Source organism: Streptomyces sp. 3-6 (genome assembly GCF_056323165.1).
This window is the reverse complement of record NZ_JBWHZP010000004.1, coordinates 115,344-282,524: the sequence shown is the minus strand read 5'-3', so window position 1 is coordinate 282,524 and position 167,181 is coordinate 115,344. Positions and strand designations below refer to the sequence as shown.

Here is a 167,181-nt window from a genome sequence, read left to right as displayed (position 1 = left end):
GGACGTGCCCCCGGCGCCCCCCGGGCCGCCGCCCGCCGCACCCGGCGGTCCCGCCGCGCCCCACGGCGGCACCGACGACCGCGCACGCGCCGGCTCCGGCCCCGGCAAGGGCCCGCAGCGGCCCCCCGAGCAGCAGCGCGGCGGACTGCTGATGGGACGGCCGTTCGGTGTGCCGGTGTACGTCGCGCCGAGCTGGTTCCTCGTCGCCATCCTCATCACCTGGGTCTTCGGCGGGCAGATCGACCGCGTCCTGCCCGAGCTCGGCGCCGCGAGCTACCTGGTCTCCCTCTTCTTCGCCGTCGCCTTCTACGCCTCGGTCCTGGTCCACGAGCTGGCCCACACCCTCGCCGCGCTCCGCTTCAAGCTGCCGGTGCGCCGCATCCAGCTGCAGTTCTTCGGCGGCGTCTCCGAGATCGAGAAGGAGGCCGAGACCCCCGGCCGCGAGTTCGTGCTCGCCTTCGTGGGACCGCTGCTCTCCCTGGTGCTGTCCGGGGTCTTCTACCTCGGCCTGCTCGTCGTCGACCCCGCCTCCGTGCCCGGCGTCCTGCTGGCCGGCCTGATGATCTCCAACCTCATCGTGGCCGTCTTCAACCTCCTGCCCGGCCTCCCCCTCGACGGCGGCCGCATGCTCCGCGCGGTGGTCTGGAAACTCACCGGCAAGCCGATGAGCGGCACGGTCGCCGCCGCCTGGGTGGGCCGCGCCCTCGCCGTCTCCGTGCTGATCGGCCTGCCCCTGCTCACCCAGTCCGGCGCCCTCGGCTCCGACGCCGCGGACGGCGTCGGCATGGACACCGTCCTGGACGCCCTGCTCGCCGCGATCCTGGCCGCCATCATCTGGACCGGCGCGGGCAACAGCCTGCGCGTGGCCCGGCTGCGCGAGCACCTCCCCGAACTGCGCGCCCGCACCCTCACCCGGCGCGCGGTGCCGGTGGAGAACGACACCCCGCTCTCCGAGGCCCTGCGCCGGGCCAACGCCGCCGGGGCCCGCGCCCTGGTCGTCGTCGACCCCGACGGCACCCCGCTGTCCCTGGTGCGCGAGGCCGCCATCGTCGGCGTGCCCGAGCACCGCCGCCCGTGGGTGCCGGTCAGCGGCCTCTCCCAGGACATCACCGACGGCATGCGGGTGTCCGCCGAGCTCGCGGGCGAGGACCTGCTGGAGGTGCTGCGGGCCACCCCGGCCACCGAGTACCTGGTGGTCGAGGACACCGGCGAGATCTACGGCGTGCTCTCCGCGGCGGACGTGGAGCGGGCGTTCGTCAAGGCGATGGCCCGGCCCAGCTGACCCCGCCGGGCCGGGCGGGTGCCGGCCACCCGCCCGCGTCCGCGCCCGCCCCGGAGGTGGTCGGTGGCCCCTCCGGGGACCGGTAGGCTGGTCACATGTCCGAACCGACCGGTGCCGCCCGCAGGCGCGGGCCCTTCAAGGTCGGGGACCAGGTTCAGCTGACCGACCCCAAGGGCCGCCACTACACGTTCACGCTCGAGGCCGGGAAGAACTTCCACACCCACAAGGGTTCCTTCCCGCACGACGAGCTGATCGGCGCACCCGAGGGCAGCGTTGTCCGCACCACCGGTAACGTCGCCTACCTCGCGCTGCGCCCCCTGCTCCCCGACTACGTCCTGTCCATGCCCCGTGGGGCAGCCGTCGTCTACCCGAAGGACGCGGGGCAGATCCTCGCCTTCGCCGACATCTTCCCCGGCGCGCGCGTCGTGGAGGCGGGTGTCGGGTCCGGCTCGCTGAGCAGCTTCCTGCTGCGGGCCATCGGCGACCAGGGCATGCTGCACAGCTACGAGCGCCGGGAGGACTTCGCCGACATCGCCCGGCAGAACGTCGAGCGCTACTTCGGCGGACCGCACCCGGCCTGGCAGCTCACCGTCGGCGACCTCCAGGACAACCTGTCCGACGCCGACGTGGACCGCGTCATCCTCGACATGCTCGCCCCCTGGGAGTGCCTGGAGGCCGTCTCCAAGGCGCTCGTCCCCGGCGGCATCCTGTGCTGCTACGTGGCGACCACCACCCAGCTCGCCCGGACGGTGGAGTCCATCCGCGAGATCGGCTGCTTCAACGAGCCGACCTCGTGGGAGACGATGATCCGCAACTGGCACATCGAGGGCCTGGCCGTCCGCCCGGACCACCGGATGATCGGCCACACCGGCTTCCTGCTCACCGCCCGCCGCCTCGCCGACGGTGTCGAGCCGCCCATGCGCCGCCGCCGTCCCGCGAAGGGCGCCTACGGCGAGGACTACTCCGGCCCCAACGCCGACGGCGGCACCGCCCGCTGACGGCTTCCGCCACCCGCTGACGGCTCCGCCACGACAACGCACCGGCGCCGTGGCTCAGTTCCCCGGCACCCCCCGGAACTGTGCCACGGCGCCGCCGCGTTGACCGGCCCCCGATGCCCGGGACCGCCGCCGGACCGGCCCGGTGCCCCCGTTCCACAACGGCCCACCCCCGCCGTTCCCTCGGTCGTGTGACGTGTGGCACGATGCTGGCCACCCCACCGGCACAGCCCTCACAGGAGGCACTGCTCGTGCAGCCTTCCGCCGTCCCGGAACTCGCCCACACGCACGCCCGTCCCATCCACTGGGTCGCCACGGCGACGGCCCTGGCCGGTGTCGTCGCGCTGTCGTCGCTGTTCCAGCCCGGCTCCGCGACCGCGGCCCAGAGCCCGGCCCCGCAGACGAAGAGCGCGCCGGCGCAGGGCGCACCGCCCGATCCGGCCGGTGTGGACTTCCCGTTCGACTGCGGTCCGGTCGAGCAGGTGGTGAAGCAGCAGGCGTCCGGCGACCTCGACGGCGACGGCCGGCCCGAGACGGTGGCGGTGGTCCACTGCGACGCCCCCATGGGCACCCCGCCGGACGGCGTGTACGTGCTCACCCGCGCCGACGGCGACGACACCGCGCGCGTGGTGGCCACGCTCGTCGAGCCCGGTGACCGCACCAACGTCGAGGAGTTCGCCGTGCGGGCGGGCGACGTCCGCGCGACCCTCCTCGGCTACTCGTCCGACGACGTGCCGAGTTGCTGCCCCGATGTGCGCGAGAGCGTGAAGTGGTACTGGGAGGACGGTGCGTTCGTCCGCTCCACGCCCTCCGGCGCCCGCAGCGTGTGACGGGCGTGCGGCGGGCGGCGTGCGCGGGAGCACGAGCCGGGCGCGCGCTCCGGTTCGCGCGGAGTCGGGCCACCGTGGCGGGCCGGACGCCGGGTGACCTGCCGTGCCGCGCCGGTCACCCGGCGTCCGGCCCGTACACCTCCACACCGTCCGTCGTCCGGCGGACGTGGATGCACTCGCCGGGACACTCCTTCGCCGAGTCGACGACATCGGTGAGGAGCGGCAGCGGAACGGGCGTTGCCGCTCCCTTGTCCTGGAGCAGTTCGTCGTCCGCGGCCTTGACGTAGGCCAGCCCGTCGATGTCGAGCTCGAACACCTCCGGCGCGTACTGGGCGCAGATGCCGTCACCCGTACACAGGTCCTGGTCGATCCAGACCTCCAGCGCCTCCTCGCGGACCCCGGCCTCCTGCTGCACGCTCGTCCCTCCTGACGGTTTCCCGCGCCGGAGTGGACGGGAATCCGGCCAGCTCCGACGGGTGTTGAACACGTCGAGCCTACCCGCGCCGGGATTTCAATCTTCGTCGGTGGGTATTCCCCTGGCGTGAGGGAGAGCGCAAGGGTGAAGATCGGACACACCCCGACCGTCTTTGTGATCTAGGGGTTTCAATCGACACCCGCCCAGGTAGGGTCTGGAAGCGTCCAGCTCCCCTTGGAGGAGGTGAGGACCGTGGCAGCCCACGACGACGACATGAACCGCGGCATCCGCCCGGGACGCGGGTCCGACGACCCGGCCGGGCAGATCGCCTACCTTGAGCAGGAGATCGCCGTCCTGCGACGTAAGCTCGCCGACTCTCCGCGACACACGAGGATTCTCGAAGAGCGGATCGTCGAGCTGCAGACCAACCTGGCCGGCGTGTCCGCCCAGAACGAACGACTCGCCGGCACGCTCCGTGAGGCCCGCGACCAGATCGTGGCCCTCAAGGAGGAGGTCGACCGGCTGGCCCAGCCCCCGGCCGGTTTCGGAGTCTTCCTCACGGCGAACGAGGACGGCACCGCCGACATCTTCACCGGCGGCCGCAAGCTCCGGGTGAACGTCAGCCCGGGCGTGGAGCTCGACGGGCTCCGGCGTGGCCAGGAGGTCATGCTCAACGAGGCGCTCAACGTGGTCGAGGCCATGGAGTTCGAGCGCGTCGGCGACATCGTCACCCTCAAGGAGATCCTCGAGGACGGCGAGCGCGCCCTGGTGGTCGGGCACACCGACGAGGAGCGGGTGGTGCGGCTCGCGGAGCCGCTGCTGGACATCACCATCCGCCCCGGCGACGCCCTGCTCATGGAGCCGCGCTCCGGGTACGTCTACGAGGTCGTCCCCAAGAGCGAGGTCGAGGAACTCGTCCTCGAAGAGGTCCCCGACATCGGATACGAGCAGATCGGCGGCCTCGGCAACCAGATCGAGGCCATCCGGGACGCGGTCGAGCTGCCGTACCTCTACCCGGACCTGTTCCGCGAGCACGAACTGCGCCCGCCCAAGGGTGTGCTGCTCTACGGGCCCCCCGGATGCGGCAAGACGCTCATCGCCAAGGCCGTCGCGAACTCGCTCGCCAAGAAGGTGGCCGAGGTGACCGGGCAGGCCGCCGGCAAGAGCTTCTTCCTCAACATCAAGGGCCCGGAGCTGCTCAACAAGTACGTCGGCGAGACCGAGCGGCAGATCCGCCTGGTCTTCCAGCGGGCCCGTGAGAAGGCCAGCGAGGGCACGCCCGTCATCGTCTTCTTCGACGAGATGGAGTCCCTCTTCCGCACCCGTGGCTCCGGTGTCAGCTCGGACGTGGAGAACACCATCGTCCCGCAGCTGCTGGCCGAGATCGACGGTGTCGAGGGCCTGGAGAACGTGGTGGTCATCGGCGCCTCCAACCGTGAGGACATGATCGACCCCGCGATCCTGCGGCCCGGCCGGCTCGACGTGAAGATCAAGATCGAGCGTCCGGACGCCGAGGCGGCCAAGGACATCTTCGGCAAGTACCTCACCGAGCGCCTCCCGCTGCACGGCGACGACCTCGCCGAGCACGGCGGCGACAAGGGCATGACGGTCCAGAGCATGATCCAGACCGCCGTGGAACAGATGTACGCCGAGTCCGAGGAGAACCGCTTCCTGGAGGTCACCTACGCCAATGGTGACAAGGAAGTCCTCTACTTCAAGGACTTCAATTCCGGCGCCATGATCGAGAACATCGTGGGCCGGGCCAAGAAGATGGCCATCAAGGACTTCCTCGAGAAGAACCAGAAGGGCCTGCGCGTCTCGCACCTGCTCCAGGCATGTGTGGACGAGTTCAAGGAGAACGAGGACCTGCCCAACACCACCAACCCGGACGACTGGGCGCGCATCTCCGGAAAGAAGGGCGAGCGGATCGTGTACATCCGTACGCTCATCACCGGAAAGCAGGGCGCGGACACCGGTCGCTCCATCGACACGGTGGCGAATACCGGTCAGTACCTGTAAAAGACAGGGCGGCTGCGGATGCCCTCGACGGGTACCCGCAGCCGACTGTTTTCCGGGCCACGGCTGGAGCACAGCAATGACGCAAATGATCTCCCCACCGGCGCAGAGGCGTTCTAGGCTCTTCCATACCGCCGAGTCGCGCGGTGCGGGGACGGGCACCGCACGTGCACCTGAGCGACGGCGGTACTTGAGCGGCGCCCCCGACCGGGAGCGCCGCCGGGCAAGGAGGGCCGCATGACCGTACGGCGAGTAATGGGCATCGAGACGGAGTACGGGATCTCCGTCCCCGGCCACCCGAACGCCAATGCCATGCTCACCTCGTCCCAGATCGTGAACGCCTACGCGGCGGCGATGCACCGGGCCCGCCGGGCCCGCTGGGACTTCGAGGAGGAGAATCCGCTGCGGGACGCCCGGGGCTTCGACCTCGCCCGGGAGGCGGCCGACGCCAGCCAGCTCACCGACGAGGACATCGGCCTGGCGAACGTGATCCTCACCAACGGCGCCCGGCTCTACGTGGACCACGCGCACCCCGAGTACAGCGCGCCCGAGGTCACCAATCCGCGGGACGCCGTGCTGTGGGACAAGGCCGGCGAGCGGATCATGGCGGAGGCCGCCGAGCGGGCCGCCGCGCTGCCCGGTGCCCAGCCGATCCACCTCTACAAGAACAACACCGACAACAAGGGCGCCTCCTACGGCACGCACGAGAACTACCTGATGAAGCGGGCCACGCCCTTCTCGGACATCGTGCGCCACCTGACGCCCTTCTTCGTCTCCCGGCAGGTCTTCGCCGGCGCCGGCCGGGTCGGCATCGGCCAGGACGGCCACGAGCACGGCTTCCAGATCAGCCAGCGCGCGGACTACTTCGAGGTCGAGGTGGGGCTGGAGACGACGCTGAAGCGCCCCATCATCAACACCCGCGACGAACCGCACGCGGACGCCGAGAAGTACCGGCGCCTGCATGTGATCATCGGTGACGCGAACCTGTCGGAGATCTCGACCTACCTGAAGCTGGGCACCACCGCCCTGGTGCTGTCGATGATCGAGGACGGCTTCATCGCCGTGGACCTGGCCGTCGACCAGCCGGTCCGCACCCTCCACCAGGTCTCCCACGACCCGTCGCTGAAGCGCCTCGTCACCCTGCGCAGCGGCCGGACCCTGACCGCGGTCCAGCTCCAGATGGAGTACTACGAGCTGGCCCGCAAGTACGTGGAGGAGCGGTTCGGGGCGGACGCCGACGACCAGACCAAGGACGTCCTGGCCCGCTGGGAGGACACCCTCACCCGTCTGGAGAACGACCCGATGAGCCTGGCCGGCGAGCTGGACTGGGTCGCCAAGCGGGAACTCATGGAGGGGTACCGGCGCCGCGACGACCTGGACTGGGACGCCCCCCGGCTGCACCTGGTGGACCTCCAGTACGCCGACGTGCGCCCCGACAAGGGCCTCTACAACCGGCTGACGGCCCGCGGCCGGATGAAGCGGCTGCTGGACGAGGCGGAGGTCGAGCGGGCCCGTACGAAGCCGCCGGAGGACACCCGCGCCTACTTCCGCGGACGGTGCCTGGAGCAGTACGCGGACGACGTCGCGGCCGCCTCCTGGGACTCGGTGATCTTCGACCTCCCGGGCCGGGACTCGCTCCAGCGCGTCCCGACCCTGGAACCGCTGCGCGGGACGCGTCAGCACGTCAAGGAACTCCTGGACCGCTGCCGCACCGCGGAAGACCTGGTCAGGGTTCTGTCCGGTACCTGAGCCGGAGCGTCCCGGGTACCCGGGACGCGGCAACGGCCCGTCGGGGGGTGGAACGACCCGCCGACGGGAATCATCGAGGTGGTCCCCGTACGTTGGAGCAACTACGGGGGCATTGTCGGACCCGGCTTGTAGGGTCTGATCATCACCAATCGGCGTCATGCCGACCATGTCGGGCGAACTGAGCGGGGTGAGGGTTATGGCGACCAAGGACACCGGCGGCGGGCAGCAGAAGGCCACGCGTTCCACCGAGGAGGTCGAGGAGCAGGCGCAGGACGCGCAGGTTTCCGAGGACCTCAAGGAGCGCCAGGAGGCGCTCAGCGAGGACGTGGACGACGTCCTCGACGAGATCGACGACGTTCTGGAGGCCAACGCCGAGGACTTCGTCAGGTCCTTCGTCCAGAAGGGCGGCGAGTGACCCCCGGCCCGCAGGCCGAGCCGGCGCCGTAGCGGGTGCCGTACTTCGCGATCCGAGAAGGTGTGAACGCTGTCCGCGGTGCGTCGGCACGGACCGCGGACAGCGTTCGCGCTGCGAAGACCCCCGTGCCGCGCGCCGCGGCGGACCCGCGACGGAAAGACCCGTGTCGAACCCGTATCCCATGCGGATTCCCATGTGGATCATCGCCGCGAGGCGGGTAGGGTCCGTGACGTACTGTGCTTCAACTGCGATTCGGCCATCGGCACGTTGGGAGACGATCCCGACAGCATCCGTCGGGCTGCCGCCTATCTGGAGGGAACCTCGTGGAAGCCAACACTCGTGACACCGGGCGTCTGCCGGCTGCCTTCCTGACGCCCGGGTCCTCCTCCTTCATGGACTTCCTCTCCGATCACCAGCCGGACCTGCTGCCGGGACGCAGGAAGCTGCCGCCCGTCCAGGGCGCGATCGAGGCCCCGCACGGCACCACCATCGTCTCCGTGACCTTCCCCGGCGGGGTCGTCCTCGCCGGCGACCGGCGCGCCACGATGGGCAACGTCATCGCCCAGCGGGACATCGAGAAGGTCTTCCCGGCGGACGAGTACTCCGCGGTGGGCATCGCGGGCACGGCCGGTCTGGCCGTGGAGATGGTGAAGCTGTTCCAGCTGGAACTGGAGCACTTCGAGAAGGTCGAGGGCGCCCAGCTGTCGCTGGAGGGCAAGGCGAACCGGCTGTCGACCATGATCCGTTCCAACCTGGGCATGGCCATGCAGGGCCTGGCCGTGGTCCCGCTGTTCGCCGGGTACGACGTGGACCGCGAGCAGGGGCGGATCTTCTCCTACGACGTCACGGGCGGCCGTTCCGAGGAGCAGGGGTACGCCGCCACCGGTTCCGGCTCGATCTTCGCGCGCGGCGCGATGAAGAAGCTGTTCCGGGAGGACCTGAGCGAGGCCGAGGCCACCACGCTGGTGGTCCAGGCCCTGTACGACGCGGCAGACGACGACTCGGCGACCGGCGGTCCCGATGTCGCCCGCCGGATCTACCCGATCGTCACCGTGATCACCGAGGACGGCTACCGCCGGCTCACCGAGGACGAGGCGTCCGCGATCGCCCGGTCCGTGCTGGAACGGCGGCTGGAGCAGCCCGACGGTCCGCGGGCCTCGCTGCTGTAGCGGGCGGTCCGGATGTTTCAAGGTGGTCCAGTGACTTCGACAGAAAGGGACGGATAACCGGTGTCGACGCCGTTCTATGTCTCCCCCCAGCAGGCGATGGCGGACCGGGCCGAGTACGCCCGCAAAGGCATCGCCCGTGGCCGCAGCCTGGTCGTGCTGCAGTACGCCGACGGCATCGTCTTCGTCGGCGAGAACCCGTCCCGCGCGCTGCACAAGTTCAGTGAGATCTACGACCGGATCGGCTTCGCCGCCGCCGGCAAGTACAACGAGTACGAGAACCTCCGCATCGGCGGCGTCCGGTACGCCGACCTGCGCGGCTACACCTACGCCCGGCACGACGTGACCGCCCGGGGCCTGGCCAACGTCTACGCGCAGACGCTGGGCACCATCTTCTCCAGCGTGGGGGAGAAGCCCTACGAGGTGGAACTGGTGGTCGCCGAGGTCGGCGAGACCCCGGACCAGGACCAGATCTACCGGCTACCGCACGACGGCTCCATCGTCGACGAACACGGCTCGGTGGCGGTCGGCGGCAACGCGGAGCAGATCAGCGGCTTCCTCGACCAGCGCCACCGGGACGGCATGACGCTCGCCGAGGCCCTGAAGCTGGCCGTGCAGTCCCTGTCGCGGGACACCAACGGCAGCGAGCGGGAGATCCCCGCGGAGCGGCTGGAGGTCGCGGTGCTGGACCGCACCCGGCCGCAGAAGCGCAAGTTCAAGCGGATCACCGGGCGCCAGCTCGCCCGGCTGCTGGAGGCCGGCGGCGCCGAGACGGCGTCGGAGGCCGAAGCGGACGCCGAGGCGGAGACGGAGTCCGGCACGGACACCGAGTAGGACGCCCCGGGTGTGCCGCGCGCCGCCGGACCCGCGGGTCCGGCGGCGCGCGGCACACCCGTGTCCGGGGCGGGTCAGTCCCGGGCCGGACCGGTGGACCCGCGCACCACCAGCTCGACCGGGATGTCGTCCGCCCGGGGCTCGCGCTGCTCCAGGACGGCCAGCAGCGCCCGCATGCCCCGCTCGCCGAACAGCTCCGCGTCCAGCCGCACGGTGGTCAGCTCGGGGTCGACGGCCGTGGCCAGGGCCAGGTCGTCCAGCCCGGTGACGGAGAGGTCGCCGGGGATCGCCAGACCCAGCCGGCGGGCCGCCTTGTAGACGCCGGCCGCCAGCTGGTCGTCGTCGCAGACGACGGCCGTGGGCCGGTCCCCGGCCGCGAGGGCGGCCGGCGCGGCGGTCTCGGCGCCCCGGATGGAGATGGGCGAGGAGACGGTGCGCAGCGAAGCGCCCGGGACGTCCGCCAGCCGGGCGGCCAGTTCCCGGGCGCGCACCTCGAAGGTCCAGGACGCCACGTCCGCGGCCAGGTGCAGGAAGCGGCGGTGACCCAGGTCCCGCAGGTGCTCGACGACCTGGCGGACGCCGTCGGCGATGTCGAGGTTCACCGTGGCCGCACCGGGACCGGCCGCCGGATCGCTGTCCAGCATCACCAGGGGCAGCTGGTCGCCCCGGATCGCGCTGAGGGCGTCGGCGGCCATGGAGGAGGCGATGACGCCGTCCAGGGCCGCCTGTGCGGACGCGAACGGGTCGCGGGCCGGCCCGATGCCCTCCGGGGAGGGGTAGAGGACCACGCCGAAGCCGTGCTGCGCGGCGACCCGTGCGGCGCCCGTGTAGACCCCGGCGAAGAACTCCGTGGTAAGGGCCGGCACCACCAGCAGGACGGTGCGGGTGCGCCCCAGGCGCAGATTGCGGGCGGCCAGGTTCGGCCGGTAACCGAGGTCGTGCGCGGCGTCGCGGACCCGCTGCGCGGTGGCCTCCGAGACCCGTCCGCGCCACTTGTCGCCGAGCACCAGGGAGACGGCGGCCTGGGAGACACCGGCGGCCCGGGCGACGTCCCGGCTGGTGGGTCGGGTGCTGGCTCGGGCCACCGCGGACCGCTCCTTCGTCTGGACTGGCGAACAGCCGACATGGTACGTATGGAAGCGGCCGTTATACGTACAACCCCCCGTCTGGAGCAGTCCGGCAGGTGAGTGGAGGGCTCGGCATGGCCACGGGATACCTGGAGATCCTCCGGGTGCGGCACGCCGCCCGGCTGCTCACCGGCACGCTGGTGGGACGCCTGCCCAACGCGACCGCGGCCATCGCGATCGTGCTGTTCGTCCGCGCCGAGGGGGGCTCCTACAGCCTGGCCGGGGCGCTCGCCGCGGTCTACGGCGTGGCCAACGCCGTCGGCCAGCCCGTGCTCGGGCGGCTGGTGGACCTGAAAGGACAGCCCCGCGTCCAGCTGCCCGCCGCCGTGCTGTCCGCCCTCGCCATGGCCGTCTTCGCCTTCGCCGGCATCGGCCCGCTGCCGCTGGCCTGCGCCGCCGTGGCCGCCGCCGGGCTGTTCACGCCCCCGCTGGAAGGCGGACTGCGCGCCCTGTGGGCCACGGTGCTGCCGAAGGAGGACCACGTGCACCGGGCGTACGCCCTGGACGCCGTGGCCCAGGAGATCCTGTTCACCGTCGGGCCGCTGCTGGTGACGGTGTGCACCGCCCTCTGGTCGGCCCAGGCCGCCCTGCTCGTGCTGAACGTCATCGGGGTGCTCGGCGCCCTGTCCGTGGTCGTCTCCCGGCCGTCCCGCGCCTGGCGCTCCGCCCCGCGCGAGGCGCACTGGCTCGGCGCGCTGCGCTCACCGGGACTCCTCGCCCTGCTGGCCGCCTTCCTGTTCGTGGGCATGGCCCTCGGCTCCATCACCGTGGCCGCCGTCTCCTACGCCGACCACCACGGCGGCGACGTGGTGTACGGCTGGCTGATGGCGGGCCTCGGGTTCGGCGCCCTGGCCGGCGGTCTGGCGTACGGGGCGCGCGGATGGCCGGGCGAACCGGCGCGGCGACTGCGGGTGCTGGTGGCGCTTCTGGCGGTGTGTTACCTGCCGCTGATGCTGATGCCGGGCCCGGTCGCCATGACGCTGCTCGCCGTCCTCGCCGGGGTGTTCCTCGCGCCGGCCCTCGCCTGTGCCTTCGTCCTGGTCGACCGGCACGCGCCGCGCGGCACGGTCACCGAGGCGTTCTCCTGGCTGGTGACCACCTTCACCGTCGGCGCCTCGGCCGGAACGGGCGTGGCGGGCCCGGTCGTCGAGGCGGGCGGCGCGCTGTGGGGATTCGCGGTGCCCGGGGTGGCGGGCGGCGTGTCCCTGCTGGTTTTGATCGCCACAGGAAGGGTAATGGCAGTTCCGGTGGGAGGGGCGGTAGTTGCGGTCCGCTCCGAAAATGATCCGAACCGTGCCCTCGAACCCCGTTTCAGTTCCGGGAAACGGGCGTAATGTTCAGTCATGGACCGCCGCATTTTCGGGCTGGAGAACGAGTACGGCGTCACGTGCACGTTCAGGGGACAGCGGCGCCTGTCTCCTGACGAGGTGGCGCGGTACCTCTTCCGCCGTGTCGTGTCATGGGGCCGAAGCAGCAACGTCTTTCTGCGCAACGGTGCCCGCCTTTATCTCGACGTGGGATCGCATCCGGAATACGCCACACCCGAATGCGACAACGTGACCGAACTGGTCACCCACGACAAGGCCGGCGAGCGCATTCTCGAAGGACTCCTGGTGGACGCCGAACGACGCCTGCACGAGGAGGGAATCGCGGGCGACGTCTACCTCTTCAAGAACAACACCGACTCCGCGGGAAACTCCTACGGGTGCCACGAGAACTATCTCGTCGCCCGGCACGGGGAGTTCTCCCGGCTCGCGGACATCCTCATCCCCTTCCTGGTGACCCGCCAACTGCTGTGCGGCGCGGGCAAGGTGCTGCAGACACCGCGCGGAGCCGTGTACTGCGTCAGCCAGCGGGCCGAGCACATCTGGGAGGGCGTCTCCTCGGCGACCACCCGGTCCCGGCCGATCATCAACACCCGGGACGAGCCGCACGCCGACGCCGAGCGCTACCGCCGGCTGCACGTCATCGTGGGCGACTCCAACATGTCCGAGACGACCATGCTGCTCAAGGTCGGCGCCACCGACCTGGTGCTGCGCATGATCGAGGCGGGCACCGTCATGCGGGACCTCACCCTGGAGAACCCGATCCGGGCGATCCGCGAGGTGAGCCACGACATCACCGGCCGGCGCAAGGTGCGCCTGGCCAGCGGACGTGAGGCGTCCGCCCTGGAGGTGCAGCGCGAGTACTACGAGAAGGCGCTGGACTTCTGCGAGCGCCGGGGCATCCGCACCGGCACGGTGGAGCAGGTGCTGGAGCTGTGGGGCCGCACCCTGGACGCCATCGAGGAGGAGGACCTCGACCGCATCGGCACCGAGATCGACTGGGTCATGAAGTACAAGCTCATCGAGCGGTACCGGGCCAAGCACAACATGACCATGTCGCACCCGCGGGTCGCCCAGATAGACCTCGCCTACCACGACATCCACCGCCGACGGGGCCTGTACTACCTGCTCGAGAAGAGGGGGCAGGCCGCCCGGATCTGCAACGACCTCAAGATCTTCGAGGGCAAGTCGGTTCCGCCGCAGACCACCCGGGCGCGGCTGCGCGGCGACTTCATCCGCCGGGCCCAGGAGCAGCGCCGGGACTTCACCGTCGACTGGGTCCACCTCAAGCTGAACGACCAGGCGCAGCGCACGGTGCTGTGCAAGGACCCGTTCCGTTCGGTGGACGAACGGGTGGAGAAGCTGATCGCCGGCATGTGACCGCGCCGGACGGCCGCCCCGGCGGCCGCGAGGACGCCCGATGCCCCCGGGACCGGTTCCCGGGGGCATCGGGCGTCCCGGTGCGCGGTGCGTCTCTTTCGCGGGAGGCGTCGGCCGATACTCGTGGTCCACGGGGCCACAGGTCGTAGAGTGGCCGGATCGCCCCCACGCCCCCGATTCCCAGTTGGACTGATGAACCACAACACGTACCGGCGCCTCGCGGCGCTGCTGGCCGTCCCCGCCCTGCTGTTCACCGCCGCGTGCGGCGGTGACGACGACAAGAACAGCGACTCCGCGGACGGCGTCGCCCGGATCGAGGGGACGTTCGGCCAGAAGCCCGAGATCTCCGACCCCAAGGACACCGAGCCGACCGAGAAGACCGTGGTCGAGACGGTGTCGGCGGGCAAGGGCAAGACCGTCGAGGCGTCCGACTTCGTCCGGCTCGACTGGTCCCTCGTGAAGTGGGGCGAGGAGCAGGAGCTCGGCGGCACCTGGGCCACCGCGGCGGGCAAGAACCCCCGGCCGCAGTCCGTGGCCCAGCTGGGCAAGGAGGGCGGACAGCTGCCCCCCAAGGTCCTGGACGCCCTGAAGGGCAAGAAGGTCGGCAGCCGCACCCTCGTGCAGGGCACCGCGGGCGACCTCATCGGGCCCGGGCTGAATCCCGCCTCCGGCGTCACCGAGAAGGACGTCCTGGTCTGGGTGGTCGACACCGTGGCCGCCGCCCCCGTCGACGCCAAGGCCGAGGCCGAGGGCGAGCAGGCGGCCGTCGAGGACGGGCTGCCCGAGGTGAAGGCGCCGTCGCAGAAGGCCGCCACCATCACCGTCCCGAAGGGCGTCAAGGCCCCGAAGGAGCTCCAGGACCAGGTCCTGATCAAGGGTGACGGCAAGAAGGTCGAGGCCGGTCAGGGCCTCATCGCCCAGTACACCGGCGTCAAGTGGGAGGACGGCAAGAAGTTCGACTCCTCCTGGGACCACGGCGGCGCCACCGCCTTCCAGATCGGTACCGGCTCGGTCGTGGCCGGCTGGGACCAGGGCCTGGTCGGCAAGAACGTCGGCGACCGGGTGCTGCTGGTGATCCCGCCGTCCCTCGGCTACGGCGCCAACCCGAGCAGCGAGCTGGCGAAGAACACGCTGGTCTTCGTCGTCGACATCCTGGGCACCGTCTGACCCGTGCGTCTGTGAAACTGTCAGGGTTCGCAGGTCACGCAACAAGGAGAAATACAGTGAGCATCGACAAGCCCGAGATCGACTTCCCGGGCGGCGAGCCCCCGGCGGACCTCGAGATCAAGGACATCTGGGAGGGTGACGGACCGGTGGCCCAGGCGGGTCAGACCGTCACCGTGCACTACGTCGGTGTCGCCTTCAGCACCGGCGAGGAGTTCGACGCCAGCTGGAACCGCGGTACCCCGTTCCGCTTCCCGCTGGGCGGCGGCCGGGTCATCCAGGGGTGGGACCAGGGCGTGCAGGGCATGAAGGTCGGCGGCCGCCGCCAGCTGACCATTCCCGCCCACCTCGCCTACGGCGACCAGAGCCCCACGCCGGCGATCAAGCCCGGGGAGACGCTGATTTTCGTGGTCGACCTGCTCGGCGTCTGACCGTCGCACCGCCGGCCGGCGCGCGGCGATCGAGGTGATCGCCGTACCGTCGGTTCGTCGTACGACGTCCGGTCGGTAAATGATCGGAGCCGATCATTCGGGGTCCATGCCCGTCCGGGCATGGGCCCTCGGCTTTTGCCGGGCCACCACGGAGCGGTACGGTCATCGGTCGTAAGCACCATAGGGAGGCGAAGCGCGTCGATGGCCATTGCCAAGGCCGAGCGGCTGATGAACCTGGCGCTGTGTCTGCTCGGGACGCGGCGGCCGCTCAGCAAGCGCGAGCTGCGTGAGTCCATCGAGGCCTACCTGGAAGCGGGCTCCACCGACTCCTTCAACCGCATGTTCGAGCGCGACAAGGACGACCTGCGCGAACTCGGACTGGTCATCGAGACCGTCGAGAACCTCGACGGCGAGACCGGCTACCTCGCCCGCCGCGACAGCAACCGGCTGCCGCCCATCACCCTGGACGCCGAGGAGGCCGCGGCACTCGGACTCGCCGCCAAGGTCTGGCAGCAGGCCCGGCTGGCCGGGGCCGCCAGCGGCGCCCTGCAGAAGCTGCGCGCCGCCGGACTGCCCGACGACGTCGACCCGCACGGCACCCACAGCGCGCTCGAACCCCGCATCCCGGTGCACGAGGCCGCCTTCGAACCGCTGATGCTGGCCTGCCGCGACCGCCGTCCGGTCGTCTTCGACTACCGCAAGGCCACCGCCGTCCAGCCCGAGCAGCGGCACGTCGAACCGTGGGCGCTGGAATGCTGGCGCGGTCACTGGTACCTGGCCGGCTGGGACCGAGACCGGGGCGCCGAACGCGTCTTCCGCCTGTCCCGGATCACCGGCAGGGTCCGCTCGCGCACCGGCCGGTTCACCGCCCCCGTGCCGGACGTCGTCACCGTGCGGGAGACCGTGGCGGGCTGGGCGGGGGAGACCGCCGACCGCACGGCCCGCATCCGGCTGCGCTCCGGCGCCGGCTACCCGCTGCGGGCCCGGGCCACGGCCGTACGGGAACTCGGCGACGGCTGGGACGAGCTGGAGATCCCCTACGGCCACGGCCTGGACGCGTGGCTGGTGGAGTTCGGACCGGACGTGGTGGTCCTGGAGCCCGCGGAACTGCGGGCCGACGTGGTGGACCGGCTGCGCGCCGTCGCCAAGGGCTGAGGGGGAGCGGACAAGACGTGGCAGGCAAACCGGTCAGGCCCGTGAACGCCATCGACCAGACCCGGCGGATGCTCTCGCTGGTGACCTATCTGCGCGAGCGCCCCGGCGCCCGGGTCGAGGACGTGGCGCGCGCCTTCGGCATCACCGAGGACGAACTCGTCTCCGACCTCGACGTGCTGCCCATGTGCGGCACCAGCTTCCGCGGCGGCGACCTGCTGGACATCGACACCGACGGCGAGCACATCTGGTGGCACAACCCCGCCGCCCTCGGCGCCGAGACCGCCGACCCGCTGCGGCTCGCCGCGGACGAGGCCACCGCCCTGCTGGTCGCCGCCCGTGCCGTGGCCACCCTGCCCGGCCTGCGCGAGAGCGACCGCCAGGCACTGCTGAGGGCCACCGCCAAGGTGGAGGCCGCCGCCGGCGAGGCCGCCGGGGCCAGCTCCCGGCTGTCGGTGACCTTCGAGTCCGAGGGCGGCGTGTTCGCCGACGTCGACCGGGCCATCGCCGAACGCCGCCGCCTGTGGATCCGCTACTACTCACCCGCCCGCGACGAGATCACCGAGCGCGAGATCGACCCCATCCGCCTGGTCAGCGTCGGCCACACCTACGTCGAGGCGTGGTGCCGCCGCTCCGAGGCGCGCCGGACCTTCCGGCTGGACCGGGTGGCCGAGATCAGGATCCTCGACGAGCCGTCGGCGCCCCCGGAGATCGAACTGCGGGACCTCTCCGAAGGCCTCGTGCAGCCCGCCGCCGAGGACCCCGAGGTCGTCGTCGAGGTCGGGCCGGGCGGACGCTGGGTCGCCGAGTACTACCCGCACGACAGCGCCGAGGAGCTCGCCGACGGCGGGCTGCGCATCACCCTGCGCACCCCCGACCCGGCCTCGCTGAGACGCCTGGCCCTGCGGCTCGGGCGCGACGGCCGCATCGTCGAGCCGCGCGGCCTCGCCGACAGCGCCCGGCAGGCCGCCCGCGACGCGCTCGCGGCCTACGACGGGGGCGAGGCGGCCGGATGAGCGGGGCCCGCGCACGGCAGGTGGCGCGGGACGGACAGGACGACAGGCAGGAGCGAGTGCTGTGAGCGAGTCGGCGGCGTCTGGTGTGCGGGAGATGACGGTGGCGTCCGCGTTCGCCGGGATGAGAAGCGTGGCCCCGGTCGTGTTCCGTGCGGGCTGCCCGGACTGCCGGGGACGGTTCGAACTCGCCGCGAGCGCGCTGCGCCTCGTGATCGGCGCGAGCAGCCGCACCACCTTCTACTCGTTCACCTGCCCCGAGTGCGCGGCGGCGGTCCGCAAGCCGGCCGGGGAACGCATCGTGGAGCTGCTCACCGGCGGCGGCGTCAGCACCCTGCGGCTGCACTCCACCGTGTAGGGGAGGACCGCCGCCCGCCACCGCGCGGGCGCGGGCCGGAGGCCGGCCGTGTGCGGGGAGGGTCTAGGCTCGCCCCATGGTCTGGCCGATGTTCGCTGTTGCCGTGGGTTTCGTGGGTCTCGTCGTGCTCGGCGTGCTGGCCGTCCGGGTCTTCGTCGAGGCGGAACGCCTCGGCCGCCAGGTCACGGACTCCGCGCACCGCATCAGCCGCGCGGCCGAGGACCTGGAGCGGTCGGCCGCCGGCGCGGCCCGGTCCGCCGAAGCCCTCTGAGCGTCCACGCCGGGGCCGGCCGGGACCCCTCACCCTGTCGGGTCCGTGGCACCGGCAGGTACGCTGCTGCTCGCGGCCGGAGAACGAGGCCCGTCCGCGGACGGGGAGTGCGCACGGGGATTGCCTCGCGTTCACCCCTGAGCGTTACGATCGCTGTCAGCACCACCGTCCGGACACGCGTCCGGACGGACAGCACCCCCGCAGCCTCGGTGAGAAGGTAAAGACTTATGTTCGGTGGCAAGATCGGCGCTCCCGAGATCATTCTCATCCTCGTCGTCGTCATCCTGTTGTTCGGCGCGAAGAAGCTGCCGGACATGGCGCGGTCGCTCGGCAAGTCGGCCCGCATCCTCAAGAGCGAGGCGAAGGCGATGAAGGAGGACAAGTCCTCCACTCCCGCCGACCCGCCGGCTCCCGGTGAGGAGTCCGCCGCACAGCGCACCATCCAGGCCGCACCCGGCGACGTGACCAGCTCCCGCCCGGTGGCGGAGCCCACGGACACGACCAAGCGCTGACGCAGGGCCGGTGGACTCCGGCCCGCCGCACGAGATGGGGAACGTGGGTTGCTGAAGTCTGCCCGCAAACAGGAGAGGGATCCGGAAGGGCGGATGCCGCTCGCGGAACACCTGCGTGAACTCCGCAACCGGCTCGCGAAGGCGCTGCTGGCCATCGTCCTGGTGACGGTCGTCGCTGCCTTCTTCTACACCGACATCATCAACTTCTTCACCGACCCGATCCTCAGGTCGGTCGGCTGCGGCCAGTCCTTCGAGGAATTGTCGCGTTCCACGCAGGACAAGGCGCAGCCCTGCGCCATGATCACGATCAATGGCCTGCTCACGCCCTTCACACTGGCGCTGAAGGTCTCGTTGATGGCCGGCATCGTGCTCGCCGCGCCGGTCTGGCTGTACCAGCTCTGGGCGTTCGTCGCGCCCGGCCTGCACCGGCACGAGAAGAAGTACGCCTACGCGTTCGTCGCCACCGGCTTCCCGCTGTTCCTCGGCGGCGCCTACTTCGCTTACCGGTTGCTGCCGACCACCGCCAAGGTGCTCATCGACTTCACGCCCGGCAACGTCGACAACCTGCTGCCGCTGGACGACCTGCTCGACCTGGTGACGCGCATGGTGGTCGTGTTCGGGCTGTCCTTCGAGCTGCCGCTGTTGCTGATCATGCTCAACTTCACCGGGGTGCTGAGCGGCAAGCGGATGCTCGGCTGGTGGCGGGGCATGATCATGGGCATCACGGTCTTCGCCGCCATCGCCACCCCCAGCACCGACCCGCTGACGATGATCGGGCTCGCCGGCCCCATCTGGCTCCTGTACTTCATCGCCGTCGCCGTGGCGCTGCTCAACGACCGGCGCAGGCGCCGCATCGAGGCCGCGGGACCTGCCGACGACGAGGAGTCCGAGCTGGACCTCACACCGGAGGCCGTCGACCCGGCGGAGCCGGTGGCTGCCCTCCCGGAGCAGACCTCCAAGGACCGGGTGAACGGTTATGACGACGTGACCTGAGGCGCCGGGACCACCTCGTAGGGCCGCCTCCGCGACCAGCGAGATCACCCTCTTCGTCGACCCCACCGCAGGCCGCGGCCGGGGCGCCCGGGCGGCGCCCACGGCCGCGGCCTGCGGTGCGGGACGCCGGGCACACGGTACGCCGCTCGTCGGCGACGACGCCGCGGACACGCTCGCGCGGGCCGGGCCGCCCTTGCGGAGGGCACCGGCGCGCTGGTCGCCGTGGGCGACGACGGCATGGCGCACCTGGCGCTGCAGGCCGTCGCGGGCACCGGCACCCCCCTCGGCATGATCCCGGCCGGCACCGGCAACGACTTCGCCCGTGCCCTCGGGCTCCCGCTGCGGGACCTCGCGGCGGCGGGCCGCACGGCCGCCGATGCCCTCACCCGCGGGCGGACGCGCGCACGCGACCTCGGGCGGGCCGGCGACCGATGCCTCGCCAACGTCCTGGCCTCGGGCTTCGACTCCCGGGTCAACGACCGCGGCAACCGGATGCGGTTGCCCGCCGGCCGGTTCGGATACGCCCTGGCGATGCTCGCCGAGCCGGCGGCGCTGCGCCCGATCCGGTACCGGATCGTCCTCGGCGGCGGCGAGGTGCGGGAGGTCGAGGCGACGCTGGTGGCCGTGGGGAACGGGCCCTCCTGCGGCGGCGGCATGAGGGTCGGTCACGGTGCGGACCTCACCGACGGGCTGCTGGACGTCACCGTGGTGGGCGCCTGCACGCGCGCCACCCTGCTGCGGGTGGTCCCAACGGTCCACCGGGGGACGCACCTGGGCCATCCCGTGGTGAGCGTCCTGCGGGCGACGAGAGTGGGGCCGGCGGCGGACGGCGTGACCGGCCACGCGGACGGCGAACCGGTGGGGGCGCTGCCCCTGGTGGTGCGTTGCGTGCCCGCCGCCGTGCGGGTCCTGACCCGGTGAGCCAGGGCCGTATTCCCGAGCCGGGCGGGGCCCGGCTTCCCGCCGCGGGCGGTCCGGTTAATGATCGTCCTGTTGTCGGTGCGGCCCGGTAGGCTCGAAAGCACGATGACAGAGGACCTCTCACCGGCCGAGCGGTACGCGGCGGCGCGCAGGCGCGCTGCCGAGCAGGCCACCGCGCTCGCCTCCTTCCGCGAGATGTACGACTTCGGCCTCGACCCGTTCCAGATCGAGGCCTGCCAGGCCCTCGAAACGGGCAAGGGCGTGCTGGTGGCGGCGCCCACCGGCTCGGGCAAGACGATCGTCGGCGAGTTCGCCGTCCACCTCGCCCTGCTACAGGGCAAGAAGTGCTTCTACACGACGCCCATCAAGGCGCTGTCGAACCAGAAGTACGCCGATCTCTGCCGGCGGTACGGCAGTGACAAGGTGGGCCTGCTCACCGGCGACAACAGCGTCAACTCCGACGCCCCGGTGGTCGTGATGACCACCGAGGTGCTGCGGAACATGCTGTACGCGGGATCGCAGACCCTCCTGGGCCTGGGGTACGTGGTCATGGACGAGGTGCACTACCTCTCCGACCGGTTCCGCGGCGCCGTGTGGGAGGAAGTGATCATCCACCTTCCCGAGTCGGTGACCCTGGTCTCCCTGTCGGCGACGGTCTCCAACGCCGAGGAGTTCGGCGACTGGCTCGACACCGTGCGCGGCGACACCGAGGTGATCGTCTCCGAGCACCGGCCGGTGCCGCTGTTCCAGCACGTGCTCGCCGGGCGGCGGATCTACGACCTGTTCGAGGAGGGCGAGGGCCGCAGGAAGGCCGTCAACCCCGACCTGACGCGCATGGCGCGGCTGGAGGCGAGCCGTCCCCCGTGGGGCGACCGCCGCCGCGGGCGCGGGAACATGCGCGAGGCCGACCGCGAGCGGGAGCGCAGACAGCGCTCGCGGGTGTGGACGCCGAGCCGGCCGGAGGTCATCGAGCGGCTGGACGCCGAGGGCCTGCTGCCCGCCATCACGTTCATCTTCAGCCGGGCCGGCTGCGAGTCCGCGGTCCAGCAGTGCCTGTACGCGGGCCTGCGGCTCAACGACGAGGAGGCGCGCGCCCGGGTGCGCGCCCTGGTCGAGGAGCGCACCGAGTCCATCCCGGCCGAGGACCTGCACGTGCTGGGGTACTACGAGTGGCTGGAGGGCCTGGAGCGCGGCATCGCGGCCCACCACGCGGGCATGCTGCCGACGTTCAAGGAGGTCGTCGAGGAGCTGTTCGTCCGGGGCCTGGTCAAGGCCGTGTTCGCCACCGAGACCCTCGCGCTCGGCATCAACATGCCCGCCCGCTCGGTGGTGCTGGAGAAGCTGGTCAAGTGGAACGGCGAGCAGCACGCCGACATCACCCCGGGCGAGTACACCCAGCTGACCGGCCGGGCCGGCCGGCGCGGCATCGACGTCGAGGGCCACGCGGTCGTCCTGTGGCAGCGGGGCATGAACCCCGAGCACCTGGCGGGGCTGGCCGGCACCCGCACCTATCCGCTGCGCTCCAGCTTCAAGCCGTCGTACAACATGGCGGTCAACCTGGTCGAGCAGTTCGGGCGGCACCGCTCGCGCGAACTGCTGGAGACCTCGTTCGCCCAGTTCCAGGCCGACAAATCGGTCGTCGGCATCTCCCGCCAGGTGCAGCGCAACGAGGAGGGTCTGGAGGGCTACAAGGCCTCCATGACCTGCCACCTCGGCGACTTCGAGGAGTACGCGCGGCTGCGCCGCGAGCTGAAGGACCGCGAGACGGAGCTGGCCCGGCAGGGCGCCGTGCAGCGCCGTGCGGAGGCCGCCGTCGCGCTGGAGAAGCTGAAGCCGGGTGACGTCATCCACGTGCCGACGGGCAAGTACGCGGGCCTGGCGCTGGTGCTGGACCCGGGGCTGCCCGCGGGCCGCTCCAACGGCCACCGCGGCTTCGACCACCACGACGGCCCGCGCCCGCTGGTGCTGACCGCCGAGCGGCAGGTCAAGCGGCTGGCGTCGGTCGACTTCCCGGTGCCGGTCGAGGCGCTGGAGCGGATGCGGATCCCGAAGTCGTTCAACCCGCGTTCGCCGCAGTCCCGTCGCGACCTCGCCTCGGCGCTGCGCACCAAGGCCGGGCACATCGCGCCCGAGCGGCACCGCAAGCGGCGCTCGCAGGCGGCCGACGACCGGGAGATCGCCCGGCTGCGCAAGGCGATCCGGGCGCATCCCTGCCACGGCTGCGACGACCGGGAGGACCACGCCCGCTGGGCCGAGCGCTACCACCGGCTGCTGCGGGACACCTCGCAGCTGGAGCGGCGCATCGAGGGCCGGACGAACACCATCGCCCGCACCTTCGACCGCATCGTGGCGCTGCTGACCGAGATGGACTACCTGCGCGGCGACGAGGTCACCGAGCACGGCAGACGGCTGGCCCGGCTGTACGGCGAACTCGACCTGCTGGCCAGCGAATGCCTGCGCGAGGGCGTCTGGGAGGGGCTGGCCCCGGCCGAACTGGCCGCCTGCGTCTCCGCGCTGGTCTTCGAGGCCCGGGTCGCCGACGACGCGATGGCGCCGAAGCTGCCGTCCGGCAAGGCCAAGGCGGCCCTCGGCGACATGGTCCGGATCTGGGGCCGGCTGGACGCCCTGGAGGAGGACTTCCGGATCTCCCAGACGGAGGGCGTGGGCCAGCGCGAGCCGGACCTCGGCTTCGCCTGGGCCGCCTACATGTGGGCCTCCGGCAAGGGACTCGACGAGGTGCTGCGCGAGGCGGAGATGCCGGCCGGCGACTTCGTGCGCTGGTGCAAGCAGGTCATCGACGTCCTCGGGCAGATCTCGGCCGCGGCTCCCGCCGTCGAGGGGTCCACGGTCGCGAAGAACGCCCGCAAGGCCGTGGACGGACTGCTGCGCGGGGTGGTGGCCTACTCCTCCGTCGGCTGAACCCCCGCCCCACGGCACCCTCCGGAGCCCGGCGCGCCCCGTGCGCGCCGGGCTTCTGCATCCGGTGCGCCCCCTCCGCGGGCGTCGGACGCCGCTTCCGCGGGCAGGACTGGTCCGGACGCCGTTCCGTACGGAGCCCGGCGGGACACGGCGCCGACGCGGATCCGGGGCTTCTTCACCCGTGACGGTGAGTGAGATTCGTACGCCCGTACGTGGTTACCGTGCGCGTTCGAATCGACGCGGGGTGTGTAAATGGACCAGAGCGTACCGCTGCCCCGGGGGTCATTTCCGGCAGATGCTGAATATGACTCGGCGATGATCCGCTCGGACTAAGCTCGCCCGCAGCGCACCCAGTTGGGATGACATCGTGCGCCCATTCCCCTTTGTGCGGAATTCCCGCCATGACCGCACGGTCCCTTCCCCGCAGTGCACCCCGACCACCAGCCGATTCCTTCCAGAGGGCCCACATGGTGAGTGTCCAATCCCCGCCCGGACGACGTGAGTTGCCGTACGCGCGCGTCCTGCTGCTTCCGGCGATACTGATGGCCGCGGCGACCGGAGCCGCCGTCGCCCTGGTGACGGAACCCGCCCGGTTCGCCGTCGCCGTCTGCGGTGCCGTCGCCACCGCGCTGGTGATCGCCTCCGCGGCGGAGGCGGCCCGCCGCGGCCGCGCCCTGCGCACCGCGCGGGCCGAGTACGAGCGTCACCGTGCGTATCTGGAGGCGCGCATCGCCGCCCACGACACGGAGACGCTGCACTTTGCGGAGGAGGTCACCCCCGGCGCGCTGGAGTACCTGCACCGCGGCAACACCGTGCACGAGGTGATCCGCGACCTGCCCAAGCTGAACCCGGCCTGGCGCGACCTGCCCGAGTACCAGATCAAGCTGCTGCGCATCATGCTGCGGATCATCGACGACGAGGAAGCCCTGCGCGACTCCTCCGCGCGCTCCTTCGTCAGCATCGCCCGCCGCGTGCAGGCCATCGTCCACCAGCAGGCCAAGGAACTGCGGGAGATGGAGGAGGACCACGGCCGCAACCCCGAGGTCTTCGACGACCTGCTGCGCATCGACCACGGCACCGCCCTGATCGGACGCCTCGCCGACTCCATCTCCGTCCTCGGCGGCGGCCGGCCCGGACGCCAGTGGCCGCAGCCGGTCGCGCTCTACAGCGTGCTGCGCGGCGCCATGTCCCGCATCCTGGAGTACCGCCGCATCGACCTGAAGTCGATCGCCAAGGTCAACGTCAAGGGCATCTCGGTCGAGCCCGTCATCCACGCCGCCGCCGAACTCCTCGACAACGCCACCCGCTACTCGCCGCCCCAGACCAAGGTGCACGTCACCGCCGTCGAGGTGCAGACCGGTGTCGCCATCGAGATCGAGGACTCCGGGGTCAGCCTCGACGAGCAGGCCCGCGCCCGCATCGAGGGCATGCTGGACCGCGCCCGGCGCGGCGTCGACCTCCAGGACCTCGGCGAGAGCCCGCGCCTGGGCATCGCCGTCGTCGGCCGGCTCTGCGCCGCCTACAACATGCAGGTGTCGCTGCGGGCCTCCGCCTACGGAGGCGTCCGCGCCGTCCTCGTCGTCCCCAGCGACATGCTCACCGACCAGCCCGGCGTCGGCCTCGCCCACGGCATCGGGGCGACCGCCGTCCCCATGCAGGTCGACGCGCTCCCCGGCCCCGAGCGGGCCCCCAAGAAGCGCCGGCCCACCAGCCCGCGCATCCCCGCCACGGTCTCCATGGAGGACGAGGTCCCCGAGGTCACCGAGTGGACCGCCGGCGGCCTCCCGCAGCGCCGCAGCCGGGTCAAGACCTCCCTGACCCAGCGCTACGCCGAGCAGGCCGCCGCGCAGCGCGCCGAGCGCGAGGCCGCCGAGCGCGGCGAGACCACCCCCTGGACCACCCCGCCCGCGCCCGAGCCGGCGCCGAAGGACGACCGCGAACCCGGCCTGTGGGTCGACGCGTTCTGGGACGGCCTGAAGAAGGACCTCGAACCCGGGGTCCACCCCACCGACTTCACCCGCAACCCGACCGCCTACCTGCATCTCATCAACGACCCGGCCCGTACCGAGGCCGACGACGAGGGGAACCTCAAGTGATCCAGCAGCGAGCCAACTTCGACTGGATGCTCAAGGAGCTCGCCGACGGCGTACCCGGCGTGGAAATGATCGTCGTCCTGTCGGCCGACGGTCTGCGCATCGCCCGCTACGGCGGCGAGCCGGACGCCGCCGACCGGGTGGCCGCCGCCTGCGCGGGCGTGCAGAGCCTGGCGGGCGCGGTCGCCCAGGAACTGCCGCGCAGCGACGGCGAGATGAAGATGGTGATCATCGAGATCAACGGCGGCTACTTCTACCTGATGGCCGCCGGCGCCAACGCCTACCTCGCCGTCCTGTCCGACATGACCTGCGAACCTGGCCGGATGGGCGGCATGATGCGCGACCTCGTCGTCCGCATCGGCGCCCATCTCACCAGCCCGCCCCGACGGAACGGGCAGGCCGTATGACTCCTCCGCAACGCCAGAGGCGCAGCCCCCGGGAGAACCCCCCGCCCCGCCCCCCGGCCACCGGCAAGGACGGCGAGGGCGGCAACCCGGAACGGCTGTACGTGGTCGCCGGCGCGGACGGCGGCCGGGCGGACCTCGACCTCGTCACCCTCATCGTGGCGCGTGCCGAGGACCCCCCGCCGTCGGCCACCCCCGAGCAGGCGGCCGTCCTCCGGCTCTGCTCCGCCCCCCTGTCCGTGGCCGAACTGTCGGCCTACCTCAGCCTGCCGTTCAGCGTGGTGACGGTGCTGCTCACCGAGATGCTGACGGCGGAACTGGTCCAGGCGCGCGCCCCGATCGTGCGTCAGGCGCTCCCGGACCGTTCCCTTCTCGAAGCGGTGATGCATGGACTTCAACGGCTCTGACACCGTCCCCGGCCCTCGCACCGAGGACCAGTTGCCGCTCACGGCCCAGGCCGCGGCCAAGATCGTGATCGTCGGGGGATTCGGGGTCGGCAAGACGACCATGGTCGGCTCGGTCAGCGAGATCCGCCCGCTGACCACCGAGGAGACCATGACCCAGGCCGGGATCGGGGTCGACGACAACTTCGGCTCGGCGACCAAGACGGCCACCACCGTGGCCATGGACTTCGGCCGCATCAAGATCACCGACCAGCTGGTGCTCTACCTGTTCGGCACCCCGGGACAGGAGCGCTTCTGGTTCCTGTGGAACGGACTGTTCGAGGGCGCGCTCGGCGCGGTCGTACTCGTCGACACCCGCCGGCTCGAAGTGAGCTTCGACGTCATGGGGCGCCTGGAGGAACGCGGGGTCCCCTTCGTCGTCGCCGTCAACTCCTTCCCCGACGCGCCCCGTTACCCGCTGGCGGACCTGCGCACCGCGCTCGACCTCTCCGAGGACGTCCCGATCATGGAGTGCGACGTGCGGCGGCGGGCCTCCAGCCGCGACGTGCTGATGACCCTCATGCGGTTCCTGCACTCGCTCGCCATGACCGGCTCGCTCACCTGACCCCGGCCCGCCACCCCCGACCCCTCGCGTTTCCCCAGTTTGCGGAGCGACCACAGTGACGCCTGAATCCCACGCCCCGACCACCCCGGACACCTCCCGGACCGGCCCGCCCCCCGGCTGCCCGGCCCACGGCCTCGGCCCCGGGGGGCTGCGCCGGCTGCACGAGTCGGACGACCTGAGAAAGCTCTACGAGGAGCTGCGGGCCGAGCACGGCCCGGTGGCCCCCGCCCTGCTCCACGACGACGTGCCGGTGTGGGTGGTCCTCGGCCACGCCGAGAGCCTGCACATGGTGCGCACCCCGGCCCAGTTCTGCCGGGACAGCCGCATCTGGTCGCCGCTGCGCGAAGGGCTGGTCAAGCCCGACCACCCGCTCATGCCGCACATCGCCTGGCAGCCGATGTGCTCGCACGCCGAGGGCGACGAGCACAAGCGGCTGCGCGGCGCGCTCGACAGCGCCATGGCGACCATCGACTTCCGCACGCTGCGCCGCCAGATCAACCGCTACACCCAGCGCCTGGTCAACGGCTTCTGCGAGGAGGGCGAGGCCGAACTCGTCGGCCAGTACGCCGAGCACCTGCCGATGGCCGTCATGTGCCAGATCCTCGGCATGCCCGACGAGTACAACGACCGCATCGTCGAGGCCGCCCGCGACATGCTCAAGGGCACCGAGACGGCCATCGCCAGCAACGCCTACATCATGGACGCGCTGGCCCGGCTGACCGCCCGCCGCCGGGCCGACCCGCAGGACGACTTCGCCAGCCACCTCGTCACCCACCCGGCCGGGCTCACCGACGACGAGGTCAGGGAGCACCTGCGGGTGGTGCTCATCGCGGCCTACGAGACCACCGCCAACCTGCTCGCGAACGTGCTGCTCACCGTGCTGACGGACCCGCGCTTCCGCGCCCAGCTCAACGGCGGACAGATGACGGTGCCCGAGGCGGTGGAGCAACTGCTCTGGGACGAACCGCCGTTCAGCACCGTCTTCGCCTACTTCGCCAAGCAGGAGACCGAGCTGGGCGGCCAGCGCATCCGGCGCGGCGACGGCCTGCTGTTCGCCCCCGCCCCGGCCAACATGGACCCCCGGGTGCGCCCCGACCCGGCCGCCAACATGCAGGGCAACCGTTCCCACGTCGCGTTCGGGGGCGGGCCGCACGAGTGCCCGGGCCAGGACATCGGCCGCGCCATCGCCGAGATCGGCGTCGACGCGCTGCTGATGCGGCTGCCGGACGTCGAACTCGACATGAGCGTGGACGAGTTGGAGTACACCGAGTCCATCGCGTCCCGGCACCTGGTGGCGCTGCCGGTGCGGTTCATGCCGCGCGCTCCGCAGGACGTCAACCAGCGGCCGAACCACGACCAGGGGCCGCAGCACCCCCCGACCGCCTGGCACATCGGCGCCCCCGAACCGGAACCGGCCGTCGCGGCCCCGGCGCCGCCGCCTCCCGAGCCGCCGCGGCCCGGCGGGGACCCGGCCCGCCCGCAGGGCGCCTGGCAGCGCTTCCTCACCTGGTGGCGGGGCTACTGACCGGCGGCCCACTCCTCGGGTGACTCCCAGGCCGCAAGCGTCCGGCCACTGCGGAAGCGGTGCTCCACGCCCGTCACCGGATCGGTGAACTCCAGGGCCCGCGCCAGCAGTTGCAGTGGCCGCCGGAAGTCGCCGGCCGGGACGGGCGCGGTCACCGACGGATACAGCGGGTCGCCGAGCAGGGGGACGCCGAGGGCGCTCATGTGGACCCGCAGCTGATGGGTCTGCCCGGTGCGGGGCACCAGCCGGTACCGGCCGACACCGTCCGCCCGGTGGCCGAGGAGCTCGACGCGGGTCTCCGCGTTCGGCTCGCCCTCGACCTCCCGGGCGGCGAGGACACCGCGCTCCTTCAGGATCCGGCTGCGCACGGTCCGGGGGAGGGCCAGCGCGGGGTCGTGGGGGGCGACGGCCTCGTACTCCTTGTGCACCAGCCGGTCGCGGAACAGCGTCTGGTAGGCGCCGCGCACCTCCGGCCGCACGGTGAACAGCACCAGGCCCGCGGTGAGCCGGTCGAGCCGGTGCGCGGCGCCGAGTTCCGGGATGCCGAGGTCCCGGCGGAGGCGGGCCAGCGCCGTCTGTGCGACGTGGCTGCCGCGCGGGGTGGTGGCCAGGAAGTGCGGCTTGTCGGCGACGACGATGTTCTCGTCGCGGTGCACGACCTCCACCGCGAACGGCACCGGGACCTCGGCGGGCAGGTCCCGGTGGAACCACAGGTACGTCCCGGCCGCGTACGGGGTGTCCGGGGGGACCGGCCGCCCGTCCGCGCCGACGATCCGCTCCGCGGCGAACAGGGCGTCGACGGCTTCCGGGCCGGCCGCCAGCCGCTCGGCCAGGTGGTCGCGCACCGTGGCCCACGATCCGCCGGCGGGCAGCCGGACCCGTACGGGATCCACCCCGTCGCGCTGCGGCAGGGGAGGGGGCGGGGTCCGGCGTCTGCGTCTCACGGCGGCCAGCGTACGAGGAGCGGCCCGGCGGGTGCCGCCGGCCGCCCGCGCGGGGGCCCGGCGGACGGCACCGGGACGAGGGGAGGGGGCCGGGCCGGGGTGCTGTTTCCGTCGTCACGAACGGCGGATCAGGCCGAGGGGTTGTTCCCGTCCCGTCGTCGGGGCATGGGGATCAGGTCGGGGGATCAGGCCGAGGTGCCGTCCCCGTCGTCGTGGCGGGCGGCGCGCTTCACCCGGGCCTCGACCTCGTTGCGCGGGGTGCCCTCGGAGCGGGCGAACTCGCTCACCGCCAGCTGCGCGTCGCGGGCCAGGTCGCGCCAGGCCCGCCAGGCGGTCTCCCAGGCGCTGGTCTGCTCGCCGCTCCACGGGGACCGGGTCGGCGGGCCGAAGGACTCCTGCAGGTGCCGCACGCGCACGTGGGCCTCGTCCGCCGCGCGCTGCTTGGCCACGAGCTCGTCGAAGGTGTGTGCCACGCGCCTGGATCCTGGGCCGACGGCCGGGATCCGGGGGTCCGCCACGCCGCCCGGAGCGGCGGGCGCGGCGGGACTTCACCCGACCAGGTCCCGACCCGGTGCCGACGCGGTGCCGACCAGGGCCCGGCCCGGTGCCGGCACCGCCGGCCGGCCCGGAGGTCAGGCGGACGCCGGGGCCCGCTCCTGCTCCGCCTCGATCCGCGCGTTCCACTCCGGCTTCGACGCCTGCCAGCCGTCCTCGTTGTGACCGCGGCGCCAGTACCCGGAGATCGACAGGTCCTCGCGCGCGATGGCGCGCTCCACCCGGAGCAGGTGCCGCAGCTCCTTCACGAAGTGCGCCTCACCGTGCACGAACGCGTGCACCCGGCCCTCGGGGAACTCCAGCCCGCGCACGGCCTCCACCAGGGCCTCGCCGACGGGGCGTTCCCCCCGGTGCAGCCAGACCACCTCGACGTCGGAGTCGATCTTCTGCTCCTCCTGCGGGCCGGCGATCTCCACGAACGCGTGCGCCCGCGCCCCGGCCGGCAGGGCCTCCAGGGCCCGCGCGATGGCCGGCAGCGCGCTCTCGTCGCCGGCCAGCAGATGCCAGTCGGCCGCCGGGTCCGGGGCGTAGGCGCCGCCCGGCCCGACGAAGTGCACCGTCTCGCCCGGCCGGGCGCGCAGCGCCCACGGGCCGGCCAGCCCCTGGTCGCCGTGGACCACGAAGTCCAGGGTCAGCTCGCGCTGGACGGCGTCCCAGTACCGCACGGTGTACGTCCGGGTCACGGGCCACTGCTCGCGGGGGAACTCCGCCCGGATCCGCTCCACGTCGAAGGGCTCCGGGTAGGTCACGCCCTCGGCCGGGAACAGCACCTTCACGTAGTGGTCGGTGCAGGTGTCGGCGGCGAAGTCGGCCAGGCCGTCGCCGCCGAGGACCACGCGCTGCATACCCGGGGTCAGACGCTCGGTGCGGACGACCTGCGCGGTGTGCGTCCTGCGCTGCCGACGGACCGGTCGCTCTGCCATGGGGCCTCCCTGCCGCTGGTTAGGTATACCTAAGTTAACACCTTTCGCCGGCGGAGGGCCGGGGCTCCGTGCCGCGCGGCGCGCCGTGCGGCCGCGGCCGACACCCGGTCCCCGCCCGCCGTGGCGCGGGAGCCCCGCGGCGGCGTCAGCGCGCGAGCGTCGTCAGCAGCCGCTCCAGCGACCCGCCCAGTCCCCAGCGGTCCGCCAGCGTCCGGAGGCCGTCGGGGTCGCGCGGGGTGCGCGGCACCTCGGTGCCGACGTCCGGGAGCGGCACGTCGTCCGCGACCCGGACGACCTTCGGCGCGACCGCCAGGTACGGCCGCGCCTCGTCCAGGCGCTTGCGCTGCGACGGCGTGAGCTTCGCCTTCCGGTCGTCCACGGCCGCGAGGATCCCGGCCAGGTCGCCGAACTCCGCGAGGAGCTTGGCGGCCGTCTTCTCCCCGATGCCCGGCACGCCCGGGAGTCCGTCGCTCGGGTCGCCGCGCAGCAGCGCCAGATCCGCGTACCCCTGGCCGCCGACGCCATACTTCTCCCGCAGCGCGGCCTCGTCGGTGATCTGCAGGGTGCCGACCCCCTTGACCGGGTACAGCACCCGGACCCCGCGCGCGTCGTCGACCAGCTGGTAGAGGTCCCGGTCGCCGGTGACGATGTCCACCGGCCCCCGGGCCCGGGCGGTGAACGTGCCGATGACGTCGTCCGCCTCGTACCCGGCGACGCCGACGCGGGCGATGCCGACCGCGTCCAGGGCCTCCTCGATCACCGGGACCTGCGGGGAGAGGGTGTCGGGCACCTCCTCCTCGTCCGGGCCCGTCTCCCGCTCCTCGGCCACCCGGTGCGCCTTGTAGGAGGGGATCAGGTCCACCCGCCACTGCGGGCGCCAGTCGGCGTCCATGCAGGCCACCAGGTGGTCGGGCCGGTGGTCCTTGACGAGGCGGTCGATGAAGTCGAGCAGGCCCCGCACGGCGTTCACCGGGGTGCCGTCCGGGGCGCGGACGGACTCGGGGACGCCGAAGTAGGCGCGGAAGTACAGGGAGGCGGTGTCGAGGAGCATCAGTCGTCCGGTCACGGACCGCATCATGCCGCACCCCGCCGACAGCGCCCGGTGACAGCGCCCCGGCGACGCGGACGGAACGGCCGCACGCCGCACGCCGCACGCCGCACGCCGCACGCCGCACACCGCGCTCCGTGCAACGCGTTGCGCGGGGCGCGGACCCTGTGAAGCGCGCCACGAAAGCGTTTCGCCCCGGCGAATCCGGGGAGGCGCGGGCCCGGAGCGATGCCGGTACCGGATTCAACTGTTTCGCAGGGTTGATTCCGTTCCGCGTGTCGCTCCCTTCCATGCCGTCGAGAGCTAGAGGTACGCGTGTCATCCAGGCTAGAGGCCGAGCACCTGTACAAGGTGTTCGGCAGACGACCTGACCAGGCGGTCGAGAGGCTGCGCCAGAACAAGGCCGACCGGGAGGAACTGCGCTCCGAGGGCGTCACGGCCGCCGTGGTCGACGCCTCCTTCACCGTCGAGCCGGGCGAGATCTTCGTCGTGATGGGCCTCTCCGGTTCCGGGAAGTCCACCCTGCTGCGCATGCTCAACGGACTGCTGGAGCCGACCGCCGGGCAGGTGCGCTTCGACGGCCAGGACCTCACCGCCCTGTCCGACCGCGAGCTGCGCCAGGTCCGCGCCCGGAAGATCAGCATGGTCTTCCAGCACTTCGCGCTCTTCCCGCACCGCAGCGTCCGTGAGAACGCCGCGTACGGCCTGGAAGTGCAGGGCGTGCCCCGCGCCGAGCGCGAACGCCGCGCCGACGAGGCGCTCGCCCTGTGTGGCCTGGCCGGCTGGGAGAAGTCCTGGCCCGACGAGCTGTCCGGCGGCATGCAGCAGCGCGTCGGCCTGGCACGCGCCCTGGCCACCGACGCCGACCTGCTCCTGATGGACGAGTCCTTCAGCGCGCTGGACCCGCTGATCCGCCGCGACATGCAGGACCAGCTGATCGAGCTGCAGAAGAAGCTGAAGAAGACGATCGTCTTCATCACCCACGACCTCAACGAGGCCATGCGCCTCGGTGACCGCATCGCCGTCATGCGGGACGGCCGCATCGTGCAGATCGGCACCGCGCAGGACATCCTGATCCGGCCGGCCAACGACTACGTGGCCTCCTTCACCCAGGACGTCGACCGCTCGCGCGTGCTCACCACCGGCGCGGTGATGGAGCGCGACACCCGCGGCGACGAGGCCGACTGCGGTTGCGAGACCGCCACCCCCGAGACCCCGTTCAACGAGCTGTGCGCGATCAGCGCCCGCGTCCCCCACGCGGTGGCCGTCCTGGACGGCGACCGGGAACTCGTCGGGATCGTGCCCCGCCAGCGCCTGATCGGCTTCCTCGGGGACGAGGCCGCCGCCCCGGGCGTCTGCGACACCCCGCGCGACAAGGGGGGCAAGGTGATGGCCCGTGCCTAGGATCCCGCTCGGCGACTGGGTCAACACGACCGTCGACTGGCTGCTGGACAACGTCACCTGGCTGTTCGACTTCTTCAAGGCCGTCTTCACCGGCGCCTACGACGGTGTCAACGCCGTCCTCCAGGCCCCGCACCCGCTGATCCTCTGCGGCATCTTCGCGGTGATCGCCTTCTGGCTGCGCGGCACCTTCGCCGGCCTCCTCACCTTCGTCGGCTTCGCCTTCCTCGACTCCATGGAGTTGTGGGAGGACTCGATGGTGACGCTGGCCCTGGTCGTCGTCGCCACCGTGATCGCGCTGGTCGTCGCGGTGCCCGTGGGCATCTGGGCGGCCCGCTCGGACCGGGTCAGCGCCGCGGTGCGGCCGATCCTGGACTTCATGCAGACGCTGCCCGCGATGATCTACCTCATCCCGGCCATCCTGTTCTTCGGAACGGGCTCCGCACCCGGCATCGTCGCCACCCTGATCTTCGCGCTCGCCCCGGGCGTGCGCATGACCGAGCTGGGCATCCGGCAGGTCGACAAGGAACTCGTCGAGGCCGCCGAGGCCTTCGGCACCTCGCCCCGCAACACCCTGCTGCGCGTCCAGCTCCCGCTGGCCCTGCCCACGGTGATGGCGGGCGTCAACCAGGTCATCATGCTGGGCCTGTCCATGGCCGCCATCGCGGGCATGGTCGGCACCGGCGGCCTCGGCGGTGCCGTCATCGAGGCCATCGGCCAGCTCAACATCGGACTGGGCGCCGAGTCGGGCCTCGCGATCGTGATCCTGGCGATCTACCTGGACCGCATGACCAGCGCGCTGGGCACCCAGGTCTCCCCGCTGGGCCGCCGGGCCGCCGCCCGCACCCGGGCCGCCCGGGGCGGACTGCGGATCTGGTCCTACCGTCCGCGTCCGCAGGTCGCGGTGGTCGGTGTCGTGGTCCTGGCCCTGGTGGCCGGCGGCATGAGCATCTTCGGAGGCAGCGGCGGCGGCACCGCCCCGGCCGCCGACGCCAAGAACGTCGGCGCCGGCAAGAAGATCAGCATCGGCTACATCCCCTGGGACGAGGGCGTCGCGTCCACGTTCCTGTGGAAGGAGATCCTGGAGCGCCGCGGCTTCGAGGTCGAGGCCAAGCAGTTCGAGGCCGGCCCGCTGTACACCTCGCTCGCCCAGGGCACCATGGACTTCCAGACCGACGCCTGGCTGCCCACCACGCACGAGGCGTACTGGAAGAAGTACGGCGACCGCATGGAGGACCTCGGCACCTGGTACGAGGAGACCACGCTGGAGCTGGCCGTCCCCGCCTACATGGACGGCATCGACTCCCTGGAGGACCTCAAGGGCGAGGCCGACACCTTCAAGGGCAGGATCACCGGCATCGAGTCCAGCGCCGGCATGATGGGCCTGCTGAAGGACAAGGTCATGGGTGACTACGGCCTCGAGAAGGAGTACGAGGTCGTCGACAGCTCCACGCCGGCGATGCTCGCCGAGCTGAAGCGGGCCTACAGCAAGAAGGAGCCCGTCCTCGTCACCCTCTGGTCCCCGCACTGGGCCTACAGCGACTACGACCTGAAGAAGCTCAAGGACCCCAAGGGCAGCTGGGGCAAGGGCGACGGCGTGCACACGGTGGCCCGCAAGGGCTTCACCGACGACCACCCGGTGGTCGGGCAGTGGCTGCGCGACTTCTCCATGACGGAGGAGGAGCTCACCGGCCTGGAGGCCGAGATCAACAAGGCCGGCAAGGGGCAGCAGCAGGAGGCCGTCCGGACCTGGCTGAAGGCCAACCCGGACATCGTCGACAAGCTGGCACCGGTCGCCTCCGGCTCCGGTGACACCCCGGCCGAGGCGAAGCGGACGCTGGACGTGGCGTGGTTCCCCTGGGAGGAGGACGTCGCCATCACCTACCTGTGGAAGAACGTCCTCGAACGGCGCGGCTACACGCTGAACCTCAAGCAGATGGACGTCGGCCCGGTCTACACCGGACTGGCCTCCGGGGACCTCGACCTCAACTTCGACGCCTGGCTGCCGTACTCGCAGAAGAACTTCTACGAACCGAACAAGGACAAGCTCACCGACCTCGGGACGTGGTACGAACCGGTCTCCCTGGAGCTCTCCGTCCCGTCCTACGTCAAGGGCGTGACGTCGCTCGCCGACCTCAAGGGCAAGTCCGACCTGTTCGGCGGGCGGATCGTCGGCATCGAGCCGGGCACCGGGCAGATGGACCTGCTGAAGAACAAGGTCCTGCCCGCCTACGGCCTCGACAAGGAGTACGAGGTCGTCGACGGCTCCTCGCCGGCCATGCTGGCCGAGCTGAAGCGGTCCTACGCCAAGAAGAAGCCGGTCGCGGTCACGCTCTGGTCGCCGCACTGGTCCTACAGCGAGTACGAGCTGACCAAGCTGAAGGACCCGAAGAAGGCGTGGGGTCCGAGCAACACCATCCACACCATCGCGAGCAAGAAGTTCCCCGAGCAGTACCCGCAGCTCACGAAGTGGATCAAGGGCTTCACGATGAGTGAGGACGAGCTCGGCACCCTGGAGAAGGAGATCAAGGACCGGGGCCAGGGCAACGAGGAGGCGGCCGTCGCCGCCTGGCTCGAGGACCACCCGGACATCGTGGGCCGGATGACCCCCGGCTGACCTCCGCACCGACCGCTCCCCCGGGGGGCGGGCCCGTACCGTGCCCTTCTGGGGCGCGGCGGGGCCCGCCCCCGGCGCGTACCCCGGACCCCGGCGCATTCCCCGGACCTCGCGCGGGCTGCCCACCCCTCGCGCGGGGTCCGCGGGGGAGGACTGCCCGGTCGCGGCACCCCCGCGCCACCGGCACGGCCGCACGGAACGATTCCGGACGACCACGGACCGCGAAGCCCTCCCCGGACCTCCCCGTGACCTTCCGCCGCGGACAGGGAAGAATGGCGGGAACACCCCCGTCGCACCCGCGCGGGGGACGCCGGCGGCCCGCCGATCCGCCGGCGCGATCCGTCGGGTCGGGCCCGGCCGCACGGGGCGGTGACGTGACAGGCGCGTGGATCGTTCCGCCGACCATGCGTAGGGTGCAGACACCTCGGCAGACGGGGTGCGCCGGAACCGACGGCGCACCGGGCACGGGACGACGGCGAAGGAGGGAGCCGGAGCGATGGGCGACCACAAAGAACAGCCCCTGCGGGTGGGCGCCGCCGTGCGCCGCCGACGCCGCGCCCTGGACCTGACGCTCGCCGTCGTGGCGGAGCGCAGCGGCCTGTCCGTGCCGTTCCTCAGCCAGATCGAGAACGAGCGGGCGCGCCCCAGCCAGAGTTCCCTGGAGAAGGTCGCCGACGCCCTGCGCACCACGGCGGTGGAACTCCTCGCCGCCGCCGACCCCGCGTGCAGCGTCGACGTCGTCCGTGCCGAGGACACCGACCCGCCTCTCGTGCCGCGCACCCGGTCCCTGGTGCGCGGCCACCACCAGATGCACGCCTCCGAGTTCACCGGAGACCACGACGCCGGACGCGAACTCCAGTTCCGCAACGACCAGTTGATGTACGTGGCGGACGGCGCCGTGGAGATCGAGGCGGAGGGCCGCGCCTACCGCCTCGGCCGCGGTGACACCCTGTACCTGACGGGGGGCGTCCGGCACCGCTGGCGGGCCACCGTCGCGGAGACCCGTCTTGTGGTCGTCGCCGTCGCCGAGCACATCGAAGCCCTCCACGACAGGCAGCAGCGCCCATGACCACCCCACGGATCGTCTCCCTCGTCCCGTCCCTCACCGAAGCGGTGGCGCACTCCCTCCCCGGCGCCCTGGTGGGGGCCACCGACTGGTGCACCCATCCGGCGCCGCTGGACGTGGAGCGGATCGGCGGCACCAAGAACCCCAAGGTGGAGCGCATCGTCGCCCTCGCGCCCGACCTGGTCGTCGCCAACGAGGAGGAGAACCGCGAGCCGGACCTGGACGCCCTGCGCGCCGCCGGCCTCGACGTCCTGGTCACCGAGGTGCGGACGCTGCCGCAGGCCGTCGCGGAACTGGACCGGGTGCTCACGGCCTGCGGACTGACCACGCGCCCGCGCTGGCTGGACGAGGCCGAGGCGGCCTGGGACGCCGTCCCCGCCCCCGAGCGGCGCCGCACGGCGGTGGTCCCGATCTGGCGGCGGCCCTGGATGGTCCTCGGCCGGGACACCTTCGCGGGCGACCTGCTCTCCCGCCTCGGCCACGACCACGTCCACGCCGGCCACCCGGAGCGCTATCCGCGCGTCCCGCTGGACGAGCTGCGCGCGGCGGCCCCGGACGTCGTGGTGCTGCCCGATGAGCCGTACCGCTTCTCCGCCGAGGACGGGCCCGACGCCTTCCCGGGCCTGCCCTGCGCTCCGGTCAGCGGCCGGCACCTGACGTGGTACGGGCCCTCCCTGGCCGAGGCGCCCGCCGTCCTCACCACCGCGCTGCGGGCGGCGCTGGACTGACGGGAGCCACGGGCAGTAGGGGCGCCACGGGCGGCGCTCGGCCGACAGGTGGCGGTGCGGCACAGGCCGGAGGGCCGAACCTGTCGTGCCGCCGCCCGCCCCGCCGCCGGAGCCGCCGCCGGAGCCGTCCACGAGCGGCGGCATAAGCTGGGCTTATGAGCCCGACGGACGACGCCCACCCCACCGGCCCCGCCGCGCACGCTCCGGCCGCGCTGGCCCACCGGGTGCCGGACCTGGGGGCGTTGCAGCTCCTGCTGGCCGTGGCACGGCTCGGCAGCCTCGGCGGGGCGGCCCGCGAACTGGGCATCACCCAGCCCGCGGCCAGCAGCCGGATCCGCTCGATGGAACGGCAGCTCGGCGTGGCCCTGGTGGACCGCTCACCGCGCGGGTCCCGGCTCACCGACGCCGGCGCCCTGGTCACCGACTGGGCGCGGCCCATCGTGGAGGCGGCCGAGGCCTTCGACGCCGGGGCGCAGGCGCTGCGCGACCGGCGCGACTCCCGCCTGCGCGTCGCGGCCAGCATGACCATCGCCGAGTACCTGCTGCCGGGCTGGCTGCTGGCGCTGCGCGCGGAACGGCCGGACACGGCCGTGTCCCTGCTCGCGGGCAACTCGGCGGCGGTCGCGGAACGGCTGCTGTCGGGGGACGCGGACGTGGGCTTCGTGGAGGGGCTCACGGTGCCGTCGGGGCTGGAGTCGGCGGTCGTCGCCCACGACCGGCTGATCGTGGTGAGCGCTCCGTCCCACCCGTGGGCCCGCCGCCGCGCCCCGCTGGCCGCGGCGGAACTCGCGACGACCCCGCTCATCCTCCGCGAGGAGGGCTCGGGGACCCGGCAGGTCCTGGAGGCCGCCCTGGGCGGTCTGGCCCGCCCGCTGATCGAACTGTCCTCGACGACCGCGGTGAAGGCCGCCGCGGTGAGCGGCGCCGGACCGGCGGTGCTCAGCGAACTGGCCGTGGGGGACGAGCTGGCCCTGCGCCGGCTGATCCGGGTCCCGGTGAACGGCATGGCCCTCGCCCGGGACCTCCGCGCCGTCTGGCCCACGGGCCACCGTCCGACCGGTCCGGCCCGGGACCTGCTCGCCCTGACGAGGGCGTGAGCGGTCGAGCGGGGCAGAGGCCGCGGTGGCCGGGCGTTTCCCGCGCCCCTCCGTGACGGTTTCTCACCGACCGTCGTGGCGCGGCACCCGCCCCGTCCTTCACCGAGCCGCCGCGGCGCGGCACCTGCGCCCCGTCCCGCGCCCCGGTCCCGCGGCGGCGGACCCGCGCGGGGCTCACGCCGGGACGCGCTCCGCGGCCGCCCGCGTCAGCCCGCGCAGCACCCGCAGGTCCTCGCCCATCTCCGGATGCCACTGCACGCCCAGCACCCAGGCGGGCCCGGGCAGTTCGACCGCCTCCACGGTGCCGTCCGCCGCGTGGGCCGACGGGACCAGGCCCCGGCCGAGGCGGTCCACCGCCTGGTGGTGGAAGGACGGGACGGAACTCCGCTCCGGCACCAGCCCGGCGTAGCGGGTGCCCGGCACCGGGGTCACCGGGTGGCGGCCGAAGGCGCCCGGCGCGCCCGCGTGTCCGTCGACGTGCTGGACCAGGGTGCCGCCGAGGGCGACGTTCAGCAGCTGCATGCCCCGGCAGATGCCCAGCAGCGGGATGCGCCGGTCCAGGGCGGCCCGGATCAGCGCGAGCTCCCAGGCGTCCCGGGCCCGGGCGGGCGGTCCGGTGCGCGGGTCCGGCTCGGCGCCGTAGTGGACCGGCTCGACGTCCGGGCCGCCCGCGATCACCAGACCGTCGACGCGGGCGACGGCCGCCGCCGCCCGCTCGGGCGCGTCCGGCGGGAGCATCGCCACCAGTGCGCCCGCCCGCTGGACCACCAGCGGGTACCCGGCCGGCAGCAGGGCCGCGTCGAGCTGCCACGCGCCCCAGCGCACCCCCGGCTCCGCGTACGTGCTGATGCCGATCAGCGGCGCGTCCGCCATGCTGCGTCCTTCCGTCCCCGCACCGGCCCGGCCCCTGGGTCCGCTCGGCGCTCGTCCCGTCCGGTACCACTCTGCCTCGGCCCCCGCCGGTGCCGCGATCTCCTCTTCCGGGCTCCCGGAGGATCCCCGGACGCGGTGACGGACGCACGGCGCCGGCCAGGGAGCGTGCTGGGGCAGACCATCGGAGCAGCAGACCATGCGGGGACGGGCAGGCGAGGGGAATGGAGCGGATCCAGACCTTTGTGGGTCGTGCCCTCACACCCTCGTGGCGCGGACGCCGGGAGCGCAAGCCCTCGCGTCACACCGCGGTGAGCGCCGGGTCGCGGGGCGTCGCACCCCTCGCGTCCCCTCAGCCCTCCCACAGGCCCCGCACAGGCCCCGCACAGCCCCCACAGGCCCCCGCACGAGGGCTCACCGGCCCGCACCGGCCCTCTCACGCCAGGAAGCCCCGCAGCAGCGCGGCCGTCCCCGCGCAGTGCTCGCGCATCACCTCGCGCGCCCCGTCCGCGTCCCCCGCCAGCACCGCCTCGACCAGCGCGATGTGCTGCGCCTGCGAGTGCTCCAGGTTGCGCACCAGCAGCGGGATGCAGTCCAGCAGGTCGTTCACCGTGGCCCGCACGGCCGCGTACTGCGCCGTGAGCGTCGGCGAGCCGGACAGTTCCGCCAGCGTCAGGTGGAACAGCGTGTCCAGGCGCCGGTACGCGGACAGCGGGGCGTCCCGGGTGCCGGCCAGGGCCCCGCGCAACCGCGCCGCCCGCTCCTCGGTCAGCCCGTGCGCCGCGCACAGCCCCGCCGCCCCCACCTCCAGCACCTCGCGGAAGCGCAGCACGTCCTCGATGTCCACCCCCGCGATCCGCCGCCGCAGCTCCCCCTCGCCGGTGTCGGTCGGCCGGGGCAGCACGAAGGTGCCGCCGTAGCGGCCCCGCCGGGACTCCACCAGGCCCTGGTCCTGGAGCACCTTCAGCACCTCGCGCAACGTCACCCGGCTGATCCCCAGCCGCTCCGCCAGCTCCCGCTCCGCCGGCAGCCGCTCCCCACCCGCCACCAGGCCCAGGCGCACCACCTGCAGGATCTGCTCCAGCGCCTCCTCGAAGCCGTTGCCCGCGCGCACCGGCCGCAGCACCGGCGCCAGGCGGTCCCCGACCGTTCCGGCCGACTCCTCCCGCATGCCGTCGCGCCCCCTTCCCAAGCAATGGTTCCGGGCCATACCTTATGGCTCCCGGCCCGCCGAAGCAGCCGAAGGAGCTCCCCCGTGGCAGACCGCACCCCACCCCTCGGCGTCGAGGAGCTGCGCGCCCTCGTCGCGAGCGGTGAGATCGACACCGTCGTCCTGGCCTTCCCCGACATGCAGGGGCGGCTCCAGGGCAAGCGGTTCGCCGCCCGCTTCTTCCTCGACGAGGTGCTCCGGCACGGCACCGAGGGCTGCAACTACCTGCTCGCCGTCGACGCCGACATGAACACCGTCGACGGCTACGCCATGTCCTCCTGGGAGACGGGATACGGCGACTTCGCCATGTTCCCCGACCTGGACACGCTGCGCCGCCTGCCCTGGAACGAGGGCACCGCCCTGGCCGTCGCCGACCTGGCGTGGGCCGACGGCGCCCCGGTCGTCGCCGCGCCCCGGCAGATCCTGCGCCGCCAGCTCGACCGCCTCGCCGCGCTCGGCCACACTGCCCTGGTCGGTACCGAGCTGGAGTTCATCGTCTTCCGCGACACCTACGAACAGGCCTGGGACGCGGGCTACCGGGGGCTCACCCCGGCCAACCGGTACAACGTCGACTACTCGGTGCTCGGCACCGGCCGCATCGAACCGCTGCTGCGCCGTATCCGCAACGAGATGGCCGGGGCCGGACTCGTCGTCGAGTCCGCCAAGGGCGAGTGCAACCCCGGCCAGCACGAGATCACCTTCCGCTACGACGAGGCCCTGGTCACCTGCGACCAGCACGCCGTCTACAAGACCGGCGCCAAGGAGATCGCCGCCCAGGAGGGCGTGTCGATCACCTTCATGGCCAAGTACAACGAGCGCGAGGGCAACTCCTGCCACATCCACCTCTCGCTCGCCGACGCCGACGGGCGCAGCCTGATGCCCGCCTCCGCCGAGGACCCCGAGGCCATGTCGGACGTCATGCGCCACTTCCTGGCCGGCCAACTGGTCGCCCTGCGCGAGTTCTCCCTCCTCTTCGCCCCGCACATCAACTCCTACAAGCGGTTCCAGCGGGGCTCCTTCGCCCCCACCGCCGTGGCCTGGGGACGGGACAACCGCACCTGCGCCCTGCGCGTGGTCGGCCACGGCCCGTCCCTGCGCTTCGAGAACCGCCTCCCCGGCGGCGACGTCAACCCCCACCTCGCCGTCGCGGGCATGGTCGCCGCCGGACTGCACGGCATCGAGCAGCGGCTGGAACCGCCCGAGCCCTGCACCGGCAACGCCTACACCGCCGACCACGAACGCGTCCCCACCACCCTGCGCGAGGCCGCCGAACTGTGGGAGACCAGCGCCCTCGCCAAGGCCGCCTTCGGTGACGACGTCGTCGCCCACTACCTGAACATGGCCCGGGTCGAGGTGGACGCCTTCGACGCCGCGGTCACCGACTGGGAACTGCGCCGCTCCTTCGAACGCATGTGAGGCCGACACCGTGTCCCACGACTCCACCGAGCTCCGGGTCGCCAACCCCGCCACCGAGGAGGTGATCGCCACCGTCGAAGCCGTCGGCCCCGCCGGTGTGGACACCGCCGTGCGGCGCGCCACCCGCGCCCAGACCGCCTGGGCCGCCCTCCCGCCCGGCGACCGGGCCCGGCTGCTGCGCCGGTTCGCCGCCACCGTCGACGCCCACGTCGAGGAACTGGCCCGGCTGGAGGTCCGCGAGGCCGGACACACCCTCGGCAACGCCCGCTGGGAGGCGGCCAACGTCCGCGACCTGCTCGACTACGCGGCCGGGGGAGTGGAGCGCCTGACGGGCCGGCAGATCCCGGTCGCCGGCGGCGTCGACGTCACCTTCCCCGAACCCCTCGGCGTCGTCGGCGTCATCGCCCCGTGGAACTTCCCCCTGCCCGTCGCCGCCTGGGGGACCGCCCCCGCGCTCGCCGCAGGCAACGCCGTCCTCCTCAAACCCGCCGAGGCCACCCCCCTCACCGCACTGCGGCTGGCCGGACTCGCCCTGGAGTCGGGACTTCCCGAGGACCTGCTCCAGGTGCTGCCCGGACACGGGCCCGTCACCGGCAACGCCCTCGTCGAGCACCCCGGCGTCGCCAAGATCGTCTTCACCGGCTCGACCGACGTCGGCAGACGGGTGTGGGCCAGGGGCGCGGACCACCTCAAGCGCGTCACCCTCGAACTCGGCGGCAAGAGCCCCAACCTCGTCTTCGCCGACGCCGACCTGGAAGCCGCCGCGGCCGCCGCCCCCCTGTCCTTCCTCGACAACGCCGGACAGGACTGCTGCGCCCGCTCCCGCATCCTCGTCCAGCGCTCCGTGCACGACCGGTTCCTGGACCTCCTCGCCCCTCACATCGAGGCCGTGCGGGTGGGCGACCCGGCCGACGAGAGCGTGGACATGGGCCCGCTCATCTCCCGCGCCCAGCTGGACCGCGTCCGCGGGTACGTCCCCGACGGTCTCGACGGCATCCGCGGCACGGCCCCCGACGGCCCCGGCCACTGGTTCCCGCCCACCGCGCTCACCGGCGTCGCACCGGACGCCCGGGTGGCCGTCGAGGAGGTCTTCGGCCCCGTCGCCGTCGTCCTGCCCTTCGACGACGAGAACGACGCCGTCCGCCTGGCCAACGCCACCGACTACGGCCTCGCCGGCTCGATCTGGACCCGTGACGTCGGCCGCGCCCTGCGCGTCTCCCGCGCCGTCCGCGCCGGGAACCTCTCCGTCAACTCCCACTCCAGCGTGCGCTACTGGACCCCCTTCGGCGGCTTCAAGCAGTCCGGCGTCGGGCGCGAACTGGGCCCGGACGCGCTGGCCGCCTTCACCGAGACCAAGAACGTCTTCATCAGCACGGAGGCCTGAGCGCACATGAGCGAAGAAGTCATCTGCCGACGCCTCGTCGGCCGCACCGCCGTCGTCACCGGCGCCGGCAGCGGTATCGGCCGGGCCGCCGCCCGACGGCTCGCCTCCGAGGGCGCGCACGTGGTCTGCGCCGACGTCGACCAGGCGAGCGGCAGGGAGACCGCCGAGGAGACCGGCGGCCTCCACGTCACCGTGGACGTCACCGACCCCGACCAGGTCGACGCCCTGTTCCGGACCGCCCGTGACACCTACGGCAGCGTCGACGTGGCCTTCAACAACGCCGGCATCTCACCGCCGGACGACGACTCCATCCTGGAGACCGGCCTGGACGCCTGGAAGCGGGTCCAGGAGGTCAACCTCACCTCCGTCTACCTCTGCTGCAAGGCCGCCATCCCCCACATGCGCCGCCAGGGCCGCGGCTCCATCATCAACACCGCCTCCTTCGTGGCCCGGATGGGCGCGGCCACCAGCCAGATCTCCTACACCGCCTCCAAGGGCGGCGTGCTCGCCCTGTCCCGCGAGCTCGGCGTGCAGTTCGCCCGCGAGGGCATCCGCGTCAACGCCCTGTGCCCCGGCCCCGTCAACACCCCGCTGCTGCGGGAGCTGTTCGCCAAGGACCCGGAACGCGCCGCCCGCCGCCTGGTGCACATCCCGCTGGGCCGGTTCGCCGAGGCCGAGGAGATCGCCGCCGCCGTCGCGTTCCTCGCCAGCGACGACTCCTCCTTCGTCAACGCCACCGACTTCCTGGTGGACGGCGGGATCTCGGGCGCGTACGTCACCCCGCTGTAGCGGGCGTGCGTCACACCCGCCGGGGTCCGGTCGTCGCCGTCCCGCCGGCCGCCCTACAGTGCCGGAATGAGCCTGACGCCCCCACCCGGCTGGTACCCCGACCCGCACGCCCCGCACCTGGAACGCTGGTGGGACGGCACCGCCTGGACCGACCACCGGCGCACCCCCGGGGCGGCCGGGACACCCGGGACGGCGGGGGCGTCCGGTCCGCAGGCGGCTCCGGGCACCTTCGGACCGCCGGACGCATTCGGGCCCGCGGACACGTTCGGGCCGGCCGGAACCACCGGCGGCCCGGTGCCGCCGTCGCCCCCGGGCATCCCCGGCGCTGACGGCGCTGACGGCGCTGACGGCGCTGACGGCGCTCACGGCGTGCCCGGGGTGCCCGGTGGCCCGGCGGGAGCGGGCGGCGCGGGTGGTCACGGCGGCGTGGGCGGAACCGCCGGACCGGCCGGGACGTTCGGCCCGGGGCACCCGGTCGGGACGGGTGCTCCCGGCGCTCCCCCCGGCGGCCCCGGCGGGCGGGGCCGCGCCAAGGTGGTCGCCGTCGTCATGGCAGCCGCCGTGCTCGTCACGGCGATCGTCACCGGAGTGGTGCTGCTGCGCGAGGACGACGGCCGGACCGAGGTCCGGACCGGGCCCACCAGCCCCACCGCCGCCACCCCGCCGAGCGGGCCCCCGTCGTCGGCGTCCCCCTCCGGCCCGGAGCCCTCCGGGGACGCCCCGGCCGTCGTCGAGGACCAGCTCAACGGCATCACGTTCCCGCTGCTCGACGGCTGGGTCCGCCCCCGGCACATCGCCGAGGACGACGTCGTCATGACCACCGACGGCACCTACGACTGCCCCGGCGAGGGCAGCGTCTGCCGCCACGGCCTCGTCATCTCCCGCACCGTGACCGGCAACGACGAGACCTCCCCCGAGCGGCTCGCCAAGGAGGACATCTCCGAGGCGGCCGACGACGCCTACGACCGCGACCTGATCGGCAACCGCCCCTACGGCGGCATCACGTCCCGCACCACGGTGAAGTCCGGCCCCGTCGCGGTCGCGGGCCGCGCCGGCTACCTCGTGCGCTGGCGCGTGAAGACGGCCGAGGGGCCGGGCGGGTACGTGCAGTCGATGGTCTTCCCCTCCAGCGTCGGCACGGAGTCCCCGGTCCTCGTCCGGTACGTCATCGACGCCGGCGAGGACGCGCCGCCCCTGGCCGACATGGACCGCATCACCCGCGGCATCCGCTCGGCCGGCGGCGGGTCCGGCGGCGGGGTGGGCAGCAGCATCGGCCCCGCGGACTGACCTCTCATGCGGTCAGCCGCCCGCACAGGAACGCCCAGCCCCCCGCCCTCTCACAGGAACGTCCGGCCCTCGCCCCGGTACGTGGGCACGGTGTCCGTCACGGTGTCGCCCTGGACCAGGTGCAGCGCGTCGAACCGCTCGCACAGCTCGCCCGCCTTGGCGTGCCGGAACCACACCGTGTCCCCGATCAGCAGGTCGTCGGCCGGCGACCCCAGCAGCGGCGTCTGCACCTCGCCGGCGCCCTCCTGCGGGTCGTAGCGCAGCCCCTGGGGCAGATGGGGCACCGGCAGCCGGTCGGGGCCGGGCGCGCCCGACGCCGGATAGCCCCCGCCCAGCACGGTCACCACACCGACCCCGGGCCGGCGCACGACGGGCAGCCCGAACAGCGCCGCCGGACGCCCGGTGAACGACGTGTAGTGGTCGAACAGCCGCGGCACGTACAGCCCCGACCCGGCCGCGACCTCGGTGACCGCGTCCTCGGCGGCCGTGTGCTGCACGCTGCCGGTGCCGCCGCCGTTGACGAACTCCACGTCCGGGGCGACCTCCCGCACCGCCCGCACCACCGCCGCGCGCCGCTCGGCCAGCTCCCGCCGGGCCGCGGACTGCATCAGCCGTACCGCCCGGGACCGCAGCGGCCGGCCCGCCACCGCGTCACCGACCCCGGCGACGTGCCCCTCGTACGCCATCAGGCCGACCACCCGGAACCCGGGGCGCCGCGCGACCGCCCGCGCCACCTCGGCGACCTCCGCGGGGGAGTGCAGCGGGGAACGCCGGGCGCCGACCCGCACCCGGCCGCCGAACAGCCGCAGCGACGTGTCGAGTTCCAGGCAGACCCGCACCACCTCGCCCCCGCCGGCCCGCGCCGCGTCGATGAGGTCCAGCTGGGCCGGGTCGTCCACCATCACGGTGACCGCCGAGGCCAGTTTCGGGTCGGCGGTGAGCTCGGCGTAACCGGCCCGGTCCGCCGAGGGGTAGGCGAGCAGCACGTCGTCGAAACCGGACCGGGCCAGCCACAGCGACTCGGCCAGGGTGAACGACATGACGCCCGCGAACCCCTCCCGGGCCAGCACCCGTTCGAGCAGCGCACGGCAGCGCACCGACTTGGAGGCCACCCGGACCGGCTTGCCGCCCGCCCGGCGCACCAGGTCGTCGGCGTTGGCGTCGAAGGCGTCCAGGTCCACGATCGCCAGAGGGGCGTCGAGGTGGGCGGTGGCCCGGTCGTAACGGGCCCGGTCGGAGGCGCGCGCAGTCATGAACGCAGCCTGCCAGACAGGATTACCGCAGGGTAGGGGGACGTTCCGGGCAGATGCCGCGGCTGCGCGGACTGGTTCCCGCCCGACCCGGATCACGCCGTAGAGTGACGCGCACGCCCGGACGGAGGACACCGGGCCCGGGCCGCGCCGGGATGACACCTCACCCGTGCGGGTATCTCTGCCCGGGACGACTCCGTGGCGGGTCCGGCAGCCGGACACCGGCCCGCGACGAGGACGCGAGCACGAGGAATCAGGGGGGTGCATGAGCACGGAAGCACCGCGCGCCTCCCACCCCCAGCGCCCCACGACCCCACCGCCCGCTCCGGCGGCGCCCCCGCGCCCGTCCCACCCCCCTCGAACCGAGGAGGGCCGTACCGCGCCCGGCGCGTCCGGTGACGCGTCCCGGCCCGGCACCGGTGGCCGCGGCCTGACCTCGGGCGGCGCCGGCGCCTTCGCCCCCCGCCGCCCCGCCGGCCCCCCGGCCGCCGCCGCTCCGCCCCCCGCCGCTCCGCCGGCCTCCGGCCCCGCGGACCGTCCGGCCCCCGGCGCGCCCGCCCCCGCCCCGGCCGCCACGACGGCCGGCTCCCCGGACGCCCCGCCTACCGGCGGCCCCTTGGCCCCCCGCACCCCCGGCGAACGGCCGGTCGCCTCGGTGCCCGGCGACACCGGCACCGCCACGGACCCCACCTCCGCGTCCGACACCCGCACCGGCTCCCGCACCCCGCACACCGGCCCCGCCGCGCCGTCCGGCGGGGGCGCCCCCGCCACGCCGCCCCCGCCGCGTGCCTCCGCCCGCTTCCCGGACGCCCCGCCGACCGTCGGCGACCTCCGCACCCCCGTGCCCCCCGCCCGCGAGCCGGACAGCGGCGACGGCACCCGCCGCGCCGACCGGGCCCCGTCCGTCGTCCCGCCCCGGCCGTCCCACCGCCCGGCGGATCCCGTGCACCGTCCGGCGGAACCCGCGCATCGCCCGGCGGATCCCGTGCACCGTCCGGCGGAACCCGCCGACCGCCCGCGGCGGCCCGCCGACCGCATGGGGGAGCGGTCCACCGGCCCCCGTCCCGGCGCTCCGGCCGAGAGGCCGTCGGAGACGACCACCCGCCTGCGCCCCGTCCCCACCGGACCGGCCCCGGCACCCGCCCCCCGGCCCGCAGGTCCCGGCACCCCCCGCACCGAGGACCGCACGGACGGGCCCCACCGCGCTCCCGGCCACCCGGACGCCCGCCCCGCCGGGCCGGGCCGCGCGCCGTACGGCTTCCCCGACCCGGCCCGGTCCTGGAGCGCCCCGACACCCCCCGGCACCCCGCCCGCCGAACGGCCGGTGGTGTCGTTCGGGCAGCCGGAGGGCTACGACGGGCAGGCACGGCCCCGGCTCCTCGGACGACGGCCCCGGCCGCAGGCCGTCGCCGCCGCCGTCTGCCTCGTCCTGGGCGTCGGACTCATCGGCGGCGCCGCCACGGGCAGTTGGCTCACCGGCGATCCCGCCGACAGCGACCGGCACGGCGGGTTCGCCTCCGCCGCCTCCCTCTGGCACAGCGTCCCGGTCGACGAACTGTTCCCGCCCACCCTCGAAGGCGAGGGAGCGGGCCCCGGCGACGCCGACCGCACCTGGACCCGGATCGCGGTGGCCCCCGACAGCGGCTGCAAAGGCGCCTTCGACCCGCTGCTGAGCAAGGTCCTCGGCCCCGTCGGCTGCGAACGCCTGCTGCGGGCCACCTACACCGACGCCACCCAGAGCCACGTCACCACGGTCGGGCTGCTGTTCACCACGGCCGACCCCGCGGGCATGACGTCCCTCGCCGCCCGCTTCGACCGGGAGGACCTCGACCGCCGCGCCGACCTGATGCCCCTGCCGTACGCGGCGAAGGGCACCGCGGCCGAGGACTTCGGCGCCCGGCAGCGGGCGGCCTGGACGGTCTCCGTGCTCACCGACGCCCCCGTCGTCGTCTACGCGGTCTCCGGCTGGGCCGACGGCCGCACCGTCGCCGCACCGCAGCCCGCCGAGCAGGCCACGGAGTCCGGCGCCACCGGCCCGGTCGCCCAGGCCGGCCTGGGCCACGAGGCGAAGGGCCTCGCCGACCGCGTCGAACGCGGCCTGCGGGGGCACGTCCGCACGGCCACGGAGCGACCGTCATGAACCCGTTCACCGTTCCCCGGCGCCGCACCGCCGCCCTCGCCGTCCTGCTGACCACCGCCCTCACCCTGCTGACGGCCGCCCCGGCGCGGGCCGACGGCATCCGCGCCCGACAGTGGGGCCTGGAGGCGATGAACACCCAGCAGGCGTGGCAGACCACCAAGGGCGCCGGCGTCACCGTCGCCGTGCTGGACACCGGCGTGGACGCCGACCACCCCGACCTGGCCGGCAACGTGGACCCCGGCAAGGACCTCGTCGGCTTCGGCGCCCGCCGCGGCGACCGCGCCTGGGCCCGTCACGGCACCGCCATGGCCGGGATCATCGCCGGGCACGGCCACGGCCCCGGCAACACCGAGGGCGTCATGGGCGTCGCGCCCGAGGCCCGCATCCTCCCCGTCCGCGTCATCCTGGAGGACGGCGACCCGTCCCGGTCCAAGGCCCGCAGCACCCGCGGCAGCGCCCTCGCCGAGGGCATCCGCTGGGCCGCCGACCGCGGGGCCGACGTCATCAACCTCTCCCTCGGCGACGACTCCGCCTCCGCGCACGCCGACTCCGGCGAGGACGAGGCCATCCAGTACGCCCTGAGCAAGGGCGTCGCCGTGGTCGCCTCGGCCGGCAACGGCGGCGAGAAGGGCGACCGGGTCTCCTACCCCGCCGCCTACCCCGGCGTGATCACCGCCACCGCCGTCGACCGCTACGGCACCCGTGCCGCCTTCTCCACCCGCCGCTGGTACGCCACGGTCAGCGCCCCCGGCGTCGACGTGATCATCGCCGACCCCGACCGCAAGTACTACGAGGGCTGGGGCACCAGCGCCGCCGCCGCCTTCGTCTCCGGCGCCGTCGCCCTGCTGCGCTCCGCCCACCCCGACCTGACCCCGGCCCAGCTCAAGACCCTCCTCGCGGACACCGCCCGCGACGCCCCCTCCGGCGGCCGCGACGACTCCCGGGGCTTCGGCTTCGTCGACCCGGCCGCCGCGCTGCGGGCGGCGGAACGCCTCACGCCCGAGGGACTGAAGCCCGCGTCCCACGGTGAGCGGTACTTCGGCTCCGGCCCGGACGGCGCTGCCTCCGACGAGGGCGCCACCGCATGGGCGGCCCCGCTGGCCGGCGGCGCGGGCGCGGTGCTCCTGGTGAGCGCCGTCGTCCTCTGGCGCGGCCGACGCCCGGACCCCGATCCCCACTGAGCCGGCCCGGACCCACTGAGCCGACCCGGACCCACTGAGCCGACCCGGACCCACTGAGCCCGCCCGGACCCACTGAGCAGATCCGGGTACCCCGACCGGGCGGGGCCCGGCCCACCGGCCCACCGGCCGGCCTTCCGCCTTCCCGACGGGACCCGGTCTGGAGCTCTCGGACGTCCGGACGCCCCAGCCGGTCCGCGCGCACTGCCCGGACGGCCCGCCCCTCCCTCCGCCTGCCCGGCCGGGGGCGGCTCACCGGCCGTCGTCCAGCAGGCCCCGCCCCGCCTCGCCCTCCACGGCCTGCCCCCGCCCGCCCGTCGCCGTGGCCCGCAGGGCCGTCACCGCCGCGCGCGCCGCGGCCTCCACCCGGGCGACGCCCTCCGCCCACGACGCGTTGCCGTCCGACAGCACCGCCAGCAGCACCTCGCGTCCCCCCGAGGTGACACGGCCGATGCTGTGCACCACCCACAGACCGGTCGCGTCCCGCGGCATCCAGCCGTTCTTCACCGCCCACGCGGATCCGTCCGCCACCACCGGCACCCCCCACGCCTGCTCGGGGACCACCTCCGCCATCAGCCGGCGCGCACCGGCCCGCGCCTCCTCGTCCAGCAGGCCCCGCCCCGCCTCGCCGTCCCGCCCGAGCAACTCCCGCAGCAGGACCAGCCGGTCCGCCGCCGTCGTCCGGGTCAGTCCCCAGTACCCGCCGGCGCCGCCCACCGTCTCCGTGAGCCCCAGGCGGGCGTTGGCCGCGTCCAGCCCGGCCGCCGAGCCGATCGTCCGCCACAGGGCCGACGCCGCCCCGTTGTCGCTGCGCACGATCATCGCCGCCGCCCGGGACCACTGCTCGGCGGTGAGTCCGCGTCCGGTGTCCCGCGCCCGCAGCAGCAGGGCCGCGAGGATGTCGGCCTTCACCACGCTCGCCGTGACGAACACCCCGTCCCCGGAGCGCACGCCCTCCCCGGTCACCGGGTCCAGGGCGGCGACCGACACCCGCGCCGGGCCCACCGCGTCCCGCCCGTCACTCCCACCCCCCGGCGGGGCCCCGGTCACCCCCACGGGGACCACCGGCCGAACGCCGTCCCCCGCCGCCTCCGGCCTCACCGCACTCACCGCCCGCCCCCGGTCGTCCCCGGTCGTCCCCGGTCGTCCCCGGTCGTCCGCCACGTCCTTCCCCCTTCCCCCCTGGCACCTGGTCCACCCGCACCCACCACATGGCGCGGGTCGCGTGGCCCCGCGGAACCGGCACCGCCCGCCGCGGAGCCCGTCCCGCGCGGCCGATAAGGTCGGTGACCGTGGCGAACAAGAACATTCCCGACCCCGGCTACCGCGACGACGACGGCTCCGCCGACCCCCGGCTGAGCGCGGCGCTCGCCGCCTGGGCCGAGGACCGCGAGGCCGTCGGCCCCGTGCTGGAGGCGCTCAAGGGCACCCGCCTGCTGGTGCCCGTCGTGGCCCTCCTCGGCGAGGTCGAGGAGGACGAGAACGGGCTGCGCCGCGAGAAGACCAGCGACATGGCGGTCCCCACCCTCAAGGCCGGGAACCGCACCGCGCTGCCCGCCTTCACCTCCACCGACTCGCTCGCCCGCTGGGACCCGGAGGCCCGCCCCGTCGCCGTCCCGCTGCACCAGGCGCTCCAGGCCGCCGCCCACGAGAAGGCCGACACCGTCGTCCTCGACGTGGCCGGGCCGGTGCCGTTCGAACTGACCGGCCACGCGCTGCTCGCGCTCGCCGAGGGGCGCACGACGACCGACCCGCTCGCCGACCCCGCGGTCACCGAGGCCGTCCGGGCGGCCGTCGCCGCCGAGCCCGCCGTCCTGTGTGCCCACCTCGGCCCGGGACAGGCGGACGGCACCCTCGCCCTCGTCCTCGACCCGGCCGCGTCCGTCGCCGAGGCCGCACGAGAGGTGGCGCAGCGGCTCGCGGCGGACGAGACACTCAGGGCCCGCCTGGTGCGCGGCCTCGACCTGGCCGTGCTGCCGGCCGGAGCGACGCCGCCGGGCGAGCCCCTGTACGTCCGGGCCTGACAGGGGCGGGCCGGATACCGGGAAGCACCGCGATCTGGAAGTACCGCGACCTGGAAGTACCGCGACCCGGAAGGGCCGCGGCCCGGAGGGCCGGGGACCGAGAGGGCCGGGTCCAGGACCCCGGTTCGGCACCGGGTCAGGACCCGGACCGGTACCGGGCCAGGACCTCGGACGTGGCAGCGGGCGGGGGCCTGGCGTCCAGGCGCGTACGGGCCCGAAACCGAAGATCCCGCCCCCGGTCACGGAAGCGGGATCGAGCGGTGTCCGGAAACGGCACGGAGATCAGGGAAGCCGGGGAACGCGAGGGGGACGCCCGGTCCGGACGTCCGGGCCGGGCCCCGGCGCACCCTCCGGGGCGCGGTGGCTGGGGGTCAGCTGTAGAGCGGTCCCGTGTACTTCTCGCCCGGCCCCTTGCCCGGCTCGTCCGGGACGAGCGAGGCCTCGCGGAACGCCAGCTGCAGGGACTTCAGCCCGTCGCGCAGCGGCGCCGCGTGGAAGGAACTGATCTCCGTGGTGGACGCGTCCAGCAGCCCGGCCAGGGCGTGGACCAGCTTGCGGGCCTCGTCCAGGTCCTTGTGCTGGTCGCCCTCCTCGGTCAGCCCCAGCTTCACGGCGGCGGCGCTCATCAGGTTCACGGCGACCGTCACGATCACCTCGACCGCCGGGACCTCGGCGATGTCACGGGCCATGGCGTCGAAATCCGGGCTGTCCGGGCCGTCCGGGCCGCCGGGGGCGTCGGGGCCGTCGGTGGTCTCGGGGGTGTCCGAGGCGGGGGTCTCACTCATGCCCTCACGATAGGCGCTGCCCCGGGACCGCCCGACGGCAGGAGCCGCTGCGGGAACCGGGGCGGAGGCCGGGGCCGCGGTGGTTAGCACCAGGTTCCGGGAGCTGCTAACCTTGTGCAACGACCGGTCGGACCCGTATGCCTCCAGGTGCACGAGCCCGGCCCACAAGTGGAGGCTTCGAACTCCCACCTTCCGCCCTCAGGGCGGCGGGTCACCGGTCAGGCGGTGCCGCTCCACGGCGAACCGCCCGAGAGTGCGCCCCGCGATCTCCGCGACGGTGTTCCGGTAGTTCGAGGAACCCCGCCTGTGATCGTCCGGGGCATTTTTGTTGCTTCGGCGCGGTTAGGTCTTACGAGAACACAGACGTTACGCGGCTGTCCGCCAGACCGCCGTGTGGTGCTACCGAGGAGGATCCATCAGCGCCGAGCCCCGCATCAACGACCGGATTCGCGTTCCCGAGGTGCGACTTGTCGGTCCCAGTGGCGAGCAGGTGGGCATCGTCCCGCTGGCCAAGGCACTGGAGCTTGCGCAGGAGTACGACCTGGACCTGGTCGAGGTCGCGGCGAACGCCCGTCCGCCCGTGTGCAAGCTCATGGACTACGGGAAGTTCAAGTACGAGTCGGCCATGAAGGCCCGTGAGGCGCGCAAGAACCAGGCGCACACGGTCATCAAGGAGATGAAGCTCCGGCCGAAGATCGACCCGCACGACTACGACACCAAGAAGGGTCACGTCGTCCGGTTCCTCAAGCAGGGCGACAAGGTCAAGATCACGATCATGTTCCGTGGTCGCGAGCAGTCCCGGCCGGAACTCGGCTACCGGCTGCTGCAGCGTCTCGCGGAGGACGTGGCCGACCTCGGGTTCGTGGAGTCGAACCCGAAGCAGGACGGCCGCAACATGATCATGGTTCTCGGTCCGCACAAGAAGAAGACCGAGGCGATGGCCGAGGCCCGCCAGGCGCAGGAAGCCCGCAAGGCAGACGCGAAGGCCAACCCCGGCAAGTCGCAGAACGCCGCGGAGAACGGGGCTGCCGACGTGGCCGAGGAGCCTGCCGAGGCGTGACTCCCCGGGGCGCGAGCCCCAGGAAGCAACCGAAACAAGAACGACGCTCCACCGTGCCCGGTTTTCGTGACCGGGCATCGGAGCGCCACCGACGAGGAGAGAACGGCGCTATGCCGAAGAACAAGTCGCACAGCGGTGCCAGCAAGCGCTTCAAGGTCACCGGCTCCGGCAAGGTGCTCCGCGAGCGCGCCGGCAAGCGCCACCTGCTCGAGCACAAGTCGTCCCGTGTGACGCGTCGCCTCACCGGCAACGCCGAGATGGCCCCGGGCGACGCCAAGAAGATCAAGAAGCTTCTCGGCAAGTGACGCGTCGGCGCCCCCGCCGGCGCCGTCCGACAGTCAGGACCGGGACCCAATCGATTTCGGGCCGTGTGAGCGACGACCACGGCCCCGCTACAAGGAGTTAACAAGTGGCACGCGTCAAGCGGGCAGTCAACGCCCACAAGAAGCGCCGGGCGATCCTCGAGCAGGCCTCCGGCTACCGCGGTCAGCGTTCGCGCCTGTACCGCAAGGCCAAGGAGCAGGTCACCCACTCGCTGGTCTACAACTACAACGACCGCAAGAAGCGCAAGGGTGACTTCCGCCAGCTGTGGATCCAGCGCATCAACGCCGCTGCCCGCGCCAACGGCATCACGTACAACCGCTTCATCCAGGGTCTGAAGGCCGCGAACATCGAGGTCGACCGCAAGATCCTGGCCGAGCTGGCCGTGAACGACGCGACGGCGTTCGCCGCTCTCGTCGAGGTCGCGCAGAAGGCCCTGCCCGCGGACGTGAACGCGCCCAAGGCCGCGTGACGCCGCGCCGGCCCTGAGCCGACGACCGCAGGACCCGCAGGCCGTACCGGCTTGCGGGTCCTGCTGTTGCACGACGGCCCGGCGGCAGCCCGCCACGGAACCCACCGGAGCCGCTCCACGGCAACCGCCGGGAGCCGCTCCACGGCAACCGCCCGGAGCCGTTCCGCGGAACCCGCCGGCGGCGCGCCCGGCCGACGGGCCGCACGCCCGCCCCACCCCGCCCCCGGCAGGACCTCCCGGGCCGCGGGCACCCCCGCGCCCTCCCGGCCGGACCGCGTCACCCGCCCCCGGCCGACGGAGCCCCCGTGCCGCGCCGCGGGCCGGGCGTGCGCGAGCGGGCCGCAGAACCCGCGACCGAGACTCCACGAAGGTGACGAACGATGCCCTCCGTCAGCCCCGAGCTGATCTCCCCCCGCTCCTCCCGGGTCCTGGCCGCCCGGCGGCTGGCCAAACGGAACGTCCGGAGCAAGGAGCGGCTGTTCCTCGCCGAGGGCCCCCAGGCCGTACGGGAGGCCGCCGGACACCGCGGCGCGGACACCGCCGCCACCCTGACCGAACTCTTCGCCACCCCCGAGGCCGCCGACCGCTACGCCGACATCATCGGCGCCGCCCGTGACGCCGGCGCCCGCGTCCACCTCGCCGCCGAGCAGGTCGTCGCCGACATCTCCACCACCGTCACCCCGCAGGGCCTGGTCGGCGTCTGCCGCTTCCTCGACACCCCCTTCGAGGAGATCCTCGCCGCGCGCCCCCGGCTCGTCGCCGTCCTCGCCCACGTGCGCGACCCCGGCAACGCCGGCACCGTCCTGCGCAGCGCGGACGCCGCCGGGGCGGAGGCCGTCGTCCTCACCGACGCCTCCGTGGACGTCTACAACCCCAAGGCCGTCCGCGCCTCCGTCGGCTCGCTGTTCCACCTGCCCGTCGCCGTCGGCGTGCCCGTCGAGCAGGCCGTGGGCGGACTGCGGGCCGCCGGGATCCGGGTGCTCGCCGCCGACGGCGCCGGAGACCGCGACATCGACGACGAGCTCGACCGCGGCACCATGGGCGGACCCACCGCGTGGGTCTTCGGCAACGAGGCGTGGGGACTGCCCGAGGAGACCCGGGCCCTCACCGACGCCGCCGTCCGCGTCCCGATCCACGGAAAGGCCGAGAGTCTGAACCTCGCCACCGCCGCCGCCGTATGTCTGTATGCGTCGGCGCGTGCGCAGCGCGCCGCCGGAGGGTGCCGCTCCGTCACCGGGAACCAGTAGGGTGACCGGACTCGGAGAGCCCCTGAGCAAGACGAGAGGCGGGGTACGGGGATGAGCGTCGGCACGGGCAGCGCACCGGGGGCACGACAGGTGGCGCGTCCGCCCGCCCCCCGGCCCGGTGGACTCCACGACCTCGGCATCGATCCCGACCAGCTGCCCGACGGACTCGTCGTCGCCGACGAACACGGACGGGTGATCTGCTTCAACCGGGCCGCCGTCCGCATCGCCGCGCTCCCCGCCGAACAGGCCCTCGGCCGGCGCATCGAGAGCGCACTGCCCTTACAGGACCTCGAAGGCCGGCACTGGTGGCAGCTCACCGACCCCTACGGCGGCCTCGCCATCCGCAACGGCCAGCCCGAACGCAACCTGCTGCTGCCCGGCGGCCGGGAGGTCCTGGTCGCCGCCCGCTACGTCCGCACCCGGCCCACCGGACCGCTGCGCCGCCTGGTCGTCACCCTGCGCGACACCGAGGCCCGCCGCCGCACCGAGCGCAGCCACGCCGAGCTGATCGCCACCGTCGCCCACGAACTCCGCTCCCCGCTCACCTCCGTCAAGGGCTTCACCGCCACCCTGCTCCGGAAGTGGGAGCGGTTCACCGACGACCAGAAGCGGCTCATGCTGGAGACCGTCGACGCGGACGCCGACCGGGTCACCCGGCTCATCGCCGAACTGCTCGACATATCCCGCATCGACTCCGGCCGCCTGGAGGTGCGCCGCCAGCCCGTCGACATCGGCGCCGCCGTCGGACGGCACATCCAGGCGTACGTGGCCGCCGGGCAGAGCGCCGACCGGTTCCTGCTGCGCGTCCAGCACCCGCTGCCCGACCTGTGGGCCGACCCGGACAAGATCGACCAGGTGCTCAGCAACCTGCTGGAAAACGCCGTGCGCCACGGCGAGGGAACTGTCACCATCGACATCACACCCGCGCCGTCCCCGAGGGAACCGGAGGACGGCGAGCACGCGGCCACGTCGGTCACCGTGAGCGACGAGGGCCCCGGCATCCCGGAGGACTCCATGAACCGCGTCTTCACCCGCTTCTGGCGGGGCAGCAAGCGCGGCGGCACCGGGCTCGGGCTGTACATCGTCAAGGGCATCGTCGAGGCCCACGGCGGCTCCATCACGGTCGGGCGGGCCCGCGCCGGCGGTGCCCAGTTCCGATTTACGTTGCCCGTGGGGGCCCCGGCCTTCGCCCGCGACCTGCCGCGCAGCGCGCGTTAGAGCGCGGGCGGCCCCGGGGGCCCCACGGGCGCATTCGTTCATCCCCGCCCCGTTAGACTCGACCCTTGGCACCTTTGTGTCCCCGGGCCAGGACGTGTCGTGCACGAGCCGGTGTCGGGGACCATCAGCCCCGGGGGCACCTCCCAGTGGCAACTGGGGGACAAATCGGAAGTACGGGAAGAGATGTCGGCACCCAATAAGTCGTACGACCCTGTCGAGGTCGAGGCGTTGAAACCGGAAGAGATCGAGCGCATGCGGGACGAGGCGCTCGCCGCCTTCGCCGCCGCGGGCTCCCTGGACGCGCTCCACGAGGCCAAGGTCGCCCACACCGGCCCCGCCTCCCCGCTGGCCCTCGCCAACCGCGAGATCGGCGCCCTGCCCCCGCACGCCAAGGCCGAGGCCGGCAAGCGGGTGGGCCAGGCGCGCGGTGCCGTGAACAAGGGCCTCGCCGCCCGCCAGGCCGAGCTGGAGGCCGAGCGGGACGCCCGCGTCCTGGTCGAGGAGTCCGTGGACGTCACGCTGCCCCACGACCGGACGGCGGCGGGTGCCCGGCACCCGCTGACCACCCTGTCGGAGCGCATCGAGGACATCTTCGTGGCCATGGGCTACGAGGTCGCCGAGGGACCGCAGGTCGAGGCCGAGTGGTTCAACTTCGACGCCCTCAACATCGGCCCGGACCACCCCGCCCGGGGCGAGCACGACACCTTCTTCGTGCAGGGCCCGCAGGGCGGCACCGAGTCCGGAGTCGTGCTGCGCACCCACACCTCGCCGGTGCAGATCCGCTCGCTGCTCGACCGCGAGCTGCCGGTGTACGTGATCTGCCCCGGCCGCGTCTACCGCACCGACGAGCTGGACGCGACCCACACGCCCGTCTTCCACCAGGTGGAGCTCCTCGCCGTCGACGAGGGCCTCACCATGGCCGACCTCAAGGGCACGCTGGACCACATGGTGCAGTCCCTGTTCGGCGAGGGCATGAAGACCCGGCTGCGGCCGAACTTCTTCCCCTTCACCGAGCCCAGCGGCGAGATGGACATGCTCTGCTACGTCTGCAAGGGCGCGTCCGTCGGCAACCCCGACCGGCCCTGCCGCACCTGCTCCAGCGAGGGCTGGATCGAACTGGGCGGCTGCGGCATGGTCAACCCGCGGGTGCTCACCGCCTGCGGCGTCGACCCCGAGAAGTACAGCGGCTTCGCCTTCGGGTTCGGCATCGAGCGGATGCTGATGTTCCGCCACAACGTCGAGGACATGCGAGACATGGTCGAGGGTGACGTCCGGTTCACCCGGCCGTTCGGGATGGAGATCTGATGCGGGTCCCGCTTTCCTGGCTGCGGGAGTACGTCGACCTGCCGGCCACCGAGACCGGCCGTGACGTACAGGCCAAGCTGATCGCCGCGGGCCTCGAGGTCGAGACCGTCGAGCACCTCGGCGCCGACCTCAAGGGCCCGCTCGTCGTCGGTCAGGTGCTGACCATCGAGGAGCTGGAGGGCTTCAAGAAGCCGATCCGCTTCTGCACCGTCGACGTCGGAACGGCCAACGGCACCGGTGAGCCGCAGGAGATCGTCTGCGGCGCCCGCAACTTCGCCGTCGGCGACAAGGTCGTCGTGGTGCTCCCCGGCGCCGTGCTGCCCGGCGGCTTCGCGATCTCCGCCCGCAAGACCTACGGCAAGGTCTCGCACGGCATGATCTGCTCCAGCGACGAGCTCGGCATGGGCGACGACGGCAGCAAGGGCATCATCGTGCTGCCCCCGGAGACCGAGGTCGGCAAGGACGCCATCGAGCTGCTCGAACTGGTCGACGAGGTCCTCGACATCGCCGTCACCCCGGACCGCGGCTACTGCCTGTCCCTGCGCGGCGTGGCCCGCGAGACGGCCACCGCCTACGGGCTGCCGCTGCGCGACCCGGCGCTGCTCGACGTGCCCGGCCCGAACGCCTTCGGCCACCCGGTCAAGGTCTCCGACCCGGCCGGCTGCGACCGCTTCACCGCCCGCACCGTCACCGGTCTGAGCCCCGAGGCGCGCTCCCCGATCTGGCTCCAGCGCCGCCTGCAGAAGGTCGGCATGCGCCCGATCTCGCTGGCCGTGGACATCACCAACTACGTGATGATGGAGCTCGGCCAGCCGCTGCACGCCTACGACCGCTCCCAGGTCCGGGGCGCCATCGGCGTACGCCGCGCGGAGCAGGGCGAGAAGCTCACCACCCTCGACGGCGTCGAGCGGACCCTGGACGCCGAGGACCTGGTGATCACCGACGACCGGGGGCCCATCGGCCTCGCCGGAGTCATGGGCGGCGCCGACACGGAGATCGCCGACGTCAACGGCGGCGCCGCCGGGTCGACCGACGTGGTCATCGAGGCCGCCCACTTCGACGCGGTGTCCGTGGCCCGCACCGCCCGGCGCCACCGGCTGTCCTCCGAGGCGTCCCGCCGCTTCGAGCGCGGCGTCGACCCGCAGGCCGCCGCCGCTGCCGCGCAGCGCACCGTCGACCTGCTGGTCCTGCTGGCCGGTGGCACCGCCGAGGCCGGGGTCACCGAGGTCGTCGCGCCCAGCGCGCCGCACACCGTCACCCTCCCGGCCGACCACCCGGACAAGGTGGCGGGCGTCGCCTACGGCCGGGAGACCGTCGTCCGGCGGCTGCAGCAGGTCGGCTGCGACGTCTACGGCCAGGACGAACTGATCGTCACCGTGCCGTCCTGGCGGCCCGACCTCACCGACCCCAACGACCTGGCCGAAGAGGTCATCCGGCTGGAGGGCTACGAGAACCTGCCCTCCACCCTGCCCCGCCCGCCCGCCGGCCGCGGCCTGAGCAGCCGGCAGCGGCTGCACCGCCGCATCGGCCGGGCCCTGGCCGGCGCCGGATACGTCGAGGCGCCGAACTACCCGTTCGTCAGCGAGCAGGTCTTCGACCAGCTGCACCTCGCGGCCGACGACCCCGCCCGCCGGGTGGTGCGGCTGACCAACCCGCTCAACGACGAGGAGCCCGCTCTGCGGACCTCGCTGCTGCCGGGGCTGCTCGGCGCGCTGCGGCGCAATGACGGCCGGGGCACGCACGACCTGGCGCTGTTCGAGACCGGCCTGGTCTTCCACCCGCGGGGCGAGCAGCGGACCGCCGGCCGGCTGCCCGTGGACCGTCGCCCCACCGACGAGGAACTCGCCGGACTGGACGCCGCGCTGCCCGAGCAGCCGCGGCACGTCGCGGTCGTCCTCGCCGGCGCCCGTGAGCGGGACGGCTGGTGGGGCAAGGGCCGCCCGGCCGACTGGGCGGACGCCATCGAGGCCGCCCGGACCGTCGCCCGCGAGGCGGGGGCCGAGCTGATCATCCGCAAGGGCCAGTACGGGCCCTGGCACCCCGGCCGCTGCGCGGAGCTCGCGGTGGTCGTCGACGGCGCGGAGCGGGTCGTGGGCCACGCCGGCGAACTGCACCCCGGCGTGCTCAAGACCCTGGGCCTGCCCGAGCGCACGTGCGCCGCGGAGCTGGACCTGGACGCCGTGGAGCGGGCCGGCGAGGGCATCCCGCAGGCACCTGCCATCTCCACGTTCCCGGTCGCCACCCAGGACGTCGCGCTCGTCGTCGACGCGTTCGTGCCGGCCGCCGACGTGGAGGCCGCGCTGCGGGAGGGCGCCGGTGAACTGCTGGAGTCCATCCGGCTGTTCGACGTCTACGAGAACGCCGAGCAGTTGGGCGAGGGCCGCAAGTCCCTGGCCTACGCCCTGCGGTTCCGCGCGCCCGACCGGACGCTGACCGTCGACGAGGCGTCGGCGGCCCGGGAGACGGCCGTCGCGCTGGCGGGCGAGCGCACGGGCGCGGTCCTGCGCGCCTGACCGCCCGAGCGCCCGAGCGCCCGAGCGCACAGCGCACCGAGGGGCGCACGTCGTCCCGGTATCCACCCCGGGACGGCGTGCGCCCCTCGCCCGTCTCCCTCCCCGCCGGTCACCTCACTCATTCGGGTGACAATCGCGGGTGATACGTCCGGATGCGGCGCACCGGCCTACAGAATCGGACCGGCCTCACGGGGCCGGTCCGCGCTGTCAGGGGCCTGTCTGGGGGGCCGGCTGCATGATCCGCTTCAAGGCTGGGGCACCCCGACGGGGCCGCGCCCCGACCGCCTCACGGGCAGCCACCCGCTCGCCCCGCCTCCGTCTTCCCCGCCGGTCCAGCCCGTTCCGCGCCCCCGACCGGCCCCGGGGCGACCGGCTGCGCGCGGTCGGCGTCCCCACGGCCTGGGCCGCCGCCGCGCTGACCTACCGGCTGACCTGCCCGCTCGTCCACGACGACCGGATCGGCTCCCGGCTCGTCAACCGTGCCGTCCTGTGCGCGCTCGGCACCGGCATGATCCTGCACGTCCGCCACGGCCTGCTGCGGGAACTGCGCCAGGCCCGCCGCGCGGCCCGGGCCGCGCAGGGGGTCCCGCTGCGCCCGCCCCCGCCCCACGTCGACGGACTGGCCGTCGCGGCGATCCAGCTGTCCGCCGCCACGTCGGCCCGCGTCGGCGGTGACCTCTACGAGGTGGTCGCCACCGACCACGGCGTGCGCGCCGTCATCGGCGACGTGCGCGGCCACGGCCCGCACGCCGCCCGGGCCGCCGCGGCCGTCCTCGGCTGCTTCCGCGAGGCGGCGCACGACGAGAGCGAACTGGCCGGCGTCCTGCGCCGGCTGGAGCGGGTCATGACCCGCCGGGCCCGGGCCCGCCGAGACGCCATCCGTACCGCCGCCGACGACACCCCCCACGCCCCGGGCCACGACGACCCGGCCGACGAGGACTTCGTCACCGTGCTCCTGCTGGAGATCCTCCCGGACGGCGCCACCCGCGCCCTGAACTGCGGACACCCCTGGCCCCACCTGCTCGGCCGCACGGGCGCCGAACCCCTAGCCACCGCCGACCCGCTGCCACCGCTCGGCCCGTTCCCGCTGCCGCCCGACCTGCCCGTCACCCCCTGCGCGCCGCTGCTGCCCGGAACCACCGTTGTGCTGCACACCGACGGCGCCGAGGACGCCCGGGACGCCGACGGCCGCTTCTTCCCGCTGACCCGCGTCCTCGACGAAGCCGCCCGCGCGACCCCGCCCACCCCGCAGGCCGTGCTGCGCACGGTCCTCGCGGCCCTGCAGCGGCACACCGACACGCCTCCCCAGGACGACGTGGCCCTGCTCGTCCTCACCAACGAACGCCCCGCCCCACCCGCCGTCGCCGCCGGCCGCGCGAGCGAGCCGGCCACGTCCCACCTCGCGGCGGGCCCCCGCCCGCCGCCCCGGGACACGTCCGCGTCCCGGACCCGTCCCGGGCCGTGAGCGGCCCGGTGCCGCACCGCCGAGCGCGGCCCCGGGCAGCCGTGCGCCGTCCGCCCCGCCACGAAATGTCGGGCAGGCAGCTGGGCGGACGGCGCGGAACGGGCCGTCGCACTGTACGAGGGGGAGCCGACGGCCCGGTCGGCCTCTTTCGAGGCACCTCAGTCAAGCGGGTGGAAACTCTCCGCGACAGCGCGCACACGCTGCGGATGCGCGCACTCGGTTCACACCCCGTGTGAACCGGTTACCGCTACTCTGTCCGGCACTGAGCCACCGGGGGGCCCGACATGCAGCCCAACACCATGCTCGACGCGATCCTGGACGAGGCGGGCATCTCCCACGCGGGTCTCGCCGCCCGCGTCAACCAGGCGGGCCGGGCGCGCGGACTGTCCCTGCGGTACGAACACACCGCCGTGGCCCGCTGGTTGAAGGGCCAGCGGCCCCGCGGCCAGGTGCCCGACGTGATCTGCGAGGTGCTCGCCCGCCGGCTCCGGCGCCCCGTCACCCTCGACGACATCGGCCTCGGCGTCCCCGGCGAACCGTCCGCCCCGCACACCGGCTCCCTGTCCGGCTTCGTGGAGCGCGCCACCGCACTGTGGCGCTCCGACCAGCAGCAGCGCCCCCACCTCATGGGCGCCCCCGCCGTCACCGGCACACCGGCGGTCATGCCCGTCTGGGAGTGGGAGAACCCTCCCGAGGACGTGGACGTCTCCCGCGGCGGACGGCACCGCGTCACGGCGGGCGACCTGTCCATGCTGCGCGCCGCCCGCGCCCACTACGAGCAGCTGTACCGCAAGGCCGGGGGAGTGGCGACCCGCGCCCGTGTCGTCGGCTTCCTCAACGCCGAGGCGGCGCCCCTGCTGCGCGGCGGCTACACCGACTCCACCGGCCGCCAACTGCACCGCGCCACCGGGGGGTTGGTGGCCATCGCCGGCATCTGCGCCTACGACTCCGACGCCCACGGCCTCGCCCAGCGCTACTTCCACCAGGCGCTCCGGCTCGCCAAGGCCAGCGGGGACCGGGGACTCGGCGCCTACGTCATCGCCCTGCTCGTCAACCAGTCGCTGTTCATGCGGGAGTTCCGCCAGGCCGTCGCCTTCGCCGAGGCGGCGCTGCGCACCGCCGGGACCCACATCACCCCCGCGCTCGCCTCCGACCTGTACGCGATGCAGGCGAAGGCGTACGCCCACCTCGGCGACGGCAGCAGTGCGCTGGCCTGCATCCGGCGTGCCGAAGCGGCCGCCGAACGCATCCGGCGCGGCCACGAACCCGACGAGACCGGCTACGTCCAGCCCGGCCTGGTCAACGTCCAGGTGGCCGAGGCCCTGCTCAGCCTCGGCGAGCTGGCGGCGGCCGGGGAGCACGCGGCGGCGGCCGTGGACACCCCCGCGCACGACCGGGGCCGCGTGCACCGGCTGGCCATCCTGAGCACCATCGAGCTGCGGCAGGGCAACGCCGACCGGGCGGTGGCCATCGCGGTGCAGATGGCCGAACAGGCGCGGGGCATGGAGTCGCAGCGCCTGCGCGACCGTCTGCGCGCGGTCCGCGACCACCTCGTGCGCAGCGGCGGCGCGGGCACGGACGAGGCGGCCGAACTCATCGACGGGGCGCTGCGCGTGCCGCTGTAGTCCGGCGGCCGGGGTCGCCGACGCCTCGGCAGGGCGCACGGCGGCCGAGGGGCGTACGCCGGAGCCCGCGCCGCCGTTGTCCCTGCTGTTGCTGTTGCTGTTGCTGCCGCTGCCGCTGCCGCTGCCGCCGCGGGCCGGTGATCCGGTGATCCGGTGCGGGGATCCGGCGCGGAGGATCGGGTGCGGGCGATCGGGCGCGGGGATCCGGCGCGCCCCGGCCACCGTGCGCCCCCGTACGTGCTTCCGCCGCGCGGTCGGCTGCTCCCCGGGCGGCCGATTGTGCGCCTGCCTGTCGGCCCGGTTCTGCTGCGATATTGCCCCTTACTCATCGGAAGGCGGCAAACCCGTGCAGTGGACGAAGCAGTACGAACAAACTGTGTATGCCAACCGCTGGTTCCAGGTGAACCTCGCGGACGTCGAGCTCCCGGACGGCCGTCACCTCGACCACTTCCTCATACGCCTGAGGCCCGTCGCCGTCGCCACCGTCGTCAACGAGGCCAACGAGGTCCTGCTGCTCTGGCGCCACCGCTTCATCACCGACAGCTGGGGGTGGGAACTGCCCGCGGGCGTCGTGGAGGACGGCGAGGACGTGGCCGGGGCCGCCGCACGGGAACTGGAGGAGGAGACGGGCTGGCGACCCGGCCCCCTGCACCACCTGCTGACCGTGGAACCGTCCAACGGCCTCACCGACGCCCGGCATCACGTCTACTGGGCGGACGAGGGCGAGTACGTCGGCCATCCCGTCGACGCCTTCGAGTCGGACCGTCGTGAGTGGGTCCCCCTGAAGCTGGTCCCCGACCTGGTGGGGAACGGCGAGGTGCCGGGCGGTTCGATGGCGGCGGCGTTACTCCTGCTCCACCACTTACGCCTCGGCCAGGACCCCCGGCCCGGCCCCTGACGTGCTCCCTGACGTGCTCCCGGCCCGGATCCCGGCCGATTCCGCGCTCGCCTCGGCGCCGGAACCGCCGGAACCGCCGGAACCGCCGGGTCCGCCGTGGACCACAGAACCACCGGAACCGCCGGAACCGCCGGGCCCGCCGGAGAACCGCAGACGGCCCGGCACCGGAAGGATCCGGTGCCGGGCCGCCGGCGGCGAGGAACGAACTCGGGGTCTCAGCCGTAGGTGTAGAAGCCCGACCCGGTCTTCCGGCCCAGCCGTCCCGCGTCGACCATCCGCTGGAGCAGCGGGGGAGCGGCGTACAGGGGCTCCTTGTACTCCTCGTACATCGAGTACGCGACCGAGGCCACGGTGTCCAGTCCGATCAGGTCGGACAGCTTCAGCGGCCCCATCGGGTGGGCGCAGCCCATCTCCATGCCGTTGTCGATGTCCTCGCGGCTGGCGATACCCGACTCGAACATCCGGATCGCGGAGAGCAGGTAGGGGATGAGCAGCGCGTTGACCACGAAACCGGAGCGGTCCTGGGCGCGGATGGCGTGCTTGCCCAGCACCTTCTCGGTGAAGACCTGGGCGCGGCTGAGGGTGCCCTCGGACGTGGTGAGCGCGGGGATCAGCTCGACCAGCTTCTGCACCGGCGCCGGGTTGAAGAAGTGGATGCCGATGACGTGGTCCGGGCGGGCGGTGGCGACCGCCAGCTTCACCAGCGGGATGGAGGAGGTGTTGGACGCCAGGATCGCGTCCTCGCGGGTCACGACCTGGTCGAGCACCTGGAAGATCTCGGTCTTCACCTGCTCGTTCTCCACCACGGCCTCGATCACCAGGTCGCGGTCGGCGAACTCGCCGAGGTCCGTGGTGAAGGTCAGCCGGGCCTGTGTGGCCTCCAGCTCCTCCGCGGTGATCTTCCCGCGCTCGGCCGCCTTGGTCAGCGAGTTGAACAGCCGGGTGCGGCCGATCTCCAGCGCCTCACCGGTCGTCTCGGCCACCATGACGTCCAGGCCGGCCCGGGCGCACACCTCGGCGATTCCCGCGCCCATCTGGCCGCAGCCCACCACTCCGACGCGTTCGATGTCGGTCACATCGTCCCTTTCGCTGATTTTGGGCGACTCATCCGTTATGGCGGTGGCAGGTTGCCGGGTCCCGGTGCCTGCTCCGTTCGTGCACGTTACTCCGAGGTATCGATGATCGATCGTCGGGGTCGGGCATCCTGGGGCACGGAACCGTCCACGAACCGTCCACGACCGGCGGTTCCGCCGGAATCTCGGGGTGTGGAAATGCGACCAGTGTCACGCAGGACGTTCGCGGCGGCCGCGCTGTCCGTGCTGACGATGCTGCCGGAGGCGTCGGCGGCGCACGGCCGTCAGCAGCCGCAGCCGCAGCCGGAGCCGCAGCCGGCCGCCGGACCGGGACGCGGCGGCGCCGCCGGCGGGGAGATGCGCGGGGTGTGGGTGGCGAGCGTGGGCAACCGCGACTGGCCGTCCGCGCCGGGGCTGAGCGCCACGCGGCAGCGGGCGGAGCTGATCGCCCACCTGGACACCGCCGTGCGCCGGCGGCTGAACACGGTGATCCTCCAGGTGCGGCCCACCGCGGACGCCCTGTGGCCCTCCCCGCACGAGCCCTGGTCGCAGTACCTGACCGGCACCCAGGGGCGGGACCCCGGCTGGGACCCGCTGGGCACCGCCGTCGAGGAGGCCCACGCCCGGGGCCTGGAACTGCACGCCTGGTTCAACCCCTACCGGGTCGCCCCGCACGCCGACCCCGGCCGCCTGGTGGCCTCCCACCCGGCCCGCCGCAACCCGGACTGGGTCGTGCCGTACGCCGGGCGGCTCTACTACAACCCCGGGCTGCCCGAGGTCCGCGCCTTCGTCCGGGAGGCCATGCTCGACGCGGTGCGCCGCTACCCCGTGGACGCCGTCCACTTCGACGACTACTTCTACCCGTACCCGGTCGCCGGCCAGACCTTCGACGACACCGCCGCCCATGACGCCCACGGCGGCGGCTTCCCGACCCGGGCGGCCTGGCGGCGGGACAACATCGACCGGCTGGTGCGCGAGACGGCGGCCGGCATCAAGGACATCCGGCCCGGCACCCGCTTCGGCATCAGCCCCTTCGGCGTCTGGCGCAACGCCGGCACCGACCCCCTCGGCTCGGACACCACCGCCGGCGTGCAGACCTACGACGACCTGTACGCGGACACCCGCCGGTGGGCACGGGAGAACTGGATCGACTACATCTGCCCACAGCTGTACTGGAACATCGGCTTCGCCGCCGCCGACTACGCGAAACTGCTGCCCTGGTGGGCCGAGGTGGTGCGCGGCTCCGGCACCCGCCTGTACGTGGGGGAGGCGCTCTACAAGGCCGGCGACCCGGCCCAGCCCGCTGCCTGGCAGGACCCGGCCGAGCTGTCCCGGCACCTCACGCTCGCCGCCCGTCATCCGGAAGCGCGCGGCCACGTGTACTTCGCCGCGCGGGAGGTGGCGGACGACCCCGTGGGGGCCATGGCCCGGGTGGTCGCCGACCACTACGGCCGGCCGGCGGACCCCCCGGCCTGAACTAGTGCTGGTGGTGGTGGGTCCGGTGCCGGATCTCGGAGTCGGGCCCGGGCGAGCACACGGCCTCGCGCCCGTCCTCGAAGCGCACCCGGTAGGGCGGGTTGCCCTCCCGGCCCATCACCTCGACGATCTCGGCGACCCTGTCGTGCTGACCGACCACCCTGCCGTGCTGGACAAGCTGGTCGCCCACGGTTGCGCGCATCGGTGTCTCCTCACCACGTGCGGGAGCAGCGGTCCGTCCTCCCGAGTCTACGGCCGGGACCGCGGCCCGGCAGCGGACCGGACACCACCCCCGGAGCCGGCCCGCGGTCCTCATCCGCGGGCCCGCTGGGTGACGGCGATGCACACCAGCACCGCGACGGCGGTCAGCGGGGCGGCCACCGGCAGGTGCTCACCCAGCAGCAGGACCGACCACACGAGGGTGAGCAGCGACTGGGCCAGCTGCAGTTGGCTGGCCCTCGGGACGCCGATCGCCGCCATGCCCCGGTACCAGAGGACCAGCCCCAGGAACTGCGATCCGGCGGCCACCCACAGCAGCCCGGTCACGCTGTGCGCGGTGAGCTGAACGGGTTCGTGCGCCAGTGCCACCGCGGCCACCGGAACCGTCAGCGGCAGGCACGACACCAGCGCCCAGCCGATCACGCGCACGCCGGGCATCTCTCGCGCCAGCCGGCCGCCCTCGGTGTAGCCGGCCGCGCACACCAGCAGGGCCCCGAAGAGGTACAGGTCGGCGGTGCCCAGTGCCCCGCCGCTCTGCCCCGCGGTGAACGCCGCCACCGCCGCGGCCCCGGCCAGCGCGGCGGCCCAGAACGTGCGCGACGGCCGGACGCCGCCCCGTAGCGCGGCAAGCAGCGCGGTGGTCAGCGGCAGCAGCCCGACCACTACGGCCGCGTGGGCGGTGCTCGACGTCCGCAGCGCCAGCGTGGTCAGCAGGGGGAAGCCCAGGACGACCCCGGCGCCGACCACCGCGAGCCCCGGCCAGTGCCTCCGGGCGGGCAGGCGCGCCCCGGCGGCGAGGAGGTATCCGCCCGCGATCAGGGCCGCCAGCACGCTGCGCACCGCCACCAGCGACCACGGACCGAAGCCCTCCAGGCCCCAGGCGGTGGCGGGGAAGGTGAGGGAGAAGGCGGTGACGCCGAGCGCGGCCTGCAGGGTGCCGAGCCGGCGGGTGCCCTGCTCCGGACCGGCCGTCGGCTGCCGCACGGAAGGCCGAGACGTCCCGGCCGGACTGCCCACTGCTATCCGCGTGGGCGCAGTAGCGCTACTCTCTGCTCTCATGTACGAGCGTAGCAGCGTCGGTGAGCTGGTGGAACGGCTGCGAAGAGAGCTGAACCGCTACTCGCCCGGTGAGAAACTGCCGTCGAGTCGCTCCCTCGTCGAGACCTACCGGGTCAGTCCGGTGACCGTCTCGCGGGCACTGGCCCGGCTGGCCGCGGAGGGCCTCGTCGTGACCCGGCCCGGAGCGGGCGCGTTCCGGGCCCGGCCCCGCCCGGCCGTCCACACCGCCGGCGACACCTCCTGGCAGGAGGTCGCCCTCAGTGCCGACGGTGCCGCCGACCTCGTTCCCCGCTCGGTGGACGCCTCGGGCGTCCTCGCCTCCCTCGCCGCACCGCCGCCCGGCGTGATCGAGTTCAACGGCGGTTACCTGCACCCCTCCCTGCAGCCCGAGCGAGCCCTGTCCGCCGCCCTCGCCCGGGCCGGACGCCGGCCCGGCGCCTGGGGCCGGCCGTCCGTGGAAGGGCTGCCGGACCTGCGCGAGTGGTTCGCCCGTACCATCGGCGGCGCCCTCACCGCCGCGGACGTGCTGATCACCGCCGGCGGCCAGTCCGCGCTGGCCACCGCCCTGCGCGCGCTGGCCCCGCCGGGCGCGCCCGTCCTCGTCGAATCGCCCACGTACCCGGGCATGCTGGCCATCGCCCGCGCGGCCGGACTGCGCCCGGTCCCCGTACCGGTGGACGCCGACGGAGTGCGCCCGGACCTCCTCGCGGACGCGTTCCGGGCGAGCGGTGCCCGTGTCTTCGTCTGTCAGCCGCTGTTCCAGAACCCCACCGGGGCCGTGCTCGCCCCGGACCGGCGCGCCGAGGTGCTGCGCATCGCGCGCGAGGCCGGCGCCTTCGTCGTCGAGGACGACTTCGTGCGCCGACTGGTCCATGAGGACGCAGGCGCCCCGCCCCTCCCGCTGGCCGCCGACGACCCCGACGGCGTCGTCGTCCACGTCTCCTCCCTCACCAAGGCCACCTCGCCCAGCTTCCGGGTCAGCGCCCTCGCCGCCCGCGGCCCGGTGCTCCAACGGCTCCGGGCCATCCACGTCGTCGACACCTTCTTCGTGCCCCGGCCGCTCCAGGAAGCCGCCCTGGAACTCGTCGGATCGGCCGCCTGGCCACGCCATCTGCGGTCCGTGGCCGCCGCGTTGCGCACCCGGCGGGACACCATGACCGCCGAGCTGCGAAGCCGCCTGCCCGAACTCGCCCTGCCCCACGTCCCGTCCGGCGGCCACCACCTGTGGCTGCGGCTGCCCGACGGCATCCCCGAGGCCGCGCTGACGGCGAGCGCCCTGCGCGAGGGAGTCGCCGTCGCCCCGGGACGGCCGTACTTCAGCGCCGAACCCCCCGCCGGGCACATCCGCCTCGGCTTCGCCGCGGTGGCCGGTCCCGAGGAGATCACCGAGGGCGTACGGCGTCTGCGCACTGCCTGTGAGCAGGCGGGGGCGTTCCCTGCGCCAACGTGATCCCTGGACGTCACGGCCGCCCGGGTGGAAGCATTCCGCCATGACCGCGACCCCACGTCTGCCCGAGGGCTACACCCTCACCACCGACCCGTCCCGCATCGACATCGAGCGCGTGCACCACTGGCTCTCCACCGACGCCTACTGGGCGCTCGGCCGCGCACCCGCCACGCAGCGGGCGGCGATCGAGGGCTCCCTCAACTTCGCCGTGCACGAGGCCACCACGGACGAACAGGTGGCCTACGCCCGGGTGGTCACCGACCGGGCCACCTTCGCCTGGCTGTGCGACGTGTACGTCGACCCCTCGGTCCGGGGCAAGGGCATCGGCAGCGCCCTGGTCGCCGCGGTCCGGGAGGAGCTGCGGGCGTTCGGGGTACGGCGTGTCCTGCTCGCCACCCACGACGCGCACGCCGTCTACGCCCGGCTCGGCTTCCGGCCACTGGACCGGCCCGACCAGTGGATGGCGCTGGCTCTCGACTGACCGCCGCCCGGGCACCCGTCACCGCGCTCACCTGCGCTTTCGTGGTATTTGTCCGGCAGGTCCCCACCGGTGGGTGTGCCGCGTGTCACGCCGGGTGACGGGCCGAACGGGGCCCTTGACCTGACCCCTGGCCGGGATGACCATCGCGGCATGGCACTTCGGGTCACGTTCGTCGCCGCAGCGGGGAGCTCCTCGCTGCTCGCCGAGCGTTTCCAGGACGACCGGCCGCTGGACCAGGCCGGGTGGCACGAGGTGCAGCGCGTCGCCCACGAACTGCTGCCGCTCGCCGCGGCCGACCTGCGCTACTGCTCCCCGAACCCGCGCAGCCGCGCCACGGGCGACGGCCTCGGCTACACACCGCTGGTCCAGCTCGCCCTGCGCGACTGCGACATGGGCCGCTGGCGCGGGCTGAGCCTCGGCGAGGCGATGGCGCGGGAGCCGCAGGCCGTGGACGCCTGGCTCGCCGACCCGCGCTCCACCGCCCACGGCGGGGAGTCCCTGCTCGACTTCATCACCCGGGTCGGCGGCTGGCTGGACACCCGCCCCGCGGACGACGGCTGCCGGGTCGTCGCGGTGGCCGAGCCGTCCGTCATCCGGGCCGCCCTGGTGTACGTCCTGAAGGCGCCGCCCGCCACGTACTGGAGCATCGACGTCCGCTCCCTGTCGACTACCACCGTCGCGGGACGGGCGGGGCGCTGGAGCCTGCGGCTGGACCCGGTGTCCGCTCAGCCCACCCGCGCGTAGCCGGTGGTCGGTCGGCCCGGACCACCCGGGCGGGACCCGGCCGGTTCAGCCCGCCCGCGCGTAGTCGGTGCTCAGTTCCAGGTCCTTGGCCGGGCCGCGCACCCGCCAGACCGTGCGCCAGTGGTCCGCGTCCCGGACGGTGAACTCCCCTCGGTACAGGTCCGCCGCGCACGGGTGGTCGGCCACGTACCGGCCGACCGTCAGGTCCAGGTGGTGGAACGGCCGGCCGTCGGCGAACCGCACGTCGGCGGTGCCGCCCGGCCCCGGCAGGAAGCGCAGCGTCCGCTCCGCGGGCCGCGGGGTGCCGCGCCAGGTGAACGTGCCCGCCTCCTCGTGCAGCAGCCCGCCCGCCGGGTCCGGCCGGAAGACCGTCGTTCCCTCGAACTCGCCGGTGTCACCGCTCGCCAGGTCCCGCACGACGCGCTCCACGCGCCACCGTCCGCCGAGGAACGCCAGCACGTCCGGAACCGGCCAGAACTCCTCCATGCGCCGGCCGCTCCCTTCCGCTCCGCTCGCGCCCCTGCATACCGGGTCCCCGGCAGAGAAGGTACCGCCGGGAACGCGGAGCGCCACCACCGGCCGCCGGCCCCCGTCGCACGGGAGGGCGACCGGGCGGCAGGTCAGGCGGCGGCAGCGGGCACGGCGCACGCCGTCTGCGACGACAGCCGGCGCAGGGCGGCCTCCGCCAGTAGCGCGGCCGACGCGACGGCCAGCAGCGGCTGCAGGGGAGCCCAGTAGCTCATCGCGCCGGACGCGCCCAGCAGGACGAGGACGAGCTTGTTGCAGACCGGGCAGCCGACGGCGAAGAAGGACAGCACCCCGCCGACCGCGCCCAGCCGGCTGCCGTCACCGGCCCCCAGCTCCGGCGCGGTCGAAGGCTGCCGCACGTAGGTGCTCAGCACGATGCCCGCGAGGACGGCCGTGACGGCCAGGGCCGGGTAGTTCCACCACTGGACGGGAACCGACCGTCCGAAGAGGGGATTGGGCACCACGGCGGTGGGCGCGCCGACCACGATCGCCGTGACCAGGGCGCCGCCGCCCGCCACCGCCCACTGCCCGCTCCGCCAGCCGCGCAGCGCGGCGACCGCCCGGCTCCACGACCGCGGAGAAGGGGACATGACCGATCAGCTCCGTCCTGGCCTGCGGGGACTCAGCGACTCCAGCGACTCCAGCGACGCCAGGGCCTCCGTGGACTCCAGGGACTCACGGAACGCCACAGGACTCACGGGACCCCGGAACCCTCTCCTTGCGCCCCGTCGGCGCCAGGCCACCCTAGTCGGTCGGTTCCGCGCCGTCCCCGGGGCACGGGACGCTCGCCGCACCGTGCCTCCCCCGTGCGCGGCCGGGGCTCCGGGACGGCGACCTCGTAGGCGCCGGTTCAGGCGTCCGTCGGGCCCTGGCGTGGGCGGACGCCTGACGTGCCGCCCGTGCCCCGGCCGTCCCCGGGGTGAACGGGCGCAGGCCGCGCGGCGAGGGCTCGGCGTGCGCGGAACGGTCCGGTCGCCCGCAACACTGTGCATTGCATAAACCTGCAAGCAAGCGTATAGTCATGCTCCCTAAGGAGGAGGTTCCATGACGGTACGAGCCGCAGTGGCCGGGGCGAGCGGATACGCGGGCGGGGAACTGCTGCGCCTGCTGTCGGCCCACCCGGAGGTCGAGATCGGCGCCCTGACCGGCCACTCCAACGCCGGGCAGCCGCTCGGGGCGCTGCAGCCGCACCTGCGACCGCTGGCCGGGCGGATCCTGGAGCCGACGACCGCCGAGGTGCTCGCCGGGCACGACGTGGTCTTCCTCGCGCTGCCGCACGGGCAGTCCGCCGCCGTCGCCGAGCAGCTCGGCCCGGACGTGCTGGTGATCGACATGGGCGCCGACTTCCGGCTCTCCGACGCCGCCGACTGGGAACGCTTCTACGGCTCCCCGCACGCCGGCACCTGGCCCTACGGCCTGCCCGAACTGCCGGGTCACCGCGCCGCGCTGGAGGGGTCCAAGCGCATCGCGGTGCCCGGTTGCTACCCGACGGCCGTCTCGCTCGCCCTCTACCCGGCCTACGCGGACGGGCTCGCCGGGGCCGAGGCGGTGATCGTCGCCGCTTCCGGGACCTCCGGCGCCGGCAAGGCGCTCAAGCCGCACCTGCTGGGCAGCGAGGTCATGGGCTCCATGGCGCCCTACGGCGTCGGCGGCGGCCACCGGCACACCCCGGAGATGATCCAGAACCTGTCGGCGGCGGCCGGTGAGCCGGTCACCGTCTCCTTCACACCGACCCTCGCCCCGATGTCCCGCGGCATCCTCGCCACCTGCACCGCGCGGGCGAGGCCCGGCGTCACCGCCGACGCGCTGCGCGCCGCCTACGAGAAGGCGTTCGCCGACGAGCCGTTCGTGGACCTGCTGCCCGAGGGGCAGTGGCCCGCGACCGCCTCCGTGTACGGCTCCAACGCCGTGGCGGTGCAGGTCGCCCTCGACGAGGCGGCCGGGCGGATCGTCGCGATCAGCGCCATCGACAACCTGACCAAGGGCACCGCCGGCGGTGCCGTCCAGAGCATGAACATCGCCCTGGGTCTCGACGAGACCACCGGGCTGACGACGATCGGAGTGGCGCCGTGAGTGTGACGGCAGCGAAGGGATTCACGGCGGCGGGCATCGCCGCCGGGATCAAGGAGAACGGCAACCCCGACCTGGCCCTCGTGGTCAACAACGGGCCCCGCCGCGCCGCCGCCGGAGTCTTCACCTCCAACCGCGTCAAGGCCGCCCCCGTCCTCTGGTCCGAGCAGGTCCTCAAGAGCGGGCAGGTGACCGCCGTCGTCCTCAACTCCGGCGGCGCCAACGCCTGCACCGGGCCCAAGGGCTTCCAGGACACCCACGCCACCGCCGAGAAGGCCGCCGAGGTCCTCGGCACCGGCGCCGGCGAGATCGCCGTCTGCTCCACCGGGCTCATCGGCGTCCTGCTCCCCATGGACAAGCTGCTCCCCGGCGTCGAGACCGCCGCCGGGGAACTCTCCGAGCACGGCGGTGAGAAGGCCGCCATCGCCATCAAGACCACCGACACCGTCCACAAGACGTCCGTCGTCACCCGCGACGGCTGGACCGTCGGCGGCATGGCCAAGGGCGCCGGCATGCTCGCCCCCGGCCTCGCCACCATGCTCGTCGTCCTCACCACCGACGCCGACCTCGACGCCGAGAGCCTGGACCGCGCCCTGCGCGACGCCACCCGGGTCACCTTCGACCGGGTCGACTCCGACGGCTGCATGTCCACCAACGACACCGTGCTGCTGCTCGCCTCCGGCGCCTCCGGCGTCACCCCCGAGTACGGCACCTTCGCCGAGGCCGTACGGGCCGTCTGCGACGACCTCGGGCAGCAGCTGATCCGGGACGCCGAGGGCGCCAGCAAGGACATCAAGGTCGAGGTGGTCAACGCCGCCACCGAGGACGACGCCGTCGAGGTGGGCCGCTCCATCGCCCGCAACAACCTCCTCAAGTGCGCGATCCACGGCGAGGACCCCAACTGGGGCCGGGTGCTCTCCGCCATCGGCACCACCCGCGCCGCCTTCGAGCCCGACGAGCTGAACGTCGCCATCAACGGCGTCTGGGTGTGCAAGAACGGCGGCGTCGGCGAGGACCGCGACACGGTCGACATGCGCTACCGCGAGGTGCACATCGTCGCCGACCTCAACGCCGGTGACGCCACCGCCACCATCTGGACCAACGACCTCACCGCCGACTACGTCCACGAGAACAGCGCCTACTCCTCATGAGCGACACACCCACCCGCAAGCACACCGCGCTGCCCAAGGCGCAGATCCTCATCGAGGCGCTGCCCTGGCTGACCCGGCACCACGGCAAGACCGTCGTCATCAAGTTCGGCGGCAACGCCATGGTGGACGAGGACCTCAAGGCCGCCTTCGCCCAGGACGTCGTCTTCCTGCGACACGCCGGACTCAAGCCGGTCGTCGTGCACGGCGGCGGCCCGCAGATCAGCGCGGCCCTCGACCGGTACGGCATCGTCAGCGAGTTCAAGGCGGGCCTGCGCGTCACCACCGAGGACGCCATGGACGTCGTCCGCATGGTGCTGGCCGGCCAGGTGCAGCGCGAACTCGTCGGGCTGCTAAACCAGCACGGCCCGTTCGCCGTCGGCCTCACCGGCGAGGACGCCCACACCCTCACCGCCACCCGGCACCGGCCCGAGATCGACGGCGAGCCCGTCGACATCGGCCGCGTCGGGGAGATCACCGAGATCGACACCGGCGCCATCGAGGCGCTGCTCGCCGACGGCCGCATCCCGGTCGTCTCCTCGATCGCCCGCTCCCAGGACGACGGACATGTCTACAACGTCAATGCTGATACGGCGGCTGCGGCACTCGCTGCGGCGCTCGGCGCCGAGACTCTCATGGTCCTCACCGACGTCGAGGGCCTCTACGAGGACTGGCCGCACTCCGACGAGGTGATCAGCCGCCTCACCGCGTCCCAGCTGGAGAAACTCCTGCCGGAGCTGTCCTCCGGCATGGTGCCGAAGATGGAGGGCTGCCTGCACGCCGTACGCAACGGCGTCACCACCGCCCGCGTCATCGACGGCCGGGTCCAGCACTCGATCCTGCTGGAGATCTTCACCGACGAGGGCATCGGCACCATGGTCGTGCCCGACGACACACCGGACACACCGGTCACCCAGGGGGAGTCGTGAGCAACGAGGAACTGACGGCGCGCTGGCAGGGCGCGCTGATGAACAACTACGGCACGCCGCGCCTGCCCCTGGTCCGCGGCGAGGGCGCCACCGTGTGGGACGCCGACGGCACCGCCTACACCGACTTCGTCGGCGGCATCGCCGTCAACGCGCTCGGCCACGCCCACCCCGCCGTCGTCGAGGCCGTCACCGCGCAGATCGCCACCCTCGGCCACGTCTCCAACCTGTTCGTCGCCGAGCCGCCCGTCGCCCTCGCCGAACGGCTGCTGCAGCTCTTCGGCCGCGACGGCAAGGTCTACTTCTGCAACTCCGGCGCCGAGGCCAACGAGGCCGCCTTCAAGATCGGCCGGCTGACCGGGCGCGGCCACGTCGTCGCCACCGACGGCGCCTTCCACGGCCGCACCATGGGCGCCCTCGCCCTCACCGGCCAGCCCGGCAAGCGGGACCCGTTCCGGCCGCTGCCCGGCGACGTCACCCACGTCCCCTACGGCGACGCCCAGGCCCTGGCCGCCGCGGTCACCGAGGACACCGCCATGGTGATCATCGAGCCGATCCAGGGCGAGAACGGCGTCGTCGTCCCGCCGCCCGGCTACCTCAAGGCCGCCCGCGCCATCACCGCCGCCACCGGCGCGCTGCTCGTCCTCGACGAGGTGCAGACCGGCATCGGCCGCACCGGCACCTGGTTCGAGTACCAGGCCCACGACGGCGTCCTGCCCGATGTCGTCACCCTCGCCAAGGGCCTCGGCGGCGGACTGCCGCTCGGCGCCACCGTCGCCTTCGGCCGGGCCGCCGACCTGCTCGCACCGGGCGGCCACGGCACCACCTTCGGCGGCAACCCCGTCGTCTGCGCCGCCGCCCTCGCCGTCCTGGACACCGTCGAACGGGACGGGCTCCTGGACCACGTCAAGCGGCAGGGCGAACGCCTCCGCGCCGGCATCGAGGCGCTTCGCCACCCGCTCGTCGACCATGTCCGGGGCGCCGGGCTCCTCCTGGGTATCGTGCTCACCGAGCCGCTCGCGCCGCAGGCGCAACAGGCGGCTCAGGACGCCGGATTCCTGGTGAACGCGCCCGCCCCCGATGTCGTACGGCTCATGCCGCCGCTCACCCTCGCGGACGACGCGGTGGACGCCTTCCTCGGGGCACTCCCCGGCATCCTGGACGAGGCCGGCCACCCGGCGGGCGGGGAAGGACGATCCGGAGAATGAGACGACCATGAGCCAGGAGCGGGACCACGCACCGCACGCCGGGCCTGCCGTACCGCAGACCCGCACCGCACGCCACCGCCGGATCGTGGACATCCTCAACCGGCAACCCGTGCGCAGCCAGAGCCAGTTGGCGAAGCTGCTCGCCGACGACGGGCTGACCGTCACCCAGGCGACGCTCAGCCGGGACCTGGACGAGCTGAACGCGGTGAAGATCCGCAACACCGACGGCGACCTCATCTACGCGGTGCCCAGCGAGGGCGGCTTCCGCACGCCGCGCGCGCCGCTGGGGGAGTCGGCGAAGGAGGAGCGGATGCGCAGGCTCTCCGCGGAGCTGCTGATCTCCGCGGAGGCCTCCGCCAACCTCGTGGTCCTGCGCACCCCGCCGGGCGCCGCCCAGTTCCTGGCCTCGGCCATCGACCAGGCCGAACTCCACGACATCCTCGGCACGATCGCCGGCGACGACACGCTGCTGCTGATCAGCCGGGAGGCGACGGGGGGCCAGGCCCTGGCCGACCACCTGCTGCGGCTGGCCCAGAACAGCCACTGAGCGCTCCGCGGGTGCTGGGGGTTTTGCGCAGTTCCCCGCGCCCCTGAGGGGGTGGTGGGGGTACGGGGGGTGGTGACCCGCGGGTCGACTGTGGTGCTTCGCGCAGTTCCCCGCGCCCCTTGAACCGGGCCCCCGGCACGACGTCCCGCGCCATCCGAAGAGAGAGACCCGGAAACCGCGCAGACGCCCCACTTCCCCAGGGGCGCGGGGACCTTGCGCGAGTACCCGCCACGGCCCGCAGGCGACGACGGCGGGGCAGCGGCCACTTGCCTGGGGGCGCGGGGAACTGCGCGAGTACCTGCCACGGCCCGCAGGCGTCGACGGCCGGGCAGCGGCCACTTGCCTGGGGGCGCGGGGAACTGCGCGAGTACCTGCCACGACCCGCAGGCGACGACGGCCGGGCAGCGGCCACTTCCTCAGGGGCGCGAGGAACTGCGCGAGTACCTGCCACGGCCCGCAGGCGTCGACGGCCGGGCAGCGGCCACTTGCCCAGGGGCGCGGGGAACTGCGCGAGAACCCCAGCCGACCCGCAGGCGACGACGGCCGGGCAGTGGCCACTTCCTCAGGGGCGCGGGGAACTGCGCACAAGCCGCCCACGCGCCGCAGGCCCCCTCACCCCAGCCGGCCCGCCAACCCCGCCGTGCAGCGGACCTCGTCACCCGCCGTGATGAGCAGCGCCTCCACCCCCGGCAGCGTCTCCAGCCACGCGAGCCCGGCCCGGGAACCCATCGCGAACGCCGCGGTGGCCCAGCAGTCGGCCCAGGTCAGGCTGGGCGCGACGACCGTCACGGCGACGAGGTCGGTCACCGCGGAGCGCCCCGTGCGCGGGTCGACGATGTGGTCGCCGCGTTCGGAGGTGCCCGAGGTCGCCACGGCCAGCTCGTCCACCCCGGCGGCGGACACCACCGCCGCCAGGCCACCCGGCCGCAACGGGTCCGACACGCCCACCCGCCAGGGTCGTTCCGGTCCGGGCGCGCCGAGGAGCTGGACATCGCCGCCGCCGTTGACGTTCACCCCCGTGGCTCCCGCCCGGGCCAGCCGCCGGGCCGCCCGTTCGGTCGCCCAGCCCTTGACGATGCCGGTGGGGTCGAGCCGGCCCCGGTAGCGGGGGCTGAACCAGCCCTCGCTGAGCCGCTCCGCCTCCTCCGCCAGGTCCAGGACCTCGGCGACCTCCGGGTCGCACTCCGCCACGGTGAGGTCCCCGCGGGCGAGCCGGGAGATCTGGCTGTCGTCCCGGTAGGTGCTGAACACCTCGTCCACCCGGTGCAGTTCGGCGACCGCGTCCGTCAACGCCGCCCGCACGGCATCGGGTTGCCCGCCGCGGACGTCGAAGGAGAAGACGGTCCCCATCGTCTCCTCCACGTGACGCACCGCGGCGGGAGTCTGTGCCGACTCGGTCACCGTCTCAGCCACCGGCCTGGTCCAGTGCCGACTGGAGGGACTTCGTGTACCCGGCGCTGGTGTAGGTCGCGCCGGAGACGGCGTCGATGTCGGCGCTCCCGGCCTCGACGGCGGCCTTGTTCAGGCGCGGCACGGACAGGTTGGTGACCTGGTCGCTCCGCCCGCCCTTGGGTGCCTGGACCGCCTCGGCCCTGCTGATCTTCCCGCCGGTGACGGTGATCCGGACCTGCACCGTGCCGTACTCGGTCTTCTCGGCGTCACCGGTGAAGGTGCCGTTCTTCAGGGTCTTCGCCCCGCCCCCGCCCTGCTGCTTCCCGGCGCCGGCCCCGGAGCCGGAGCCGCCCGAACCCGACGCCCCCGCGGAACCCGCCCCGTCCGACGCCTCGGGCGCCTTCGACGCGCCCGACGAGGCGGGGGGCGCCTCCGCCTTCGCCTTGTCCAGCGCGGACTGCAGGGACTTCTTGTAGCCGGTGCTGGTGTAGGTGGCCCCGGAGACGGCGTCGAGGTCGGCGTTCTGGGCCGCGACGGCGGCCTGGTTCAGTTTGGGGACGGCGTTGGCGGTGATCTGGTCGCTCTGGCCGCCCTTGGGTGCCTGGACCGCCTCGGCCTTGGTGATCTTCCCGCCGGCAACCGTGATCCGGACCTGGACCGCCCCGTACTGGGTCTGCGCCGCGTCGCCGGTGACCGTGCGCGCCTGCGCGTCGCCCCCGCCGCCCTGCCCCGCGCCGGCCGCCTTCGCCGCCTTGTCCAGCGCGGACTGGAGGGACTTCTTGTAGCCGGTGCTCGTGTAGGTCGCCCCGGACACGCTGTCGATGTCCGCGCTCTGCGCCGCCACGGCGGCCTGGTTCAGCTTCGGGACGGCGTTGGCGGTGATCTGGTCGCTCTGGCCGCCCTTGGGCGCCTGCACCGCCTCCGCCTTGGTGATCCTGCCGTCGTTGACGGTCAGCCGGACCTGGACCGCGCCGTACTGGGTCTGCGCCGCGTCCCCGGTGACCGTGCCGTCGCCGATGGCCCGCGCGCCGCCCTGCGGGGACTGGGCCGCCGCGGGCGGGACCGCGCCGCCCGCCGCGTCGGCCGACCCGGGGTCGGAACCCGGCTTCAGCGACAGCAGCAGCACGATGCCCGAGACGGTGGCGGCGGTGGCCAGCACGGCACGCCGGACGGGGTGAGACTTCCTCATCGTTTTCCAAGCTCCTGAAAAGGTGTGGACGGCCCGTCGCTCACATCTCGAACGACTCGTGGTGGATGCGGCGCGCGGGGACCCCCGCGCCGCGCAGTGCCTCGTACACGGACTGCGCGAATCCGGGCGGCCCGCACATGAAGACGTCGTGCCGGTCGATGTCCGGGATCTTGCGCTGCAGGCTCTCCGCCGAGATGTCGGGCCGCTCTCCCTCCGGGCTGTTCACCGCGTACATCAGGCGCGCGCCGCGCTCGTCGGCGATCTTCGCCAGTTCGCCCCACAGGGCCAGGTCCTGGGTGGTGTTGGCCCGGTACAGCAGCGTGATGTCGCCCGCCGCGCCGGGCAGCGTCTCGAACAGCGCCCGCATCGGGGTGATGCCGACCCCGCCCGCCACCAGCAGCACCTTGCCGCGGCTGCGGCGCTGCGCGGTGAGCGCCCCGTAGGGGCCCTCGGCCCACACCCGGGTGCCGGGCTCCAGCTCGCGCACCCGGGAGCTGTGGTCGCCGATCGCCTTGACGGTGATGCGCAGCATGTCGGGGCGGGGTGCCGCCGACAGCGAGTACGGGTGGGAGCTGAAGCGCATGCCCGGCGCCAGGAAGCGCCAGCGGAAGAACTGCCCCGCCTCCGCCCCCATCCGGTGCAGCCTGCGCCCGCTGATCAGCACCGACGTGATGCCGGGCGTCTCCTCGACGACCGCCTCGACCCGCATCCGGTGCCGCAGGTTGAGCCGGATCGGCGTGATGACCCGGTACCACAGGACGAGCGCGGTGACGGTGCCGTAGAGCCCGTACCAGAAGGTCTTCGCGGACGGTTCGACGGCGAACTCGTTGCCGGTGGTGATCTGGTGCCAGAACGTCAGGTACACCGCGGCGTAGGTGAGCAGGTGCACGTGGTACCAGCCGTCGTACGGCAGACGGCGCCGGATCGGGCCGATCGAGATGAAGGCGATCACGAACAGCAGGCCGGTGCCGATGGCCGCCTTGCCCATGTCCGGCAGCTCGCTGACCGAGGTGATCGTCTGCTGGACGATGTCGCCGAGGGTCTTGCCCGCCTGGAGGGCGTAGCCCCACATGATGAGGAAGACGTGGGCGATGACGAGGCTCACGGTGTAGCGGCCGCTCATGGCGTGCCAGCGCGCGACCCGGTCGGAGCCGACCCGGCGTTCCAGCGCGGGCACCCGCGCCATCTGCAGCACCACCAGGGCCATCAGGTAGCCGGCGAGCAGGCCGGTGATCCGGCCCGCGGCGATGACCCGGCCGGTGGTGTCGGCGATGGACGGGGTGTTCGTCCACCACAGCCACAGCACGGCCACCGCGCCCGCCCCCACGGCGAGCAGCAGGGGCACGGCAGGGGAGCGGCGCGGGCGGATGCGGCGCATCGTCTGGCGGCGGGCGGCACGGCCGCCGGCGAGCGTGGTGGTCACGGTTCCTCCGTGGGGACTTGGCCCTTGGCCCACAGATACGTGCCGTGACGCTGCGGCGTTCAGCGGAATTCGAGGTCAGTGACGGGTGATCGCGGTGGCCCCGTCCCGGGTGCCGATCGCCAGGTGCGGCCGCCGCGCCGGATCGGCCCAGCGCAGGATCCGCCGCATGTCCGCGGCGGGCACCGAGACGCACCCCGCCGTCGCCCCGCTGCCGTTGACGTGCAGGAAGATGCCGGCGCCCCGGCCGCGCTCCGGCGCCCGGTAGTTGAAGGCGACGACGAGGGCGTGGGCATACTGCTCGCGGTAGGTGATCAGGTGCTCGGCCTCGGTGGCCCGGCAGTCGGCGGGCAGGGGTTCGGTCCAGCGGTTGTAGTGGCGGGAGTCGTTGTCCTGGCACCACCAGGAGTCCTCGCGCACCGGCCGGTACGGGTAGGCGGTCCCGTCCGGCGCCGGGCGGATGCCGAAGGCGTACGGCAGCCGGTACAGGCCGGTCGGGGTGGTGCTGGTGCCCTGACGGCGGGTGGCGCCGTCGGCCAGTCCGTTGGCCCCGAAGCGGGCCGGCGCGGAACCGGCCGCCGTCCAGCGCCCGCCCCGGCGGTCCCACCAGGTGAGGGTGCCGGTGGTCGAGCGGGTGTCCGGTGCCACCGCGGTGATCAGCTGGGTGCCGCCCCCGGTGTCCGCCATCCGCGCGGGCAGCGGTACGGCCGCGGGCGCCGGGGGCGGCGCGGCGGACGGGCGGCCCGCGCCGAGCGCGAGGAGGGAGAGGCAGACGAGGAGGACGGCGGGGGCGGCACCTGGGCGCATGGCTCAGACGGTAGACGGGGGCAGCGGCAACGGCAGCCCGGGAAGTCCGTCCATGCTCGTGGCGATGTGCTCCTTCTTGGTGAAGTACGCGTCCAGGGAGGCGTCGTCCTCCCGGGCGAACCGCTTGCCGTGCAGGTCGCGTTCCGCCTCGTAGGCCATGAAGGGGACCGCGTAGCCGCAGGTGTCGCGGATCAGTTCGGCCGTCACGACGATGACGGCGCGCAGGCCGTGCGACCCGTGGTCGATGTCGGGGAAGCGGGCCAGCAGGCCGGGGAAGCGGGGGTCGTCCCGGAAGACCGGCTCCCCCCGGCCGTGGACCCGCACGATGTTCGGCGGACCCTGGAAGGCGCACCACATGAGAGTGATCCGGCCGTTCTCCCGGAGGTGGGCGATGGTCTCGGCGTTGGAGCCGGCGAAGTCGAGGTAGGCGACGGTGCGTTCGTCCAGGACGGCGAAGGAGCCGCGCAGTCCCTTGGGCGAGAGGTTCACGGTGCCGTCGGCGGAGAGGGGAGCGGTCGCGGTGAAGAAGACCGGCTGTGCCTCGATGAAGGTGCGCAGCCGTCCCTCGATGCGCTCATACGTCTTTCCCATGGTCATGAGTATGGGGGAAAGTCGTTCGACTGTCTAAGGATTTCCCCGCGCCCGGCCTCGGCGGGCCCGTCGGTCCCCGACCCATTTGCCTGCCCCGCGTGGTGCCCGACCCGGCCGGCCCGTGGCGGGTGTCCTGGCCCGCGTGGTCCCCGTGGCGGGTCCCCTGTCCCGGCTGATCCGTGGCCGGCGTCCTGGCCCGCCCGGTGATATCGCCCGGTGTCCCGCCCGGCACCCCCGATCGGTCAGTGCCGACACCGGGGGTCGCGCCGGAAGACCGTGGCCGCCCCGGCCGGCGCTCACACGGGGCGGCCACGGCGCCTGACACGTCACCGGGTGAACGTGCAGGCGGTCCCCGCGTCCGCCGGGTGGTACGCGCGGACGGCCGCCTGCGTTCAGTTCCGCGGCCTCCGGGGGCGGGGTTGGTGTGCGGCGCCCCTGCCGTACGCCCAGGGTTCACCGCCCTGACCAGCCGGATTGACGAATCATGCGTGAGTCTGCATACTCATGCATATCAGCGAATGCACTGTAAGGAGAATTCCGTGACCGAGCGCGTCGTACTCGCCTACTCGGGCGGTCTGGACACCTCCGTCGTCATCGGCTGGATCGCCGAGGAGACGGGCGCCGAGGTCATCGCCGTTGCGGTCGACGTCGGCCAGGGCGGCGAGGACCTGGACGTCATCCGCAAGCGCGCCCTGGCCTGTGGCGCGGTCGAGGCCGAGGTCGCGGACGCCAAGGACGAGTTCGCCGACGAGTACTGCCTCCCGGCGATCAAGGCCAACGCCCTCTACATGGACCGCTACCCGCTGGTCTCCGCGCTGTCGAGGCCCACCATCGTCAAGCACCTGGTGGCCGCAGCGCAGAAGCACGGGGCCACCACGGTCGCCCACGGCTGCACCGGCAAGGGCAACGACCAGGTCCGCTTCGAGGCCGGCATCGTCGCCCTCGCCCCCGACCTGAAGTGCATCGCCCCGGTCCGCGACTACGCCATGACCCGCGACAAGGCCATCGCCTTCTGCGAGGACAAGGGCCTGCCCATCGCGACCACCAAGAAGTCGCCGTACTCCATCGACCAGAACGTCTTCGGCCGCGCCGTCGAGACCGGCTTCCTCGAGGACATCTGGAACGCCCCGATCGAGGACGTCTACGAGTACACCCAGAACCCGGCCCTCGCCCGTGAGCCGGACGAGGTCGTCATCACCTTCAAGCAGGGCGTCCCGGTCGCCATCGACGGCAAGCCGGTCACCGTGCTCCAGGCGATCCAGCAGCTCAACGAGCGCGCGGGCGCCCAGGGCGTCGGCCGGATCGACATGGTCGAGGACCGCCTCGTCGGCATCAAGTCCCGCGAGGTGTACGAGGCGCCCGGCGCCATCGCCCTGATCACCGCGCACCAGGAGCTGGAGAACGTCACCGTCGAGCGCGAACTGGCCCGCTACAAGCGGCAGGTCGAGCAGCGCTGGGGCGAACTGGTCTACGACGGCCAGTGGTTCTCCCCGCTCAAGCGCGCCCTGGACGGCTTCATCGACGAGGCCAACCAGCACGTCGACGGCGACATCCGGATGACCCTGCACGGCGGCCGGGCCGTCGTCACGGGCCGCCGCTCCGAGTCGTCGCTGTACGACTTCAACCTGGCCACGTACGACACCGGCGACAGCTTCGACCAGTCCGCCGCCAAGGGCTTCATCGACATCTACAGCCTGTCGTCGAAGATCGCGGCGAAGCGGGACCTGGCGTAGTCACCGGCGGGCCCTCACCCGCAGTAGCCTGACTGCCGCCTCCTCACCCACCGTGAGGGGGCGGTGGCACATCGACAGCTTCGAGGAGCAACGCAAGTGAGCAGCAACAGCGGTGACGTACGGCTCTGGGGCGGCCGTTTCGCCGACGGTCCCGCCGAGGCCCTGGCGAAACTGTCCGCGTCCGTCCACTTCGACTGGCGCCTGGCGCCGTACGACATCGCCGGCTCACGGGCCCACGCGCGCGTGCTGCACACCGCGGGACTGCTCACCGAGGACGAGCTGACCCGCATGATCGCCGGCCTCGACCAGTTGGAGGCGGACGTCGCCGACGGCTCCTTCACCGGCACCATCGCCGACGAGGACGTGCACACCGCCCTGGAACGCGGCCTGCTGGAGCGCCTCGGCCCCGACCTCGGCGGCAAGCTGCGCGCGGGCCGCTCCCGCAACGACCAGGTGGCCACCCTCTTCCGCATGTACCTGCGGGACCACGCCCGGGTCATCGGCGGTCTGATCGCCGAACTCCAGGACGCGCTGATCGGCCTCGCCGAGGCCCACCCGGACGTGGCCATGCCCGGCCGCACCCACCTCCAGCACGCCCAGCCGGTGCTGTTCGCCCACCACGTCCTCGCCCACGTCCAGGCGCTGTCCCGGGACGCGGAGCGGCTGCGCCAGTGGGACGAGCGCACCGCCGTCTCCCCGTACGGCTCGGGCGCGCTGGCCGGCTCCTCCCTCGGGCTGGACCCGGAGGCGGTCGCGCGGGACCTCGGCTTCGAGCACGGCAGCGCGGCCAACTCCATCGACGGCACGGCCTCCCGCGACTTCGTCGCCGAGTTCGCCTTCATCACCGCGATGATCGGCGTCGACCTCTCCCGGATCGCCGAGGAGGTCATCATCTGGAACACGAAGGAGTTCTCCTTCGTGACCCTGCACGACGCCTTCTCCACCGGGTCGTCGATCATGCCGCAGAAGAAGAACCCGGACATCGCCGAGCTCGCGCGCGGCAAGTCCGGACGGCTGATCGGCAACCTGACCGGCCTGCTGGCGACCCTCAAGGCCCTCCCGCTCGCCTACAACCGGGACCTCCAGGAGGACAAGGAGCCGGTCTTCGACTCCATCGACCAGCTGGAGATCCTGCTGCCGGCGTTCACCGGCATGATGGCCACCCTCACCGTGCACCGCGAGCGCATGGAGGAGCTGGCCCCGGCCGGGTTCTCGCTGGCCACGGACATCGCCGAGTGGCTGGTCCGGCAGGGGGTGCCGTTCCGCGTCGCGCACGAGGTGGCCGGCGAGTGCGTCAAGGCCGCCGAGGCCGAGGGCAAGGAACTCGACCAGCTCACCGACGAGCAGTTCGCGAAGATCTCCGCCCACCTCACCCCCGAGGTCCGGTCGGTGCTGGACGTCCCCGGCGCCCTGGCCTCCCGCAACGGCCGGGGCGGCACGGCCCCCGAGGCGGTCGCGGTGCAACTGGCGGAGGTCAGGGCCGACGTGGCGGCCCAGCACGCGTGGGCCGCCGCCCAGCGCGGAAGCTGACCAGCCGGACCGCCCGGACGCGGACCCGAGCCGGTCGGGCGCCCGCCCCGCCGACGCCCGCCCGGATCCCGGGGCGCGCGCCCGGGCCCCGGGCCGCGGAGCGGCCGGACCTCCGCGCGGTCGGTGCGGGGCACGTCTCCACCGCCCGGACCGGGGGCGGGAGACCGGCCCCGAACCAGGGGTCCGGGGGCCGGCCCGGGCGCTCGGCCCGGGCGCTCCGAGGCCGCAGGCGTCACGACCCCGGGCCCGGGGCGGGACGGACACGCTCCGGGGCTCCGGGCGTGACGGACGCCGGGTGCGAAGGATGCCGGGTGCGAAGGCTCCGGGTGTGGTGACGGACGCGCCCCGGTACACCCCTTGGTGCGCCGTCCGGCGGAGCGGGAGGGCGGCGCGGGTTACGTTGGGTGCGACGTCCGTACCGGAGCCGACCGACGGAGCCCGTGATGCCCTTCGCCCGCCTGGCCACAGCGACGACCCCCACCTGCCACATCGGCCTCGGCCTCGCCGCGGTCGGCCGCCCCGGCTACGTCAACCTCGGCCGGGACCGCGACCTCGGCGAGGACCGCTCGGCCGACGCCCTGCGTGCCCGCACCCACGACCTGCTCGACGCGGCCTACGCCCAGGGCGTGCGCTACATCGACACGGCCCGTTCCTACGGCCGCGCGGAGGAGTTCCTCGCCGACTGGCTCACCCGGCGCCCCGACGCCGACGACGTGGTCGTCGGCAGCAAATGGGGTTACACCTACACCGCCGACTGGTCCACGGACGCCGAGCGGCACGAGGTCAAGGACCACTCCCTCGCCGCCTACGAACGCCAGCGCGCCGAGTCCGCGACCTTGCTCGGCGACCGGCTCGACCTGTACCAGATCCACTCCCTGACGCCGGACAGCCCGGCCCTCGGCGACAAGGAACTGCACGCCCGGCTCGCCGAGGCGGCGGCCGGCGGACTCACCGTCGGCTTCTCCACCCGCGGCCCCGCCCAGGCCGACGCCATCCGGGCCGCGCTGGCCGTCACCGTCGACGGCGAGCCCCTGTTCCGTACCGTCCAGGCCACGTACAACGTGCTGGAGACCTCCGCCGGACCGGCGCTCGCCGAGGCGCACGACGCCGGGCTCACCGTCATCGTCAAGGAGGCCGTGGCGAACGGGCGGCTGGCCGGACCGGACGCCCCGGAGCCGCTGCGGGCGGTCGCCGAGGAGGCGGGCCTGGGCTGTGACGCGGTGGCCCTCGCGCACGTCCTGCGGCACCCCTGGGCGGGCGTGGTGCTGTCCGGGGCGGCGACCGTGGTGCAGCTGGCGTCCAACCTGCACGCCCCGCTGGTCGACCTCGACGACGAGCGCCTCGCCGGCCTCGCGGCTTTGGCCGAGACCCCGGAGGCCTACTGGGAGCGGCGTGGTCAGCTGCCCTGGCACTGACACGGGCCCGGCCCCTGTCCCCGGGGCGGTGTCCGACCACGGGCCCGCCTTCGCTCCGTGGTCACGGCCCGGGCCTTCGCTCCGTGGCCACGGGCCCGCCCCCTCCGCGCGGTTCGAACGCGCACCCGGCTCCCTCCGCGCCATCTGATCACGCATCCGGCCCGGCCCGGTCCGGCCGGTGGTCGGACCCCGTGGAGGGCCGCCAGGGCACGCCCCAGCTCTCGGCCGCCCGCCTGATCACCGCCCCGGGCCCCACGGCACCGCCAAGCTCCGAACCCCCGGGCCCCTGCCCCCGCCCACGCCCACCCCCACGCCTCCCCACCCACACCCGCTGTCACCGCCCGCACAGATGCCCGGCCTCTGTGGCACCGCTCTCATTCTGAGACAGCAACGCCCCGTGTGAGACACGAATGTCTCACGTGCGCTAATCTCGTCTCATGGCCGTCGATCCTGAACAGGTGCTGCGTGCAGCCGCCTCCCAGCTGACCCGGAAACCCACCTCGACCATGGACGAGGTCGCCCGGTCGGCCGGCATCAGCCGCGCCACCCTCCACCGGTACTTCGCCGGCCGGGACGCACTGGTGCGGGCGCTGGAGGCGCTGGCCATCGAGGAGTGCGAGGCCGCGCTGGAGGGCGCCCGGACGCGTGAGGGACCCGCGAGCGACGCGGTGCGCCGGCTGGTCGACCGGATCGAACCCCACGCCGGTCTGCTCGCCTTCCTCTACACCGAGAACCAGCTGTTCGAGGGCGGGGAGCAGAACGAGGGCTGGACCAGGCTCGACGACGCGGTCGCCGCCCTGTTCCTGCGTGGCCAGGAGAGCGGCGAGTTCCGCGTCGACCTGAGCCCGGCCTGGCTCACCGAGGCGCTCTACGGCCTGCTCGCCTCCGCGGCCTGGGCCGTGGCCGAGGGCCGCGTCGCTCCCAAGGACTTCTCCCACATGATCGTCGAACTCCTGCTCGGCGGCGTTCGGCGCCCCGACCCCGCATCTCCTAGGAACCCTTCATGACCAGCACCTTCCGCCCCGTCCGGACCGAAGAGGTCCCGTACCGACCGGGCCGGTGGCTGGCGCTCGGCGTGCTCGTGCTCGCCGTGCTGCTGGTGGCCGTCGACGCGACCGTCCTCGGCCTCGCCACCCCCTACATCAGCGAGGACCTGGCACCGTCGGGCAACCAGCTGCTCTGGATCGGGGACATCTACTCCTTCGTGATCGCCGGTCTGCTCGTCTCCATGGGCAGCCTCGGCGACCGCGTCGGACGCAAGCGGATCCTCCTCGTGGGCGCCACCGCCTTCGGGGCCGTCTCCGTGCTGAACGCCTACGCCACCAGCCCCGAGATGCTGATCGTCGCCCGGGCCCTGCTCGGTGTCGCCGGTGCCACGCTGATGCCGGCCACCCTCGCGCTGATCCGCAACCTCTTCCACGACCCGCGCGAACGCAGCCTCGCCATCGGCATCTGGGGCGCGACCGCCTCGGCGGGCACCGCCGTCGGGCCGATCATGGGCGGGTTCCTGCTCGAACACTTCTGGTGGGGCTCGGTCTTCCTGATCAACCTGCCCGTCATGGCCGTCCTGGTCCTCGTCGGCGTCAAGCTGCTCCCCGAGTCCCGCACGGCGGACCCCGGCCCGTGGGACCTGGCCAGCGTCGTGCTGTCCCTCGTCGGCATGGTCGGCGTGGTCTACGCGGTGAAGGAGACCGCCTCGCACGGCTTCGGCTGGGCCGCCACGGGCGCCGGCCTGCTCGGCGCCGCCGCCCTGTACGGGTTCGTCCGCCGTCAACTCCGGCTCCCCGTACCGCTGCTGGACATGCGGCTGTTCCGGCACCGCGGCTTCAGCGGTGCCGTGCTCGCCGACCTCCTCACCATCCTCGGGCTGTCCGGACTGGTGTTCTTCCTCTCGCAGTACCTGCAACTCGTGCAGGGGAGGCGGCCGTTGGAGGCGGGCCTCGCCGAACTCCCCGCCGCGATCGGTGCGGTGGTCGCCGGACTGGTGGCCGGACGGGCCGCCCGGCGCCTGTCGGTGCACGCGGTCGTCTCCGGCGGGCTCGCCGCCATCGGGCTGTCCCTGGCCGCCCTCACCGTCATCGGCCAGTCCACCGGCTACCCCCTGCTCGGCGCCGCGCTGCTGGTGGTCGGGCTCGGCGCCGGCTTCGCCTTCACGGTGACGGCCGACGTGATCCTCTCCAGCGTGCCCAAGGACCAGGCGGGCGCCGCCTCGGCCGTGTCCGAGACGGCCTACGAACTCGGCGCCGCCCTCGGCATCGCCGTCCTGGGGTCGATCGTGACCGGCGTCTACCGCGGCTTCCCCGGCCCGGAGGGCACCCCCGCCGCCGCCCACGAGTCGCTCGGCGGCGCGGTGGAGTCCGCCGCCGCCCTGCCCGCCGACACGGCCGCGGCCATGCTGGACGCGGCCCGGCAGGCCTTCGTGGACGGTCTGACCCTGGCCGCCGGCGTCGGTGCCGTGGTGCTGCTGGCGGCAGCGGTGGCGGCCTGGTTCATGCTCCGCGGGCAGCGCCTGGAAGACGTGGCCGCGGGCTGACGGGCCGACGGTCCCGGCGCGGCGGGCGCCCCGTACCGCCCGGGGCCGGCCACGGCCCCGCCCGGCCGTCCGGCCCGGTCGCGCACGGCACTGTGCCCCGTGTCCCACCGCCTGAGCGATGGGACACGGGGCACAGTGCCGTGGCGAACGCGCCGCCGGCGCGCGGGCCTCGCGTCCCCGGCCGTCGGCGCGCGGTGCTACGCGGCCTTCGCCTTGCTCGCGTACATGTCGACGTACTCCTGACCCGACAGCCGCATGACCTCGGTCATCACCGAGTCGGTCACCGCGCGCAGCACGTAGCGGTCGCGGTCCATGCCCTCGTAGCGGGAGAACTCCATCGCCTCGCCGAACCGCACCGTGACCCGTCCCGGCCGGGGCAGGCCCGCGCCGCCGGGCTGGAGCTTGTCGGTGCCGATCATCGCGAACGGGACGACGGGCGCGCCGGTCATCAACGTGAGCCGGGCGATGCCGGTGCGGCCCCGGTAGAGACGGCCGTCGGGGGAGCGGGTGCCCTCCGGGTAGATGCCGAAGACGTTGCCCTCCTCCAGCACCCGGCGGCCGGTCATCAGCGCGGCCACTCCGCCCCGGCCGCCGTCCCGGTCGACCGGGATCATGCCGACGCCGGTGAAGAACCAGGCCATGAGGCGGCCCTTGAGCCCTTTTCCGGTGACGTACTCGTCCTTGCCGATGAAGAAGACCTGCCGGTCGCAGACGATGGGCAGGACGATCGAGTCGATGAACGTCAGGTGGTTGCCGGCCAGGATCACCGGACCGTCGGACGGGATGTGCTCCGCGCCTTCCACCCGTGGGCGGAACATCAGGCGCATGATCGGACCGAGCACTGCCTTGATGAGCGCGAACCGGGACAACGGGCCCTCCGGTGGGAACGGTTTGGCGGTGTTCATGAGTCTGTGCAGGTGAGGACATTACTCGCGGCCCCGGGGGTTGCGCACATCGGGCCCAAGGGGGAGATCGGGGACCTCCTGCCCCTTGACACCGTTCTACCTGCGGCGTCCACCGCGGCCCGCGGGCGACACTCCCGCCACCGTGTGACGGATTTCGCCCGCACCCGCATGCCCGGACGGGTTCCCCGGTCCGCCCGGACCGAACCGGACGATCCGTCAGGTTCCCGGCCACGGCCCGGCACACCCGCGCGGCACGCCCCGCGCCGTCCGGACCGGACCGGCGGCCGGCCTACGGCGTCCCTACGGCGGAAGACGACACACCGCATCACCCGTCTGTTCGGCCCGGGGTCTCCCACCCGTTACCCGCGCCCCCCTACGATCGGCCCCGCACCGGACCAGCCGACGGCAGGAGTGAGCGCTCATGGGAACGCGGGAGTCGAACGACCGGGCGGGCGGAACCGGACGGCGCGCGCTGCTGGGCGCGGCGGTGGTGGGCGCCGGGGCGACGGTCCTCGGCGCGGGCGGCACCGCGGCGGCGGCCCCGCGCGCGGACCGCGGCAGACGCGGCGGAGGGCTGGAGGACCTGCCCGTCCCGACCGTCATCGGGCACCGGGGCGCCAGCGGGTACCGGCCCGAACACACCCTCGCCGCCTACCAGCTGGCCCTCGACCTGGGCGCCGACATCGTGGAGGCGGGCGACCTGGTCCCCACCCGGGACGGTCATCTGGTCTGCCGTCACGAACCGGAGATCGGCGGCACCACCGACGTCGCCGACCACCCCGAGTTCGCCGGCCGCCGGACCACCAAGACCCTCGACGGCGTGCGGGTCACCGGCTGGTTCACCGAGGACTTCACCCTCGCCGAGCTGAAGCGGCTGCGCGCCGTCGAGCGCATCCCGGCCAACCGCCCGCACAACACCCTCTACGACGGGCGCTGGGAGATCCCCACCTTCGAGGAGGTGCTGCGCTGGCAGGACGAGCAGACCCGCCGGCGCGGCAAGCAGGTGTGGATCTACCCCGAGCTGAAGCACCCCACCTACTTCCGTGCGCTCGGCCTCGGCCTGGAGGAGCGGGCCGCCCGGCTGCTGCGCAAGCACCGCAAGGACCGCCGGAACTCCCCGGTGATCCTCCAGTCCTTCGAGCCGACCAGCATCCAGCGCCTGAACCGGCTGGTGGACAACCCGCTCGTGGTCCTGCTGTCCGGCGCCGGCACCCGCCCCTGGGACTTCGTCGAGTCCGGCGACCCGCGGACCGTCGCCGATCTGATCACCCGCCGCGGACTCAAGGAGATCGCCTCCTACGCGCAGGGCATCGGGCCCACCCTGGACCTCGTCGTCCCGCGCGACTCCGCGGGCCGGCTGACCGAGCCGACCACTCTGGTCCGCGACGCGCACCGGGCCGGGCTGATCCTGCACCCGTACACGATGCGCAACGAGAACCCCTTCCTGCCGGCCGACTTCCGCAGGGGCTCCGAGCCGGACGCCTACGGTGACGTCTTCGGCGCCTACCGCGCCTACTTCGCCACCGGCATCGACGGCGTCTTCACCGACCACCCGGACACCGCGCTGCTGGCCCGCGAGGACTTCGTCAACCGCTGAGGGCGCCCGCCCCGGAAGGGGTGAGGAACGGCCGTCCCGGGCAACCCCGCCCGGGGCGGCCGCGTCGTCGGTCACATGACCCACGACCTGGTCACCTCCCTGCGTCCGCTGCTCGTCGCGGAGGCGTCCGCCGAGGCGTACGCGTCCGGCGGGGAGCCCGCGGACCTCGAACAGGCCGTCTGGCTGCGGCTGCTGGAGCGCCTCGACGCCCACGGCCCGCCTCCCGATCCCGGCCGCTGGCTGCGCCGGACCGTGCGCGCGGAGGCCCGCCGGGACCGTCGCACCGCCCGCCGCGAGGCGCCGCTGAGCGCCGACCCCGCCGACCCGGGCGACCCGGACCCCGAACGCCTCGCGCTGGCCGCCGCTCGCGGCCGTGCCCTGCGGGACGCCGTGCGCCGGCTGCCCGGCCGGTGCCCCCGCCTGATCGGTGCGCTGCTGGCGCCGCACGACCCGACATACCGTGAAATCGCAGGCGAGTTGGGTATCTCACAGGGCAGTCTCGGGCCGGAACGTTCCCGATGTCTGGGATGTCTGCGGCGTTTGCTCGCGCCGGAGGTTGCGGCCGACGGGCGAGGGGGATAGGAGTGAGGGACAACAGGTGATCAGATGAGCGGGAGGCGTGCGCACATGGGCATGAGCGTGACCATCTCTGCGGCGACCGAGCAGGACGCGGAGCAGATCTTCAGGCTGCAGTACCTGTGCTTCCAGAGTGAGGCGGCCCTCTACGGCAACTACCGCATCGACCCGCTGGTGCAGACCCTCGAATCGGTCCGCGCGGAGGTCGCCGCCGACTGCGTCTACGTCGCCCGGCTCGGCGACGAGGTCGTCGGTTCGGTGCGCGGCACGATCACCGAGGAGGGCGCCGCCGCCATCGGCAAGCTCTGCGTGCACCCCCGGCTCCAGGGCCACGGCATCGGCGCCCGGCTGCTGCGGGCCGCCGAATCGGCGCTCGCCGAGGAGCGGGGCGCCCGCACGTTCCGCCTGCACACCGGGCACCGCAGCGAGAGCAACCTGGGTCTGTACAGCAAGGTCGGCTACCAGCGGGTGGGCACCTCCCAGGGCGCCGACGGCGTCCCGATGATCGTCCTGGAGAAGAGGGCCGGGTCGTACGCGACGACCGCCTGACCCGTCCGTGAGTCCCCGGGTGCCCTCCCGCGCCCGGTTCCCGCGGCTCCGCCGTCCCCGGGTGCGCCCCGCGGACGGCGGAGCCGCGTGCGCCGGGGGAGGGGTCGGCCCGGTCCCTCAAGGGGTGCGGGAGCGGCGCAGCCAGTACACGGCGGTGAGCGGCAGCAGGACGGGGATGAACAGGTAGCCCATGCCGTAGTCCGACCACACGGTCGCGTCGGGGAAGGCGGACGGGTCGAGCAGGGTCCAGGTGCCCACCGTGAGCACGCCCACCAGCTCGGCGGCGCAGCACACCAGCGCCGCCCTGCGGGCCGTCTCGCCGCCGCGCACCAGCGTGTAGGTGATGAACCCGTAGACCACTCCGGCCAGCGCCGAGAGCGTGTAGGCGAGCGGTGCCCGGTCGAACTCGGTGGCGATCTGGTAGACCGAGCGCGACACCGCACCGACCACCATCACCCCGTACAGCCACACCAGGAGCAGTCCGGGGCCGCCGATCAGCCGGGCCCGGGCCGGCTTCCCACGCGTCTCAGGGGTCACGCTCACCTCAGCCTCCCCAGATGTCATAGAGCCTGACCTCCAGCACGGCCAGCACGAAGCCGCTCGCCGCGACCGTCACCGAACCCCAGCGGGTGCGCTCGCCCAGCGACATGAAGCCCGCGGCCGGAACGCACGCGAAGGCACCCAGCAGGTACGCCACGAAGATCGTCGTCCCCTGTTCCGGCTTCTCGCCCCGGGCCAGCTGGACGATCCCGACGACCAGCTGCACCAGCGCGAGCAGCGTGACCACGGCCATGCCGATGAAGTGCCAGTCCTTCGTCGGCTGGTCCCGGTAGGCGGCCCAGCCGCACCAGGCGGCCAGCAGCAGCGCGGCGACGCCGGTCACCAGCGTCAGGACATCAAGCATGGCAGTGACCTTATTACGCCCGAAAACCCCGCCGTGCGCGGCCCCGGTCCGAGGCCCCGGGGGGTCGCCGGTCCTTCGGGGTCCGGCGCCCCGAACCCGTAAGGTCGATGGCATGACCATTCATGCGCACGCCCTCCTGTTCGACAACGACGGAACCCTGGTGTCCACCCTGGAATCCGTCCGCCGCTGCTGGACCCGGTGGGCGGCGGAGTACGGGATCACGGCGGAGCGGTTCGGCCGGATCGAGCTGCACGGTCGCACCGCCGCCGAGATCGCCGCCGACCTGCTGCCCGCCGACAGGGTCGCGGAGGCCGTCGCGCGCATCGAGGACCTGGAGGTCGAGGACGTCCCGGACGGGGGAGTGCGCCTGCTGCCCGGCACCCGGGAGCTGCTCGACGCCCTGCCCGCCGAACGCTGGGCCGTGGTCACCTCCGCGACCCGCAGGCTGGCCGAGGCCCGCCTGGACGCCGTCGGTGTGCTGCCCAAGACGCTCGTCGCGGCCGACGACGTGACCCGGGGCAAGCCCGACCCCGAGCCCTACCTGCTCGCCGCCCGCACCCTCGGCGTGGACCCGGCGCACTGCGTGGTCTTCGAGGACGCGCCCGCCGGGCTGCGGGCCGGGCGGGCCGCCGGCATGCGGACCGTGGCCTTGGCCACAACCCATCGGGCCGACGAGCTCACCGCCGACCTCGTGGTGCCCGACCTGTCCGCGGTGTCCGTACAGGTCACCGGCGCGGGCATCGAGATCACGGCACGCCACTGAAGTGCGCGGATGCGTGTCCACGGCGGTCCACATGCTGGACAGCGGTGGCCGGTCAGCAGCAAACGTCTGGTTTACTGCTCTCATGACCACGACGAGCGACCGCACTCCTGCGACCGAGGCGCATCAGCCGCCCGGTGCTCGTTGTATGGGTTCGCTCCGAATGTGCGCCTTCTAGAGGGCCCCCGCACCGCCTGAGCCTCGCGCCCCGAAGCGAGAGCCGGCTCGTGTCCGGCCGCATGCCCGGCATGCCCGCCCGAGCCACGCCCCCGCGCGCATCCTCCCCCCGTACCGGTCCGCCACCGGTCCGCCCGGGAGGACACCGCCGCGCCCGGCCGCCCCGAATTTCCGAATGCCCCGTGCCCGGTGCTCCGACGCGCCGCGCACTCGAGAGTGACGGATACCCACGTGATCACCACCTCCGGCCTGACCAAGGTCTACCGCTCACGCGGTCGCGAGGTCACTGCCCTGGACGGCGTCGACCTGCACGTCCGCGAAGGCGAGGTCTACGGCGTCATCGGCCAGTCCGGCGCCGGCAAGTCCTCCCTGATCCGCTGCGTCAACCTGCTGGAGCGCCCCACCTCCGGCACCGTGACCGTCGCCGGGCAGGACCTCACCGCCCTCGCCGGCCGCGGCCCCCGCGCCGGCCGCGAACTGCGCCGCGCCCGCAGCCGCATCGGGATGGTCTTCCAGCACTTCAACCTGCTGTCCTCGCGCACCGTGCAGGACAACGTCGAACTGCCCCTGGAGATCCTCGGCACCTCCGGGAAGGAACGTTCCCGCAAGGCGCTGGAACTGCTCGACCTGGTCGGGCTCTCCGACAAGGCGAAGTCCTACCCGGCCCAGCTCTCCGGCGGCCAGAAGCAGCGCGTCGGCATCGCCCGCGCCCTCGCCGGGGACCCCAAGGTGCTGCTCTCCGACGAGGCGACCAGCGCCCTGGACCCGGAGACCACCCGCTCCATCCTGTCCCTGCTGCGCGACCTCAACCGCCAGCTCGGCCTGACCGTCCTGCTCATCACGCACGAGATGGACGTCGTGAAGTCGGTCTGCGACTCGGCCGCCCTCATGGAACACGGCCGGATCGTGGAGTCGGGCACCGTCACCGACCTGCTCGCCACCCCCGGCTCCCAGCTCGCCGCCGCCCTCTTCCCGCTCGGCGGCGAGGCCACCGGCGAGGAGCGCACGGTCATCGACGTGACCTTCCAGGGCGAGAGCGCCACCCAGCCGGTCATCTCCCAGCTCTCCCGCACCTACAACATCGACATATCGATCCTGGGCGCGGCCATCGACACCGTCGGCGGCCTCCAGGTCGGCCGGATGCGCATCGAACTGCCCGGCCGCTACGAGGACAACGTCGTCCCGGTCGGCTTCCTGCGCGAGCAGGGCCTGCAGATCGACGTCATCGGCCGGGAACGGCCCCAGCTCGTCAAGGAGGGCGCCCAGTGACCTGGTCCGAGATGCAGCCGCTGCTGGAGCAGGCGTCCGTCGAGACGCTGATCATGGTCGGCTGGTCCACCGCGATCTCCGTCGTCGTCGGCCTCCCGATCGGGGTCCTCCTCGTCCTCACCGACAAGGGCGGCCTGATCCAGAACACCGTGGTGAACAAGGTGACCGGCCAGATCGTGAACGTCGGCCGCTCCATGCCGTTCATCATCCTGATGGTCGCCCTGATGAGCTTCACCCGCTGGGTCACCGGCACCACCATCGGCAGCGAGGCCGCCATCGTGCCCCTCGCCATCGGCGGCATCCCCTTCTTCGCCCGCCTCGTGGAGACCGCCGTGCGCGAGGTCGACCACGGGCTCGTCGAAGCGGTGCAGTCGATGGGCGGCAGCACCTGGACCATCGTCCGCAAGGTCCTGGTCCCCGAGGCGCTGCCCTCGCTGATCGCCAGCACCACCACCACGGTCATCGCCCTCATCGGCTACTCCGCCATGGCGGGCACCGTCGGCGGCGGCGGCCTCGGCGACCTCGCGGTCCGCTACGGCTACCAGCGCTTCGAATCCGGCCTGATGTGGGTCACCGTCGCCCTGCTCGCCGTGGTCATCTCCCTGATCCAGTTCGCCGGCGACTACGCGGCCCGCTCCCTGCACCGCCGGGGCGCCCGCTCCGGACCCGGACCCAAGCTGCGCCTGCTGAAGGCCGGCGAACCCGCCGCGGCCGACATCAGCAAGGTCGCCTGACCCCCCACCCAGAACGACGGCGCCTCGCGCCGCGCCCCTTGTCCCAAGGGGTCGTACCACCCAAGGAAAGGCACTTTTCGTGCGTAACACCGCCAGGATCACCACCGCTCTCCTCGCCACCGGCGCCCTCGCCCTCGGCCTCACCGCCTGCGGCTCCGACCAGGACAGCGCCTCCTCCGACGGCTCCGGCCCGCTGGTCGTCGCCGCGAGCCCCGTGCCGCACGCCGAGATCCTCACCTTCGTCAAGGACAACCTGGCGAAGGAGGCCGGCCTGGAGCTGGAGGTCAAGGAGTTCACCGACTACGTCACGCCGAACACGGCGACCGAGGACGGCTCCGTCGGCGCGAACTTCTTCCAGACCCAGCCCTACCTCGACGACTTCAACAAGAAGAACGGCACCCACATCACGTCCGTCGTCGACGTGCACCTGGAGCCGCTCGGCCTGTACTCCAACAAGGTCGACAAGGCCGACGCGCTGAAGAACGGCGCCACCGTCGCCGTGCCCAACGACACCGTCAACGAGGGCCGCGCCCTGCAGCTGCTCGCCGCCAACGGCCTCATCACCCTCAAGGACGGCGTCGGCACCGCCGCCACCCCCGCGGACATCACCGACAACCCCAAGAACCTCACGTTCAAGGAGCTGGAGGCGGCCCAGACGCCGCGCTCCCTGGACGACGTCGACGCCGCGGTCGTCAACGGCAACTACGCCATCGAAGCCGACCTCAAGCCCGCCGAGGACGCCCTGGTGCTGGAGTCCGCGAAGAACAACCCCAACAGCAACCTCCTCGCCGTCAAGGAGGGCCAGGAGGACGACCCGCGCGTCAAGAAGCTGGCCGACCTCCTCACCTCGCCCGAGGTGAAGAAGTTCATCGAGGACAAGTACGCCGGCTCCGTGGTCGCCTCCTTCTGACCCGGGCGGCCGTTTCGCGACACCCAGGAGGGGCACTCCGCCGCACGGCGGGGTGCCCCTCGCGCCGTCGTGCGAGCGGGGGCGCACCCCGTGGTGCGGCGGAGTGCTTTCATGCTGCATGCTGGGCAGTTCAGCAGCACCCGACGGTCTCTCAGTTACGGAGCGGCGCATGACGAGCACCTTCCCCGACATCTCCCTCAGCACGGAGCGGTTGGTGCTGCGTCCCCTCGACCAGGACGACGTCCCCGCCTTCGCCGCCATGATGAACGACGAACAGGTCGCCGCCTGGACCGACGTCCCCCAGCCGTTCTCCGAACAGGCCGCCCGCACCTGGATCACCGAGACCGCGCCCGCCGAACGCGCCGCCGGACGCGGACTCGACCTCGCCGTCGCCGAGTTCCTCACCCAGCGCCTCGTCGGCATCGTCCGGCTCTCCCGGACCAACTGGCACATCCGTTCCACCGAACTGTCCTACATCGTCGCCCCCTGGGCCCGCGGCGAGGGCTACGCCTCCGAGGCCGCCCTGGCCACCGCCCGGTGGCTGTTCGGCGACCAGCGCCTGCAACGCATCGAACTGCGCACCGCAGCCGACAACACCGCCGCCCAGCAGGTCGCCCAGAAGATCGGCTGCATCAGCGAGGGCGTCCTGCGCAACGCCTGCATAGCCCACCTGCGCACCGAGGACGGCGGCTGGACCGACGTCCGCACCGACTTCATCGTCTGGAGCCTGCTCCCCGAGGACCTCGACTCCACCTCCGAGCACCTCGCCGACACCGGCGGCTACACCTCCTTCCCCGACTGGAACTGACCCCCGCCCCCGCGGACGGCACCACCGCCGGCCCCGGCCCGCGACCGCACCGGGTACGCTCACCAAGCCCCGCCCGCCCCACCGGGCGCCCCACCCCGACCTGCGCGAACCCTGGAGACTGACGACGATGGCCGACCGGGTCACGGTGATCGGCTGGGACGGCTCGCCGCTGACCGCCGCGGCGCGCTCCGCGCTGGGCGCCGCCACCCTGGTGGCCGGCGCGGCCCACCACCTGGCGCTCCCCGAGGTGCCCGCCGGCGCCGAACGCATCCGGCTCGGCTCCCTCGCGCTCGCCGCCCGCCGCATCGCCGGCCACCGCGGCACCGCCGTCGTCCTCGCCGACGGCGACCCCGGCTTCTTCGGCGTCGTCCGCACCCTGCGCGCCCCCGAGTTCGGGCTCGAGGTCGAGGTCGTCCCCGCCGTCTCCTCCGTCGCCGCCGCCTTCGCGCGGGCCGGCATGCCCTGGGACGACGCCCAGGTGGTCGTCGCCCACCCCCGCACCCTGCGCCGCGCGGTGAACGTCTGCCGCGCCCACCCCAAGGTGGCCGTCCTCACCTCGCCCGGCGCCGGACCCGCCGAACTCGGCCTGCTCATGGACGGCGTCCACCGCACCTTCGTCATCTGCGAGGAACTCGGCACCACGCGCGAACAGGTCAGCGTCGTCACCTCCGACAAGGCCGCCGACCACACCTGGCGCGACCCCAACGTGGTCATCGTCATCGGCGGTGCCGCGGGCCCCGCCGACCCCGGCTGGATCGCCGGACGCGACCCGGCCGCCGGCCCGCGCGGCTGGACGCTGCCCGCCGAGGCCCACGGCGGCGACCTCGGCGAGGGCGAACGGGACCTCCTGCGGGTCTCCCAACTCGCCCGCCTGGGACCCCGGGTGGGCGACCTCGTCTGGGACATCGGCTGCGGCAGCGGGACCTTCGCCACCGAGGCCGCCCGGGCCGGCGCCGCCGTCATCGCCGTCGACACCGACCCCCGGGCCTGCGCCCGCGCCGACGCCACCGCCCGCCGCTTCGGCGTCCGGCTCCAGGTCGTCCACGGCACCGCCCCGCACGTCCTGGAGAACCTGCCCGAGCCCGACGTGGTCCGGGTCGGCGGCGGGGGAGCGGCCGTCGTCTCCGCGGTCGCCGACCGGCGCCCCCAGCGCATCGTCACGCACGCCGCCACCCGCGACGCCGCCGAACGCGTCGGCCGGGACCTCACCGAGCACGGCTACCGGGTCGAGTGCGCGCTGCTCCAGTCCGTCGAACTCGACACCCGGGCCTGGACGGAGACCGAGCGGAGCGTCGCGTTCCTGCTCAGCGGCGTGCTGCCCGCCCGCGACGCCTGATCTTCGGGCCCGTCCCCCTGATCGGCTTGTCGTACCGCGCGCGGTAGGCTGACCGACCGTTGTACCGCAACTCGGACGCCCGCCGGCTCGTCGGCCAATGTCCCGAAAACACGCCTGTTTTGGGGCGTGTGTGGTACGGCACAACCGGAGGACGCGCAACGTGGCGCAGTCCACAGCGGAACCGTCGCCGATCAAGCTGACGCGACGGCCCGACGGCCGCGAGAATGCCAGTGAATGGCTTTGTCGCCTTTTTTGGACCGGCCGTTCGTGCCGCTGGGGACGCACGCTCGTTCTTCAGTGTGGGGCGGTCGGTGCGCCGTTCCGGGCGAGCGGGTCGTAGGAGCACTAACCGATGGGCGAGGGGTACGCATGATCGACACCGGCCAGGTTCCGGGCGAGGGACAGCCGGAGAACGCAGGCACGGTGGAGCAGCAGGGCGTCCAGGCGCCCGGCGCGTACACCTACCTCTCCGAGCACTCCGTCGTGGAAGAGGACCTCCTGCTCCCCGGCGCCCAGGGCGCCTGGGGCAACGAGGTGGCGCCGCCCCCGCCCGAGCCGGTCGTCGAGACCGTGCACGAGCCGGAGCCGCACGAGACGGACGGCCGCGACAGCGGTTCGGTCGACCTCGGCGGCGTCCGCCTGCCCGACCCGGCGCAGCAGCGGACGCCCGGGCACGCCGCCCCGCACGAGCAGGCGGCGCCCGCCGCGCCGCGCCGCCCGCTGCACCTGGGCCCGCCCATCCCCACCCCCTCCGCGAGCCCGGTGCGTTCGCTCGCCGACCGCGGCCCCGCCGACGTGCCGGCCCGCCACGCGGGCCCCGCCACCGTCGGCCCCGAGTACCTGGACGTGCCCCGGTCCCCGGAGGCCGCCCCCCAGGGGGGCGCGCCCTGGGCCGCGCAGGCCCCGGTGCCCGTCGGGGCCACCCCCGTCGGCACGCCGCACCCGCCGGCCGCAGCCGTCGCCCCCACGGCCGCCGTGCCCGGCGAGACCTGGCAGCAGGGCACGCAGCCGGGCGAGGGCACCGAGGCGGGCGCGGCCCCCGCGCCGGACGCCGGTGCGCCCGCCGGGTCCGGCGTGGCCCCCGCCGGGGACACCGCCCCGGAGCCGGACCCGTCGGCCGGCGGCGTCCCCGCACCGGACGGTCCGGAGGCCGCCGGGCCTCCGGTGCCGGACACCGGGCCCGGTGCGACCGCCGACGGCGCCGACGGGACCGGCGCCGGCGAGGCCGGCGACGAGGACCACGGCGCCCCGGCCACGGAACGGGAGGCGACGCAGGAGCCGGTGCAGGACGCCCCGGCCGACTCCACCGCCCCGGCCGGGGACGAGCAGGCCCCCGCCCCGGCGGGCGTGGCCGGCGCCCCCGAGGCCGAGCCCGCCCCCGCCGTGCCCGCCCCCGAAGCCCCTGCCGACGGCGCCCCCGCGCAGCCCTCGGACGCGGGAGACGTCGTCGCCGCGGACGCCGCCCCCGAGGAGGGCGCGGCGTCCACCGAGCCTGCGGCACCTGGCGAGCCCGTGATGCCCGCCGAGCCCGTCGCACCCGCGGTGTCCGTCGAACCCGCGGTGCCCGTCGAGCCGTTGGCCCCCTCCGCCGCCGAAGGCCCCTCCGTGCACACGGAGCCCGCCCAGGGCCCGGAGGCCGCGGAGACCGCCCCCGAGGCAGGCGTCGCCGTCTCCGAGGCACCCGAGGCATCCGTGGCCCCGGGGGCGCCCGAGGCGGCGCACCACGACCCCGCCGCGCCCGACGCCGTCCCGGCGACCGACCCCGCCGTCCCCGCCGCCCCCGACGCCACCCCCGCGCCCGACCCGGCCGGCCCGACCCCCGCGACCACCCCGGGCGGCTCCGGCACCGCCGCGTCCGACCCCGCTGCCCCGGCGGATCCGGCTCCGCAGGCCCCCGGCGCCGATGCCCCGCAGCCCGGCCCGCACGCCGGGGAGCCGGCGGCCCCGGCCGACGCCTCCGCGCCGGTGGAGGCCGCCCCCGCCGCCGCCCCGGCAGCCGAGGGGGCCGCCCCCGCGCCCGGCGCGACCGCGCCCGACCCGGCCGTTCCGGGCGTCCCGCACCCGGACCCCGTCCCGCTCCCCGAGCCGACGGTTTCCGGCGCCGACGTCCAGGACGCCACCGCCCCCGCCGCCGGGCAGCCGGTGACGTCCGTCCCGGCGGTCACCGACGTGCCCCTCCCGCAGGAGGACGGTGTCCCGGCCGCCGAGGACGCGGGCCAGGACGTCCCCGTCCCCCAGGGCCCGCAGCACACCCCGCCCGCCGTGGCGGCCGTGCCGGTGGCCGAGGCGCCCCTCGGGCAGTCGGCGCCCGTGGGCCCGTCCGCCGATCCCGCGCACCCCGCCGCCGACGCCTGGGCGGCGCAGGCCCCGCAGGCGGCCGACGACCCGGCACCCACGGCCGAGGCTCCCGCGGACCAGGCCGCCCCCGCGCCCGGCACGTCCGCCGCCCCCGCGCCCGCCGACGGGCAGACACCCCCGGCCCCTCCCGTACCCCCGGCCGGGCAACCGGCGCAGCCGGTGGGCGAGTTCGTCCCGGTGGAGGGGGCCGTCCCCACCACCGCGCACCTCGCGCCGACGCCGCCGCCCGCCCCGGGCCGCACGGAGGAACAGCCGGACCAGCCCGTCGCCGCCGTGCCCGCGCCCCGCACGCCGCAGGGCGCGGCCGACGGCGACGCCGCCCTGCTCCAGCAGGCCGACGACATGGACACCCGGGGCGCCGACGCCGAAGCGGCACCGGACCACGACCCGGCCGGCGCCGGCCCCGTGCCGGACGAGACCGCGGCGCCGCGACCCACCGGCCCGGCCGCCCCCGGCTACGACGACGCCGAGCGCGAGGCCGTGCTCCGGGTGATGCGCGAACGGCGCGACATCCGCAACGGCTTCCGCAGCGACCCCATCCCGCACGAGGTGCTGCTCCGGGTCCTGGAGGCCGCCCACACCGCGCCCTCCGTCGGCCACTCGCAGCCCTGGGACTTCGTCGTCATCCGCTCCGCCGAGACCCGGCGCGGCATGCACGAACTGGCCATGCGCCAGCGCGAGGCCTACGCCAAGTCCCTTCCCAAGGGCCGGGCGAAGCAGTTCAAGGAAATGAAGATCGAGGCCATCCTCGACACCCCGGTGAACATCGTCGTCACCGCCGACCCCACCCGCGGCGGCCGGCACACCCTCGGTCGGCACACCCAGCCGCAGATGGCCCCCTACTCCTCCGCGCTCGCGGTGGAGAACCTGTGGCTCGCCGCCCGCGCCGAGGGCCTCGGCGTCGGCTGGGTCAGCTTCTTCGACGAGCGCGAGATGGTCCGCGCACTCGGCCTCCCGGAACACCTGGAGGTCGTCGCCTACCTGTGCGTCGGTTACGTCGACGAGTTCCCGGACGAGCCCGAGCTGATGCAGGCCGGCTGGTCCAAGCGCCGTCCGCTGTCCTGGGTCGTGCACGAGGAGACGTACGGCCGTCGCGCCCTGCCCGGAGAGGACCCCCACGACCTGCTCGCCGAGACCGTCGCCCAGATCCGCCCGTTGGACGCCAAGGCCCTCGGTGAGGCCTGGGAACGCCAGAAGCGCATGACCAAACCGGCCGGCGCGCTCGGCATGCTGGAGATCATCTCCGCGCAGCTGTCGGGCCTGTCCCGGCAGTGCCCGCCGCCCATCCCGGAGCCCGCCGCCGTCGCCGTCTTCGCCGGCGACCACGGGGTGCACGCCCAGGGCGTCACGCCCTGGCCGCAGGAGGTCACCGCGCAGATGGTGGCCAACTTCCTCGGCGGGGGAGCGGTCTGCAACGCCTTCGCCGCCCAGGTCGGCGCCGAGGTGTGCGTCGTCGACGTCGGTGTGGTCGCCGACCTCCCGGCCACCCCGGGTCTGCTGCCGCGCAAGATCCGCGCCGGCACCTCCGACATGACGACCGGGCCCGCGATGACCCGCGAGGAGGCCAAGCAGGCCGTCGAGGTGGGCATCGAGACCGCCCGCGACCTGGTCGCGGCGGGCAACAAGGCGCTGCTCACCGGTGAGATGGGCATCGCCAACACCACCGCGTCCGCGGCCCTGATCTCGGTCTTCACCGGCGCCGACCCGGCGGAGGTCACCGGCCGGGGCACCGGCATCAACGACGAGACCCTGGTCCGCAAGACCGACGTGGTCCGCCGTGCCCTCGAACTCCACCAGCCGGACCCGGCCGACCCGCTCGGCGTCCTCGCCGCGGTCGGCGGTTTCGAGCACGCCGCCATGGTCGGACTGCTGCTCGGGGGCGCGTCCCTGCGGACGCCGGTCATCCTCGACGGTGTCAGCGCGGGCGCCGCCGCCCTGGTGGCCCGCGCCATCGCCCCCGAGGTGCTGGCCGCGTGCATCGCGGGCCACCGCAGCGCGGAGCCGGGCCATGTGGCCGCCCTCAACAAGCTGGGGCTGCGCCCGCTGGTCGACCTCGACCTGCGGCTCGGTGAGGGCACCGGCGCGCTGCTGGCCCTGCCGCTCGTGCAGAGCACGGCCCGCGCCATGCACGAGGTGGCCACCTTCGACTCGGCGGGGGTCACCGAGAAGTAGCCCGCCCCGGCCGGGCCCCGCCGCCCGGCCGCCGCACGGCGGGCGGGGTGAGCCTCCGGTCGCCGGAGCCCGGCGCCCGCGCTGCGTTCCGGCGCGGTCGCCCGCCCGGGCCGGGGACCCGCCGCCGTGCCGCCCGCCCGCCGCAGGCCGGGCACCCCTCCGGGCCCCACCCGCCCGGGTCTAGAATCCGCACGTCAGGGCCGCTCCAGTGCCGTAGCGCCCACCGCACGCCGCCCGTACGAGGAGCCGACCCTCATGGCCGAACACCCCGCCTACCCCGTGGGCCTCCGTCTTGCCGGGCGCCGCGTGGTCGTCCTCGGCGGCGGCCAGGTCGCCCAGCGGCGCCTGCCCGCGCTGATCGCGGCCGGAGCCGACATCGTCCTGGTGTCGCCCTCGGCCACCCCCTCCGTGGAGGCCATGGCCGACGCGGGCGAGATCACCTGGGAGCGGCGCCGGTACGCCGAGGGCGACCTCACCGACGCCTGGTACGCCCTCATCGCCACCAGCGACCCCGACGCCAACACCCGCGCCTCCGCCGAGGGCGAGCGCCACCGCGTGTGGTGCGTGCGCGCCGACGACGCCGACGAGGCCACCGCCTGGACCCCGGCGACCGGGCACAGCGCGGGCGTCACCGTGGCCGTCCTGACGACCGAGGCCAAGGACCGCGACCCCCGTCACACCGCCGCCGTCCGCGACGCCGTGGTCGAGGGCCTGCGCGACGGCACCCTCGTCGCCCCGCAGCACCGCCGCCGCACCCCGGGCGTCGCCCTCGTCGGCGGCGGCCCCGGCGACCCCGACCTGATCACCGTGCGCGGACGGCGCCTGCTCGCCGAGGCCGACGTCGTCATCGCCGACCGGCTCGGACCGCGCGACCTGCTCGCCGAACTTCCCCCGCACGTCGAGGTGATCGACGCCGCGAAGATCCCCTACGGGCGGTTCATGGCCCAGGAGGCCATCAACCACGCGCTGATCGAGCACGCCCGGCAGGGCAAGGCCGTGGTCCGGCTCAAGGGCGGCGACCCGTACGTCTTCGGGCGGGGCATGGAGGAGCTCGTGGCGCTCGCCGAGGCGGGGGTCCCGTGCACCGTCGTCCCCGGCATCTCCAGCTCCATCTCGGTCCCGGGCGCCGCCGGCATCCCGGTCACCCACCGCGGGGTGGCGCACGAGTTCACCGTGGTCAGCGGCCACGTCGCGCCCGACGACGAGCGTTCCCTGGTCGACTGGCCGTCCCTGGCGAAGCTGGGCGGCACGCTGGTCGTCCTGATGGGCGTCGACAAGATCGGCCGGATCGCCGAGGCCCTGATCGCGCACGGCAAGTCCCCGGACACGCCGGTCGCCCTCGTCCAGGAGGGCACCACGGCCGCCCAGCGCCGGGTCGACGCGACCCTCGCCACCGTCGGCGAGACCGTCGTCCGCGAGGAGGTCAGGCCGCCCGCCGTCATCGTCATCGGCGACGTCGTCGGCGTCGGCCCCGCGGACCCGAAGTAGACGCCGGCCGCACGGCCGGTCCCCGCCGTTGGCACCCCACCCAGGACAAGGCAGTATCACCCCGTGGCCGATCCCATCACCGTCTCGGACCCCGACGACCCGCGCCTGCACGACTACACGGGCCTGACCGACGTCGAACTGCGCCGCCGGCGCGAGCCCGCCGAGGGACTCTTCATCGCCGAGGGCGAGAAGGTCATCCGACGGGCCAGGGAGACCGGCTACGCGATGCGGTCCATGCTGCTCACGGCCAAGTGGGTCGACGTGATGCGTGACGTCATCGACGACCTGCCCGCCCCCGTCTACGTCGTCGCCCCCGACCTGGCGGAACGCGTCACCGGCTATCACGTGCACCGCGGCGCGCTCGCCTCGATGCGGCGCAAGCCGCTGCCCACGGCGGACGGCCTCCTCGGCGCGGCCCGCCGCGTGGTCGTCCTGGAGTCCGTCAACGACCACACCAACATCGGTGCCATCTTCCGCTCGGCCGCCGCGCTCGGCATGGACGCGGTGCTGCTCTCCCCGGACTGCGCCGACCCGCTGTACCGCCGCAGCGTCAAGGTCTCCATGGGCGCGGTCTTCTCCGTCCCGTACGCCCGGCTCGCGTCGTGGCCCGAGGGCCTGGAGTCGGTCCGCGAGGCGGGCTTCACCCTGCTCGCCCTCACCCCCGACGAGAAGGCCCGCTCCCTCGACGAGGCCGCCCCGCACCGGATGGACCGGGTGGCGCTGATGCTGGGTGCGGAAGGGGACGGGCTGTCCACCCAGGCCCTGGTCGCGGCCGACGCGTGGGTGCGCATCCCGATGTCGCACGGCGTCGACTCGCTCAACGTCGGTGCCGCCGCCGCGGTCGCCTTCTACGCGGTCGCCACCGGACGTCCCGGCACCTGACACCGGCGGTACGGCACGGCTCTCACCGCCCGCCGCTCAGCTGCCGCCCCCGGCCCGTGCGGCCGGGCGGGCGGCGACGCCGCGGACCGCCGGGCGCGGGTCAGCCGTCCCGCTCCCACGGGGAGTGGTACCCCGCGGACATCGTCGGGGCCCGGTCCGCCGGGGGCTGCCACCGCTCGCCCCGGTGCTGCGTCCCGGTGTCCGGGCCGCCGGGACCGCCGTGTCCCTGCGCGGCGGCCTGGCAGCCCTGCACCAGCGCGATGCCCAGCGCCACCACCAGGGTCACCACCACGAACACGAACAGCCGTTGCCGCAGCAGCCGCGGATTGGCCGGCCGCAGCCGGGCCCCCGTCGGCCGCTGCCCCGGACGGCGCGTCCCGGTCCCCGGCCGCGTGCCGCGTCCCCCGGTCTGCCCTCCGGTCCGCGACCCGGACCGCGACGGCGTACCGCCGCGCGCCGCGCCGCCCCGCGAGGCGGACCCCCCGCGCGAGGCGGGCACCCCGCCACCGCGGCGCGGTCCGGAGCCGCCCCGGGAGGGGACGGAGCCCCGGTCGGGGGCCGGGCCCGGGCGCGGCGCGGGCGTGCCCGGGTGCTCGCCCCGGCCGCCCTGCTGCTGCGGGCGCCGCCGTTCCTGCTCCGGGTAGGTGTCCGCCGGCCGCCCCGCGGCCCGGTCCGTCTCGGCGCCGCGCGGCGCCGGGGGACGGAAGTCGGACAGACCCTGCGCCTCGCGTGCCGCGATCTCCTTGAGCCGCAACGACAGTTGGAGCGTGCTGGGCCGCTCCTGCGGGTCCTTCGCCAGACAGGCCCGCACCAGCGGCGCGAGCGCGTCCGGCACGCCGTCCAGGTGCGCCTCCTCGTGCACGACGCGGTACAGCATCACCTCGGAACTCCCGTGCCCGAAGGGCGAGTCGCCCATCGAGGCGTACGCGAGCGTGGCGCCGAGCGAGAACACGTCCGTGGCGGGCGTGACGGCCGCCCCCCGCACCTGCTCCGGAGCGAGGAACCCGGGCGAGCCCACCGCCGTGCCCACGTGGGTGAGGGTCGAGGCGCCGGTGGCCCAGGCGATGCCGAAGTCGATGATCCGCGGCCCCTTCGGGGACAGCAGGATGTTGGACGGCTTGAGGTCCCGGTGCACCACCCCGGCCTCGTGGACCGCGACCAGCCCCTCGGACAGCGCCGCCCCGATCGCCGCGACCTCGGCCGCGCCCAACGCGCCCTCCCCGACCACCTTGTCGTGCAGCGACGGCCCGGGCACGTACTGCGTGGCGAACCACGGGCGGTCCGCGTCCAGATCGGCGGCCACCAGCCGGGCCGTGCAGCCCCCGCGGATACGACGGGCGGCCGAGACCTCGCGCGCGAACCGGGAGCGGAACTCCTGGTCCTCCGCCAGATCCGGCCGGATGACCTTCAACGCGACCCGTTGCCCCTTCTTGTCGGAGCCCAGGTAGACCACGCCCATCCCGCCCGCGCCGAGCCGTCGGTGAAGCCTGAAAGAGCCGACGACGCGCGGGTCCTCGCGCCTCAGGCGCATCATCGCCATGTTCATCCCCGCTGCCCGGTCCTGTGACGTGCCACAGCTTACGTTTCCACACCCGCCGGTGCGCAGAGGCCGCGCCCTCCCGCGGCGGCCGATTGTCCCTGGCGGGCGGCACACTTGAGCACCGGTCAGCCGCCGCGGCGACGCGCCGTCACGTCCGCCGGCCGGTGCCAACCCGCCGCCGGGCCACGGACGTTGATCACCCGGCGGCCGTCCGCGACCCGGCACCCGGACGGGCCGCGGGCCCGCCGCCCGAGGGCCGCCCGCCGGCCCGCGGAGCCGCCCGCGGACGGCGCCGGACCCCGGCTGACGACCGGAACGAGTGAGCGACGTCACTCGCCGTCCCCTCGGGGATCTCCCTGAGTCACCGCCGTCCGTCTCCACCCAGGGGAGTACACCGCGCGGTGCGGCTCATCCCCTGGGAGGCCCGGCATTCGGTACGAGGGCATGACGCCCGGGTGGCCCCCGGAACCTAGATTTGAGGGCGAAGCGGCGGGTGCAGCACTCGTCCCCCGAGGTCGGACGCCCGCCGCTGCCAAGGACAACCGAACCGGTTCAGGAGAGGGACCCTCATGGCCCACACGGCACCGCGGACCCCGGTCCGCGCACGGGAACGGACGGCCGGCGCCGCCGTGTCCCTCTCCCGCCGCCAGGGCCGCCGCCACCCGCTGGTGGCGACGCTGATGGCCCTTCCCCTGGCGGTCCTGCTCCTGCTCGTCTTCGACGGGTGGGAGACAGTGGCCACACAGGCGTCGTCCGTGGGCGAGATGCTGGGGCGCTGAGCGGCGACCCCCAGGCCCGGAAGAGCGGTCCGGGCGGGGACATCCACCCATGAAACCCCGTGGGGACGGGGGTGCGGCGGACGGCAGGAATGCCGGCGCAGCTGGGGAGCTGCGCCGGCATTCCCCTGTCCGGACACCGCCCGCCGCCCGCACCACGCCGCCCGCACCGTCGCCCTGGCATCCTGCCACCGTGACCACCGCCCCCGCCGCCCCCGGTCCTCCGCCCGCCGCGCTGGCCGCGCGGGCGCGGGCCGCCGCGCACGCCCACCGCCCGCCGGAACCCTGCACCTGCCCCGAGGGCACGCTCGCCGACCGTCCCGACGGTCTCGTCGTGCGCCACGGCCACGTCGTCGCCAAGGCGCACGCCCCGGCGGCCGACCCCGCCCCCCTGGCCCGTCGGCTGGCCGCTGCCGCACGGCTGTCCGACGTGTTCCTCGCCCCGCTCGACGGCACCCCCGTCCCCCTGCACGGCCGCCCGGTGACCCGCTGGCCGTACGCGGAGCCCGTCGACCCGGACGACCCCGACGCCGCGCCCTGGGAGGCCGCCGCCACCCTGCTCGCGCGGCTGCACCGGGCGCCCGTGCAGGCCGCCGAGGTGCCGGTGAGCCGTGGCCCGGCCAAGGCGGCCCGGGCCGTGGCCCGGCTCCGGGACGCGGCGGGCGGCCACCCGGCCGCCGGTCCGGTGCTGAGCGCCTGGGCGGCGCTGCCGGGCTGGGCGCGGGGCGCGGGACCGGCGCCGGACCGCCCCGCCCTGTGTCACGGCGACTTCCACCTGGGCCAGCTCGTCCGCCTCCCGGGCGGTTCCTGGCGGCTGATCGACGTGGACGACGTGGGGCTCGGAACCCCCGCCTGGGACCTCGCCCGGCCCGCCGCCTGGTTCGCCTGCGGTCTGCTGGCGCCGGACGAGTGGGCGCGGTTCCTCGGCGCCTACCGGGCCGCGGGCGGGCCCGCCGTCCCCGCCGCCGGCGACCCCTGGCCCGCACTCGACGTCCCGGCGCGGGCGCTGACCGTGCAGACCGCCGCCCGGGTGCTCGCCGCGTGCCTCGCGGACGGCCGCGGGCCGGACGAGGTGGAGGTGGTGTTCGTCGACGCCTGCGCCCGGATGGCCGGGCTGCCCCGGTCCGTCGCGGGGGAGCCGGCGCCGGACCCGACGCCGTAGGGTGCAACCGACCGGCGCCCGGACGGAGTCTGTCCTGGTGACAGGTGAAGCGGGATCGACCAGCAGGGAGTTGGAGCCGACATGCAGTGTCCGAAGTGCCACGCGCCGATGCACACGTACAACCGGAACGGCGTTCAGATCGAGCAGTGCAGCGGGTGCCGGGGGATCTTCCTGGACTACGGCGAACTGGAGTCGCTGACCCGGCTGGAGGCCCAGTGGTCGCAGCCGGCCCCGCCGCCGCCCGCCGCCCCGCAGGCGTACCCGGCGGCCCCGCAGCCGCCCGCCTGGGGTGCCGCGCCGCACGGCGCCCACTACGGCCACCGCCGCCAGAAGAGCTTCGGCCGCATGCTGTTCTCCAGCTGACTCCCGGCCCGGCCGTCCCCCGGGACGGCAGAACCCCCGGCCGCGACGGCGGCCGGGGGTTCCGGTGGGTGTGGACGATACTGGGATTGAACCAGTGACCTCTTCCGTGTCAGGGAAGCGCTCTCCCGCTGAGCTAATCGTCCTCGGGTCCACGGTGACCGGCCGTGGCCGGGCGTGGGCACTGCGTGCGCGATACTGGGATTGAACCAGTGACCTCTTCCGTGTCAGGGAAGCGCTCTCCCGCTGAGCTAATCGCGCGGGACGGACCGTCGATGATCTGTCGAAGATCCAGTGGACGATACTGGGATTGAACCAGTGACCTCTTCCGTGTCAGGGAAGCGCTCTCCCGCTGAGCTAATCGTCCTTGGAGGTGGAGACGGGATTTGAACCCGTGTAGACGGCTTTGCAGGCCGTTGCCTCGCCTCTCGGCCACTCCACCAGGAGTGTAGGGGACCGGGAAGACCCCTCTTCCTTCGAGCGGACGACGAGGTTCGAACTCGCGACCTCAACCTTGGCAAGGTTGCGCTCTACCAACTGAGCTACGTCCGCCTGTCGGTTCGGTCGGCTTGCGCGTCCCGGCGACGAGGTGAACTCTAGCGGATTCCGGGGCCAGCACAAAAACGCGTTTGTGCAGCGTGCTGCGCTGTGTCCGCTCACGTACCCGGTCAGCGTGCCGTGACCGAGGTGACGAGGTCACCGCGACGGCACCCGCCCTACACTCGTCGGGTGCACGACCTCCCACCTCTCGCCCGCTTCGGCACCCGCGTCGCCACCGGTCTCCTCGACGTCACCGACGACCCCTCGGCGCTGGACTCGACGGGCTTCTGGGCCGTCTGCGCGGACTTCGAGGGCCGTCTGACCTGCGCACGCTTCCGGGACGTACGCGAGGAGCCGGTGCCGTCCCCCGCGCCGGACGCCTGGCGCGGACCGGCACCGGGCGACTGGACGTCGTCGCTCGACCACGCCGCGTACACGGCCGGCGTCCGTGCGATCCGCGACCGCATAGCCGCCGGCGAGGTGTACCAGGCGAACCTCTGCCGGGTGCTGTCCGCGCCCGTTCCCGCCGACGCCGACGTGGACCGGCTCACCGCCCTGCTGGCCCGCGGCAACCCCGCCCCCTACGCAGGAACGATCCGCCTCCCCGCGCACGGCGTGGAGATCGCCACCGCCTCGCCCGAACTCTTCCTCCGCCGCCACGGCCGCACCGTCGAGTCCGGCCCGATCAAGGGCACCGGCCGCACCGAGGCCGACCTGCTGGAGAAGGACTACACCGAGAACGTGATGATCGTGGACCTGGTCCGCAACGACCTCGGCCGGGTCTGCGCCACCGGCACCGTCACCGTGCCCGACCTGTGCGCCGTCGAGAAGCACCCGGGACTGGTGCACCTGGTGTCCACGGTCCGCGGGGAACTCGGCGACGGGGCGGGCTGGCCCGAGCTGCTCGCCGCGGCCTTCCCGCCCGGCTCCGTCACCGGCGCCCCCAAGTCGAGCGCCCTGCGGATCATCGAGGCGCTGGAGAACGGCCCCCGCGGGCCGTACTGCGGGGGCATCGGCTGGGTGGACGCCGACCGCGGCACCGCCGAACTGGCCGTGGGCATCCGCACCTTCTGGATCGAACGCCGGGCCGGCGGCGGCGCGGTGCTCCGCTTCGGCACCGGCGCCGGGATCACCTGGGGGTCCGACCCCGAGGGGGAGTGGCGGGAGACCGAACTGAAGGCGTCCCGGCTGCTCGCGGTAGCGTCGGGCACCCACGTGGTGAGTGAAGGGATCCGACAGTGAAGATCTGGCTCGACGGCGGCCTGCAGGACATCGGGTCAGCCCGTGTCTCCGTCCTCGACCACGGGCTGACCGTGGGCGACGGCATCTTCGAGACGGTCAAGGCCGTGGACGGCCGGCCGTTCGCGCTCACCCGCCATCTCGACCGGCTGACCCGCTCGGCGCGCGGGCTGGGCCTGCCCGACCCCGATCTCGACGAGGTGCGCCGCGCCTGCGCCGCCGTCCTCGACGCCAACCCGATGCCGCTCGGCCGGCTGCGGATCACCTACACCGGCGGCCACGGCCCGCTCGGCTCCGACCGGGGCGAGCACGGCACCACCCTCGTCGTCGCCCTCGGGGAGACCGCCCGCCGGCCCGACACGACCGCCGTCATCACGGTTCCGTGGACCCGCAACGAACGCGGCGCGCTCACCGGCCTGAAGACGACCTCGTACGCGGAGAACGTCGTCGCCCTCGCCCGTGCCCGGGAACGGGGCGCCACCGAGGCGCTGTTCGCCAACACCGTCGGACAGCTCTGCGAGGGCACCGGCTCCAACGTGTTCGTCGTCCTCGACGGGACACTGCACACCCCGCCGGTCTCCTCCGGCTGCCTCGCCGGGATCACCCGCGCCCTGGCTGTCGAGTGGACCGGAGCCGAGGAGACCGACCTGCCGCTCGACGTCCTGGACCGGGCCGAGGAGATCTTCCTGACCTCCACCCTCCGCGACGTCCAGGCCGTGCACCGGGTCGACGACCGCGAACTGCCCGCCGCACCCGGCCCGGTGACCGCCAAGGCGATGCGGGTCTTCGACGAGCGCTCGGCGGCCGACCTCGATCCGTGAGCGTGTCCGACGGCATCCTGATATTCGGCTGACCCGGGCCCCGGCAGCGGGTAGAACTCCCGTGATGACCACCACCCTGCGGCCGGCCGAGCCGCTTCAGCAGAACGCCGACGGGACCCGATCGCGCCACTACCAGGTGTGCGTCAACAGCCGCCCGGTCGGCGCGATCCACCTCGGCACCGACCCTGTCTTCGGGGACGCCGTGGCCCGCATCCTGACCCTGCGCATCCAGGAGCCGGACCGCCGCCGGGGCCGCGCCACGGTGGCCGCGCTCGCCGCCGAGGAGGTGGCGCGGGGCTGGGGCTGCCGCCGCATCGAGGTGTCCGTCCCGGCCCGCTCCGTCGGCGGCCTGAGGCTGGCCACGGCGCTCGGTTACGTGGTGCGCAACCGGAACATGGAGAAGGCCCTCGGCGACACCCCGCCCGCCCTCCCCGCGGGCAGCCGGGTCCGCCCCATGACCGACGACGAGTTCGCGCCCTACCTCGAACAGGGCAAGACCGACTACGCGCACAGCTGGAGCGAGCGCGGCGTGCCGGGCGCCGAGGCCCGCGCCAAGTCGGAACGCGACCACGCCACCCTGCTCCCCGACGGACGCACCAGCGAGGGCATGATCTTCAGTGTGCTGGAGCACGAGGGCACCCGGGTGGGCACCCTCTGGCTCTCCGTCCGTGGTCAGGGTGCCTACGTCTTCGACGTCGAGACCGACGCCCGCCACCGCGGCCGAGGCCACGGCCGCAGCCTGATGCTGACCGCCGAGGCCCAGGCCGTTGCCGCGGGCAAGCGTGTCATCGGACTCAACGTCTTCGCCGACAACAGCCCGGCCGAGCGCCTCTACGACTCCCTGGGCTACACGACCACGCAGTACGCGATGTACAAGCCCCTGCTGTGACGGGGCGTCCGGCCCCCGCGCGAGCCTCCGGCACGGGGAGGAGCCCCCCCGGGCGGCTCCCGCCGAAAGCCCTCCTGCTCGACTCGGCCTGCCTGCCCGGCTCGGGCCGTCGGTCGGTTCAGCCCTCTTGCGCGGCGAGGAGGCGGTCCGCGATCTCCTCGACGCGCTCGCGCAGACCCTCCTGGCTCCGGCCGCCGTCCAGGCGCTCCCCGCCGATCACGTACGTCGGCGTCCCGGTCACGCCGATTGCCTTGCCCTCGGCGTGGTCGGCGTCGACGATCAGGATGTGCCGCCCGTCGATCAGGGCGGTGTCGAACTCCTCGGCGTCCAGTCCCAGCTCCCGGGCGGTCTCGACCAGGACGGACTCGCCGGCCCGCTCCAGCTCCGCGACCCGCCCGAGCACGGCCTCCGCGTACTCCCAGCCCCTGCCCTGGACCAGCGCCTCCTCGGCGGCCTGGGCGGCGGCGAAGGAGTGCTTGTGCTTCTCCAGCGGGAAGTGCCGCAGGCGCACCTCCAGACGGTCGCCGTAGCGGGCGCGCAGCGCGCGCACGTCGTCCAGGGCGGTACGGCAGTCCGGGCACTGCAGCTCGCACCACACGTCGAGCACGGGCGCGGCGGGGGAGACGGGGGAGACGGGGGAGGACTCACTCATGGTGACAGTCTTCCAGCCGCCGCCCGCAGCACCCACCAGGGCCCCTACGGCCCGCCCGTCCCGGGGGTTCCGCGGCCGGGGGCCGGGGCGGGAGGCGGCTGCGGGAAGGCCACGGGCGGCGGTTCCGGGGGCCGTGCCGTGCCCGGGTCCGGTTCGCCGCACCGTCGGTCATCCCCGCCCGGTCCCCCCCCGCCCGGTCAACCTCGCCCGGTCAACCCGGCGCCGGTCGACCCGGTCCGGTCCGGTCCGGCCCGTGGCCGAGCGACCGGGCCGGTCCGTCCCCCGTGGCCACGGACCCGTCCCCACGGCCACGGACCCGCCCCCGCACTCGTGCGCGGCCCCTCCTCCGGCACCGGCACCTGCGGAGGAGCCGACCCGGAGATGTCCCTGATCTCGGACCCCGGCATGGCCCGGCGGGGGCCGGACGGTGCAGGATGGAAGGGACGAAGGGCCCACAGCGCCCCCATTCCCAGCCTGGAGGACCGGATGATTGCCGAGACCGTCTGCTCCGCCGTGTCCGCGGCCGGCCTGGGCATCGCGGTGATCACGGCGTACCGCAAGCGCTTCCTGACCGCCACGCGCATCGCCGCCTACTCCCTGGTCCCCATCGGCCTCGTCATGGCGGGCGTGGTGGAGTGGCTGGCCGGCACCGCCTTCAGCCCGGTGGCCTGGGCGGGCTTCGGGCTGCTCGGCCTGTCCTGGGTGATGTTCGCGACGACCCGCGCGGTGGAGCGCCGTCGCGGCGGCACGCGCAAGGAGCGCAAGGCGGCCCGGGCGGCGGCCCAGCAGGGTGCGGTGGCCCCGGCGGCCTCGGCGCCCTCCCTCGGCCAGGCCGGCCCGCGTCAGGAGACCCGGCCGGCACCGGCCGCCCGGGGCGGCGACGACGACTTCAGCGACATCGAGGCCATCCTGAAGAAGCACGGCATCTGAGCGAAGCACGGCGTCCGCGCCCGCACACCCCCCCCCGGGTAGCCCCCGGGCGGGCGGGCCCAGGCTCTCGGTGCCGATTCCCGCCCGCGAGAGCCGGTCGGGAGCAGAAACGTCACAGGGGAACGCGGCGCGGCCGGAAACGATCACAACCCGAAGCGTTGATCACGGAATCGGTGACCCCGCGTTCACCCGGTGAACGTTGATCGCTTCACCGCCGCCGATACGTCATCATCGCGGCGAGATGCTGGACACGACACAGAGCGAGGCCGCGAGGCAGCAGGACGAGCCGCGCGGGTGCCTCTTCGCCCTTTCCCAGCCACCGCTGATGATCTTTCTGGCGGTGATCGGGTGTCTGCTGCTCACGGCCGCCCTGCACGACCTGCTGTGGCTGTGAGCCGTACCCGCGGTTCCCGGCGCCACCCGTCGGGACCGCGTCGGCACCGCATCCCACCCCGCGCCGGTGATCGGCCCGGTCAGCCCGCCGCCTCCTTGCGCCGCGCCCGGTACGCGGCCACATGCAGGCGGTTGCCGCAGGTCCGGCTGTCGCAGTAGCGCCGCGAGCGGTTGCGGGACAGGTCGACGAAGGCGTGCCGGCAGTCGGGCGCCTCGCAGCGCCGCAGCCGTTCCTGCTCCCCGGCGACCACGAAGAAGGCCAGGGCCATGCCGCAGTCGGCGGCCAGGTGGTCGGCCACGGAGGCACCGGGAGCGAAGTAGTGCACGTGCCAGTCGTAGCCGTCGTGGTCGGTGAGCCGGGGCGTGGTGCCCGCGGCGGCGATCAGCTCGTTGATCAGCCCCGCCGCCGTGCGGGCGTCGGGGGCCGCGAAGACGGCGGCGAACCGGGACCGCAGTCTGCGCACGGCCGACAGGTCGACGTCCGAGAGCGTCCCGACCTCACTGATGTCGTGTTTCCGGACGAAGAGCGATAGAGCCGCGACATCCGCCAGTCCGTCCGGCGCCGCGTCGTCCTCCGGCGCGGAGTTCACCAGATCCACCACGGTGTCGAGCGCACACCGGATGTCGTGGGTGATCAGCACGATTCGCTCCCTGGCCTGGGGTCGGGCGGGCGCCCGCCGATTGCTGGCCGATGGTAGTGGCTCCGTCCCGTGGGAACACCCGTACCGGCCCGCACATGGTTTCGATACAACGCCCGGCGGCGGTCGTGGGTTCCCGTCCGGCGACCCGCCGTGACCGGACGCGTACGTTCCGGCATCGTCGCGAACGGCCGCCCCGGACAGCGGCCGGAGCGCCATGCGGACGCGAGGCGGCGGAACCACGCACGACGCGACGGCGTCGGCACCGCGGATCTCCGCGGTGCCGACGCCGTCGCGTGCCGTGGTGCACGGCCGTCCTGGCCCGAGCCGTCACCCCGAGTCGACGGCGCCGGGCTGCTGGTGGGAGCCCTGCCTAGCTTTCCGCCAGGATGTGTGAGAGCTCCTGGTCGAGGTCGAAGTGCCGGTGTTCCGTGCCGGGCGGCACGGCGGCGTCGGTGCGCTTCAGGAAGGACTCCAGGGCCCGCGCCGGGGCCTCGAGCAGGGCCTCGCCCTCCGGGGAGCTGAGAGCGATGCAGACGACGCCCTGGCCATGACTGCGCGACGGCCAGACGCGGACGTCGCCGGTGCCCGTGGGGCGGTGAAGTCCTTCGGCGAGGAGGTCGCGGGCGAACACCCACTCGACGGTTTCCTCGGCTCCGGTGTGGAAGGTGGCGTGCACGGCGTAGGGGTCGGCCGTGTCGTACCGCAGGCCTGCGGGGACAGGCAGGGAGGACTCGCTCGACACAACGAGGCGCAGGTGCAGCTCGCAGCTGACCGTGGTGTTCATAAGCGCCAGGGCCTTTCGCTCAGTGTGCGCTCGGGGATTCGCACGTCGGCGAAATCGACATGCCACCTACGGTGCCGTTGTAAACCCCTCTGCGTGTTTTGCGTGCGTTTACGTAACCCTTCCGGAGGAGGGGTCGATCATCCTCTGCGCCCATTCCGGTGATGCGAATCGCTCCGGTAGGGTTTGGGCGTATGAACACGGGGAGTGACAAGGCCGGTGAGGCGACCATGACGGCTGACCGGGCGGGCGGGGCCGAGGAGGACGGGGAGCTCCAGGGAAGGCCGCTCGGCTCCCGGGCGCCCGCCTTCATCCAGGCCCGCAGAACCCTGCACGTCAGCTGGCAGGTCGGGGTCTTCGTCGTCGGCCTGGCCGTGGTGGCCGCGGGCGCCGCGATGCTGGTGCTGCCGGGGCCCGGCTGGGTCGTGATCTTCGCGGGCATGGCGATCTGGGGGACCGAGTTCGCCTGGGCCCAGCTGGTGCTGCGCTGGACCAAGCGCAAGGTCACCGAGGCCGCCCAGCGGGCCCTGGACCCCAAAGTGCGCCGCCGGAACATCATCCTGACCTCGGTCGGCCTGGTGGCCGCGGGCGCGCTGACCGCCGTCTACCTGTGGAAGTTCGGCCTGGAGATGCCCTGGAGGATCGAGGGCCAGTGACCCCGCGGCCCGGCCCGGCCGCTCCCGTGACCGGGGGGCGGCGGCCCGGCCCCCGGTGGTCATGAGCACCCCCTGACATGGGGTAATGTTCTTCCTGCGTCCGGGCGATTAGCTCAGTGGGAGAGCGCTTCGTTCACACCGAAGAGGTCACTGGTTCGAACCCAGTATCGCCCACCGGATCACGACGGCCCGGCTCACGATCAGTGAGCCGGGCCGCTGTCGTGAACGGCCGGACGCACCCGTGTCGTTCCCACGCTGCGGTCACGTTCCGTTACTCGCGGTACGCAGGCGCGGCGCCGTCCGCGAGTGGCACCGCGGGCACCGGGAAGCGGAATCCGGGGACCGCGACCGACAGCGACTTCCGGCCGTTCGCGGGCATGCGGAAGAAGCCGACACGCGCGTCTCCGGCGGAAATCCACCGCGTCCGCGCATCCGTTCCGGAATATCGGCGAATTCCCGAGCCGACCGCCCGTCAAATGCCGCGCGCCACAGCCCGGAACGAGCCCCGAACGGCCGGAACGCGCCCAACGGCGCAGCCCGCCGGACGACTTCGCCACGCGCCGCGCCGGGCCGCCCGCCGGCAGCCTTCCCGCTCGCGCGGGCACACTCCCACCATGAACCCCCACCACCACCGCTTCCACAGCCGGTGGCCCCTGCCCGCCCCCGCGCCCGTCGTCCACGGGATCCTGGAACGCGTCGAGAACTACCCCCGCTGGTGGCCCCAGGTCCGCGAGGTCACCCGGATCGACGCCGCCACCGGCACCGCCCGCATCCGCTCCGTCCTGCCCTACGACCTCGTCGTCGTCCTGCGCGCCCAGCGGCGTGACCCCGTGGCCGGAATCCTGGAGGTCCGCCTCGACGGCGACATCACCGGCCGCGCCCGCTGGACCGTCACCCCCGTGGCGACCGGCGGCTGCCTCGCCCGCTACGACCAGGAGGCCGAGATCCGCAAGCCGCTGCTGCGCCGCCTCGCCGTCCCCGCGCGCTGCCTCTTCCGCGCCAACCACGCCCTGATGATGCGCGCCGGACGGCGCGGCCTGACCGCGTACCTCGAAGCGGTTTGAAGGATGCCTCCCGGGACCTGTATGGTTCAGTCCGTTCCCGGGCGATTAGCTCAGTGGGAGAGCGCTTCGTTCACACCGAAGAGGTCACTGGTTCGAACCCAGTATCGCCCACCGGGAAGAGCCGGTCCGTCCCCGACGGACCGGCTTCGTCGTTCCCGGGCGCCCGAGCTACGCGGCCGCCGGCAGGTCCGGACGCAGGGGCCACGCCGGGTCCACGGCCTCGTCGGAACCGTTGCGCGCGAACCACGTCTGCAACCCGCGCGCCTGCGCCGCGTGCCACACCGCCTGCAAGGTGTGCAGCTCGCCCGGGGACAGCCGCTCCAGCCGCGCGGCGAACCGCCGTCCGACCGCCCGCGTCACCTCCAGCGCCGCGACCGCGTCCGCCGCCGCCTCGTGCGCCCCGTCCAGCGGCACGCCGTAGTGCGCGCACAGGTCCGTCAGCGTGCGGCGGCCCTTGCGGTACCGGTCCAGGTGCTTGTCCAGCACCCGGGGATCGAGCACCAGCAGCGGCGTCCGGTCGAACCACCGGCTCAGCGAGGACGCCCGGTGCCGGCGCAACTCCCGGTCCAGCAGCGTCAGGTCGAACGGGGCGTTCATCACCACCAACGGGCGCCCCACCCGGGCCTGTTCCGCCAGCACCTCGGCTATCTCGTACATCACCGGAGCCGGCCAGCGCCCCTGGCGCTGCACCTGCTCGTCCGTCAGACCGTGCACCTCCGTCGCGGCGGCCGGCACCGGGACACCCGGATTCACCAGCCAGCGGCTGATCCGCGGACGGCTGCCCGGAGCCTCCTGGATCGCGACGGCGGCCGACACGATCCGGTCCGTCTCCACGTCCACGCCCGTCGTCTCCGTGTCGAAAGCGGCCAACGGCCCCTCGTACCAGCACGCCATACCCAACAACCCCTTGTTCACCTCTGGCAGTTGACGCCCCGTCCGCTGCCCCGCCCGGGTGATACCCGCCCCGTTTGCGCCGTACGCCGCGAGGAGACAACAGGAGTACGGGTCCCCGCAGTTCAGCGGCCCGGTACGGGGAAACACTTGTTCTGGAAGGCTGTTGGGCCATGGCCATAGCGCAGCCCGAACGGGGCGGGCTGCTGCCCGGGCGCACGGCTCCCTCCCGCGGCTCCCTCGCCACCACCGCCTGCATGGAGACCCTGCAGGTCGCCTACCTGCACGCCGTCGCCGCGGCGGCCGGCTGTTCGCTCTCCCAGCCCTTCCCCGACAACGGCATCGACTGGCACGTCAGCCACAGCGCCCTCGGCCACACCGTCGACGACGAGGTCACCATCAAGGTCCAGCTCAAGGCGACGTACCAGGTCGCCCCCGACCCGCCGGGCCGCTCCTTCGCCTTCACGCTCGACAACGCGCACCTGGTCAAACTGGCCCGCACCCCCGTCACGGTGCACAAGATCCTCGTCGTGATGCTCGTGCCGCGCTCCCCGGACGACTGGCTGCGGGCCGGCCACGACCGCCTCGAACTGCGGCACTGCTGCTACTGGGCCAACCTCGCCGGCCACCCCGTCACCGGCCGCACCCGCACCACCGTGCGCATCCCCATCACGCACGTCTTCGACGACCGCGCGCTGTGCGAGATCATGACGCGGGTCGGGACCGGAGGGACACCATGACCCACCACCCCACCGGCGACCCCCCGCGCCCGGCCCGCCCGCACCCCGCCGAACCCGCCCGGCACGGCGGGCCGGCCGCCCCCGGCGACACCGACCCCGCCGTCCTCGCGGCCCTGCTGCGCCGCCACGGATGGCTGCGCCGCGGCGGCAGCCCCGGGCGCTACGGCCGCTGGACCCCGCCCGGCCCCGCCGACCGCACGACCAGCCTGCTGGTGCCCGAGAGCCGAGCCTTCCCCGACAGCGACGACCTGCTCGCCGAGGCCCTCACCGCCCTCGCCCGCGCCGGCACCCCCGCCGCCCGCGAGATCCTCGTCGCCCTCGCCGTCCCCAGCGACGAGATCTGCTGGTGGCGCGACACCCCGACGTCCCCCGGCGGCGCCGCCGGCTGGACCGCCGAGGAGCACCTGCGCGGCGCGGCCCGCCGCACCCTGCTCGCCGCCGCCCTCGCCACCCGCGCCCGGACCGGCTACCACGGCGCCCGCCACCGCCGCCCGGCCGCCGCCGCCCTCGACGACATCCTGGTCGCCCCCGCGCCCGGCGGCCGCCGCCTCACCGCCTTCGTCCCCGTCACCACCGGCCGCGCCCTCGCCGTGCGCCTCCACCACGCCCTGCACGCGGCCCGGGAGGCCGTCGACCACCGCCGCGCCACCGGCTCGCCCGACGCCTTCGACACCGCCGTCGCCGCCGGGGTGTGCCACGACCTCACCGAGGCGCTCGTCACCCTCGTCCAGGACACCCAGGGCGCCCGCGTCCAGATCGCCTGGGCCCCCGCGGCCGGCGTGCCCGACGGCTGCGCGGCCTCGGCGGACCCCGTCGAGTTCACCCCCGGGGACCTGCCCGCCCTGCGCGAGGCCGGCGTCCGCTACCGGCACGCCGAGCCCTCCGTGCCGGTACGGATCACCGGCACCGTGGTCCGTCTGCACCGGTCCGGGCCGCGCGGCGGCGGCACCGTCCGCCTGCGCGTTCTCGCCGGCGCCGCCCTGGGCTCCGTACGGCTCGCCCTCGACGAGGCGGACTACCGCACCGCCGGACAGGCACACCTCGCCGGACTGCCGATCCGGGTGCACGGCCGGCTGGAGAGCCGGGGCGGCTTCCGCAGGATGACCGGCGTCCACGGGGTCGTGCCCCTGGAGGTCGAGGAGGCCGAACGCGACCGGCTCATGAAGGCGCTGGAGGAACGCGCCGAGGCGGCGGACGGCTTCGGCGGCCTCCCCGGCACCGCCCGCGACGGAGCGGACGGAGGCCCCCGGGACGGGGGCGACGGCACACGGCCGGGAGCTGCCGCGGCGGAATGATTTCGCTCTGGGCCCGCCCGGGTCGGTACGATCGCACCCATGCGCGCGCTCTGGTTTGGCGCCGCGACCACAGCCTTCAGTCAGGAGAGACCGGTGTCAGACGTCCGTGTGATCATCCAACGCGATTCCGAGCGGGAAGAACGCGTGGTGACGACGGGCACTACGGCCGCCGAGCTCTTCGCCGGCGAGCGCTCGGTCATCGCCGCCCGTGTCTCCGGCGAACTCAGGGACCTCTCCCACGAGCTGCGCGACGGCGACACCGTCGAGGGCGTCGAGATCTCCTCCGAGGACGGCCTGAACATCCTCCGCCACTCCACCGCCCACGTCATGGCCCAGGCCGTGCAGGAGCTGTTCCCCGAGGCCAAGCTGGGCATCGGCCCGCCGGTCAAGGACGGCTTCTACTACGACTTCGACGTGGACCGGCCCTTCCACCCCGATGACCTCAAGGCCATCGAGAAGAAGATGCAGGAGATCCAGAAGCGCGGCCAGCGCTTCGCCCGCCGCGTGGTCACCGACGACGAGGCCCGCGAGGAGCTCGCCGACGAGCCCTACAAGCTGGAGCTGATCGGCCTCAAGGGCGCCGCCTCGCACGACGACGGCGCGGACGTCGAGGTCGGCGCCGGCGAGCTGACGATCTACGACAACCTGGACGCCAGAACCGGCGAGCTGTGCTGGAAGGACCTCTGCCGGGGCCCGCACCTGCCGACCACCCGGAACATCCCGGCGTTCAAGCTGATGCGGAACGCCTCCGCGTACTGGCGCGGCAGCGAGAAGAACAAGCAGCTCCAGCGCATCTACGGCACCGCCTGGCCGACCAAGGACGAGCTGAAGGCGCACCTGGAGTTCCTCGCCGAGGCCGAGAAGCGCGACCACCGCAAGCTCGGCTCCGAGCTGGACCTGTTCTCCGTCCCGGAGCAGATCGGCTCCGGCCTCGCCGTCTTCCACCCCAAGGGCGGCATCGTCCGCCGGGTCATGGAGGACTACTCGCGCCGCCGGCACGAGGAGGAGGGCTACGAGTTCGTCTACACCCCGCACGCGACCAAGGGGAAGCTCTTCGAGACCTCGGGCCACCTGGACTGGTACGCCGACGGCATGTACCCGCCCATGCAGCTCGACGAGGGCGTGGACTACTACCTCAAGCCCATGAACTGCCCGATGCACAACCTGATCTTCGACGCGCGCGGTCGCTCCTACCGCGAACTGCCGCTGCGCCTCTTCGAGTTCGGCACCGTGTACCGGTACGAGAAGTCGGGTGTCGTGCACGGCCTGACCCGGGCCCGCGGCTTCACCCAGGACGACGCGCACATCTACTGCACCCGCGAGCAGATGTCCGAGGAGCTCGACAAGACCCTCACCTTCGTCCTGAACCTGCTGCGCGACTACGGCCTGACCGACTTCTACCTGGAGCTGTCCACCAAGGACCCGGAGAAGTTCGTCGGGACCGACGAGGCGTGGGAGGAGGCCACCGAGACGCTGCGCCAGGTCGCCGAGAAGCAGAACCTGGAGCTGGTGGCGGACCCGGGCGGCGCCGCCTTCTACGGCCCGAAGATCTCCGTCCAGGCCAAGGACGCCATCGGCCGCACCTGGCAGATGTCGACCATCCAGCTCGACTTCAACCTGCCGGAGCGCTTCGACCTGGAGTACACGGCGGCGGACGGTTCCAAGACCCGCCCGGTCATGATCCACCGTGCGCTGTTCGGCTCGATCGAGCGGTTCTTCGCGGTGCTCCTGGAGCACTACGCGGGCGCCTTCCCGGCGTGGCTCGCGCCGGTGCAGGCGACCGGCATCCCGATCGGTGACGCGCACGTCGACTACCTGGAGCAGTTCGCGGCGAAGGCCCGCACGCGCGGGCTGCGGGTCGAGGTGGACTCCTCCTCCGACCGCATGCAGAAGAAGATCCGCAACGCGCAGAAGCAGAAGGTCCCGTTCATGGTCATCGCGGGCGACGAGGACATGGCCAATGGCGCCGTCTCCTTCCGCTACCGCGACGGATCGCAGGAGAACGGCATCCCCGTCGACGAGGCCATCGCGAAGATCGTGAAGGTCGTCGAGGAACGCGCGCAGGTCTGACCGGTACGACGGCACGGGCCCCCGGGAGCGATCCCGGGGGCCCGTGCCGTCACACCCCCAGGACGCCATATGCTGCACGTATGACGAGTGAGCCGGAGCAGCAGTGGGGAGTGGGGACGCAGGACGCGTTCCAGCGTCTGTGGACGCCGCACCGGATGGCCTACATCCAGGGCGAGAACAAGCCGACCGGCCCCGGTGCCGACGACGGCTGCCCCTTCTGCTCGATCCCGGCCAAGTCCGACGAGGACGGACTGGTCCTCCGGCGCGGCGAGCGGGTCTACGCGGTGCTCAACCTCTACCCGTACACCGGGGGCCACCTCATGGTGGTGCCGTACCGGCACGTGGCCGACTACACGGATCTCACCGCCGAGGAGACCGCCGAACTCGGCGAGCTGACCAAGCAGGCGATGACCGCGCTGCGCGCCGCCTCCGGGGCGCACGGCTTCAACATCGGCATGAACCAGGGCACCGTGGCCGGCGCCGGCATCGCCGCCCACCTGCACCAGCACGTCGTCCCGCGCTGGGGCGGCGACACCAACTTCATGCCGGTCGTGGGCCACACCAAGGTGCTGCCGCAGCTGCTCGGGGACACCCGCAAGATGCTGGCGGACGCCTGGCCCTCGGCCTGAACCGGACGGCGCGCCGGCGCCCGGCCGGGCGCGCCTCGGAGGCGGAGGGGCCCGGTGGGTGCCCCGGCCGGGGCACCCCCCTCAGGCGTCGTAGACGTCGGCCTTCTTGGGCGCCGCCTCCTGCACCGCGCCGCTGAGGGCCGAGGAGCGGGCGCCGAACTTCTCGGTGTCCACGCCGTTCTCCGCCAGGACCTTGATCGCGGCGGAGTGCACCGCGCGCAGCACCGGCGTCGCGGCGCGCAACGCGTCGTCGGCCATGAAGCGGTGCCGCCACGGCTTGTCCGCCCAGGCGTGCCGCAGGCCGAACGGCTCGGGCAGGGTCAGCTTGCCGCCCAGCCAGTACAGCAGCGGCGGGTACCAGGTCAGCGGCGCGCGGGCGGCGAGGCGCACCACCTCGTCCGCGTCGACGAGGGGGAGCTTGACCGTGCGGGTCTCCCAGAACTTCACCGACTTCTGGACCGACTTCTCCTTGGCGGCCGGTTTCGTGGTGAACAGCGGGTGCACGGGGCCCAGCGCGTGGCCGGTGACCTCGATGCGCAGGGTCTCGTGGAGGACGGTCACCGTGATCAGCATGGTGATGACGAGCTGGCCGTCCCACAGGGTCCACTGCACCCCGAGGTAGTGGCGGTCGCCGGCGCCGAACTGCTGCTTGTTGCAGATCTCCTGTATGGCGTGCGGCTTGATCTGGTACGCCTCCACGTCGGTGCCCTCGGGCCGGGACACGGCGGTGGCGTTCTCACCGATCGGCGTGACGATCCAGTGGCGCACGGAGGGCTTGGTGAAGCCGCCGGTGTGCAGGGGGCCGCGCTCCAGCATGCGCAGCCGGTCGTGGATCGCCTTGATGACGTCCCAGCTGCGGAACGGGTTGATCTCGCGGTCCGGGTCGGCGGGGACCAGTTCCTCGGCGAGCTGCCAGCTGCCCCACCGGGTGCCCATGCCGAGTATGCCCTTGGGCCCGGCGTAGAAGACGGAGTTGGACTGCTGCTCGGCGCTGAGCCGGGCCAGGGACTGGCGCAGCTGCTCGGCCGCCGTCTCACCGGGGCTGCTCGGCACCGACTCGGGGACCTTGGCGCCCACGCTGCCGCCGGAGAGCAGGCTCTCCCACTGCTCCCGCAGGGCGTGCGCGGTGCGTTCGCAGATCCGCTTGGCCCAGAACCAGCCGATGACGGGGGCGACGACACACGCGCGGGCGTACCAGCCCCAGAACCCGTCGAAGGGCATGCGGAGCAGGAAGAGGACCGCGAGGGCGCCCACCCCGACCAGCAGCGTGGTGGCCAGGGCCCCGGCCCGCTTGTCCTCGCGCCGGGTCATGGTGGTGCGGATCTGGAAGACCAGCAGCCAGACGAGCAGGCCCGGCAGGAAGAGCACGCCGCACAGGACCATGACGGCGCTGAGCCAGTTGTCGCGCTCCCGGCGCATGCGGTGGGCGGCGAGGCTGTGCTCGACGACCACGTGCGGCTGGGTGCCGAAGGACTGGACGAGCGGCGCCCGTCCGGAGCCCAGCATCCGGTCGATGATCGCCCGGGAGAACGCCTCGCCCAGGTTCGGGCGGAACAGCTTGATCCGGGGCGGTGCGACGGCCGACTGGTGCCACTCGTTGTTGGCCTTGAGGATCTCGTCTGCCTCGTTGTCCCGGTAGGCCGCCGAGGCCAGCGCGAAGGTCGGCGTGTGCCCCTCGTCACCCGTGCGCGGTACCTGCGGACCGAAGAAGTCCGCGTAACCGCTCTCAACGGTCATTCCCCGCCCCCGATCGCCGCGACTGTCGTCATGCGGCCTTCCCGACTTCCTTGCCGCGCACACCTGTTGATCAGGTCTTCAGCGTATCCGCAGCGGGGCCGGTTCGTCTGCGGACGGTGACAACCGGTGTGCGGACCCGGCCGGCACGGTGCCGCACGGGGTGAAGCGTTCCGGGGCGCGCGGGGCGCACGGCGCGTGCGCGGGCGCCCCGCGACGGCTCCCGCGGGCGCCGGGCGCCGCCCCACGACGCCGGCCCCGGACCGCACCCGCCGCCCCCGCGCACGCCCGCCCCCGCGCTCGCCCGCCCCGGGCCGCACCCGTCCGCCGGGCGCGCCCCCGCGCGGGCCCCCGGACGGAACGCCTCCCGAGCCCCCTACGACGCCGCCCGGACCTCCTGACGGAGGCGCTGGGCGACCTGCGGCGGCATCGGCTCGTGCCGCGCGTAACGGCGGCTGAAGCGGGCCGTGCCGTGGGAGAGCGAGCGCAGGTCGACGGCGTACCGGTCGATCTCGATCTCCGGCACGTCGGCCCGGATCAGGGTGCGTCCGGCGGAGGACTGTTCGGTGCCGAGCACCCGCCCGCGGCGGCCCGACAGGTCGCTCATCACCGGGCCCACGTAGTCGTCGCCGACCAGGACCGTGACCTCGGCGACGGGTTCCAGCAGGTGGATCGTGGCCTGGGCCGCGGCCTCCCGCAGAGCCAGCGCGCCGGCCGTCTGGAAGGCGGCGTCGGAGGAGTCCACCGAGTGCGCCTTGCCGTCCAGCAGGGTCACCCGCACGTCGATCAGCGGATGGCCGTCGGCCACCCCCCTCGCCGCCTGCGCCCGCACCCCCTTCTCCACGGAGGGGATGAACTGCCGCGGCACCGCGCCGCCGACGACCTTGTCCACGAACTCGATGCCGGAACCGCCGGGCAGCGGCTCCACCTCGATCTCGCAGATCGCGAACTGCCCGTGACCGCCGGACTGTTTGACGTGCCGGCCCCGCCCGGACGCCGTGGAACCGAAGGTCTCCCGCAGCGCCACCTGGTGCGGCACCACGTCGACCTGCACGCCGTAGCGGCCGCGCAGCCGCTCCAGGGCGACGTCGGCGTGCGCCTCGCCCAGGCACCACAGGACCACCTGGTGGGTGTCCTGGTTCTGTTCGAGCCGCATCGTGGGGTCCTCGGCGACGAGCCGGGCCAGCCCCTGGGAGAGCCGGTCCTCGTCGGGTTTGCTGTGCGCCCGGATGGCCAGCGGGAGCAGCGGGTCGGGCATCTCCCAGGGTTCCATCAGCAGCGGGTCGTCCTTGGCGGACAGGGTGTCGCCGGTCTCGGCCCGGCCGAGCTTCGCCACGCACGCCAGATCCCCGGCGATCACCTGCGGCACGGGGCGCTGCTGCTTGCCGAACGGGGTGCTCAGCGCGCCGACGCGTTCGTCGACGTCGTGGTCCTCGTGGCCCCGGTCGGCCAGCCCGTGCCCGGAGACGTGGACGGTCTGGTCGGCGCGCAGGGTGCCGGAGAAGACCCGGACGAGGGACAGCCGGCCCACGTAGGGGTCGGAGGAGGTCTTGACGACCTCGGCGACCAGCGGGGCGCCGGGGTCGCAGGGCGTCAGCTCGCGCGGCGTGCCGTCGACGGTGGTCACCTGGGGCGTGCGGTGTTCCAGCGGGGTGGGGAACCCGCCCGTGACCAGGTCGAGGAGCTCCACCGTGCCGAGGCCCTGGCGGGCGCCGTCGGCGGCGGGGGCGGCCGCCAGGACGGGGAAGAACACGCCGCGTGCCACGGCCCGCTCCAGGTCCTCGACGAGGGTGCCGAGGTCGATGTCCTCGCCGCCGAGGTAGCGGTCCATGAGGGTCTCGTCCTCGCTCTCGGCGATGATCCCCTCGATCAGCCGGTCGCGGGCGTCCGCGATGAGCGGCAGTTGGTCGGGGCCGGGCTCGGACTCCTTGCGCTCGCCGGTGGAGTAGTCGAACAGCTTCCGCGACAGCAGCCCGATCAGACCGGTCACCGGAGCGTGCCCGTCCGGCCCCTCGGGGCCGCGCAGCGGCAGGTGGAGCGGCAGGACCGCGTCGGGGTCGTCCCCGCCGAACGCCTCGGCGCAGACCCGGGTCATCTCCTCGAAGTCGGCGCGGGCCGCCTCCAGATGGGTGACGACCAGGGCGCGGGGCATCCCGACGGCCGCGCACTCGTCCCAGACCATGCGGGTGGAGCCGTCCACGCCGTCGGCGGCCGAGACGACGAAGAGGGCCGCGTCCGCCGCGCGCAGACCGGCCCTGAGCTCTCCGACGAAGTCGGCGTATCCGGGGGTGTCGAGCAGGTTGACCTTGATGCCGTCCCATTCCACGGGCACCAGGGAGAGCTGCACCGAGCGCTGCTGCCGGTGCTCGATCTCGTCGTAGTCGGAGAGCGTGCCGCCGTCCTCCACGCGGCCCGCCCGGTTCACGGCCCCCGCGGTCAGCGCGAGAGCCTCCACCAGCGTCGTCTTGCCCGCTCCGGAGTGGCCGACCAGCACCACATTCCGTACGGACGCGGGGTGGTCGGCCGCCTGTGCCCTGCCGGCGGCTCCGGGGTGGGTGTGCGCCTTGTCGCCCATGGTCCTGCCTCCCGTGCACGGTGAGGTCACTGCGTGGGCGCGGACCGGCCGATCCGCGTGCGGTGCGGCTCCGGCGGCGCCCGCGGTACTCCGAGCTTTCCACTCCCCTCACGGTGCGTCCATACGGCGGACGCGCCCCGGCCGCCGGTCCCCCCGGCCCCCGGGTCCGCGTCCCGATGTCCCGTGTCCCCGCGGGCCGTCGGGGCGGGTGCCCGGCCGCCCGCGCGGGTGCGTGACTACGATGGGCCAGCCGGTGGCCAGCAGGGGCCGCGCGGCCACACCGACCGTCGGGAAGGCCATGCTGAACAAGTACGCGCGTGCATTCTTCACGCGTGTCCTCACACCGTTCGCCGCGTTTCTCATCCGGCGGGGGGTCAGCCCCGACACGGTCACGCTCATCGGTACCGCCGGAGTGGTCGCGGGTGCGCTGGTCTTCTACCCCATGGGGGAGTTCTTCTGGGGCACGGTGGTCATCACGCTGTTCGTGTTCTCCGACCTGGTCGACGGCAACATGGCTCGCCAGCTGGGCCGCTCCAGCCGCTGGGGCGCCTTCCTGGACTCCACCCTCGACCGGGTCGCCGACGGGGCGATCTTCGGCGGCTTCGCCCTGTGGTACGCGGCCGGCGGCGACGACACGGTGCTGTGCGCCGTCTCGATCTTCTGCCTGGCCAGCGGCCAGGTCGTGTCGTACACCAAGGCGCGCGGCGAGTCGATCGGCCTGCCGGTCGCGGTGAACGGCCTGGTGGAGCGGGCCGAGCGGCTGGTGATCTCGCTGGTCGCGGCCGGTCTCGCCGGGCTGCACGCGTTCGGCGTGCCCGGCATCCAGTACCTGCTGCCGGTCGCCCTGTGGATCGTCGCCGTCGGCAGCCTCGTCACGCTCGTCCAGCGGGTCGTCACCGTGCGCCGGGAGGCCGCCGAGGCGGACGCGGCGGCGGGCGCCCCGACGGCCGGTGACACACCGGCCGGGGACGCGACGGCGCCGGACACCGGCGCGTCCGGCCCGCGCACCGGCGACGACGGCACCCCGGGCGGCGCGGTCGCGGACCGCGGCGGCCGCCGGGGGAGCGGGGCGGCGACGTGAGTGCCCGGGAGCGCCTGACCGACGGCCTGTACGGCGCCGGCTGGAGCACGGTGAAGAAGCTGCCCGAGCCGGCCGCCGCCGGGCTGGGCCGGGCCATCGCCGACCTCGCGTGGCGGCGGCGCGGCACGGGCGTGCTGCGCCTGGAGGCCAACTACGCGCGGGTGGTGCCCGACGCGGACCCGCAGCGGCTCGCCGAACTGTCCCGCGCGGGCATGCGGTCCTACCTGCGCTACTGGATGGAGTCCTTCCGGCTGCCCGCCTGGAGCGAGGAGCGCGTCAGGAACGGCTTCGAACCCGACGGCCTGCACCACCTCACCGAGGGCCTGGCGGCCGGCAAGGGCGTCGTCCTCGCACTGCCGCACCTCGCCAACTGGGACCTCGCCGGCGCCTGGGTCACCACCCGGCTGGGCATCCCCTTCACCACCGTCGCCGAGCGCCTGAAGCCCGAGACGCTGTACGACCGGTTCGTCGCCTACCGCGAGGGCCTCGGCATGGAGGTCCTGCCGCACAGCGGCGGCACCGCCTTCGGCACCCTGGCCCGGCGGCTGCGCGACGGCGGCCTGGTCTGCCTGGTCGCCGACCGGGACCTGTCCGCCTCGGGCGTCGAGGTCGAGTTCTTCGGCGAGACCGCGCGGATGCCCGCCGGTCCCGCCCTGCTCGCGCAGCAGACCGGGGCCCGGCTGCTGCCCGTGACCCTCTGGTACGACGACACCCCCGTGATGCGGGGCCGCGTGCACCCGCCGGTCGAGGTGCCCGGGTCAGGTACGCGCGCCGAGAGGACGTCCGTCATGACACAGGCGCTGGCCGACGCCTACGCCACCGGGATCGCCGCCCATCCGGAGGACTGGCACATGCTCCAGCGCCTGTGGCTCAAGGACCTCGACCCCGCGCGTGACCCCGCCCGTGACACCGCCCGGAAGGCTCCGGAGGACACCCCGTGAGAATCGGCATCGTCTGCCCCTACTCGTGGGACGTGCCCGGCGGCGTCCAGTTCCACATCCGGGACCTCGCCGAGTACTTCATCCGGCTGGGCCACGAGGTCTCGGTGCTCGCCCCCGCCGACGACGACACCCCGCTGCCGCCCTACGTCGTCTCCGCAGGCCGCGCCGTACCGGTGCCCTACAACGGCTCGGTGGCCCGGCTGAACTTCGGCTTCCTGTCGGCGGCCCGGGTCCGGCGCTGGCTCCACGAGGGCGCCTTCGACGTCATCCACATCCACGAGCCGACCTCGCCCTCGCTGGGCCTGCTGACCTGCTGGGCCGCCCAGGGGCCGATCGTCGCCACCTTCCACACCTCCAACCCGCGCTCGCGCGCCATGATCGCCGCCTACGCGATCCTCCAGGCGGCCCTGGAGAAGATCAGCGCGCGGATCGCCGTCAGCGAGTACGCCCGGCGCACCCTCGTCGAACACCTGGGCGGCGACGCGGTGGTCATCCCCAACGGCGTCGACGTCGACTTCTTCGCCCGCGCCGAGCCGAAACCCGAGTGGCAGGGCGACACCATCGGCTTCATCGGCCGCATCGACGAACCCCGCAAGGGCCTGCCCGTGCTGATGCGGGCCCTGCCGAAGATCCTCGCCGCCCGCCCGCAGACCCGGCTCCTGGTGGCCGGACGCGGCGACGAGGAGGAGGCCGTCGAGACGCTCCCCGCCGAGCTGCGCTCCCGCGTGGAGTTCCTCGGCATGGTCAGCGACGAGGACAAGGCCCGCCTGCTGCGCAGCGTCGACCTCTACGTCGCCCCCAACACCGGCGGCGAGAGCTTCGGCATCATCCTCGTCGAGGCGATGTCCGCCGGCGCCCCGGTGCTCGCCTCCGACCTGGACGCCTTCGCCCAGGTCCTCGACCGCGGGGAGGCGGGCGAGCTGTTCCCCAACGAGGACGCCGACGCGCTCGCCTCGGCCGCCGTACGGCTCCTGGCCGACCCCGAACGCCGCGCCAAGCTCCGCGACCGCGGCAGCACCCACGTCCGCCGCTTCGACTGGTCCACCGTGGGCGCCGACATCCTCTCCGTCTACGAGACGGTCACCGCCGGCGCCGCAGCCGTGGCCGCCGACGACCGCACCACCGGCCTCTGGGGCCGCTTCGGCCTGGCCCGGGACTGAACCCCCCGGGGGGGCGTGCGGGTGCCCTGGTGCCAGGGGGCGGATTCCTCCCGCCTGTGCGGGTGCCGCAGAAGGCCGGGGCCTTGGTGCCACGGGTGGTTCCTCCAGCCCGTCCGGCGTTTGAGGACGAGGCCGTTCAGGCCGATGCGGGGGTTCGGGGGCGGCAGCCCCCGAGGACGGCACGGCAGCCGACGGCACCGCACCGCCGGCCGACGGCACGTCACACCACCCGCACCCCCAGCGGAGCGCCCCGGTAGCCTTGCCGCCCGTGACCGCAACCCTCATCTGGATCCTCGTCGCCCTCGTCCTGATCGGCCTCTACCTGAGCTGGACGGCGGGACGCCTGGACCGGCTGCACGCGCGGATCGACGCCGCGCGGGCCGCGCTGGACGCCCAGTTGCTGCGTCGCGCCTCGGTGACGCAGGAACTGGCCACCTCGGGCGTGCTCGACCCCGCCGCCTCGATCGTGCTGTACGAGGCGGCGCACGCCGCCCGGCAGGCGGTGGAGGAGCAGCGGGAGGTGGCCGAGAGCGAGTTGAGCCAGGCCCTGCGTGCGGTGTTCGCGGAGGCGCCGCAGGTCGACGTGGTCCGGGAGGCGCCCGGGGGAGAGGCCGCGGCCCTGGAGCTGTCCGAGGCGGTGCGCCGGGTGCCGATGGCGCGCCGTTTCCACAACGACGCCGTCCGCGCGGCCCGCGCGCTGCGCCGGCACCGCAAGGTGCGCTGGTTCCGGCTGGCGGGGCACGCCCCGTTCCCGATGGCGTTCGAGATGGACGACGAGCCGCCGGCGGCCCTGATCGAGCGGGCGGCGTAGCGCAGCCCCCCGCGCGCACGGCGCGCACGCACACCGCACCCGGCCGGTGGCCCCGAAAACGATCCACCGGCTTCCCATTGGCCCTTGCTGTGGACTGGTCCGCTCACGTTTCCTCGGTGCAGCAGAATCCGCCCCCATCCCCTCAGTGAGGTCACTCGTGTCCAGCACGCTCTCCGAAAACCAGGGTCCCGAGACCGGCACCGCCCGCGTGAAGCGCGGCATGGCCGAGCAGCTCAAGGGCGGCGTGATCATGGACGTCGTCACGCCGGAGCAGGCGAAGATCGCCGAGGACGCCGGTGCCGTCGCCGTCATGGCCCTGGAGCGGGTCCCGGCGGACATCCGCAAGGACGGCGGGGTGGCCCGCATGTCCGACCCGGACATGATCGAAGGCATCATCGACGCCGTGTCCATCCCCGTGATGGCCAAGTCCCGCATCGGCCACTTCGTCGAGGCCCAGGTGCTGCAGTCGCTCGGCGTCGACTACATCGACGAGTCCGAGGTCCTGACCCCGGCCGACGAGGTCAACCACTCCGACAAGTGGTCGTTCACCACGCCCTTCGTGTGCGGTGCCACCAACCTGGGCGAGGCGCTGCGCCGCATCGCCGAGGGTGCCGCGATGATCCGCTCCAAGGGCGAGGCCGGCACCGGCAACGTCGTCGAGGCCGTGCGTCACCTGCGCCAGATCAAGAACGAGATCGCCCGGCTGCGCGGCTTCGACAACCACGAGCTGTACGCCGCCGCCAAGGAGCTGCGCGCCCCGTACGAGCTGGTCAAGGAGGTCTCCGAGCTGGGCAGGCTGCCGGTCGTGCTGTTCTCCGCCGGCGGGGTGGCCACCCCGGCCGACGCCGCGCTGATGCGCCAGCTCGGCGCCGAGGGCGTCTTCGTGGGCTCCGGCATCTTCAAGTCCGGCGACCCGGCCAAGCGCGCCGCCGCCATCGTGAAGGCGACTACCTTCTACGACGACCCGAAGATCATCGCGGACGCGTCCCGCAACCTCGGCGAGGCCATGGTCGGCATCAACTGCGACACCCTCCCCGAGGCCGAGCGCTACGCCAACCGCGGCTGGTAGGCGTCGGATGCCCGCTTCCCCCGTGATCGGTGTCCTGGCCCTCCAGGGCGACGTACGGGAGCACCTGGTGGCCCTGGCCGCGGCCGACGCCGTGGCCAGGCCCGTGCGGCGCCCCGAGGAACTCGCCGAGGTGGACGGTCTCGTCCTGCCCGGCGGCGAGTCGACCACCATCTCCAAGCTGGCCGTCCTGTTCGGCCTGCTGGAGCCGCTGCGGGCCCGCGTGCGCGAGGGTCTGCCCGTCTACGGCACCTGCGCCGGGATGATCCTGCTCGCCGACAAGATCCTGGACCCGCGTTCCGGGCAGGAGACCGTCGGCGGCATCGACATGATCGTGCGCCGCAACGCCTTCGGACGGCAGAACGAGTCCTTCGAGGCGGCGTTGGACGTGCGGGGCGTGGCCGGCGACCCGGTGCACGGCGTCTTCATCCGCGCCCCGTGGGTCGAGTCCGTCGGGGCCCGCGCGGAGGTGCTCGCCGAGCACGACGGCCACATCGTCGCGGTCCGTCAGGGCAACGCGCTGGCCACCTCGTTCCACCCGGAGCTGACCGGTGACCACCGCGTGCACGCGCTGTTCGTGGAGATGACGCGCGCGTGGCGCGGGACCGAGTCCTTGTAGGATTCCATGCGTTCGTTGCAGGGATGGGTTACGCGAAGGAGACAGGCAGATGTCCGGCCACTCTAAATGGGCCACGACGAAGCACAAGAAGGCCGTCATCGATGCCAAGCGCGGCAAACTCTTCGCGAAGCTGATCAAGAACATCGAGGTCGCGGCCCGGATGGGCGGTGCCGACCCCGAAGGCAACCCCACGCTCTACGACGCCATCCAGAAGGCCAAGAAGCAGTCGGTTCCCAACAAGAACATCGACTCGGCGGTCAAGCGGGGCGCGGGCCTGGAGGCCGGCGGCGCCGACTACGAGACGATCATGTACGAGGGGTACGGCCCGAACGGTGTCGCGGTGCTCATCGAGTGCCTCACCGACAACCGCAACCGTGCCGCCTCCGAGGTCCGCGTCGCCATGACCCGCAACGGCGGCTCCATGGCCGACCCGGGCTCCGTCTCCTACCTGTTCAACCGCAAGGGCGTCGTGATCGTCCCCAAGGGCGAGCTGTCCGAGGACGACGTGCTCGGTGCCGTGCTCGACGCGGGCGCCGAGGAGGTCAACGACCTCGGTGAGTCCTTCGAGGTCGTCAGCGAGCCGACCGACCTGGTCGCGGTGCGCACCGCGCTCCAGGACGCCGGCATCGACTACGAGTCCGCCGACGCCAACTTCGTCCCGACCATGCAGGTCGAACTGGACGAGGAGGGCGCGAAGAAGATCTTCAAGCTGATCGACGCGCTGGAGGACAGCGACGACGTGCAGAACGTCTTCGCCAACTTCGACGTCAGCGACGAGATCATGGAGAAGGTCGACGCGTAGGCCCCCTCGTGCGGATCACGCCGGCCTCGCCGGGCCTGCCCGATCCGCACGACGGGCCCCGGCCCCGGCCGGATCGGCCCGATCCGGTCGACGGACTCCGGCCCTCGCCGGGCCTGCCTGATCCGGTCGACGGACCCCGGCCATCCGGACCACTGGCCCGGCCCCCGCCGGGCCGACGCGGCGCTCCGGGCCGACGGGAGAACCCGTCGGCCCGTTGCCATGCCCGGCGTTGTCGGTGGCAGCGGATAGCCTGCACGGACGGACGACGGCCAGGGAAGGTGGAGCGTTGCGCGTACTGGGGGTGGACCCGGGACTGACCCGGTGCGGTGTCGGGGTGGTCGAGGGAGTGGCCGGACGGCCGCTGACCATGCTCGGCGTCGGGGTCGTGCGGACGCCCGCCGACACGGACCTGGGCCGGCGCCTGGTCGCCCTGGAGGAGGGCCTCGAACAGTGGCTGGACGAGCACCGGCCCGAGTTCGTCGCCGTGGAACGCGTCTTCAGCCAGCACAACGTGCGCACCGTCATGGGCACGGCCCAGGCGAGCGCCGTCGCCCTGCTGTGCGCCTCCCGACGCGGCCTGCCCGTCGCCCTGCACACCCCCAGCGAGGTCAAGGCCGCCGTCACCGGATCGGGGCGCGCCGACAAGGCCCAGGTCGGAGCCATGGTGACCCGGCTGCTGCGGCTCGACGCGCCGCCCAGGCCCGCCGACGCCGCCGACGCCCTCGCCCTCGCCATCTGCCACATCTGGCGGGCCCCCGCCCAGAACCGTCTCCAGCAGGCCGTCGCCCGGCACGCCGGGGCCGCGCCGTCCGCGCCCCGCGGACCCGCCGCCCGGCGCCGCACGGCCGCCGCACCCGCCGCGGGGCCCGCCGCGGCGCCGAACCCACCGAAGGGGCGCACCGCATGATCGCCTTCGTCAGCGGCACGGTCGCCGCACTGGCCCCCGACGCCGCCGTCGTCGAGGTCGGCGGCGTCGGCATGGCCGTCCAGTGCACGCCGGACACGCTGTCCTCCCTGCGCGTCGGACAGCCGGCCCGCCTGGCCACCTCCCTGGTCGTCCGGGAGGACTCCCTGACGCTGTACGGCTTCGCGGACGACGACGAACGCCAGACGTTCGAGCTGCTCCAGACGGCCAGCGGGGTCGGCCCCCGCCTCGCTCAGGCCATGCTCGCGGTGCACCGCCCCGACGCACTGCGCCGGGCCGTCGCCACCGCCGACGAGAAGGCGCTCACTGCGGTGCCCGGCATCGGCAAGAAGGGCGCCCAGAAGCTGCTCCTCGAACTCAAGGACCGGCTCGGTGAACCCGTCGGCGCCCCGGCCGTCGGCGCCCCCGTCACCAGCGGCTGGCGCGACCAGCTGCACGCGGCCCTGATCGGCCTCGGGTACGCGACCCGCGAGGCGGACGAGGCCGTCGCCGCCGTCACCCCCCAGGCGGAGGCGGCCGGCGGTACCCCGCAGGTCGGTGCCCTGCTGAAGGCCGCCCTGCAGACCCTGAACCGCGCCCGATAGCCCGCGGCCCATCCGCTAGGAGACCTTTCAGTGAACTGGGACGACACGACCGACACCCCCGCTCCCGAGCGGCTGGTGGGCCCTGTCGCCGACCGGGAGGACCAGGCCGTCGAGGCCGCCCTGCGCCCGAAGGACCTGGGCGAGTTCATCGGCCAGGAGAAGGTGCGCGAACAGCTGGACCTGGTGCTGCGGGCCGCGCGGGCGCGCGGCGCCACCGCCGACCACGTGCTGCTCTCCGGCGCCCCGGGCCTCGGCAAGACCACCCTCTCGATGATCATCGCGGCGGAGATGGAGGCGCCCATCCGCATCACCTCCGGGCCCGCCATCCAGCACGCGGGCGACCTCGCGGCGATCCTGTCCTCCCTCCAGGAGGGCGAGGTCCTCTTCCTCGACGAGATCCACCGCATGTCCCGGCCCGCCGAGGAGATGCTGTACATGGCGATGGAGGACTTCCGCGTCGACGTCATCGTCGGCAAGGGCCCCGGCGCCACCGCCATCCCGCTGGAGCTGCCCCCCTTCACCCTGGTCGGCGCCACCACCCGGGCCGGACTGCTGCCGCCCCCGCTGCGCGACCGCTTCGGCTTCACCGCGCACATGGAGTTCTACGAGCCCGCCGAGCTGGAGCGGGTGGTCCACCGCTCGGCGAGCCTGCTCGACGTGGAGATCGACGCCGACGGCGCCGCCGAGATCGCGGGCCGCTCCCGCGGCACCCCCCGCATCGCCAACCGCCTGCTGCGCCGCGTCCGCGACTACGCGCAGGTCAAGGCGGACGGCCGGATCGACCGGGAGATCGCCGCGGCGGCCCTGAAGGTGTACGAGGTGGACACCCGCGGCCTGGACCGGCTGGACCGGGCGGTGCTCCAGGCGCTGCTGAAGCTGTTCGGCGGGGGACCCGTCGGCCTGTCCACGCTCGCCGTCGCGGTGGGCGAGGAACGTGAGACGGTGGAGGAGGTGGCCGAACCGTTCCTGGTGCGGGAGGGCCTGCTGGCCCGCACCCCGCGCGGCCGGATCGCCACCCCGGCGGCGTGGACGCACCTCGGCCTCGTGCCGCCCCGTGCGCAGGCCGCCGGAAACGGACAAGGGGACCTGTTCGGGGCGTGACCGTGGCGACGGTGGCCCGACCAGGAACCCGGGTGCCATGCTGAACGTTGTTCCCTGCGCGCGGGCTCGCCTAGACTCCGCCGATGCCGCCCTTGTGGGCGGCGCCACACACCCCCAACCAACAGGCCGTTCACCAGCGCGGTCATGTGAAGGAAGTTCCGACCCGTGAGTCTCCTGACCCTCCTCCCGTTCATTGTGCTCATCGGGGCCATGTTCCTGATGACCCGGTCGGCCAAGAAGAAGCAGCAGCAGGCCATCGAGATGCGGAACCAGATGCAGCCGGGTTCCGGCGTCCGCACCATCGGGGGCATGTACGCCACGGTCAAGGAGGTCAGCGAGGACACCGTCCTGCTCGACGCCGGACCGGGCGTCGAGCTGCTGTTCGCCAAGAACTCCATCGGTGCCGTCCTCAGCGACGAGGAGTACAACCAGATCGTCCACGGCATCGAGCACGACCTGAAGTCCGACGGTGACCTCGTGCCGGACGACGCCTCCTCCCTCACGGAGACCGGCGAGCCCTCCGACGCGGTCGCCGCCACCGACGACAAGCCCGTCGACTTCGGCAAGAAGGACACGGCCGACGAGCCGTCCGACGCCGTCGACGAGGCCGGCGCGGAGGGCGCGGCGAAGAAGTCCGACGGCGGTTCCGAGGCCAAGTAGGCGAAGCGGGCCGGCGGGCGACGACGGCCGTGCCCCCGCATGGGCGCGGGCCGGCCCGTGTCCTCGCGGGGACGACGGCCCGCCCGCACTTCCCCGTCACCCTCGGCCCCGGGCCCCGACCGGCCGGAGCTGTCGCCCCGGGCACGGCGACCGGCCCGCTGATCCTCCTCGGCCCCTCGCTCCACGACCCGGTCGTGGAGGTCGAGGGCCGCGGGGAGCAGCCGGGCCTGCGGCTGGTCCGAACTGCCGAACGACGACGCGGGTCGTTTCCGCCGTTCGTGGGCTTTGCCGAGGACGCGCCCCCCGCAATCCGATCGCCCGCTCGTCGTACCGGCCCCGACGGAACACGAGCCCGACGGAAGTTCCCCGGCGACGGTGCCGGCCCGGCCCACGGGGTCGGGGCGGACCCACCGACACCCCGCCCTCCCGAGCGGGTACGACGACGGCCGGGAGGTCGTGGCCCCCAGGTCGCGGCCACCCGTCCTCGGCCCAGGCAACCTGCCGGTCCCCCGCAGTCGCGGGCGCGGCCGGCCCTCAGGAAAGCGACGATGACCGACATCCGAGAACTGCTGCTCAGCCGCATCCGGGACGTGCCGGACCACCCGGAGCCGGGGGTGATGTTCAAGGACATCACCCCGCTCCTCGCGGACCCCGCGGCCTTCACCGCCCTCACCGACGCCCTCGCCGGGATCGCGGCGGACACGGGGGCCACGAAGATCGTCGGCCTGGAGGCCCGCGGCTTCATCCTCGGCGCCCCGGTCGCCGTCCGCGCGGGCCTCGGCTTCGTCCCCGTGCGCAAGGCCGGCAAGCTCCCCGGGGCGACCCTGAGCCAGGCCTACGACCTGGAGTACGGATCCGCCGAGATCGAGGTGCACGCCGAGGACATCAGCGCCGGCGACCGGATCCTGGTGGTGGACGACGTGCTCGCCACCGGCGGCACCGCCGAGGCGTCCCTCCAGCTCATCCGCCGGGCGGGCGCCGAGGTCTCCGGCCTCGCCGTGCTGATGGAGCTGGGCTTCCTCGGCGGCCGTGCCCGGGTGGAGCCGGTGCTGGCCGGCGCGTCGCTGGAGGCGCTGCTCACCATCTGAGCCGCCGCCCCAGCCACAGCCGCCGCCCCAGCCGCAGCCGCAGCTCAGCCGCAGCCCCGGCCGGTCATCACGCAGCAGCCCTCGGCCGTCGGCCGCCGTCCCGCACCACGCCCCGGGAAGCGCGGCCCAGCCCTCCCGCCGGCGTCGGCGCCGGCGGGTGCGGTCCGCCTCACGGGCTCGCGCGAGGCGAGGCGTCACCGGCCAGGCGTCACCGGCGGGCCCTCCCCGGCGCGGGGAGGGCTCCCCGCCGACACGGGGCCCGGGAGCGGTAGCCCCGGGGGGCCGGTAACCCCCGGGCTCGTCCCGTGCGTCCCGGGATCGGACAGGTCTCACACCGCTCCCCGGGTCCTCCGCGGACGCGGCATGGCTACCATGGACTCTTCCGGAGCCTGACCGGGGGACCCGGATCGCGCACGAGGAGTCCTCTTGCCAGACGAGGCCCAGCACCTGACCGCCGCCAAGCCCGAGCCCGCCTCGGCGCCCGCGGCCAAGCCCGCGCCCAGCGCCCCGCAGGCGAAGAACGACACCCGCGGTCCGGTCCGGCACGCCCAGGCCACCCCCGTCGACAAGCCCGAGCAGCCGCGGCCCAAGCCGTCCCCGCCCCCGGAGCGCTCCGCCCCCGCGGTCCGCCAGAACACCGGCCAGCCCGCCCGCTCCGGCTCCTCCAACCGCGTCCGCGCCCGTCTCGCCCGGCTCGGCGTGCAGCGCGCGAACCCGTACAACCCGGTGCTGGAGCCCCTGCTGCGGATCGTGCGCGGCAACGACCCCAAGATCGAGAACTCCACCCTCCGCCAGATCGAGAAGGCCTACCAGGTCGCCGAGCGCTGGCACCGCGGGCAGAAGCGCAAGAGCGGCGACCCGTACATCACGCACCCGCTGGCCGTCACCACCATCCTGGCCGAGCTGGGCATGGACCCGGCCACGCTGATGGCCGGGCTGCTGCACGACACCGTGGAGGACACCGAGTACGGCCTGGAGGACCTGCGCCGCGACTTCGGCGACGTGGTCACCCTGCTCGTCGACGGCGTCACGAAGCTGGACAAGGTCAAGTTCGGCGAGGCCGCCCAGGCCGAGACGGTGCGCAAGATGGTCGTCGCGATGGCCAAGGACCCCCGGGTCCTGGTCATCAAGCTGGCCGACCGGCTGCACAACATGCGCACCATGCGGTACCTCAAGCGCGAGAAGCAGGAGAAGAAGGCGCGCGAGACCCTGGAGATCTACGCGCCGCTCGCCCACCGCCTGGGCATGAACACCATCAAGTGGGAGCTGGAGGACCTCGCCTTCGCGATCCTCTACCCCAAGATGTACGACGAGATCGTGCGCCTGGTGGCCGAGCGCGCCCCCAAGCGGGACGAGTACCTCGCCGTCGTCACCGACGAGGTGCAGCAGGACCTGCGGGCCGCCCGCATCAAGGCCACCGTCACCGGCCGGCCCAAGCACTACTACAGCGTCTATCAGAAGATGATCGTCCGCGGCCGGGACTTCGCGGAGATCTACGATCTGGTGGGCATCCGCGTCCTGGTGGACACCGTCCGCGACTGCTACGCGGCCCTCGGCACGGTGCACGCGCGATGGAACCCGGTCCCCGGCCGGTTCAAGGACTACATCGCGATGCCCAAGTTCAACATGTACCAGTCGCTGCACACCACGGTGATCGGACCGGGCGGCAAGCCGGTCGAGCTGCAGATCCGCACCTTCGACATGCACCGCCGCGCCGAGTACGGCATCGCCGCGCACTGGAAGTACAAGCAGGAGGCCGTGGCCGGCGCGTCCAAGATCCGCACCGACGCGCCCAAGTCGTCCGGCAAGAGCAAGGACGACCACCTCAACGACATGGCGTGGCTGCGGCAGCTGCTGGACTGGCAGAAGGAGACCGAGGACCCGGGCGAGTTCCTGGAGTCCCTGCGCTTCGACCTCTCCCGCAACGAGGTCTTCGTCTTCACCCCGAAGGGCGACGTCATAGCGCTGCCCGCCGGTGCCACCCCCGTGGACTTCGCGTACGCGGTGCACACCGAGGTCGGTCACCGCACCATAGGGGCACGGGTCAACGGCCGCCTCGTCCCGCTGGAGTCGACCCTCGACAACGGCGACCTGGTGGAGGTCTTCACCTCCAAGGCGGCCGGCGCCGGCCCGTCCCGGGACTGGCTCGGCTTCGTCAAGTCGCCCCGCGCCCGCAACAAGATCCGCGGCTGGTTCTCCAAGGAGCGCCGCGACGAGGCGATCGAGCAGGGCAAGGACTCCATCGTCCGCGCCATGCGCAAGCAGAACCTGCCCATCCAGCGCATCCTCACCGGCGACTCCCTGGTGACCCTGGCGCACGAGATGCGCTACTCGGACATCTCCGCGCTGTACGCGGCGATCGGCGAGGGCCACGTCTCCGCGCAGAACATCGTGCAGAAGCTGGTGCAGGCCCTCGGCGGGGAGGAGGCGGCCACCGAGGAGATCGACGAGTCGGTCCCGCCGGCCCGCAGCCGCAAGCGCCGCTCCAGCGCCGACCCCGGCGTCGTCGTCAAGGGCGTCGAGGACGTCTGGGTGAAGCTGGCCCGCTGCTGCACCCCGGTGCCCGGCGACCCGATCATCGGCTTCGTCACCCGCGGCAGCGGCGTCTCGGTGCACCGCAGCGACTGCGTGAACGTCGACTCGCTGTCCCGGGAGCCCGAGCGCATCCTCGACGTCGAGTGGGCGCCCACCCAGTCGTCGGTGTTCCTGGTCGCCATCCAGGTCGAGGCGCTGGACCGCTCCCGGCTGCTCTCGGACGTCACCCGGGTGCTGTCCGACCAGCACGTCAACATCCTGTCCGCGGCCGTGCAGACCTCCCGCGACCGGGTCGCCACCTCCCGCTTCACCTTCGAGATGGGCGACCCCAAGCACCTGGGCCACGTCCTGAAGGCGGTCCGGGGCGTGGAGGGCGTCTACGACGTCTACCGGGTCACCTCGGCCCGCAACCGCACCTGACCGGACCTGACCTGGGCCTGACCCGAGCTGCCCCGACCCGGGGGACGGCACACGTGAGGGGACGGCACAGGGAAGGGGGCCGCCGCACCGGCCGGTGCGGCAGCCCCCTTCCCTGTGCCCTGGCGGGCGGGCGGCTCAGCCGCCGAACTCCTGCAGACCCTTCAGGGCTTGGTCGAGCAGCGCCTGACGGCCCTGGAGCTCCCGCTCCAGCTTGTCCGCCTTCGCGGTGTTGCCCTGCGCGCGGGCCTGCTCGATCTGGTTCTTCAGCTTGTCGACCGCGGCCTGCAGCTGGCCGGTCAGCCCCGCGGCACGCGCGCGTGCCTCCGGGTTGGTCCGGCGCCACTCGGTCTCCTCGGCCTCCTGGAGCGCCCGCTCCACGGCCTGCATCCGGCCCTCGACCTTCGGGCGGGCGTCCCGCGGCACGTGACCGATGGCCTCCCAGCGCTCGTTGAGCGTCCGGAACGCGGCCCGGGCGGCCTTCAGATCGGTGATCGGCAGGAGCTTCTCGGCCTCCCCGGCCAGTTCCTCCTTCAGCTTCAGGTTCTCCGCCTGCTCGGCGTCCCGCTCGGCGAACACCGAGCTGCGCGCGGCGAAGAAGACGTCCTGCGCGCCGCGGAAGCGGTTCCACAGGTCGTCCTCGTGCTCGCGCTGAGCCCGGCCGGCCGCCTTCCACTGCGCCATCAGGTCCCGGTAGCGCGCGGCCGTCGCACCCCAGTCCGTCGAGTTCGACAGCGACTCGGCCTCCGCGACCAGGGCCTCCTTGGTCCGGCGGGCCTCCTCGCGCTGCGCGTCGAGCTGCGCGAAGTGCTGCTTGCGCCGCTTGGAGAACGCCGAGCGCGCGTGCGAGAACCGGTGCCACAGCTCGTCGTCGGACTTGCGGTCCAGCCGCGGCAGGCCCTTCCAGGTGTCCACCAGGGCCCGCAGCCGCTCACCGGCCGCCCGCCACTGGTCGGACTGCGCCAGCTCCTCGGCCTCCGCGACCAGGGCCTCCTTGGACCGGCGGGCCTCCTCGGACTGCCGGGCCCGCTGCGCCTTGCGCTCCTCGCGCCGCGCCTCCACCAGCTCCACCAGCTTGTCCAGCCGGACCCGCAGGGCGTCCAGGTCGCCCACCGCGTGGTGGGCGTCGACCTGCTCACGCAGGTGGTCGATGGCCGTCCGGGCGTCCTTGGAGGACAGGTCGGTGGTCTTCACTCGCTTCTCGAGGAGGCCGATCTCGACAACCAGGCCCTCGTACTTGCGCTCGAAGTAGGCCAGGGCTTCCTCGGGGGACCCCGCCTGCCAGGAGCCGACGACCTTCTCGCCGTCGGCCGTACGCACGTACACGGTGCCCGTCTCGTCGACGCGGCCCCACGGGTCGCTGCTCACAGCGCCTCCTCCACATGATGCCGTCGGGGGGCGTCGAAGCTCCCCCGGGCATCGTCCACAGTTTCGTCACGGCCAACATAAGCGACCGACGGGACCCCTGTCCGCATCCCGCGCGACCGGGATTGCCCAGTTGACGGTCAGGATTCCGTCACCCTGGCCTTGTTGATCACGACCGTCGCGTGGGGCGCGGTGTTGCCGGTGGTGGGGTCGGGTCCGGTGGCGCCCGCGGCGGCGATCTTCTTCAGCACCTTCATGCCCGCGTCGGAGACGGTGCCGAACGGGGTGTAGCTGGGCGGGAGCTGGCTGTCCTGGTAGACCAGGAAGAACTGGCTGCCGCCACTGTCCTTCTGCCCGGTGTTGGCCATCGCGACCGTGCCCGCCGGGTAGGTGTTGTCCTTGAGGCTCTTGTCCTTGAGGTTCTCGTCCGGGATCGTGTAGCCCGGCCCGCCGGTGCCGGTGGCCGTCGGGTCACCGCACTGCAGCACGTAGATGCCCTCGGTGGTGAGCCGGTGGCACTTGGTGTGGTCCAGGTAGCCCTGGTCCAGCAGGAAGCGGAACGAGTTGACCGTGTGCGGGGCGGCCTTCGCCTTGAGGGCCACGTCGATGTCGCCGCAGGTGGTCTCCAGCTTCATCGTGTACGAGGCCGACGTGTCGAGTTCGAGCGCCGGCTCCTTCTTCCACGTCTTCGTCTTCGGCTCGCCCGGCGCGGGCTTCTCGCACGGGTCGGGCGCCTTGCTCGTCGGCGCCGCGCTCGGGGTGACCTCCGAGCCCGCGTTGGCGCTGGTGTCGTCGTCCTGCTGGAAGGCCCCGGCCGTGTACAGCGCCCCGCTGCCGATCAGCACCACACCGAGCGCCGACGCGATCACCGCGTTGCGCGTGCGCGCCTTGCGCCGTGCCTCGGTGCGCCGCTGCTGCTGGCGCAAGAACTTCTCCCGGGCGAGCTGACGCCGCCGCTGTTCCTGGCTGACCACCGGGTTGTCTCCTCATGCGTCTCGTGTGCCGGCCGGTACGCGTGCGTGCGGTGAAGCCGACCGCCTGCGTCTGCCCCGTACCGTATATGGGTTCGCTGAGGAATCGGCAGCGCCGGTAGGCTCTGACCACGGGCGCAGCCCGTCGCAAGCCTCCCGTACCCACACAACGAAGGACGATCGTGCTCATTGCCGGGTTCCCCGCCGGGGCCTGGGGGACGAACTGTTATCTCGTCGCCCCCGCCGCCGGTGAGGAGTGCGTGATCATCGACCCCGGCCACCAGGCCGCCGACGGCGTCGCGGAGGCGGTCCGCAAGCACCGGCTGAAGCCGGTCGCCGTCGTCCTGACCCACGGCCACATCGACCACGTCGCCTCGGTCGTCCCGGTCTGCGGAGCGCACGACGTGCCGGCCTGGATCCACCCCGAGGACCGGTACATGATGAGCGACCCCGAGAAGGGCATCGGCCGTGCCATCGGCATGCCGCTGATGGGCGAGCTGACCGTGGGCGAGCCGGACGACCTCCGCGAACTCACCGACGGCACGCGGCTGGAGCTGGCGGGGCTGGACTTCACCGTCGCCCACGCGCCGGGCCATACCAAGGGGTCGGTGACCTTCGGCCTGCCCGAGGCGGCGGACATCCCGCCGATCATGTTCTCGGGCGACCTGCTGTTCGCCGGCTCCATCGGACGCACCGACCTGCCCGGCGGTGACATGGCCGAGATGCTCGACTCGCTGGCACGCGTCTGCCTGCCGCTCGACGACTCGACCGTGGTGCTGTCCGGACACGGCCCCCAGACGACCATCGGCCGGGAGCGCGCCACCAACCCGTATCTACGGCAGGTGGCGGACGCCGGCCAGGGAGCGGACCTCGACGCTCCCCGACGAGGAATGTGACGACTACTTCCGTGAGCACCTTCAAGGCCCCCAAGGGCACCTACGACCTGATCCCGCCGGACAGCGCCACCTACCTCGCCGTGCGCGAGGCCATCGCCGCCCCGCTGCGGGGCTCCGGCTACGGCTACATCGAGACGCCGGGCTTCGAGAACGTCGAGCTGTTCGCGCGCGGTGTCGGCGAGTCCACCGACATCGTCACCAAGGAGATGTACGCCTTCGAGACCAAGGGCGGCGACCGGCTCGCCCTGCGGCCCGAGGGCACCGCGTCCGTGCTGCGCGCCGCCCTGGAGGCCAACCTGCACAAGGCGGGCAACCTCCCGGTCAAGCTCTGGTACTCCGGCTCCTACTACCGCTACGAGCGCCCCCAGAAGGGCCGTTACCGCCACTTCTCCCAGGTCGGCGCCGAGGCGATCGGCGCGGAGGACCCCGCCCTGGACGCCGAGCTGATCATCCTCGCCGACCAGGCGTACCGCTCGCTGGGCCTGCGCACCTTCCGCATCCTGCTCAACAGCCTCGGCGACCAGGAGTGCCGGCCGGTGTACCGGACCGCCCTGCAGGACTTCCTGCGCGGCCTGGACCTGGACGAGGACACCCTGCGCCGGGCGGAGATCAACCCGCTGCGCGTGCTGGACGACAAGCGCGAGTCGGTGCAGAAGCAGCTGTCCGGCGCCCCGCTGCTGCGGGACTACCTCTGCGACGCCTGCAAGGCGTACCACGAGGAGGTCCGCGAACTGATCACGGCGGCGGGCGTGGCCTTCGAGGACGACCCCCGGCTGGTGCGCGGCCTGGACTACTACACCCGCACCACGTTCGAGTTCGTCCACGACGGCCTCGGCTCCCAGTCCGCGGTGGGCGGTGGCGGCCGCTACGACGGGCTGTCCGAGATGATCGGCGGCCCGGCCCTGCCGTCCGTCGGCTGGGCCCTCGGCGTCGACCGCACCGTGCTGGCCCTCCAGGCGGAGGGGATCGAGCTGGACCTCCCGGCCACCACCAGCGTCTTCGCCGTGCCGCTCGGCGAGGAGGCCCGCCGGGTGCTGTTCACCAAGGTCACCGAGCTGCGCAAGAACGGCGTCGCCGCCGACTTCGCGTACGGCGGCAAGGGGCTCAAGGCCGCGATGAAGGCCGCCCACCGCTCCGGCGCCCGCTACGCGCTGGTGCTGGGCGAGCGCGACCTCGCCGAGGGTGTCGTCCAGCTCAAGGACATGGAGTCCGGCGAGCAGACCGCGGTCGGGGTCAACGAGATCGTCGCGGAGCTGGAGTCACGGCTCGGCTGACACGTCGTTCCGGCGCCGGGTGCCCGCGGGCGCCCGGCGCCGTCGTCAACCCGTGGGCCGTCGTCAACCCGTGGGGCGTCGTCACCTGCCGGAGTGGACCGAGGGCGAGCGGGTGTGCGATCCGGGAACGGACGGTGGCCGGAACCGCACGCTCCGGGCGGGTATCCGTAGGGTGATGTGCCCGCAGGGGCGGGCGTGCACAGGAGGGTGCGGCACAATGGCCGTGCCCGAAGCAGGCCCACCACCCAGTGACGGAATCGGCGTGATGAGCAAGACGACAGTCAAGGACGTCTCGATGCAGCCCCAGTCCTCGCCGGAACCCGCCTCGGCGCCCCGCAGGGAAGGCGCGAGCCGGGCTCTCGCCCTGCTCCTGGTGATCACCGGCGCCGCGGGCGTGCTCGCGGCCTGGGTCATCACGCTCGACAAGTTCAAGATCCTCGAGGCCAAGGCGCGCGGCGAGACGTACACCCCGGCGTGCAGCATCAACCCCATCGTCTCCTGCGGCAGCGTCATGGAGAGCGACCAGGCCTCGGTGTTCGGCTTCCCGAACCCGATGCTCGGCCTCGTCACCTACGGCATCGTGATCTGCGTCGGCATGAGCCTGCTGGCCGGTGCCCGCTTCCCCCGCTGGTACTGGCTCACCCTCAACGCCGGCACGCTGTTCGGCACGGTGTTCTGCGCCTGGCTGATGTACCAGTCCCTGTACCGGATCAACGCCCTGTGCCTGTGGTGCTGCCTGGCCTGGGTCGCCACGATCCTCATGTTCTGGTACGTGACCTCCTTCAACGTCCGCCAGGGCTTCCTGCCCGCCCCGGCCGGGGTGAGGAACTTCTTCGGCGAGTTCACCTGGGTCCTGCCGGTGCTGCACATCGGCGTGATCGGCATGCTGATCCTGACCCGCTGGTGGACCCTCTGGACGGGCTGACCGCCCCGCCGCACTGTCGGTGCGGTCCTTTAGGGTTGCCCCCGTGGAGCCCGACCTGTTCACCGCCGCAGCAGAAGAACGCCAGGAGAAGGACCCGGCCGGCAGCCCCCTGGCGGTCCGGATGCGCCCCCGCACCCTCGACGAGGTGGTGGGGCAGCAGCACCTGCTCAAGCCGGGCTCACCGCTGCGCCGGCTGGTCGGGGAGGGCTCCGGGGGCCCGGCCGGCCCCTCCTCGGTGATCCTCTGGGGCCCGCCCGGCACCGGCAAGACCACCCTCGCCTACGTCGTCTCCAAGGCGACCAACAAGCGCTTCGTCGAACTGTCCGCGATCACCGCCGGGGTCAAGGAGGTCCGGACGGTCATCGACGGCGCCCGCCGCGCCTCCGGCGGGTACGGCCAGGAGACCGTCCTGTTCCTGGACGAGATCCACCGCTTCAGCAAGGCCCAGCAGGACTCCCTGCTGCCCGCCGTCGAGAACCGCTGGGTCACCCTGATCGCGGCCACCACCGAGAACCCCTACTTCTCGGTCATCTCCCCGCTGCTGTCCCGGTCGCTCCTGCTCACCCTGGAGCCCCTCACCGACGACGACCTGCGGGGCCTGCTGGCCCGCGCCCTGACCGACGACCGCGGCCTGAAGGGCTCCCTCACCCTCCCCGAGGACACCGCGGAACACCTGCTGCGCATCGCCGGCGGCGACGCCCGCCGCGCCCTCACGGCCCTGGAGGCCGCCGCGGGGGCCGCGCTCGACAAGGGCGAGCCGGAGATCTCCCTGACCACGCTGGAGGAGACCGTCGACCGGGCGGCGGTCACCTACGACCGCGACGGCGACCAGCACTACGACGTCGCCAGCGCCCTGATCAAGTCGATCCGCGGCTCCGACGTGGACGCCGCCCTGCACTACCTGGCCCGGATGATCGAGGCCGGCGAGGACCCGCGCTTCATCGCCCGCCGGCTGATGATCTCCGCCAGCGAGGACATCGGCCTCGCCGACCCGAACGCGCTGCCCCTCGCGGTCGCCGCCGCCCAGGCCGTCGCCATGATCGGCTTCCCCGAGGCCGCGCTCACCCTCAGCCACGCCACCATCGCCCTGGCCCTCGCCCCCAAGTCCAACGCGGCGACCACCGCCATCGGCGCCGCCCTGGACGACGTGCGCAAGGGCCTCGCCGGCCCGGTGCCGCAGCACCTGCGCGACGGGCACTACAAGGGCGCCGCCAAGCTGGGCCACGCCCAGGGCTACGTCTACCCGCACGACCTGCCCGAGGGCATCGCCGAGCAGCAGTACGCCCCGGACGCCCTGAAGGACCGCGCCTACTACGCGCCCACCCGGCACGGCGCGGAGGCGCGGTACGCGGACGCCGTCGAATGGACCAGGAAGCACCTCGGTCGGAAGCGGTCCTGACCACCCTGTAGAATCGCCTGAGCGCTGCGTCCCGTTGTCCGGTCCCGTCAGGAGAGCCGGCGTCACCAGAGCGGGACATCCAGCCGGAGACCCGGCCCCCGGGCGGGGATCTCCAGGAGCGTCGCGCACCGGCGAACGGTGTCGCGGGCAGCCCACCACCACCCGGAGCCCCGGGACCGGTCGGTGGGCCACTCGCGTGCTGCACGTATGTGCCCAGATCAGGGGAGCGGCTGCCCGGCAGGTCCACACCCGGACCCGCGGGGTTTCCCCGGCTGCGGATGCGACCTCCTCGAACCCTGGTGAGCCGACGCAACGGAAAGCGAAAAGAGACAGTGGCGAATCAGTCCCGCCCCAAGGTCAAGAAGTCGCGTGCCCTCGGTATCGCGCTGACCCCGAAGGCCGTCAAGTACTTCGAGGCCCGCCCCTACCCGCCGGGCGAGCACGGCCGCGGCCGCAAGCAGAACTCGGACTACAAGGTCCGTCTGCTGGAGAAGCAGCGTCTGCGCGCGCAGTACGACGTGAGCGAGCGCCAGCTCGTCCGCGCCTACGAGCGGGCCGCCAAGACCACCATCAAGACCGGTGACGCCCTCGTCATCGAGCTGGAGCGCCGCCTCGACGCGCTGGTCCTGCGTTCGGGCATCGCCCGCACGATCTACCAGGCCCGCCAGATGGTCACGCACGGCCACATCCAGGTCAACGGCAAGAAGGTCGACAAGCCCTCCTTCCGTGTCCGCCCGGACGACGTCGTGCAGGTCCGCGAGCGCAGCAAGGACAAGACCCTCTTCACGATCGCTCGTGAGGGTGGCTTCGCCCCCGAGGGCGAGACGCCGCGCTACCTCCAGGTGAACCTCAAGGCCCTGGCGTTCCGCCTGGACCGCGAGCCGAACCGCAAGGAGATCCCGGTGATCTGCGACGAGCAGCTCGTCGTCGAGTACTACGCCCGCTGACCCCGGCAGGCACGCGGTACCTCAGCCCGCCGTCTCCCCACCCCCACGGGTGGGCGAGGCGGTGGGTTCCTGCGTCCCGGGGGCCGCGGGCGCGGCCGGCACCGGCCGGTGGGCGGCCCGCACGGCCGGCGGGGTCCCCGGCCGGCCGAGCGCCCGGGACACCGCCGCGTCCCGGTCCAGCAGGGACCCCCGGCGCACGCACTCCTCGTACACGGCGTCGCCGAGCTCCCGCCGGGCCCGCGCCTCGCACAGCGACCGCGGCGCGCCGTAGTGGGCCGAGCCGAACAGCCGCAGTCCCACCGGGCGCCACATCGCGCCCGCCGCCCCCTGGAGCACCGCCGCCTCGGCGGCGTCCCCCTCGGACACCGTCACCAGCGCCAGCAGCTCCAGCGCCAGCACCGACCCGAGCAGGTCACGGAACCGGTGCGCCCCGGCCAGGCAGTCCCCGAGCAGCGCGCGGGCCGACGCGCGGTCGCCGTCCCGCCAGGCCGCGTACGCCAGGACGTACAGGGCGTAGCCCCGGGCCCACCGCTCGCCGTGGTCGTCGCACACCCGCCGGATCTCCTCGCACCGGCGCACCGCCTCCGCCAGGTGCCCCTGGAAGGCCCGGGCCATGGCCAGCTCCACCTGCCCCATCAGCACGTTGCTGTTGAGCTCCCCGGCCTCCCCGTACCGTTCCAGCGCCGACCCCAGCAGCCGCTCCGCCCGGGACAGGTCGTCCGTGACCAGGGCCACGCACCCCCTGCGGTGCTCCGCGTAGGCCGCCGCAAGGGGGTTCCCGGTCCGGTCCGCCTCCCGGCCGCACTCCTGCAGCGCGGCCAGCGCCGGCCCGGTGTCGCCCTGGAGGATCGCCACGTGCCCGAGCACCCACAGGGCCTTCAGGCGTGGCGGCTCGTGGCCGGAGTCCACGCGCGCCGCCTGCTCCAGCCAGTGCCGCCCCTCCGCGAGCCGCCCGCAGCCGACCCAGTAGAACCACAGCGAACCCGCCAGGTGCTGGCCCAGGTGCGCCCCGTCCGGATCGGTGAGGGCCAGCTCCAGCGCGCCGCGCAGATTCGGCAGCTCCGCCTCCGCCCGGGCGGCGATCTCCGCCTGGCGCGGGGAGAACCAGTCCAGCTCCCACCAGGTGGCCAGCCCCACGTACCAGTCCCGGTGCCGCCTGCGCAGCCGTTCCTCGTCGCCCGTCCCGGCCAGCCACTCGGCGCCGTACTCCCGCAGGGTGTCCAGCATCCGGTAGCGCACCCCGGCGGGCGTCTCCTCACGGCCCACCACCGACTGCGCCAGCAGGGCGGACAGCACGTCCAGCACGTCCTCCGCGGGCAGACCGTCCCCGCCGCACACGTACTCGGCCGCCTCCAGATCGAACCCGCCCGCGAACACCGACAGCCGCGACCACAGCAACCGCTCCCGGGGCGTGCACAGTTCGTGGCTCCAGCCGATCGCGGTGCGCAGCGCCCGGTGCCGGGGCAGGGCGTCCCGGTTGCCGCCGCTCAGCAGCCGGAACCGGTCGTCGAGCCGCTCCAGCAACTGCGCGGCCGACAGGGTGCCCAGCCGGCCCGCGGCCAGTTCCACCGCCAGCGGGAACCCCTCCAGCCGCCGGCACAGCTCCCGCGCCACCGCCGCGTCCCCGACCGGGGCCCCCTGCCGCTCCGCCCGCTCGGCCAGCAGCCGCACCGCCTCGTCCTCGTCCATCGGCGCCAGCGGGAACAGCCGCTCCCCGGCCACCGCCAGGGGCCGCCGTCCCACCGCCAGCACCCGCAGCCCCGGCGCCCGGGCGAGCAGGTGGGCCACCAGCTCGGCGCAGGCGTCCACCAGGTGCTCGAAGCCGTCCAGGACCAGCAGCAGGCGACGGCCCGCGAGGTGGGCGGCCAGCACCTCGCGGGGCGGACGGCACGTGTGGTCGGTGATGCCCAGCGCCGCCACCGTCTCGTGGTCGACGCAGTCCGGGTCCCGCAGGGCGGCCAGATCCACCCGCCACACCCCGTCCGGGGGAGCCCCGAGCCCGGCGGCCCGGACGGCCAGCCGGGACTTGCCGATCCCGCCGGGTCCGGTCACCGTCACCAGGCGCGAGGCCCCGAGCGCGCGGGACAGGGAGGCGAGTTCGGCCGAGCGCCCGACGAAGACGTCCGGTTCCAGGGGCAGATTGCCGTTCACCGGGGTGCCGGACCACCGAATCGACTGCATGGAACACGGAGCGTACTGGCCCGAATTCGCCCCGTACAATCGCTTCCCGCGATTCCCGTACCGCCGCGACGGTAATGCGGTACGGAGTCCCGCCACCGGCGCGATAGGCTCGGTGCCACGACTTTCTCGATGTCCACGCAGGTTTCAGGGAGCGGGTGCACAGTGTCCGGTGGAGAGGTGGCCGGCATCCTGGTGGCCGTGTTCTGGGCGATCCTGGTGTCCTTCCTCGCGGTGGCTCTCGCGAGGCTGGCCCAGACGCTCAGGGCGACCACCAAGCTGGTCGCGGACGTGACCGACCAGGCCGTTCCGCTGCTCGCCGACGCCTCCGCCGCGGTGCGGTCCGCGCAGACCCAGATCGAACGGGTCGACGCGATCGCGTCCGACGTCCAGGAGGTCACCTCCAACGCCTCCGCCCTGTCCACCACCGTCGCCTCCACTTTCGGCGGCCCCCTGGTGAAGGTCGCCGCCTTCGGCTACGGCGTGCGCCGCGCCCTCGGCGGCCGCGGCGAGGTGGACGCGCCGGCCCGGGCGTCGCGGCGCACCGTGATCGTCGGCCGCACCGTCCCCGGTGCGCGACGGGCCAAGCGCACCCGCGGAAAGAGGGACTGACCCAGCGATGTTCCGCCGTACCTTCTGGTTCAGCACCGGCGTCGCCGCCGGCGTGTGGGCCACCACCAAGGTCAACCGCAAGCTGAGGCAGCTCACCCCCGAGCATCTCGCCGTCACCGTGACGAACAAGGCGCTGGAGGCGGGTGGCCGACTGCGCGACCGGGCCGCCGACTTCGCCGTCGAGGTCCGCGACAACATGGCCCGCCGGGAGGCCGAACTGGGCGACGCCCTCGGCATCTCCGCCCCCGTCGACCGCGAACTGCCCCCGCCCCGGCGCCGCGCCGCCATCGAGAACCACGACACCGCCCCGTACGTCGAGGGGTCGGCGATCCGGCCGACGCACCAGACGTACACGACGTACCCGTACAACCGGAATGAGGACCACTGATGGAGTCGGCCGAGATCCGCCGCCGCTGGCTGAGCTTCTTCGAGGAGCGCGGGCACACCGTCGTCCCTTCGGCGTCGCTCATCGCGGACGACCCGACTCTGCTGCTCGTCCCGGCCGGCATGGTCCCGTTCAAGCCCTACTTCCTGGGCGAGGTCAAGCCGCCCTTCGCCCGGGCCACCAGCGTGCAGAAGTGCGTGCGCACCCCGGACATCGAAGAGGTCGGCAAGACCACCCGGCACGGCACGTTCTTCCAGATGTGCGGCAACTTCTCCTTCGGCGACTACTTCAAGCAGGGCGCCGTCGAACTGGCCTGGGAACTGCTCACCAGCCCCCAGGACAAGGGCGGTTACGGCCTCGACCCCGAGCGCCTGTGGATCACCGTCTACGAGGAGGACGACGAGGCCGAGCGCCTGTGGCGCGACGTCGTCGGCGTGCCCGCCGAGCGCATCCAGCGCCTGGGCAAGAAGGACAACTACTGGGACATGGGCGTCCCCGGCCCCTGCGGGCCGTGCTCCGAGATCAACTACGACCGCGGCCCCGAGTTCGGCCCCGAGGGCGGCCCCGCCGTCAACGACGAGCGGTACGTGGAGATCTGGAACCTCGTCTTCATGCAGTACGAGCGGGGCGAGGGGTCCGGCAAGGACTACCCGATCCTCGGCGAGCTGCCCAGCAAGAACATCGACACCGGCCTCGGCCTGGAACGCCTCGCCATGATTCTGCAGGGCGTGCAGAACATGTACGAGATCGACACCTCCATGGCCGTCATCGACAAGGCCACCGAGCTGACCGGCGTCCGCTACGGCGACGCCCAGCACTCCGACGTGTCGCTGCGCGTGGTCACCGACCACATGCGCACCTCGGTCATGCTCATCGGCGACGGCGTCACCCCGGGCAACGAGGGCCGCGGCTACGTGCTGCGCCGCATCATGCGCCGCGCCATCCGCAACATGCGGCTGCTGGGTGCCACCGGCCCGGTCGTCAAGGACCTGGTCGACGTCGTGATCGCCATGATGGGGCAGCAGTACCCGGAGCTGATCACCGACCGCGAGCGCATCGAGAAGGTCGCCCTCGCCGAGGAGAACGCCTTCCTCAAGACGCTGAAGGCCGGCACCAACATCCTGGACACCGCCGTCAGCGAGACCAAGGCCGCCGGTTCCACCGTGCTGCCCGGCGACAAGGCGTTCCTGCTCCACGACACCTGGGGCTTCCCCATCGACCTCACCCTGGAGATGGCCGCCGAGCAGGGCCTCTCGGTGGACGAGGACGGCTTCCGCCGCCTGATGAAGGAGCAGCGGGAGCGCGCCAAGGCCGACGCCAAGGCCAAGAAGACCGGCCACGCCGACCTCGGCGCCTACCGCGAGATCGCCGACCGCGCCGGGGCCACCGACTTCATCGGCTACACCGACACCGAGGGCGAGACCACGGTCGTCGGCATCCTCGTCGACGGCGTCTCCTCGCCGGCCGCCACCGAGGGCGACGAGGTCGAGATCGTCCTCGACCGCACCCCGTTCTACGCCGAGGGCGGCGGCCAGATCGGCGACACCGGCCGGATCCGCACCGACTACGGTGCCGTGGTCGAGGTCCGTGACTGCCAGACCCCGGTCCCGGGCGTCCACGTCCACAAGGGCGTCGTCCAGGTCGGGGAGGTCACCGTCGGCTCCCGGGCCCACGCCTCCATCGACGACCGCCGCCGCAAGGCCATCGCCCGCGCCCACTCGGCCACCCACCTCACCCACCAGGCCCTGCGCGACGCGCTCGGCCCGACGGCCGCCCAGGCCGGTTCGGAGAACCAGCCGGGCCGCTTCCGCTTCGACTTCGGCTCGCCGTCCGCCGTGCCGCAGACGGTGATGCTGGACGTCGAGCAGAAGATCAACGAGGTGCTGGCCCGCGATCTCGACGTGCGCGCCGACATCATGGGCATCGACGAGGCGAAGAAGCAGGGCGCCATCGCCGAGTTCGGCGAGAAGTACGGCGAGCGGGTCCGCGTGGTCACCATCGGCGACTTCTCCAAGGAGCTGTGCGGCGGCACCCACGTCCACAACACCGCCCAGCTGGGCCTGGTGAAACTGCTCGGCGAGTCCTCCATCGGTTCCGGTGTGCGCCGCATCGAGGCCCTGGTCGGTGTGGACGCCTACACCTTCCTCGCCCGCGAGCACACGGTCGTCAACCAGCTCACCGAGCTGCTGAAGGGCCGCCCGGAGGAGCTGCCGGAGAAGGTCTCCGCCATGCTCGGCAAGCTGAAGGACGCCGAGAAGGAGATCGAGAAGTTCCGCGCCGAGAAGGTGCTCCAGGCCGCCGCCGGGCTGGCCGAGGGCGCCAAGGACGTCCGGGGGGTCGCCGTGGTCACCGGCCGGGTGCCGGACGGCACGACCGCCGACGACCTGCGCAAGCTGGTCCTCGACGTGCGCGGCCGGATCCAGGGCGGCCGGGCCGCCGTGGTCGCCCTGTTCACCGTGAACAACGGCCGGCCGCTGACGGTGATCGCCACCAACGAGGCGGCCCGCGAGCGCGGCCTGAAGGCCGGCGAGCTGGTCCGTACGGCCGCCAAGACCCTCGGCGGCGGCGGTGGCGGCAAGCCCGACGTGGCCCAGGGCGGCGGCCAGAACCCGGCCGCCGTCGGCGAGGCCGTCGAGGCCGTCGAGCGGCTCGTCGCCGAGACGGCCGCGTAGGACGGCCGGACGATGCGCCAAGGACGCCGGCTCGCGATCGACGTCGGGGACGCCCGGATCGGGGTCGCCTCGTGCGACCCCGGCGGGATCCTCGCCACGCCCGTCGAGACCGTCCCCGGCCGGGACGTGCCGGCCGCCCACCGGCGGCTGAGGCAGCTGGTCGAGGAGTACGAGCCGATCGAGGTCGTCGTCGGGCTGCCCCGCTCCCTCAAGGGGGGCGAGGGCCCGGCCGCGGCCAAGGTGCGGGGCTTCGCCCGGGAACTGGCGGGCATGATCGCCCCGATTCCGGTGAGGCTCCTCGACGAGCGCATGACGACCGTGACAGCCGGTCAGGGGCTGCGGGCGTCGGGCGTGAAGTCCAGGAAGGGACGTTCCGTCATCGATCAGGCGGCCGCTGTGATCATCCTCCAGCAGGCCCTCGAATCCGAACGGGTGTCAGGTACACCACCCGGTGAGGGCGTCGAAGTGGTCATCTGATCGCGATACGGTAACGTTCCGCGCGATGCGGCGGTGTTCGAACAGCCGCCGCACAGAAAGAGGCGGGGCGGACGCCGGAACCAGAGCCGCGCGACCGCCACCTCGCGGCTCTAGGGGATCGATGACTGAGTATGGCCGGGGCCGGGGCTCCGAACCGTGGCATCCGGACGACCCGTTGTACGGGGACGGCGGATGGGCAGGACAGCAGGCCCCGGAGGGCCCGCAGTCCTACGGCGGCCGGCAGCAGTACCCGCAGCAGCCGCAGGCGCAGCAGCAGTACGGCGAGTGGGGCGCGGGCGACCAGGGCGGCTACGGCGGGCAGCAGCAGTACCCGCAGCAGTACGACCAGTACGGCCGGCCCTACGAGCAGCAGCAGTACGACGGACAGCAGCCGCAGCACGACCCCTACGGCCGTCCCTACGCCGCGCAGCAGTCCCAGCAGCAACAGCAGCCGCCCCACCAGCCTCAGCAGCATCAACAGCCGTACGACAGCGGCAGTTGGCCCGTCGCCGCGCACCCGCAGGACCCGTACGCCGTCGGCCCCGACCCCTACGGGCAGCAGGCCGGCGCCTACGCGGCCCAGCAGGCCGACTACTACGGCACCTCCGAGGCCTACCCGCCCCCCGAACCTCCCGGCCGCCGAGGGGCCCGGCCCGAGCCCGGACCGGAACCGCAACCGGAGGCGGAAGCGGAACCGGAAACGGAGTCCGGGGACCGCACCGACTGGGACCCGGGACCCGACCGGGGCGAGCACGCCTTCTTCGCCGGCGACGATGACGACGACCCGGACGACGACCGGGGACGCGACGAGCGCCGAGGCCGGGGCGGCAAGGAGAAGAAGAAGCGCGGCGGCTGCGCCTGCCTCGTGGTGGCCCTGGTCCTCGGCGGCGGTCTGGTCGGGGTGAGCTACTTCGGCTGGCAGTTCTACCAGGATCGTTTCGGCGGTGCCGACGACTTCGCCGGCGACGGCAACGGCCAGCAGGTCACCGTGTCGATCCCCAAGGGCGCGTTCGGCAACCGGATCGGCCAGCTGCTCAAGGACGCGGGCGTGGTGGCGAGCGTGGACGCCTTCGTCGCCGCCCAGGCGGGCAATCCGGAGGGCAAGTCGATCCAGGACGGGGTCTACACCCTGGAGAAGGAGATGTCGGCCGAGAGCGCCGTCGCCCTGATGCTCAGCCCCAAGAGCCGCAACAACCTGGTCATCGCGGAGGGCAAGCGGAACGCCGAGATCTACCAGCTCATCGACCAGCGCCTGGAGGTCGAACCGGGCACCACCGCCGAGGTGGCCGAGAAGGACTGGGAGAAGCTGGGCCTGCCGGACTGGGCGCAGGACCACGAGAACGTCAAGGACCCGCTGGAGGGCTTCCTCTTCCCGTCCAGCTACGGCGTCTCCAAGGGCCAGAAGCCCGAGGACGTCCTCAAGCGCATGGTCGAGCAGGGCACCAAGACCTACGAGAAGCTGGGCGTCGAGAAGAAGGCCGAGAGCCTCGGTCTGGAGGACCCCTGGCAGCTGATCACCATCGCCAGCCTCGTCCAGGCGGAGGGCACCAGCCACGACGACTTCCGCAAGATGGCCGAGGTCATCTACAACCGGCTGGAACCCGGCAACACCGAGACCAACGGGAAGCTGGAGTTCGACTCGACGTACAACTACATCAAGAACCAGAAGACGCTCGACCTCTCGCTCAAGGAACTCCGCAGCTACGACAACCCGTACAACACGTACTTCCACAAGGGCCTGCCGCCCGGCCCGATCAGCAACCCGGGTGAGGACGCCGTCAAGGGTGCCCTCAAGCCCACCGACGACGGCTGGTTCTACTTCATCTCGATGGACGGCAAGACCAGCCAGTTCACCAAGACCAACGCCGAGCACCAGAAACTGGTCGACCAGTGGAACGCCTCCAGGAAGAACGGATGACCGCGTCGCGCCGGGCCGCCGTGCTCGGCTCCCCGATCGCCCACTCGCTCTCCCCGGTGCTGCACCGCGCCGCGTACGCGGAGCTGGGACTGGAGGGCTGGCGGTACGACCGTTTCGAGGTCGACGAGAAGGCGCTGCCGGGCTTCTTCGAGACGCTCGGCCGCGAGTGGGCGGGGCTGTCGCTGACCATGCCGCTGAAGCGGGCGGTGATCCCGCTCCTGGACGACATCAGCCCCACCGCCGCCTCCGTCGACGCGGTCAACACCGTGGTGTTCGGCGAGGACGGGCGGCGCACCGGGGACAACACCGACATCCCGGGCATGGTCGCCGCGCTGCGCGAGCACGGCATCGAGAAGGTCGAGACCGCCGCGATCCTCGGCGCCGGGGCCACCGCCTCCTCCGCCCTGGCCGCGCTCTCCCGGATCTGCACCGGTGAGGTCGCCGTCCACGTGCGCAGCGAGGCCCGCGCCGCCGAGATGCGCGAGTGGGCCGAGCGGCTGGAGGTCACCGTGCGCATCGCCGCGTGGGACGACGCCGAGGAGGCCCTGCACGCCCCGCTGGTGGTCACCACGACCCCGGCCGGCGTCACCGACCGGCTGGCGGCGAAGGTCCCGGAGCGCCCCGCGGCCCTCTTCGACGTCCTCTACGACCCCTGGCCCACCGCCCTCGCCGCCCGCTGGTCGGCGTACGGCGGCGCCGTGGTCGGCGGGCTCGACCTGCTGGTGCACCAGGCGGTGCTCCAGGTCGAGCGGATGACGGGACGGGCCCCGGCCCCCCTGGCCGCCATGCGCACCGCGGGCGAGCGCGCCCTCGCCGCCCGCTGACGCCCGCCCCCGCGCCCGTACGGTCCCCGCAGCGCGCCGGTGGGCCCCCCCACGGGCGCGCGGGCCCCGGGCCGTGCCGCCCCCGGCCGCGTGCTCCCGGCCCCTGCCGCTCCCGCGGGTCCCGGCCCCCGGCCCCGTCCGCCTGATGGACCGACGGCCGGGACCGGCGTCCGGACGTGGGAGGATCGGACAGGCGGACCGGGGCCCGCGCACCCCGTCCGCGTCACAGCCGCACGCGAGGGCGCGTGTGCGCAGGGCAGTACCGGGGCGCGAGCACGGAGGAGCACACCGTTGAGCAGGTTGCGCTGGCTGACCGCGGGGGAGTCCCACGGTCCCGCACTCGTCGCGACGCTGGAGGGTCTGCCCGCCGGCGTGCCGATCACCACGGAGATGGTGGCGGACCACCTGGCGCGGCGGCGGCTGGGCTACGGACGCGGTGCCCGGATGAAGTTCGAGCGCGACGAGATCACCTTCCTCGGCGGTGTCCGGCACGGCCTGACGCTGGGCTCCCCGGTCGCGATCATGGTGGGCAACACCGAGTGGCCCAAGTGGGAGCAGGTCATGGCGGCCGATCCGGTGGACCCGGAGGTGCTGGCCGGCCTCGCCCGCAACGCCCCGCTGACCCGCCCGCGCCCCGGCCACGCCGACCTGGCGGGCATGCAGAAGTACGGGTTCGACGAGGCGCGTCCGGTGCTGGAGCGGGCCTCGGCCCGTGAGACGGCGGCCCGGGTGGCGCTCGGGGCGGTGGCCCGGTCGTACCTGAAGGAGACGGCCGGGATCGAGATCGTCTCGCACGTGGTGGAGCTGGCGGCGGCGAAGGCCCCCTACGGCGTGTACCCGAAGCCCGAGGACGTGGAGCGGCTGGACGCGGACCCGGTGCGCTGCCTGGACGCGGACGCCTCCGAGGCGATGGTCGCCGAGATCGACCAGGCCCACAAGGACGGCGACACCCTCGGCGGTGTGGTGGAGGTCCTGGCCTACGGGGTGCCGGTGGGGCTCGGCTCGCACGTGCACTGGGACCGGCGCCTGGACGCGCGGCTGGCCGCGGCCCTGATGGGCATCCAGGCCATCAAGGGCGTGGAGGTCGGCGACGGCTTCGACCTGGCGCGGGTGCCCGGCTCGAAGGCGCACGACGAGATCCTCGCCACCGACGACGGCATCAGGCGGGCCACCGGCCGCTCCGGCGGCACCGAGGGCGGGCTGAGCACGGGTGAGCTGCTGCGGGTGCGCGCGGCGATGAAGCCGATCGCGACCGTGCCCCGGGCGCTGCGCACGGTGGACGTGGCCACCGGGGAGGAGGCGGCGGCTCACCACCAGCGCTCCGACGTGTGCGCGGTGCCGGCCGCCGGGATCGTCGCCGAGGCGATGGTGGCGCTGGTGCTGGCCGACGCGGTCGCGGAGAAGTTCGGCGGCGACAGCGTCACCGAGACCCGCCGCAACGTGCGCTCCTACCTCGACGCCCTGGCCGTCCGGTGAGCCCGCGGATCGTCCTGGTCGGCCCGATGGGCGTGGGCAAGTCCACCGTGGGCCGGCTGCTGGCCGAGCGCCTGGGCGTCGCCCACCGCGACACCGACGACGACATCGTCACGGCCCAGGGCCGCAGCATCGCCGACCTCTTCGTCGACGAGGGCGAGGACGCCTTCCGGGCCCTGGAGAAGGACGCCGTGCGGGCGGCCCTGGAGGGCCACGACGGCGTGCTGTCGCTCGGCGGCGGCGCCGTCCTGGACCCCGGCACCCGCGCCCTGCTCGCCGCGCAGCGCGTCGTCTACCTCTCGATGGACGTCGAGGAAGCGGTCCGGCGCACCGGCCTGAACACCGCCCGCCCGCTGCTCGCCGTCAACCCGCGCAAGCAGTGGCGGGAGCTGATGGAGGCCCGGCGGCACCTGTACGAGGAGGTCGCCACGGCCGTCGTCCCGACCGACGGCCGCACGCCCGAAGAGGTCACCGAAGCCGCCCTGGACGCACTGGAGTTGAAGCAAGCATGAGCAGCGAGGCCGTCACCCGCATCGCCATCGGCGGCACCGCGGGAACCGAACCCTACGACGTCCTGGTGGGCCGGCGGCTCCTCGGCGAACTGGCCGGGCTGGTCGGCGACCGGGCCAAGCGGGTCGCCGTGCTGCACCCCGAGGCCCTGGACGAGACCGGGGAGGCGCTCCGCGCCGACCTGGCGGAGCAGGGATACGAGGCCATCGCGATCCAGGTGCCCAACGCCGAGGAGGCCAAGACCGCCGAGGTCGCCGCCTACTGCTGGAAGGCACTGGGCCAGTCCGGCTTCACCCGCACCGACGTCATCGTCGGCGTGGGCGGCGGGGCCACCACCGACCTGGCCGGGTTCGTCGCCGCCACCTGGCTGCGCGGTGTGCGCTGGATCGCCGTCCCCACCACGGTGCTCGCCATGGTCGACGCCGCCGTCGGCGGCAAGACCGGCATCAACACCGCCGAGGGCAAGAACCTCGTGGGCGCCTTCCACCCGCCCGCCGGCGTGCTGTGCGACCTGGCCGCGCTGGACTCGCTCTCCGTCAACGACTACGTCTCCGGCCTGGCCGAGGTCATCAAGGCCGGCTTCATCGCCGACCCGGTGATCCTGGACCTGATCGAGGCCGACCCGCAGGCCGCCCGCACGCCCGCCGGACCGCACACCGCCGAACTCATCGAGCGGTCCATCCGGGTCAAGGCCGACGTCGTCTCCGAGGACCTCAAGGAGTCCGGCCGCCGGGAGATCCTCAACTACGGCCACACGCTCGGCCACGCCATCGAGAAGAACGAGCGCTACAAGTGGCGCCACGGTGCCGCGGTGTCGGTCGGCATGCACTTCGCCGCCGAACTCGGCCGCCTCGCCGGCCGCCTGGACGACGCCACCGCCGACCGCCACCGCACGGTCCTGGAGTCCGTCGGACTGCCGCTGCACTACCGCCACGACCAGTGGCCGCGGCTGCTGGAGACCATGAAGGTCGACAAGAAGTCCCGCGGCGACCTGCTGCGCTTCATCGTCCTCGACGGCCTCGCCAAGCCCACCGTCCTGGAGGGGCCCGACCCGGCCGTCCTGCTCGCCGCCTACGGCGAGGTGGGGGAGTAGCACCCGCGGGCCCCCCGTCCCGCGCCCACCCGGACGGCGGGCCGGGCGGCCCCGGCGGCCCCCGCCGCCCACCGGAACATCCCCTGCGGGAACCGGGCACTCCGGGCCGCCCCCGGCCGTTGCCACAACAACGGCTGGGGGCGGTCCTGTTCGAACGGCGGTGCCCATGCCTTTAGTCTGTGGGCCAGCGGGGTACCCCCTGCTGTCAGCACCCATCGCCTGTACGAGACGGAGTGGCACCGGATGCAGCACGCAGTGGGTTCTCCGCTGCCGCCGCCCCATCATCAGGGGCACGGACCGGCCGGCGGCTGGTCACCGGCCGCACACCACCCCGGGCCCCACCCGGGAGCGCACCAGGGCCCCCCGCCCGCCCCCGCGCCGCCCCCGCCGCCGGGCTACCCCGTGCCCCCGCCCGGACCGGCCCCGCACGCCCCGGCCTCCCAGCCCGCACCCGGCCCCCGGCACGCCTCCGTCGCGCCGCCGCCGGACACCACGGGCCACATGCAGCTGCCGCCCGGCGCCCCGGTCGCCGTCCCGCCGCAGACCGCCGCGGCGCCCGCCGACCCCTCGGCGACGGCCATCGCGGTCCTGCTCATAGGCCCCGCGGGAGCGGGCAAGACCAGCGTGGCCAAGTACTGGGCGGACCACCGCCGGGTACCGACCGCCCACATCAGCCTGGACGACGTGCGGGAATGGGTCCGCTCCGGGTTCGCCGGCCCGCAGACCGGGTGGAACGACAACTCCGAGGCCCAGTACCGCCTGGCCCGCCGCACCTGCGGCTTCGCCGCGCGCAACTTCCTCGCCAACGGCATCTCCTGCATCCTCGACGACGCCGTCTTCCCCGACCGCCCCGTGGTGGGCCTCGGCGGCTGGAAGCGGCACGTCGGCCCCGGGCTGCTGCCCGTCGTCCTGCTGCCCGGCCTGGACGTCGTCCTGGAGCGCAACGCCGAACGCAGCGGGAACCGCCGCCTCAGCGACGAGGAGGTCGCCCGCATCCACGGCCGCATGGCCGGCTGGTACGGCTCCGGGCTGCCCATCATCGACAACTCCCAGCTCGGCATCCCGGAGACCGCCAAGCTCCTGGACGACGTCCTCGCCCGCTCCCTCGCCAGCCCGCCGGCCTGGTGACCCCGGCCGGCCGGCCCGGAGACCTTCCCCGGCGTCCCGGAGGGGTCCCGCGGCGACCGCGCGGCCGGGCCCGCCTCACCCGGTGGGCCCGCCGCCCGGGCGCCCCACCAGGAGGCATGCCCCGGCGGCCCCCGCTCGGCCCCTCCCGACCGGCGGCATCCGGCCCGCGCTCATAGGCTCGGGGCATGTCAGAGGTGTACGCGGCCCGCCGGGCGCGGCTCAGGGATTGCTGCAACGCGGGGGGCAGCGCGGCGGCGCTCGTCTCCCGGCCCGCCAATGTGCGCTACCTCGCGGGGGCCGCGCCCGAGGGCGCGGTGCTCCTGCTGGGCCCGGCCGAGGACCTCCTGGTCTGCGCCGGCCCGCCCGAGGAGCGGTTCCCCGAGGCCCGGCCGGACGAGTCGCTGCGCCGGCACGTGGTGCCCGGCGGCGCGGGCGACCCCGCGGTCGCCGCCACCGCGCTCGCCGCCGGCCAGGGCGCCGACGCCCTCGCCGTCGAGGAGCACCACCTCACCGTCGCCCGCCACCGCGCCCTGGCGTCCGCCGCCCCGGGCCTGCGCCTGGCGGACGTCGGGGGTGCGGTGGAACAGCTGCGCGTGATCAAGGACGAGGAGGAGATCTCCTGCCTGCGCATCGGCGCCGAGATCACCGACCAGGCCCTGGGCGAACTGCTGGAGTCCATCCTCGTCGGCCGCACCGAACGGCACCTCGCCCTGGAGCTGGAGCGCCGCCTCGTCGACCACGGGGCCGACGGCCCGGCCTTCCCCACCTCGGTCGCCACCGGCCCCCACGCCGGACGGCGCGGCCACCGGCCCACCGACCGCCGGGTGGAGGAGGGCGACTTCCTCTCCGTCTGCCTCGGCGCCGCCTACCGCGGCTACCGGTGCGAGATCGGCCGCACGTTCGTCATCGGCACCGCTCCGGCCGCCTGGCAGATCGAGCTGTACGACCTCGTGTTCGCGGCCCAGCGGGCGGGCCGGGAGGCCCTGGTGCCCGGTGCCGCGTGCCGCGACGTGGACCACGCGGCACGCCAGGTCCTGGACTCCGCCGGGTACGGGCAGGCCCTCCCCGAGCTCACCGGTCACGGGGTCGGACTGGAAATCGACGAGGACCCTCAGTTGGGCCCCGCGGCCATGGGTAAACTGGACGCTTGCGTGCCGGTCACCGTCGAACCGGGGGTCCACCTCCCCGGCCGGGGCGGTGTCCGGATCGATGACACGCTCGTCGTGCGCCCCGAGGCGGACGGCGGACCCGAGCTACTCACCATCACGACCAAGGAGCTGCTCGCGCTGTAGCCGCGCCGAGTGCCTGCCCCGGGTCGTCTCACGTCAGTCCAGGAGATTCCGCAACGTGGCTTCCACGAACGACCTCAAGAACGGCATGGTGCTCAAGCTGGAAGGCGGCCAGCTCTGGTCCGTCGTCGAGTTCCAGCACGTCAAGCCCGGCAAGGGCCCGGCCTTCGTGCGCACCAAGCTGAAGAACGTGCTGTCCGGCAAGACCGTCGACAAGACCTTCAACGCCGGCGTCAAGGTCGAAACGGCCACCGTCGACAAGCGCGACATGCAGTTCTCCTACATGGACGGCGACTACTTCGTCTTCATGGACATGGAGACCTACGACCAGCTGCACATCGACCGCAAGGTCGTCGGCGACGCCGCCCACTTCCTCGTCGAGGGCTTCGAGGCCACCGTGGCCACGCACGAGGGCGAGGTGCTCTCCGTCGAGCTGCCGGCCGCCGTCGAGCTGACCGTCAAGGAGACCGAGCCCGGCGTGCAGGGCGACCGCTCCACCGGCGGCACCAAGCCCGCCACGCTGGAGACCGGCCACCAGATCCAGGTCCCGCTCTTCATCGTCACCGGCGAGAAGATCAAGGT

The 167,181-nt window shown here is 73.5% G+C and carries 151 protein-coding genes, 7 tRNA genes and 2 pseudogenes (1 of these 160 cut by a window edge); 121 read left to right on the top strand and 39 right to left on the bottom strand.

The features are described from left to right. The 3 genes from AC02VZ_RS08880 to AC02VZ_RS08870 all read left to right on the top strand — a co-directional run. A partial coding sequence (locus tag AC02VZ_RS08880; protein WP_476475029.1) for a site-2 protease family protein occupies positions 1–1,282 on the top strand: 1,282 nt, incomplete at its 5' end. 95 nt (positions 1,283–1,377) lie between these two features. Then, entirely contained in the window at positions 1,378–2,280 is a 903-nt protein-coding gene (locus AC02VZ_RS08875; protein WP_432058390.1) for a tRNA (adenine-N1)-methyltransferase, read from the top strand. A 248-nt stretch (positions 2,281–2,528) separates the two neighbouring features. After that, positions 2,529–3,107: a hypothetical protein gene (locus AC02VZ_RS08870; protein WP_476475034.1), complete on the top strand. Its 579-nt coding sequence runs from the start codon at positions 2,529–2,531 to the stop codon at positions 3,105–3,107. 115 nt (positions 3,108–3,222) lie between these two features. Here AC02VZ_RS08870 and AC02VZ_RS08865 read toward each other — a convergent pair whose 3' ends face one another. Next, positions 3,223–3,522 (bottom strand): ferredoxin, encoded by a 300-nt coding sequence (locus AC02VZ_RS08865; protein WP_476475028.1) that lies wholly within the window; start codon positions 3,520–3,522, stop codon positions 3,223–3,225. Positions 3,523–3,774: 252 nt separating this feature from the next. On the opposite strand from AC02VZ_RS08865, the gene arc reads away from it, so the two are divergent. From arc to prcA, 6 genes are all read left to right on the top strand, one after another. Further along, positions 3,775–5,541, top strand: coding sequence for a proteasome ATPase (arc, locus tag AC02VZ_RS08860; protein ID WP_164346696.1), 1,767 nt, complete (start codon positions 3,775–3,777; stop codon positions 5,539–5,541). Positions 5,542–5,775: 234 nt separating this feature from the next. Further along, the gene (gene dop / locus AC02VZ_RS08855) at positions 5,776–7,287 is read left to right on the top strand and encodes a depupylase/deamidase Dop (RefSeq protein ID WP_476475027.1); all 1,512 of its coding nucleotides are present in this window, start codon (positions 5,776–5,778) and stop codon (positions 7,285–7,287) included. Between the two features lie 196 nt (positions 7,288–7,483). Then, entirely contained in the window at positions 7,484–7,702 is a 219-nt protein-coding gene (locus tag AC02VZ_RS08850; RefSeq protein ID WP_362093560.1) for a ubiquitin-like protein Pup, read from the top strand. A 78-nt stretch (positions 7,703–7,780) separates the two neighbouring features. Continuing rightward, positions 7,781–8,074 (top strand): endonuclease domain-containing protein, encoded by a 294-nt coding sequence (locus tag AC02VZ_RS08845; RefSeq protein WP_476475026.1) that lies wholly within the window; start codon positions 7,781–7,783, stop codon positions 8,072–8,074. Further along, positions 8,026–8,871, top strand: a complete 846-nt coding sequence (prcB, locus tag AC02VZ_RS08840; RefSeq protein WP_476475025.1) for a proteasome subunit beta — start codon at positions 8,026–8,028, stop codon at positions 8,869–8,871. The genes AC02VZ_RS08845 and prcB overlap by 49 nt, the downstream gene beginning before the upstream one ends. Positions 8,872–8,931: 60 nt before the next feature. Continuing rightward, complete coding sequence (prcA, locus tag AC02VZ_RS08835; RefSeq protein ID WP_476475024.1) at positions 8,932–9,702, top strand: proteasome subunit alpha; 771 nt, start codon at positions 8,932–8,934, stop codon at positions 9,700–9,702. 74 nt (positions 9,703–9,776) lie between these two features. Here the strand turns inward: prcA and AC02VZ_RS08830 are convergent, their stop codons facing one another. Then, on the bottom strand, positions 9,777–10,787 hold the full coding sequence (locus AC02VZ_RS08830) for a LacI family DNA-binding transcriptional regulator (protein WP_432056051.1): 1,011 nt from the start codon (positions 10,785–10,787) through the stop codon (positions 9,777–9,779). 116 nt (positions 10,788–10,903) lie between these two features. Between AC02VZ_RS08830 and AC02VZ_RS08825 the strand changes: the two genes are divergently transcribed. From AC02VZ_RS08825 to AC02VZ_RS08745, 17 genes and pseudogenes are all read left to right on the top strand, one after another. Next, a complete protein-coding gene (locus tag AC02VZ_RS08825) occupies positions 10,904–12,163 on the top strand; it encodes an MFS transporter (RefSeq protein WP_432056052.1) in 1,260 nt (419 codons plus the stop codon). A gap of 9 nt (positions 12,164–12,172) precedes the next feature. Beyond that, positions 12,173–13,534, top strand: a complete 1,362-nt coding sequence (pafA, locus tag AC02VZ_RS08820) for a Pup--protein ligase (RefSeq protein ID WP_432056053.1) — start codon at positions 12,173–12,175, stop codon at positions 13,532–13,534. 192 nt (positions 13,535–13,726) lie between these two features. Beyond that, the gene (locus AC02VZ_RS08815; RefSeq protein WP_432056054.1) at positions 13,727–14,701 is read left to right on the top strand and encodes an FKBP-type peptidyl-prolyl cis-trans isomerase; all 975 of its coding nucleotides are present in this window, start codon (positions 13,727–13,729) and stop codon (positions 14,699–14,701) included. Between the two features lie 56 nt (positions 14,702–14,757). Continuing rightward, positions 14,758–15,129, top strand: coding sequence for an FKBP-type peptidyl-prolyl cis-trans isomerase (locus tag AC02VZ_RS08810; protein ID WP_432056055.1), 372 nt, complete (start codon positions 14,758–14,760; stop codon positions 15,127–15,129). A 201-nt stretch (positions 15,130–15,330) separates the two neighbouring features. After that, positions 15,331–16,284 (top strand): helix-turn-helix transcriptional regulator, encoded by a 954-nt coding sequence (locus AC02VZ_RS08805; RefSeq protein ID WP_476475023.1) that lies wholly within the window; start codon positions 15,331–15,333, stop codon positions 16,282–16,284. A 17-nt stretch (positions 16,285–16,301) separates the two neighbouring features. Next, on the top strand, positions 16,302–17,297 hold the full coding sequence (locus AC02VZ_RS08800; protein WP_476475022.1) for a helix-turn-helix transcriptional regulator: 996 nt from the start codon (positions 16,302–16,304) through the stop codon (positions 17,295–17,297). Positions 17,298–17,358: 61 nt separating this feature from the next. Continuing rightward, positions 17,359–17,652, top strand: a complete 294-nt coding sequence (locus AC02VZ_RS08795) for a hypothetical protein (RefSeq protein WP_432056058.1) — start codon at positions 17,359–17,361, stop codon at positions 17,650–17,652. Positions 17,653–17,728: 76 nt separating this feature from the next. After that, positions 17,729–17,923 (top strand): hypothetical protein, encoded by a 195-nt coding sequence (locus AC02VZ_RS08790; protein WP_362092992.1) that lies wholly within the window; start codon positions 17,729–17,731, stop codon positions 17,921–17,923. Between the two features lie 227 nt (positions 17,924–18,150). Then, positions 18,151–18,435 carry a Sec-independent protein translocase subunit TatA gene (tatA, locus tag AC02VZ_RS08785; protein WP_362092995.1) on the top strand — a complete coding sequence of 95 codons (285 nt, stop codon included), beginning with the start codon at positions 18,151–18,153 and terminating at the stop codon, positions 18,433–18,435. Positions 18,436–18,483: 48 nt separating this feature from the next. Further along, positions 18,484–19,428 carry a twin-arginine translocase subunit TatC gene (tatC, locus tag AC02VZ_RS08780; RefSeq protein WP_476475021.1) on the top strand — a complete coding sequence of 315 codons (945 nt, stop codon included), beginning with the start codon at positions 18,484–18,486 and terminating at the stop codon, positions 19,426–19,428. A gap of 43 nt (positions 19,429–19,471) precedes the next feature. Continuing rightward, positions 19,472–20,349, top strand: a pseudogene (locus AC02VZ_RS08775) (diacylglycerol kinase family protein). A 60-nt stretch (positions 20,350–20,409) separates the two neighbouring features. Further along, complete coding sequence (locus AC02VZ_RS08770) at positions 20,410–23,268, top strand: DEAD/DEAH box helicase (protein ID WP_476475020.1); 2,859 nt, start codon at positions 20,410–20,412, stop codon at positions 23,266–23,268. A gap of 467 nt (positions 23,269–23,735) precedes the next feature. After that, the gene (locus AC02VZ_RS08765; RefSeq protein ID WP_476475019.1) at positions 23,736–25,364 is read left to right on the top strand and encodes a sensor histidine kinase; all 1,629 of its coding nucleotides are present in this window, start codon (positions 23,736–23,738) and stop codon (positions 25,362–25,364) included. Continuing rightward, the gene (locus tag AC02VZ_RS08760) at positions 25,361–25,768 is read left to right on the top strand and encodes a roadblock/LC7 domain-containing protein (protein WP_432056062.1); all 408 of its coding nucleotides are present in this window, start codon (positions 25,361–25,363) and stop codon (positions 25,766–25,768) included. Before AC02VZ_RS08765 ends, AC02VZ_RS08760 begins: the two co-directional genes overlap by 4 nt. Continuing rightward, positions 25,765–26,172, top strand: coding sequence for a DUF742 domain-containing protein (locus AC02VZ_RS08755; protein WP_432056063.1), 408 nt, complete (start codon positions 25,765–25,767; stop codon positions 26,170–26,172). The genes AC02VZ_RS08760 and AC02VZ_RS08755 overlap by 4 nt, the downstream gene beginning before the upstream one ends. Next, on the top strand, positions 26,153–26,773 hold the full coding sequence (locus AC02VZ_RS08750; protein WP_432056064.1) for a GTP-binding protein: 621 nt from the start codon (positions 26,153–26,155) through the stop codon (positions 26,771–26,773). Before AC02VZ_RS08755 ends, AC02VZ_RS08750 begins: the two co-directional genes overlap by 20 nt. A 55-nt stretch (positions 26,774–26,828) precedes the next feature. After that, positions 26,829–28,298 carry a cytochrome P450 gene (locus AC02VZ_RS08745; RefSeq protein WP_476475018.1) on the top strand — a complete coding sequence of 490 codons (1,470 nt, stop codon included), beginning with the start codon at positions 26,829–26,831 and terminating at the stop codon, positions 28,296–28,298. Here AC02VZ_RS08745 and AC02VZ_RS08740 read toward each other — a convergent pair. From AC02VZ_RS08740 to AC02VZ_RS08725, 4 genes are all read right to left on the bottom strand, one after another. Next, on the bottom strand, positions 28,292–29,251 hold the full coding sequence (locus AC02VZ_RS08740) for a pseudouridine synthase (RefSeq protein ID WP_432056136.1): 960 nt from the start codon (positions 29,249–29,251) through the stop codon (positions 28,292–28,294). The genes AC02VZ_RS08745 and AC02VZ_RS08740 overlap by 7 nt on opposite strands. A 176-nt stretch (positions 29,252–29,427) precedes the next feature. Next, a complete protein-coding gene (locus tag AC02VZ_RS08735) occupies positions 29,428–29,715 on the bottom strand; it encodes a hypothetical protein (protein WP_476475017.1) in 288 nt (95 codons plus the stop codon). 159 nt (positions 29,716–29,874) lie between these two features. After that, positions 29,875–30,720 (bottom strand): siderophore-interacting protein, encoded by an 846-nt coding sequence (locus AC02VZ_RS08730; RefSeq protein WP_476475016.1) that lies wholly within the window; start codon positions 30,718–30,720, stop codon positions 29,875–29,877. A 145-nt stretch (positions 30,721–30,865) separates the two neighbouring features. Beyond that, on the bottom strand, positions 30,866–31,795 hold the full coding sequence (locus tag AC02VZ_RS08725; protein ID WP_476475033.1) for a 5'-3' exonuclease: 930 nt from the start codon (positions 31,793–31,795) through the stop codon (positions 30,866–30,868). Positions 31,796–32,083: 288 nt separating this feature from the next. On the opposite strand from AC02VZ_RS08725, the gene AC02VZ_RS08720 reads away from it, so the two are divergent. The 5 genes from AC02VZ_RS08720 (at position 32,084) to AC02VZ_RS08700 (ending at position 38,677) form a co-directional block, all read left to right on the top strand. Then, positions 32,084–33,172, top strand: coding sequence for a quaternary amine ABC transporter ATP-binding protein (locus AC02VZ_RS08720; protein WP_432056068.1), 1,089 nt, complete (start codon positions 32,084–32,086; stop codon positions 33,170–33,172). Beyond that, a complete protein-coding gene (locus AC02VZ_RS08715) occupies positions 33,165–35,786 on the top strand; it encodes an ABC transporter permease/substrate binding protein (RefSeq protein ID WP_476475015.1) in 2,622 nt (873 codons plus the stop codon). Before AC02VZ_RS08720 ends, AC02VZ_RS08715 begins: the two co-directional genes overlap by 8 nt. A gap of 496 nt (positions 35,787–36,282) precedes the next feature. After that, entirely contained in the window at positions 36,283–36,855 is a 573-nt protein-coding gene (locus AC02VZ_RS08710) for a helix-turn-helix domain-containing protein (protein WP_432056070.1), read from the top strand. Continuing rightward, positions 36,852–37,580 (top strand): helical backbone metal receptor, encoded by a 729-nt coding sequence (locus AC02VZ_RS08705; RefSeq protein WP_476475014.1) that lies wholly within the window; start codon positions 36,852–36,854, stop codon positions 37,578–37,580. Before AC02VZ_RS08710 ends, AC02VZ_RS08705 begins: the two co-directional genes overlap by 4 nt. 155 nt (positions 37,581–37,735) lie before the next feature. Beyond that, a complete protein-coding gene (locus AC02VZ_RS08700; protein ID WP_476475013.1) occupies positions 37,736–38,677 on the top strand; it encodes a LysR family transcriptional regulator in 942 nt (313 codons plus the stop codon). Between the two features lie 174 nt (positions 38,678–38,851). Here the strand turns inward: AC02VZ_RS08700 and AC02VZ_RS08695 are convergent, their stop codons facing one another. Together AC02VZ_RS08695 and AC02VZ_RS08690 are read right to left on the bottom strand one after the other, a co-directional pair. Next, on the bottom strand, positions 38,852–39,550 hold the full coding sequence (locus AC02VZ_RS08695; RefSeq protein WP_432056073.1) for a gamma-glutamyl-gamma-aminobutyrate hydrolase family protein: 699 nt from the start codon (positions 39,548–39,550) through the stop codon (positions 38,852–38,854). 433 nt (positions 39,551–39,983) lie between these two features. Next, a complete protein-coding gene (locus AC02VZ_RS08690; protein ID WP_476475012.1) occupies positions 39,984–40,718 on the bottom strand; it encodes a FadR/GntR family transcriptional regulator in 735 nt (244 codons plus the stop codon). A gap of 84 nt (positions 40,719–40,802) precedes the next feature. On the opposite strand from AC02VZ_RS08690, the gene AC02VZ_RS08685 reads away from it, so the two are divergent. The 5 genes and pseudogenes from AC02VZ_RS08685 to AC02VZ_RS08665 all read left to right on the top strand — a co-directional run bounded on the left by AC02VZ_RS08685 (position 40,803) and on the right by AC02VZ_RS08665 (position 45,633). Continuing rightward, the gene (locus tag AC02VZ_RS08685; RefSeq protein WP_432056075.1) at positions 40,803–42,173 is read left to right on the top strand and encodes a glutamine synthetase family protein; all 1,371 of its coding nucleotides are present in this window, start codon (positions 40,803–40,805) and stop codon (positions 42,171–42,173) included. A gap of 10 nt (positions 42,174–42,183) precedes the next feature. Then, positions 42,184–43,557: an aldehyde dehydrogenase family protein gene (locus AC02VZ_RS08680; protein WP_476475011.1), complete on the top strand. Its 1,374-nt coding sequence runs from the start codon at positions 42,184–42,186 to the stop codon at positions 43,555–43,557. A gap of 6 nt (positions 43,558–43,563) precedes the next feature. Then, on the top strand, positions 43,564–44,346 hold the full coding sequence (locus tag AC02VZ_RS08675; RefSeq protein WP_476475010.1) for a 3-oxoacyl-ACP reductase: 783 nt from the start codon (positions 43,564–43,566) through the stop codon (positions 44,344–44,346). A gap of 66 nt (positions 44,347–44,412) precedes the next feature. After that, positions 44,413–44,511 (top strand): annotated as a pseudogene (locus tag AC02VZ_RS08670) (DUF2510 domain-containing protein); the annotation flags it as partial. A gap of 261 nt (positions 44,512–44,772) precedes the next feature. Beyond that, positions 44,773–45,633, top strand: a complete 861-nt coding sequence (locus AC02VZ_RS08665; protein WP_476475032.1) for a DUF2510 domain-containing protein — start codon at positions 44,773–44,775, stop codon at positions 45,631–45,633. A 50-nt stretch (positions 45,634–45,683) separates the two neighbouring features. Here AC02VZ_RS08665 and AC02VZ_RS08660 read toward each other — a convergent pair whose 3' ends face one another. Further along, complete coding sequence (locus AC02VZ_RS08660; protein ID WP_476475009.1) at positions 45,684–46,886, bottom strand: amino acid deaminase/aldolase; 1,203 nt, start codon at positions 46,884–46,886, stop codon at positions 45,684–45,686. A 613-nt stretch (positions 46,887–47,499) separates the two neighbouring features. Here AC02VZ_RS08660 and AC02VZ_RS08655 point away from each other — a divergent pair. Together AC02VZ_RS08655 and mycP are read left to right on the top strand one after the other, a co-directional pair. Next, positions 47,500–49,023: a hypothetical protein gene (locus tag AC02VZ_RS08655; protein WP_476475008.1), complete on the top strand. Its 1,524-nt coding sequence runs from the start codon at positions 47,500–47,502 to the stop codon at positions 49,021–49,023. Then, the gene (mycP, locus tag AC02VZ_RS08650) at positions 49,020–50,204 is read left to right on the top strand and encodes a type VII secretion-associated serine protease mycosin (protein ID WP_476475007.1); all 1,185 of its coding nucleotides are present in this window, start codon (positions 49,020–49,022) and stop codon (positions 50,202–50,204) included. Before AC02VZ_RS08655 ends, mycP begins: the two co-directional genes overlap by 4 nt. A 249-nt stretch (positions 50,205–50,453) precedes the next feature. On the opposite strand, the gene AC02VZ_RS08645 is transcribed toward mycP, so the two are convergent. Next, positions 50,454–51,191 carry a serine hydrolase gene (locus AC02VZ_RS08645; protein ID WP_476475006.1) on the bottom strand — a complete coding sequence of 246 codons (738 nt, stop codon included), beginning with the start codon at positions 51,189–51,191 and terminating at the stop codon, positions 50,454–50,456. Between the two features lie 302 nt (positions 51,192–51,493). Between AC02VZ_RS08645 and AC02VZ_RS08640 the strand changes: the two genes are divergently transcribed. Next, positions 51,494–52,225 (top strand): SseB family protein, encoded by a 732-nt coding sequence (locus AC02VZ_RS08640; protein WP_432056082.1) that lies wholly within the window; start codon positions 51,494–51,496, stop codon positions 52,223–52,225. Between the two features lie 371 nt (positions 52,226–52,596). On the opposite strand, the gene AC02VZ_RS08635 is transcribed toward AC02VZ_RS08640, so the two are convergent. Next, positions 52,597–53,010: a DUF1844 domain-containing protein gene (locus tag AC02VZ_RS08635; protein WP_476475005.1), complete on the bottom strand. Its 414-nt coding sequence runs from the start codon at positions 53,008–53,010 to the stop codon at positions 52,597–52,599. 415 nt (positions 53,011–53,425) lie between these two features. Between AC02VZ_RS08635 and infC the strand changes: the two genes are divergently transcribed. The 10 genes from infC (at position 53,426) to AC02VZ_RS08585 (ending at position 65,134) form a co-directional block, all read left to right on the top strand. Further along, positions 53,426–54,070, top strand: a complete 645-nt coding sequence (gene infC, locus AC02VZ_RS08630) for a translation initiation factor IF-3 (RefSeq protein WP_432056139.1) — start codon at positions 53,426–53,428, stop codon at positions 54,068–54,070. A 110-nt stretch (positions 54,071–54,180) separates the two neighbouring features. Then, positions 54,181–54,375, top strand: coding sequence for a 50S ribosomal protein L35 (gene rpmI, locus AC02VZ_RS08625; protein WP_015661694.1), 195 nt, complete (start codon positions 54,181–54,183; stop codon positions 54,373–54,375). 104 nt (positions 54,376–54,479) lie between these two features. Then, a complete protein-coding gene (gene rplT, locus AC02VZ_RS08620) occupies positions 54,480–54,863 on the top strand; it encodes a 50S ribosomal protein L20 (RefSeq protein ID WP_033531708.1) in 384 nt (127 codons plus the stop codon). Positions 54,864–55,243: 380 nt separating this feature from the next. Continuing rightward, complete coding sequence (locus tag AC02VZ_RS08615; RefSeq protein WP_432056084.1) at positions 55,244–56,110, top strand: TrmH family RNA methyltransferase; 867 nt, start codon at positions 55,244–55,246, stop codon at positions 56,108–56,110. 51 nt (positions 56,111–56,161) lie between these two features. Then, the gene (locus AC02VZ_RS08610; RefSeq protein WP_432056085.1) at positions 56,162–57,328 is read left to right on the top strand and encodes a sensor histidine kinase; all 1,167 of its coding nucleotides are present in this window, start codon (positions 56,162–56,164) and stop codon (positions 57,326–57,328) included. 183 nt (positions 57,329–57,511) lie between these two features. Continuing rightward, entirely contained in the window at positions 57,512–58,633 is a 1,122-nt protein-coding gene (pheS, locus tag AC02VZ_RS08605; protein ID WP_476475004.1) for a phenylalanine--tRNA ligase subunit alpha, read from the top strand. After that, positions 58,633–61,146: a phenylalanine--tRNA ligase subunit beta gene (gene pheT / locus AC02VZ_RS08600; protein WP_432056087.1), complete on the top strand. Its 2,514-nt coding sequence runs from the start codon at positions 58,633–58,635 to the stop codon at positions 61,144–61,146. The genes pheS and pheT overlap by 1 nt, the downstream gene beginning before the upstream one ends. Before the next feature lie 235 nt (positions 61,147–61,381). Then, a complete protein-coding gene (locus AC02VZ_RS08595; protein ID WP_476475003.1) occupies positions 61,382–62,611 on the top strand; it encodes a PP2C family protein-serine/threonine phosphatase in 1,230 nt (409 codons plus the stop codon). A 284-nt stretch (positions 62,612–62,895) separates the two neighbouring features. Then, on the top strand, positions 62,896–64,236 hold the full coding sequence (locus AC02VZ_RS08590; protein ID WP_432056089.1) for an NsdA family TPR-like regulatory protein: 1,341 nt from the start codon (positions 62,896–62,898) through the stop codon (positions 64,234–64,236). Positions 64,237–64,582: 346 nt separating this feature from the next. Further along, positions 64,583–65,134 carry an NUDIX hydrolase gene (locus AC02VZ_RS08585; RefSeq protein ID WP_476475002.1) on the top strand — a complete coding sequence of 184 codons (552 nt, stop codon included), beginning with the start codon at positions 64,583–64,585 and terminating at the stop codon, positions 65,132–65,134. 215 nt (positions 65,135–65,349) lie between these two features. On the opposite strand, the gene AC02VZ_RS08580 is transcribed toward AC02VZ_RS08585, so the two are convergent. After that, entirely contained in the window at positions 65,350–66,210 is an 861-nt protein-coding gene (locus AC02VZ_RS08580) for a 3-hydroxybutyryl-CoA dehydrogenase (protein WP_432056091.1), read from the bottom strand. A 195-nt stretch (positions 66,211–66,405) separates the two neighbouring features. Here AC02VZ_RS08580 and AC02VZ_RS08575 point away from each other — a divergent pair, with 195 nt between their 5' ends. Next, complete coding sequence (locus tag AC02VZ_RS08575) at positions 66,406–67,683, top strand: glycoside hydrolase family 10-like protein (protein ID WP_476475001.1); 1,278 nt, start codon at positions 66,406–66,408, stop codon at positions 67,681–67,683. Between the two features lies 1 nt (position 67,684). Here the strand turns inward: AC02VZ_RS08575 and AC02VZ_RS08570 are convergent, their stop codons facing one another. Together AC02VZ_RS08570 and AC02VZ_RS08565 are read right to left on the bottom strand one after the other, a co-directional pair. Continuing rightward, on the bottom strand, positions 67,685–67,885 hold the full coding sequence (locus AC02VZ_RS08570) for a DUF1918 domain-containing protein (protein WP_432056093.1): 201 nt from the start codon (positions 67,883–67,885) through the stop codon (positions 67,685–67,687). A gap of 110 nt (positions 67,886–67,995) precedes the next feature. Then, complete coding sequence (locus AC02VZ_RS08565) at positions 67,996–68,961, bottom strand: DMT family transporter (RefSeq protein WP_432056094.1); 966 nt, start codon at positions 68,959–68,961, stop codon at positions 67,996–67,998. On the opposite strand from AC02VZ_RS08565, the gene AC02VZ_RS08560 reads away from it, so the two are divergent. From AC02VZ_RS08560 to AC02VZ_RS08550, 3 genes are all read left to right on the top strand, one after another. Beyond that, the gene (locus AC02VZ_RS08560; RefSeq protein WP_432056095.1) at positions 68,960–70,411 is read left to right on the top strand and encodes an aminotransferase-like domain-containing protein; all 1,452 of its coding nucleotides are present in this window, start codon (positions 68,960–68,962) and stop codon (positions 70,409–70,411) included. The genes AC02VZ_RS08565 and AC02VZ_RS08560 overlap by 2 nt on opposite strands. 40 nt (positions 70,412–70,451) lie before the next feature. Then, a complete protein-coding gene (locus AC02VZ_RS08555) occupies positions 70,452–70,889 on the top strand; it encodes a GNAT family N-acetyltransferase (RefSeq protein WP_432056096.1) in 438 nt (145 codons plus the stop codon). Positions 70,890–71,039: 150 nt separating this feature from the next. Continuing rightward, positions 71,040–71,633: a histidine phosphatase family protein gene (locus tag AC02VZ_RS08550; RefSeq protein ID WP_432056097.1), complete on the top strand. Its 594-nt coding sequence runs from the start codon at positions 71,040–71,042 to the stop codon at positions 71,631–71,633. 45 nt (positions 71,634–71,678) lie between these two features. Here AC02VZ_RS08550 and AC02VZ_RS08545 read toward each other — a convergent pair whose 3' ends face one another. After that, entirely contained in the window at positions 71,679–72,119 is a 441-nt protein-coding gene (locus AC02VZ_RS08545; protein WP_432056098.1) for a DUF6314 family protein, read from the bottom strand. A gap of 134 nt (positions 72,120–72,253) precedes the next feature. After that, positions 72,254–72,751 carry a hypothetical protein gene (locus AC02VZ_RS08540; RefSeq protein ID WP_432056099.1) on the bottom strand — a complete coding sequence of 166 codons (498 nt, stop codon included), beginning with the start codon at positions 72,749–72,751 and terminating at the stop codon, positions 72,254–72,256. Positions 72,752–73,205: 454 nt separating this feature from the next. Between AC02VZ_RS08540 and argC the strand changes: the two genes are divergently transcribed. The 5 genes from argC to AC02VZ_RS08515 are packed head-to-tail and all read left to right on the top strand — an operon-like array spanning position 73,206 to position 78,060. Continuing rightward, positions 73,206–74,234 (top strand): N-acetyl-gamma-glutamyl-phosphate reductase, encoded by a 1,029-nt coding sequence (gene argC / locus AC02VZ_RS08535; protein WP_432056100.1) that lies wholly within the window; start codon positions 73,206–73,208, stop codon positions 74,232–74,234. Further along, a complete protein-coding gene (gene argJ, locus AC02VZ_RS08530; RefSeq protein WP_432056101.1) occupies positions 74,231–75,382 on the top strand; it encodes a bifunctional glutamate N-acetyltransferase/amino-acid acetyltransferase ArgJ in 1,152 nt (383 codons plus the stop codon). Before argC ends, argJ begins: the two co-directional genes overlap by 4 nt. Continuing rightward, positions 75,379–76,308: an acetylglutamate kinase gene (gene argB, locus AC02VZ_RS08525; protein WP_476475000.1), complete on the top strand. Its 930-nt coding sequence runs from the start codon at positions 75,379–75,381 to the stop codon at positions 76,306–76,308. Before argJ ends, argB begins: the two co-directional genes overlap by 4 nt. Next, positions 76,305–77,513, top strand: coding sequence for an acetylornithine transaminase (locus tag AC02VZ_RS08520; RefSeq protein WP_476474999.1), 1,209 nt, complete (start codon positions 76,305–76,307; stop codon positions 77,511–77,513). The genes argB and AC02VZ_RS08520 overlap by 4 nt, the downstream gene beginning before the upstream one ends. A gap of 7 nt (positions 77,514–77,520) precedes the next feature. After that, on the top strand, positions 77,521–78,060 hold the full coding sequence (locus tag AC02VZ_RS08515; RefSeq protein ID WP_432056104.1) for an arginine repressor: 540 nt from the start codon (positions 77,521–77,523) through the stop codon (positions 78,058–78,060). Between the two features lie 612 nt (positions 78,061–78,672). On the opposite strand, the gene AC02VZ_RS08510 is transcribed toward AC02VZ_RS08515, so the two are convergent. The 5 genes from AC02VZ_RS08510 to AC02VZ_RS08490 all read right to left on the bottom strand — a co-directional run bounded on the left by AC02VZ_RS08510 (position 78,673) and on the right by AC02VZ_RS08490 (position 83,459). Beyond that, the gene (locus AC02VZ_RS08510; protein WP_476475031.1) at positions 78,673–79,410 is read right to left on the bottom strand and encodes an FAD:protein FMN transferase; all 738 of its coding nucleotides are present in this window, start codon (positions 79,408–79,410) and stop codon (positions 78,673–78,675) included. 55 nt (positions 79,411–79,465) lie between these two features. Then, complete coding sequence (locus AC02VZ_RS08505; RefSeq protein ID WP_476474998.1) at positions 79,466–80,641, bottom strand: FMN-binding protein; 1,176 nt, start codon at positions 80,639–80,641, stop codon at positions 79,466–79,468. A gap of 40 nt (positions 80,642–80,681) precedes the next feature. Then, on the bottom strand, positions 80,682–82,064 hold the full coding sequence (locus tag AC02VZ_RS08500) for a ferredoxin reductase family protein (protein ID WP_476474997.1): 1,383 nt from the start codon (positions 82,062–82,064) through the stop codon (positions 80,682–80,684). Positions 82,065–82,139: 75 nt separating this feature from the next. Further along, a complete protein-coding gene (locus AC02VZ_RS08495) occupies positions 82,140–82,868 on the bottom strand; it encodes a L,D-transpeptidase family protein (protein ID WP_432056107.1) in 729 nt (242 codons plus the stop codon). Positions 82,869–82,871: 3 nt separating this feature from the next. Further along, positions 82,872–83,459 (bottom strand): pyridoxamine 5'-phosphate oxidase family protein, encoded by a 588-nt coding sequence (locus tag AC02VZ_RS08490; protein ID WP_432056108.1) that lies wholly within the window; start codon positions 83,457–83,459, stop codon positions 82,872–82,874. A gap of 539 nt (positions 83,460–83,998) precedes the next feature. On the opposite strand from AC02VZ_RS08490, the gene AC02VZ_RS08485 reads away from it, so the two are divergent. The 5 genes from AC02VZ_RS08485 (at position 83,999) to AC02VZ_RS08465 (ending at position 90,670) form a co-directional block, all read left to right on the top strand. Then, positions 83,999–85,192: an argininosuccinate synthase gene (locus AC02VZ_RS08485; RefSeq protein ID WP_476474996.1), complete on the top strand. Its 1,194-nt coding sequence runs from the start codon at positions 83,999–84,001 to the stop codon at positions 85,190–85,192. A gap of 96 nt (positions 85,193–85,288) precedes the next feature. Continuing rightward, on the top strand, positions 85,289–86,722 hold the full coding sequence (argH, locus tag AC02VZ_RS08480) for an argininosuccinate lyase (RefSeq protein WP_432056109.1): 1,434 nt from the start codon (positions 85,289–85,291) through the stop codon (positions 86,720–86,722). Between the two features lie 443 nt (positions 86,723–87,165). Continuing rightward, on the top strand, positions 87,166–88,137 hold the full coding sequence (locus AC02VZ_RS08475; protein ID WP_476474995.1) for an aldo/keto reductase: 972 nt from the start codon (positions 87,166–87,168) through the stop codon (positions 88,135–88,137). Between the two features lie 437 nt (positions 88,138–88,574). After that, on the top strand, positions 88,575–89,144 hold the full coding sequence (locus tag AC02VZ_RS08470) for a TetR/AcrR family transcriptional regulator (protein WP_432056111.1): 570 nt from the start codon (positions 88,575–88,577) through the stop codon (positions 89,142–89,144). Further along, the gene (locus AC02VZ_RS08465; RefSeq protein ID WP_476474994.1) at positions 89,141–90,670 is read left to right on the top strand and encodes an MFS transporter; all 1,530 of its coding nucleotides are present in this window, start codon (positions 89,141–89,143) and stop codon (positions 90,668–90,670) included. Before AC02VZ_RS08470 ends, AC02VZ_RS08465 begins: the two co-directional genes overlap by 4 nt. 197 nt (positions 90,671–90,867) lie before the next feature. On the opposite strand, the gene AC02VZ_RS08460 is transcribed toward AC02VZ_RS08465, so the two are convergent. Then, positions 90,868–91,539 (bottom strand): lysophospholipid acyltransferase family protein, encoded by a 672-nt coding sequence (locus tag AC02VZ_RS08460; protein ID WP_362093571.1) that lies wholly within the window; start codon positions 91,537–91,539, stop codon positions 90,868–90,870. Positions 91,540–91,996: 457 nt separating this feature from the next. On the opposite strand from AC02VZ_RS08460, the gene AC02VZ_RS08455 reads away from it, so the two are divergent. The 3 genes from AC02VZ_RS08455 (at position 91,997) to AC02VZ_RS08445 (ending at position 94,297) form a co-directional block, all read left to right on the top strand. Beyond that, a complete protein-coding gene (locus AC02VZ_RS08455) occupies positions 91,997–93,172 on the top strand; it encodes a glycerophosphodiester phosphodiesterase (RefSeq protein ID WP_432056113.1) in 1,176 nt (391 codons plus the stop codon). Positions 93,173–93,247: 75 nt separating this feature from the next. After that, positions 93,248–93,754 (top strand): sigma-70 family RNA polymerase sigma factor, encoded by a 507-nt coding sequence (locus tag AC02VZ_RS08450; protein WP_432056114.1) that lies wholly within the window; start codon positions 93,248–93,250, stop codon positions 93,752–93,754. 45 nt (positions 93,755–93,799) lie between these two features. Next, the gene (locus AC02VZ_RS08445; protein ID WP_432056141.1) at positions 93,800–94,297 is read left to right on the top strand and encodes a GNAT family N-acetyltransferase; all 498 of its coding nucleotides are present in this window, start codon (positions 93,800–93,802) and stop codon (positions 94,295–94,297) included. A 117-nt stretch (positions 94,298–94,414) separates the two neighbouring features. Here AC02VZ_RS08445 and AC02VZ_RS08440 read toward each other — a convergent pair whose 3' ends face one another. Both AC02VZ_RS08440 and AC02VZ_RS08435 read right to left on the bottom strand, forming a co-directional pair. Continuing rightward, on the bottom strand, positions 94,415–94,861 hold the full coding sequence (locus AC02VZ_RS08440) for a hypothetical protein (protein WP_432056115.1): 447 nt from the start codon (positions 94,859–94,861) through the stop codon (positions 94,415–94,417). Further along, entirely contained in the window at positions 94,842–95,201 is a 360-nt protein-coding gene (locus tag AC02VZ_RS08435) for a hypothetical protein (protein ID WP_432056116.1), read from the bottom strand. The genes AC02VZ_RS08440 and AC02VZ_RS08435 overlap by 20 nt, the downstream gene beginning before the upstream one ends. A 112-nt stretch (positions 95,202–95,313) precedes the next feature. On the opposite strand from AC02VZ_RS08435, the gene AC02VZ_RS08430 reads away from it, so the two are divergent. The 9 genes from AC02VZ_RS08430 (at position 95,314) to AC02VZ_RS08390 (ending at position 108,095) form a co-directional block, all read left to right on the top strand. After that, complete coding sequence (locus tag AC02VZ_RS08430) at positions 95,314–95,964, top strand: HAD family hydrolase (RefSeq protein ID WP_476474993.1); 651 nt, start codon at positions 95,314–95,316, stop codon at positions 95,962–95,964. 405 nt (positions 95,965–96,369) lie between these two features. Then, positions 96,370–97,407: a methionine ABC transporter ATP-binding protein gene (locus tag AC02VZ_RS08425; protein WP_432056118.1), complete on the top strand. Its 1,038-nt coding sequence runs from the start codon at positions 96,370–96,372 to the stop codon at positions 97,405–97,407. Next, on the top strand, positions 97,404–98,141 hold the full coding sequence (locus AC02VZ_RS08420) for a methionine ABC transporter permease (RefSeq protein ID WP_468112284.1): 738 nt from the start codon (positions 97,404–97,406) through the stop codon (positions 98,139–98,141). The genes AC02VZ_RS08425 and AC02VZ_RS08420 overlap by 4 nt, the downstream gene beginning before the upstream one ends. A gap of 79 nt (positions 98,142–98,220) precedes the next feature. After that, the gene (locus AC02VZ_RS08415) at positions 98,221–99,051 is read left to right on the top strand and encodes a MetQ/NlpA family ABC transporter substrate-binding protein (protein WP_432056120.1); all 831 of its coding nucleotides are present in this window, start codon (positions 98,221–98,223) and stop codon (positions 99,049–99,051) included. A 169-nt stretch (positions 99,052–99,220) separates the two neighbouring features. After that, the gene (locus AC02VZ_RS08410) at positions 99,221–99,859 is read left to right on the top strand and encodes a GNAT family N-acetyltransferase (protein WP_432056121.1); all 639 of its coding nucleotides are present in this window, start codon (positions 99,221–99,223) and stop codon (positions 99,857–99,859) included. A 127-nt stretch (positions 99,860–99,986) separates the two neighbouring features. Further along, positions 99,987–101,195 (top strand): precorrin-6y C5,15-methyltransferase (decarboxylating) subunit CbiE, encoded by a 1,209-nt coding sequence (gene cbiE / locus AC02VZ_RS08405; RefSeq protein WP_476474992.1) that lies wholly within the window; start codon positions 99,987–99,989, stop codon positions 101,193–101,195. Between the two features lie 369 nt (positions 101,196–101,564). Next, positions 101,565–105,725, top strand: coding sequence for a nicotinate-nucleotide--dimethylbenzimidazole phosphoribosyltransferase (gene cobT / locus AC02VZ_RS08400; protein ID WP_476474991.1), 4,161 nt, complete (start codon positions 101,565–101,567; stop codon positions 105,723–105,725). Positions 105,726–105,980: 255 nt separating this feature from the next. After that, positions 105,981–107,213 (top strand): uroporphyrinogen-III C-methyltransferase, encoded by a 1,233-nt coding sequence (gene cobA, locus AC02VZ_RS08395; protein WP_432056124.1) that lies wholly within the window; start codon positions 105,981–105,983, stop codon positions 107,211–107,213. Positions 107,214–107,276: 63 nt separating this feature from the next. Further along, a complete protein-coding gene (locus AC02VZ_RS08390) occupies positions 107,277–108,095 on the top strand; it encodes a TrmH family RNA methyltransferase (RefSeq protein WP_476474990.1) in 819 nt (272 codons plus the stop codon). Positions 108,096–108,195: 100 nt separating this feature from the next. On the opposite strand, the gene AC02VZ_RS08385 is transcribed toward AC02VZ_RS08390, so the two are convergent. Next, complete coding sequence (locus AC02VZ_RS08385) at positions 108,196–109,641, bottom strand: serine/threonine-protein kinase (RefSeq protein ID WP_476474989.1); 1,446 nt, start codon at positions 109,639–109,641, stop codon at positions 108,196–108,198. Positions 109,642–110,204: 563 nt separating this feature from the next. On the opposite strand from AC02VZ_RS08385, the gene AC02VZ_RS08380 reads away from it, so the two are divergent. From AC02VZ_RS08380 to AC02VZ_RS08370, 3 genes are all read left to right on the top strand, one after another. After that, positions 110,205–110,414: a hypothetical protein gene (locus tag AC02VZ_RS08380; protein ID WP_432056127.1), complete on the top strand. Its 210-nt coding sequence runs from the start codon at positions 110,205–110,207 to the stop codon at positions 110,412–110,414. Between the two features lie 190 nt (positions 110,415–110,604). Next, complete coding sequence (locus AC02VZ_RS08375) at positions 110,605–111,573, top strand: phosphotransferase enzyme family protein (protein ID WP_432056128.1); 969 nt, start codon at positions 110,605–110,607, stop codon at positions 111,571–111,573. 81 nt (positions 111,574–111,654) lie between these two features. Next, positions 111,655–111,936, top strand: coding sequence for a TFIIB-type zinc ribbon-containing protein (locus AC02VZ_RS08370; RefSeq protein ID WP_362093196.1), 282 nt, complete (start codon positions 111,655–111,657; stop codon positions 111,934–111,936). 71 nt (positions 111,937–112,007) lie between these two features. Here the strand turns inward: AC02VZ_RS08370 and AC02VZ_RS08365 are convergent. From AC02VZ_RS08365 to AC02VZ_RS08345, 5 genes are all read right to left on the bottom strand, one after another. Next, positions 112,008–112,079: transfer RNA gene (locus AC02VZ_RS08365), tRNA-Val, on the bottom strand. A 43-nt stretch (positions 112,080–112,122) separates the two neighbouring features. Beyond that, a tRNA-Val gene (locus tag AC02VZ_RS08360) sits at positions 112,123–112,194 on the bottom strand. A 34-nt stretch (positions 112,195–112,228) separates the two neighbouring features. Then, a tRNA-Val gene (locus AC02VZ_RS08355) sits at positions 112,229–112,300 on the bottom strand. Between the two features lies 1 nt (position 112,301). Next, positions 112,302–112,375, bottom strand: a tRNA-Cys gene (locus tag AC02VZ_RS08350). Positions 112,376–112,412: 37 nt separating this feature from the next. Next, positions 112,413–112,485, bottom strand: a tRNA-Gly gene (locus tag AC02VZ_RS08345). A 177-nt stretch (positions 112,486–112,662) separates the two neighbouring features. On the opposite strand from AC02VZ_RS08345, the gene AC02VZ_RS08340 reads away from it, so the two are divergent. From AC02VZ_RS08340 to AC02VZ_RS08330, 3 genes are all read left to right on the top strand, one after another. Next, positions 112,663–113,715, top strand: coding sequence for a chorismate-binding protein (locus tag AC02VZ_RS08340; RefSeq protein WP_432056129.1), 1,053 nt, complete (start codon positions 112,663–112,665; stop codon positions 113,713–113,715). After that, the gene (locus AC02VZ_RS08335) at positions 113,712–114,533 is read left to right on the top strand and encodes an aminotransferase class IV (RefSeq protein WP_432056130.1); all 822 of its coding nucleotides are present in this window, start codon (positions 113,712–113,714) and stop codon (positions 114,531–114,533) included. The genes AC02VZ_RS08340 and AC02VZ_RS08335 overlap by 4 nt, the downstream gene beginning before the upstream one ends. Positions 114,534–114,597: 64 nt before the next feature. Then, positions 114,598–115,422, top strand: coding sequence for a GNAT family N-acetyltransferase (locus AC02VZ_RS08330; RefSeq protein WP_476474988.1), 825 nt, complete (start codon positions 114,598–114,600; stop codon positions 115,420–115,422). A gap of 118 nt (positions 115,423–115,540) precedes the next feature. On the opposite strand, the gene AC02VZ_RS08325 is transcribed toward AC02VZ_RS08330, so the two are convergent. Then, the gene (locus AC02VZ_RS08325) at positions 115,541–116,074 is read right to left on the bottom strand and encodes a DsbA family protein (protein WP_432056132.1); all 534 of its coding nucleotides are present in this window, start codon (positions 116,072–116,074) and stop codon (positions 115,541–115,543) included. A gap of 486 nt (positions 116,075–116,560) precedes the next feature. Here AC02VZ_RS08325 and AC02VZ_RS08320 point away from each other — a divergent pair, with 486 nt between their 5' ends. Then, positions 116,561–117,004 carry a hypothetical protein gene (locus AC02VZ_RS08320; protein ID WP_476474987.1) on the top strand — a complete coding sequence of 148 codons (444 nt, stop codon included), beginning with the start codon at positions 116,561–116,563 and terminating at the stop codon, positions 117,002–117,004. A gap of 241 nt (positions 117,005–117,245) precedes the next feature. Further along, positions 117,246–117,398, top strand: coding sequence for a hypothetical protein (locus AC02VZ_RS08315; protein ID WP_432056134.1), 153 nt, complete (start codon positions 117,246–117,248; stop codon positions 117,396–117,398). 79 nt (positions 117,399–117,477) lie between these two features. On the opposite strand, the gene AC02VZ_RS08310 is transcribed toward AC02VZ_RS08315, so the two are convergent. Further along, positions 117,478–118,038, bottom strand: coding sequence for a CGNR zinc finger domain-containing protein (locus AC02VZ_RS08310; RefSeq protein WP_432056135.1), 561 nt, complete (start codon positions 118,036–118,038; stop codon positions 117,478–117,480). Between the two features lie 370 nt (positions 118,039–118,408). Next, positions 118,409–118,822 carry an SsgA family sporulation/cell division regulator gene (locus tag AC02VZ_RS08305; protein ID WP_004002642.1) on the bottom strand — a complete coding sequence of 138 codons (414 nt, stop codon included), beginning with the start codon at positions 118,820–118,822 and terminating at the stop codon, positions 118,409–118,411. A gap of 191 nt (positions 118,823–119,013) precedes the next feature. Here AC02VZ_RS08305 and AC02VZ_RS08300 point away from each other — a divergent pair, with 191 nt between their 5' ends. The 4 genes from AC02VZ_RS08300 (at position 119,014) to AC02VZ_RS08285 (ending at position 120,650) form a co-directional block, all read left to right on the top strand. Continuing rightward, the gene (locus AC02VZ_RS08300) at positions 119,014–119,475 is read left to right on the top strand and encodes a TIGR02611 family protein (RefSeq protein WP_476474986.1); all 462 of its coding nucleotides are present in this window, start codon (positions 119,014–119,016) and stop codon (positions 119,473–119,475) included. Positions 119,476–119,577: 102 nt separating this feature from the next. After that, a tRNA-Val gene (locus AC02VZ_RS08295) sits at positions 119,578–119,649 on the top strand. Between the two features lie 440 nt (positions 119,650–120,089). After that, entirely contained in the window at positions 120,090–120,539 is a 450-nt protein-coding gene (locus AC02VZ_RS08290; RefSeq protein ID WP_432058781.1) for an SRPBCC family protein, read from the top strand. A gap of 39 nt (positions 120,540–120,578) precedes the next feature. Beyond that, positions 120,579–120,650 (top strand) — tRNA-Val (locus tag AC02VZ_RS08285). A gap of 57 nt (positions 120,651–120,707) precedes the next feature. On the opposite strand, the gene AC02VZ_RS08280 is transcribed toward AC02VZ_RS08285, so the two are convergent. Then, positions 120,708–121,433 carry a 3'-5' exonuclease gene (locus AC02VZ_RS08280; RefSeq protein WP_432058780.1) on the bottom strand — a complete coding sequence of 242 codons (726 nt, stop codon included), beginning with the start codon at positions 121,431–121,433 and terminating at the stop codon, positions 120,708–120,710. Positions 121,434–121,603: 170 nt separating this feature from the next. Here AC02VZ_RS08280 and AC02VZ_RS08275 point away from each other — a divergent pair, with 170 nt between their 5' ends. The 4 genes from AC02VZ_RS08275 to AC02VZ_RS08260 all read left to right on the top strand — a co-directional run bounded on the left by AC02VZ_RS08275 (position 121,604) and on the right by AC02VZ_RS08260 (position 126,164). Beyond that, a complete protein-coding gene (locus AC02VZ_RS08275) occupies positions 121,604–122,170 on the top strand; it encodes a DUF4365 domain-containing protein (protein WP_476474985.1) in 567 nt (188 codons plus the stop codon). Further along, positions 122,167–123,465, top strand: coding sequence for a hypothetical protein (locus tag AC02VZ_RS08270; protein ID WP_476474984.1), 1,299 nt, complete (start codon positions 122,167–122,169; stop codon positions 123,463–123,465). The genes AC02VZ_RS08275 and AC02VZ_RS08270 overlap by 4 nt, the downstream gene beginning before the upstream one ends. A 93-nt stretch (positions 123,466–123,558) precedes the next feature. After that, a complete protein-coding gene (gene thrS, locus AC02VZ_RS08265; protein ID WP_476474983.1) occupies positions 123,559–125,535 on the top strand; it encodes a threonine--tRNA ligase in 1,977 nt (658 codons plus the stop codon). Positions 125,536–125,615: 80 nt separating this feature from the next. Beyond that, a complete protein-coding gene (locus tag AC02VZ_RS08260; RefSeq protein ID WP_432058776.1) occupies positions 125,616–126,164 on the top strand; it encodes an HIT family protein in 549 nt (182 codons plus the stop codon). 81 nt (positions 126,165–126,245) lie between these two features. On the opposite strand, the gene AC02VZ_RS08255 is transcribed toward AC02VZ_RS08260, so the two are convergent. Next, a complete protein-coding gene (locus tag AC02VZ_RS08255; protein ID WP_476474982.1) occupies positions 126,246–127,901 on the bottom strand; it encodes a hypothetical protein in 1,656 nt (551 codons plus the stop codon). Positions 127,902–128,274: 373 nt separating this feature from the next. Next, a complete protein-coding gene (locus AC02VZ_RS08250) occupies positions 128,275–130,473 on the bottom strand; it encodes an elongation factor G-like protein EF-G2 (protein ID WP_432058774.1) in 2,199 nt (732 codons plus the stop codon). A gap of 298 nt (positions 130,474–130,771) precedes the next feature. On the opposite strand from AC02VZ_RS08250, the gene pgsA reads away from it, so the two are divergent. The 13 genes from pgsA to relA all read left to right on the top strand — a co-directional run bounded on the left by pgsA (position 130,772) and on the right by relA (position 144,266). Then, positions 130,772–131,554: a phosphatidylinositol phosphate synthase gene (gene pgsA / locus AC02VZ_RS08245; RefSeq protein ID WP_432058783.1), complete on the top strand. Its 783-nt coding sequence runs from the start codon at positions 130,772–130,774 to the stop codon at positions 131,552–131,554. Continuing rightward, positions 131,551–132,495, top strand: coding sequence for a phosphatidylinositol mannoside acyltransferase (locus AC02VZ_RS08240; protein WP_432058773.1), 945 nt, complete (start codon positions 131,551–131,553; stop codon positions 132,493–132,495). Before pgsA ends, AC02VZ_RS08240 begins: the two co-directional genes overlap by 4 nt. Next, positions 132,492–133,655 (top strand): glycosyltransferase family 4 protein, encoded by a 1,164-nt coding sequence (locus AC02VZ_RS08235; protein ID WP_476474981.1) that lies wholly within the window; start codon positions 132,492–132,494, stop codon positions 133,653–133,655. Before AC02VZ_RS08240 ends, AC02VZ_RS08235 begins: the two co-directional genes overlap by 4 nt. A 268-nt stretch (positions 133,656–133,923) precedes the next feature. Continuing rightward, the gene (locus AC02VZ_RS08230) at positions 133,924–134,466 is read left to right on the top strand and encodes a LemA family protein (RefSeq protein ID WP_476474980.1); all 543 of its coding nucleotides are present in this window, start codon (positions 133,924–133,926) and stop codon (positions 134,464–134,466) included. A 157-nt stretch (positions 134,467–134,623) separates the two neighbouring features. Further along, positions 134,624–135,535 carry a pyridoxal 5'-phosphate synthase lyase subunit PdxS gene (gene pdxS, locus AC02VZ_RS08225; RefSeq protein ID WP_476474979.1) on the top strand — a complete coding sequence of 304 codons (912 nt, stop codon included), beginning with the start codon at positions 134,624–134,626 and terminating at the stop codon, positions 135,533–135,535. 7 nt (positions 135,536–135,542) lie between these two features. Then, complete coding sequence (gene pdxT, locus AC02VZ_RS08220) at positions 135,543–136,151, top strand: pyridoxal 5'-phosphate synthase glutaminase subunit PdxT (RefSeq protein ID WP_476474978.1); 609 nt, start codon at positions 135,543–135,545, stop codon at positions 136,149–136,151. Positions 136,152–136,200: 49 nt separating this feature from the next. Further along, on the top strand, positions 136,201–136,953 hold the full coding sequence (locus AC02VZ_RS08215; RefSeq protein WP_476474977.1) for a YebC/PmpR family DNA-binding transcriptional regulator: 753 nt from the start codon (positions 136,201–136,203) through the stop codon (positions 136,951–136,953). A 286-nt stretch (positions 136,954–137,239) separates the two neighbouring features. Beyond that, entirely contained in the window at positions 137,240–137,860 is a 621-nt protein-coding gene (gene ruvC, locus AC02VZ_RS08210; RefSeq protein WP_476474976.1) for a crossover junction endodeoxyribonuclease RuvC, read from the top strand. Next, positions 137,857–138,462, top strand: coding sequence for a Holliday junction branch migration protein RuvA (gene ruvA, locus AC02VZ_RS08205; RefSeq protein ID WP_476474975.1), 606 nt, complete (start codon positions 137,857–137,859; stop codon positions 138,460–138,462). Before ruvC ends, ruvA begins: the two co-directional genes overlap by 4 nt. A gap of 30 nt (positions 138,463–138,492) precedes the next feature. Continuing rightward, positions 138,493–139,563, top strand: coding sequence for a Holliday junction branch migration DNA helicase RuvB (ruvB, locus tag AC02VZ_RS08200; RefSeq protein WP_476474974.1), 1,071 nt, complete (start codon positions 138,493–138,495; stop codon positions 139,561–139,563). 165 nt (positions 139,564–139,728) lie between these two features. Continuing rightward, positions 139,729–140,223 (top strand): preprotein translocase subunit YajC, encoded by a 495-nt coding sequence (gene yajC / locus AC02VZ_RS08195; RefSeq protein ID WP_476474973.1) that lies wholly within the window; start codon positions 139,729–139,731, stop codon positions 140,221–140,223. Positions 140,224–140,771: 548 nt separating this feature from the next. After that, on the top strand, positions 140,772–141,311 hold the full coding sequence (locus tag AC02VZ_RS08190; RefSeq protein ID WP_476474972.1) for an adenine phosphoribosyltransferase: 540 nt from the start codon (positions 140,772–140,774) through the stop codon (positions 141,309–141,311). A gap of 426 nt (positions 141,312–141,737) precedes the next feature. Further along, entirely contained in the window at positions 141,738–144,266 is a 2,529-nt protein-coding gene (gene relA, locus AC02VZ_RS08185) for a GTP pyrophosphokinase (RefSeq protein ID WP_476474971.1), read from the top strand. A 135-nt stretch (positions 144,267–144,401) separates the two neighbouring features. Here relA and AC02VZ_RS08180 read toward each other — a convergent pair whose 3' ends face one another. Further along, positions 144,402–145,631, bottom strand: coding sequence for a DUF349 domain-containing protein (locus tag AC02VZ_RS08180; RefSeq protein WP_476474970.1), 1,230 nt, complete (start codon positions 145,629–145,631; stop codon positions 144,402–144,404). Between the two features lie 137 nt (positions 145,632–145,768). After that, positions 145,769–146,602, bottom strand: a complete 834-nt coding sequence (locus AC02VZ_RS08175; RefSeq protein WP_476474969.1) for a peptidylprolyl isomerase — start codon at positions 146,600–146,602, stop codon at positions 145,769–145,771. 179 nt (positions 146,603–146,781) lie between these two features. On the opposite strand from AC02VZ_RS08175, the gene AC02VZ_RS08170 reads away from it, so the two are divergent. From AC02VZ_RS08170 to rpsD, 5 genes are all read left to right on the top strand, one after another. Continuing rightward, on the top strand, positions 146,782–147,495 hold the full coding sequence (locus tag AC02VZ_RS08170; RefSeq protein ID WP_476474968.1) for an MBL fold metallo-hydrolase: 714 nt from the start codon (positions 146,782–146,784) through the stop codon (positions 147,493–147,495). A gap of 11 nt (positions 147,496–147,506) precedes the next feature. Next, a complete protein-coding gene (gene hisS / locus AC02VZ_RS08165) occupies positions 147,507–148,769 on the top strand; it encodes a histidine--tRNA ligase (protein WP_476474967.1) in 1,263 nt (420 codons plus the stop codon). A 265-nt stretch (positions 148,770–149,034) separates the two neighbouring features. Next, complete coding sequence (locus AC02VZ_RS08160; RefSeq protein WP_476474966.1) at positions 149,035–149,694, top strand: vitamin K epoxide reductase family protein; 660 nt, start codon at positions 149,035–149,037, stop codon at positions 149,692–149,694. 43 nt (positions 149,695–149,737) lie between these two features. Continuing rightward, on the top strand, positions 149,738–151,093 hold the full coding sequence (locus AC02VZ_RS08155; RefSeq protein WP_437031561.1) for a replication-associated recombination protein A: 1,356 nt from the start codon (positions 149,738–149,740) through the stop codon (positions 151,091–151,093). Between the two features lie 332 nt (positions 151,094–151,425). Then, a complete protein-coding gene (gene rpsD / locus AC02VZ_RS08150) occupies positions 151,426–152,040 on the top strand; it encodes a 30S ribosomal protein S4 (RefSeq protein WP_362093292.1) in 615 nt (204 codons plus the stop codon). Positions 152,041–152,061: 21 nt separating this feature from the next. On the opposite strand, the gene AC02VZ_RS08145 is transcribed toward rpsD, so the two are convergent. Further along, on the bottom strand, positions 152,062–154,221 hold the full coding sequence (locus tag AC02VZ_RS08145; protein WP_476474965.1) for an ATP-binding protein: 2,160 nt from the start codon (positions 154,219–154,221) through the stop codon (positions 152,062–152,064). Between the two features lie 129 nt (positions 154,222–154,350). Between AC02VZ_RS08145 and AC02VZ_RS08140 the strand changes: the two genes are divergently transcribed. From AC02VZ_RS08140 to efp, 12 genes are all read left to right on the top strand, one after another. After that, positions 154,351–154,830, top strand: coding sequence for a DUF948 domain-containing protein (locus tag AC02VZ_RS08140; protein ID WP_476474964.1), 480 nt, complete (start codon positions 154,351–154,353; stop codon positions 154,828–154,830). A 7-nt stretch (positions 154,831–154,837) separates the two neighbouring features. After that, complete coding sequence (locus tag AC02VZ_RS08135; RefSeq protein ID WP_476474963.1) at positions 154,838–155,218, top strand: hypothetical protein; 381 nt, start codon at positions 154,838–154,840, stop codon at positions 155,216–155,218. Further along, on the top strand, positions 155,218–157,887 hold the full coding sequence (gene alaS / locus AC02VZ_RS08130) for an alanine--tRNA ligase (protein WP_476474962.1): 2,670 nt from the start codon (positions 155,218–155,220) through the stop codon (positions 157,885–157,887). Before AC02VZ_RS08135 ends, alaS begins: the two co-directional genes overlap by 1 nt. 12 nt (positions 157,888–157,899) lie before the next feature. Next, on the top strand, positions 157,900–158,364 hold the full coding sequence (ruvX, locus tag AC02VZ_RS08125) for a Holliday junction resolvase RuvX (RefSeq protein WP_476474961.1): 465 nt from the start codon (positions 157,900–157,902) through the stop codon (positions 158,362–158,364). 121 nt (positions 158,365–158,485) lie between these two features. After that, entirely contained in the window at positions 158,486–160,282 is a 1,797-nt protein-coding gene (mltG, locus tag AC02VZ_RS08120) for an endolytic transglycosylase MltG (protein WP_476474960.1), read from the top strand. After that, entirely contained in the window at positions 160,279–161,106 is an 828-nt protein-coding gene (locus AC02VZ_RS08115) for a shikimate dehydrogenase (RefSeq protein ID WP_476474959.1), read from the top strand. The genes mltG and AC02VZ_RS08115 overlap by 4 nt, the downstream gene beginning before the upstream one ends. Before the next feature lie 291 nt (positions 161,107–161,397). After that, the gene (gene aroC / locus AC02VZ_RS08110; RefSeq protein ID WP_476474958.1) at positions 161,398–162,582 is read left to right on the top strand and encodes a chorismate synthase; all 1,185 of its coding nucleotides are present in this window, start codon (positions 161,398–161,400) and stop codon (positions 162,580–162,582) included. Next, entirely contained in the window at positions 162,579–163,091 is a 513-nt protein-coding gene (locus AC02VZ_RS08105) for a shikimate kinase (RefSeq protein ID WP_476474957.1), read from the top strand. The genes aroC and AC02VZ_RS08105 overlap by 4 nt, the downstream gene beginning before the upstream one ends. Next, complete coding sequence (aroB, locus tag AC02VZ_RS08100; RefSeq protein ID WP_476474956.1) at positions 163,088–164,182, top strand: 3-dehydroquinate synthase; 1,095 nt, start codon at positions 163,088–163,090, stop codon at positions 164,180–164,182. Before AC02VZ_RS08105 ends, aroB begins: the two co-directional genes overlap by 4 nt. A gap of 243 nt (positions 164,183–164,425) precedes the next feature. Beyond that, on the top strand, positions 164,426–165,310 hold the full coding sequence (locus AC02VZ_RS08095) for a Pro-rich N-terminal domain-containing protein (RefSeq protein ID WP_476474955.1): 885 nt from the start codon (positions 164,426–164,428) through the stop codon (positions 165,308–165,310). A gap of 185 nt (positions 165,311–165,495) precedes the next feature. Then, positions 165,496–166,602 carry an aminopeptidase P family protein gene (locus AC02VZ_RS08090; protein ID WP_476474954.1) on the top strand — a complete coding sequence of 369 codons (1,107 nt, stop codon included), beginning with the start codon at positions 165,496–165,498 and terminating at the stop codon, positions 166,600–166,602. A 55-nt stretch (positions 166,603–166,657) separates the two neighbouring features. Then, positions 166,658–167,181, top strand: partial view of an elongation factor P gene (gene efp / locus AC02VZ_RS08085; protein WP_476474953.1) — the 5' portion only. 43 nt of this gene lie beyond the right edge of the window; 524 of the gene's 567 nt are visible here — the first part of the coding sequence; its start codon is at positions 166,658–166,660; the stop codon falls past the right edge of the window.

Coding starts and splice junctions, on each gene's coding strand:
- AC02VZ_RS08255 (WP_476474982.1), bottom strand. CDS start 127,901: ATGACCGTTGAGAGCGGTTACGCGGACTTCTTCGGTCCGCAGGTACCG.
- pgsA (WP_432058783.1), top strand. CDS start 130,772: ATGCTGAACAAGTACGCGCGTGCATTCTTCACGCGTGTCCTCACACCG.
- AC02VZ_RS08570 (WP_432056093.1), bottom strand. CDS start 67,885: ATGCGCGCAACCGTGGGCGACCAGCTTGTCCAGCACGGCAGGGTGGTC.
- AC02VZ_RS08160 (WP_476474966.1), top strand. CDS start 149,035: ATGAGCAAGACGACAGTCAAGGACGTCTCGATGCAGCCCCAGTCCTCG.
- AC02VZ_RS08305 (WP_004002642.1), bottom strand. CDS start 118,822: ATGAACACCACGGTCAGCTGCGAGCTGCACCTGCGCCTCGTTGTGTCG.
- AC02VZ_RS08705 (WP_476475014.1), top strand. CDS start 36,852: ATGACCACCCCACGGATCGTCTCCCTCGTCCCGTCCCTCACCGAAGCG.
- tatA (WP_362092995.1), top strand. CDS start 18,151: ATGTTCGGTGGCAAGATCGGCGCTCCCGAGATCATTCTCATCCTCGTC.
- AC02VZ_RS08750 (WP_432056064.1), top strand. CDS start 26,153: ATGGACTTCAACGGCTCTGACACCGTCCCCGGCCCTCGCACCGAGGAC.
- AC02VZ_RS08315 (WP_432056134.1), top strand. CDS start 117,246: ATGCTGGACACGACACAGAGCGAGGCCGCGAGGCAGCAGGACGAGCCG.
- AC02VZ_RS08495 (WP_432056107.1), bottom strand. CDS start 82,868: ATGCGCCCAGGTGCCGCCCCCGCCGTCCTCCTCGTCTGCCTCTCCCTC.
- AC02VZ_RS08875 (WP_432058390.1), top strand. CDS start 1,378: ATGTCCGAACCGACCGGTGCCGCCCGCAGGCGCGGGCCCTTCAAGGTC.
- aroB (WP_476474956.1), top strand. CDS start 163,088: ATGAGCAGCGAGGCCGTCACCCGCATCGCCATCGGCGGCACCGCGGGA.
- AC02VZ_RS08370 (WP_362093196.1), top strand. CDS start 111,655: ATGCAGTGTCCGAAGTGCCACGCGCCGATGCACACGTACAACCGGAAC.
- AC02VZ_RS08280 (WP_432058780.1), bottom strand. CDS start 121,433: ATGGCGTGCTGGTACGAGGGGCCGTTGGCCGCTTTCGACACGGAGACG.
- pheS (WP_476475004.1), top strand. CDS start 57,512: ATGTCGGCACCCAATAAGTCGTACGACCCTGTCGAGGTCGAGGCGTTG.
- argB (WP_476475000.1), top strand. CDS start 75,379: ATGAGCGACACACCCACCCGCAAGCACACCGCGCTGCCCAAGGCGCAG.
- cobA (WP_432056124.1), top strand. CDS start 105,981: ATGGCCGAACACCCCGCCTACCCCGTGGGCCTCCGTCTTGCCGGGCGC.
- AC02VZ_RS08555 (WP_432056096.1), top strand. CDS start 70,452: ATGACCGCGACCCCACGTCTGCCCGAGGGCTACACCCTCACCACCGAC.
- AC02VZ_RS08475 (WP_476474995.1), top strand. CDS start 87,166: ATGCCCTTCGCCCGCCTGGCCACAGCGACGACCCCCACCTGCCACATC.
- AC02VZ_RS08135 (WP_476474963.1), top strand. CDS start 154,838: ATGTTCCGCCGTACCTTCTGGTTCAGCACCGGCGTCGCCGCCGGCGTG.
- AC02VZ_RS08765 (WP_476475019.1), top strand. CDS start 23,736: ATGGTGAGTGTCCAATCCCCGCCCGGACGACGTGAGTTGCCGTACGCG.
- AC02VZ_RS08590 (WP_432056089.1), top strand. CDS start 62,896: ATGCAGCCCAACACCATGCTCGACGCGATCCTGGACGAGGCGGGCATC.
- AC02VZ_RS08095 (WP_476474955.1), top strand. CDS start 164,426: ATGCAGCACGCAGTGGGTTCTCCGCTGCCGCCGCCCCATCATCAGGGG.
- AC02VZ_RS08385 (WP_476474989.1), bottom strand. CDS start 109,641: ATGAACATGGCGATGATGCGCCTGAGGCGCGAGGACCCGCGCGTCGTC.
- AC02VZ_RS08825 (WP_432056052.1), top strand. CDS start 10,904: ATGGCCACGGGATACCTGGAGATCCTCCGGGTGCGGCACGCCGCCCGG.
- AC02VZ_RS08815 (WP_432056054.1), top strand. CDS start 13,727: ATGAACCACAACACGTACCGGCGCCTCGCGGCGCTGCTGGCCGTCCCC.
- AC02VZ_RS08695 (WP_432056073.1), bottom strand. CDS start 39,550: ATGGCGGACGCGCCGCTGATCGGCATCAGCACGTACGCGGAGCCGGGG.
- AC02VZ_RS08250 (WP_432058774.1), bottom strand. CDS start 130,473: ATGGGCGACAAGGCGCACACCCACCCCGGAGCCGCCGGCAGGGCACAG.
- mltG (WP_476474960.1), top strand. CDS start 158,486: ATGACTGAGTATGGCCGGGGCCGGGGCTCCGAACCGTGGCATCCGGAC.
- AC02VZ_RS08430 (WP_476474993.1), top strand. CDS start 95,314: ATGACCATTCATGCGCACGCCCTCCTGTTCGACAACGACGGAACCCTG.
- cbiE (WP_476474992.1), top strand. CDS start 99,987: ATGGCCGACCGGGTCACGGTGATCGGCTGGGACGGCTCGCCGCTGACC.
- AC02VZ_RS08145 (WP_476474965.1), bottom strand. CDS start 154,221: ATGCAGTCGATTCGGTGGTCCGGCACCCCGGTGAACGGCAATCTGCCC.
- AC02VZ_RS08675 (WP_476475010.1), top strand. CDS start 43,564: ATGAGCGAAGAAGTCATCTGCCGACGCCTCGTCGGCCGCACCGCCGTC.
- AC02VZ_RS08115 (WP_476474959.1), top strand. CDS start 160,279: ATGACCGCGTCGCGCCGGGCCGCCGTGCTCGGCTCCCCGATCGCCCAC.
- AC02VZ_RS08275 (WP_476474985.1), top strand. CDS start 121,604: ATGGCCATAGCGCAGCCCGAACGGGGCGGGCTGCTGCCCGGGCGCACG.
- AC02VZ_RS08660 (WP_476475009.1), bottom strand. CDS start 46,886: ATGACTGCGCGCGCCTCCGACCGGGCCCGTTACGACCGGGCCACCGCC.
- AC02VZ_RS08615 (WP_432056084.1), top strand. CDS start 55,244: ATGCCCTCCGTCAGCCCCGAGCTGATCTCCCCCCGCTCCTCCCGGGTC.
- AC02VZ_RS08805 (WP_476475023.1), top strand. CDS start 15,331: ATGGCCATTGCCAAGGCCGAGCGGCTGATGAACCTGGCGCTGTGTCTG.
- AC02VZ_RS08440 (WP_432056115.1), bottom strand. CDS start 94,861: ATGACATCTGGGGAGGCTGAGGTGAGCGTGACCCCTGAGACGCGTGGG.
- rpmI (WP_015661694.1), top strand. CDS start 54,181: ATGCCGAAGAACAAGTCGCACAGCGGTGCCAGCAAGCGCTTCAAGGTC.
- AC02VZ_RS08515 (WP_432056104.1), top strand. CDS start 77,521: ATGAGCCAGGAGCGGGACCACGCACCGCACGCCGGGCCTGCCGTACCG.
- AC02VZ_RS08595 (WP_476475003.1), top strand. CDS start 61,382: ATGATCCGCTTCAAGGCTGGGGCACCCCGACGGGGCCGCGCCCCGACC.
- AC02VZ_RS08690 (WP_476475012.1), bottom strand. CDS start 40,718: ATGCGGGAGGAGTCGGCCGGAACGGTCGGGGACCGCCTGGCGCCGGTG.
- AC02VZ_RS08090 (WP_476474954.1), top strand. CDS start 165,496: ATGTCAGAGGTGTACGCGGCCCGCCGGGCGCGGCTCAGGGATTGCTGC.
- AC02VZ_RS08850 (WP_362093560.1), top strand. CDS start 7,484: ATGGCGACCAAGGACACCGGCGGCGGGCAGCAGAAGGCCACGCGTTCC.
- dop (WP_476475027.1), top strand. CDS start 5,776: ATGACCGTACGGCGAGTAATGGGCATCGAGACGGAGTACGGGATCTCC.
- AC02VZ_RS08560 (WP_432056095.1), top strand. CDS start 68,960: ATGTACGAGCGTAGCAGCGTCGGTGAGCTGGTGGAACGGCTGCGAAGA.
- AC02VZ_RS08140 (WP_476474964.1), top strand. CDS start 154,351: ATGTCCACGCAGGTTTCAGGGAGCGGGTGCACAGTGTCCGGTGGAGAG.
- AC02VZ_RS08320 (WP_476474987.1), top strand. CDS start 116,561: ATGATTGCCGAGACCGTCTGCTCCGCCGTGTCCGCGGCCGGCCTGGGC.
- argC (WP_432056100.1), top strand. CDS start 73,206: ATGACGGTACGAGCCGCAGTGGCCGGGGCGAGCGGATACGCGGGCGGG.
- AC02VZ_RS08510 (WP_476475031.1), bottom strand. CDS start 79,410: ATGGGGACCGTCTTCTCCTTCGACGTCCGCGGCGGGCAACCCGATGCC.
- AC02VZ_RS08725 (WP_476475033.1), bottom strand. CDS start 31,795: ATGCGGTCCGTGACCGGACGACTGATGCTCCTCGACACCGCCTCCCTG.
- pdxT (WP_476474978.1), top strand. CDS start 135,543: ATGCCCGCTTCCCCCGTGATCGGTGTCCTGGCCCTCCAGGGCGACGTA.
- AC02VZ_RS08380 (WP_432056127.1), top strand. CDS start 110,205: ATGGCCCACACGGCACCGCGGACCCCGGTCCGCGCACGGGAACGGACG.
- AC02VZ_RS08330 (WP_476474988.1), top strand. CDS start 114,598: ATGACCACCACCCTGCGGCCGGCCGAGCCGCTTCAGCAGAACGCCGAC.
- AC02VZ_RS08445 (WP_432056141.1), top strand. CDS start 93,800: ATGGGCATGAGCGTGACCATCTCTGCGGCGACCGAGCAGGACGCGGAG.
- AC02VZ_RS08545 (WP_432056098.1), bottom strand. CDS start 72,119: ATGGAGGAGTTCTGGCCGGTTCCGGACGTGCTGGCGTTCCTCGGCGGA.
- AC02VZ_RS08565 (WP_432056094.1), bottom strand. CDS start 68,961: ATGAGAGCAGAGAGTAGCGCTACTGCGCCCACGCGGATAGCAGTGGGC.
- AC02VZ_RS08790 (WP_362092992.1), top strand. CDS start 17,729: ATGGTCTGGCCGATGTTCGCTGTTGCCGTGGGTTTCGTGGGTCTCGTC.
- AC02VZ_RS08290 (WP_432058781.1), top strand. CDS start 120,090: ATGAACCCCCACCACCACCGCTTCCACAGCCGGTGGCCCCTGCCCGCC.
- AC02VZ_RS08300 (WP_476474986.1), top strand. CDS start 119,014: ATGAACACGGGGAGTGACAAGGCCGGTGAGGCGACCATGACGGCTGAC.
- mycP (WP_476475007.1), top strand. CDS start 49,020: ATGAACCCGTTCACCGTTCCCCGGCGCCGCACCGCCGCCCTCGCCGTC.
- AC02VZ_RS08325 (WP_432056132.1), bottom strand. CDS start 116,074: ATGAGTGAGTCCTCCCCCGTCTCCCCCGTCTCCCCCGCCGCGCCCGTG.
- AC02VZ_RS08215 (WP_476474977.1), top strand. CDS start 136,201: ATGTCCGGCCACTCTAAATGGGCCACGACGAAGCACAAGAAGGCCGTC.
- AC02VZ_RS08730 (WP_476475016.1), bottom strand. CDS start 30,720: ATGGCAGAGCGACCGGTCCGTCGGCAGCGCAGGACGCACACCGCGCAG.
- AC02VZ_RS08410 (WP_432056121.1), top strand. CDS start 99,221: ATGACGAGCACCTTCCCCGACATCTCCCTCAGCACGGAGCGGTTGGTG.
- AC02VZ_RS08505 (WP_476474998.1), bottom strand. CDS start 80,641: ATGAGGAAGTCTCACCCCGTCCGGCGTGCCGTGCTGGCCACCGCCGCC.
- AC02VZ_RS08470 (WP_432056111.1), top strand. CDS start 88,575: ATGGCCGTCGATCCTGAACAGGTGCTGCGTGCAGCCGCCTCCCAGCTG.
- AC02VZ_RS08575 (WP_476475001.1), top strand. CDS start 66,406: ATGCGACCAGTGTCACGCAGGACGTTCGCGGCGGCCGCGCTGTCCGTG.
- AC02VZ_RS08770 (WP_476475020.1), top strand. CDS start 20,410: ATGATCGTCCTGTTGTCGGTGCGGCCCGGTAGGCTCGAAAGCACGATG.
- AC02VZ_RS08490 (WP_432056108.1), bottom strand. CDS start 83,459: ATGGGAAAGACGTATGAGCGCATCGAGGGACGGCTGCGCACCTTCATC.
- AC02VZ_RS08260 (WP_432058776.1), top strand. CDS start 125,616: ATGACGAGTGAGCCGGAGCAGCAGTGGGGAGTGGGGACGCAGGACGCG.
- pafA (WP_432056053.1), top strand. CDS start 12,173: ATGGACCGCCGCATTTTCGGGCTGGAGAACGAGTACGGCGTCACGTGC.
- AC02VZ_RS08540 (WP_432056099.1), bottom strand. CDS start 72,751: ATGTCCCCTTCTCCGCGGTCGTGGAGCCGGGCGGTCGCCGCGCTGCGC.
- AC02VZ_RS08610 (WP_432056085.1), top strand. CDS start 56,162: ATGAGCGTCGGCACGGGCAGCGCACCGGGGGCACGACAGGTGGCGCGT.
- ruvX (WP_476474961.1), top strand. CDS start 157,900: ATGCGCCAAGGACGCCGGCTCGCGATCGACGTCGGGGACGCCCGGATC.
- AC02VZ_RS08710 (WP_432056070.1), top strand. CDS start 36,283: ATGGGCGACCACAAAGAACAGCCCCTGCGGGTGGGCGCCGCCGTGCGC.
- ruvA (WP_476474975.1), top strand. CDS start 137,857: ATGATCGCCTTCGTCAGCGGCACGGTCGCCGCACTGGCCCCCGACGCC.
- cobT (WP_476474991.1), top strand. CDS start 101,565: ATGATCGACACCGGCCAGGTTCCGGGCGAGGGACAGCCGGAGAACGCA.
- AC02VZ_RS08450 (WP_432056114.1), top strand. CDS start 93,248: ATGACCCACGACCTGGTCACCTCCCTGCGTCCGCTGCTCGTCGCGGAG.
- AC02VZ_RS08435 (WP_432056116.1), bottom strand. CDS start 95,201: ATGCTTGATGTCCTGACGCTGGTGACCGGCGTCGCCGCGCTGCTGCTG.
- pheT (WP_432056087.1), top strand. CDS start 58,633: ATGCGGGTCCCGCTTTCCTGGCTGCGGGAGTACGTCGACCTGCCGGCC.
- AC02VZ_RS08635 (WP_476475005.1), bottom strand. CDS start 53,010: ATGAGTGAGACCCCCGCCTCGGACACCCCCGAGACCACCGACGGCCCC.
- AC02VZ_RS08700 (WP_476475013.1), top strand. CDS start 37,736: ATGAGCCCGACGGACGACGCCCACCCCACCGGCCCCGCCGCGCACGCT.
- AC02VZ_RS08455 (WP_432056113.1), top strand. CDS start 91,997: ATGGGAACGCGGGAGTCGAACGACCGGGCGGGCGGAACCGGACGGCGC.
- AC02VZ_RS08550 (WP_432056097.1), top strand. CDS start 71,040: ATGGCACTTCGGGTCACGTTCGTCGCCGCAGCGGGGAGCTCCTCGCTG.
- AC02VZ_RS08190 (WP_476474972.1), top strand. CDS start 140,772: ATGACCGACATCCGAGAACTGCTGCTCAGCCGCATCCGGGACGTGCCG.
- alaS (WP_476474962.1), top strand. CDS start 155,218: ATGGAGTCGGCCGAGATCCGCCGCCGCTGGCTGAGCTTCTTCGAGGAG.
- AC02VZ_RS08755 (WP_432056063.1), top strand. CDS start 25,765: ATGACTCCTCCGCAACGCCAGAGGCGCAGCCCCCGGGAGAACCCCCCG.
- AC02VZ_RS08465 (WP_476474994.1), top strand. CDS start 89,141: ATGACCAGCACCTTCCGCCCCGTCCGGACCGAAGAGGTCCCGTACCGA.
- AC02VZ_RS08270 (WP_476474984.1), top strand. CDS start 122,167: ATGACCCACCACCCCACCGGCGACCCCCCGCGCCCGGCCCGCCCGCAC.